General features: G+C 66.6%; 197 protein-coding genes and 2 tRNA genes (1 of these 199 only partly in view). 92 read left to right on the top strand and 107 right to left on the bottom strand.

Going from position 1 to position 230686, the window contains the following annotated elements:
• Positions 1-44 precede the first annotated feature (44 nt).
• From FOC67_RS29060 to FOC67_RS29025, 8 genes are all read right to left on the bottom strand, one after another.
• Positions 45-1205 carry an acyl-CoA dehydrogenase family protein gene (locus tag FOC67_RS29060; RefSeq protein WP_009314367.1) on the bottom strand — a complete coding sequence of 387 codons (1161 nt, stop codon included), beginning with the start codon at positions 1203-1205 and terminating at the stop codon, positions 45-47.
• 20 nt (positions 1206-1225) lie between these two features.
• Positions 1226-2017: an enoyl-CoA hydratase/isomerase family protein gene (locus FOC67_RS29055; RefSeq protein WP_009314369.1), complete on the bottom strand. Its 792-nt coding sequence runs from the start codon at positions 2015-2017 to the stop codon at positions 1226-1228.
• Between the two features lie 258 nt (positions 2018-2275).
• Complete coding sequence (locus tag FOC67_RS29050; RefSeq protein WP_003135634.1) at positions 2276-3688, bottom strand: amino acid permease; 1413 nt, start codon at positions 3686-3688, stop codon at positions 2276-2278.
• Positions 3689-3871: 183 nt separating this feature from the next.
• On the bottom strand, positions 3872-6124 hold the full coding sequence (locus tag FOC67_RS29045; protein WP_009314372.1) for an ATP-binding protein: 2253 nt from the start codon (positions 6122-6124) through the stop codon (positions 3872-3874).
• Positions 6121-6897 carry an ABC transporter substrate-binding protein gene (locus FOC67_RS29040; protein ID WP_009314374.1) on the bottom strand — a complete coding sequence of 259 codons (777 nt, stop codon included), beginning with the start codon at positions 6895-6897 and terminating at the stop codon, positions 6121-6123. Before FOC67_RS29040 ends, FOC67_RS29045 begins: the two co-directional genes overlap by 4 nt.
• Positions 6898-6900: 3 nt before the next feature.
• Complete coding sequence (gene aruR / locus FOC67_RS29035) at positions 6901-7635, bottom strand: two-component system response regulator AruR (RefSeq protein WP_003109882.1); 735 nt, start codon at positions 7633-7635, stop codon at positions 6901-6903.
• Positions 7636-7752: 117 nt separating this feature from the next.
• A complete protein-coding gene (locus FOC67_RS29030; RefSeq protein ID WP_003095720.1) occupies positions 7753-8400 on the bottom strand; it encodes a TetR family transcriptional regulator C-terminal domain-containing protein in 648 nt (215 codons plus the stop codon).
• A 76-nt stretch (positions 8401-8476) separates the two neighbouring features.
• Positions 8477-9568 (bottom strand): ABC transporter substrate-binding protein, encoded by a 1092-nt coding sequence (locus tag FOC67_RS29025; RefSeq protein ID WP_003095722.1) that lies wholly within the window; start codon positions 9566-9568, stop codon positions 8477-8479.
• Here FOC67_RS29025 and FOC67_RS29020 point away from each other — a divergent pair.
• From FOC67_RS29020 to FOC67_RS29010, 3 genes are all read left to right on the top strand, one after another.
• On the top strand, positions 9567-9764 hold the full coding sequence (locus FOC67_RS29020; RefSeq protein WP_153519013.1) for a hypothetical protein: 198 nt from the start codon (positions 9567-9569) through the stop codon (positions 9762-9764). The two genes, FOC67_RS29025 and FOC67_RS29020, sit on opposite strands and share 2 nt — an antisense overlap.
• Positions 9742-11688 (top strand): FAD-dependent oxidoreductase, encoded by a 1947-nt coding sequence (locus FOC67_RS29015; protein WP_009314378.1) that lies wholly within the window; start codon positions 9742-9744, stop codon positions 11686-11688. The genes FOC67_RS29020 and FOC67_RS29015 overlap by 23 nt, the downstream gene beginning before the upstream one ends.
• A gap of 77 nt (positions 11689-11765) precedes the next feature.
• Complete coding sequence (locus FOC67_RS29010; RefSeq protein ID WP_003095727.1) at positions 11766-12365, top strand: helix-turn-helix domain-containing protein; 600 nt, start codon at positions 11766-11768, stop codon at positions 12363-12365.
• 48 nt (positions 12366-12413) lie between these two features.
• Here FOC67_RS29010 and waaA read toward each other — a convergent pair whose 3' ends face one another.
• Both waaA and FOC67_RS29000 read right to left on the bottom strand, forming a co-directional pair.
• Positions 12414-13691: a lipid IV(A) 3-deoxy-D-manno-octulosonic acid transferase gene (gene waaA / locus FOC67_RS29005; RefSeq protein WP_009314382.1), complete on the bottom strand. Its 1278-nt coding sequence runs from the start codon at positions 13689-13691 to the stop codon at positions 12414-12416.
• Positions 13692-13726: 35 nt separating this feature from the next.
• Positions 13727-14611: a LysR family transcriptional regulator gene (locus tag FOC67_RS29000; RefSeq protein ID WP_003109888.1), complete on the bottom strand. Its 885-nt coding sequence runs from the start codon at positions 14609-14611 to the stop codon at positions 13727-13729.
• A gap of 84 nt (positions 14612-14695) precedes the next feature.
• Between FOC67_RS29000 and FOC67_RS28995 the strand changes: the two genes are divergently transcribed.
• The 4 genes from FOC67_RS28995 (at position 14696) to FOC67_RS28980 (ending at position 18162) form a co-directional block, all read left to right on the top strand.
• Positions 14696-15028, top strand: coding sequence for a multidrug efflux SMR transporter (locus FOC67_RS28995; protein ID WP_003095735.1), 333 nt, complete (start codon positions 14696-14698; stop codon positions 15026-15028).
• A 60-nt stretch (positions 15029-15088) separates the two neighbouring features.
• The gene (locus tag FOC67_RS28990; protein ID WP_003109889.1) at positions 15089-16264 is read left to right on the top strand and encodes an FAD-binding oxidoreductase; all 1176 of its coding nucleotides are present in this window, start codon (positions 15089-15091) and stop codon (positions 16262-16264) included.
• Entirely contained in the window at positions 16261-17073 is an 813-nt protein-coding gene (locus FOC67_RS28985; RefSeq protein WP_003095738.1) for an aldo/keto reductase, read from the top strand. The genes FOC67_RS28990 and FOC67_RS28985 overlap by 4 nt, the downstream gene beginning before the upstream one ends.
• 168 nt (positions 17074-17241) lie before the next feature.
• On the top strand, positions 17242-18162 hold the full coding sequence (locus FOC67_RS28980) for a hypothetical protein (RefSeq protein ID WP_003114542.1): 921 nt from the start codon (positions 17242-17244) through the stop codon (positions 18160-18162).
• Positions 18163-18186: 24 nt separating this feature from the next.
• Here the strand turns inward: FOC67_RS28980 and FOC67_RS28975 are convergent, their stop codons facing one another.
• The 4 genes from FOC67_RS28975 to msbA form a co-directional block, all read right to left on the bottom strand.
• A complete protein-coding gene (locus tag FOC67_RS28975) occupies positions 18187-19395 on the bottom strand; it encodes an acyl-CoA dehydrogenase family protein (RefSeq protein ID WP_009314383.1) in 1209 nt (402 codons plus the stop codon).
• Positions 19396-19443: 48 nt separating this feature from the next.
• Complete coding sequence (locus FOC67_RS28970; RefSeq protein WP_003135655.1) at positions 19444-20733, bottom strand: acyl-CoA dehydrogenase family protein; 1290 nt, start codon at positions 20731-20733, stop codon at positions 19444-19446.
• 127 nt (positions 20734-20860) lie between these two features.
• Entirely contained in the window at positions 20861-22285 is a 1425-nt protein-coding gene (gene hldE, locus FOC67_RS28965) for a bifunctional D-glycero-beta-D-manno-heptose-7-phosphate kinase/D-glycero-beta-D-manno-heptose 1-phosphate adenylyltransferase HldE (protein WP_003095747.1), read from the bottom strand.
• A gap of 40 nt (positions 22286-22325) precedes the next feature.
• On the bottom strand, positions 22326-24137 hold the full coding sequence (gene msbA, locus FOC67_RS28960) for a lipid A export permease/ATP-binding protein MsbA (RefSeq protein WP_003095749.1): 1812 nt from the start codon (positions 24135-24137) through the stop codon (positions 22326-22328).
• A 107-nt stretch (positions 24138-24244) separates the two neighbouring features.
• Between msbA and FOC67_RS28955 the strand changes: the two genes are divergently transcribed.
• Positions 24245-24895 (top strand): toluene tolerance protein, encoded by a 651-nt coding sequence (locus FOC67_RS28955; protein ID WP_003095751.1) that lies wholly within the window; start codon positions 24245-24247, stop codon positions 24893-24895.
• A gap of 7 nt (positions 24896-24902) precedes the next feature.
• Positions 24903-26102, top strand: coding sequence for an O-antigen ligase (locus tag FOC67_RS28950; RefSeq protein WP_009314384.1), 1200 nt, complete (start codon positions 24903-24905; stop codon positions 26100-26102).
• A gap of 24 nt (positions 26103-26126) precedes the next feature.
• Here FOC67_RS28950 and wapR read toward each other — a convergent pair whose 3' ends face one another.
• The 15 genes from wapR to glnE all read right to left on the bottom strand — a co-directional run bounded on the left by wapR (position 26127) and on the right by glnE (position 44467).
• Complete coding sequence (gene wapR / locus FOC67_RS28945; protein WP_003095756.1) at positions 26127-27011, bottom strand: alpha-1,3-rhamnosyltransferase; 885 nt, start codon at positions 27009-27011, stop codon at positions 26127-26129.
• Positions 27012-27171: 160 nt separating this feature from the next.
• On the bottom strand, positions 27172-28128 hold the full coding sequence (locus tag FOC67_RS28940) for a glycosyltransferase (RefSeq protein WP_003114548.1): 957 nt from the start codon (positions 28126-28128) through the stop codon (positions 27172-27174).
• Positions 28129-28200: 72 nt separating this feature from the next.
• Positions 28201-29619 carry a PIG-L deacetylase family protein gene (locus tag FOC67_RS28935; RefSeq protein WP_009314385.1) on the bottom strand — a complete coding sequence of 473 codons (1419 nt, stop codon included), beginning with the start codon at positions 29617-29619 and terminating at the stop codon, positions 28201-28203.
• Between the two features lie 3 nt (positions 29620-29622).
• Positions 29623-30519 (bottom strand): antimicrobial resistance protein Mig-14, encoded by an 897-nt coding sequence (locus tag FOC67_RS28930; RefSeq protein WP_003146348.1) that lies wholly within the window; start codon positions 30517-30519, stop codon positions 29623-29625.
• Positions 30513-31649 carry a glycosyltransferase gene (locus tag FOC67_RS28925; protein WP_003109898.1) on the bottom strand — a complete coding sequence of 379 codons (1137 nt, stop codon included), beginning with the start codon at positions 31647-31649 and terminating at the stop codon, positions 30513-30515. The genes FOC67_RS28930 and FOC67_RS28925 overlap by 7 nt, the downstream gene beginning before the upstream one ends.
• Entirely contained in the window at positions 31633-33390 is a 1758-nt protein-coding gene (locus FOC67_RS28920) for a carbamoyltransferase (RefSeq protein WP_003095766.1), read from the bottom strand. Before FOC67_RS28920 ends, FOC67_RS28925 begins: the two co-directional genes overlap by 17 nt.
• A gap of 103 nt (positions 33391-33493) precedes the next feature.
• Entirely contained in the window at positions 33494-34972 is a 1479-nt protein-coding gene (locus FOC67_RS28915; protein ID WP_003123597.1) for a lipopolysaccharide kinase InaA family protein, read from the bottom strand.
• Complete coding sequence (locus FOC67_RS28910; protein WP_003095770.1) at positions 34969-35727, bottom strand: lipopolysaccharide kinase InaA family protein; 759 nt, start codon at positions 35725-35727, stop codon at positions 34969-34971. The genes FOC67_RS28915 and FOC67_RS28910 overlap by 4 nt, the downstream gene beginning before the upstream one ends.
• Positions 35724-36458 carry a lipopolysaccharide kinase InaA family protein gene (locus FOC67_RS28905; RefSeq protein WP_009314386.1) on the bottom strand — a complete coding sequence of 245 codons (735 nt, stop codon included), beginning with the start codon at positions 36456-36458 and terminating at the stop codon, positions 35724-35726. The genes FOC67_RS28910 and FOC67_RS28905 overlap by 4 nt, the downstream gene beginning before the upstream one ends.
• Positions 36458-37264, bottom strand: a complete 807-nt coding sequence (gene rfaP, locus FOC67_RS28900; RefSeq protein ID WP_003095775.1) for a lipopolysaccharide core heptose(I) kinase RfaP — start codon at positions 37262-37264, stop codon at positions 36458-36460. Before rfaP ends, FOC67_RS28905 begins: the two co-directional genes overlap by 1 nt.
• A complete protein-coding gene (locus tag FOC67_RS28895) occupies positions 37261-38382 on the bottom strand; it encodes a glycosyltransferase family 4 protein (RefSeq protein WP_003135667.1) in 1122 nt (373 codons plus the stop codon). Before FOC67_RS28895 ends, rfaP begins: the two co-directional genes overlap by 4 nt.
• Positions 38379-39446, bottom strand: coding sequence for a lipopolysaccharide heptosyltransferase I (gene waaC / locus FOC67_RS28890; protein ID WP_003095779.1), 1068 nt, complete (start codon positions 39444-39446; stop codon positions 38379-38381). The genes FOC67_RS28895 and waaC overlap by 4 nt, the downstream gene beginning before the upstream one ends.
• Complete coding sequence (waaF, locus tag FOC67_RS28885; RefSeq protein ID WP_009314387.1) at positions 39443-40480, bottom strand: lipopolysaccharide heptosyltransferase II; 1038 nt, start codon at positions 40478-40480, stop codon at positions 39443-39445. The genes waaC and waaF overlap by 4 nt, the downstream gene beginning before the upstream one ends.
• Before the next feature lie 59 nt (positions 40481-40539).
• Positions 40540-41463: a branched-chain-amino-acid transaminase gene (gene ilvE, locus FOC67_RS28880; RefSeq protein WP_003095783.1), complete on the bottom strand. Its 924-nt coding sequence runs from the start codon at positions 41461-41463 to the stop codon at positions 40540-40542.
• 55 nt (positions 41464-41518) lie between these two features.
• Complete coding sequence (glnE, locus tag FOC67_RS28875) at positions 41519-44467, bottom strand: bifunctional [glutamate--ammonia ligase]-adenylyl-L-tyrosine phosphorylase/[glutamate--ammonia-ligase] adenylyltransferase (protein ID WP_009314388.1); 2949 nt, start codon at positions 44465-44467, stop codon at positions 41519-41521.
• 281 nt (positions 44468-44748) lie between these two features.
• On the opposite strand from glnE, the gene aceE reads away from it, so the two are divergent.
• The 4 genes from aceE (at position 44749) to msrA (ending at position 53043) form a co-directional block, all read left to right on the top strand.
• Positions 44749-47397, top strand: coding sequence for a pyruvate dehydrogenase (acetyl-transferring), homodimeric type (aceE, locus tag FOC67_RS28870; RefSeq protein WP_003109907.1), 2649 nt, complete (start codon positions 44749-44751; stop codon positions 47395-47397).
• A gap of 144 nt (positions 47398-47541) precedes the next feature.
• Positions 47542-49185: a dihydrolipoyllysine-residue acetyltransferase gene (gene aceF / locus FOC67_RS28865; protein ID WP_003125595.1), complete on the top strand. Its 1644-nt coding sequence runs from the start codon at positions 47542-47544 to the stop codon at positions 49183-49185.
• Positions 49186-49602: 417 nt separating this feature from the next.
• Entirely contained in the window at positions 49603-52302 is a 2700-nt protein-coding gene (dipA, locus tag FOC67_RS28860) for a phosphodiesterase DipA (RefSeq protein ID WP_003110189.1), read from the top strand.
• 93 nt (positions 52303-52395) lie between these two features.
• Positions 52396-53043 carry a peptide-methionine (S)-S-oxide reductase MsrA gene (msrA, locus tag FOC67_RS28855; RefSeq protein ID WP_003095789.1) on the top strand — a complete coding sequence of 216 codons (648 nt, stop codon included), beginning with the start codon at positions 52396-52398 and terminating at the stop codon, positions 53041-53043.
• Positions 53044-53046: 3 nt separating this feature from the next.
• On the opposite strand, the gene FOC67_RS28850 is transcribed toward msrA, so the two are convergent.
• Entirely contained in the window at positions 53047-53883 is an 837-nt protein-coding gene (locus tag FOC67_RS28850; protein ID WP_003095790.1) for a 23S rRNA (adenine(2030)-N(6))-methyltransferase RlmJ, read from the bottom strand.
• Between the two features lie 301 nt (positions 53884-54184).
• Between FOC67_RS28850 and FOC67_RS28845 the strand changes: the two genes are divergently transcribed.
• From FOC67_RS28845 to FOC67_RS28810, 8 genes are all read left to right on the top strand, one after another.
• A complete protein-coding gene (locus tag FOC67_RS28845) occupies positions 54185-55987 on the top strand; it encodes an acyl-CoA dehydrogenase (protein WP_009314391.1) in 1803 nt (600 codons plus the stop codon).
• 292 nt (positions 55988-56279) lie between these two features.
• The gene (locus FOC67_RS28840) at positions 56280-58022 is read left to right on the top strand and encodes a potassium/proton antiporter (protein ID WP_003095795.1); all 1743 of its coding nucleotides are present in this window, start codon (positions 56280-56282) and stop codon (positions 58020-58022) included.
• A 91-nt stretch (positions 58023-58113) separates the two neighbouring features.
• Positions 58114-61470: a mechanosensitive channel MscK gene (gene mscK, locus FOC67_RS28835; RefSeq protein WP_003095799.1), complete on the top strand. Its 3357-nt coding sequence runs from the start codon at positions 58114-58116 to the stop codon at positions 61468-61470.
• 66 nt (positions 61471-61536) lie between these two features.
• Entirely contained in the window at positions 61537-62997 is a 1461-nt protein-coding gene (gene selO, locus FOC67_RS28830) for a protein adenylyltransferase SelO (RefSeq protein WP_003116144.1), read from the top strand.
• 150 nt (positions 62998-63147) lie between these two features.
• Positions 63148-64122: a sulfite exporter TauE/SafE family protein gene (locus FOC67_RS28825; RefSeq protein WP_003095804.1), complete on the top strand. Its 975-nt coding sequence runs from the start codon at positions 63148-63150 to the stop codon at positions 64120-64122.
• Positions 64123-64258: 136 nt separating this feature from the next.
• Positions 64259-65536, top strand: a complete 1278-nt coding sequence (locus FOC67_RS28820; protein WP_003114564.1) for a bifunctional O-acetylhomoserine aminocarboxypropyltransferase/cysteine synthase — start codon at positions 64259-64261, stop codon at positions 65534-65536.
• A gap of 90 nt (positions 65537-65626) precedes the next feature.
• A complete protein-coding gene (locus FOC67_RS28815) occupies positions 65627-66079 on the top strand; it encodes a YiiD C-terminal domain-containing protein (protein WP_003114565.1) in 453 nt (150 codons plus the stop codon).
• Between the two features lie 112 nt (positions 66080-66191).
• Positions 66192-67007, top strand: a complete 816-nt coding sequence (locus FOC67_RS28810) for a universal stress protein (protein ID WP_003095811.1) — start codon at positions 66192-66194, stop codon at positions 67005-67007.
• A gap of 21 nt (positions 67008-67028) precedes the next feature.
• On the opposite strand, the gene FOC67_RS28805 is transcribed toward FOC67_RS28810, so the two are convergent.
• Both FOC67_RS28805 and FOC67_RS28800 read right to left on the bottom strand, forming a co-directional pair.
• Positions 67029-67796 carry a ParA family protein gene (locus tag FOC67_RS28805; protein WP_003103688.1) on the bottom strand — a complete coding sequence of 256 codons (768 nt, stop codon included), beginning with the start codon at positions 67794-67796 and terminating at the stop codon, positions 67029-67031.
• A gap of 90 nt (positions 67797-67886) precedes the next feature.
• Positions 67887-68792, bottom strand: a complete 906-nt coding sequence (locus tag FOC67_RS28800; RefSeq protein ID WP_003095817.1) for a LysR family transcriptional regulator — start codon at positions 68790-68792, stop codon at positions 67887-67889.
• A gap of 175 nt (positions 68793-68967) precedes the next feature.
• Between FOC67_RS28800 and FOC67_RS28795 the strand changes: the two genes are divergently transcribed.
• Positions 68968-70284 carry an MFS transporter gene (locus FOC67_RS28795; RefSeq protein WP_003103690.1) on the top strand — a complete coding sequence of 439 codons (1317 nt, stop codon included), beginning with the start codon at positions 68968-68970 and terminating at the stop codon, positions 70282-70284.
• Between the two features lie 27 nt (positions 70285-70311).
• Here FOC67_RS28795 and FOC67_RS28790 read toward each other — a convergent pair whose 3' ends face one another.
• Complete coding sequence (locus FOC67_RS28790; protein WP_003095820.1) at positions 70312-71241, bottom strand: oxidoreductase; 930 nt, start codon at positions 71239-71241, stop codon at positions 70312-70314.
• A gap of 111 nt (positions 71242-71352) precedes the next feature.
• Between FOC67_RS28790 and FOC67_RS28785 the strand changes: the two genes are divergently transcribed.
• Positions 71353-72426 (top strand): AraC family transcriptional regulator, encoded by a 1074-nt coding sequence (locus tag FOC67_RS28785; protein WP_003095821.1) that lies wholly within the window; start codon positions 71353-71355, stop codon positions 72424-72426.
• A gap of 73 nt (positions 72427-72499) precedes the next feature.
• Positions 72500-73480 carry a hypothetical protein gene (locus FOC67_RS28780; RefSeq protein ID WP_003110184.1) on the top strand — a complete coding sequence of 327 codons (981 nt, stop codon included), beginning with the start codon at positions 72500-72502 and terminating at the stop codon, positions 73478-73480.
• A gap of 120 nt (positions 73481-73600) precedes the next feature.
• Here FOC67_RS28780 and hemE read toward each other — a convergent pair whose 3' ends face one another.
• The 11 genes from hemE to pilM form a co-directional block, all read right to left on the bottom strand.
• The gene (hemE, locus tag FOC67_RS28775; RefSeq protein WP_009314392.1) at positions 73601-74668 is read right to left on the bottom strand and encodes a uroporphyrinogen decarboxylase; all 1068 of its coding nucleotides are present in this window, start codon (positions 74666-74668) and stop codon (positions 73601-73603) included.
• A gap of 176 nt (positions 74669-74844) precedes the next feature.
• Complete coding sequence (locus tag FOC67_RS28770; RefSeq protein WP_003095829.1) at positions 74845-76278, bottom strand: FAD-dependent oxidoreductase; 1434 nt, start codon at positions 76276-76278, stop codon at positions 74845-74847.
• A gap of 28 nt (positions 76279-76306) precedes the next feature.
• Positions 76307-80752, bottom strand: coding sequence for a glutamate synthase large subunit (gltB, locus tag FOC67_RS28765; protein ID WP_003141775.1), 4446 nt, complete (start codon positions 80750-80752; stop codon positions 76307-76309).
• A gap of 224 nt (positions 80753-80976) precedes the next feature.
• Positions 80977-82632 (bottom strand): AAA family ATPase, encoded by a 1656-nt coding sequence (locus tag FOC67_RS28760; RefSeq protein ID WP_003141778.1) that lies wholly within the window; start codon positions 82630-82632, stop codon positions 80977-80979.
• 6 nt (positions 82633-82638) lie between these two features.
• Entirely contained in the window at positions 82639-83745 is a 1107-nt protein-coding gene (gene aroB / locus FOC67_RS28755) for a 3-dehydroquinate synthase (protein ID WP_009314395.1), read from the bottom strand.
• A gap of 49 nt (positions 83746-83794) precedes the next feature.
• Positions 83795-84313 carry a shikimate kinase AroK gene (aroK, locus tag FOC67_RS28750; RefSeq protein ID WP_003095833.1) on the bottom strand — a complete coding sequence of 173 codons (519 nt, stop codon included), beginning with the start codon at positions 84311-84313 and terminating at the stop codon, positions 83795-83797.
• 11 nt (positions 84314-84324) lie between these two features.
• Entirely contained in the window at positions 84325-86469 is a 2145-nt protein-coding gene (pilQ, locus tag FOC67_RS28745; protein WP_003114575.1) for a type 4a pilus secretin PilQ, read from the bottom strand.
• A gap of 53 nt (positions 86470-86522) precedes the next feature.
• Positions 86523-87047: a type 4a pilus biogenesis lipoprotein PilP gene (gene pilP / locus FOC67_RS28740; protein ID WP_003095836.1), complete on the bottom strand. Its 525-nt coding sequence runs from the start codon at positions 87045-87047 to the stop codon at positions 86523-86525.
• Entirely contained in the window at positions 87044-87667 is a 624-nt protein-coding gene (gene pilO, locus FOC67_RS28735) for a type 4a pilus biogenesis protein PilO (RefSeq protein ID WP_003103268.1), read from the bottom strand. Before pilO ends, pilP begins: the two co-directional genes overlap by 4 nt.
• Positions 87664-88260 (bottom strand): type 4a pilus biogenesis protein PilN, encoded by a 597-nt coding sequence (gene pilN, locus FOC67_RS28730; protein WP_003095839.1) that lies wholly within the window; start codon positions 88258-88260, stop codon positions 87664-87666. The genes pilO and pilN overlap by 4 nt, the downstream gene beginning before the upstream one ends.
• Complete coding sequence (gene pilM / locus FOC67_RS28725) at positions 88260-89324, bottom strand: type IV pilus assembly protein PilM (RefSeq protein WP_003110888.1); 1065 nt, start codon at positions 89322-89324, stop codon at positions 88260-88262. Before pilM ends, pilN begins: the two co-directional genes overlap by 1 nt.
• 184 nt (positions 89325-89508) lie before the next feature.
• On the opposite strand from pilM, the gene FOC67_RS28720 reads away from it, so the two are divergent.
• Positions 89509-91980, top strand: a complete 2472-nt coding sequence (locus FOC67_RS28720; protein ID WP_003135771.1) for a penicillin-binding protein 1A — start codon at positions 89509-89511, stop codon at positions 91978-91980.
• Between the two features lie 95 nt (positions 91981-92075).
• Here the strand turns inward: FOC67_RS28720 and FOC67_RS28715 are convergent, their stop codons facing one another.
• From FOC67_RS28715 to rpmE, 4 genes are all read right to left on the bottom strand, one after another.
• On the bottom strand, positions 92076-93344 hold the full coding sequence (locus FOC67_RS28715) for a malic enzyme (RefSeq protein ID WP_003095842.1): 1269 nt from the start codon (positions 93342-93344) through the stop codon (positions 92076-92078).
• A 102-nt stretch (positions 93345-93446) separates the two neighbouring features.
• Positions 93447-94886 carry a M48 family metalloprotease gene (locus FOC67_RS28710; protein ID WP_003095844.1) on the bottom strand — a complete coding sequence of 480 codons (1440 nt, stop codon included), beginning with the start codon at positions 94884-94886 and terminating at the stop codon, positions 93447-93449.
• Positions 94883-95650: a thermonuclease family protein gene (locus FOC67_RS28705; protein ID WP_031627604.1), complete on the bottom strand. Its 768-nt coding sequence runs from the start codon at positions 95648-95650 to the stop codon at positions 94883-94885. Before FOC67_RS28705 ends, FOC67_RS28710 begins: the two co-directional genes overlap by 4 nt.
• Positions 95651-95709: 59 nt before the next feature.
• Complete coding sequence (gene rpmE / locus FOC67_RS28700) at positions 95710-95925, bottom strand: 50S ribosomal protein L31 (protein ID WP_003095846.1); 216 nt, start codon at positions 95923-95925, stop codon at positions 95710-95712.
• Positions 95926-96100: 175 nt separating this feature from the next.
• Between rpmE and FOC67_RS28695 the strand changes: the two genes are divergently transcribed.
• The 10 genes from FOC67_RS28695 to FOC67_RS28650 all read left to right on the top strand — a co-directional run bounded on the left by FOC67_RS28695 (position 96101) and on the right by FOC67_RS28650 (position 109319).
• A complete protein-coding gene (locus FOC67_RS28695; protein WP_003095847.1) occupies positions 96101-98320 on the top strand; it encodes a primosomal protein N' in 2220 nt (739 codons plus the stop codon).
• A gap of 248 nt (positions 98321-98568) precedes the next feature.
• Complete coding sequence (gene argS, locus FOC67_RS28690) at positions 98569-100332, top strand: arginine--tRNA ligase (protein WP_003110892.1); 1764 nt, start codon at positions 98569-98571, stop codon at positions 100330-100332.
• A gap of 34 nt (positions 100333-100366) precedes the next feature.
• A complete protein-coding gene (locus FOC67_RS28685; RefSeq protein WP_003095850.1) occupies positions 100367-101062 on the top strand; it encodes an SPOR domain-containing protein in 696 nt (231 codons plus the stop codon).
• Positions 101063-101180: 118 nt separating this feature from the next.
• A complete protein-coding gene (gene hslV / locus FOC67_RS28680) occupies positions 101181-101714 on the top strand; it encodes an ATP-dependent protease subunit HslV (RefSeq protein ID WP_003095852.1) in 534 nt (177 codons plus the stop codon).
• 28 nt (positions 101715-101742) lie between these two features.
• Positions 101743-103086 carry an ATP-dependent protease ATPase subunit HslU gene (gene hslU / locus FOC67_RS28675; RefSeq protein WP_003095854.1) on the top strand — a complete coding sequence of 448 codons (1344 nt, stop codon included), beginning with the start codon at positions 101743-101745 and terminating at the stop codon, positions 103084-103086.
• Between the two features lie 94 nt (positions 103087-103180).
• The gene (locus FOC67_RS28670) at positions 103181-103552 is read left to right on the top strand and encodes a gamma-butyrobetaine hydroxylase-like domain-containing protein (RefSeq protein WP_003095857.1); all 372 of its coding nucleotides are present in this window, start codon (positions 103181-103183) and stop codon (positions 103550-103552) included.
• A gap of 418 nt (positions 103553-103970) precedes the next feature.
• Positions 103971-105650 carry a class II poly(R)-hydroxyalkanoic acid synthase gene (phaC, locus tag FOC67_RS28665; RefSeq protein WP_003095864.1) on the top strand — a complete coding sequence of 560 codons (1680 nt, stop codon included), beginning with the start codon at positions 103971-103973 and terminating at the stop codon, positions 105648-105650.
• A gap of 152 nt (positions 105651-105802) precedes the next feature.
• On the top strand, positions 105803-106660 hold the full coding sequence (gene phaZ, locus FOC67_RS28660; protein ID WP_003095866.1) for a poly(3-hydroxyalkanoate) depolymerase: 858 nt from the start codon (positions 105803-105805) through the stop codon (positions 106658-106660).
• Positions 106661-106963: 303 nt separating this feature from the next.
• Positions 106964-108646 carry a class II poly(R)-hydroxyalkanoic acid synthase gene (gene phaC / locus FOC67_RS28655; RefSeq protein ID WP_003116130.1) on the top strand — a complete coding sequence of 561 codons (1683 nt, stop codon included), beginning with the start codon at positions 106964-106966 and terminating at the stop codon, positions 108644-108646.
• A gap of 55 nt (positions 108647-108701) precedes the next feature.
• Positions 108702-109319, top strand: a complete 618-nt coding sequence (locus FOC67_RS28650; protein ID WP_003112003.1) for a TetR/AcrR family transcriptional regulator — start codon at positions 108702-108704, stop codon at positions 109317-109319.
• Between the two features lie 43 nt (positions 109320-109362).
• Here FOC67_RS28650 and FOC67_RS28645 read toward each other — a convergent pair whose 3' ends face one another.
• The 3 genes from FOC67_RS28645 to FOC67_RS28635 all read right to left on the bottom strand — a co-directional run bounded on the left by FOC67_RS28645 (position 109363) and on the right by FOC67_RS28635 (position 111126).
• Positions 109363-110280, bottom strand: a complete 918-nt coding sequence (locus tag FOC67_RS28645) for a phasin family protein (protein WP_009314398.1) — start codon at positions 110278-110280, stop codon at positions 109363-109365.
• A gap of 10 nt (positions 110281-110290) precedes the next feature.
• The gene (locus FOC67_RS28640) at positions 110291-110707 is read right to left on the bottom strand and encodes a phasin family protein (protein WP_003103463.1); all 417 of its coding nucleotides are present in this window, start codon (positions 110705-110707) and stop codon (positions 110291-110293) included.
• 143 nt (positions 110708-110850) lie between these two features.
• Positions 110851-111126, bottom strand: a complete 276-nt coding sequence (locus tag FOC67_RS28635) for a polyhydroxyalkanoic acid system family protein (protein WP_009314399.1) — start codon at positions 111124-111126, stop codon at positions 110851-110853.
• Positions 111127-111261: 135 nt separating this feature from the next.
• Here FOC67_RS28635 and ubiE point away from each other — a divergent pair, with 135 nt between their 5' ends.
• From ubiE to FOC67_RS28580, 11 genes are all read left to right on the top strand, one after another.
• Positions 111262-112032 carry a bifunctional demethylmenaquinone methyltransferase/2-methoxy-6-polyprenyl-1,4-benzoquinol methylase UbiE gene (gene ubiE, locus FOC67_RS28630; RefSeq protein ID WP_003103462.1) on the top strand — a complete coding sequence of 257 codons (771 nt, stop codon included), beginning with the start codon at positions 111262-111264 and terminating at the stop codon, positions 112030-112032.
• A 14-nt stretch (positions 112033-112046) separates the two neighbouring features.
• Complete coding sequence (locus tag FOC67_RS28625) at positions 112047-112673, top strand: SCP2 domain-containing protein (RefSeq protein WP_003110866.1); 627 nt, start codon at positions 112047-112049, stop codon at positions 112671-112673.
• Positions 112670-114271, top strand: a complete 1602-nt coding sequence (ubiB, locus tag FOC67_RS28620; protein ID WP_003116128.1) for a ubiquinone biosynthesis regulatory protein kinase UbiB — start codon at positions 112670-112672, stop codon at positions 114269-114271. Before FOC67_RS28625 ends, ubiB begins: the two co-directional genes overlap by 4 nt.
• Positions 114272-114386: 115 nt before the next feature.
• Positions 114387-114791, top strand: a complete 405-nt coding sequence (hisI, locus tag FOC67_RS28615) for a phosphoribosyl-AMP cyclohydrolase (RefSeq protein ID WP_003110867.1) — start codon at positions 114387-114389, stop codon at positions 114789-114791.
• A complete protein-coding gene (locus tag FOC67_RS28610; RefSeq protein ID WP_003110868.1) occupies positions 114784-115119 on the top strand; it encodes a phosphoribosyl-ATP diphosphatase in 336 nt (111 codons plus the stop codon). Before hisI ends, FOC67_RS28610 begins: the two co-directional genes overlap by 8 nt.
• 25 nt (positions 115120-115144) lie before the next feature.
• Positions 115145-115393, top strand: coding sequence for a twin-arginine translocase TatA/TatE family subunit (locus FOC67_RS28605; protein ID WP_003095893.1), 249 nt, complete (start codon positions 115145-115147; stop codon positions 115391-115393).
• A 13-nt stretch (positions 115394-115406) separates the two neighbouring features.
• On the top strand, positions 115407-115820 hold the full coding sequence (gene tatB, locus FOC67_RS28600) for a Sec-independent protein translocase protein TatB (RefSeq protein WP_003095895.1): 414 nt from the start codon (positions 115407-115409) through the stop codon (positions 115818-115820).
• Positions 115817-116620 (top strand): twin-arginine translocase subunit TatC, encoded by an 804-nt coding sequence (gene tatC / locus FOC67_RS28595; protein ID WP_009314400.1) that lies wholly within the window; start codon positions 115817-115819, stop codon positions 116618-116620. Before tatB ends, tatC begins: the two co-directional genes overlap by 4 nt.
• Complete coding sequence (locus tag FOC67_RS28590) at positions 116617-117324, top strand: 16S rRNA (uracil(1498)-N(3))-methyltransferase (RefSeq protein WP_003095898.1); 708 nt, start codon at positions 116617-116619, stop codon at positions 117322-117324. The genes tatC and FOC67_RS28590 overlap by 4 nt, the downstream gene beginning before the upstream one ends.
• A 211-nt stretch (positions 117325-117535) precedes the next feature.
• Positions 117536-119479, top strand: a complete 1944-nt coding sequence (locus FOC67_RS28585; protein ID WP_009314401.1) for a methyl-accepting chemotaxis protein — start codon at positions 117536-117538, stop codon at positions 119477-119479.
• Positions 119480-119588: 109 nt separating this feature from the next.
• The gene (locus FOC67_RS28580) at positions 119589-120050 is read left to right on the top strand and encodes a UPF0158 family protein (protein ID WP_003135810.1); all 462 of its coding nucleotides are present in this window, start codon (positions 119589-119591) and stop codon (positions 120048-120050) included.
• A 7-nt stretch (positions 120051-120057) separates the two neighbouring features.
• Here FOC67_RS28580 and FOC67_RS28575 read toward each other — a convergent pair whose 3' ends face one another.
• The 7 genes from FOC67_RS28575 to pip all read right to left on the bottom strand — a co-directional run bounded on the left by FOC67_RS28575 (position 120058) and on the right by pip (position 128868).
• A complete protein-coding gene (locus tag FOC67_RS28575; RefSeq protein ID WP_003095906.1) occupies positions 120058-120792 on the bottom strand; it encodes an amino acid ABC transporter ATP-binding protein in 735 nt (244 codons plus the stop codon).
• Positions 120785-121747, bottom strand: coding sequence for an amino acid ABC transporter permease (locus FOC67_RS28570; RefSeq protein WP_003103450.1), 963 nt, complete (start codon positions 121745-121747; stop codon positions 120785-120787). The genes FOC67_RS28575 and FOC67_RS28570 overlap by 8 nt, the downstream gene beginning before the upstream one ends.
• Before the next feature lie 65 nt (positions 121748-121812).
• On the bottom strand, positions 121813-122613 hold the full coding sequence (locus FOC67_RS28565; protein ID WP_003095910.1) for a transporter substrate-binding domain-containing protein: 801 nt from the start codon (positions 122611-122613) through the stop codon (positions 121813-121815).
• Between the two features lie 237 nt (positions 122614-122850).
• Positions 122851-125436 (bottom strand): glucans biosynthesis glucosyltransferase MdoH, encoded by a 2586-nt coding sequence (mdoH, locus tag FOC67_RS28560; RefSeq protein WP_009314402.1) that lies wholly within the window; start codon positions 125434-125436, stop codon positions 122851-122853.
• Positions 125429-127006, bottom strand: a complete 1578-nt coding sequence (locus FOC67_RS28555; protein WP_009314403.1) for a glucan biosynthesis protein G — start codon at positions 127004-127006, stop codon at positions 125429-125431. Before FOC67_RS28555 ends, mdoH begins: the two co-directional genes overlap by 8 nt.
• Before the next feature lie 456 nt (positions 127007-127462).
• Positions 127463-127900, bottom strand: a complete 438-nt coding sequence (gene dtd / locus FOC67_RS28550; protein WP_003095916.1) for a D-aminoacyl-tRNA deacylase — start codon at positions 127898-127900, stop codon at positions 127463-127465.
• On the bottom strand, positions 127897-128868 hold the full coding sequence (gene pip / locus FOC67_RS28545; protein WP_003095918.1) for a prolyl aminopeptidase: 972 nt from the start codon (positions 128866-128868) through the stop codon (positions 127897-127899). Before pip ends, dtd begins: the two co-directional genes overlap by 4 nt.
• A 181-nt stretch (positions 128869-129049) precedes the next feature.
• Here pip and FOC67_RS28540 point away from each other — a divergent pair, with 181 nt between their 5' ends.
• Positions 129050-129526 (top strand): NUDIX hydrolase, encoded by a 477-nt coding sequence (locus tag FOC67_RS28540; protein WP_003095920.1) that lies wholly within the window; start codon positions 129050-129052, stop codon positions 129524-129526.
• A 4-nt stretch (positions 129527-129530) separates the two neighbouring features.
• On the opposite strand, the gene FOC67_RS28535 is transcribed toward FOC67_RS28540, so the two are convergent.
• Genes FOC67_RS28535 through FOC67_RS28525 form a run of 3 tightly spaced genes read right to left on the bottom strand, consistent with a single transcriptional unit; the run spans position 129531 to position 132098 of the window.
• Positions 129531-130430, bottom strand: a complete 900-nt coding sequence (locus FOC67_RS28535; protein WP_009314404.1) for a transporter substrate-binding domain-containing protein — start codon at positions 130428-130430, stop codon at positions 129531-129533.
• Between the two features lie 42 nt (positions 130431-130472).
• Positions 130473-130823: a RidA family protein gene (locus tag FOC67_RS28530; protein WP_009314405.1), complete on the bottom strand. Its 351-nt coding sequence runs from the start codon at positions 130821-130823 to the stop codon at positions 130473-130475.
• Positions 130824-130847: 24 nt separating this feature from the next.
• Complete coding sequence (locus FOC67_RS28525; protein ID WP_009314406.1) at positions 130848-132098, bottom strand: D-amino acid dehydrogenase; 1251 nt, start codon at positions 132096-132098, stop codon at positions 130848-130850.
• Positions 132099-132162: 64 nt separating this feature from the next.
• On the opposite strand from FOC67_RS28525, the gene FOC67_RS28520 reads away from it, so the two are divergent.
• Positions 132163-133119, top strand: a complete 957-nt coding sequence (locus FOC67_RS28520; RefSeq protein ID WP_003095930.1) for a LysR family transcriptional regulator — start codon at positions 132163-132165, stop codon at positions 133117-133119.
• Positions 133120-133181: 62 nt separating this feature from the next.
• On the opposite strand, the gene FOC67_RS28515 is transcribed toward FOC67_RS28520, so the two are convergent.
• From FOC67_RS28515 to hutC, 21 genes are all read right to left on the bottom strand, one after another.
• Positions 133182-134051, bottom strand: coding sequence for a tetratricopeptide repeat protein (locus tag FOC67_RS28515; protein ID WP_078452315.1), 870 nt, complete (start codon positions 134049-134051; stop codon positions 133182-133184).
• Between the two features lie 8 nt (positions 134052-134059).
• A complete protein-coding gene (locus FOC67_RS28510) occupies positions 134060-134929 on the bottom strand; it encodes a tetratricopeptide repeat protein (RefSeq protein WP_078452215.1) in 870 nt (289 codons plus the stop codon).
• A gap of 8 nt (positions 134930-134937) precedes the next feature.
• Complete coding sequence (locus FOC67_RS28505) at positions 134938-135807, bottom strand: tetratricopeptide repeat protein (RefSeq protein ID WP_031627605.1); 870 nt, start codon at positions 135805-135807, stop codon at positions 134938-134940.
• Positions 135808-135815: 8 nt separating this feature from the next.
• A complete protein-coding gene (locus tag FOC67_RS28500) occupies positions 135816-136691 on the bottom strand; it encodes a tetratricopeptide repeat protein (protein WP_003141822.1) in 876 nt (291 codons plus the stop codon).
• A 3-nt stretch (positions 136692-136694) separates the two neighbouring features.
• Positions 136695-138932, bottom strand: coding sequence for a type VI secrection system-dependent phospholipase D effector PldB (gene pldB / locus FOC67_RS28495; RefSeq protein WP_009314416.1), 2238 nt, complete (start codon positions 138930-138932; stop codon positions 136695-136697).
• Complete coding sequence (locus FOC67_RS28490) at positions 138929-141301, bottom strand: type VI secretion system tip protein VgrG (RefSeq protein WP_009314418.1); 2373 nt, start codon at positions 141299-141301, stop codon at positions 138929-138931. Before FOC67_RS28490 ends, pldB begins: the two co-directional genes overlap by 4 nt.
• A gap of 269 nt (positions 141302-141570) precedes the next feature.
• Positions 141571-142371: an N-formylglutamate deformylase gene (gene hutG / locus FOC67_RS28485; protein WP_009314420.1), complete on the bottom strand. Its 801-nt coding sequence runs from the start codon at positions 142369-142371 to the stop codon at positions 141571-141573.
• On the bottom strand, positions 142364-143572 hold the full coding sequence (gene hutI, locus FOC67_RS28480) for an imidazolonepropionase (RefSeq protein ID WP_009314422.1): 1209 nt from the start codon (positions 143570-143572) through the stop codon (positions 142364-142366). The genes hutG and hutI overlap by 8 nt, the downstream gene beginning before the upstream one ends.
• Entirely contained in the window at positions 143569-145101 is a 1533-nt protein-coding gene (gene hutH, locus FOC67_RS28475; protein ID WP_003101754.1) for a histidine ammonia-lyase, read from the bottom strand. Before hutH (FOC67_RS28475) ends, hutI begins: the two co-directional genes overlap by 4 nt.
• Positions 145098-145928: a glycine betaine/L-proline ABC transporter ATP-binding protein gene (locus tag FOC67_RS28470; protein ID WP_003135837.1), complete on the bottom strand. Its 831-nt coding sequence runs from the start codon at positions 145926-145928 to the stop codon at positions 145098-145100. Before FOC67_RS28470 ends, hutH (FOC67_RS28475) begins: the two co-directional genes overlap by 4 nt.
• Positions 145925-146776 carry a proline/glycine betaine ABC transporter permease gene (locus FOC67_RS28465; protein ID WP_009314424.1) on the bottom strand — a complete coding sequence of 284 codons (852 nt, stop codon included), beginning with the start codon at positions 146774-146776 and terminating at the stop codon, positions 145925-145927. Before FOC67_RS28465 ends, FOC67_RS28470 begins: the two co-directional genes overlap by 4 nt.
• Before the next feature lie 24 nt (positions 146777-146800).
• On the bottom strand, positions 146801-147769 hold the full coding sequence (locus FOC67_RS28460; protein WP_003095948.1) for an ABC transporter substrate-binding protein: 969 nt from the start codon (positions 147767-147769) through the stop codon (positions 146801-146803).
• A 117-nt stretch (positions 147770-147886) separates the two neighbouring features.
• Entirely contained in the window at positions 147887-149290 is a 1404-nt protein-coding gene (locus FOC67_RS28455) for an amino acid permease (protein ID WP_003095950.1), read from the bottom strand.
• Between the two features lie 62 nt (positions 149291-149352).
• Positions 149353-150882, bottom strand: coding sequence for a histidine ammonia-lyase (gene hutH, locus FOC67_RS28450; protein ID WP_003114461.1), 1530 nt, complete (start codon positions 150880-150882; stop codon positions 149353-149355).
• A gap of 96 nt (positions 150883-150978) precedes the next feature.
• Positions 150979-152421 carry a cytosine permease gene (locus tag FOC67_RS28445; protein WP_009314425.1) on the bottom strand — a complete coding sequence of 481 codons (1443 nt, stop codon included), beginning with the start codon at positions 152419-152421 and terminating at the stop codon, positions 150979-150981.
• A 107-nt stretch (positions 152422-152528) separates the two neighbouring features.
• Positions 152529-154208, bottom strand: a complete 1680-nt coding sequence (hutU, locus tag FOC67_RS28440; RefSeq protein WP_003095958.1) for a urocanate hydratase — start codon at positions 154206-154208, stop codon at positions 152529-152531.
• Positions 154209-154533: 325 nt separating this feature from the next.
• A complete protein-coding gene (locus tag FOC67_RS28435) occupies positions 154534-155331 on the bottom strand; it encodes a phosphate/phosphite/phosphonate ABC transporter substrate-binding protein (protein ID WP_009314428.1) in 798 nt (265 codons plus the stop codon).
• Positions 155332-155349: 18 nt separating this feature from the next.
• A complete protein-coding gene (locus FOC67_RS28430) occupies positions 155350-156288 on the bottom strand; it encodes a fatty acid desaturase (protein WP_009314430.1) in 939 nt (312 codons plus the stop codon).
• A gap of 15 nt (positions 156289-156303) precedes the next feature.
• Positions 156304-157326 carry an ABC transporter substrate-binding protein gene (locus FOC67_RS28425; protein ID WP_003101766.1) on the bottom strand — a complete coding sequence of 341 codons (1023 nt, stop codon included), beginning with the start codon at positions 157324-157326 and terminating at the stop codon, positions 156304-156306.
• 141 nt (positions 157327-157467) lie between these two features.
• Entirely contained in the window at positions 157468-158058 is a 591-nt protein-coding gene (locus tag FOC67_RS28420) for a HutD family protein (protein WP_003095969.1), read from the bottom strand.
• On the bottom strand, positions 158055-158807 hold the full coding sequence (hutC, locus tag FOC67_RS28415) for a histidine utilization repressor (protein WP_003095970.1): 753 nt from the start codon (positions 158805-158807) through the stop codon (positions 158055-158057). Before hutC ends, FOC67_RS28420 begins: the two co-directional genes overlap by 4 nt.
• 100 nt (positions 158808-158907) lie before the next feature.
• Here hutC and FOC67_RS28410 point away from each other — a divergent pair, with 100 nt between their 5' ends.
• Positions 158908-160269, top strand: a complete 1362-nt coding sequence (locus tag FOC67_RS28410) for a formimidoylglutamate deiminase (RefSeq protein WP_009314435.1) — start codon at positions 158908-158910, stop codon at positions 160267-160269.
• Positions 160270-160411: 142 nt separating this feature from the next.
• On the opposite strand, the gene FOC67_RS28405 is transcribed toward FOC67_RS28410, so the two are convergent.
• The 9 genes from FOC67_RS28405 to FOC67_RS28365 form a co-directional block, all read right to left on the bottom strand.
• Positions 160412-160981, bottom strand: a complete 570-nt coding sequence (locus FOC67_RS28405) for a lipocalin family protein (protein ID WP_003110174.1) — start codon at positions 160979-160981, stop codon at positions 160412-160414.
• Positions 160978-161235, bottom strand: a complete 258-nt coding sequence (gene bamE, locus FOC67_RS28400) for an outer membrane protein assembly factor BamE (protein ID WP_003095983.1) — start codon at positions 161233-161235, stop codon at positions 160978-160980. The genes FOC67_RS28405 and bamE overlap by 4 nt, the downstream gene beginning before the upstream one ends.
• A 72-nt stretch (positions 161236-161307) precedes the next feature.
• Positions 161308-161910 carry a DUF924 family protein gene (locus FOC67_RS28395; protein ID WP_003101790.1) on the bottom strand — a complete coding sequence of 201 codons (603 nt, stop codon included), beginning with the start codon at positions 161908-161910 and terminating at the stop codon, positions 161308-161310.
• A gap of 4 nt (positions 161911-161914) precedes the next feature.
• Positions 161915-162925, bottom strand: a complete 1011-nt coding sequence (locus FOC67_RS28390; RefSeq protein ID WP_003110175.1) for a class 1 fructose-bisphosphatase — start codon at positions 162923-162925, stop codon at positions 161915-161917.
• A 139-nt stretch (positions 162926-163064) separates the two neighbouring features.
• Positions 163065-163595 carry a lactoylglutathione lyase gene (gene gloA, locus FOC67_RS28385; protein WP_003101793.1) on the bottom strand — a complete coding sequence of 177 codons (531 nt, stop codon included), beginning with the start codon at positions 163593-163595 and terminating at the stop codon, positions 163065-163067.
• Positions 163596-163748: 153 nt separating this feature from the next.
• Positions 163749-165689 (bottom strand): esterase EstA, encoded by a 1941-nt coding sequence (gene estA / locus FOC67_RS28380; RefSeq protein WP_003115524.1) that lies wholly within the window; start codon positions 165687-165689, stop codon positions 163749-163751.
• A gap of 108 nt (positions 165690-165797) precedes the next feature.
• Positions 165798-167192, bottom strand: coding sequence for a DUF3999 domain-containing protein (locus tag FOC67_RS28375; protein ID WP_009314439.1), 1395 nt, complete (start codon positions 167190-167192; stop codon positions 165798-165800).
• Positions 167189-170794, bottom strand: a complete 3606-nt coding sequence (locus FOC67_RS28370; RefSeq protein WP_009314440.1) for a DUF2339 domain-containing protein — start codon at positions 170792-170794, stop codon at positions 167189-167191. The genes FOC67_RS28375 and FOC67_RS28370 overlap by 4 nt, the downstream gene beginning before the upstream one ends.
• Before the next feature lie 138 nt (positions 170795-170932).
• Complete coding sequence (locus FOC67_RS28365) at positions 170933-171517, bottom strand: cyclopropane-fatty-acyl-phospholipid synthase family protein (protein WP_003110179.1); 585 nt, start codon at positions 171515-171517, stop codon at positions 170933-170935.
• Between the two features lie 83 nt (positions 171518-171600).
• On the opposite strand from FOC67_RS28365, the gene FOC67_RS28360 reads away from it, so the two are divergent.
• Positions 171601-172026 carry a helix-turn-helix domain-containing protein gene (locus FOC67_RS28360; RefSeq protein WP_003114472.1) on the top strand — a complete coding sequence of 142 codons (426 nt, stop codon included), beginning with the start codon at positions 171601-171603 and terminating at the stop codon, positions 172024-172026.
• An 83-nt stretch (positions 172027-172109) separates the two neighbouring features.
• On the opposite strand, the gene typA is transcribed toward FOC67_RS28360, so the two are convergent.
• Together typA and thiI are read right to left on the bottom strand one after the other, a co-directional pair.
• A complete protein-coding gene (typA, locus tag FOC67_RS28355) occupies positions 172110-173927 on the bottom strand; it encodes a translational GTPase TypA (RefSeq protein ID WP_003096009.1) in 1818 nt (605 codons plus the stop codon).
• A 216-nt stretch (positions 173928-174143) separates the two neighbouring features.
• The gene (gene thiI, locus FOC67_RS28350; RefSeq protein ID WP_003096011.1) at positions 174144-175598 is read right to left on the bottom strand and encodes a tRNA uracil 4-sulfurtransferase ThiI; all 1455 of its coding nucleotides are present in this window, start codon (positions 175596-175598) and stop codon (positions 174144-174146) included.
• A gap of 336 nt (positions 175599-175934) precedes the next feature.
• Here thiI and glnA point away from each other — a divergent pair, with 336 nt between their 5' ends.
• Entirely contained in the window at positions 175935-177344 is a 1410-nt protein-coding gene (glnA, locus tag FOC67_RS28345) for a glutamate--ammonia ligase (RefSeq protein ID WP_003096016.1), read from the top strand.
• Positions 177345-177491: 147 nt separating this feature from the next.
• Positions 177492-177896 carry a hypothetical protein gene (locus FOC67_RS28340; protein WP_009314441.1) on the top strand — a complete coding sequence of 135 codons (405 nt, stop codon included), beginning with the start codon at positions 177492-177494 and terminating at the stop codon, positions 177894-177896.
• On the opposite strand, the gene FOC67_RS28335 is transcribed toward FOC67_RS28340, so the two are convergent.
• Positions 177893-180100: a mechanosensitive ion channel family protein gene (locus FOC67_RS28335; protein WP_003111156.1), complete on the bottom strand. Its 2208-nt coding sequence runs from the start codon at positions 180098-180100 to the stop codon at positions 177893-177895. The two genes, FOC67_RS28340 and FOC67_RS28335, sit on opposite strands and share 4 nt — an antisense overlap.
• A gap of 286 nt (positions 180101-180386) precedes the next feature.
• Here FOC67_RS28335 and FOC67_RS28330 point away from each other — a divergent pair, with 286 nt between their 5' ends.
• The 4 genes from FOC67_RS28330 (at position 180387) to ntrC (ending at position 184257) form a co-directional block, all read left to right on the top strand.
• On the top strand, positions 180387-180908 hold the full coding sequence (locus FOC67_RS28330) for a DUF4124 domain-containing protein (RefSeq protein ID WP_003096024.1): 522 nt from the start codon (positions 180387-180389) through the stop codon (positions 180906-180908).
• Complete coding sequence (locus FOC67_RS28325; RefSeq protein WP_003096027.1) at positions 180905-181477, top strand: DUF4124 domain-containing protein; 573 nt, start codon at positions 180905-180907, stop codon at positions 181475-181477. Before FOC67_RS28330 ends, FOC67_RS28325 begins: the two co-directional genes overlap by 4 nt.
• Before the next feature lie 270 nt (positions 181478-181747).
• Complete coding sequence (gene ntrB, locus FOC67_RS28320) at positions 181748-182824, top strand: two-component system sensor histidine kinase NtrB (protein ID WP_003096033.1); 1077 nt, start codon at positions 181748-181750, stop codon at positions 182822-182824.
• Positions 182825-182826: 2 nt separating this feature from the next.
• The gene (gene ntrC / locus FOC67_RS28315) at positions 182827-184257 is read left to right on the top strand and encodes a two-component system response regulator NtrC (RefSeq protein ID WP_003104661.1); all 1431 of its coding nucleotides are present in this window, start codon (positions 182827-182829) and stop codon (positions 184255-184257) included.
• Between the two features lie 802 nt (positions 184258-185059).
• Here ntrC and FOC67_RS28310 read toward each other — a convergent pair.
• On the bottom strand, positions 185060-185527 hold the full coding sequence (locus FOC67_RS28310; protein WP_003096038.1) for a hypothetical protein: 468 nt from the start codon (positions 185525-185527) through the stop codon (positions 185060-185062).
• Here FOC67_RS28310 and trmL point away from each other — a divergent pair.
• Positions 185526-185987 (top strand): tRNA (uridine(34)/cytosine(34)/5-carboxymethylaminomethyluridine(34)-2'-O)-methyltransferase TrmL, encoded by a 462-nt coding sequence (trmL, locus tag FOC67_RS28305; protein WP_003096047.1) that lies wholly within the window; start codon positions 185526-185528, stop codon positions 185985-185987. The genes FOC67_RS28310 and trmL overlap by 2 nt on opposite strands.
• Before the next feature lie 58 nt (positions 185988-186045).
• Here the strand turns inward: trmL and secB are convergent, their stop codons facing one another.
• The 3 genes from secB to FOC67_RS28290 are packed head-to-tail and all read right to left on the bottom strand — an operon-like array spanning position 186046 to position 187249.
• Positions 186046-186537 carry a protein-export chaperone SecB gene (gene secB, locus FOC67_RS28300; RefSeq protein WP_003096050.1) on the bottom strand — a complete coding sequence of 164 codons (492 nt, stop codon included), beginning with the start codon at positions 186535-186537 and terminating at the stop codon, positions 186046-186048.
• A gap of 36 nt (positions 186538-186573) precedes the next feature.
• Positions 186574-186828, bottom strand: a complete 255-nt coding sequence (gene grxC / locus FOC67_RS28295; RefSeq protein ID WP_003096057.1) for a glutaredoxin 3 — start codon at positions 186826-186828, stop codon at positions 186574-186576.
• A 1-nt stretch (position 186829) separates the two neighbouring features.
• Positions 186830-187249 (bottom strand): rhodanese-like domain-containing protein, encoded by a 420-nt coding sequence (locus FOC67_RS28290; protein WP_003096058.1) that lies wholly within the window; start codon positions 187247-187249, stop codon positions 186830-186832.
• A 324-nt stretch (positions 187250-187573) separates the two neighbouring features.
• On the opposite strand from FOC67_RS28290, the gene gpmM reads away from it, so the two are divergent.
• From gpmM to FOC67_RS28260, 6 genes are all read left to right on the top strand, one after another.
• Complete coding sequence (gene gpmM / locus FOC67_RS28285; protein WP_003096060.1) at positions 187574-189121, top strand: 2,3-bisphosphoglycerate-independent phosphoglycerate mutase; 1548 nt, start codon at positions 187574-187576, stop codon at positions 189119-189121.
• A 312-nt stretch (positions 189122-189433) separates the two neighbouring features.
• Complete coding sequence (locus tag FOC67_RS28280) at positions 189434-190252, top strand: CPBP family intramembrane glutamic endopeptidase (protein WP_009314444.1); 819 nt, start codon at positions 189434-189436, stop codon at positions 190250-190252.
• 149 nt (positions 190253-190401) lie between these two features.
• Positions 190402-191688: a murein hydrolase activator EnvC gene (locus FOC67_RS28275; protein WP_174707759.1), complete on the top strand. Its 1287-nt coding sequence runs from the start codon at positions 190402-190404 to the stop codon at positions 191686-191688.
• Positions 191689-191716: 28 nt separating this feature from the next.
• On the top strand, positions 191717-193027 hold the full coding sequence (gene cptA, locus FOC67_RS28270; protein ID WP_003096067.1) for a proteolytic complex protein CptA: 1311 nt from the start codon (positions 191717-191719) through the stop codon (positions 193025-193027).
• Positions 193027-193800, top strand: a complete 774-nt coding sequence (locus FOC67_RS28265; protein WP_003096069.1) for a divergent polysaccharide deacetylase family protein — start codon at positions 193027-193029, stop codon at positions 193798-193800. Before cptA ends, FOC67_RS28265 begins: the two co-directional genes overlap by 1 nt.
• A 68-nt stretch (positions 193801-193868) precedes the next feature.
• Positions 193869-195350 carry a hypothetical protein gene (locus tag FOC67_RS28260; RefSeq protein WP_009314448.1) on the top strand — a complete coding sequence of 494 codons (1482 nt, stop codon included), beginning with the start codon at positions 193869-193871 and terminating at the stop codon, positions 195348-195350.
• 36 nt (positions 195351-195386) lie between these two features.
• Here the strand turns inward: FOC67_RS28260 and FOC67_RS28255 are convergent, their stop codons facing one another.
• From FOC67_RS28255 to hisB, 8 genes are all read right to left on the bottom strand, one after another.
• Complete coding sequence (locus FOC67_RS28255) at positions 195387-196142, bottom strand: ABC transporter substrate-binding protein (RefSeq protein WP_003096075.1); 756 nt, start codon at positions 196140-196142, stop codon at positions 195387-195389.
• A 149-nt stretch (positions 196143-196291) separates the two neighbouring features.
• Complete coding sequence (locus FOC67_RS28250) at positions 196292-197044, bottom strand: ABC transporter substrate-binding protein (RefSeq protein WP_003106330.1); 753 nt, start codon at positions 197042-197044, stop codon at positions 196292-196294.
• 90 nt (positions 197045-197134) lie between these two features.
• Entirely contained in the window at positions 197135-197881 is a 747-nt protein-coding gene (locus tag FOC67_RS28245) for an ABC transporter substrate-binding protein (RefSeq protein WP_003111636.1), read from the bottom strand.
• 171 nt (positions 197882-198052) lie between these two features.
• Complete coding sequence (hisF, locus tag FOC67_RS28240; protein ID WP_003106334.1) at positions 198053-198823, bottom strand: imidazole glycerol phosphate synthase subunit HisF; 771 nt, start codon at positions 198821-198823, stop codon at positions 198053-198055.
• A gap of 10 nt (positions 198824-198833) precedes the next feature.
• A complete protein-coding gene (hisA, locus tag FOC67_RS28235) occupies positions 198834-199571 on the bottom strand; it encodes a 1-(5-phosphoribosyl)-5-[(5-phosphoribosylamino)methylideneamino]imidazole-4-carboxamide isomerase (RefSeq protein WP_003106336.1) in 738 nt (245 codons plus the stop codon).
• 48 nt (positions 199572-199619) lie between these two features.
• Positions 199620-199880 carry a DUF2164 domain-containing protein gene (locus FOC67_RS28230; RefSeq protein ID WP_003096084.1) on the bottom strand — a complete coding sequence of 87 codons (261 nt, stop codon included), beginning with the start codon at positions 199878-199880 and terminating at the stop codon, positions 199620-199622.
• Positions 199881-199883: 3 nt separating this feature from the next.
• Complete coding sequence (gene hisH, locus FOC67_RS28225; protein WP_003096087.1) at positions 199884-200522, bottom strand: imidazole glycerol phosphate synthase subunit HisH; 639 nt, start codon at positions 200520-200522, stop codon at positions 199884-199886.
• Positions 200522-201115, bottom strand: coding sequence for an imidazoleglycerol-phosphate dehydratase HisB (hisB, locus tag FOC67_RS28220; RefSeq protein WP_003096088.1), 594 nt, complete (start codon positions 201113-201115; stop codon positions 200522-200524). The genes hisH and hisB overlap by 1 nt, the downstream gene beginning before the upstream one ends.
• Before the next feature lie 160 nt (positions 201116-201275).
• On the opposite strand from hisB, the gene FOC67_RS28215 reads away from it, so the two are divergent.
• From FOC67_RS28215 to FOC67_RS28180, 8 genes are all read left to right on the top strand, one after another.
• Complete coding sequence (locus tag FOC67_RS28215; protein WP_009314449.1) at positions 201276-201674, top strand: acetyl-CoA sensor PanZ family protein; 399 nt, start codon at positions 201276-201278, stop codon at positions 201672-201674.
• 36 nt (positions 201675-201710) lie between these two features.
• Complete coding sequence (locus tag FOC67_RS28210) at positions 201711-201947, top strand: hypothetical protein (RefSeq protein WP_009314450.1); 237 nt, start codon at positions 201711-201713, stop codon at positions 201945-201947.
• Positions 201944-203050, top strand: coding sequence for an NAD(P)/FAD-dependent oxidoreductase (locus FOC67_RS28205; RefSeq protein WP_009314451.1), 1107 nt, complete (start codon positions 201944-201946; stop codon positions 203048-203050). The genes FOC67_RS28210 and FOC67_RS28205 overlap by 4 nt, the downstream gene beginning before the upstream one ends.
• Before the next feature lie 93 nt (positions 203051-203143).
• Positions 203144-205396 (top strand): AsmA family protein, encoded by a 2253-nt coding sequence (locus FOC67_RS28200; protein WP_009314453.1) that lies wholly within the window; start codon positions 203144-203146, stop codon positions 205394-205396.
• Positions 205393-206460 carry an A/G-specific adenine glycosylase gene (gene mutY / locus FOC67_RS28195; RefSeq protein WP_003110600.1) on the top strand — a complete coding sequence of 356 codons (1068 nt, stop codon included), beginning with the start codon at positions 205393-205395 and terminating at the stop codon, positions 206458-206460. The genes FOC67_RS28200 and mutY overlap by 4 nt, the downstream gene beginning before the upstream one ends.
• Positions 206461-206503: 43 nt before the next feature.
• Positions 206504-206776, top strand: coding sequence for an oxidative damage protection protein (locus tag FOC67_RS28190; RefSeq protein ID WP_003096100.1), 273 nt, complete (start codon positions 206504-206506; stop codon positions 206774-206776).
• A 27-nt stretch (positions 206777-206803) separates the two neighbouring features.
• Positions 206804-207886, top strand: coding sequence for an oxidoreductase (locus tag FOC67_RS28185; RefSeq protein WP_009314454.1), 1083 nt, complete (start codon positions 206804-206806; stop codon positions 207884-207886).
• A 112-nt stretch (positions 207887-207998) separates the two neighbouring features.
• Positions 207999-208074: transfer RNA gene (locus FOC67_RS28180), tRNA-Phe, on the top strand.
• Between the two features lie 56 nt (positions 208075-208130).
• Here FOC67_RS28180 and FOC67_RS28175 read toward each other — a convergent pair.
• A complete protein-coding gene (locus FOC67_RS28175) occupies positions 208131-208868 on the bottom strand; it encodes an SDR family NAD(P)-dependent oxidoreductase (protein WP_003096148.1) in 738 nt (245 codons plus the stop codon).
• Positions 208869-209026: 158 nt separating this feature from the next.
• Between FOC67_RS28175 and FOC67_RS28170 the strand changes: the two genes are divergently transcribed.
• The 21 genes from FOC67_RS28170 to arcD form a co-directional block, all read left to right on the top strand.
• A complete protein-coding gene (locus tag FOC67_RS28170) occupies positions 209027-209716 on the top strand; it encodes a DUF502 domain-containing protein (RefSeq protein ID WP_009314455.1) in 690 nt (229 codons plus the stop codon).
• Positions 209717-209964: 248 nt separating this feature from the next.
• Positions 209965-210738, top strand: a complete 774-nt coding sequence (locus FOC67_RS28165) for an ABC transporter ATP-binding protein (protein WP_003096153.1) — start codon at positions 209965-209967, stop codon at positions 210736-210738.
• A gap of 14 nt (positions 210739-210752) precedes the next feature.
• Positions 210753-211505 carry an ABC transporter substrate-binding protein gene (locus FOC67_RS28160; RefSeq protein ID WP_003096156.1) on the top strand — a complete coding sequence of 251 codons (753 nt, stop codon included), beginning with the start codon at positions 210753-210755 and terminating at the stop codon, positions 211503-211505.
• Between the two features lie 61 nt (positions 211506-211566).
• A complete protein-coding gene (locus tag FOC67_RS28155; protein WP_003110597.1) occupies positions 211567-212262 on the top strand; it encodes an ABC transporter permease in 696 nt (231 codons plus the stop codon).
• Positions 212259-212951: an ABC transporter permease gene (locus FOC67_RS28150; RefSeq protein WP_003096163.1), complete on the top strand. Its 693-nt coding sequence runs from the start codon at positions 212259-212261 to the stop codon at positions 212949-212951. The genes FOC67_RS28155 and FOC67_RS28150 overlap by 4 nt, the downstream gene beginning before the upstream one ends.
• A 68-nt stretch (positions 212952-213019) precedes the next feature.
• Complete coding sequence (locus FOC67_RS28145) at positions 213020-214240, top strand: methyltransferase (RefSeq protein WP_009314456.1); 1221 nt, start codon at positions 213020-213022, stop codon at positions 214238-214240.
• Positions 214241-214638: 398 nt separating this feature from the next.
• Positions 214639-215109 (top strand): MarR family winged helix-turn-helix transcriptional regulator, encoded by a 471-nt coding sequence (locus FOC67_RS28140; protein WP_003110596.1) that lies wholly within the window; start codon positions 214639-214641, stop codon positions 215107-215109.
• Between the two features lie 3 nt (positions 215110-215112).
• On the top strand, positions 215113-216591 hold the full coding sequence (locus FOC67_RS28135; RefSeq protein ID WP_009314457.1) for an efflux transporter outer membrane subunit: 1479 nt from the start codon (positions 215113-215115) through the stop codon (positions 216589-216591).
• A gap of 14 nt (positions 216592-216605) precedes the next feature.
• Complete coding sequence (locus tag FOC67_RS28130; protein WP_003110594.1) at positions 216606-217790, top strand: efflux RND transporter periplasmic adaptor subunit; 1185 nt, start codon at positions 216606-216608, stop codon at positions 217788-217790.
• A 10-nt stretch (positions 217791-217800) separates the two neighbouring features.
• Positions 217801-219330: a DHA2 family efflux MFS transporter permease subunit gene (locus tag FOC67_RS28125; protein WP_003096173.1), complete on the top strand. Its 1530-nt coding sequence runs from the start codon at positions 217801-217803 to the stop codon at positions 219328-219330.
• A gap of 73 nt (positions 219331-219403) precedes the next feature.
• Positions 219404-219479, top strand: a tRNA-Thr gene (locus FOC67_RS28120).
• 235 nt (positions 219480-219714) lie between these two features.
• Entirely contained in the window at positions 219715-220773 is a 1059-nt protein-coding gene (gene rfbB / locus FOC67_RS28115; protein WP_009314458.1) for a dTDP-glucose 4,6-dehydratase, read from the top strand.
• Complete coding sequence (rfbD, locus tag FOC67_RS28110) at positions 220770-221678, top strand: dTDP-4-dehydrorhamnose reductase (RefSeq protein WP_009314459.1); 909 nt, start codon at positions 220770-220772, stop codon at positions 221676-221678. Before rfbB ends, rfbD begins: the two co-directional genes overlap by 4 nt.
• Entirely contained in the window at positions 221675-222556 is an 882-nt protein-coding gene (gene rfbA / locus FOC67_RS28105; protein ID WP_009314460.1) for a glucose-1-phosphate thymidylyltransferase RfbA, read from the top strand. Before rfbD ends, rfbA begins: the two co-directional genes overlap by 4 nt.
• Entirely contained in the window at positions 222556-223101 is a 546-nt protein-coding gene (rfbC, locus tag FOC67_RS28100; RefSeq protein ID WP_009314461.1) for a dTDP-4-dehydrorhamnose 3,5-epimerase, read from the top strand. Before rfbA ends, rfbC begins: the two co-directional genes overlap by 1 nt.
• 59 nt (positions 223102-223160) lie before the next feature.
• Positions 223161-224999 (top strand): two-component system sensor histidine kinase DctB, encoded by a 1839-nt coding sequence (gene dctB / locus FOC67_RS28095; RefSeq protein WP_003123664.1) that lies wholly within the window; start codon positions 223161-223163, stop codon positions 224997-224999.
• Positions 224996-226384 (top strand): two-component system response regulator DctD, encoded by a 1389-nt coding sequence (gene dctD, locus FOC67_RS28090; protein ID WP_003096187.1) that lies wholly within the window; start codon positions 224996-224998, stop codon positions 226382-226384. Before dctB ends, dctD begins: the two co-directional genes overlap by 4 nt.
• A 240-nt stretch (positions 226385-226624) precedes the next feature.
• On the top strand, positions 226625-227620 hold the full coding sequence (gene dctP, locus FOC67_RS28085) for a C4-dicarboxylate TRAP substrate-binding protein DctP (RefSeq protein ID WP_003105525.1): 996 nt from the start codon (positions 226625-226627) through the stop codon (positions 227618-227620).
• An 18-nt stretch (positions 227621-227638) separates the two neighbouring features.
• Entirely contained in the window at positions 227639-228271 is a 633-nt protein-coding gene (gene dctQ / locus FOC67_RS28080; protein WP_003096191.1) for a C4-dicarboxylate TRAP transporter small permease protein DctQ, read from the top strand.
• Entirely contained in the window at positions 228268-229551 is a 1284-nt protein-coding gene (gene dctM, locus FOC67_RS28075; protein ID WP_003096192.1) for a C4-dicarboxylate TRAP transporter large permease protein DctM, read from the top strand. Before dctQ ends, dctM begins: the two co-directional genes overlap by 4 nt.
• Before the next feature lie 797 nt (positions 229552-230348).
• On the top strand, positions 230349-230686 hold the 5' portion of the coding sequence (gene arcD / locus FOC67_RS28070) for an arginine-ornithine antiporter (RefSeq protein ID WP_009314462.1). It continues 1111 nt past the right edge of the window; 338 of the gene's 1449 nt are visible here — the first part of the coding sequence; the start codon lies at positions 230349-230351; its stop codon lies off the right edge, out of view.

The following is a 230686-nucleotide window of genomic DNA, read 5'->3' as shown; positions in this document are numbered from 1 at the left end:
TGGCAGCCTTCCCCTCTCCCCTGGAGGAAGAGGGGAGCCAGGACTCAACGCAGCAACGGCCGCAGCAGTTCGCGGGAAACGATGTGCCGCTGGATTTCCGAAGTGCCCTCCCAGATCCGTTCGATCCGTGCGTTGCGCCAGATGCGCTCGACCGGTCCTTCATCCATCAGGCCCATGCCGCCGAAGATCTGCACCGCTTCGTCGGCGACCTTGCCGAGGGTCTCGCTGGCGAACAGCTTGGCCATGCCGGCCTCGCCGTCGGTCATGGTGCCCTGGTCCATCTTCCAGGCGGTGTGCAGGGTCATCAGCTCGGCGGCACAGATCTGCGTGGCCATGTCGGCGAGCTTGAAGGAAACGCCCTGGTAGCTGCCGATCGGCTGGCCGAACTGCTTGCGATCGGCCGCCCAGCGCAGTGATAGGTCGAGGGCGCGCTGGGCCTGGCCGACGCAGTTGGCGGCGACCATCACCCGTCCGGCGGTGAGCCAGGCGTTGGCCACTTCCCAGCCCTTGCCGACCTCGCCGAGTACCTTGGAGGCCGGCACCCGGCAATCGTCGAAGAAGATCTCGTAGGTGTGGTAGCCACGGTTGCTCACGCATTTCGGCCCGCGGCGCACGGTCATCCCGGGCGTGCCCTTGTCCACCAGGAAGGCGGTCACCGCGTTGCGCTTGCGGCCGTTGTGCTCGTAGCTGTCGGTGACGGCGAAGACGATGGCGAAGTCGGCGTGCCCGGCGTGGCTGATGAAGTGCTTGCTACCGTTGATCACGAAGGCGTCGCCGTCGCGCACCGCGCGGGTCTTGATCGAATTGGCGTCGGAGCCGGCGCCCGGCTCGGTGAGGGCGAAGCAATCGGTCTTTTCGCCCTGCACGCAGGGCAACAGGTAGTCGCCGAGCTGTTCTCCGGTGCAGGCCATGAGGATCTTCGAGGGCCGCGCGACGAATACGTGGAGGGCCCAGGAGACCTTCGACAGCTCGCGTTCGACCAGCGCCTGGGACAGGTAGTCGAGGCCGCCGCCGCCCACTTCCTCGGGCATGTTGAAGGCATAGAAACCGGCGGCGAGGGCCTTGCCGCGAATCTGTGCGGCCAGCTCCGGCGACACCGCGTCGGCGCGGTCGACATCGTCCTCGTGGGGCAGCAGTTCCTTCTCGACGAAGCTGCGCACCGCCTCGACCAGCATGTCCTGTTCCTGGGTCAGCCTGAAATCCATGGGAATCACCTGCTCGGCGCCTAGCGCCCGCTGAATTGAGGGGAACGTTTCTCGGCCACGGCGCGCAGCGCCTCGGCGGCATCCTCGCTGCGCCCGCAGAGCAGCCCGGCGGCCTGCTCGGCCCGCAACTGCTCGGCCAGCGAGCGCCCGGCGCCGTCGCGCAGCAGGCGCTTGGTCTGGGCGAAGGCAAAGGTCGGACCGCTGGCGAGACGCGCAGCGAAGGCGCCGACCGCCTCAACCAGGCGCTCGTCGGCGACCACCTCGCCGACCAGTCCGGCGCCCAGGGCTCGCTCCGCGCTCCAGGCTTCGTCGAGGAACAGCAGGCGCTTGGCCGCCTCGCTGCCGAGCAGCCGTGGCAGATGCCAACTGGCGCCGGCGTCCGGGCAGTAGGCCATGCCGGTGTAGCCGGCCTTGAAGCGCGCCGAGGCGGCGGCGATGCGGAAATCGCAGCACAGCGCCAGGTCCATGCCAGCGCCCACGGCGCTGCCGTTGACGGCGGCGACTGTGGGTTTGTCGAGGGCGTGCAGGCGCCCCATCAGGGCGTGGGCGGCCTCGGTCCAGCCATAGCGTTCCAGCTCGCCACGGGCTTCAGCCGCCGCCCATTCGGCGAGATCGGCCCCGGCGCAGAAGCTGCGTCCGCTGCCGCCGAGCACCACAGCGCGCACTGCCGGGTCGCGCTCGCAGGCATCGAGTCGGACGTGCAGGGCCTCCAGGGTGGGGATATCCAGTGCATTGCGCTGTTGCGGACGATTCAGGACGAGCCAGGCGATCCCGGCTTCGACCCGCGTCTGCAATGGGGAAAGGTCAGTCATGCGGCCCTCGTTCTTATTGTTGGTTGATGGCGATCGCGGCTTTCAGGCAATACTAAACACTCGTTCAACAAGACCACAATCCACCCATTCGGGTGTATGTAACGGCCCTGCGGCAGGCGCAAAGCCACACGCCATGCGATCCGCCGAAAAGCGGCGGAGGCCCGCGCGAGCCGGCTGTTACAACTTCGAACAAACCAACCAGGCGAAAACGAAAACGCCCGCCGGATGCGGCGGGCGTCGGGTCCTGCGAATGGCCGTTCAGCCGGCCCGTCCCAGGGCGGGGTCGCCCAGTCCCTGCGGCTGCCGGCGACGAACCACGTAATAGGCCAGGTAGCAGGCGGCGATGAAGCCGAAGCCCCAGTACAAGGACGGCCGCTGGGTGGGATCGAGGGCGAGGAAGACGAACAGCGAGCAGCACACGGCGATGCAGGCCAGCGGCACCAGCGGGAACAGCGGCGCGGCATATTTCAGCTCGGCGACCGTGCCGCCGCTGGCCATGTGCTCGCGGCGGAAGCGGTATTGGGCGTAGGCGATGACGATCCAGGTGACGGTGCCGGACATCCCGCTCACCGCCATCAGCACCATGAACAGGGTGTCGGCGGCGACCACGCTGGTCAGCAACGAGAGCAGGGCGAAGCACAGGGTGATCAGCAACGCGTAGAGCGGCACGCCACGCGCGCTGAGCTTCGACAGGCCGCGCGGGGCCATGCCGGTCCTGGACATCGCCCAGAGGATCCGCGTCGAGGCGTACAGGCCCGAGTTGCCTACCGAGAGGATGGCGGTGAGGATGACGAAGTTCATCAGGTCCGCCGCGTAGGGAATCCCGACCATGTCGAACACCTGCACGAACGGGCTTTCCACCAGCCCGGCCTGTTGCCAGGGAATGATGGCGGAAAGCACGACGATGGCCAGCACGTAGAAGATCAGTACGCGGAACACCACGTTGCGCACCGCCCGCGGGATGCTCTTCTCCGGTCGCTCGGTCTCGCCGGCGGCGACGCCCATGATCTCGCAACCCTGGAAGGCATAGACCACCGTCATCATCACCGCGAATACCGCCGACAGGCCGTTGGGGAACAGCCGCTCGCCGACCAGGTTGGAGAACATCGGCGCCGGCGCACCGCTCTTCAGTTCGATACCGCCGAAGATCACCAGCCCCCCGACCACGATGAACACCAGGATCGCCGCCACCTTGATCCCGGCGAACCAGTACTCGGCCTCGCCGAAGGCACGGGTCGCCAGGGCATTGAGGGAGAACAGCACGACCACGAAGAAACCCGACCATAGCCACACGGGCACCTCCGGGAACCAGCGGGTCATGAGCATCCCGGCCGCGGTGAATTCCAGGCCTACCGTGGAGGCCCAGCTCATCCAGTAGACCCAGCCGATCATGAAGCCAGTCGCCGGGCCGATGAAACGCGTCGCGTGGGCCTGGAACGAACCGGAGACCGGCATCTGCACCGACAGCTCGCCGAGGCAGACCATCACCAGGTACATCAGCACCCCGGCCACCAGGTAGGCCAGCACCGCGCCGGCCGGGCCGCCCTGGTTGATGGTCACGCCGGAGCCCATGAACAGCCCGGTGCCGATCACCCCGCCGAGGGACAGCATGAAGATGTGGCGGCTCGCCAGGGCCCGGGTGAGTTGCAGCCTTTCCTTGCCGTCAGCCATGGCGCACCTCCGGATGAGGGTACGCGCAGGGGTCTTCGAGATGGCTCATTATTCTTGTCTCCACTCTGTCAGAGGCCGTGTCTTGCGCACGGATGAGCGGATTATTGGCGGCGGATGTAAGACGCCGTTGAACGCGCGGATCGAAGATGTAAAAAGCTGTAAGGAAGTTGTTCGCCGCGCCGCTCAACCGGCCGCTGCGTCGGCTTCGCCGAGGAAGCCGGCGCGGCGCAGGGCTTCGGCGCCGTCGCGGCGCAGGCTACCCAGGCGTGCGCCCCAGGCTCGCGGGTCGACCCCGGCCGCGCCCAGGACCTCGCGCTCCAGCTCGCCCAGGCCGGCGCCGAGCGCCACCAGGCCCATGGAGTGGCAGCTTCCGGACAGGCGATGGGCGATGTTCGCCGCCTCGGCCAGGTCCGCCTGGTCCAGGGCTTCGGCCAGCAGCGGCAACTGCTCGTCCAGGCTTCCCAGCAGGTTGCCCAGCAGTCCGGCGAGCTTGTGCCGCCCCAGCAGGCGGCGGTGGGTCTCGAGCATCTGCCGGTCCAGCGCAGCGTCCGCCGCAAGCGCAGGCACGCTGGTGCCGACCTCGCCCAGCGCGCGACGCAGCTCGTCCATCCGCAGGGGCTTGCCGAGCACGCCCTGCATGCCCGCGGCGAAGTACCGACGCACCATGTCCGGCTGGATGCTGGCGGTGAAGGCGAAGATCGGCGTGGCGCGGTTCAGGCCGTCGAGCTGCCGGCGAATCCCGGCGCAAAGCTCGAGGCCAGCCATCCCCGGCAGGTGCATGTCCAGCAGGATCAGGTCGAAGCGCCGCTGCCGGCACAGCGCCAGGGCCGGCCCCGCGTCCTCGGCCAGCATCACCCGGTGGCCGTCCCGCTCGAGCAGGCCCTGGGCTACCTCGCGGTTGAGCGCCACGTCCTCCACCAGCAGCACCTCCAGCGCAGACACCGATGCCGCCGGCGGCGTCGCGCCGGACAAGCTCGCCAGCGCCAGCTCGATCTCGAACCAGAACGTACTGCCCTGGCCGACCCGGCTTTCCACGCCGATCCGCCCGCCCAGCGCTTCCACCAGCCGCTTGCTGATCGCCAGGCCCAGGCCGGTTCCGCCGTAACGGCGGGTCACGGCGTCGCCGCCCTGGGTGAAGCGTTCGAAGATGCGTTCGCGCATTTCCTCGGGAATGCCGATTCCATCGTCCGCGACGCTCAGCCGCAGGCGCTCGCTTCCTGCGCTGCGCGCCAGCCGCTCGACGCGAACGCGCACCTCGCCGGCCTCGGTGAACTTCACCGCGTTGCCCAGCAGGTTGGTCAACACCTGGCGCAGGAACTGCTCGGCGCCGCGATGGCCGTCATGAACCTGTGGGTCCAGCCACAGGTCCAGCCGTGTGGCGTTCTCCCGCGCCCGTGGTTCGAGCAGGGTGAGGACGTCCTCGAGCAGGCTCCGCAAGGAAAAGTCCACCGCTTCCGGCACATCCGCCGCTTCCTCCAGCCGGGCGAAGTGGAGGACCTCGTTGAGGATCGCCAGCAGTCCCTCCCCCGCTGTCGCCAGTGCCCGCAGGCGCTGGCGGTCACGCTCGCCGAGCGATGCCTCGCGCAGCAGCTCGGCCATGCCCAGGATGCCGTTCAGCGGGGTACGGATCTCATGGCTCATGGTCGCGAGAAAACGGCTCTTGGCGCGGTCGGCGGCTTCCGCCTGGTCCTTCGCCCGGCGCAGGCTGGCGGTGCGCCGCTCGACCTGCCGACGCAACTCGTCGCGGTCGGCGTCGCGCCGGCGGCGATCGGTGCGCAAGGCCTGGCGCATGTCCTCCAGGGCGGTGGCGACGGCGTCGATCTCGTCGCGTTCGCGGTCCGCCTTGTCCAGTCGCAGCGGCTGTTGCAGATCGCCTTCGGCGATATGCCCAGCGAACTCGGACATGCGCCACAGATGTCGAGTGACCAGGCTGTGGAACAGCCAACTGAGGGCCACCGCCAGGCCGCAAAGGAAACTGCCCATCCACAAGAGGCTGGCCAGGCCGCCGGAGGCCAGCCGGCGATAGACCGCCGCCAGGTCGATGGCGATCTCCAGCTCGCCCAGATGCCGACGCTCGCCCCCCGGCGGCTGGTAGCTCAAGGGAAAGCGCTCGACCCGCAGCAGGCCGCGTGGACGCTGGTCGCCCTGCAGCAGGTTGAAGTCGGCGCTTTGCAGACTGACACGGGCGATGTCGGGGAAATCCCCGAGGCCGCGCAACTGCACGTTCAACTGCTCCTGGTTGAGATCCCACAGGCTGCGCTCGAAGCTGGCCAGGTAGCCGCTGCGGATCAGTTCCAGGCGCGCCTCGATCTCACGCATTTCGCGGCGGTATTCGAAGAACAGCTGCACGGCGCCGGCGAGGACAGTGAAACACAGGCTGAACAGCAGCACCCGCCACAGCAGGCGCCGCGCCAACACTCCGCCGCGGCCGCTCACCAGGCGTCCGCGCGGTTGCCGGCGAGGCGCCGATAGTCGCGCACGCTGTCGTGCAGCCAACGCTGGATGCTGCCGTCGTCGCGATAGCCTCGCAGGGCCCGGTCGATCTCGTCCATCTTCGCTGCCAGCGGCGAGTGCCGCGAGACCGCCACCCGCAGGTAGTCCACCGTCAGCGGTTCGGGCAGCGCAAGGATGTTCTCGCCGCCGGCCAGGCGCTCGGCGAACAGCGTGCCGGTGCGGCGTTCGTGGGCAATGTAGTCGATGCGCTGGCGCACCAGCTTGCCGAAGTTCTGTCGGCTGTCGGAAACCCATTCGACGTTGCCGTGGCGGCCGACGAAGCGGTCGAAGTCCGCCCCGTAGCTTTCGCCGAACAACAGCCCGCCGCGATAGCCGGCGAGGTCGCCGAGGGATCGGATGCGCACCGGCCGCTGGCGGTTGTAGAAGATCGCCACCTCCTCGCGCAGCACCGGCTCGGCGGAAAACGCCAGGTCGCGATCGCGCGCGGGCGTGCGGTAGGCCAGTACCAGGTCGACCCGTCCGGCGGCGGCGTCCAGCAGGCAGCGCCGCCAGTTGCCCAGCACCACCACCTCGACCCGGTAGCCCAGCGCGCCGAACAGCCGCTTCACCAGCTCCGGCGCCAGCCCCCGGACCTGCTGGCCATCGCTCCAGGAGATCGGCGGGTATACCGGATAGTCGCAATAGCGGATGGTCTCCGCAGCCTGTGCCAGGCCGCCCAGCAGCCATCCGCAGAGCGCCAGCCAGCGGGCCTGCATGGCTCAGGCGTCGCTGGCCGCGGCGGTGAACAGGTAGCCGGCGCCGTGGATGGTGATGATCAGTTGCGGTTCGGCCGGGTCGTCGCGCAGCTTACGACGCAGGCGGCCGACCAGCACGTCGATGGAGCGATCGCTGGGCAGCCACTCGCGGTTGCGGATCTGGTCCATCAACTGGTCGCGGCTCAGGGTATGCCCGCTGTTGCGCAGGAAGGCGCCGAGCAATTGGAATTCGCCGTGGGTGAGCAGGGTCTCGTTGCCCGCGTGGTCGATCAGGCGGCGCCGGTCGGCGTCCAGCAGCCAGTCGCCGAACTGCCTGAGGGCCTGCCGGGCGGGGGCGGCGCTGGCCTGGGCATGGCGCACCCGGCGGATCAGGTTCTTCGCCCGCGACACCAGTTCGCGCGGGTTCAGCGGCTTGATCACGTAGTCGTCGGCGCCGCACTCCAGGCCGACGATGCGATCGATCTCGTCGTTGCGCCCGGTGATCAGGATGATCCCCACCTCGGAGCGCACCCGCAGCTCGCGGGTCAGGGTCAGGCCGTCCTTGCCGGGCAGGCGGATGTCCAGCAGCACCAGCTCGACCGGCTGGCCGAGATGGGCGCACTCGGCAAGGCAGGCTTCCGCCTGCTCGGCGTTGCCGGCGCAGAGGACGTCATAGCCCTCCTCGCCGAGATAGGCCTGGAGAAGCTCACGAATCACCGGGTCGTCGTCGACCACCAATACGCGCGGAACCATCGCCATCACCTTGCGCCTCCGGCGGGCCGGGGCGTTTCTTGTTCTGGGTTGTCGGACGGTGGGCGGAAGGGGCCGGGGCGCCTTCCGCTGCCAGCAGCAGCCTATCCACTACTGAACGGACGATCAACAAGCTTCCGTCGCACGCCGGAAGCGGCGATGGGCGCCCGCCTCCAGGCCATCCACCCAGGCCTCGCAGATCTGCACGCCCTGCCGCGGCGTGAAGGTCGCGGGATTCAGCCCAGACTCCAGCCACAGCCCGTCGAGCAGGGCGCTGAGGCTGATGGCCGCCAGTTCCGCGTCGAAGTCCGCCCAGCCGCCCTCCTCCGCCAGTTGCCGCAGCACGCCGACCAGCAGCGCCCGGTACTCGCCATAGGAATGGTCGTGGACCCGCCCGATCGCTTCGATGCTGCCCACCGCACCCCAGAACGCCAGCCAGGCGTCGAGCAATTGCGGATCGAGCAGCTCGGCGGAGAAGGATGCCTCGAAGAACGCCGAGAGCCGCGGGCGGGCGCCGCCCGGCGCGGTGTCGATGGCGCCGCGGAGCAGGCGCATGACGCGTCCGGTGACCGCCAGGTAGGCCTCGGCCACCAGCGCGTCCTTGCCATCGTAGTGGTGATTGATCAGGCCCACCGATACCCCGGCCTCGGCGCAGATCTTGCGCACCGAGGCGCCCTGGAAGCCATGCCGCTTCAGGCAGGCCAGGGTCGCCTCGATCAGCAGCGCCTTGCGCTGCTCTGGTTCCAGACGGGAAAAGCGCACTTCCTGGTTCATCCTTTCGCGGCTCCTGCTCGTCGCCCGCGACCACCGGCGGGCAGCCCCGATGATCGCAGGTTACGTGGCGCCCGTCTCACTGGCTGGCCCAGGCGTTGAAGCGCTCCTCCAGCTCCTCGCCATGCTCGACCCAGAATTCGTCGTCCATCGCCAGGCCCTGCTCCAGGTTCGCCGGCGCGGTCGGCACCCAGCTCGCCAGTTGCGCGGGCAGGCGCTGGGCGGCCTGGCGGTTGGTCGGCCCGTAGGGAATGTTCTCGACGTAGCGCACCTGGGCATCCGGGGCATTGGCGAAGGCGATGAAGCGACGCGCCTCGGCGCCGCGCTTCGAACCCTTGACCACCGCCCAGTAGTCCATGCCGTACAGGCTGCCCGGCCATACCAGGGCCAGGTTGCGCCCCGCGCGGTGGGCGTCGGCGATGCGCCCGGTGTAGGTGGACGTCATCACCACGTCGCCGGCGGCCAGCCACTGCGCCGGCTGCGCTCCCGCCTCCCACCACTGGATGTAGGGCTTGAGCTGGCCCAGCTTGGCGAAGGCACGGTCGGCACCGGCGCGGGTCGCCAGCAGCGGATAGACCTGCTCGCGTGGCACGCCGTCGGCGAGCAGGGCGAACTCCAGGTTGTAGATCGCCCGCTTGCGCAGGCCGCGCTTGCCGGGGAAGCGCTGGACGTCCCAGAAGTCGGCCCAGGACGCCGGCGGCTGTTGCAGCCGGTCGGCGTCGTAGCCGATCGCCACGCCCCAGACCAGCGCGGCGGAACCGCATTCCTGGGCGGCATTGGCGATCAACTGCTGCTTGCCGCCGATGGCCTGCCAGTCCAGACGCTCGAACAGGCCGTCGTCGCAACCGCGCGCCAGATCCGGCCCCTCGACCTGGACCAGGTCCCAGTCGGCGTGACCGGTGTCGGCCATCACCTTGATCCGGGCCATCTCGCCGTTGTACTCGCTCTGCACTACGGGAATCCCGGTCTGCTGCGTGAACGGCTGGAAGAACGCCACCTCCTGGGCCTTCTGTCCGGCGCCGCCGTAGCCGACCACCACCAGGCCATCATCGGCCTGGACCGGCGCGAGGCCGCCGAACGCCAGCAGGACGGCGCCGAGCAGGACGCGGCAAGGAAAAACCGGATGCGGACGGGCGCTGGCCGCGCGGCGCAATGGAAAGGAACGGTTCATGTGCGTCTCCTCTTGTTCTTGTTGTGGAGTGGATCGCAGCGAGCCGCCGGGAAGCGGCCACGGGACAGAAACTATCCAGTCGATTTTAAAAAAACAAGTTGATTTTTTACTGATGGTAAATTCATATCCTGTTTCTGAAGCGCGCCGCGAGAACAACAAGAAGGACGCCAACCGTGAATTTCCCGCACCTGTTTAGCCCCCTGGAAATCCGGGGCAAACGCCTGAAAAACCGCATCATGTCGAGCGGCCACGACACGTCGATGCCTACCGACAACCTGGTCAACGAGCCACTCCTCGCCTATCACCGCGCCCGGGCCCGCGGCGGCGCCGGACTGATCGTCATGCAGGTGGCCGGGGTCCACGACAGCGCGCGCTACACCTCGCACGTGCTGATGGCCACCGACGATGCCTGCATCCCCGGCTACCGGCGGGTCGCCGAGGCCTGCCACGCCGAAGGCTGCGTGGTGCTGTCGCAGATCTTCCATCCCGGGCGCGAGATCATGGAGTCCGCCGACGGCCTGCTGGCGGTGGCCTATTCCGCCTCGGCCTCGCCCAACGAACGGTTCCGGGTGATGCCGCGCGAACTCGACCAGCCGCTGATCGACGAGATCGTCGCCGGCTACGCCGCCGCCGCGCGCCGCCTGCACCAGGCAGGGCTGGACGGGGTGGAGGTGGTCGCCAGCCATGGCTACCTGCCGGCGCAATTCCTCAACCCGCGGGTGAACCGCCGCACGGATGGCTACAACGGCGACCTCGATGCCCGCCTGCGTTTCCTCCGCGAAGTGCTGGCGGCGGTGCGCGCGGCCACCTCCGAGGACTTCATCGTCGGCCTGCGCCTGTCCGCCGACGAGCGCGACCCCGAGGGTCTCAGCGAAAGCGAGTCGCTGCAGGCGGCCGAGGCGGTCCAGGGCGAGCTGGACTACCTGCACATCGTCGCCGGTACTTCGGCCTCCCTCGGCGGCGCCATCCATATCGTCCCGCCGATGGCCATCGAGCCGGCTTACCTGGCCCGCGAAGCCGGTACCTTCAAGGCGCGCCTGGCGATCCCGCTGTTCGTCACCGGGCGCATCAACCAGCCCCAGGAGGCCGAGGCCATCCTCGCCCGAGGCCAGGCCGACGTCTGCGGCATGACCCGCGCGCTGATCTGCGACCCGCAGATGCCGAACAAGGCCGAGGCCGGGCGCAGCGACGACGTGCGCGCCTGCATCGCCTGCAACCAGGCCTGCATCGGACATTTCCACCGAGGCTATCCGATCTCCTGCATCCAGCACCCGGAAACCGGCCGCGAGCTGACCTACGCAACGCCCAATCCGGCCTCGCGGCGCAAGCGCGTGCTGGTCGCCGGCGGCGGCCCGGCGGGGATGAAGGCGGCGGCGGTGGCGGCACAGCGCGGCCACGAGGTAGTGCTCTGCGAGGCCGGCGCCCAGCTCGGCGGCCAGGTCAACCTGGCGCAACTGCTGCCGCGCCGCGCGGAATTCGGCGGCGCCTCCACCAACCTGCAACGGGAGATGCAACTGGCCGGCGTCGAGGTACGCCGCAACACGCCGGTCGACCGCGCGCTGGTGGAGCGCGAACGGCCGGACCTGGTGATCGTCGCCACCGGCGCCGAACCCTATTGGCCGCCTTTCGAGCGCGGCGGCGAGCTGCAGGTGGTGGATGCCTGGCAGGTGCTGCGCGGCGAGGTGCGGGTCGGTCGCTCGGTGCTGGTCACCGACTGGCGGGGCGACTGGATCGGCCCCGGTATCGCGGAAAAGCTTGTGCGCGAGGGCCACCAGGTGCGCCTGGCGGTGAACGGCACCCACTGCGGCGAGAGCCTGCCGCTGTACGTGCGCGACCAGTTGGCCGGCGAACTGCACCGCCTGGGTATCCCGGTCACGCCCTACGCCCGCCTGTACGGCTGCGACGATACCACGGTGTACATGCAGCACAGCGCCAGCGGCGAGGCGATGCTGTTCGAGGAGGTCGATACCCTGGTGCTATGCCAGGGCCACCAGCCGGTGGACCGACTGGCCGACAGCCTGCACGGCCTGGCGGAGGTGCTGCGGATCGGCGACTGCCTGGCCCCCCGCACCGCCGAGGAGGCGATCTACGAAGGGCTCAAGGCCGCCTGGAGCATCTGAGCGGCGCGGCTGCGGCTCCCTCGACGGGTCCCGGCCCAGCCCCTAGAATGCCGCAAACGCAGCCAGGACCCCGCCGCATGCCCCGCCCGTCACCGCCGGACGCCACCGACACGCCACGCAGCGAAACGCACTTCCTCGGCACCCGCATCCGCGGCCTGCGCAAACGCCGCGGCCTGACCCTGGCCGAGCTGGCCGCACAGAGCGAACTCACCGCCGGCTACATCAGCCAACTGGAACGCAACCTGGCGTATCCGTCGATTCCGGCGCTGTTCAACATCGCCCGCAGCCTCGGCGTGACCATCCAGTGGTTCTTCGCCAGCGAGGCCGCGGTGGACCCGGCGGACGCCGGCTACGTGGTGCGGCGCAACACGCGCATGAGCGTGCATTACGAAGACGGCATCATCGACGAACTGCTCACCCCGCAGCCCAGCCGCCAGTTGGAGATCCTCCACTCGCGTTTCCCGCCGGGCACCTACAGCCAGCAGAGCTACAGCCATGAGGGCGAGGAAGCCGGCTACATCCTCAGCGGAATCTTCGAACTCTGGGTCGGCGACCGCCATTTCCAGCTCCGCGAGGGCGACAGCTTCAGCTACTCCAGCCAGGAACCGCATCGCTACGGCAACCCAGGCGACAGCGATACCCTGGTGCTCTGGGTGATCACCCCGCCGACGTTCTGAAACGCCCTGTCGCGATGCAGGGCCAGGGGAGCGCCGACGGGGCGGGCGCTACCCGCCGCGCTCGAGCAACCGCGCCAACCCCGCCAGCAGCCGCTCCAGGGCGCCCTGGTTGTTGCGCAGCACCTTCTCTCCGGCAGTGGCCATGGCCGTCGCGACCTCCGGCTGCGCCCACAGGCGCGTGAGGCCGTCGCACAGCACGCCGGCATCCGTCACCTCGAGCAGCGCCCCGGCGTCGCGCAATTGCGCGGCGATGTCGAGGAAGTTGAACAGGTGCGGACCGGCGAACACCGGCTTGCCCAGGGCCGCCGGCTCCAGCAGGTTGTGCCCGCCGTTGGGCACCAGGCTGCCGCCGACGAAAGCGATGTCGGCCAGGGCATAGAGGAACAGCAGCTCGCCCATGGTATCGCCGAGCAGCACCTGGGTCGCGCGTGCCACCGGCTCGCCGCCGGAGCGCCGGACCGTGGCGAAGCCTTCGCGGCGGCATAGCTCGTGGACGCCGGCGAAGCGTTCCGGATGGCGCGGCACCAGGATCAGCAACGCGTCGGGACGCGTTTCCAGCAGGCGCCGGTGGGCTGCCAGGACGATCTCGTCCTCGCCGGCATGGGTGCTGGCGGCGATCCACAGCGGTCGCGCCGTCGCGTCCCATTCCTCGCGCAGGGCGGCAGCGGCCAGCGGCAGCTGCGGGTCGATGCGCAGGTCGAACTTGATCGAGCCGGTCACGCTGACGCACTCAGGACGCGCGCCGAGACGACGGAAGCGCTCGGCCTCGGCCTCGGTCTGCACGGCGATCCAGGACAGCTCGGCGAGCATCGGCCGGGTCAGCCCGGCGAAGCGCGCGTAGCCACGCGCCGAGCGCTCGGACAGGCGCGCATTGGCCAGCGCCACCGGGATCCCGCGCACGGCGCAGGCATGGATATGGTTGGGCCACAGCTCGGTTTCCATGATCACCGCCAGGCGCGGCCGCACCCGGTCGAGGAAGCGCGCCGCCGCCCAGGGCAGGTCGTAGGGCAGATAGCAGTGCCGGACCTGCTCGCCGAACAATGCGCGGATGCGCTCCGAGCCGGTCGGGGTCATGCAGGTGACGGTGACCGGCAGCTGCGGATGGCGCTCCAGCAGCGCCCGCACCATCGGCGCGGCGGCGATGCTCTCGCCCACCGAGACGGCGTGCACCCAGATGCCGCCGGGCGGCACCTCGGGCAAGGACAGGGAAAAACGCTCGCCGATGCGTTTGGCGTAGGCCGGCGCCTGGCGCGCGCGCCACCACAGGCGCAACGCCACCAGCGGCAAGCCGAGGTGGAACAGCAGGGTATAGAGGGTACGGTTCATGGGCGCGCAGCTTAGCAAAACTCCCGCCGACCGGCTCAGCCGATGGCGCGCAGGTGGCGGGTGAAGGTTTCGCCGAGCCAGGCCGCCGCCGGGCCGAGCACCTCGTTGCGCCGCCAGACCAGTTCGACCACCAGCGACGGCGGCGTCCAGTCGCTGGTCAGCTCCACCATCAGCCGATCGTAGGTGGGGTACTGCACCACGTGCCGCGGCAGCCAGGCCCAGCCGAGGTTGCGCATCAGCAACTCGGCCATGGAATAGAAGCTGTCCAGCCGCCACACCTGCGGGCTGATCTGCTCGCCGCCCGGATAGCCGCTCTGCTGGGGCACGATCAAAAGTTGCCGGTGCTGTGCCAGCTCGCGGCGACTGACCCGTTGCAGCCCGGCCAGCGGGTGGCCGGCGCCGCACACCGTGACCATCTCGACGCTGCCGAGGCGCCGCCGCTCCAGCGACTCAGGCATGCGCTCATGGTGGAACAGCAGGCCGAGGTCAGCCTGCTCCTCGAGCAAACGACGGGTCACGTCGCCCTGGCCGCCGCTGGACACCTGCACCTCCAGACTGGGAAAGCGCTGCGCCAGCGCTTCCAGGCTGTCCAGCACCGGCTGGTAAGGCATCGCCTCGTCCTGGGCCAGGCGCAGCCGCGGCTCCTCGCCGCGCGCCAGGCCCAGCGCGCGCCCCTGCAGGCGCTCGCACTGGCGCAGCACCTCGCGCGCCTCCGCCAGCAGCACCCGGCCCTCGTCGGTCAGGCGCGGCTGGCGTCCGCTGCTGCGTTCGAACAGGGTGACGCCGAGGTCCGCCTCCAGCAGCGCGATGCCGTTGCTCACCGCCGATTGCACCCGCTTCAGTTCGCGGGCGGCGGCAGAGAACGACTGGCGCTCGGCGACGCTGACGAACAGGCGGATCTGCTCCAGGTTCCACTGCATAACCTATCTCCAATACAGATAGGTAAAGACTTTATCCCATCCGCCGGCTCCCTAGAATGGCCGCAGTTTCCGGAGGACCCCACCATGACCAACTATCTCTACCTCGCCATCGCCATCGCCGCCGAAGTGGTCGCCACCACCTCGCTGAAAGCCGTCGCCGGATTCAGCAAGCCACTGCCGCTGCTGCTGGTGGTGGGCGGCTACGTGCTCGCCTTCAGCATGCTCGTGCTGGTCATGCGCACCCTGCCGGTCGGCGTGGTCTACGCCATCTGGTCCGGACTGGGCATCGTCCTGGTCAGCCTGGTGGCGATGTTCGTCTACGGCCAGCGCCTGGACCCCGCGGCCCTCCTCGGTATCGGCCTGATCATCGCCGGCGTGCTGGTGATCCAGTTGTTCTCCCGCGCTTCGGGGCACTGAACGACCGTCGCGGGCTCAGGTTGTATACTCCGCCCTTTCCGTTCCCGATAAGGCAGCCCCATGCCCCAAGCCCTTTCCACCGACATCCTCATCGTTGGCGGCGGTATCGCCGGCCTCTGGCTGAACGCCCGCTTGCGCCGGGCCGGCTACGCCACCGTGCTGGTGGAAAGCGCCAGCCTCGGCGGCGGACAGAGCGTGAAGTCGCAGGGGATCATCCACGGCGGCGCCAAGTACGCCCTGCATGGCGCCCTGACCGGCGCCTCCGAAGCCATCGCCGACATGCCGCGGCGCTGGCGCGCCTGTCTCGGCAGCGACGGCGAACTCGACCTGCGGGGCGTACGCCTGCTTTCCGAGGCGCACTACCTGTGGTCGCCGGGCGGCCTGGCCGGCAGCCTTACCAGCTTCTTCGCCAGCAAGGCGGTGCGTAGCCGGGTCGAGCAGGCCAAGGGCGAGGATTTGCCTCCGGCGCTGCGCGACAAGGGGTTCAAGGGCAAGGCCTACCGCCTCACGGAAATCGTCTTCGACGTCCCCGACCTGATTCGCCGCCTGGCGGAACTGGCCGGTGACAGCCTGCTCGCCGGCGAGCGCATCGAACCGCTGCGCGAAGGCCGGGAACTGGCCGGCCTGTGCGTCGACGGCCGGGAGATCCGTGCCCAGCGCGTGGTGCTCAGCGCCGGTGCCGGCAACGAGGCGCTGCTCCGCGAACTGGGCCTGGAACAACCGGCCATGCAGCGGCGGCCGCTGCACATGGTGATGGTCAAGGCGGCGACCCTGAAACCGCTGTACGCCCACTGCCTGGGGGCCGGGCCGAAGCCACGAATCACCGTGACCACCCATCCGACCCGCGACGGCCAGTCGGTCTGGTACCTCGGCGGCGACATCGCCGAAGCCGATGGCGTGGCCCGCGACGAAGCCGCGCAGATCGCCGAAGCACGTCGCGAACTGGCAAAGCTGCTGCCCTGGATCGACCTCGGCCAGGCGCAGTGGGCCACCTTGCGGGTGGATCGCGCCGAGCCGGCACAGTCCAACCTGTTGCGCCCGGACAACGCCTTCCTCGCCGAACAGGGACGCCTGCTGGTCGGCTGGCCGACCAAGCTGGCGCTGGCCCCTGACTTCGCCGACCGGGTCTGCGCCCGCCTGGAAGAAGACGGCATCCGCCCCAGCGAACATGCCGCGCTGCCGCAACTGCCGCGTCCGCCGCTCGCCGAACCGGCCTGGGAGGTAGCCTTCGCATGATCAGGGATACCCTCCACGACCTGCACCGCCCGCTGGGCGACACCGGCCTGGCCGTTTCGCCGCTGGGCCTGGGCACCGTCAAGTTCGGCCGCGACCAGGGAGTGAAGTACCCTTCCGGCTTCACCATCCCCGACGACCGCGAAGCCGCCGACCTGCTGGCCCTGGCCCGCGACCTCGGCATCAACCTGATCGACACCGCCCCGGCCTACGGCCGCAGCGAGGAACGCCTCGGCCCGCTGCTGCGCGGCCAGCGCGAGCATTGGGTGATCGTCAGCAAGGTCGGCGAAGAGTTCGTCGACGGCCAGTCAGTCTTCGACTTCTCCGCCACGCATACCCGGCGCTCCGTCGAACGCAGCCTGAAGCGCCTGGAGACCGAGCGGATCGAGCTGGTGCTGGTGCATTCCGATGGCAACGACCTGGATATCCTCGAGAACAGCGAGGTCTACCCGACTCTCGCCGCGCTCAAGCGCGAGGGCCTGATCGGCGCCTACGGACTCTCCGGCAAGACCGTCGAAGGTGGCCTGCGCGCCCTGCGCGAGGGCGATTGCGCGATGGTCACCTACAACCTGAACGAGCGCGCCGAGCGCCCGGTCATCGAGTACGCCGCGGCCCATGCCAAGGGCATCCTGGTGAAGAAGGCGCTGGCCAGCGGGCATGCCTGCCTGGGCGCCGGACAGGACCCGGTGCGCGCCAGCTTCGAACTGGTCTTCGACCAGCCGGGCGTCGCCGCCGCCATCGTCGGCACCATCAATCCGCTGCACCTGGCCCATAATGTCGCGATGGCCGCGCAAGCCCTGAAAAAGGCCTGAACCATACATCGGCTGCAACATCCGCGGGTTGACACCCGCGGTGCATTCCGCTGCCATGTTCCTCCCGAACGAGCCGTATCCTGCCTGCCGCCCTCGCCTCCGGTGGCCGGTGCATCGAACGTGAGCCTCCGTCCCGCCCCGGCGCGATGACCCGACAAGGAGCCCCGTATGCCCCGTATGCTCGCCCGCAAGGATCCGTCCGCCTTCAAGACCCTGCCGCTGCTGGTGGAGGCCTCCCCGGACGGGCTGGTCTACCAGGCCCTCGGCCTGCCGCTGAACTTCCAGCAGATGCTCGTACGCCGCCGCCGCATGGAGGTAGCCGACCCGCAGCGCTTCGTCGCCGAGCTGGCCAACCTGGGGGTCTCGGTGCGCTTGACCCTGAACTGGCAGGGCCGCGACTACTGGGTGCTGGTCCGTCAGCGCCGGCTGGACCGCGGCGATACCGTGCTCAAGCTGATCTCCGGCTACGTACCGGCCCACGAACTGAACCTGCCGCTGCTCACGGCGATCCAGGAAGTCGCCGAGGAATGCCTGGTGGAGACCGCCGGCGGCTGGCTCGGCGGGCGCTTCGGCGACACCTGGCTGCCGACGCCCTACCAGGGTTCGCTGCGCTACCGGGAGAACAGCCACTTCGTCCTCACCCCGCTGTCCGGCGCCGCCCGTCCGGTGCAAGCCGGCAGCCTGCGCTTGCTGGAGCGCCCACGCGCCTACGTACACCTGCCCACGGCCTCGCTGCAACTGGTCTACGACATGCGCCTGGAGCTGCCGCGCGATGCGCGCGAGCCGAGCCTCTACCATGTCGACGAGCGGCTCGAGAGCGGTCCGCTGGTGGCGCGCCTGGACCGTCGGCGCCCCGATCTCTACCTGCTGCCGCTGGACCAGGGGCGCCCCACCGGCGACCTGTTCACCCTGCGCAAGGGCCAGTTGCGCCCTGCGGCCACCCGCGGCCTGTGGTTGGCCGAGAGCTTTGCCGTACAGGACGGCTGGCTGGTGCATGAGGAACGCATCCGTTTCCGCGACTGGCTGGCACTGTGGCCATCCAGCAACGGCGACCAGGCCGGCGGTGGGCGCGACCGCGCCAGCGCCTGAACCGGGCGGGCTTTGCCGCCCTTTCTACTTCAACTGGCTGGAAGACTTGCCGAGCAGGCGGCGAGCGACGATGAGCAGCTGGATCTGCTGGGTGCCCTCGAAGATGTCGAGGATCTTCGAGTCCCGCGCCCACTTCTCCAACAGCTCATCCTCGGCGTAGCCGAGGGCGCCAGCCAGCTCCACGCACTTCAGGGTGATCTCGTTGGCCACCCGTCCAGCCTTGGCCTTGGCGATGGACGCTTCCTTCGAGTTGGGCAGCTTGTTGTCGGCCATCCATGCCGCCTTCAAGGTCAACAGGCGCGCTGCCTCCCACTCCGCCTCCAGGCGATAGAGAGTGGCCTCGGCGTGGCTGACGGTGAGCAGCGGTTTCCTGTAGTCGAACTTGCAGCCAGCCTTCTTCAGCAATTCGCGGGTCCGGTCCAGCGCCGCCTTGGCCACCCCGACGGCCATGCCGGCCACCAGCGGGCGGGTATTGTCGAAGGTCTCCATGACCCCGGCGAAACCCTTCTGCACGTCGACCTCGGCGTTGCCCAGCAGGTTCGCGGCCGGCACCCGGCAATCATTGAAACTGATCGAAGCGGTATCCGAAGCCTTGATCCCGAGCTTCTTCTCCAGGCGCGTCACGGTCATCCCCGGCGTGCCCTTCTCGACCACGAAGGACTTGATCGCCGCCCGCCCCAGGTTGCGGTTCAGGGTGGCCCAGACCACCACGGCATCGGCCCGCTCGCCGGAAGTGACGAAAATCTTCTCGCCGTTCAGTACATAGTGGTCGCCATCCTGGGTCGCGGTGGTGCGAATCGCCGCCGAGTCCGAGCCGCAGCCCGGCTCGGTGATCGCCATCGCCGCCCAGGTGCCGCCGAAGCGCTGCAACTGCTCCTCGTTGGCCACCGCGGCGATCGCCGCGTTGCCCAGCCCCTGGCGCGGCATGGCCAGGAGCAGGCCGACGTCGCCCCAGCACAGTTCCATCACGCCGAGCAATGCCGACAGGTTGCCGCCGTTCTTGATGCCCTCCTCTACCTGCTTGCCGGCGCGCTTGCTCGCCGAGGTCGCGCCGACAGCCTCGGGCGAGCCGCTGTTCATGCCGTCCAGCAAGGCCGCGAGCAGGTCCAGCTCCTTCGGATAGGCGTGTTCGGCCTTGTCGTACTTGCGCGAGATCGGCCGGAAATAGTTATCCGCGACCTGATGCGCCTGGTTGGCCAGGCTGCGGAATTTCTTCGGGGTTTCCAGGTACATGTCGATTCCTCGTTCACTCGTCGCGGCGGACCGCGCACTCGCTCGGGTTCACAGGTGCAGGCCGCCGGCCATCAGCGCTACCGCGCGCAGGTCGCGGTACCAGCGCTCGGCCGGATGCTCCTTGGTGAAGCCGTGGCCGCCGAGCAGTTGCACGGCGTCGGTGCCGATCTTCATCGCCTTCTCGGCGCACAGCAGACGCGCCAGGTAAGCCTCGCGCTGGAACGGCTGGCCGCGCTCGGCCAGGGCGCAGGCCCGCCAGACCATCAGGCGCATGGCGTCCAGTTCGATGGCGATGTCGGCGACCATGAAGGCGACCCCCTGGCGATGGCTGATCGGCTCGCCGAAGGCCTCGCGCTCGTTGCAGTAGGCGATCACGTAGTCCAGCGCCGCCTGCCCGGTGCCCAGCGCCAGGGCACACCAGGCCAGGGCCGCGTGATCGAGGAAGGCCCGGTAGTCGAAATGCTCGGCGGCCAGGCGGTTGTCCGCCGGCACCTTGACGCTCTTCAGGCGCAACCGGGCGGTGCCGCCGGCCTTCAGTCCCATCGCCGGCTCGGCACGTCGCTCGACGCCCTTGGCGGAGGCTTCCACCAGGAACAACGCAGGCCCCTCGTCGGTCTTCGCCGCGACGATCAGGCGGCTGGCCTCCAGGCCGCGCAGGACCAGGCATTTCTCTCCGGAAAGCAGGTAGTGACTGCCCTTGCGCCGGGCGCGGGTCGCCAGTTTCTGCGGGTCGAACAGCAGACTCGGCTCGTTGACCGCGATGGCGGTGAGCGGCGCCCCCTCTTCGCTGACGAACGCCGGCAGCCACTGCGCCTGCTGCGAGGGGCTGCCCCAGCGGCGGATGCAGTTGGCCGCCGACAACGGCACCAGCAGGGCCGCCGCCAGCGACAGATCGCCCTTGGCCAGGGCCTCGGCGATAAGGGCAGTGGTCACCGTGGTGCGCTCACCGGCCATGCCGCCGTGCACCTCGCCGACCCCATAGTGGGTCAGGCCCAGCTCCAGCGCCTGGTTGAGCAGTTCCGCCGGCAGGCTGGCCTCGGCATCCGCGTCATGAGCCAGCGGACGCAACACCTCCAGGGCGAAGCCTTCGAGCATGTCCACCAGCATCTGCTGGTCGTCGGAGAACGACAGGTCGAACAACCCGTCCGGATCGGCCTTGCGCGGTCCCTTCGCTTGCTTCGCCGAACGCTCGCTGGCCAGGCGGAAGCCGGTACGGCTGCCGCTGTAGAGCAGCTTCTCGAAGGGTTTGCGAAGATTGAAGCGATCCGGCCAGTCGGCCTGGGCGACACGGTTCAGTACAGCCAGGGCACGGCCCTGTACATCGGTGCTCATGGGCATCTTGCTCCACGCAGGATGGGATGCCCGGATCATGCGCCGCCGCATGGGCAGCGCCTATGACCGTCTCGCCGAAGGGAGTTGTCAGACCAGCCAGTCATCCGCCAGGGGCGACCGGCCGGGGAAAGGCTCAGCCTTTCTGGCGGATCTTCTCGACGATGGCGGTGGTGGAGCTGTTCTCCACCAGGCCGAGCACCCGTACCTCGCCGCCGTAAGCCTTGACGATCTGCGCGCCGACCACCTGCTCGACGCCGTAATCGCCGCCCTTGACCAGCACGTCCGGACGCACCTGCTCGAGCAGGCGCTCGGGAGTGTCTTCGGCGAAGCTCACCACCCAGTCCACCGCGCCGAGCCCGGCGAGTACCGCCATGCGCCGGTCCACCGAGTTGATCGGCCGGCCAACGCCCTTCAGGCGAGTGACCGAGGCGTCGTCGTTGACCCCGACGATCAGGCGGTCGCCCTGGGCGCGCGCCTGTTCGAGGTAGGTCACGTGGCCGGCGTGAAGGATGTCGAAGCAGCCATTGGTGAAGACGATCTTCTCGCCGTGGGCGCGGGCGTCTTCGATTGCCAGCAGCAGTTGCTCCAGGCCCAGCACGCCACGCTCGGAACCCTGCTCGCGCTGCACCGCGCGACGCAGTTCGGGCGCGCTGATCGCCGCGGTACCCAGCTTGCCGACCACGATGCCGGCGGCCAGGTTGGCCAGGCCCACCGCAGACGGCAGCTCCTCGCCGGCGGCAAGCGCCGCGGCCAGGGTGGAGATGACCGTATCGCCGGCACCGGTGACGTCGAACACTTCCCGCGCCCGCGCCGGCAGGTGCAGGGCCGGCTGGCCATGGCGGAGCAGGGTCATGCCATGCTCGCCGCGGGTCACCAGCAAGGCGCCGAGGTCGAGTTCGCTCATCAGCGCCTGGCCCTTGGCGACCAGTTCGGCTTCGTCGGCGCAACGGCCGACGATGGTCTCGAATTCGGACAGGTTCGGGGTGATCAGGCTGGCGCCGCGATAGATGGCGAAGTCCTTGCCCTTGGGATCGGCCAGTACCGGAATGTTGCGCGCCCGCGCCGCCTGGATCAGCACCTGGTGGTTCTGTAGCGCGCCCTTGCCGTAGTCGGACAGCACCAGCACCTTGACCTTGGCCAGCAGCGACTCGACGTCCACGGCCAGGGCCGCCGCGTCGGTGCGGAACGGTTCCTCGAAGTCGACCCGCAGCAGTTGCTGGTGACGACTCATGACCCGCAGCTTGACGATGGTCGGCTGGCTATCGATGCGCTGGAAGCGCGCGTCCACTCCAGCGGCCTTGAGGCTGTTGGCCAGGCTGTCGGCGGCCTCGTCGCGGCCGGTGACGCCGACCAGCAAGGCCTGTGCGCCCAGCGCGGCGATGTTCAGCGCGACGTTGGCGGCGCCGCCGGGGCGGTCCTCGTGCTGTTCGACGCGGACCACCGGCACCGGGGCCTCCGGCGAAATGCGCGAAGTCGCGCCATGCCAGTAGCGGTCAAGCATCACATCACCGACCACCAACACCGGGGCCTGGTCGAAACGGGGCATGGACAACTTCATGGGAACTCCAAACAACCTCTCGGGGCAGACGCCCAGTTTATCAGCCGACAGGCGCCGGCGCCTGCTCATCCAGTCCCATCGCGTGCAGCCGCGCATAGTGGCCGTTCTGCGCCAGCAGCTCGGCGTGGCTGCCGCGCTCGACGATCTGCCCCTGGTCCATCACCAGGATCAGGTCGGCCTTCTCGATGGTCGACAGGCGGTGGGCGATCACCAGGGTGGTGCGCCCTTTCATCACTTCGTCCAGCGCCGCCTGGATATGCCGCTCCGACTCGGTGTCCAGCGCCGAGGTCGCCTCGTCGAGGATCAGCAGGGGCGCGTCCTTGAGCAGCGCCCGGGCGATCGCCAGACGCTGGCGCTGGCCGCCGGAAAGCAGCACGCCATTCTCGCCGACCTCGGTGTCGAAGCCTTGCGGCAGGTTGTCGATGAATTCCTTGGCGTTGGCAGCCTTCGCCGCCCGCTCGATTTCCTCGCGCGGCGCGCCAGCCAGGTCGCCGTAGGCGATGTTGTTGGCCACGCTGTCGTTGAACAGCGTGACCTGCTGGGTCACCAGGGCGATGTGGCGGCGCAGGTTACGCAGGCGATAATCCTCGACCTCAACGCCATCAAGCATGATCTTGCCGTCATTGTGCTGATAAAAGCGCGGAACCAGGTTGGCCAGGGTCGACTTGCCGCTACCGGAACGGCCGACCAGGGCGATCATCTGCCCGGGTTCGGCGACGAAACTGATGTCATCCAGCACCTGCTTGTCGGTTCCGGGATAACGGAAGCTCAGGTTGCGCACTTCCAGGCGCCCGCTGACCCGCTCCTTCTCGACGCTCCCCTGGTCTTCCTCCGCCGCTTCGTCGAGCTGCTCGAAGATGCTCTCGGCGCCGGCGACGCCGCGCTGGACCGTGGAACTGACCTCGGAAAGCTGGCGGATCGGTTTGGGCAAAAGGCCCGCCGCGGTGATATAGGCCACCAGGTCGCCGGCCGAGGCGTCCCCGCGCAGCCACAGCACGAGGAACATCAGTATCGCCATGGCGACGTAGATCACCAATTGCAGCATCGGCGTGTAGACCGCGCCGGTCTTGGTCATCCGCAACTGCTTGTCGGTATTGCTCTGGCTGGCGTCGTGGAAGCGCTTCTCTTCATAGGCTTCGCCGCCGAAGCTGCGCACCACCCGGTAGCCCTGGATGGTTTCCGAGGCGACGTGGGTGACGTCGCCCATGGCCACCTGGATCTTCTTGCTCTGCTTGCGGAACTTGCGGCTGGCAGTAGTCACCATCACCGCGATGACCGGCAGGATCGCCAGCATCACCAGGGTCAGCTTCCAGTTCATCCACAGCAGGTAGAGGAACAGGAAGACCACGGTCAGGCCCTCACGGATCACCACCTTGATGGCATCCGTGGCCGCTCCGGTGACCATGGTCACGTTGAAGGTGATGCGCGAGATCAGGTGGCCGGAGCTGTGCGTGTCGAAATAGCGGTTCGGCAGCACCAGCAGCTTGTTGAACAGGGCGACCCGCAGGTCATGCACCAGCCCCAGGGAAACCTTGGCCAGGAAGAAGTTGCCGAGGAACGAGCCCAGCCCCTGCCAGGCAGCGATCAGGATGATCAGCAACGGCACCGCGTAGACCAGGTGCAGGTCGCGCAACCAGGGCCACTGCACATTCGGAAACAATGCCGCGTCAGGATTGGAGAGGCCGTCGACGAAATACTTGAGGATGCCCGCCAGCATCGGCTGGGTCGACGCGAAGATCAGGAAACCGACGATGCTGAGTAGGAACATTCCGATGTAGGGCTTCACGTAGCCCAACAGGCGGAAATAGATCTTGAGACTGGAAGGTCCGGGATTCTGAGGACTATCGCTCATGGTTTCTTACATGCTGAAAAGGTCCCGGAGTGTAGCACAGGACCTCCATCACTCTGCCTGGAAGGCGTGTTGGGGTAAGATGGCGGGCCGTTCGTTCAGGAGCTCGCATGCGAGTCATAGACTACCCCTCCTACTTGCAGTTGCGTGACAACGCAGAAGTGCTGGAAGCCGATGGTCATGGGGACAAGGTACTGCGTCTGCGCGACGGGTCCTTCCTCAAGCTGTTTCGCCGCAAGCGCCTGATTTCCTCCGCAGCCCTGTTCCCCTATGCGGAGCGCTTCGCCCGCAATGCCAGCGAACTGGCGCGGCGCGGCATCGTCTGCCCGAAGGTGCTGGACGTACTGCGGATCCCACATATCCAGCGCGACGCGGTGCACTACGAGCCGCTACCGGGGCAGACCCTCCGCCAACTCGACCGCAACGACCCGGAGTGCGGCGATACAGTCCGGACGCAACTGGGCGAGCTGATCGCCGTGCTGCACGCCAAGGGGGTGTACTTCCGCTCGCTGCACCTGGGCAACGTGGTGCGCACGCCGGAAGGCCGGATGGGCCTGATCGACATCGCCGACCTGCGGGTCCAGCGCTCGGCGCTCAGCGCCGCCCAGCGCATTCGCAATTTCAAGCACCTGCTGCGCTACGAACAGGATCGAACCTGGTTCCTCGACGACAGCGAGCACCTGGTGCTCAAGGCCTATCTCCGCAGCAGCCAGGTCCACTGGACACTCGAGCAGCTCCTCAAGCAACTGCAACTGGATTGAGCAAGGAATGTTCGCAGCTACCCGACTGACCCGTCTTCGCCACGATACCAGCCGCATCCTCAGCCACTGGATCCTGCCGCTGGGCTGGCTGGCCCTGCTCACCGGAATGTTCTGGGTCGGCGACCGCTCCGACTATCACCGGCTTTTCTACATCCTGCTTGCAGCCCCGACGCTGCTTTTCGTGATTATCCAGCCGCAACTGTTACGTCCACTGACCCGCTCGCCGCTGCTCATCGCCATTCTGGCCTTCAGCGCTTACATGATGCTCAGCCTGCTCTGGTCAACGCCGGAAAACTCGGCGGGTTCGCTGTTCAAACGGCCGCTGTACATCGTTCTACTGCTCTTCTGTGTGGGGATACTGGCGCTACAGGCACCCGAACGCCTACGCAACATTACTTGGCTGGCGGCACTGGGAGCAGTTTTCGCCGCAGCGGTCACGGTGGTCCACTACCATCTCCAGACACATCCTGCATGGATGCGCTTGTCCGGATACGGGGCTCTCTACAACCCACTGCTGAGTGCCCATGTATATGGCGCATTCACTGTGGTCTGGCTGGTTTACTGGATGCAATCACGCCATCTTCTTGCGCCACTGCCGCTGCTGTCCCTGGCGATACTATGCTGCCTGTTGCTGTCGACCGGCTCACGCACCCCATTGATCGCACTCACCGCCTGCCTGGGCTGGCTGCTGGTCGCCGGTAATCAGAAAAAGACCCTGATCGTCATCGGGTTGGCAGCGCTGGGCATGATCGTGGCTTATATCTTCAATCCAGAGCTGGTCACCCAGCGCGGCGTCTCCTTCCGCCCGGAAATCTGGAGCGAATCCCTGCGCCAGATCGGCGAGCACCCCTGGCTTGGCCATGGCTACGATCACCCGATGCGGATCAAGTTGGCCAACGGCATGCTGCTGGCCGATCCGCACAACATCGAGCTGGGCGTGCTGTTCGCCGGCGGGATCGTCGGCCTGCTGCTATGGTCTGCGATCTACGCCGTGGCCTTCGTCTTCGCCTGGAAGAACCGTCGCGACCCCATGGTGCTACTGGCGTCTACCTGGCTGGTCTTCGGACTGGCTTCCGGCCTCACGGAAGGCAACGCGTTCATGTCCCGCCCCAAGGAGCACTGGTTCCTGATCTGGATTCCATTGGCCCTGCTGTACGCCCTGTGGGTGCAGAAAAGCGCCCGCGACAAAAACGAAACCGCCTCCTGAGGAGGCGGTCCGGGTTCATCCGAGCTAGGAGAAGAACAGCCGCGCAATGCCGCGGAAGGTCTTCTCGTTCCAGTACTTCAGCGGCAAGCCGGAGAGCAGCTCCCGGGCCAGCACCTTGTCCCGGTTCGAGCACTTGAGGAACATCGAATTGCGGAAGCGCATGATCACCTGCTCGTAATCGGGGTGATCGCTGAACTGGCTGTACGTCTTGAATACGTTGTCCACCATGAAACGGGCGTTCTTGTACGTATTGGTGGGATGCTTGCGGTACTGGGCGAGGACCTCGCCAAGAATGTCGATGACGTAGCCAGCCTTGGTTACCGCCAGTTCGATGTAGACATCTTCCAGGCGTATGTCCGGATCGAAACCGCCGACCTTCTCCAGGGCTTCCCGCCGGAACATCAGGGTGGGCGCCATCGGGCCCGGCTTGCGGTCCAGGAACAGGTCATCGAAGTCGAGACGGCGGAAAGGCAGGTCGCGTTTGCGCTGCTCCTTACCCGGCATGACCCGGCCATTGGAGTCGATGATCTCGATATTGCCCGCGCAAATACCTACCTCGGGCTTGTCCCACATGTGTGCCACCTGTTTCTCCAGGCGTTGCGGCAACATGATGTCGTCCGAACCGAAAGGCACGATGAGATTTCCCCGGGCCCTGGCGATCGCCTCGTTGAGCGTTTTCGACAGTCCCTGGTTCTGCTGGACCCTGAGGTCGAAGCCGTACTTCGCCTGGAGCCCGCGCAAAAGCTCGACGCTGCCATCGCTGGAACCATCGTCCACCACCAGCAGTTCCACGTTGCGGTATGTCTGCGCAGCCACGCTGGCGATGCTCGCTTCTATGTACTTTTCGTGGTTATAGGAAGCGATGATCACGGAAACCAATGGCTGCGAACCATCATCGACGAGCGCCATAGCTACAACCTTATCTGTCCTTCACGTCCCCATTCAAAGCGCCAGACATGCATGAGCGATCCTGCGATCTTCATCGGTCCTACACCTCCCCCCAGCCCGGAAAAACAAGCTGAACAATAGCAAACACGCCTGAAGCCCCAGCTCTTTTCGGCTGCTACTCTCAGGTAAAAATACGTCGCCAGGTCTTCTCCAGCCATCCGGGACGCTCCGGCTCGCGCAACGCGGGCCGCATGGCCTCGACGATACTCTGACCGACAGCGGCGAAGCTGAATCGTTCGATGGCCAGCGCCTGGCCGCTTCGCGCGATCCGCTCGGCGAGGGCCGTGTCGAGGCGCAGGATCGCGAGCTTTTCCTGGATGTCCGCCACCGAGCGATACAGCACGATATTCTCCATGTCCCGGAAACCCAAGGCCTCGTTTTCCCGCTCGCCCTGGTCGTAGGCCAGCAGTACGCAACCGCAGGCCATCGCCTCGAAATTCTTGATCATGTATTCGCCCATGCCGACATCCGCGCTGACGAAGAAACGGATGCGGTTGAGCGTGCGCAGGTACTCCTCGCCGGACTTGGTCTTGGTCACCAGCAGGTTCTCCACTCCGCCCAACTCGTCGAGCAGCGCCTTGCGTCCACTGTAGGCCACGCTGCCGGTACTGCCGACGAAGCCCAGCTCGATATCGCGCGCCAGGCCCAGGTCATGCAACAGGGTCTGGTCGTAGCCCTTGGGCACGAATACCGCGTCGAATCCCTCCTGGCGCAGGCGTTCGCTGACCGTATGGCCCGAACTGATCACCCGTGCCCAGGGCAGGCGCCGGTAATGGGCGCTGAACTTGCCGGTGTACTTGCAGGGAATGTAGTTCTGGTAGGCATCGTGCTCGAGGATCACCAGGTTGGGCACGCTGCGGATGAAGCGGACCTGGCGCATTTCCTTCTTGAAACGGAGGAAGAACAGGATGCGGTCGTAGCGCGAGACATCCACGTGCTTGCGGAAGTAGCCGCGCAGGTCGGCCTGCTCCTCGCTGCTCAGCCAGCGGGTATCGCACTCGCAATGGGCGGCGATGCCGTCGTACAGGCGATCCAGGATCGCGCGCTGCTCTTTCTGGACCAGAAACAGAACTTTCATCAGACCTTCATCCTCGCGGCTGCTCCGAAGCAGCATGGCGGCTCGAACCTTGCCAAACGCTCGACCCAAGCATCACGCCTCCCCATCCAGCGACTCCACCCAGAACAACTCGTGCCGACGCACCGCCTTGCGCATGAACTCGTCCTCGCCGTATGCCGGCCAGCGACGCCCGGCCAGCCAGCCCTGCAGACGGCGGCGCAGACAGCGCTTGAACGGCGGCCTGGGTTGCAGGTCGTGCATCATGCCCAAGGCCATGGCCTTGTCCACCTGGCGCGTGCGCTCCAGCGCCAGCGTCCATGGCAGCAACGGCGAGCACTCTTCGGTCAACGGCGGCAGGCTGACCCCCATGTGCGCATCGCCCATCGGCCAGCGATCGTTGTCGTGCAGGTGATTGGCATAGTGCAACAATGCCTGCGGCTGCCAGTCCAGACCCTGGAGCGCCTCGCGCACGGCCTCCTGGGCGCGGACATGGTCCGGGTGCGGATCGAAATGCGGATGAGGCAGGACGATAACCTCGGGACGTGCCAGCAGGATCAGCTCGCGGAGATCGGCCAGCAGATTGTTCCAGGTCGACAGGCCGTCGGTATCGCTGGCCAGGCGCAGACGGTTGAACTGGCGGAACGGACGGATATCGGCGAGATCGGCCTCACGGGACGGCACCACCTCGCCCGGGTTCGCCTGCATGGCAGGCAATTGCAGGCAGAAATAACCCAGTTGCACGCAGCGCTCGGCCGGCACCCCACCCCACGCCGGCACGGCCTGGCTATCCCAGGCGCGCAGGCGGCCCTTCAGGCGCGCCGCAGCTATTCCGTCGAGGCCCATGCGGCGGTAATGCTCGGTTTCGATCTCGCCGGCGGTCAGGGTCACGATCCAGGCCTCGCGTGCCTGGCTGTAGAGGCCGAAGGCGGCCAGCTCGGCGTCGTCGGCATGCGGAGCGATGACCATCACCCGCCGGTCACGGTAGTCGGGATGGCGCGTACGCCACAGGGTCGGTTCGCCGACCAGCCGGCAATGCCGGCCGCGCAGGCGAATCCGGCCCTCGCCCAGCGGCCCGGCCAGTCCCGTCAGGTTCAGGTAGCGCAAGCCGTTCACCCCACGTTCGAAAGCCTGGGCATCGGCCTCCGCGCCACCTTCCAGCAGCACCGAGGGTTCGAGGAAACGCCCCAGCCAGCCAGCGCGCACGCCGATGCCAAGCACCAGCGTATCGCCTTCGCGCAGCTCGCCGTCGACTCGCAGACGGCCATCCGCCAGGCGTACCGGCAGCGACTCGACCCCTTCCGCGAAACGGTAGCGGTAGTCCTCGCCCGGCGAATAGAACAGGTGATCGGCGAACCAGGCTTCGTGGGCGACCCACAGGGCCACGAGGAGGATCGGCAACAACCAGGGGCTGACCAGCAGACCAACGGCCAGCAATGCCAGCAGCGCAACCAGTAGGCCGATCCGCTTGTTGCGTCGATGACGCTTGAGCAACTGCTGCTTGCGTGCGCTCATGCTTCAGACCTGGAAGACCGGAGAAGGATGGCACCAGCGATCCTTGTATTCGCGGTCGGCGCGACCGAACGAATAGCGCAGGGGTTTGCCCAGCGCTCGCGCATCCTCCCAGGCGGCCTGGGTGTTCAGGTAACTGAGCACGCTGCCAGGGCTGAACTCGCGGGTCTGCGGATCGACGCCGCCGTTGATGTACTCGACGCTGAGCCAGCCCGGCGCTTCGGCGCGATACAGTACCTGGACCGCGATGGGCTGGTCGTTGAGCAGCAGGACCGAGCCGCGCAGCAATTCGCGCAGCCGCTCGAAGACCTCGGCCATGCGCTCCGCGCCGGTGGCCGGGAAACCCCAGCGACGCTGGAACAGTTCGAGATAGATGGCGGCGAACTCGGCCGGGGCGAAGCTGTCTGCCTGGCGCACCTGGCCACCAGCCTCCTCCACCAGGCGCACTTCGCGCCGCTGGTTATAGCGGAACTTCTTGGAGAAATCCTCGGGGGCGCGAGCGAAAGCCAGTTGCTCGGTCTGAGGGCGCAGCGTGACGATGTTCCGCTCATGCAGCGCCGACAGGTAGCGTCCCGCATGGCGGAGGGCGATGCGGGCATCGTCGGCCACCGGCAGGATCAGTTCGGCGTTGCCCAGGTCGTACAGGCCCTTCTTGCCGCGCCGCTTGAGCACGTCCTTGGACAACGCCAGGTGGCGGCCCCAGGTCGGGATCGCCGCAACCAGTTCGCCAGCGCTCTCCCAACCCAGGTAACGCACCGGGATTCCGGCCATTTCGGCAAGTTGCTCGACCACCAGCGGGTGGGTCGCGACGCTGCCGCCGAAACGCTGCCAGGCCTGGGCGTAGGTCGGCGCATCCACTTCGCGCCAACCGCGTTCACGGAAGGCGCGCAACCTGTTCAGCATGCAGACTCCGAAGCGAAGCCGGCAATCGTCGGCAGGCGCCAGAATTCGCGGCGCACCGCGGCGTCGGAGAAGCGTGTCTCCAGGCGCTCGAGCATGAGTCGCGCACAGGCCTCGCGCTGGCGGCGGTCGAGCGCTGCCAGGTGGGTCAGACCCTCGGCCAGGGCCGTCTCGTCGCCCAGCGGGAAGAGGATGCCGACCCCCTCCACCACTTCGCGGGCGCCGCCACAGGCGGTGGCGATCAGCGGTACGCCGGCGACCATGGCCTCCAGCAGGACCATGCCGAACGGCTCGTGGTCGGAACTCAGGGCGAAGGCGTCGAACGCCTTGAAGTAGCGCCGTGCCTCTTCGACCTGGCCGAGGAACAGCACGCGCTCGCCGATGCCCAGTTCGCAGGCCAGGTCCTTGAGCTGCTCTTCCAGGCGGCCGCTGCCGAGGATCGCCAGCAGGCTGTTCTGTGGCAGGCGCGGCAGCGCGGCGGCGAAGCCGCGCAGCAGGGTAGCCTGGTCCTTGTCCGGATGCAGGCGACCAACGTTGCCGACCACCCAGGCCTCGTCGGGCAGGCGCAGTTGCCGGCGCGCACTCAGGCGCTCGACCTGCTCGGCCTGCAGCGCAGCGACGTCGATGCGGTTGTAGAGCGTCTCGATCCGCTCCGCCGGCCACTTCGGCAGGCAACGGCGGATATCGTCGCGCACCGCGTCGGACACCGCCAGCAGGCTCAGGCGCTTGCTCATCAGGCCGGCGAAGACCTTGCGCGACAACCGCTGGTAATCGCCGAAGGCGTGGTGCACGCCAACGATCGGCAGACGAGTGGCCAGGCTGGCGATCCAGATCGGCTTGAAGCGGTGCGCGATGCAGAAGCGGAAGTCGCGCGAACGGGCGATCTCGCGCAAGTCGCGGATCGCCTTCAGCTTGAGGCCACGGATGTCCCTGGAGCCGTACTCGAGGAACAGTACCTCGTCGGAGGCGCAACGCGCCGCCACCTCAGGATCGGAACGCCCGGTGAGGAACACCGTGGTGACCTTGTACGGGGTTCCGGCGAACAGGCTGGCGTACTGACGGGCACAGTCGAGGAAAGGCCCGTCGTAGCCGTGACAGAACTGCAGGACGCGAGGTTCAGCCGACCGAGTCATACCAGTCCACGCCCTCCTTCACGACCAGGATGTCCTCCATGATCAGGTACTGCAGATCGGAGCCGAAGAACATATTCAGGGCGTCGGTCGGCGAGCAGATCATCGGTTCGCCACGACGATTGAGCGAAGTGTTCAGGGCCACGCCGTTGCCGGTGAGGTTCTCCAGTTCCTTCATCAGGTCGTAGTAGCGCGGGTTGTACTCGCGCTTCAGCACCTGGGCGCGGGAGGTGCCGTCCTCGTGCACCACTTCCGGCACTCGCTCCTTCCACTCTTCGTTGACTTCGAAGGTGAAGGTCATGAACGGGGCCGGGTGGTCGATCTTGAACATCTGCGGGCCGACGGTATCCAGCATCGACGGGCAGAAGGGCCGCCAGCGCTCGCGGAACTTGATCTGCGCATTGATCCGGTCGGCCACGCCCGGCACGCTCGGGCAGCCGAGAATGGAGCGGCCACCGAGGGCACGCGGACCGAACTCCATGCGTCCCTGGAACCAGGCCACCGGGTTGCCGTCGGCAAGGATCCTGCCGATACGCCGGCTGCGGTTGTCGATCTTCTGCCACTGCGGCCTGGCCTCGTGACGGGCGCAGGCGGCGATGACGTCCTCGTTGGAATACTCCGGGCCGAGGTAGACGTGCTCCATCTTCTCCACCGGCACGCCGCGCTGGTGCGACACGTAGGCCGCCGCGCCGACCGCGGTGCCGGCGTCGCTGGCCGCCGGCTGGACGAACAGTTCCTTCACTTCGGGGCGCGAGATGATCTTCTGGTTGAGCTTGACGTTCAGCGCGCAGCCGCCGGCGAAAGCGACCTTGCCGGTCTCGCGGATGATATCGCCGAGGTAGTAGTCCATCATCTCCAGCGCGAGCTTCTCGAACAGCGCCTGGATGCTCGCGGCGTAATGGATGTAGGGATCGTCGGCGATGTCGCCTTCGCGCTTGGGCCCCAGCCACTCGATCAGCTTGGGCGAGAAGTAGTAGCCCTTGCCTTTCTCCTTGTAGCGGCGGAAGCCGATGACGTTGGCATAGTCGGTGTTGATCACCAGTTCGCCGTTCTCGAACTTGGCGAGACGGGAGAAATCGTACTTGCTGGCGTCACCGTAGGGCGCCATGCCCATGACCTTGAACTCGCCGTCGAGCATGTCGAAGCCGAGGTACTCGGTGATCGCGCCGTACAGGCCGCCCAGCGAATCCGGATCGTAGAACTCCTTGATCTTGTGGATCCGACCGTTCTCGCCCCAGCCGAAGAAAGTGGTGGCGTACTCGCCCTTGCCGTCGATGCCGAGGATCGCGGTCTTTTCCTTGAACCCCGAGCAATGGTAGGCGCTGGAGGCATGGGCAAGGTGGTGCTCGACCGGCTGGATCTTGATTTTCTTCAGGTCGAAGCCGAGTTGCTGCAGGCACCACTCGATGCGCTTGTAGTAACGCTTGTAGCGGCGGTTGCCGAGCAGGATCGCATCCAGCGCGCGATCCGGCGCGTAGGCGTAGCGCTTGGCATAGTGCCAGCGGGCCTTTTCCATGATGCTGATGGGAGCGAAGGGAATCGCCACCACGTCGACATCGGCCGGCTCGATCCCTGCCTGCTCCAGGCAGAACTTCGCCGATTCGTAGGGCATGCGGTTCTTCGCGTGCTTGTCGCGCACGAAGCGCTCTTCCTCGACGGCCGCGACCAGCTTGCCGTCGATGTACAGGGCGGCGGACGGGTCATGGCTTACGGCGCCAGACAGGCCTAGGACGGTCAATGCCACGGTAGAACCTCTTCAAAGCAGCTCGCGGTTGCGGAGTGGGACCGACAACCGCGGCTTTCGTTTAACTCGTCGACCGCCGCAGGCGGTGGTCGTCGCTTGTCGTTCAAGCCCCGGCGGCGTCGCCGAGGCGGGGAATCCGTTGCTCCAGCAGCCGGTAGAGGCCGCTGTCCTGCGGCCAGTTGCGCAGGAAGCGCGCGCGGTCGCGGGCGTAGGCGCGGGCAAAGGACGCCTGGCTGTGATGCTTGCGCATCGCGTCCAGGTCGATCAGCGCCCATTCGCCGCCTTGTTCATGGGCCTGCCAGAACAGGTTGTGTCCCTTCAGGTCGCCGTGGCTGATGCGTTCGCGGATCAGCGTCGAAAACAGCCGATCCAGTGCCGCCAACTCGGCTTCCGGTGGCGAAACGGCGCCATCGGGCATGTCCAGGCAAGGCTTAAAACGAGCGATTATATCCTGACCGCCGAGATAATCGGTAATCAGGTAGGCGCGCCCGCGCAGCCAGCACCAGCGCCGCTCCAGCATCGCCAGCGGACGGGCGGTGGCGATGCCGAGGAATTCCAGGCGGTTGCCTTCGCGCCAGGAGGCCCAGGCCCGGCTCGGCCGCCAGAAGCGCTTCAGCCAATGGACCCAGCCCTTGATGTTGTAGCGCTTGATGATCAGCGTGCGGCCGTTCGCTTCGACCCGGGCGACGGTGGCCGCGCCGCCGTCCTTGTAGACGTGGCCGGCGGCGATCAGGCGGTCCGCGTCCGCCAGCAGCGGCGCCATCGTCTCGGCCTCGCTGCGGCGGGCGGCGAACAGGCGGAACGGACCGCGCACGACGCTGAACAGGCTACAGTCGCGACCGACCTTCCTCAGCAGGTCGCGTACCCGCCAGCGGCGAACCTTGGCGATTTCCTTCTGCAAGGCTTCCAGCGGCAGCGCATGCTCGCCGTTGGCCAGCAGGTAGTGCACCAGCAACTCCTCCAGGAAAGGATCGAGGAGCGCCGGCAACTGGGCGAAGAACACCCCGAGGTTTTCCAGCACTTTCTGTCGCGACAGCGGCTGGCCGGGAGTTTCCGCACGCACGCCGCCACCGTCGATGAGATACAGGCGGCCGGCGTGGCGCAACAGGTTGTCCAGATGCAGGTCGTCCTGCCAGAGGCCCTTTGCATGCAGCTCGCCAATGGCTGCCAGGGCTTCGCCGAGCACCGCTTGCTGGGCATCGCCCAGCGGCGCCTGGGCCTCCACCGCACGCCAGGCGTCACCGAGGCTCTGCGCCGCGTCGAGGTAGTCGAACAGCAGCCAGCCGCCCTCGCCCTGCTGCAGCCCGTCGGCCAGCAGCGCCGGGGTGGTCAGCCCCTGGGCCGCGAGCAGACGCGCCCCTTCCAGTTCGCGCTGGAAATGCCGTGCGGCCTTGCCGCCCACCAGCAGCTTGGCCAGCACCTTGCGCCCACGCCATTCGCCGGCACCGACGTAGCGCTGCCCGGGCAGCACCCGCAGCAGACTGTCCAGGCGCAGTTCGGCAGCGCCAGCGCCATCCGCCAGGGTCACCCGCAATGGCAGTTGCGGGTGGCGCCCGGCGGCTTGCAGTTCGGCCAGTCTCATCGGCGCGACTCCTTGCGCCGGCGGCGCTGGTCGAGAAGGCGATACCACTGCTCGACCTCGGCCGAGTCGAGGGGTTCGTCGACATAGGCGGAGATGAATTCGTGCACGTCCGCTTCGCTCCAGTCCGGGGCACGGCGCAGCATCGGCTCCAGGTCCTTGACCTGGTCGCGGCGGCCGAACCAGATCGGGCGGGTCTTCTCCAGGTCGATCAGGCAGGCCTCGAAGACACCATCGGCCCCCTCGCGGAGGAATACATGCTTGGGATAGAAGCAACCATGCATCTGTCCGGCCGCGTGCAGCTGGCGCGCCAGCCTGCCAACCGCCCGGAGAATCGCCCGGCGCCGCTCTTCGGCCAGGTCGTGCCAGGACGCCAGCCAGGTGTCCAGGTCCTGCCAACCGTCCAGGGCACGGGTCAGGAGGATCGCCTGGCGCTCTCCGCCGACCGCCTGCTGGGCGAAGAACGCCGCCTGCAGGGCGGGAATGCCCAGCGCCCGGTAGCGCTCGATGTTGCGGAACTCGCGGGCGAAGGTCGGCTCGCCCAGCGGATGGCGCAGGCTGCGGGTCAGGTGGTTGCTCTGGCGCTTCAGGTAGTAGGCGGAGTCGCCCAGGTCGAGGCGGTAGACGCTGCTCCAGCCACCCCTTTCGGTATTCGGTTCGTCCACGGCATCCAGCTGCAAGGCCCACAGGGCGTCGAAGCTGTCCAGACGGTTGCGCTGGAGCAGGTCGTGGTCCTGCGCGGCGATGAAAACGCTCATTCGCGCCCCTCGAAGAAAGCCACCACCTGGCGAATACGCTTCTTGTCGGATTCGTTCAGGTGCCGGCGACGGCGATATTGCAGGTAGAAGCGCAGGCGCTGGGTGCGCGACAGGTGGTACTTGGCCACCTTGTCCAGGCAGGCCAGGTCCTTGGTGATCCGGTAGCGCAGCATGAAGCTCCACCAGAACGCGCCGTTCGGGCAGTCGATGAAATACACCAGCGGCTGGGCGTCCACCAGCAGGTTGCGCCACTTCAGGTCGTTATGGGTGAAATGCTGGTCGTGCATCAGGCGCGTAGCCTTGGCGATCTGCCGGCTGACGCCGTCCACCCAGCGCGGGTCCTTCAGGCGCGGATCCCGGTTGCAGGCGAGTACCGACAAGTCCTCGGTGCCCGGCAGTTCGCGGGTGATCATGGCGCCGCGCTGGAAGGCGCCGGCCTTGCGCTCCAGCCCCCAGGCGACCACTTCGGCGGTGGGAATGCCCCACTTCTCGAAGCGCTTGAGGTTCTGCCACTCGGCCTTGATCCGCGGTCGCGCCAGGTAGCGGCGCAGGCCCTTGCCGGCGCTGCGGTAGCGCTTGACGTAGTAACGCACGCCGTCGCGCTCGATGCGGATGACCTCGGACAACGGGTCGCGGGTCAGGCGCTCGCCCTCCAGGGCGAACACACTATCGAGGCTACCGAAGTCGGCGGCCAGGTGACGGTAATTGGGTTCGAGGGTCCACCCCGCCATCAGAGCAGGTCTCCGTAACGCTGCTTGCGTTCGTAGAGTTTTTCCGCCTTGCGTTCCATCCAGGCCAGCAGGCCGGCCTCGTCGCGCAGTATCTCGCGCAACGGCCGGCGGAAATAGGTGCGCAGGAAGCGTAGCTTGTCGCGACGCGTCAGTCCGATGTCCAGCGCAGAGAAATACAATGCCGCCAGATCCTTGTTACGCCAGCGTTTCGGCGTGGCGTCGCGGGTCTGGGCACGGTGCAGGTCGATCACCGAGAGGCGGAAATCGTCCGCGCTCACCGGCTTGTCGGTGTGCAACAGGAAATGACAGATGTAGCAGTCGCGATGGTTGACTCCGGCACGGTGCATGTCGCCGACCATCCGCGCCACCGCCTCGACCAGCGCGCGCTTGAGCCGCGGCGGTGGAGGACGTTCGCGCCAGTCCTGGGAGAACACCTCGAGGTCCACGGTCGGCGCCAGTTCCTCGGTGACGATGAAGGAATGCTGCCGCGCCGGATCGCTGCCGCGCTCGCCGTAGGCGACCGCGGTCATGGTCGCTACGCCGGCCTCGTGCAGGCGCCGGATGGCCTGCCACTCCTGGCGCGCGCCGAGCACCGGGAGCTTGGCGGTGAGCAGGTTCTTGGCGATCTCGCCCCAGCCGATGCCACGGTGGATCTTGACGAAGTAGCCGCGCCCGTCGACCTCGGTGCGCAGGGTGCGGCGCCCCTCCAGTTCGCGGTAGACCTTGCCTTGCAGCGCCTCCACCGCCTCGAACGGGTCGCGCCCGCTCCACAGGCGCTTGAACGGCTCTTCCAGCACCAGCCTCATGAGGCCTCCCCGAGGATCAGGTCGGCGGCGCGCTGCGGCATGCTGTAGAGGTCGGCGTGATCGGCGTAGGCCAGGCCATTGCGCGACCAGGCGGCGCGCGCCGGAGCGTCCTCCAGCATTTCCGCGAGCAGGCGGTTGAGACTGTCCTGCTCGAACGGACTCGGCAGCACCCGCCCGGCGTCGGCCTCGGCGATGTAGTGGGCATAGCCGCAGACATCGGTCACCAACACCGGCAGGCCGGAGACCAGCGCCTCCAGCAGCACCGTACCGGTGTTCTCGTTGTAGGCCGGGTGGATCAGCAGGTCGGCGCCGAGCAGGAAGCGCGGGATATCGCTGCGCCCCTTGAGGATCTGTACCTGGTCGTTGAGACCGAGGGCGGCGATCTGTAGCAGGAACGGCTTGGGATCGTCCTGGCCGATGGCGATCAGCCGGGTGCGCCTGCGCAACGCCTTGGGCAGCGCGGCCAGCGCCTTCAGGCTGCGATCCAGGCCCTTGGTCTTGAAGCCGGAGCCGATCTGCACCAGCAGCAGGTCGTCCTCCTCCAGGCCGAACTCGCGGCGGAATTCCGCACGCACGTCCGCGGCGTTGGCCGGCGCCCGGCGATCCTGGCTGATCCCCGGCGGCAGCAGATGGAAACGCTCGGCCTGGGTGCCGTAGTGCTTGACGAAGAGCGGCTGCTGCACCTCGGAGATCATCAGGATCTCGGTCTTCGAGGCCGGGTCGAACACTGCCCGTTCGTAGCCGGCGAAGTGGCGGTAGCGGCCCCACTGGCGGTACAGCGGGTTGCGCAAGGTCTGGGCCTTTTCCTCGAAACAGGCGTCGGCGGCGTAGTAGACATCCAGTCCGGGCATCTTGTTGAAGCCGATCACCCGCTGCACCGGGCGCCTGGCCAGGTCGGCGCGGACCCACGCGGTGAACTTCTCGTTGCGCCGGTGGTTGAAGATCGAGCGCACCGGGGCCACCAGCACTTCGAAGCCGTCCGGCACGTCGCCCTCCCAGATCAGGGTATAGACGCGGATGTCGTGCCCGCGCCGCTGGCATTCCAGGGCGATGCGCATGAAGTCGCGCTGCAGGCCGCCGAAGGGGAAGTATTTGTAGAGGATGAACGCCAGGGTCATCGGAGGGTCTCCGGGGCCAGCAGCATGGCCTCCAGCTGGGTGGCCACGCGCTGGGGATTCAGCCGGGTGAAGCACAGCGGCTGCTCACGCTTGAGATCGAACAGTTTGCGGTCCTCTTCGGTCGGCTGGTAGGTACAGGTCTTCTTCAGGCACGGCGCACAGGGGAAGTCGCTGCCCAGGTGAACCTGGGAACGCCCGTAGGCGCCGGTGAAGCCAGGATTGGTCGGGCCGAACAGCGACAGCGTCGGCACGTCCAGCGCCGCCGCCAGGTGACCGAGGCCGGTATCCACCGCCACGCAGGCGCGCGCGCCGGCAAGCACCTTGGCCATGCCGGCCAGGGATAATCTGGGGAGTACCGCGGCATTTTCCAACCCCGCCGCCAGGCGCCCGGCCCGCTCCCGCTCGGCGGCGCTGCCCCAGGGCAGGCGCACCGACCAGCCGCGCTCGCACATGCGCTCGGCCAGTTCGCGCCAGTAGGCTTCCGGCCAATGCTTGGTGACCCAGGTAGTACCGTGCAGGAACACCAGGTACGGCGCGCCAGGGTCGGCGTCGGCCAACTGCTCGCGGTCCAGGCCATAGTCACCGACCGACTCGGGCAACGGGTAGTCCAGCGCCTGGGCGAACAACTGGCGCGTGCGCTCCACCGCATGCTGTCCCCAGGCGACCGGATAGGCACGGCGATAGAAGCGGCTGGCGAGCGGCTCGCGCGCCGAGTCGCGATCGAGACCGGCGACCGGCGTCTTGCCCACGTAGCGGGTCAGCCAGGCACTCTTCAGCAGCCCCTGGGCGTCGATCACCAGGTCATAGTCGACTTCCTTCAGGCGCTGCTTGAAGCGCCGCCATTCGCCGTTGCGCAGGGTCTGCCAGAGGTTCTTGCGCCAGCGCCGGATCGCCACCGGGATCACCCGCGCCACCGCCGGATGCCAGGCGGGAATCTCGGCGAAACCTTCCTCCACCACCCAGTCGAACTGGATGCCGGGAATCGCCCGGGCGGCGTCGGTAAGCGCCGGCAGGGTGTGGATCACGTCGCCGAGGGACGAGGTCTTGACCAGCAGTACCCTCATCCGGCGACCTCGGCAGGGTCGACGACCAGCCGCTCCAGGGCTTGCAATACCAGACCAGGCGGCAGCTCGCGGAGGCAATTGTAGTGGCCGAAGCGACAGGTGCGCTCGAAGCACGGGCTGCACTCGAGACCGAGGCGGACGATCTCCACCCGGTCCGCCAGCGGCGGGGTGAACTGCGGCGAGGTGGAGCCATAGACGCCCACCAGCGGGCGATCCAGCGCGGCCGCCACGTGCATCAGGCCGGAATCGTTGGACACCACCGCGCCAGCGCAGGACATCAGGTCGATGGCCTCGGCCAGCGAAGTCTCCCCGGCAAGATTGAAGGACTCCTCGCGCAACCCCGGAATCAGGCGCTGGCGAATCTCCTCTCCACCGGGATGGTCGTTCTTCGAGCCGAACAGCCAGACCTGCCAGCCGGCACGGATCTTCGCCTCGGCGACCGCGGCGTAGTGTTCCGCCGGCCAGCGCTTGGCCTCGCCGAACTCGGCGCCGGGACAGAGCGCCAGCACCGGGCGGTCCAGGCTCAGGGCGAACTTGTCGAGCGCCGCCTGGCGGCTGCCGTCGTCGATCCGCAGGCGCGGCTGCGGATAGGGCTTCGGCAACTCCACGCCCGGCTCGAAGGCCAGGGCCATGAAGCGTTCGATCATCAGCGGATAGCGCTGCTTGTCGAGCTTTCGGATGTCATTGAGCAGCCCGTAGCGCATCTCGCCGCGCCAGCCGGTGCGCTTCGGTATTCCGGCGAACCAGGGCACCAACGCCGACTTCAGCGAGTTGGGCAGCAGGATCGCCTGCTCGTACTGACCGCGCAGGCCGCGTCCGATCCGGCGCCGGGTGGCGACGTCCATCACCCCGTGGCCGAGCGGGAAGCTCAGGGCCTGGCGCACCTCGGGCATGCGCTCGAGGATCGGTCGGCTCCATTCGGGCGCCAGCACGTCGATCACGCACTCGGGATGCCGCTGGCGCAGACACTGGAACAGGGTCTGCGCCATCACCATGTCCCCCACCCAGGAGGGACCTACGATCAGAATTCTCATTCAGGCTCCGGAAATGATCAGGGAGGCTTTCGCCTCCCTGTCACACCCTTCTTCGGTGCTTACTTGACCAGGGTACGCCACTCGGCGTGGGCCTCGGTCTTGCCGCTGACCAGGTCGAAATAGGCTTTCTGCAGCTTTTCGGTGACCGGGCCACGGCGGCCGGCGCCGATCTTGCGACCGTCCACTTCGCGGATCGGCGTGACTTCCGCGGCAGTGCCGGTGAAGAAGGCCTCGTCGGCGATGTACACCTCGTCGCGGGTGATGCGCTTCTCGACCAGTTTAAAACCGTGTTCGGCGGCCAGGGTCAGGATAGTGTTACGAGTGATGCCGTTCAGGCAGGCGGTGACTTCCGGGGTGTAGATCACGCCATCCTTGATGATGAAGATGTTCTCGCCGGAGCCTTCGGCCACATAGCCTTCCGGATCGAGCATCATGGCCTCGTCGGCGCCGCCGGAGATCGCCTCCTGGAGGGCCAGCATCGAGTTGATGTAGGCACCGTTGGACTTGGCGCGGGTCATCGAGATGTTGACGTGGTGGCGGGTGAAGGAACTGGTGCGCACCTTGATGCCTTGCTGCAGGGCTTCCTCGCCCATGTAGGCGCCCCAGCTCCAGGCGGCGATGATCACATGGACCTTCAGGCCGCTGGCGCGCAGGCCCATGCCTTCGCTTCCGTAGAACACCATCGGGCGGATATAGGCGCTTTCCAGGTTGTTCTCGCGCACGGCGGCGCGGGTCGCCTCGTTGATCTCGTCGCGGCTGTACGGGATCTGCATGTTCATGATGTGCGCGGAGTCGAACAGCCGGTCGGTATGCGCCTGCAGGCGGAAGATCGCCGTGCCCTGCGGGGTGTCGTAGGCGCGCACGCCCTCGAACACGCCCATTCCATAGTGCAGGGTATGGGTCAGCACGTGCGTGGTCGCGTCGCGCCACTGCACCAGTTCACCGTCATACCAGATCACGCCATCACGATCGGCCATCGACATAGTTGCCAGCTCCTTCAGATATTCGTTACGTACTTGCGTTACGTGCCTGAGTGGATCAGCCGAGCCGCAGCTCGCGCCAGATCCTGATCACTTCTCGCCGCTCCGTCTGGAAGTGCTCGCCGCTCACGACCCCGGCCTCCTTCTGTAGTGCCAGGCGGTGTGCGGCTGCGCGATAGGCCTTGTAGGCCTCCTGCAGGAGACGGACGTCCTCGCTGGCGATCAGGCCAGCCCGTTCCAGTCCTTCCAGAATGCGGATGTTATCGGTGAATTCGAGCAGCGCCGGGTGTTCTCCGGACCAAGCTAGAACCGCATATTGCACCATAAATTCGATATCGACGATACCACCGGCATCGTGCTTGAGATCGAAGGCTGCCGTGGCCTCGAAGGCATTCGAGGCGGTACCGGCGGCGGTCGCGCGGGTTCCCAGGTTGTCGCGCATCTTGGCGCGCATTTCGCTGACTTCGGTGCGCAACGCGTCGAGATCGCGCGGCCTCGCCAGCACCTCGGCACGTACCGCCTCGAAGCTCGCCTGCACCCGCCGGCAACCGGCCAGCACCCGGGCGCGGACCAACGCCTGGTGCTCCCAGGTCCAGGCCTCCTGCTCCTGGTAGCGCTGGAAGGCGCCCAGCGAACTCACCAGCAGGCCGGCCGCGCCGCTCGGACGCAGGCGCATGTCGACCTCGTAGAGGGTGCCGGATGGCGTCTGCGCGGTGAGGAAATGGATGATCTTCTGCCCCAGGCGGGTAAAGAACTGCGCGCCATCGATGGATTTGCCGCCATCGGTCTCGCAGTGGGGGTCGCCGTCATGGATGAACACCAGGTCGAGGTCCGAGCCATGACCGAACTCCAGCCCGCCGACCTTGCCGTAGCCGACGATGACGAAGTCCGGATCGCACGGCGTGCCGTCGGCGCGCAACGGCCGGCCGTGACGCTGCACCAACTGCCGCCAGGCCAGTTCGAGGACCTCGACGAGGATCGCCTCGGCCAGCCAGGTCAGGTAGTCGCTGACCTTCATCAACGGCAGCGTGCCGGCGATCTCCGAGGCCGCCACCCGCAGCCCGTGGGCCAGCTTGAAGTGACGAAGGGTCTCCATCTGCTGCTCGAGGTCGTCCTCGGGAATCCGCATCAGCCGTTCGCGCAGCTCGGCGGCCAGCTCGGCGGCCTGTGGAGGACGGAACAGGCGCCCCTCGTTGAGCAGTTCGTCGAGCAGGATCGGGAACCGCGCGATCTGCTCGGCAACCATCGGGCTGGCCGCGCAGAGGGTCAGCAGGCGCTCCAGCGCGCCAGGGTTCTCGGTCAGCAACACCAGGTAGGCGGAACGCCGCGCCACCGCTTCCACCAGCGGCAGGACCCGCTCCAGCACCAGGTCCGGCTGAGGGTTTTCCACGGTCATCGCCAGCAGGCGCGGAACGAAGGCATCCAGGCGTTCCCGGCCGAGACGCTGCATCGCTCGCACCTGGGGGCCGTGGCGCAGATCGCTGAGACGCTTCCAGGCCGCCTCGGCATCGACGAAGCCGGCGTCGGCCAGTTGCCGGCTGGCCGACTCCTCGTCCAGCGCCTCCTCCCACAGCGGGATCCACTCGGCGCCGACGCTGCCGCAGGCCGCCTCGCCGCTTTCGTCCTCGTCCGGGTCGGCGATCACCTGGCGGAAGTGCCAGTCGATGCGCGCCCGCCAGTGGCTCAGGCGCTCGTGGAATGCGGCCCAACTGGCGAAGCCCATGATGAAGGCCACGCGGATGCGGTCGTATTCGTCGCTGGGCAGCATTTGCGTCTGCCGGTCGGCCAGCGCCTGGATGGCATGCTCGGCGTAGCGCAGGAACTCGTAGCCGCCGCGCAGCTCCTCGACCACCGCCGGCGGCAGGTAGCCCTGCCCCTCCAGGGTCGCCAGCACTTTCAGCAGCGGCCGTTGCTGCAAGCTCAGGTCGCGCCCGCCATGGATCAACTGGAAGGCCTGGGCGATGAACTCCACCTCGCGGATACCGCCTTCGCCCAGCTTGATGTTTTCCGACATCCCCTTGCGCCGGACCTCCTGCTGGATCAGCTGCTTCATGGTGCGCAGCGCCTCGATGGCGGAGAAGTCCAGGTAGCGCCGATAGACGAACGGCCGCAGCATGCCGAGCAGTTGCTCGCCTGCCTGCCGGTCGCCGCCGACCACCCGCGCCTTGATCATCGCGTAGCGCTCCCAGTCGCGCCCCTGGTCCTGGTAGTACTGCTCCAGCGCGGCGAAGCTGTAGACCAGCGGTCCGCTGGAGCCGTAGGGACGCAGGCGCATGTCGACGCGGAAGACGAAGCCGTCGACGGTGATCGCATCCAGCGCCTTGATCAGCTTCTGCCCCAGGCGGGTGAAGAACTCCTGGTTGTCCAGCGAACGCTTCGCCCCCTCGGTCTCGCCGCCCTCCGGGTAACCGAAGATCAGGTCGATGTCCGACGACAGGTTGAGCTCCACCGCGCCCAGCTTGCCCATGCCGAGGACCACCATCCGCTGCGGTTCGCCGGAGCGCCGGCCGATCGGCGTGCCGAACTGCTCGCACTGGCGCCGATGGAGCCACTCGCAAGCCAGGTCGATGCAGGCGTCGGCCAGGGCCGACAGGTCGCGACAGGTTTCCGCCAGCGCGGCGCGGCGGGTCAGGTCGCGCCAGATGATGCGCAGTTGCTGGCGTGTGCGGAAACGTCGCAGGCGCCGACCGAGTTCGTCCTCGTCGGCGCAATCCTCCAGCCGCGCCTGCAACTGGCTGCGCAATTCGCCGGGCGCGTGGGGGTTCTCCAGCTCGCCGCGTTCGGCCAGATCCAGCAGCATCGCCGGGTCGCGCACTGCCTGCTCGGCGACGAAATCGCTGGCCGCAGCGACCCGTCGGAAATCCTCCAGGCGCTCCTCGGGCCAGGCCTCCAGGCGGGCCAGGGCGGCGGCATCGAGGGCGGCGACAGCGGAGCGGAGGGCAGTCCCGGCGCGTTCGGCGGCGGGCAGCAGGGTGGCCGGCAGATTCGCCAGCGAAGGCAGGCTCATGGTCTATCCTGTTTGGGCTTCCGACCGAAGACCACAGGCTCGACGCACAACGTCGAAAAGGCTCTACATCGGGCCTTATAGCCTGACAGCAACAATCGAAATGTAGTTTTACTACTAAAAATTGTATCCAGAGGGCTGTTTCTCAGACTGATCTGTAGTAAAACTACAAGTCGCCGGGTACACCCCCGGAGAACATCCAAGAATTAGCTGCGGTCGCCCACGAGGCCGGCCGCTCACCTATGGCATCCGATTCTGGAAGCCTTTCCGCCCTGGAGCAAGCCATGCAAGACCTCGATCCCGTCGAAACCCAGGAATGGCTGGACGCCCTGGAGTCCGTACTCGACCGCGAAGGTGAAGACCGCGCTCATTACCTGATGACCCGCATGGGCGAGCTGGCCAGCCGTAGCGGCACCCAACTGCCCTACGCGATCACCACGCCCTACCGCAACACCATTCCGGTAACCCACGAAGCACGCATGCCCGGCGACCTGTTCATGGAGCGCCGGATCCGCTCCCTGGTGCGCTGGAACGCCCTGGCGATGGTGATGCGGGCGAACAAGCACGACCCGGACCTGGGCGGCCACATCTCCACCTTCGCCTCCTCGGCGACCCTCTACGACATCGGCTTCAACTATTTCTTCCAGGCTCCCACCGAAGAACACGGCGGCGACCTGGTGTTCTTCCAGGGCCACGCGTCCCCCGGCGTCTACGCCCGCGCCTTCCTCGAAGGCCGCATCAGCGAGGAACAACTGGAGAACTTCCGCCAGGAAGTGGACGGCAACGGCCTGTCCTCCTATCCGCACCCCTGGCTGATGCCGGACTTCTGGCAGTTCCCCACCGTATCCATGGGCCTTGGCCCGATCCAGGCGATCTACCAGGCACGCTTCATGAAGTACCTGGAAAGCCGCGGCTTCATCCCCGCCGGCAAGCAGAAGGTCTGGTGCTTCATGGGCGACGGCGAGTGCGACGAGCCGGAATCCCTCGGCGCGATCTCCCTGGCCGGCCGCGAAAAACTCGACAACCTGATCTTCGTCATCAACTGCAACCTGCAGCGCCTCGACGGCCCGGTCCGCGGCAACGCCAAGATCATCCAGGAACTGGAAGGCGTGTTCCGCGGCGCCGAGTGGAACGTCAACAAGGTCATCTGGGGTCGCTTCTGGGACCCGCTGTTCGCCAAGGACACCGCCGGCCTGCTGCAGCAGCGCATGGACGAGGTCATCGACGGCGAATACCAGAACTACAAGGCGAAAGACGGCGCCTACGTCCGCGAGCACTTCTTCGGCGCGCGTCCGGAACTGCTGGAAATGGTCAAGGACCTTTCCGACGAGGAAATCTGGAAGCTCAACCGCGGCGGCCACGACCCCTACAAGGTCTATGCGGCCTACCACCAGGCGGTCAACCACAAGGGCCAGCCGACCGTCATCCTGGCCAAGACCATCAAGGGCTACGGCACCGGCAGCGGCGAAGCGAAGAACATCGCGCACAACGTGAAGAAGGTCGACGTCGACAGCCTGCGCGCGTTCCGCGACAAGTTCGACATCCCGGTCAAGGACGCCGACCTGGAGAAGCTGCCGTTCTACAAGCCTGAAGAAGGCAGCGCCGAGGCCAAGTACCTGGCCGAGCGCCGCGCCGCGCTGGGCGGCTTCATGCCGGTGCGCCGGCAGAAGAGCATGAGCGTGCCGGTTCCGCCGCTGGAAACCCTGAAGGCCATGCTCGACGGCTCCGGCGATCGCGAGATATCCACCACCATGGCCTTCGTGCGGATCATCTCGCAGCTGGTCAAGGACAAGGAACTCGGCCCGCGCATCGTCCCGATCGTCCCGGACGAGGCCCGTACCTTCGGCATGGAAGGCATGTTCCGCCAGCTCGGCATCTACTCCTCGGTCGGCCAGCTCTACGAGCCGGTGGACAAGGACCAGGTGATGTTCTACCGCGAGGACAAGAAGGGCCAGATCCTCGAGGAAGGCATCAACGAGGCCGGCGCCATGTCCAGCTGGATTGCCGCCGGTACTTCCTACAGCACCCACAACCAGCCGATGCTGCCGTTCTACATCTTCTATTCGATGTTCGGCTTCCAGCGCATCGGCGACCTGGCCTGGGCCGCCGGCGACAGCCGCGCGCACGGCTTCCTGATCGGCGGCACCGCCGGTCGCACCACGCTGAACGGCGAAGGCCTGCAGCACGAGGACGGCCACAGCCACCTGCTGGCCTCGACCATCCCGAACTGCCGCACCTACGATCCGACCTACGCCTACGAACTGGCGGTGATCATCCGCGAAGGCTCGCGGCAAATGATCGAAGAGCAGCAGGACATCTTCTACTACATCACCGTGATGAACGAGAACTACGTCCAGCCGGCCATGCCGAAGGGCGCAGAGGAAGGCATCATCAAGGGCATGTACCTCCTCGAGGAGGACAAGAAGGAAGCCGCTCACCACGTGCAACTGCTGGGCTCCGGCACCATCCTGCGCGAAGTCGAGGAAGCGGCCAAGCTGCTGCGCAACGACTTCGGTATCGGCGCCGACGTCTGGAGCGTGCCGAGCTTCAACGAGCTGCGTCGCGACGGCCTTGCCGTCGAGCGCTGGAACCGCCTGCATCCGGGCCAGAAGCCGAAGCAGAGCTACGTCGAGGAGTGCCTGGGCGGCCGTCGCGGCCCGGTGATCGCCTCCACCGACTACATGAAGCTCTACGCCGAGCAGATCCGCCAGTGGGTTCCCTCCAAGGAGTACAAGGTGCTCGGCACCGACGGCTTCGGCCGCAGCGACAGCCGCAAGAAGCTGCGCAACTTCTTCGAAGTGGATCGTCACTGGGTGGTGCTGGCCGCGCTCGAAGCGCTGGCCGATCGCGGCGATATCGAGCCGAAAGTGGTGGCCGAGGCCATCGCCAAGTACGGTATCGATCCGGAGAAGCGCAACCCGCTGGATTGCTAATTCGCTCCATACTCCCCTCGGCAGCGAGGGGTTTCGAGCACGCCGGCGCCGCCAACGGGCGGCGCCGGCTCACAACGAACCAAGGACCAAAAGTCTTTGTTTTGCGCGCCGCACAGCGGTGGTGGCACGTAAAAGGAGAGGAATGTGAGCGAACTCATTCGCGTACCCGACATCGGCAACGGTGAGGGTGAAGTCATCGAGCTGCTGGTCAAGCCCGGCGACAAGGTCGAGGCCGATCAGAGCCTGCTGACCCTGGAATCCGACAAGGCCAGCATGGAAATCCCCAGTCCCAAGGCCGGGGTAGTGAAAAGCATCAAGGCGAAGGTCGGCGACACCTTGAAAGAAGGTGACGAAATCCTCGAGCTGGAAGTGGAAGGCGGCGAACAGCCTGCCGAAGCCAAGGCCGAGGCAGCGCCCGCCCAACCGGAAGCGCCGAAAGCCGAAGCGCCTGCTCCCGCCCCGAGCGAGAGCAAGCCGGCCGCCCCCGCCGCAGCCAGTGTCCAGGACATCAAGGTCCCGGACATCGGCTCGGCCGGCAAGGCCAACGTCATCGAAGTGATGGTCAAGGCTGGCGACACGGTCGAGGCCGACCAGTCGCTGATCACCCTGGAATCCGACAAGGCCAGCATGGAGATCCCTTCGCCGGCCTCCGGCGTGGTGGAAAGCGTCTCGATCAAGGTCGGTGACGAAGTCGGCACCGGCGACCTGATCCTCAAGCTGAAGGTGGAAGGCGCCGCTCCGGCAGCCGAAGAGCAGCCGGCAGCCGCTCCGGCCCAGGCCGCGGCGCCCGCCGCCGAGCAGAAGCCCGCCGCGGCGGCCCCTGCGCCAGCCAAGGCCGATACCCCGGCTCCGGTCGGCGCACCCAGCCGCGACGGCGCCAAGGTCCACGCCGGCCCGGCGGTGCGCATGCTGGCGCGCGAGTTCGGCGTCGAGCTGAGCGAAGTGAAAGCCAGCGGTCCCAAGGGCCGCATCCTCAAGGAAGACGTCCAGGTCTTCGTCAAGGAGCAACTGCAGCGCGCCAAGTCCGGCGGTGCCGGCGCCACCGGCGGAGCCGGCATCCCGCCGATCCCGGAAGTCGACTTCAGCAAGTTCGGCGAAGTGGAAGAAGTGGCGATGACCCGCCTGATGCAGGTCGGCGCCGCCAACCTGCATCGCAGCTGGCTGAACGTGCCGCACGTGACCCAGTTCGACCAGTCGGACATCACCGACATGGAAGCCTTCCGCGTTGCCCAGAAGGCCGCGGCGGAGAAGGCCGGGGTCAAGCTGACCGTACTGCCGATCCTGCTCAAGGCCTGCGCCCACCTGCTCAAGGAACTGCCGGACTTCAACAGTTCGCTGGCCCCCAGCGGCAAGGCGCTGATTCGCAAGAAGTACGTACACATCGGCTTCGCCGTGGACACTCCGGACGGCCTGCTGGTCCCGGTGATCCGCGATGTCGACCGGAAGAGCCTCCTGCAACTGGCCGCCGAGGCCGCCGAGCTGGCCGACAAGGCCCGCAACAAGAAGCTCTCGGCCGATGCCATGCAGGGCGCCTGCTTCACCATCTCCAGTCTCGGCCACATCGGCGGCACCGGCTTCACGCCGATCGTCAACGCGCCGGAAGTGGCGATCCTCGGTGTGTCCAAGGCGACCATGCAGCCGGTATGGGACGGCAAGGCCTTCCAGCCGCGCCTGATGCTGCCGCTGTCGCTGTCCTACGACCATCGCGTGATCAACGGCGCCGCCGCGGCGCGCTTCACCAAGCGCCTGGGCGAGCTGCTGGCGGACATCCGCACCCTGCTCCTGTAATACCTGCGCCGCTCCCCACGGAGCGGCCAGCCCCTCTCGCGAGCATGCCACGCTCGTCTCTCGGCCCCACCGGATGGTGGGGCTTTTTTTGCCTGCCTGACGGCTCGGCGAAACTGCGTCCCGTCGTACCGCCAGCGAATGCCACAGGACCCGCAGGCGCGAGTTCGACGCGCACGATGACAGGCACTCGACGCCAACCCTCCCGGCGAAGCCAACCCTACGAAAAACAGGGCTTTTCCAGCGGCGCCGCAGACCTCCGACCGTCCAGCGGTTTTTTCCCGGATACGCTTAACTTGGGCCCTGCCGGGCCGATACAGAGTTACTTGTCAGACCAATCGGCATAATGCACCCTTTGCCTGCACCCCATCGAAACGGGTCGAGGCCTCCCCCTCGCTCAGTACCTGGAATCAGCCTCGCATGAAAAGTCATCCCGATGCCGCCAGCCGTTCGGCGGCCGAGGTTGTCACGCAGCTACCCGTGCCGTCGCGGCTCGGGCTGCTGCGTTTCGAGCGGCTGAACGAGCCGAGCTGGGCACTGCTGTTCCTCGATCCTGCCTGCGAGCGCCAGCTCGGGCTGCCGGCGACTACCCTCTGCGCACTGCTCGATGCGCCTTACGCCAGCCTGATGGAACCCGAGGCCCGCCACCGCCTGCACGAGCAGATCCAGCAGCAACTGGTGAAGCGCCCGCACTACCAGGTGAGCTACAAGCTGCACACACCCAACGGCGTGCTGACCATGCTGGAGTTCGGCGAAGCCTTCCAGCAGCATGGCCGCCAGTTGCTGCACGGCTACCTGATGGTCGAGGAGCGACAGGAGAGCGCCGAGCGCAGCGAACAGTTGCTCGACCTGGAATCGCAGAACCTGCGCCTGAAGGCGTCCCTGGACCTCTACCAGCGCTCCCAGGACGACCACCTGCAACACCTGCTGCGCTCGCGCACCCAGCAGAACCTGATCGTCCGCCTGGCCCGCCATCGCTACCTGTCCAGCGACCCGCTGCTGGAAGCCGCGCAACTGATCACCCAGGCCGCCTGCGAAGCCTACGGCACCGCGCGCGCCGGCATCTGGCGCCTGCTCGACGACCAGCGCCTGGAAGCGGTGACCGTCTACCGCCGCGACCTCGACCAGTACGAGAAGCCCCAGAGCATCGACGCCAGCCGCTACCCCGCCTACCTCGAGGCGGTACACAGCGGGCGCGCCATCGACGCCCACAACGCCCAACGCGACCCACGCACCCAGGAACTCTACAAGGACTACCTGAAGCCGCTGGGCGTCAACGCCCTGCTCGACGCCACCATCCGCATCGGCGGCGAGGTGGTCGGCGTGCTGTGCCTGGAACACGCCGGCGAGAACCGCATGTGGCAGAGCGACGAGATCGCCTTCGCCGGGGAACTCGCCGACCAGTACGCGCAGGTCCTGATGAACCACGAGCGACGCAATGTCTCCAGCGCCCTGCACCTGTTCCAGCGCGCGGTGGAACAGAGCGCCAGCGCCTTCCTGCTGATCGACCGCGACGGCGTGGTGGAATACGTCAATCCGAGCTTCACCTCGATCACCCAGTACAGCGCCGACGAAGTGCGTAACCGACGCCTGTCCGAGCTTCCGGCGCTGGAGAACCTCAGCGAGCTGCTGTTCGACGCGCGTTCCGCGCTGACCCAGCAGAACAGCTGGCAGGGCGAGTTCCGCAGCCGCCGCAAGAACCACGAGCCTTACTGGGGCCAGTTGTCGCTGTCGAAGGTCTACGACGATCTCGGCGAGCTGACCCACTACATCGGCATCTACGAAGACATCACGCAGAACAAGCTGGCCCAGCAGCACATCGAGAAACTCGCCTACCGCGACAACCTCACCGGCCTGGCCAACCGGCACTATTTCATCGGCGCCCTCGAGGAACGCCTGGAAAGCAGCGGCGACCGCCCGCTCAGCCTGCTGCTGGTGGACATCGACAACTTCAAGCGGATCAATGACAGCCTCGGCCACCAGACCGGCGACAAGCTGCTGGTCAGCCTGGCCCGGCGCTTGCGCAGTTGCCTCGGCGACGGCGCCACCCTGGCGCGCTTCGCCAGCAACGAGTTCGCCGTGCTGCTCGACGACACCGCGGTGGAAAAGGGCGAAAGCATTGCCGCGCAGGTCCTGCACATGCTCGACAAGCCGCTGTTCGTCGACAACCAGTTGATCAACATCACCGGCTCCATCGGCCTGGCCAGCGCCCCGCAGCACGGCTGCGACCCGCAGACCCTGATGAAGTACGCCGGCCTGGCGCTGCACAAGGCCAAGGCCAACGGCAAGCACCAGGTCCAGGTGTTCACCGAGGCGCTGACCGCCGAGGCCAGCTACAAGCTGTTCGTCGAGAGCAACCTGCGCCGCGCCCTGGCGCAGAACGAACTGGCGGTGCACTACCAGCCCAAGCTGTGCCTGCGCAGCGGCCAGTTGCTCGGCCTGGAAGCCCTGCTGCGCTGGCAGCATCCGGAAAAAGGCATGATCCGCCCGGACCGCTTCATCAGCGTGGCCGAGGAAACCGGGCTGATCGTGCCGATCGGCAAGTGGGTGATCCGCGAAGCCTGTCGCCAGGCCCGCGAGCTGGCCGAGGCCGGGCTGGGCGAGCTGCAGATCGCCATCAACCTGTCGCCCAAGCAGTTCACCGACCCGGACCTGGTCGGCTCGATCGCGGCGATCCTCCACGAAGAGAACATCCCGGCCAGCCAGCTGGAACTGGAGCTCACCGAAAGCCTGCTGCTGGACGCCACCGACGATACCCGCCAGCAACTCGAACGCCTGAAGAGCCTCGGCCTGACCCTGGCGATGGACGACTTCGGCACCGGCTACTCGTCGCTGAGCTACCTGAAGAAATTCCCCATCGACGTGATCAAGATCGACCGCAGCTTCATCAAGGACATCCCGGACAGCCAGGACGACATGGAAATCACCTCGGCGGTGATCGCCATGGCCCACAACCTCAAGCTCAAGGTGGTCGCCGAAGGCGTGGAGAGCGCCGAGCAACTGGCCTTCCTCCGGCGCAACCGCTGCGACATCGGCCAGGGCTACCTGTTCGACCGGCCGATCCCCAGCGACCTGCTCAATACCAGCCTGCTGCGCTATCCCTGCCGCACCCTGCACTGATCGCCCAGGCCTCCCCCGCCGGCGCGGAAAGGCTGTACTCTCTGTGCTCATCCGCGAGTCATTCGCCTACCCCCTGAGCAGGAGACGAGAGCCATGGTTCTGCGTTCTGAAATCCTCACCAAGAAAAGCGAGCTGCCCACGCCGGACCAGGCCCTGCCGGGTCGCGAAAGCGCCATGCCGGTGCCCGAAGCGCACTTCGTCAACGGCCGCCCGCTGACCGCGCCGTTCCCCGCCGGCCTGCAACAGGTGCTGTTCGGCATGGGCTGCTTCTGGGGCGCCGAGCGTCGCCTCTGGCAGCAACCGGGCGTCTGGGTGACTGCGGTGGGTTATGCCGGCGGCTACACGCCGAACCCGACCTACGACGAAGTCTGCTCCGGCCTGACCGGCCACAGCGAGGTCGTGCTGGTGGTCTACAACCCGCAGGAGACCAGCTTCGAACAGCTGCTCAAGGTATTCTGGGAAGCCCACGACCCGACCCAGGGCATGCGCCAGGGCGGCGACATCGGCACCCAGTACCGCTCGGTGATCTACACCTTCGACGCGGCCCAGAAGGCCGCGGCCATGGCCAGCCGGGAGAGCTTCCAGGCCGAACTGGCGAAAGCCGGCTACGACCGCATCACCACCGAGATCGCCGACGTCCCGCCCTTCTACTACGCCGAGGCCTACCACCAGCAGTACCTGGCGAAGAACCCCAACGGCTACTGCGGCCTGGGCGGCACCGGGGTGTGCCTGCCGGCCTGACGACTATTCCGCCACCAGCCAGTCGAGACGCCAGCCGCCCTGGCTCTGGGCCATGACCTCGGCCAGCCAGGGCAGCAGGTCGCGCAGTTCGTCCTCCAGCGGCCACGGCGGATTGACGATGGCCAGCCCGGAGCCGTTGAAACGCTCGGCGTCGTCGATCGGATGCACGTGCAGCTCGGCACGCAGCAGCTTCGGCGCGACGCTACGTTCCAGGGCCTGGTAGAAACGCTTGAGCTGGCGCTCGTCCTTGATCGGATACCAGATCACCACCACCGTCTGGCGCATCCGCCCGATCGCCTCGTCGAGCGCAGCGACACAACGCTGCAATTCGTCGGCCTGCTCGAACGGCGGATCGATCAGCAGCACCGCGCGCTTTTCCGGCGCCGGCAGGAACGCCCGCGGCAGCAGCCAACCGTCGCCCTGGTGCACGGCGACCCGCCGTTCGCCAGCCATGTTGGCCTTGAGCAGGCGGCCGTCCTCGGGATGCAGTTCGTTGAGCAGCACGCGGTCCTGGGCGCGGGTCAGGCGCCGTGCCAGTTCCGGCGAGCCCGGGTAGTAGCGCAGGGAGCCGTCCGGATTCAGGTGACGGATCACGTCCAGGTAATCGTCCAGTTGCTCAGGCAGGCCTTCGCGCTCCCACAGGCGGGCGATGCCCTGCTCCCACTCGCCGGTGCGGCTGGCCTCGTCACCCTGCAGGTCGTAGAGGCCGACCCCGGAATGGCTGTCCAGGTAGGCGTACGGCGTGTCCTTGCGCCCCAGCAGGGCGAAGATCCGCGCCAGCACCAGGTGCTTGAAGACATCGGCATGGTTGCCGGCGTGGTAAGCGTGACGATAGTTCATGATGACTGCTCCTTGGACAGCGCCAGGCAGCGCTGCTAGCCGGACCGCCCGGCCCCGGCGGATTCGCGCCGACCCCGCGTCGGCACAGGCCCTCGCCCATGGGCGAGGGGCGCGGATTCTACCAGCCTCCCGAGGCTTCGGCAGCGGTCTCGCCGTCGCAGGTTTGGCCCTTGTATCACGCATATCGATGTTGGTTGGCGACCTTCATTCACCAGCCTAGACTCGCTGGCACCCTGGCACCGCCTGCGACGGTCGATGCCTTCGCCGCGCCGCCCCACGATCCCCTTTCGCCGAGGTCGTCATGTCCGAAACCCTGCTCAGTTCCCGCAACCTGGCGTTCGAGCTGTACGAAGTCCTCGATGCCGAAGCCCTGACCCAGCGCCCGCGCTTCGCCGAACATAGCCGCGAAACCTTCGATGCCGCCCTCGGCACCGCGCGGAGCCTGGCGGAAAAGCTGTTCGCCCCGCATAACCGCAAGGGCGACGAACACGAGCCGCTCTATGAGAATGGCTCAGCCACGCTGATTCCGGAAGTGAAGCCGGCAGTGGATGCCTTCCTCGACGCCGGCTTCCTCAACGCCACCCGCAGCTTCGAGCAAGGCGGCATGCAGTTGCCGACCCTGCTGTCGCAGGCCTGCTTCGCCCACTTCCAGGCGGCCAACGTCGGTAGCTCGGCCTATCCGTTCCTGACCATGGGCGCCGCCAACCTGATCGAGAGCTTCGGCAGCGAGGAGCAGAAGCAGCGCTTCCTGCAACCGATGATCGAGGGCCGCTTCTTCGGCACCATGGCCCTCACCGAACCGCACGCCGGCTCCTCCCTCTCCGACATCCGTACCCGTGCCGAACCGGTCGCCGACGGCAGCTATCGGATCAAGGGCAACAAGATCTTCATCTCCGGCGGCGACCACCCGCTCTCCGAGAACATCGTACACATGGTCCTGGCCAAACTGCCGGATGCCCCGCCGGGGGTGAAAGGCATCTCGCTGTTCATCGTGCCGAAGTTCCTGGTCAACGCCGACGGCAGCCTCGGGCCGCGCAACGACGTGATCCTCGCCGGCCTGTTCCACAAGATGGGTTATCGCGGCACCACCTCCACCGCGCTGAACTTCGGCGACAACGGCGCCTGCGTCGGCTACCTGGTGGGCAAGCCGCACCACGGCCTGGCCTACATGTTCCAGATGATGAACGAGGCGCGCATCGGCGTCGGCATGGGCGCGGTGATGCTTGGCTATGCCGGTTACCTCTATTCGCTGGAGTACGCCCGCGAACGCCCGCAGGGCCGCCTGCCGGACGGCAAGGACCCGAGCGCGCCACAGGTGGCGATCATCCGCCACGCCGACGTGCGGCGCATGCTGCTGACCCAGAAGGCCTATGTCGAAGGCGCCTTCGACCTGGGCCTGTACGCCGCGCGCCTGTTCGACGATAGCCAGACCCTGGAGGACGACGAACAGCGCCGCCAGGCCCACGAACTGCTCGACCTGCTGACCCCGATCGTCAAGTCCTGGCCCTCGGAGTTCTGCCTGAAGGCCAACGAGCTGGCGATCCAGATCCTCGGCGGCCACGGCTACACCCGCGAATACCCGGTGGAACAGTACTACCGCGACAATCGCCTGAACCCGATCCACGAAGGCACCCACGGCATCCAGTCCCTCGACCTGCTGGGACGCAAGGTCGGGCAGAACAACGGCGCCGGCCTGCGCCAGCTGACCCGCCTGATCCAGGACGCCTGCCGGCGCGCCGAAGCCCATCCATCCCTGGCCGCCCTGCGCCAGCCGCTGGAACGGCTGGTGGCGCGGCTGTCCGAAGTGACCCTGGCGCTGCTCGGCGACCTGATGCAGAGCCAGGTCAACCAGGGCCTGGCCAACTCGGCGCTGTACCTGAAGGTGTTCGGCCATGCGGTGATCGGCTGGCGCTGGCTGGAGCAGGCGATCCGCGCCGAGGAAGGGCTGGCTCGCGGCGACTGCGCCGACGCCGACTTCTATCGCGGCAAGTTGCAGGCCGCTCGCTACTTCCTGACCTGGGAAGTGCCTGGCTGCCACCACGAACTGGCGCTGCTGGAGGCCCGCGACGACGTGTGTTCGAGCATGCAGGAAGAATGGTTCTGATCCTGCCTGCCCTTTCCCGCCCCGGTCACGTACGGGGCTTTTTTATGTCCTGGCATGAACGCCGGGTTGCCGTTGCCTGGCGGCCACGCCAGCGAGTTCGCGCGCACTCGCCCGGACAACGCGAAAGCCTCGGAATTCCTTCGAAAAAAACCGCCGACGCCCCTTTACAGTCCGCCAAATCCGCAGGTTAGAATCACTTGGCATGCGGCCTGCATCCTGTCTACGTAATTCCCCTACGTAAAACCGACCCGTAGCGTCGCCTTCCCCCTGTCCCGCCGCGAGGAGGCCGACCTTGGACGCCGTCACCGTCAATAATTTCTTCCTGATCGGGGCGGTGCTGGTCGGCATGAGCATCCTCGTCAGCTCGCTGTCCTCCCGCCTGGGCATCCCGATCCTGGTGATCTTCCTCGCCGTCGGCATGATCGCCGGCAACGATGGGGTCGGCGGCATCGTCTTCGACAACTATCCGGTGGCCTACCTGGTGGGCAACCTGGCGCTCGCCGTGATCCTCCTCGACGGCGGCCTGCGCACCCGCGTCTCCAGCTTCCGCGTGGCGCTCTGGCCGGCATTGTCGCTGGCCACCCTGGGCGTGCTGGTGACCACCGGCCTGACCGGCATCGCGGCGGCCTGGCTGTTCGACCTGCACTGGATGGAAGGCCTGCTGATCGGCGCCATCGTCGGCTCCACCGACGCCGCCGCGGTGTTCTCCCTGCTCGGCGGCAAAGGTCTCAACGAGCGGGTCACCGCGACCCTGGAGATCGAATCGGGCAGCAACGACCCGATGGCGGTATTCCTCACCGTGACCCTGATCGAGATGCTCGCCAGCGGCCAGACCGGCCTCAGCTGGGGCTTCGTCCTGCACCTGGTGCAGCAGTTCGGTCTCGGCGCCCTGCTCGGTCTCGGCGGCGGCTGGTTGCTGCTGCAACTGATCAACCGCATGCACCTGGCCGGCGGCCTCTACCCGCTGCTGGTGATTAGCGGCGGCCTGCTGGTGTTCGCCCTGGCCAACGCCGTCGGCGGCAGCGGCATCCTGGCCATCTACCTGTGCGGCCTGCTCCTCGGCAACCGCCCGATCCGCAGCCGCCACGGCATCCTGCACATGCTCGACGGCATGGCCTGGCTGGCGCAGATCGGCATGTTCCTGGTCCTCGGCCTGCTGGTCACCCCCCACGACCTGTGGCCGATCGCCCTGCCGGCGCTGGCCCTGGCGCTGTGGATGATCCTGGTGGCGCGGCCGCTGTCGGTGCTGATCGGACTGATCCCGTTCCGCGCCTTCCACGACCGCGAGAAGGCCTTCATCGCCTGGGTCGGCCTGCGCGGCGCGGTGCCGATCATCCTCGCGGTGTTCCCGCTGATGGCCGGCCTGCCGAACGCCCAGCTGTTCTTCAACGTGGCCTTCTTCATCGTCCTGGTCTCGCTGCTGGTGCAGGGCACCAGCCTGCCCTGGGCGGCCAGGCTGCTGCGGGTGGTGGTGCCGCCGGACCCGGCACCGATATCCCGCGCCGGCCTGGAGATCCACCCGACCAGCGAGTGGGAGCTGTTCGTCTACCACCTGAACAAGGAAAAGTGGTGCATCGGCGCCGCCCTGCGCGAGCTGAAGATGCCCGGCGGGACCCGGATCGCCGCGCTGTTCCGCGGCACCGAACTGCTCCACCCGTCGGGCAGCACCATCCTCGAGGCCGACGACATCCTCTGCGTGATCGGCCACGAACACGACCTGCCGGCCCTCGGCAAGCTGTTCAGCCAGGCGCCCGACCGCGGCCTCGGCGCGCGCTTCTTCGGCGACTTCGTGCTGGAAGGCGATGCCCAGCTGTCGGCGGTGGCCTCGCTCTACGGCCTGAAGCTCGACGGCATCGACGGCGAGCAAGCGCTGGGCCGCTTCATCGCCCACGAGATCGGCGGCGAAGCGGTGATCGGCGACCAGGTGGAGTGGAACGGCCTGACCTGGACCGTGGCCGCCCTGGAAGGCAACCGTATCCGCAAGGTCGGCGTGAAGTTTCCGGAAGGCCGCCCAGGGCCCGGACTTTTCCTCTGATTTCCTGTCGAATCCCCGTTCCGTGACGCCTTGCGGCGTCCCGGAGCCACCACTAACCTGCATTCACCCTTCTTCGAGTCTCTTCTCGACCATGCCTGCCCTCCGCTCCCTGATCGCTACTCTTTTCCTCGGCCTCTGCCTTGCCAGTCCGCCGCTCCTCGCCCAGTCCGAGCCGCCCTCGGCCGAAGCCGTCCAGCAAAGCCTCGACAAGCTGGCCGAACGCAAGCTCGCCGAAGCCGACCAGAAGGTCGTCAAGGCCAGACTCGAACAGACCCTCAAGTTCCTCGCCGCGCGCGACGAAGCGCTACAGAGCCTGGAAGACCTGAAAAAGCGCCTGAGCGACGCGCCCCGGCAGATCGAGGATAACCAGCGCGAACTGGAGCGCCTGAAGAAGACCCGCGAACGCCCGGTCAGCGAGCGCTACAGCGGCGAGAGCGTAGCCCGCCTGGAGATGCTGCTCAACGACCGCACCACCCAGCAGGCCGAGTGGCAGAAGGCCCTGGGCGAGGCCAACAGCCTGTCGATCACCGCCGAGACCCGCCCGGAACGAGCCCAGGCCGGCATCAGCAGCATGCAGGCACGAATCCTGGAGATCGGCTCGCTGCTCAAGGCCGGCAAGGAAAGCGGCAAGGCGATCAACGCCGACCGTCGCGGCGAGCTGCTCGCCGAGCAGGCCGCGCTGACCGTGCAGAGCCAGCTGTTGCGCCAGGAACTGGCCGGCAACAACCTGCTGCAGGACCTCGGCAAGAGCCAGCACGATCTGCTCACCGAGAAGATCTCGCGCCTGGAAAAAGAAACCCTCGACCTGCAGGCGCTGATCAGCGAGAAGCGCCGCGAGCAGTCGGAAAAGACCGTCGCCGAGCTGTCCAAGGAAGGCGCCCAGGGGGCCGGCACCGACAGCCTGCTGAGCCAGGAGAACGCCAAGAACCTGCGTCTCTCCGACTACCTGCTGCGCGCCACCGACCGCCTCAACGTGCTCACCCGGCGCAACCTCGAGACCAAGCAGCAACTGGACAACCTGACCCAGTCCAACCAGGCCCTCGAGGAACAGATCAACGTCCTGCGCGGCAGCCTGCTGCTGTCGCGCATCCTCTACAAGCAGAAACAGGCGCTGCCGAAGATCAAGACCGACCAGAGCCTGGCCGACGAGATCGCCGACCTGCGCCTCGGCCAGTTCGAACTGAACCAGGAACGCGACAAGCTGGCGACCCCGCAGCAATACCTGGACGACCTGCTCGCCCAGCAGCCCAGCGAGCAGGTCACGCCGGAACTGCGCAAGGATCTCGACACCCTGCTGGCAACCCGTTCCGAGCTGCTCGAACGGCTCAACCACGAACTCAACGCGCTGCTCAACGAAGCGATCACCTTGCAGTTGAACCAGAAGCAGTTGCTTTCCACCAGCGAGAGCCTGCGCACCACCCTCGACGAGCAGATGTTCTGGATTCCCAGCAACCAGCCGCTCGACCTGTCCTGGTTCAAGATGACCCCGACCCTGCTGAAGAACCAGCTCACCGAGATCCCCTGGGGCTCCGGGGTGCGTGAACTGGGCGAAGGCCTGGTCGATCGGCCGCTGCTGTTCTTGCCGCTGTTCCTGCTGATCGCCGCGCTGCTGTGGAAACGCCGCTACCTGTACGACAAGCTGGCGGAGCTGAACGACGACATCGGCCACTTCAAGCGCGACAGCCAGCTGCATACCCCGCTGGCGATCCTGATCACCATCCTCCTCGCCCTGCCCGGCACCCTGACCTTCGCCGTCGCCGGCCTGGCCCTGCTGCTGGACGCCCGCGGCCAGAACGCCACCCTCGGCAGCGCCCTGCTGGAAATGGCTCAGGTCTGGCTGCTGTTCTACACCGCCCATCGCATCCTCACCCCGGGCGGCATCGCCGAGCGGCATTTCCACTGGAGCCGCGAACAGGTCGGCTTCCTCGACAGGCACCTGGTCCGCCTCGGCGTTGTGGTCCTGGCGCTGGTCGGCGTGGTGACGGTGGCCGAGCACCAGCCGGCGAGCCTGGCCGACGACGTGATCGGCATCGCCGTGGTCCTGCTCGGCTACGCGGCCATGGCCTGGCTGCTCAGCCGCCTGCTGTTCAGCAGCCCCGGCGACGAGCGTCCGTCGCTGATCAAGATGATCGTCGGCCTCCTCTTCACCGCGCTGCCGCTGGTGCTCTTCGTCGCGGTCTGCTTCGGCTACTACTACACCTCGCTGAAGCTCACCGACCGTCTCATCGATACCCTCTACCTGCTGCTGCTCTGGTTCGTCATCGAAGCCGCCTTCGTCCGCGGCCTGGGCGTGGCGGCCCGGCGCCTGGCCTACGCCCGGGCCCTGGCGAAACGGCAGAACGCGGCGAAGGAAGGCGTCGACGGCGAGACCAACGTCGAGGAGCCGACCCTCGGCATCGAGCAGATCAACCAGCAATCGCTGCGGCTGATCCGCCTGGCCCTGCTGATCGGCTTCATCGTCTGCCTGTACTGGGTCTGGGCCGACCTGATCAGCGTGATCTCCTACCTCGACAACGTCACCCTGTACCAGTACACCGCCGGCACCGGCGAAGCGGCCACCAGCGTGCCGATCAGCCTGCGCGACTTCCTCGCGGCGCTGGCCATCGCGGTGGTCACCGTGGCCCTGGCGCGCAACCTGCCCGGCCTGCTGGAGGTATTGGTGCTACAGCGCCTGACCCTGGCCCAGGGCAGCGCCTACGCCACCACCACCCTGCTTTCCTATGCCATCAGCGGCATCGGCATCGTCAGCGCCCTGTCCACCCTCGGGGTCAGCTGGGACAAGCTGCAATGGCTGGTGGCGGCGCTCTCGGTAGGCCTCGGCTTCGGCCTGCAGGCGATCTTCTCCAACTTCGTCTCCGGCCTGATCATCCTTTTCGAGCGTCCGGTGCGAATCGGCGACGTGGTGACCATCGGCAACCTGTCCGGCACGGTCAGTCGGATCCGCATCCGCGCCACCACCATCACCGATTTCGACCGCAAGGAGATCATCGTCCCGAACCAGACCTTCATCACCGGGCAGTTGGTGAACTGGTCGCTGAGCGATACCGTGACCCGGGTCACCATCAAGATCGGCCTGGCCTACGAGACCGACCTGCCGCTGGCGCGCAAGCTGATGATGCAGGCGGTCAAGGAAAACCCGCGGGTACTGCGCGACCCGGAGCCGCTGCTGTACTTCCTGACCATCAGCGCCAGTACCTTCGACTACGAGCTGCGCTTCCACGTCCGCGAACTGGGCGACCGCAACCCCTCCACCGACGAGATCCTGACGAAGATCGCCACCAGCTTCCGCGAACACAAGATCGACATGGCTTTCAACCAGGTCGATGTGTTCGTCAAGAACCTCCAGGGCCAGCAGGTCCAGCTGTTCGTCGGCGAGCCACAGCACAGCGGCGTCGGCAATCCGCCCGCGCTCAAGGGCCAGGACGGTCCCGCCGAACCGACCCGCTGAACCTCCGGGCCTGGACGCCCTCCGGCAATTCCCAGCACAATGCTCGGGAATTGCCGGAGGCCTCTCTTGAAATCACTCGACGACCTCGACTTCGACAACCGCTTCGCCCGCCTGGGCGACGCCTTCTCCACCGAAGTCCTGCCCGACCCCATCGCCGAGCCGCGCCTGGTGGTAGCCAGCCCCGCCGCCCTGGCGCTGCTCGACCTGCCAGCGGAAACCAGTGACGAAGCGCTGTTCGCCGAGCTGTTCGGCGGGCACAAGCTGTGGTCGGAGGCCGAGCCGCGGGCGATGGTGTATTCCGGCCACCAGTTCGGCTCCTATAACCCGCGCCTGGGCGACGGCCGCGGCCTGCTGCTCGGCGAGGTGATCAACCAGGCCGGCGAGCACTGGGACCTGCACCTCAAGGGCGCCGGCCAGACCCCCTACTCGCGGATGGGCGACGGGCGCGCCGTGCTGCGCTCGTCGATCCGCGAGTTCCTCGCCTCCGAAGCCCTTCCGGCACTGGGCATTCCCAGCAGCCGGGCGCTCTGCGTGATCGGTTCGAGCACGCCGGTCTGGCGCGAGAAGAAGGAAAGCGCGGCGACGCTGCTGCGCCTGGCGCCCAGCCACGTGCGCTTCGGTCACTTCGAATACTTCTACTACACCCGCCAGCACGACCAGTTGAAACAGTTGGCGGCGTTCGTCCTGGAACACCACTTCGCCGACTGCAACGCAGCCGAGCGGCCGTACGCGGCGATGTTCCGCCAGGTCGTCGAGCGCAACGCCGAACTCATCGCCCGCTGGCAGGCCTATGGCTTCTGCCACGGGGTGATGAACACCGACAACATGTCGATCCTCGGCATTACCTTCGACTACGGGCCCTACGCCTTCCTCGACGATTTCGACGCCAATCACATCTGCAATCACTCCGACGACGCCGGCCGCTACTCCTTCAGCAACCAGGTACCGATCGCCCATTGGAACCTGGCCGCCCTGGCCCAGGCGCTGACGCCACTGGTGGAAGTGGACGAACTGCGCGCCAGCCTCGACCTGTTCCTGCCCCTCTACCAGGCCCACTACCTCGACCTGATGCGCCGGCGCCTGGGCCTGGGCGTCGCCGCGGAGAACGACCAGGCCCTGGTCCAGGAACTGTTGCAGCGCATGCAGGGCAGCGCGGTGGATTACTCGCTGTTCTTCCGCCGACTCGGCGAAGAAACTCCGGAGCGGGCGCTGGCCAGCCTGCGCGACGACTTCGTCGACCGCGAGGCCTTCGACCGCTGGGCCGAGGCCTACCGCCGGCGCGTCGAGGAAGAAGGCGGAGACCAGGAGTCGCGGCGCCGGCGCATGCACGCGGTCAATCCGCTCTATGTGCTACGCAACTACCTGGCACAGCAGGCTATCGAAGCGGCCGAGCAGGGCGACTACACGGAAGTCCGCTTGCTGCACCAGGTGCTGAGTCGCCCGTTCGAGGAACAGCCGGGCATGGAGCGCTTCACTCGGCGCCCACCGGACTGGGGGCGGCACCTGGAAATCAGTTGCTCCTCCTGACGGGATGCCCTGACAGAACGGCGGCCGATAATGCCGCAATGGAATAAATACCTTCGGAAAACTTCTTAGACGCACTAAGAAAAGCCGATTATCTTCGCCGCCACACTTATTCCAGCCTGTTCTACCACCTCCTGTCAGGCGCCTTGCCGCATGAAGATACGCGACCTCGATCTCAGCCAGAGTTCGATCAACACCGAACACCAGGCGCTAGGTCTGCCTCCTGTCGAAGATTTCGTCACCCATCCGGACGACCACCCGGTACTGCGCGCCGCCATGTGGGCGGCGGTGCTGATCCTGGTCGGCCTGCTCGCCTTCCTGGCCTGGCGCCTGTTCTTCGACAACGGCGGCAGCAACGGCTTCGAGATCATCGAGCAGGCCCTGACCAGCCGGGGTTTCTGGAGCGCGGTGGCGGTGGGCTTCTTCGCCCAGGTGATCGACGGTGCGCTGGGCATGGCCTATGGCATCACCGCGACTACCTTCCTGCTCAGCGCTGGTGCCACGCCGGCCGCTGCCAGCGCCAGCGTGCACATCGCCGAAGTGTTCACCACCGGCTTTTCCGGGATTTCCCACGTCAAGCTCGGCAACGTCAACAAGTCACTCTTCCTCCGCCTGCTGCTGCCGGGAATGATCGGCGCGGTGCTCGGCGCCGTGCTGATAACCCGCTTCGACGGCCACCAGCTCAAGCCCTTCATCTCCGCCTACCTGCTGCTGATGGGCCTGTACATCCTGAGCAAGGCCTACCGCCACGTGATCAAGCGCCGGGCACCGCGCCACGTGGCCAAGCTGGCACTCTTCGGCGGCTTCGTCGATGCTGCCGGCGGCGGCGGCTGGGGCCCGGTGGTCACCAGCAGCCTGATCGGCTCGGGTAGCGACCCGCGCACCACCATCGGCTCGGTGAACTTCGCCGAGTTCTTCCTGACCATCGCCAGCGCCACCTCCTTCATCCTCCTCGCCGGCCAGCCGGACACCTGGAAGATGGTCGCCGGGCTGGTCTTCGGCGGCCTGTTCGCCGCACCGTTCGCCGCCCTGCTGTGCAAGAAGCTTTCGCCGCGCACCCTGCTGGTCATCGTCGGCACCCTGATCACCCTGATCAGCGCCTACAACATCTACATCGGCCTGCGCTGAAACCGACGCCGCCGCTCAGGCATAAGCGGCGAACACAACGGTCTAACCAGGCACGCTTTTCCTTGCCCGGGCGCATTGACCCGCCCGGCGCGCTTTCCCATGCTGCGTCCTTCCAATCTGCCCGAAGGAACGCTGCATGAAACTGGAAACCCTGGCCGTCCACGCCGGCTACAGCCCTGACCCGACCACCCGCGCGGTGGCGGTGCCGATCTACCAGACCACCTCCTACGCCTTCGACGACACCCAGCATGGCGCCGACCTGTTCGACCTGAAGGTACCGGGCAACATCTACACACGGATCATGAACCCCACCAACGACGTACTGGAACAGCGCGTCGCGGCGCTGGAAGGCGGGGTCGGGGCGCTGGCGGTGGCCTCGGGGATGGCGGCCATCACCTACGCGATCCAGACCGTCGCCGAGGCCGGCGACAACATCGTCTCGGTCGCCAAGCTCTACGGCGGCACCTACAACCTGCTGGCCCACACCCTGCCACGCATCGGCATCCAGGCGCGCTTCGCCGCCCACGACGACGTCGCCGCCCTGGAAGCGCTGATCGACGAGCGGACCAAGGCCGTGTTCTGCGAAACCATCGGCAACCCGGCGGGCAACATCATCGACCTGCAGGCACTGGCCGACGCCGCTCACCGCCACGGCGTGCCGCTGATCGTCGACAACACGGTAGCCACCCCGGTGCTCTGCCGGCCGTTCGAGCACGGCGCCGACATCGTCGTGCACTCGCTGACCAAGTACATGGGCGGCCACGGCACCAGCATCGGCGGGATCGTGGTCGACTCCGGCAAATTCGACTGGGCGGCGAACAAGTCGCGCTTCCCGCTGCTGAACACGCCCGATCCGTCCTACCACGGCGTCACCTACACCGAGGCCTTCGGACCCGCCGCCTTCATCGGCCGCTGCCGGGTGGTACCGCTGCGCAACATGGGCGCGGCGCTCTCGCCGTTCAACGCCTTCCTCATCCTCCAAGGCCTGGAGACCCTGGCGCTGCGCATGGAGCGCCACTGCGACAACGCCCTCGCCGTGGCCCGCTACCTGCAGCAGCATCCGCAGGTGGCCTGGGTGAAATACGCCGGCCTCGCCGACAACCCCGAGCACGCCCTGGCCCGGCGCTACCTGGGGGGCCGCCCGGCGGCGATCCTGTCTTTCGGCATCCAGGGCGGCAGCGCCGCCGGCGCGCGCTTCATCGACGCCTTGAAGCTGGTGGTGCGGCTGGTCAACATCGGCGACGCCAAGTCCCTGGCCTGCCACCCGGCGAGCACCACCCACCGCCAGTTGAACGCGGAGGAACTGGCCCGCGCCGGAGTCTCCGACGACATGGTGCGGCTGTCGATCGGCATCGAGCACATCGACGACATCCTCGCCGACCTCGACCAGGCCCTGGCCGCCGCCGCACGCTGAGCGGATCGGTCAGTCCGGGCGAGCGTTTCGGTCCTTGCCCGGCCTGGCCGGCCGGCTAGTCTGGCTGGGATCCCCGACATGGAGAGCGCCATGCCACTGCCCACCGAACTCGCCAGGCACCTGACCGAAGAAAAGATCGCCTTCGTCCAGCGCAGCGGACTCAGGGCGGAAGTCCTCGAACCCGGCTACGTGCGCCTGCGCATGCCGGGCGCCGGCAACGAGAACCACATCGGCAGCATGTACGCCGGGGCGCTCTTCACCCTCGCCGAACTTCCCGGTGGCGCGCTGTTCCTGACCAGCTTCGACAGCGCCCGCTTCTATCCCATCGTCAAGGAGATGACCTTGCGCTTCCGCCGCCCGGCCAAGGGCGACATCCGCGTCGAGGCACGCCTGGATGCCGAGCGCATCCGCCAACTGGAAACCGAGGCCGGGGAGCGCGGCAAGGCCGAATACAGCCTCGAACTGCAACTCACCGACGAGCAGGGCGAGGTAGTGGCGGAAAGCGCCGCGCTGTACCAGCTACGCAGCCACGCGCGACCCTGACTGGCAGATTTCGCAGGGCCCGGCGAAGGTTTTTTCTGCCGTGGATCAAGGTCCGTAGCGAGCTGCGGCGCGACAGTGGGGAAGCCAGCGTAGCCATCCCACGGAGTCCGCCATGATCCGCCACCTCCTGGTCGCCCACGACCTCACCCCGGAAGCCGACGTCGCCCTCGCCCGCGCCGCCCAGTTGGCCCGCCAGCACGATGCGCGGGTCAGTCTGCTGCACGTGTACGACCCGGGGCTATCGGCGTCGGCGGTGAAGACCGTCAGCGCCATGCTGCAACTCAAACGCAAGGAGGCCGGCCTCGACGAGGACAGCGCCATCCACCTGTTCAGGGGCCAACCGATCGACGGCATCCTGCAGCAGACCCGGGCGCTCGAACCGGACCTGCTGCTGATGGGCGCACACCACCAGAAGACCTTCGAACGCTTCGGCAACACCACCCTCGACCAGGTGGTGCGGCGCAGCCGGGTGCCGGTGCTGCTCGCCGTGCGCGAGGCGGACGAACCCTACCGCCAGGCGCTCAGCGCCCTGGACTTTTCCCAGTGCGCCTGTACCGCGCTGCGCCAGGCCTACCGCCTGCTGCCGGTGGAAGCCGACCTGCACGCCCTGCACGTGTTCGAGTCCCCCGACGACGGCGTGCTCGGCCTGCCCCGGCAGAATGCCGCGCACCTGGCCACCCAGGCCGGGCTGATCGAACAATTGCTGAGCGACGAGCAGGAGCGCCTGCCGGGCGTCGGGCCGCAGCTGAGCCACGAGGTGGTTCCCGGCGTGCTGCCGTACAGCCTGGACGCCGCGTTGAAGCAGCGCCAGCCGGAGCTGCTCGCCCTCGGCCGGCACAGCCGAAACGCGCTGATGCAGGCGCTGCTCGGCAACCTGGCGCAGCGTTACCTGCGCCAGCCGAGCTGCGACGTCCTGGTTACCTCGTAGAAGCGCTGCCGCAGAGGCTGCTCAGCTTTCGAGCAGCCCGTGCAACTCGACGAACTGCTGGGTCAGCTTGTGCCGCGGTTCGAGGAAGATCAGCGGGGTGCAAGCCTGGTGCGACTCGCGCATCTTCACCGAACTCATCAGGTACACCGGCAGCACCGGCAGTTCCTCCGCCACCAGCTCGTCGAGCAGTTGCTGCGGCAGGCTGGCGCGCGGCTGGAACTGGTTGACCACGATGCCCTCGACCTGCAGGTCTTCGTTGTGGTCGTCGCGCAGTTCCTCGATCTCCTGGAGAAGGCCATACAGCGCCTGGCGGGAGAAGCTGTCGCAATCGAAGGGAATCAGGCAGCGATCGGCAGCGATCAGCGCAGATACCGTGTAGAAATTCAGTGCCGGCGGGGTATCCAGGTAGATCCGGTCGTAGTCTTCGTCCAGTTCGTCCAGCAATTTGCGCAGCTTGTTGATCTTGTGCTTCGACTCCAGCTTCGGCTGCAGGTCGGCCAGTTCGGGGCTGGAGGTGACGATGTGCAGGTTGTCGAACGGCGTCTCGTAGATCTCGACCCTGCCCTTCTTGCTGAAGGGCCCGGAAGACAAGGTCTGCTTGAAGAAGTCGGCGATCCCCACCGGCAGGTCCTCGCCGGTCAGTCCGGTCAGGTAGTGCGTGGAGTTGGCCTGGGCGTCCAGGTCCACCAGCAGGGTGCGATAGCCCTCCGCCGCGCTGACCGCCGCCAGGTTGCAGGCGATGCTGGACTTGCCTACCCCGCCTTTCTGATTGAACACCACGCGCCGCATGGGAAATCTCCGTGAGCCGAGCCTGATCCCGGATGATAGGCAAAGCCGCGGGCAAGCGCGAGCGCCGTCTCGGCCCTGACGTAGAGCGGTTCAGCGCCGGCGCAGGCTGGCCGCCTCGCGGGTCACCAGGTCGATGAAGGACAGCGCCAGCGGCGAGCCCTCGTTCTGCCGGCGGACCAGCCATACCGCAGTCGTCGCCTCGGGATCGCTCAGGGTGCGGTAGACCACGCCGTCGACCCGGGTGCGGCGGAACGACGCCGGCAGGATCGACACCCCCAGTCCGGCCGAGACCAGGCCGATGATGGTCATCGCCTCGCTGGCCTCCTGGGCGATGCGCGGGCTGAAGCCGGCCTGTCGGGTCAGGGCGATGACCTGGTCGTAGAGCCCGGTGCCGTAGCTGCGCGGGAAGAACACGAAGGGCTCCTCGGCCAGGGCGGCGATGGCCAGGCCATCCTCGCTGCCGGCCGCCAGCGGATGGTCGGCCCGCAGCACCGCCACCAGCGGTTCGCGGAACAACTCCACCCAATGCACCGCATCCGGCAGCGCCAGCGGGCGGATCACGCCCACCTGCAGGCTTTCCTCGAGCAGCGCCTTGAGTACCTGGCGGCTGCTCATTTCCTGCAGGTCGAGGTGTACGTCCGGATAGGCCTTGCGGAAGGCATGGATGCTGCTGGGTATGGTCGAGGTGAAGGGTGCCGAGGAAGTGAAACCGATCTTCAGCTCGCCCAGTTCCCCCAGGTGGGCGCGACGCGCCAGCAGCACCGCCTTGTCTACCTGGGCCAGCACCTGGCGGGACTCGTCGAGGAACAGCCGGCCGGCGTCGGTGAGTTCGACGCGGCGGTTGGTGCGCTCGAACAGGCGCGCACCGATTTCCTCCTCCAGCGCCTGGATCTGCTGGCTCAACGGCGGCTGGGAGATCCCCAGGCGCTCGGCGGCGCGGCCGAAGTGCAGCTCCTCGGCGACGGCGATGAAATAGCGCAGGTGCCTGAGTTCCAAGCGGCCCCTCCTATTAGGTGTTTTTACATATCAATCGTGTCGATCAATATATTGGAAATCATATAAACCTATCTATATCCTTTGCCACATAACCTCCAACAACGACCCCTTGTCCCTGAAATCCAGGTGGCGCGGCCTCGTTGTGCCTGCTCGCCACCGTCCCCAGAGGTGCCCCGTGAGCAATCCGCAAGTCCGGCCACAGGCCGAAGAAGAACCCGCGTTAATCGAGGCGGCCCGCGAAGCAGCCAACGAGGTGCTGGAAGCCGCCACCGAAGTCGAACGCTATATCGAAAAAGGCACCCCGCAGTTCATGCGCACCTCGCTGGCGCTGTTCTCCGGCGGTTTCGCCACCTTTGCCCTGCTCTACTGCATCCAGCCGATGATGCCGGTGCTGTCCAAGGCGTTTTCCATCAGCGCCGCGGAAAGCAGCCTGGCATTGTCCGTCGCCACCGCCATGCTCGCCCTTGGTCTGCTGGTCACCGGCCCGATCTCCGACGCGATCGGCCGCAAGCCGGTGATGGTCGTCTCGCTGCTGGCCGCCGCGCTGTTCACCCTCGGCAGCGCGGTGATGCCCACCTGGCATGGCGTGCTGCTGATGCGCGCGCTGGTCGGGCTGTCCTTGAGCGGCCTGGCCGCGGTGGCGATGACCTATCTCAGCGAAGAGATCCATCCGCAGCACATCGGCTTGTCGATGGGCCTGTACATCGGCGGCAACGCCATCGGCGGGATGAGCGGACGCCTGATCAGCGGCGTCCTGGTCGATTTCATCTCCTGGCATGCCGCACTGGCGGTCCTCGGCGGCCTGGCCCTGGTCGCCGCGCTGGTGTTCTGGCGCGTGCTGCCCGAGTCGAAACACTTCCGGCCGGCACCGCTGAAGCCGGCGACCCTGCTCAACGGCTACCGCTTGCACTTCCGCGACGCCGGACTGCCCTGGCTGTTCCTGATCGGCTTCCTGCTGATGGGCAGCTTCGTCACCCTGTTCAACTACATCGGCTACCGCCTGCTGGCCGAGCCCTACCACATGAGCCAGGCGGTGGTCGGCGTGCTCTCGGTGGTTTACCTCTCGGGCATCTACAGCTCGGCCTGGGTCGGTTCGCTGGCCGACAAGCTGGGGCGACGCAAGGTGCTCTGGGCGGTCATCCTGCTGATGCTCGGCGGCCTGCTGCTGACCCTGTTCGAGCCGATCCCGCTGATGCTCGCCGGCCTGCTGCTGTTCACCTTCGGCTTCTTCGGCGCGCACTCGGTGGCGAGCAGCTGGATCGGGCGCCGCGCCCTGCGCGCCAAGGGCCAGGCCTCGTCGCTCTATCTGTTCAGCTACTACGTCGGCTCGAGCCTGGCCGGCACCCTCGGCGGGGTGTTCTGGCATTACTACGGCTGGAACGGCATCGGGCTGTTCATCGGCTCGCTGCTGGTGGTCGCGGTATTGGTCTCGCTGCACCTGGCGCGCCTGCCGGCCCTGCCTGGCAACACCCTGGCGCAGGCCGCCCACTGAGTTCGAGGCGCCGGTCTCCCGGCGCCTTCACTCCGACCAGAAGCGTACTCCGGTCAGTTCTTCCGATAGCGCCCACAGCCGCGCGGCCAGCCCCAGGTCGCGCGCATTCCGCGGAATCCGCGCCGCTGCCGGATAACCGCGGGTTTCCAGCCAGCGATCCGGGCCGACATAGGCGCCGCCATACCAGCGCTGTTCGGTCAGCGCGGAAAGTGCCGGCAACGCCCCCATCTCCGCCGATTGCGCGAACGCTCCGTTGGCCACCTTCATCGCCCAGCGTCCCAGGCGCGAACCGGACATCGCCGGTGCCGCGTACTGCAGGTTGGTCGCCGCGTAGCCCGGATGCGCCGCCAGGCTCTGCAGAAGCACGCCCCGCTGGCCGGCGCGGCGCTGCAACTCCAGGCTGAACAGCAGATTGGCCTGCTTGCTGTGGCAATAGGCGAGATAGCGGTTGTAGCCGCGCTCGGCGTTGAGGTCGTCGAGCGGCAGCCGGCCGAACTGGTTGAAACCGCTGGTCATACCCACCACCCTGGGCCGTGGAGCGGCCAGCAACGAGTCCAGCAGCAGTCCCGTAAGCGCGAAGTGGCCAAGGTGATTGGTGCCCATCTGCATCTCGAAACCGTCGCGGGTACGCCGCAGGGGCAGGAACATCACTCCGGCGTTGTTGAACAAGAGATCGAGGCGTTCGTGGCGCTGGCGGAAACCGGCGGCGCAGGCGCGGATCGAGGCGAGGTCGGCCAGGTCGAGATCGGCCAGCTCCAGGCGTGCCTGGGGATACTCGTCGAGGATCGCCCGCCGCGCCCGCTCCGCCTGTTCGCGATTGCGGCAGGCCATCACCACGGTTGCCCCTTTGCCGGCCAGCGTGCGCGCCGCCTGCCAACCCAGGCCGCTGTTGGCGCCGGTGACCAGCGCCAGGCGCCCGGCCAGTTGCGGAATGTTGCGTCGTGCCCAGGGATGCATCGCTCGTTCTCCGCTTGACTGCGTTGCCGGGCAGTATCGCGGCGCCAGCCAATGCAGCGGCAGACGCGCTCACGCCAGACTACCGATCATTTCGGGCCAGGACACGCCAGCATGAGCCGCCGCACGGACTCCGACGCACCGACCATCACCGCCGCCTACCCGCGCCTGCTGCTCGGCCTGCTGGAGGAACGCGGCCTGGACGGACGCGCGCTGCTACGGGAAATCGGTCTGTCGACGCTGCGACTGGAAGAGCCGGAAGCACGCGTCACATCGCAGCAGTACCAGGCGATCGCCGCCGCGGCGCTCGCGCTGAGCGGCGACCCCGGTCTCGGCGCACAGCTCGCCTTGCGCACGCCTCCCACCGCCCATGGCAGCCTGGGCTACGCGATGATGGCCTCGGCGACGCTCGGCGATGCCTTGTGCCTGGCGCTGCGCTACATGCCGCTGCTGCAGGGCAACGTCGAAATCAGCCTGCTGCGCGAGGACGAGCAGGTGATCCTGCGCCTGCTGCCAGGCCCCGCGCTCCCGCCGGCACTGCACCGGTACTTCAGCGAAGCCCTGCTGATCGGCCTGTATCGCTCCGGCGCCTGGCTGCTCGGCGAACCGGCCCTGGTCGGCAGGCTCGACTTCGACTATCCCGAACCCGCCGTGCCTGTGCCGCTGCCGCAGTGCCGCTACGACCAGGCCCACGTCCAGCTGGTGTTCCCCGCCATCCTGCTCGCCCGCTCGCTACCGATGGCCGATCCGGCTGCATTGCGCCGCGCCCGCGAACACTGCGAACGCGAACTGGCGCTGCTCGATGCCGGCCGCCGGGACATCTGCGCCCGCGTGCGGCTGGAGCTGGAACGGCAGGAACAGCGTTTCCCCAACCTGGAGGAAGTAGCCACGCGCCTGCACCTGTCCAGCCGCAGCCTCAAGCGGCATCTGCATGACGCCGGCACCAGCTTTCGCCAGTTGCTCGGCCAGGCTCGCCAGCGCCAGGCCTTGCGATTGCTGCGGCGTCCCGAGGTGTCGTTGCAGCGTATCGCCCTGTACCTGGGCTACAGCGATCCAACCAACTTCACCCGCGCCTTCAAGCGCTGGACCGGCGAGCCGCCGAGCGACACCCGCGCCCGCCTGCTGGGCGGGCAACCAGTTTCACGAACAAATGCCAAGCGCTCGACAAATCCCTCGCGTTTCCCTTGAGCGCGGCAAGCGCTGTCCTATGCTGCTGCGGCCGGCATCCGGCCGGCCTCGACAGCGATATGAAAGGGACTTTATGAAACCAGCGATCAAGCGCGCCTGCCTGCTCGGCACGGCACTGTTCTCCCTCTGCGCCAGCGCAGCCCAGGCGGCCGGCGTTCTGGTAGGAACCTGGGACCTGCGGGGCAACGGCCAGCTCGCCGCGGTCTACCGCGACGGCGCCAACCTGCAGGTGGTGGAAGGCGGCAGCACCCGCAACTACAGCTTCGGCAACGTGGTCTGGTCGGTCTTCGGCGCCACCGATACCGACGGCCAGCCCGGCGCGGAAATCCTGGTCAAGGCCGGTCCCGACCTGGTGATCGTCTCCCACGCCAGCACCACCCAGCGCAAGTACCCGGTAGGCAACGTCTCCTGGGCGATCATGCGTGCCACCGACGTCGACAACGTCGCCGGCGACGAAGTCATCCTCAGCATCGGCAACGGCGTGCGCACCGTATTCGATCGCACCCGTACGCAACGCGACGCCACCTTCAGCTACAACGGCACCTGGGGCCTGTTCGACGTCGCCGACGTGGACGGCGCGCCGGGCAAGGAACTGGTGCTGAACATGGGCAACGGCGTCAAGGTCATCGACCCGCGCACCAGTGGCGCCAAGGACTTCACCTTCAGCGGCTACCACGCGCTCGCACAGATCGCCGACCTCGACGGCCAGCCCGGCGCGGAGATCATCGGCCGCACCAGCACCGGCATCTACGTGATCAGCAACGCCACTTCCCGCAAGGAATACAGCATCGGCGCCAGCGCCTGGGCACTCTATGGCGGCACCGCGGACACCGACGGCAAGCCGGGCAACGAGCTGATCGTGGTGATGCAGGGCAAGGTGCGGGTCATCCACCACGCCAGCGGCGCCAGCAGCGACTACCGCATCGGCGACGTCAACTACAGCATCGATTCGGTGGCCGACATGGATGGCCAGCCGGGCGCGGAAATCCTCGTGCGCGACGCCAACGGCAAGCTGTTCGTGATCAACGACCGCACCGGCAAGGTAAGCAGTTGAGCCGGGCGGGTTGCGTAGGGCGGGTACGCCACCGGCGCGACCCCGCCAAGCAACGCGCCGGAGGGCCGTCGGCCCGTGCATGAAAAAGGGGAGCCTCGGCTCCCCTTCTTTCGTTCCGGCTCAGCCGTGGTACTGCGCCGACAGCTCGTGCACCGCCTCGAAGAAGGCGCCGGCATGGGCCGGGTCGACTTCCGGGGTGATGCCGTGGCCGAGATTGAACACATGCCCCGTACCCTTGCCGTAGGCCGCCAGGATCCGCGCGACTTCGGCGCGGATCGCCGCCGGATTGGCGTAGAGCACCGAGGGATCCATGTTGCCTTGCAGGGCTACGCGCTCACCGACACGGGCCCGGGCGCTGCCGATGTCGCAGGTCCAGTCCAGGCCCAGCGCCTCGGCGCCGACCTCGGCCATCGACTCCAGCCACAGGCCGCCTCCCTTGGTGAAGAGGATCACCGGCACCCGGCGTCCGTCGTGCTCACGGATCAATCCATCGACGATCTTGCGCATGTAGGCCAGGGAGAACTCCTGGTAGGCCGCCGCCGACAGGCTGCCGCCCCATGAGTCGAAGATCTGCACCGCCTGGGCGCCGGCGCGAATCTGCCCGTTGAGGTAGCTGGTCACCGATTGCGCCAGCTTCTCCAGCAGAGCGTGCATGGCCTTGGGGTTGTCGTAGAGCATCGCCTTGGACTTGCGGAAGTCCTTGCTCGAGCCGCCCTCGACCATGTAGGTGGCGAGGGTCCAGGGGCTGCCGGAGAAGCCGATCAGCGGTACGCGGCCGTTCAGCTCGCGGCGGATGGTGCGCACGGCGTCCATCACATAGCCCAGGTCCTGTTCCGGGTCGGGAACCGGCAGCGCCTCGATGTCGGCCAGCGACGAGACCACCTTGCGGAAGCGCGGGCCTTCTCCGGTCTCGAAGTACAGGCCCTGGCCCATGGCATCGGGAATGGTCAGGATATCGGAGAAGAGGATCGCGGCGTCCAGCTGCGGGTAACGGTCCAGCGGCTGCAGGGTCACTTCGCAGGCCAGCTCGGGGTTCATGCACAGGCTCATGAAATCGCCGGCCTTGGCACGGGTGGCACGGTATTCCGGCAGGTAACGACCGGCCTGGCGCATCATCCAGACGGGGGTGACATCGACGGGCTGCTTGAGCAGGGCGCGGAGGAAGCGGTCGTTCTTCAGGGCAGTCATAACGGCATCCGATCAAAGGCTGCTGGCTTCACGCGGGCGCGTGCGGAAGGGGGTTATCCACAGGCCGGCGGGCGAAAAGGGCCGCTATTGTCGCAAAGCACAAAACAAAAGGCACGGCGGGGGCCGTGCCTTTTGTCTATCGCGGTGATTTGTCGCAGCGCCGGTGGCGCCGCGGGTCAGACGCCAAGGTAGTCGAGGATGCCTTCGGCCGCGGTACGTCCTTCGAAGATCGCCGTCACCACCAGGTCGGAACCACGGACCATGTCGCCGCCGGCGAAGATCTTCGGGTTGCTGGTCTGGTGCTTGAACTGCGCCTGCGCCGGAGCCACCACGCGGCCCTGGCTGTCGGTGGCGATCTCGAAGCGCTCGAACCACGGCGCCGGACTCGGCCGGAAGCCAAAGGCGATCAGCACGGCTTCCGCCGGGATGATCTCCTCGGAACCGGGGATCGGTTCGGGGCTGCGGCGTCCGCGGGCGTCCGGCTCGCCGAGACGGGTCTCGACCACCTTCACGCCTTCCACCCGGTCCTCGCCGACGATGGCGATGGGCTGGCGGTTGAAGAGGAACTTCACGCCCTCCTCCTTGGCGTTCTTCACTTCCTTGCGCGAGCCCGGCATGTTTTCTTCGTCACGGCGATAGGCACAGGTCACCGACTTGGCGCCCTGGCGGATCGAAGTGCGGTTGCAGTCCATCGCGGTGTCGCCGCCGCCCAGGACCACCACGCGCTTGCCCTTCATGTCGACGAAGTCCTCGGCCGACTTCTCGAAGCCGAGGTTGCGGTTCACGTTGGCGATCAGGAAGTCCAGGGCGTCGTGTACGCCCGGCAGGTCCTCGCCGGGGAAACCGCCCTTCATGTAGGTGTAGGTGCCCATCCCCATGAACACGGCATCGTACTCATCGAGCAACTGCTCCATGGTCACGTCCTTGCCGATCTCGGTGTTCAGGCGGAACTCGATGCCCATGCCGGTGAACACCTCGCGGCGACGGCTGAGGACGTGCTTCTCCAGCTTGAACTCGGGAATGCCGAAGGTCAGCAGGCCGCCGATCTCCGGGTTGCGGTCGAACACCACCGGGGTCACGCCGTTGCGCACCAGCACGTCGGCGCAGCCGAGGCCGGCCGGGCCGGCACCGATCACCGCGACGCGCCTGCCGGTCGGCTTGACCTTGGACAGGTCCGGGCGCCAGCCCATGGCGAAGGCCGTATCGGTGATGTATTTCTCCACCGAGCCGATGGTCACCGCGCCAAAGCCGTCGTTGAGGGTACAGGCACCCTCGCAGAGGCGGTCCTGCGGGCAGACCCGGCCGCAGACTTCCGGCAGGGTGTTGGTCTGGTGCGACAGTTCGGCGGCGGCCAGGATGTTGCCTTCGGAAACCAGCTTCAGCCAGTTCGGGATGAAGTTGTGCACCGGGCACTTCCACTCGCAGTAGGGGTTGCCGCAGCCCAGGCAGCGGTGGGCCTGGTCGGCGGCCTGCTGCGGCTTGAACAGGTCGTGGATCTCCACGAACTCGCGCTTGCGCTGGCGCAGCAGCTTCTTCTTCGGGTCCTTGCGCCCGACTTCGATGAACTGGAAGTCGTTGTTCAGGCGGTCGGAATTCAGACGTTCAGACATATCGAAACCTCATCACAACTTCGGGCGCTTATTGCGGGTTGGCACGGGTGCTGGTCAGCAGCGAACCGAGGCTGGCCGCCTTCGGTTTCACCAGCCAGAACCGTCGCAGGTAGTCATCCAGGTTTTCCAGGATGTTCGCGCCCCACTCGCTTGCCGTTTCGTTCACGTACTCGACCAGGACCTTGCGCAGGTGGCTGCGATAGGCCTCCATCGCCTCGCCGCTGATCCGCTGGATTTCCACCAGCTCGTGGTTCACGCGGTCGACGAAAGTGTTGTCCATGTCGAGGACGTAGGCGAAGCCCCCGGTCATGCCGGAGCCGAAGTTGTAGCCGGTCTTGCCCAGCACGCAGACGAAACCGCCGGTCATGTATTCGCAGCAGTGGTCGCCGGTACCTTCCACCACCGCATGGGAACCGGAGTTGCGCACGGCGAAGCGCTCGCCGGCGGTTCCGGCGGCGAACAGCTTGCCGCCGGTGGCGCCGTACAGGCAGGTGTTGCCGACGATGGCCGATTCCTGGGTCTTGAACGGACTGCCCTTGGGCGGGGTGATGACCAGCTTGCCGCCGGTCATGCCCTTGCCTACGTAGTCGTTGGCGTCGCCTTCCAGGTACAGGTGCAGGCCACCGGCGTTCCACACGCCGAAGCTCTGTCCCGCGGTGCCCTTGAAACGGAACACCACCGGTGCCTTGGCCATGCCCTGGTTGCCGTGCAGGCGGGCGATCTCGCCGGATACCCGCGCGCCGATGGATCGGTCGCAGTTGCAGATGTCCAGCTCGTACTCGCCGCCGCTCAGGCCTTCGATGGCGGCCTTCGACAGCTCGACCATCTTCTCGGCCAGCAGGCCCTGGTCGAACGGCGGGTTTTTCTCCACCTCGCAGAACTGCGGCTTGTCGGCCGGGATCAGGTCACTGCCCAGCAACGGAGCGAGATCCAGGTTCTGCTGCTTGGCGGTCTCGCCGGGGAGGATCTCCAGCAGGTCGGTGCGGCCGATCAGTTCGCCCAGGCTGCGCACGCCGAGGCGCGCCAGCCACTCGCGGGTTTCCGTGGCGATGAAGGTGAAGAAGTTGATCACCATCGCGGTGGTGCCGATGAAGTGGTCCTTGCGCAGCTTGTCGTTCTGCGTCGCCACGCCGGTGGCGCAGTTGTTCAGGTGGCAGATGCGCAGGTACTTGCAGCCCAGGGCGATCATCGGTGCGGTGCCGAAGCCGAAGCTCTCGGCGCCGAGGATGGCCGCCTTGATCACGTCCAGGCCGGTCTTCAGGCCGCCATCGGTCTGCACCCGGACCTTGCCGCGCAGGTCGTTGCCGCGCAGGGTCTGGTGGGTTTCCGCCAGGCCCAGTTCCCAGGGCGAGCCGGCGTACTTGATCGAGGTGATCGGCGAGGCGCCGGTACCGCCGTCGTAGCCGGAGATGGTGATCAAGTCCGCATAGGCCTTGGCCACGCCGGCGGCGATGGTGCCGACGCCAGGCTCGGATACCAGCTTCACCGATACCAGCGCCTGCGGGTTGACCTGCTTGAGGTCGAAGATCAGCTGCGCCAGGTCTTCGATGGAGTAGATGTCGTGGTGCGGCGGCGGCGAGATCAGGGTCACGCCGGGCACCGCATAGCGCAGGCGGGCGATCAGGCCGTTGACCTTGCCGCCCGGCAACTGGCCGCCCTCGCCGGGCTTGGCGCCCTGGGCCACCTTGATCTGCAGGACCTCGGCGTTGACCAGGTATTCCGGGGTCACGCCGAAGCGGCCGGTAGCCACCTGCTTGATCTTCGAACTCTTCAGCGTGCCGTAGCGCGCCGGGTCCTCGCCGCCCTCGCCGGAGTTGGAACGACCGCCCAGGGTGTTCATCGCCTCGGCCAGCGCCTCGTGGGCCTCCGGCGACAGCGCGCCGAGGGAAATCCCGGCGGCATCGAAGCGCTTGAAGATGGCTTCCAGCGGCTCCACCTCGTCGAGCGCCAGCGGCTGCGCGGCGGTCTTCACCTGCAACAGGTCGCGGATCATCGACACCGGGCGCTGGTCCACCAGCGCGGTGTATTCCTTGAACTTCTCGTAGTCGCCCTGCTGCACGGCAGCCTGCAGGGTATTCACCACATCCGGGTTGTAGGCGTGGTATTCGCCGCCATAGACGAACTTCAGCAAGCCGCCCTGCTGGATCGGCTTGCGGTTGCTCCAGGCCTCGGCGGCCAGGAGCTTCTGCTCGTTCTCGATATCGACGAAGCGCGCACCCTGGATGCGGCTGGCGACTCCGGTGAAGCACAGGCCGGTAACCTCGTCGGACAGGCCCACCGCCTCGAACAGCTGCGCGCCACGGTAGGACGCGACGGTGGAGATGCCCATCTTCGAGAGAATCTTCATCAGGCCCTTGGAGATCCCCTTGCGGTAGTACTTGAACACCTCGTAGAGGTCGCCCAGCACTTCACCGGTGCGGATCAGGTCGGCCAGCACCTCGTAGGCGAGGAACGGATAGACCGCCGAGGCGCCGAAGCCGATCAGCACCGCGAAATGGTGCGGATCGCGGGCGGTGGCGGTCTCCACCAGGATGTTGGAGTCGCAGCGCAGCCCGGTCTGCACCAGGCGGTGATGCACCGCGCCGACGGCCAGGGCAGCATGCACCGGCAGTTTGCCGGGAGCGATATGGCGGTCGCTGAGGATCAGCAGCACCTTGCCGCCGCGCACGGCTTCCTCGGCCTGGTCGGCGATGTTGCGCACCGCGGCCTCCAGGCCCATCGACTCGTCGTAGTTGAGGTCGATGAAGTGGCGGTCGAAGCCCGGGCGGTCCAGGGTCATGATGGTCCGCCACTTCGCCGGCGAGATCACCGGAGTGGTGAGGATCGCCTGGTTGGCATGGTGCGGGGCTTCCTCGAAGATGTTCTGCTCGACGCCCAGGCAGGTTTCCAGGGACATCACGATGGCTTCGCGCAGCGGGTCGATCGGCGGGTTGGTGACCTGGGCGAATTGCTGGCGGAAGTAATCGTACGGAGAGCGGATGCGCCGGGAGAGGATCGCCATCGGCGTATCGTCGCCCATGGAGCCCACCGCTTCCTGGCCCTGCTCGCCGAGCGGACGCAGCACCTGGTCACGCTCCTCGAAGGTGACCTGGAACATCTTCATGAATTGCTTGAGCTGGTCGGCGTCGTAGCTGGCCACGCCATGGTCGTCGTCCAGGGTCGCCTGGATGCGCAGGGCATTCTGCCGCAGCCATTGCTTGTAGGGATGGCGCGACTTCAGGCGGTTGTCGATGTCGTCGCTGTGCAGGACCTGGCCGGTCTCGGTGTCCACCGCGAGGATCTGCCCCGGACCGACGCGACCCTTGGCGATGACGTCCTCGGGCTTGTAGTCCCAGACGCCGATCTCCGAGGCCAGGGTGATGTAGCCGTTCTTCGTGGTGACCCAGCGCGACGGGCGCAGGCCATTGCGGTCGAGCAGGCAGACGGCATAGCGACCGTCGGTCAGCACGACGCCGGCGGGGCCATCCCAGGGCTCCATGTGCAGCGAGTTGTACTCGTAGAACGCGCGCAGGTCGGCGTCCATGGTCTCGACGTTCTGCCAGGCCGGCGGGATGATCATGCGCAGGCCGCGGAACAGGTCCATGCCGCCGGTGACCATCAGTTCGAGCATGTTGTCCATGCTCGACGAGTCGGAGCCGACGCGGTTCACCAGCGGGCCTAGCTCTTCCAGGTCGGGGATCAGTTCGTTGGTGAACTTGGTCCGCCGCGCCTGGGCCCAGTTGCGGTTGCCGGTGATGGTGTTGATCTCGCCGTTGTGGGCGAGGAAGCGGAACGGCTGCGCCAGCGGCCATTTCGGCAGGGTGTTGGTGGAGAAGCGCTGGTGGAATACGCAGATCGCGGTCTGCAGGCGCTCGTCGCCAAGGTCCGGATAGAAGGCGGCCAGGTCGGCCGGCATCATCAGGCCCTTATAGATGATGGTCTTGTGCGAAAAGCTGCAGATGTAGTGGTCGCTGTCGGCGGCGTTGGCCACCGACGAGCGGCGCCGTGCGCTGAACAGCTTGATGGCGAAGTCCTGGTCGCTCAGGCCGGCGCCGCCGATGAACACCTGTTCGATCTGCGGCAGGCGCTCCAGCGCCAGGCGGCCGAGAACGCTGGTATCGATCGGCACCTTGCGCCAGCCGACCAGCTCCAGTCCGGCGGCGACGATCTCGCGATTCATGTTCTCGCGTGCCGCCTCGGCTTTCACCGGGTCCTGGTTGAAGAACACCATGCCCACCGCGTATTGCTCGGGCAGGTCGACAGAAAAGGCTTCCCTGGCGACGGCACGCAGGAACAGGTCGGGCTTCTGAATCAGCAGCCCGCAGCCGTCCCCGGTCTTGCCATCGGCATTGATCCCACCGCGGTGGGTCATGCAGGTCAGTGCTTCGATTGCGGTTTGCAGAAGTTGATGGCTCGGCTCGCCCTGCATATGGGCGATCAGGCCAAATCCGCAGTTATCCTTGAACGTTTCAGGATGGTACAGACCTGCTTTCATAAGGAACTCTCACCGGCAAAACTTTTTTAGTCATCTACTTCGCCTGTCACCCGCTCATGCGGCGAGTTTTCGACAGGCAAAGGGAGGCCATTGTACATAGGTGCACAAGGCCTCACAAATTTTGCGGCGAGAAAATGAAATTCAATGTCGCCAAAATGAAAGACGAAACCCGCCGGTCATGCTAACGACTAGCGAGTTTCGTCAAGAGGCGACGGCAGGTCGGATCAATGCGCCTGGCCGATCTCCTGCTGGATGCTGGCGAAGGTACGCGGCCACGGCTTGCCGGCCTGCACCTTGGACGGCAGTTTTTTCACTGCGGCCAGGGCGGCGGCACGATTCGGGAAGCTGCCATAGGTGACGACGTAGAACGGCTTGCCTTGCAGGGTTTTCTTGAAGTAGCGGAAATCGCCGCCGCCCTGCTGGCGAATGAACGCCTGGGCATTGGCTTCGGAGCCGGTACCGAGGATCTGCAGGGCGAAGTTACCACCAGACTGGTTGCGATACCACTGGCTTCCCGCACCGCCACCGCTGGCCGGCTTGGCGGCCGGAGCCGGGGCCGGCTTCGCCGCGGCGGTGGTGGCCGGCTTGCTCGCCGCCGGCTTGGCCGGAGCGGGGGCCGGGGCCGGCTTGCTGGCCGGGGCGCTGGCGACCGGCGCGGCCGGTGCCGGGGTCTGCGCCGGAGTCGGGGTCGCCGCAGGCGCGGTCGGTTCGGTCGGCGCCGGCGGCACCGGATGCATCGGCGTGACGCCGTTGTTGGCCAGCGGCGTCACCGGAGGAGCCGAGCTGGAAACGGTAGGCGGCACCGCGGCGGACGGCAGGCCGCCTTCGTCGTCGCCACCTTGCCCGGCGGCCTGGGCCAGCGGCTCGCGAATGACCGGCTGCGACTCGCCGACCAACGGTAGCGGCAACGGCTGGCTGGAGCCGTTGAACTCCACGGCCGGGCCGCTGCCCGGCTGCTGGGCCTGGGCCGGCGTAGCGCCATTCATGGACAATTCGGTAGAGGCGGTCTGCGGCGCCTCCGGCTTGCTCTTGCCTTGCATGAACCAGGCGGCGATCACGCCGATGGCCACGACCGCAAGAATCACCAGATGCTTCTTGGGCAAGTTGAAAGACCCTCCGGTTGCCTTGCGCGCTGCGCCACGATTGGCCAGCATCGCTTCGATCAGGGCATCGCGGGCGACCTGGTTGATCGCTCCCGGCCAGCCTTCCGACTGCTCGTGGATGTCCACCAGCAGGTCGTTGGAAATCAGCTCGATGCCCTGCCCGGCGCCCTCGAGACGCTGGGCCAGGTAGTCGCGGGTTTCCTCTTCGCTGTATGGCTGCAACTCGATGGCATGGAAGCGCTCCTCACCCTCGGAAAACACCTCCAGGCGCGGCAGCAACGACGGCTCACCGAACAGGAATACATGCAGGCGTCCCTCGTTGGTGCCGGAAGCCAGCAGCAACAGCACTTCCAGCGCGCTGTCCTGGAGCTGCTCGGCATCGTCCACCATCAGGTAGACGTCCTGCCCGGTGATCGCCAGCTGCGCCACCTTGGTCAGGATCGCCTCCAGGCTCGCCTGGTTGATGCTCAGGCCCTGCGCCACCTGGCGCAGCAACGAAGTCTCGTCGGCGGCGGTGCGCGCCGAGATCACCACGCTGAGGACCGCATCCTTGTTGGTGCTGGCCACCAGCGCCTGGCGCAGCAGGGTCTTGCCGCTACCCAGGGGCCCGGTGACCAGCAGCAGGAGCTGGCTGTAGCGGGCCAGATGGTGCAACTGGCCGAGCACCGGCTTGCGCTGCGCCGGGAAGAACTTGAAACCCGGAACGCGCGGCGCGAACGGGTCGTGACTGAATTGGTAGTGGCCCAGGAAGGCCTCATCGGCATGCAAGCTGGTCATGGGACCTCATTCATCTCCAAGCTGGTCGGCCAAGGCCCGATAGTCGGTGCGCAGGGTCGCGTCCAAGATCTCACGGGGAAAATCGCCGGTGACCACGGCATTCCCCAGTCCTTGCAGCAAAACCAGACGCAGGCGGCCATCGAGCACTTTCTTGTCGACGGCCATGTGTTCCATAAAATCTTCCGCCGTCATCTCGGCCGGCGGTACCACGGGCAGGCCAGCCCGGCGCAGCAGGCGGATACCGCGATCGCGCTCGGCGGCGCTCAGCCAACCCAACCGATGCGACATCTCGAGTGCCATCACGGTTCCCGCCCCTACCGCTTCGCCGTGCAACCAGACGCCGTAACCTTGCTGGGTCTCGATCGCGTGACCGAAGGTATGGCCGAGATTCAGCGTGGCACGCACGCCCGACTCGCGCTCGTCGGCGCCCACCACGCGGGCCTTCGCCGCGCAAGAGCGCTCGATGGCCTCGGTGACAACGGTCGGCTCCAGTGCCAGCAAGGCATCCATGTGCGCTTCCAGCCAGGTGATGAACGGTTCGTCGCAAATGAAACCGTACTTGATCACCTCCGCCAGCCCGGCGGACAGCTCGCGGGACGGCAGCGTCTTCAGCGACGCGGTGTCGATGACCACCGCCTGGGGCTGGTAGAACGCACCGATCATGTTCTTGCCCAACGGATGGTTGATCCCGGTCTTGCCGCCCACCGAGGAGTCGACCTGGGACAACAGGGTGGTCGGCACCTGGATGAAGTTGACCCCACGCTGGTAGCAGGCCGCGGCGAAACCGGCCATGTCACCGATGACGCCGCCGCCCAGGGCGATCAGGGTAGTCTTGCGGTCATGCCGCTCCTTCAGCAGGGCATCGAAGATCAGTTGCAGGGTTTCCCACTGCTTGTAGGCCTCGCCGTCGGGCAGCACCACAGAGGTGACCTCGTGGCCTTGCAGTGCCTTGAGCAGGGTTTCCAGATAGAGAGGAGCGACCGTTTCGTTGCTGATCACCGCGACCCGGCGACCGACGATATGCGGCGCGAACCAGCGGGCGTCGCCCAGCAGGTTTTCACCGATGTAAATGGGATAGCTACGCTCGCCTAGATCGACGTGAAGTGTGCGCATGAGGCCCCCAGACAGGAAAGGGCAATAGGATAACGCAATTCGCCGCGCCTCAGCGGGGCGGCAACTTGCGCAGGCGTTCGAGAATTTCCTGGACGACCAGGCGCGGCGGCCTTTCGTCGGTCTCCACCACCACATCGGCGATTTCGCGGTAGAGCGGGTCGCGCAGCGCCATCAGGTCGCGGAGGATCTGTCCCGGGTTGGGCTTCTGCAACAAGGGGCGGTTGCGGTCCCGCGCCGTGCGAGCGATCTGGTGCTCGACCGAGGCATGCAGGTACACAACCCGGCCACCGGCGCGCAGCACCTGGCGGTTACCGTCGCGCATCACCGCCCCGCCGCCGGTGGCGATCACCATGCCGTCGGCGGCGCAGAGTTCGGTGAGCATGGCCTGCTCACGCTCGCGGAAACCGACCTCGCCCTCGACATCGAAGATCCATGGGATATTCGCGCCGCACCGCTGTTCGATCTCCTTGTCGGAGTCCTTGAACGCGAGATGCAGCTCCTTGGCGAGCAGGCGCCCGATGGTGCTCTTTCCAGCACCCATCGGGCCGACGAGGATCAGGTTGACCACGTTGTTCGATATCAGCGACCGATTGCGATGGCCTGATTATTCATGATCCGCGGTGTCAGGAAAACCAGAAGTTCGTTTTTCCGGTCGGTGACGGTATCACGCCGGAACAGCCGCCCCAGGTAAGGCAGTTCGCCGAGGAACGGCACCTTCTCCACCGACTTGCTCTGCTCGTTACTGAACACGCCGCCGATGACGATGGTCTCGCCGTCGTTGACCAGGATCTTGGCGTTGACCTCGTTCTTGTTGATAGGAGGTACGCCGTTCAACATATTCTGGTAATCCGGCGCGTCCTTGGTCACCTTCACTTCGACGATGATCCGGTTGTCCGGGGTGATCTGCGGGGTCACCTCGAGGGACAGCGCGGCTTCCTTGAACGAGGTGCTGGTAGCGCCGCTGGAACTGGCCTCCTGGTAGGGGACTTCCGAGCCCTTGAGGATCTTCGCGGTTTCCTTGTCCGAGGTCACGACCTTGGGTTGGGAGACGATCTCGCCGTTGCCGGTCTTTTCCATCGCCGACAGTTGCAGGTCGAGGATGATGTTGTCGGTGATGAAGCCGATGCCGATCCCGGAGGTAGCATCCTTGGCACCGAGGTCGACGAACGGCGACGGCGACTTGCTGGTACCCGTGGTCGGGAAGGTACAGCTACCGGCGATCGGGCCGCAGTTCATGCCGTCCTCGTCCTTGATCCCGATATTGCCGTCCTTGCCGTAGCCGCTCCAGTTGCCCTTGTGATAAGCGCCGCCCCAGCGCACACCGAGACTCTTGTCGTAACCGACGTTGGCCTCGACGATGCGTGCCTCGATCATCACCTGGCGCACCGGAATATCCAGCTGCGAAACGATCCGCCGCAGTTCGTCCAGTCGCTCCTGGGGCTGATAGGCGATGATGCTGTTGGTGCGGTCGTCGACGGTGATCGAGCCGCGCCCGCCTTCCTTGCCTTCCTGGCCACCATCGCTGGTCACCGACTGGAACAGCTTGGCGATGTCCGCGGCCTTGGCGTAGTTCACCTGGATCAGTTCCCGACGCAGTGGCGCCAACTCGGCGATCTGCTTCTGCGCTTCCAGCTCCTGGCGCTCACGGGCGGCGATCTCGTCGGCCGGGGCCACCAGGAGCACGTTGCCGAGCTTGCGCTTGTCCAGGCCCTTGGTCTTCAGCACCAGGTCCAGCGCCTGGTCCCACGGCACGTTCTGCAGGCGCAGGGTGATATTGCCCTGCACGGTATCCGAGGCCACCAGGTTCAGGTCGGTGAAGTCGGCGATCAGCTGCAGTACCGAACGCACGTCGATGTCCTGGAAGTTCAGCGACAGTTTCTCACCGGTATAGGCGAAATTGTCCTTCTTGCGCCGCTCGGCGTCTTCCGTGGTCATCGGCTTGATGCTGACGGTCAGGCGATTGTCGGTCTGGTAGACCAGATAGTCGTAGAGCCCGCTCGGTTCGATGGTGATGCTGGTACGGTCGGATTGCGCGCTGGCGTTGACGAACTGCACCGGCGTGGCGAAGTCCTTGACGTCCAGGCGAACCCGCAGCGCATCCGGCAGCTGGGTCTTGGCGAAGTCCAGGCGGATCTTGCCGCCCTGCTCCTGGATATCCGGGCTCAAGGTCGGGTCGGACAGGTCGATGACCACGTTGCCCTCGCCCTTTTCGCCACGCTGGAAATCGATGTTGCGAATGGCACGACCCGCCGGCACGTACGGCTTGGGCTTGATCGGCTGGGCATAGCTGGCCGGAGCCGGGCTTGCCTTGACCGGAGCGGCGGAAGCGACGCTGGCGCCGGCCGGCGAATTGCCGACCACCACGAAGAGGTTGTTGCCTTCCACCCGGGTGGTGTAGGACGACAGCGCGGTCAGGTTGATGATCAACCGTGTGCGATCCTTCGCCTCGACCACCGTGACGCTGCGCGTATTGCCCACGCTCAGCTCGCGATTCTTGGTGCCGAGCTTGTTCTGCACCCCCGGCAGATCGAGGGCGATTCGCGCCGGCTGCTCGATGGTATAGCCACGCGGCGCGGCGACGGGCTCGTCGAACTGCAGCTTTAGCTCGACCCGGTCGCCAGGCAGTGCCGCCACGTCGAGTTTCTCCAGGTCCGCGGCGAGCAATGCCGGCGCGAACATGGCGGCCAGCAAAGCGATCCCGAGGCGCGAGAGGCCACTGTTCATCGTCCGACTCCGTTGTACAGACTGCTGTTGGTTATGCATGTTTTTCCCCGCCCTCAGGAGCGTTCCTTGAGAGTCAGGCTGCGCGGACGCTCCAGCCAGTTCCCCTCTCCGTCAGGAACGATTTCGATCACGTCTATTTTTCCTTCGCTGATGCCGACGACCTTGCCGTCGTTGCGCCCCAGGTAGTCCCCGACCCTCACCCGGTGCACGCCACCCGCGCCCTTCACCAGGGCGAAGGTGCCCTGGGCGTTGGACAGGGTGCCGACCATCTCGAAGGTCTCGATGTTGAAGCCTTCCAGGAACTGCTTGACCCGCGTCTCGTCGGGCTTGATCACCTTGTTGCCCTTCTGCCGCACGGTCAGGTCGATCTTCACCGGCGGCTGGAACGGGCTGCGTAGCGACGCGGCGCTATAGGTGAAGGCCTCGTACGGCTGGAACTTCGGCAACGGCTCGATGGTGCCCTTGGGTCGGGCGCGAACCTCGTCCATGTAGGACTGCAGATCGGCGAAATCGGAACCGCCGCCGCATCCGGCCAGGCTGGCGAGCAGCAGGCTGCTCAGAATCAGGCGGGCTCTCATTTCTTCAGCCCCTTGTCGTTGTAGCGATAGGTCTTGGCCAGGATGCTCATGCGCAGCTTGGACGTGCTGCCGGGGGCGACCGGCTTGATCTCGAAGTCATGCAGGGTGACGATCCGCGGCAGGCTGGACACGCCGCTGACGAAGGTCGCCAGGTCGTGGTAGCCGCCGACCACGCTGATCTGGATCGGCAGCTCGATGTAGAACTGCTGGGCAACCTCGGGGAGCAGCTTGATTTCCTCGAACTCCAGGCCGCTGCCCAGGCCGGTACGAGTGATGTCCTCGAGCAGCCCGGGTACCTCGGTGTCGCTGGGCAACTGCCGCAGCAAGGCGCCGAAGGACTCTTCCATCTCCTTCATCTGTGCCTTGTAGGCTTCCAGGTTCGCGGCCTGGAAGGCCTTGGTGGAGAACTGCTGCTTGAGCGTCTCCTCTTCCGCGGCCTGCTGTTCGAGCTGAGCCTGCATGTCACTCAGATGGAAGTTGTAGCCCAGCGCCAGGACCGCCGCGGTCAGCAGCACGCAGACGATGACCTTGACCGCCGCCGGCCAGGAACCGATGTTGTTCAGGTCGAGATCGTTGATATCGATCTTGCGCAGACTTTCCAGGGAACTGGCCAGACTCATTTCTTGGCTCCTTGCGCAACCCCATGCTTCGCCTTGGCGTCTTCCTCGCCGGGCTGCGTCTGCTGCACGGTCAGTTGGAACACGTTGGCCTGGTCCACCGCGCCCTGGGTCACCGCCTTGACCTCGTTCAGGGTCGGGGCGGTCAGCCACTCGGACGCGTCCATGTTGCGCATGAGATTGGAAACGCGGTTGTTGGACTCGGCCGCGCCGGCGATGGCGATGTTCTTGCCGGTCATCTTCAGGTCGGTGAAATACACGCCGTCGGGCAAGGTCCGCACGAGCTGGTCGAACACCCGTCCGATGATGGGACGGTTGCCCTGCAGGTCCTGGATGATCTTCATCCGCTCGAGCAATTGCTGGCGCCGCGACTTCAGTTCGCTGATTTCCTTGATCCGGGCGTCGAGTACGACGATTTCCTTGCGCAGGAAGTCGTTGCGGGCGTTCTGGTTCTCGATGGCCGCGGTGAAGTACTGGTCGCCAAGGAATACCAGCGCCGCCGATGCCACCAGGACGCCGCCAAGAATCACCAGGAACTGCTGCTTGCGCTGCTCGCGCAGCTCTTCGCGCCAGGGTAGAAGGTTGATCCGTGCCATCAGTCGAAACTCCTCAACGCCAGGCCGCAGGCGATCATCAACGCCGGAGCGTCGCTGGCCAGGGCGCCGGCATTCACCTTGCCGTTCAGCGCCATGTCGGCGAACGGGTTGGCGACCAGGGTCGGGGTGCCGATCTTCTGCTGGATCAACCGATCGAGATCCTGGATAGACGCCGTACCGCCCGCCAGGACGATGTAGTCGACGTCGTTGAACTGTCCGGCGGCGAAGAAGAACTGCAGCGAGCGGGAAACCTGCTGCACCACGGCGTCCTTGAACGGACGCAGAACTTCGCTGTCGTAGTCATCCGGAAGACCGCCCTGCTTCTTGGCGAGACCGGCTTCCTCCACCGAGAGTCCGTAACGCCGCTGGATCTCCTCGGTGAGCTGGCGACCGCCGAACAGCTGTTCGCGGGTATAGATGGTGCGTCCGTTGTGCAGGACGCTCAGGGTGGTCATGGTCGCGCCGATGTCCACTACCGCCACGGTCAACTGGTCGGTGTCGGCACCCAGCTGGCTGCTCAGCAGCGCATAGGAGCGCTCCAGCGCGTAGGCCTCGACGTCGACCACCTTGGCGGTCAGGCCGGCCAGCGCCAGGGCCGCTTCGCGAACCTCGACGTTCTCTTTCCGACAGGCGGCCAGGAGTACGTCCACGCGCTCGGGATTGCGCGCGGAGAGTCCCTGGACCTCGAAGTCGATGGCGACTTCCTCCAGCGGATAGGGGATGTACTGGTCGGCCTCGATCTTCAGCTGGTTTTCCAGTTCATCCTCGGAAAGCCCGGCCTCCATCTCGATGGTCTTGGTGATCACCGCCGAACCGGCGACGGCGACCACGGCCGACTTCAGGTTGGTTTTCGCCTTGACCAGCACCCGTGACAACGCCTGGCCGACCCCTTCCAGCTCGACGATGTTCTTTTCCACGACTGCATTCGGCGGAAGCGGCTCGACGGCATAGGCCTCCACTTTGTAGCGGCCTCCGGAGCGGCTCAACTCAAGGAGCTTTACCGAGGTCGAGCTGATGTCGATCCCCAGCAAGGTGTTCGCTTTCTTCTTTATGAGCCCTAGCACGACCAATTCCCTATTAGCGTTCAATACTTACGAACGATTCTTCTTTTTTCACATTAGATACCAGAGCCGAAGGCCAGGCAAATGGCTAGGTCACAGAAAAATTGCTTATAATGTGAACAGCTTTTGCCTTTTTCCTGTCCTATTCGCTTAACTCTTTCTTTTTCCTGGAAATCCGAATCTACCCATGCGCCTGCTGAAGTTCCTGTGGTGGACTTGCGTCACCCTGATTTGTGGAGTGCTGCTCAGTTTCAGCGGCGCCTATCTCTATCTGAGTCCCAGCCTGCCCTCGGTGGAAGCTCTGCGTAACGTCCAGCTGCAGATCCCCCTCAAGGTCTACAGCGAGGACGGCAAGCTGATCTCCGAGTTCGGCGAGATGCGCCGGACGCCGATCCGCTTCGCCAACATCCCGCAGGACTTCATCCATGCCCTGCTGTCCGCCGAGGACGACAATTTCGCCAACCATTATGGCGTCGATGTGAAAAGCCTAATGCGCGCCGCCGCGCAATTATTGAAAAGCGGTCACATCCAGACTGGCGGCAGCACCATCACCATGCAGGTAGCGAAGAACTACTTCCTTACCAATGAAAGAAGCTTCTCGCGAAAGATCAATGAAATCCTCCTGGCCCTGCAGATCGAGCGACAGCTGACCAAGGACGAGATCCTCGAGCTCTACGTCAACAAGATCTACCTGGGCAACCGTGCCTATGGCATCGAGGCTGCCGCACAGGTCTATTACGGCAAGCCGATCAAAGACTTGAGCCTGGCCGAGATGGCGATGATCGCCGGCCTGCCGAAAGCGCCCTCGCGCTACAACCCGCTGGTCAACCCGACCCGCAGCACGGAACGGCGCAACTGGATCCTCGAGCGCATGCTCAAGCTCGGCTTCATCGACCAGCAACGCTACCAGGCCGCCGTCGAGGAGCCGATCAACGCCTCCTACCACGTGCAGACCCCCGAACTGAATGCGCCCTACATCGCCGAGATGGCCCGTGCCGAGATGGTCGGCCGCTACGGCAGCGAGGCCTATACCGAGGGCTACAAGGTCATCACCACGGTCCGCAGCGACCTGCAGAACGCCGCCAGCCAATCGGTCCGCGACGGCCTCATCGACTATGACCAGCGCCACGGCTACCGCGGCCCGGAGACCCGCCTACCGGGCCAGACCCGCGACGCCTGGCTCAAGCACCTGGGCCAGCAGCGCAGCATCGGCGGCCTGGAGCCGGCGATCGTCACCCAGGTGGAAAAGAGCGGGATCATGGTGATGACCCGCGACGGCAAGGAAGAAGCCGTGACCTGGGACAGCATGAAATGGGCACGCCCCTTCCTCAGCAACAACAGCATGGGCCCGATGCCGCGCCAGCCCGCCGACGTGGCCCAGGCCGGCGACCAGATCCGCGTGCAGCGCCAGGAAGACGGCACCCTGCGCTTCGTACAGATTCCCGCCGCACAGAGCGCGCTGATCTCCCTCGACCCGAAGGACGGGGCGATCCGCTCGCTGGTCGGCGGCTTCTCCTTCGAGCAGAGCAACTACAACCGCGCGATCCAGGCCAAGCGCCAGCCGGGCTCCAGTTTCAAGCCGTTCATCTACAGCGCGGCCCTGGACAACGGTTTCACCGCCGCCAGCCTGGTCAACGATGCGCCGATCGTGTTCGTCGACGAGTACCTGGACAAGGTCTGGCGACCGAAGAACGACACCAACACCTTCCTCGGCCCGATCCCGCTGCGCGAAGCCCTGTACAAGTCCCGCAACATGGTCTCGATCCGCGTCCTGCAGGGCCTGGGCATCGAGCGGGCGATCAGCTACATCACCAAGTTCGGCTTCCAGCGCGACGAACTGCCGCGCAACTTCTCCCTCGCCCTGGGTACCGCGACAGTCACACCGATGGAAATCGCCGGCGCCTGGAGCGTATTCGCCAACGGCGGCTACAAGGTCAATCCGTACGTCATCGAACGCATCGAGAGCCGCGACGGACAGGTGCTGTACCAGGCCAATCCGCCCCGCGTGCCGGTGGAAGAACAGGTCGCTGCGCCGGATGCGGAAGACGCCGGGAATCCTGGCGACCCCGAGCATCCGGAGAGCGCCGAAGGCGAAGGTTCGATCGAAGCCCAGCAAGTCGCCGCCAAGGCCCAGACCACCTTCGAGCCGACCCCGGCCGAGCGGATCATCGATGCCCGTACCGCCTATATCATGACCAGCATGCTGCAGGACGTGATCAAGCGCGGTACCGGGCGCCGCGCCCTGGCGCTGAAGCGCACCGACCTGGCCGGTAAGACCGGCACCACCAACGATTCCAAGGATGGCTGGTTCTCCGGCTACAACTCCGACTACGTGACCAGCGTCTGGGTCGGCTTCGACCAGCCGGAGACCCTGGGTCGCCGCGAGTACGGCGGTACCGTCGCGCTGCCGATCTGGATCAGGTACATGGGCTTCGCCCTCAAGGACAAGCCGATGCACACCATGGCCGAGCCGCCAGGCATCGTCAGCCTGCGCATCGACCCGGTGACCGGCCGTTCGGCCGCGCCGGGCACTCCCGGCGCCTATTTCGAGATGTTCAAGAACGAGGACACCCCGCCCTCGGTCAACGAACTGCCGCCGGGCAGCTTCCCTGGCAGCCCGCTGCCGGATGACGAAGGCGCGCCGATCGACCTGTTCTGAACCGGCGCCTGCGCTTCGTCGACGACGACGGAGCGCGAGGCGCAGGCAAAAAGAAACCCCGCCAAGGCGGGGTTTCTTTTTATCCGGCGGATCGATCAGCCGTTGAAGACTTCGTCCACCGATTTCAGCGGATAGTTCTTCGGATACGGCAGGGTAGCCACGCCGGTCTCGATGGCAGCCTTGGCCACGGCATCGGAGACCACGGTGATCAGGCGCTTGTCCATCGGCTTCGGAATGATGTACTCGCGGCCGAATTCCAGCTTGTCCACGCCATAGGCGGCGCAGACGTCCTCCGGGACCGGCTGCTTGGCCAGGTCGCGCAGGGCCAGGGCGGCGGCGATCTTCATCTCTTCGTTGATGCGCGTGGCACGTACGTCCAGGGCACCGCGGAAGATGAAGGGGAAACCGAGCACGTTGTTGACCTGGTTCGGATAGTCGGAACGTCCGGTAGCCATGATCACGTCGTTGCGGGTGGCATGGGCCAGTTCCGGCTTGATCTCCGGGTCCGGGTTCGAGCAGGCGAACACGATCGGGTTCGGCGCCATGCGCTTGAGGTCTTCCGGCTCCAGCAGGTTGGCGCCGGACAGGCCGACGAACACGTCGGCGCCCTCCAGGGCGTCGGCCAGGGTACGCTTGTCGGTCTCGGTGGCGAACACCGACTTGTACTGGTTCAGATCGTCGCGACCGGCGTGGATCACGCCCTTGCGGTCGATCATGTAGATGTTCTCGACCTTGGCGCCCATACTCACCAGCAGCTTCATGCAGGAGATGGCGGCAGCGCCGGCGCCGAGGCAGACGATCTTCGCTTCTTCCAGCTTCTTCCCGGCCAGTTCCAGCGCATTGAGCATGCCCGCCGCGGTAACGATGGCGGTGCCGTGCTGGTCATCGTGGAACACCGGGATGTCGCACTGTTCGATCAGCGCGCGCTCGATCTCGAAACACTCGGGAGCCTTGATGTCCTCGAGGTTGATACCGCCGAAGGTGATGGAAATACGCTTGACGGTATCGATGAAAGCCTGCGGGCTCTCGGCGTCGACCTCGATGTCGAACACGTCGATGCCGGCGAAGCGCTTGAACAGCACACCCTTGCCTTCCATCACCGGCTTGGAGGCCAGCGGGCCGAGGTTACCCAGGCCGAGAATCGCGGTGCCGTCGGAAATCACTGCCACCAGGTTGCCCTTGCCGGTGTACTGATAGGCCAGCTCGGCATCGCGGGCGATTTCACGCACCGGCTCGGCGACACCCGGGCTGTAGGCCAGGGACAGGTCCCGGGCGGTAGCGGTGGGTTTGGTCAGCTCGACACTCAGTTTTCCCGGACGGGGTTGTGCGTGATATTCGAGGGCAGCGGTTTTAAGATCGGACATTTGGGCACTTCCGCTTTATTGCTTGTTGGACAGACGGGGCGACCGAGCATACGCAAGAAGACGACGCCCCACAAGATCGTCAGGACCCGGCTGTCAAGACCTCTAGCGTACGACTTTAAGCCAATCGCCCGGACGGGGTTCACCGCTCGGATAAAGGTCATTCAGCAGACGCAGACGAGCCACGGAGTCACTCAATGACCCCTCGCCGCCAGCCGCCAATTGCTCCAGCGTCTGCCCCGCCTTGACCTGCACCAGATGCAGGCGTCGCGGCTGCGCCAGGGCCCGCTCCTTGTCGCGCAGCGGACGGAAGCTGCGGATCACGCTGAGGAAGCGGTCGTCCTGGGTCTCCAGGGAACCGACCTTGACCACGCCGACGAACAGGTAGGCGCGGTCGCCCTGGTAGATCACAGCAACCCGTCGCGCCGGGTTGCCTGGCACCACCGCCGTGTAGCCGTTCAGCCCGGCCTGCTTCAGCGACTCTTCCTGGGCCAGCCGTTGCCCGGCGTTCTTGCGCAGGAACTCCGCGGGCGTCAGGCGGGAATCATGGGGCACCAGCTTCATGCCGATGAACGACTGCTCGTCCGCCGGATAGCCAAGCAGGGCGCTGGGCTGGTTGAGGATCTTCCAGCCCGCCGGATAGCTCAGGGTGAAGTCCAGCTCGGCATGGTAGAAGTTCTGCCCGCGACGCACCCCGGCCGATGCCGAGTCGCCGAACGGCATGCCTTCCAGATGGCGAAGAAAGACCTCGCGCCCCACTTCCTGCTGTCCGTTGGCCAGCTGCCGGGCCGGGCCGACCACTTCCTGCAGGCGCCGGTCGTTGTCCGGATGGGTATCGAACAACCCGTGGTAGCCGCCGGCCTGTACCGCCTGGCCATTACGCGCGGCCTCTTCGCGAGCGAAGTCCTCCTGGTTCTTCAGCACCCGCACCACCTGGATCATCGCCGTCGGATCGTAGCCGGCGCGGGCCAGGTACTGGGCGCCGAGACCATCGGCCTCCAGTTCCATGTCACGCCCGTAGCCGCGGACGAAGGCCGTGCCGAGCACGTTGGCCAGGTCGCCGGCGGCGCCGACCCCGGTGCCGATCGCCACCGCCTGGCCAAGGATGTTCCAGGCGCTGGCCTGACTCTGCTGGCGCACGCTGTGGCGCGCCGTGACATGGCCGACCTCATGACCGAGCACCGCGGCCAGTTCGGCCTCGGAGCCAAGGTAGGCGATCAGTCCGCGATGGATATAGATGTAGCCGCCCGGCAGGGCGAAGGCGTTGATGTCCGGCGAATCGATGACGGTGAAATGATATTGCAGGTTGCTGCGGTGGCTGCTGCGGGCGACCCGCTCGCCTACCCGTTGCACGTAGGCCTGGAGCTTTTCATCGTTGTAGCGGGGGAACTGCTTGAGGATTTCCTGGTTGTAGCGAGCGCCCATGCCGAGTTCCTGCTGCTCGCTCATCATCACGAAATCGCTCTTGCCGGTGGCCGGGTTCACCGCGCAGCCGCCCAGCGCGCCGACTCCCAGCAACAGCAGCAGGAGCCAGGCGGTCTTCATGGCAACCATTCCAGCATCGCCGGATCGGTCACCGACATCTGCCAGCGCGCCTTGCCGGCCGGCACAGCGCCACGGCGGGAACGATCGACCACCCAGCCACGCACTTCCAGCGAACGTCCCGCCATCTGCATCACCCGTTTCGCATCGAACGCCTTGAGCACCTTCGGCTCGATCCGCAGGACCAGCGGACCGTCCATCTCCAGCCAGATACCGCCCCGGTTGCGTTCGACCTCGAGCACCCGCCCGCGGACCACGGCGAAGCCGCTCTGCGCCAGTCGATCGAGCGAAAGCACCGGCGAACGCTTCCATACACCCAGATTAGCCGAACGCGCGGCACGTTCCGCCGCTTGCTGACAGGCCGTCAGCTCGGTGTTCGGCGCGACCGCCACCAGGTAGCCCAGACCCTCGCCGAGCAGGCGCGCCTCGAGGTTGGCGCCGCTGGCATCGAACAGGTGCGCCAGGGTCCGCCCGTAGTGATCGCGGGGCTGGCGGCCCGGCTGCAGGGCGAGACGCCCGTCGCTGGCCGATACCAGCGCCTGCAGCCGCTGCTTCGCGGCTTCGGCGAAGGGCTCGGTGGTGCGGCCGTTGAGCGCCAGTTCAGGTGCATTGATACCGATCAGCCGCACGCTGCGGCCATCGCGCAGGCGCACGGTATCGCCGTCCACCACCCGCGCCACCTCGACGTTCTGCAAGGCACCGGTAGGCCGGCAGGCCTCCGCCGCACCGGCGAAGGCGGAAACCACGGACATGAAAAAGGCGCCCACCAGGGACGCCTTTCTCGGTACAGCGACAAGTAGCATTGCGCGCGTTCGCGGCAAGCGGCTTACTTGGTGGCGCCGAATACGCCGAAACGCTGCTTGAAGCGGTCGATACGGCCGCCGGTGTCCAGCACCTTCTGCTTGCCGGTGTAGAACGGGTGGCATTCGGAGCACACGTCCAGGTGGATCGGCTTGCACAGGGTGGAACGGGTCTTGATGACGTTACCGCAGCTGCAGGTAGCTTCGATAGCTTCGTAAGTCGGATGGATGTCCGCTTTCATGATTCAATCCTCGAGGCGTTGTGTGCCGCCACCCAGCGCGTTTACCAGGCACCGCACGTAATTAAGGGCGTGGATCATACCAGACCGATTCATCTATGCAAGCGACCCCGCCCGCCGGTCGTCTGCTAACATCGCCGGCCCAGTCCTCGTTTCCTTCATCCCCGGAAGCCGCTGAGTGTCAGACCTGATCCTACGCCTAGCCCTGCCTTCGCCACTCCGCCGCCTGTTCGACTACCGCGCGCCCCGCGGCATTCCGCGCAGCGCCCTACAGCCGGGGATTCGCCTGCTGCTGCCGTTCGGGCGCCGGGAGCTGGTTGGCGTTCTGATAGAGGTGACGGACCGTTCCGAAGTACCCGAAGACAAGCTCAAGCCTGCCCTCAGGGTACTCGACGCCAAGCCGCCGATGCCGGCGCATCTGCTCGAACTCTGTCGCTGGACCGCCCAGTACTACCAGCACAGCCTCGGCGACACCCTGTCCTGGGCGCTGCCCAACCTGTTGCGCCAGGGCGAGCCGGCCGAGGCGCGCCAGCAGCGCTTCTGGCATGCCACCGCGCAATCCAGCCTCGACGATCCGCGCCTGGCCCGGGCGCCGCGCCAGCGCCAGGCCCTGGCGATTCTCAAGCAGCATCCGCACGGGGTTTCCCATGAGTTGCTGAACCAACTGGAAATAAACAAGGACAGCCTCGACCTGCTCAAGGAAAAAGGCCTGGTCGAACTGGAGGTGCGGCGCCACAGCACCCCGCCGCGCGAAGGCGGCTGGCTGGCCCAGGCGGAGTTGCCGCTGAACCCCGAGCAGCGCGCCGCCTTCGAGGCGGTTCGCGCCAGCCACGGCGGTTTCCATTGCTTCCTGCTGGCCGGGGTCACCGGCAGCGGCAAGACCGAGGTCTACCTGCAACTGATCCGCGAAACCCTGGCCGCAGGCCGCCAGGCCCTGGTGCTGATTCCCGAGATCAACCTGGGCCCGCAGACCCTGGCGCGTTTCGAACGCCGCTTCAACGCGCGCATCGCCCTGCTGCATTCGGCCCTGACCGACCGCGAGCGCCTCGATGCCTGGCTCGCCGCCCGGGATGGCGAGGCCGACATCGTCATCGGCACCCGCTCGGCACTGTTCACGCCGCTGAAGCGGCCGGGACTGATCATCGTCGACGAGGAACACGACGCCTCTTATAAACAGCAGGACGGCCTGCGCTACCACGCCCGCGACCTGGCACTGGTACGCGCGCGCCTGGAGAACGTGCCGATCCTGCTCGGTTCGGCCACGCCCGCCCTGGAAAGCCTGCACAACGCCCAGGCCGGCCGCTACGGCCTGCTGCGCCTGACCCAGCGCGCCGGTGGCGCGCACCCGCCGAAGTTCATCCGCCTCGACGTGAAGAGCATGCCGCTCGACGCCGGCCTTTCCCGCCCGCTGCAACAGGCCATCGGCGATACCCTGGCGGCCGGCCAGCAGGTCCTGGTGTTCCTCAACCGCCGCGGCTTCGCTCCGACCCTGCTTTGCCACGACTGCGGCTGGATCAGCCAATGCCCGCGCTGCGACGCGCGGATGACCGTGCACCAGGGCAGCGGCGAGTTGCGCTGCCACCACTGCGACCACCGCCAGCGGCCGCCGATGAACTGCCCGCAATGCGGCAAGCTCGACCTGCGTCCGCTAGGCGCCGGCACCGAGCGCGCCGAGGAACGCCTGCGGATTCTCTTCCCGAACCATCCGGTGCTGCGCATCGACCGCGACAGCACCTCGCGCAAGCACGCCATGCGCGACCTCTTCGCCACCATCAACAGCGGTGAGCCATGCATCCTGGTCGGCACCCAGATGCTCGCCAAGGGGCACCACTTCCCACGGGTCACCCTGGTGGCGATCCTCGATGCCGATGGCGGCCTGTTTTCCGCCGACTTCCGCGCCAGCGAACGCATGGCCCAGCAGATCGTCCAGGTCGCCGGCCGCGCAGGACGCGCCGAGGAGCCCGGGCGGGTACTGATCCAGACCCACCTGGCCGATCACCCGCTGCTGGTCCAGCTCACCGAGGACGGCTACTTCGCCTTTGCCGAACAGGCCCTCAGCGAACGCCGCGCCGCCGGCCTGCCGCCCTTCGCCCACCTCGCCCTGCTGCGCGCCGAAGCGCACAAGCCGGGCCAGGCGGAAGCCTTCCTCGACAGCGCCTGCAGTGCCGCCGAGCAATTGCTCGAGCAGATGGGCGGACCGGAGGTGGAACTGCTCGGGCCGGTGCCCGCGCCCATGGAGCGGCGTGCCGGCAAGCACCGCGCGCAACTGCTGCTGCAGTGCATGAGCCGGGCGCCGCTGCATCGCCTGCTGACGCCCTGGCTGCAGAGCCTCGAACAGTTGCCCGGCGGGCGCCAGGTGCGCTGGTCGCTCGATATCGATCCGATCGACCTGTTCTGAGCGCCTTCCTGGAAGACGCCCCGCTTGACTGGGGTCAGCCGGAATCCGCGATGTCCGGCGCAAACTGTCGGCTAATCGCCGCAACGGTTGGCAACGCCTGTCCGCCCACGGATAATGCGCGGTTCTGAGCCTCGACCGGCCACCCCGCGCACATCGCGGGGAGTGAACTTCGGAGCGCCGCATCCGCCGGCCCTTCCCCTGCCCGACCGTCGCGCGCCGCCCCTCTGCCCGCGAGCACGGAGAGAACGATGAAAGACACGATTCGCCAGCTGATCCAGCAAGCCCTCGACCAACTGACCGCGGACGGCACCCTGCCCGCCGGCCTGACCCCGGACATCCAGGTGGAGAACACCAAGGACCGTAGCCACGGCGATTTCGCCAGCAACATCGCCATGATGCTGGCCAAGCCGGCCGGGATGAAGCCGCGCGACCTGGCCGCCAGGCTGGTCGAGGCAATCCCCGCCCACGAGCAACTGGCCAAGGTGGAGATCGCCGGCCCCGGCTTCCTCAACTTCTTCCAGGATCACGTCTGGCTCGCCGCCAGCCTCGACCGCGCCCTCGCCGACGAACGTCTCGGCGTGCGCAAGGCAGGCCCGGCGCAGCGCGTGGTGATCGACCTGTCCTCGCCGAACCTGGCCAAGGAAATGCACGTCGGCCACCTGCGCTCGACCATCATCGGCGACGCCGTCGCGCGCGTCCTCGAGTTCCTCGGCGACACGGTGATCCGGCAGAACCACGTCGGCGACTGGGGCACCCAGTTCGGCATGCTGCTCGCCTACCTGGAAGAGCAACCGGTCGACGCCGAGGCCGAGCTGCACGACCTGGAGGTCTTCTACCGCGCGGCGAAGAAACGCTTCGACGAGTCTCCCGAATTCGCCGACCGCGCCCGCGAACTGGTGGTCAAGCTGCAGGCCGGCGACCCCGACTGCCTGCGCCTGTGGACCCGCTTCAACGAGATTTCCCTGTCGCACTGCCAGAAGGTCTACGACCGTCTCGGCGTGAAGCTGAGCATGGCCGACGTCATGGGCGAGAGCGCCTACAACGACGACCTCGCCCAGGTGGTCGCCGACCTGACCGCCAAGGGCCTGCTCACCGAAGACAACGGCGCGTTGTGCGTCTTCCTCGAAGAGTTCAAGAACGCCGAGGGCAATCCACTCCCGGTGATCGTGCAGAAGGCCGGCGGCGGCTACCTCTACGCCACCACCGACCTCGCCGCCATGCGTTATCGGCACAACGTGCTGCACGCCGACCGCGTGCTGTACTTCGTCGACCAGCGCCAGGCCCTGCACTTCCAGCAGGTCTTCGAAGTGGCGCGGCGCGCCGGTTTCGTTCCGGCCGGCATGGAGCTGGAGCACATGGGCTTCGGTACCATGAACGGCGCCGACGGCCGTCCGTTCAAGACCCGCGACGGCGGTACGGTGAAGCTGATCGACCTGCTGGAAGAGGCCGAGAGCCGCGCCTATGCGCTGGTCAAGGAACGCAACGAGCAGCGCGCCGAGCGTGGCGAGGAGCCGTTCGACGAGGTCCAGCTGCGCGAGATCGGCCGGGTGGTGGGGATCGACTCGGTGAAGTACGCCGACCTGTCCAAGCACCGCACCAGCGACTACAGCTTCAACTTCGAACTGATGCTCAGCTTCGAAGGCAACACCGCACCCTACCTGCTCTACGCCTGCACCCGCGTGGCCAGCGTCTTCCGCAAGCTCGGCCAGGGCCGCGAGCAACTGGGCGGGAAGATCGTCCTCGAGCAGCCCCAGGAGCTGGCCCTGGCCGCACAACTGGCGCAGTTCGGCGACCTGATCAACAACGTCGCGCTCAAGGGCGTGCCGCACCTGCTCTGCGCCTACCTGTACGAGTTGGCCGGGCTGTTCTCCAGTTTCTACGAGCACTGCCCGATCCTCACCGCCGAGGACCCGGCGCAGAAGGACAGCCGCCTGCGTCTCGCCGCGCTGACCGGCCGTACCCTGGAACAGGGCCTGGAGCTGCTCGGTCTGAAGACTCTGGAACGCATGTAATCGAACCCGCCCGAACAGGAGTCCGGGAACCCCCATGGCAAAGAAGAAACCCGCCCCCAAGCGCGGCGCCAGCCGCTACCAGGCGCCCGCCGCGAAGAACGGCGTTCCCGGCTGGGTCTGGCTGGTCGCCGGCCTGGCCATCGGCGGCTTCATCATGTTCCTGATGAAGCTCGAACCCGGGCGCAAGGACGTCCAGCGCGAACGCCCGGACGCCCAGCGCCCAGCCGCCGTGCAGGGCAAGCAGCCGCAGCAGAACGGCCAGGCCCAGCAGCCCGCGCAAACGCAGACGCCGGCCCAGGCCAAGCCGAAGTACGAGTTCTACACCCTGCTGCCGGAGTCCGAGGTCGTGGTGCCGCCGGAAGCGGTACCGGAGAAGGCCCCGCCGCCGCCCACCCCCGCCGAGCTGGCCAAGGCCGACGAAGCGCGGGCCAAGGCCGCACTCGCCGGGCAGGTGCCACCGCCGCTGCCGAAAGCGGTGGTCGCCGCCAGCACGCAGTTCTTCCTGCAGGCCGGCTCGTTCCGCAAGCAGTCCGACGCCGACCGCGTGCGCGCGCAGATCATCCTGCTCGGGCAGTCGGTGAACGTCGAGGCCGGCAACGTCCGCGACGAGACCTGGTACCGGGTGATGGTCGGCCCGTTCAACAGCCGCGACCAGTTGTCCCAGGCGCAGAAGACACTGTCCTCCAACGGCTTCAGCAACCTGCTGTTACAGCAACGCAAGGCCCGCTGAACGCGGGCCACGCCGTGCGTTCCGACGCACGGCGGTGCGTGCGGTTGAAAAGCCGCGGATCGCCCCTATATCTCCCAGCATTCCGGGCATTCGGCCCCGCAGTGTGGAGATTTCCCCCTTGACCACCATCGTATCTGTCCGCCGCAACGGCAAAGTCGTCATGGGCGGCGACGGCCAGGTTTCCCTGGGCAACACCGTGATGAAAGGCAACGCCAAGAAGGTCCGGCGCCTGTATCACGGTCAGGTACTGGCCGGTTTCGCCGGCGCCACCGCCGATGCCTTCACCCTGTTCGAGCGCTTCGAGCAGCAACTGGAGAAACACCAGGGGCACCTGGTCCGCGCCGCCGTCGAACTGGCCAAGGACTGGCGCACCGACCGCTCCCTGAGCCGCCTCGAAGCCATGCTCGCGGTCGCCAACAAGGATGCCTCGCTGATCATCACCGGCAACGGCGACGTGGTCGAACCCGAACACGGCCTGATCGCCATGGGCTCCGGCGGCGGCTTCGCCCAGGCCGCGGCCCTGGCCCTGCTGCAGCACAACGCCGAGCTGAGCGCTCGGGAAGTCGCCGAGACGGCGCTGAACATCGCCGGCTCGATCTGCGTCTTCACCAACCAGAACCTGACCATCGAGGAGCTGGACAGCGCCGTCTGAAGCGCTCGTCCCCCGCTGGAGTAAACGAATGTCCATGACGCCCCGCGAGATCGTCCACGAACTCAACCGCCACATCATCGGCCAGGACGACGCCAAGCGCGCCGTCGCCATCGCCCTGCGCAACCGCTGGCGACGCATGCAACTACCGGCCGAACTGCGCGCCGAGGTCACGCCGAAGAACATCCTCATGATCGGCCCCACCGGCGTCGGCAAGACCGAGATCGCCCGCCGCCTGGCGCGCCTGGCGAACGCGCCGTTCATCAAGGTCGAGGCGACCAAGTTCACCGAGGTCGGCTATGTCGGACGCGACGTCGAGTCGATCATCCGCGATCTCGCCGACGCCGCGGTGAAGATGCTCCGCGAACAGGAGATCCAGAAGGTCAAGTATCGCGCCGAGGACGCCGCCGAAGAGCGCATCCTCGATGCCCTGCTGCCGGCCGCGCGTCCCGCCATGGGCTTCGGCGACGAGCCGGCACGCGAGGACAGCAACACCCGCCAGCTGTTCCGCAAGCGCCTGCGCGAAGGCCAGCTGGACGACAAGGAAATCGACATCGAGGTGGCCGACAACCCGGCCGGCGTGGAGATCATGGCCCCGCCCGGCATGGAGGAGATGACCAACCAGTTGCAGAATCTGTTCTCCGGCATGAGCAAGGGCAAGAAGAAGACCCGCAAGCTGAAGGTCGCCGAGGCCCTGAAGCTGATCCGCGACGAAGAGGCGGTGCGCCTGGTCAACGAGGAAGAGCTCAAGGCACGCGCCCTGGAGGCGGTCGAGCAGCACGGCATCGTCTTCATCGACGAGATCGACAAGATCGCCAAGCGCGCCAACGCCGGCGGCGCCGACGTCTCCCGCGAGGGCGTACAGCGCGACCTGCTGCCACTGATCGAGGGCTGCACGGTGAACACCAAGCTGGGCATGGTCAAGACCGACCACATCCTGTTCATCGCCTCCGGCGCCTTCCACCTGAGCAAGCCGAGCGACCTGGTTCCCGAGCTGCAGGGCCGCCTGCCGATCCGCGTGGAGCTCAAGGCCCTCAGCCCGAACGATTTCGAGCGCATCCTCACCGAGCCGCATGCCTCGCTCACCGAGCAGTACCGCGAGCTGCTGAAGACCGAGGGACTGGCCATCGAGTTCGCCGAGGACGGCATCAAGCGCCTTGCCGAGATCGCCTGGCAGGTCAACGAGAAGACCGAGAACATCGGTGCCCGCCGCCTGCATACGCTGCTCGAGCGGCTGCTGGAGGAGGTCTCGTTCAGCGCAGCCGACCTGGCCAGCGAGCATAGCGACAAGCCGATCCTGATCGATGCCGGCTACGTCAACAGCCACCTCGGCGAGCTGGCCGAGGACGAGGACCTGTCCCGCTACATCCTTTGACCACCGCCGCCGCCACGGCCAGCACCGTGGCGGCGGGCCGCGCGGTCCCGAACCGGGGTATCCTTGTACTCCGCCCTTCCGCGAGTCCGATGCGATGCGTATCCCTTCCGCCATCCAGTTGCACAAAGCCTCGAAGACCCTGACCCTGCGCTACGGCGAGGACAGCTACGACCTGCCCGCCGAGTTCCTCCGCGTGCATTCGCCCTCGGCCGAGGTCCAGGGCCACGGCAACCCGGTATTGCAGTACGGCAAGCTGAACGTCGGCCTGGTCGGCGTCGAGCCCGCCGGCCAGTACGCACTGAAGCTGAGCTTCGACGACGGCCACGACAGCGGCCTGTTCACCTGGGACTACCTGTACGAGCTGGCGACCCGCAAGGACCAGCTGTGGGCCGACTACCTGGCGGAGCTGGCCAGCGCCGGCAAGTCGCGCGACCCCGACGAGTCGGTCGTCAAGCTGATGCTCTGAAGCGCCGGGCCGAGTGCCCCTTCGCAGCACACGGCATCCAGGCGATTTTTCCCCGCTGCCCCGAACGAGGGCACGTCATTTGCAACATTCGCCCCGCAGACTGCCAGACCAGACATCCGGTCGGCGCGGTCGCCACGGCGAATGTCCTACCCTGCACGGCAGCAACGCTCTAGTCCGCAGGTCGGCCGCTCGCCGGGCCAGCCACGCCGGCCACCGATGCTTCTGCCAGCTTGCACGCCAGCGGAAACTCGCGTAACCAAGGCGGTGCAGCCCCTTGTCCGGGTTCCCTTCCCTGACGTGCGTCCGCCCCGCCCTGAAACGTGCGGGTGGGCTGGTAGTCGAGCAGTAGCCGGCCGGACACCTGGTCCCCGGTTTCGTTGCGGTCCCCTGTTTCGCCTCGAACAATGGAGCGTTGCCGATGAGTCAAAAGAACAATAACGAGCTTCCCAAGCAAGCCGCGGAAAACACGCTGAACCTGAATCCGGTGATCGGCATCCGGGGCAAGGACCTGCTCACCTCCGCGCGCATGGTCCTGCTCCAGGCGGTGCGCCAGCCACTGCACAGCGCCAGGCACGTGGCGCATTTCAGCCTGGAGCTGAAGAACGTCCTGCTCGGCCAGTCGGAGCTGCGCCCAGGCGACGACGACCGGCGCTTTTCCGACCCGGCCTGGAGCCAGAATCCGCTGTACAAGCGCTACATGCAGACCTACCTGGCCTGGCGCAAGGAACTGCACAGCTGGATCAGCCACAGCGACCTGTCGCCGCAAGACATCAGTCGTGGCCAGTTCGTCATCAACCTGCTGACCGAGGCGATGTCGCCGACCAACAGCCTGAGCAACCCGGCGGCAGTCAAGCGCTTCTTCGAGACCGGCGGCAAGAGCCTGCTGGACGGCCTCGGCCACCTGGCCAAGGACCTGGTGAACAACGGCGGGATGCCGAGCCAGGTGGACATGGACGCCTTCGAGGTGGGCAAGAACCTGGCCACCACCGAGGGCGCCGTGGTGTTCCGCAACGACGTGCTGGAACTGATCCAGTACCGGCCGATCACCGAGTCGGTGCACGAACGCCCGCTGCTGGTGGTGCCGCCGCAGATCAACAAGTTCTACGTCTTCGACCTGTCGCCGGACAAGAGCCTGGCGCGCTTCTGCCTGCGCAACGGCGTGCAGACCTTCATCGTCAGCTGGCGCAACCCGACCAAGTCGCAGCGCGAATGGGGCCTGACCACCTATATCGAGGCGCTCAAGGAGGCCATCGAGGTAGTCCTGTCGATCACCGGCAGCAAGGACCTCAACCTCCTCGGCGCCTGCTCCGGCGGGATCACCACCGCGACCCTGGTCGGCCACTACGTCGCCAGCGGCGAGAAGAAGGTCAACGCCTTCACCCAACTGGTCAGCGTGCTCGACTTCGAACTGAATACCCAGGTCGCGCTGTTCGCCGACGAGAAGACCCTGGAGGCCGCCAAGCGTCGCTCCTACCAGTCCGGCGTGCTGGAGGGCAAGGACATGGCCAAGGTGTTCGCCTGGATGCGCCCCAACGACCTGATCTGGAACTACTGGGTCAACAACTACCTGCTCGGCAACCAGCCGCCGGCGTTCGACATCCTCTACTGGAACAACGACACCACGCGCCTGCCCGCCGCGCTGCACGGCGAGTTCGTCGAACTGTTCAAGAGCAACCCGCTGAACCGCCCCGGCGCCCTGGAGGTCTCCGGCACGCCCATCGACCTGAAGCAGGTGACTTGCGACTTCTACTGTGTCGCCGGTCTGAACGACCACATCACCCCCTGGGAGTCGTGCTACAAGTCGGCCAGGCTGCTGGGCGGCAAGTGCGAGTTCATCCTCTCCAACAGCGGCCACATCCAGAGCATCCTCAACCCACCGGGCAACCCCAAGGCACGCTTCATGACCAATCCGGAACTGCCCGCCGAGCCCAAGGCCTGGCTGGAACAGGCCGGCAAGCACGCCGATTCGTGGTGGCTGCACTGGCAGCAATGGCTGGCCGAACGCTCCGGCAAGACCCGCAAGGCGCCCGCCAGCCTGGGCAACAAGACCTATCCGGCCGGCGAAGCCGCGCCCGGAACCTACGTGCATGAACGATGAAAAGCGACCAGCCTGAAGAACTGCCGCAGGAGCGATCCGCGGCCTCCGCCGACGAAACCCCGCCAGCGCCTCCGGCGCGGCCCCGCGCCGCGCGGAAGCCGGCCAGGCCCCGTATCGCCGAGCCCGCGGCTGCGCCGCCGAGGACCCCGAGCATGCCCCAGCCCTTCGTCTTCCGGACCATCGACCTCGACGGCCAGACCATCCGCACCGCAGTGCGGCCGGGCAAGGAAGGAAGCACTCCGCTGCTGATCTTCAACGGCATAGGCGCCAACCTGGAACTGGTATTCCCCTTCGTCCAGGCGCTCGACCCGGAACTGGAGGTGATCGCCTTCGACGTTCCCGGCGTCGGCGGTTCCTCGACGCCCAGCGTGCCCTACCGCTTTCCCGGCCTGGCCAAGCTGGCGGCGCGGATGCTCGACTACCTGGACTACGGCCAGGTCAACGCGATCGGCGTGTCCTGGGGCGGCGCGCTGGCCCAGCAGTTCGCTCACGACTATCCGGAACGCTGCAAGAAGCTGATCCTCGCCGCCACTTCGGCTGGCGCGGTGATGGTGCCAGGCAAGCCGAAGGTACTGATGCGCATGGCCAGCCCGCGGCGCTACATCCAGCCCTCCTATGGCGTACACATCGCACCGGACATCTACGGCGGGGCCTTCCGCCGCGACCCCAAGCTGGCCATGGCGCATGCCAGCAAGGTGCGTTCGTCGGGCAAGCTGGGCTACTACTGGCAATTGTTCGCCGGGCTCGGCTGGACCAGCATCCACTGGCTGCATAGGATCCGCCAGCCGACCCTGGTGCTGGCCGGCGACGACGACCCGATCATCCCGCTGATCAACATGCGCGTGCTGGCCTGGCGCATTCCCAACGCCGAACTGCACGTGATCGACGACGGCCACCTGTTCCTGGTGACCCGCGCCGAATCGGTGGCGCCGATCATCATGAAGTTCCTCGCCGAGGAGCGCCGCCGCGCCGTCATGCACCCTCGTCCGTTCCTGCCCAAGACCGGCTGAACTGCTGCGCGGGCAACACCAGGGCAGCAGACACTGCTTCGTCATGGTGCAGGTGCATAGTCAATGTTCCGCAACGGCGCATGGCGCCTGGCTTCGCCGCGACAGCGCAAGCTCTGCGACGCCCCTCCCGGCGTTGTGGTACAGCGCTTGCTGCCCCACTGTCGGGCGGCATCCTCCCTGTTCAGGCAGGTGTGCGGTTCTGCCCCGGGTGAAACGGAATTCACAGGCTATAACTGAGTATTCCGAGCCAGGGGACTATCGCCCATGGCATCCAGACTGTGGTCCTACGACGGAGTGTGGTCCATGCGAGAAAAACAGGAATCGGGTAGCGTGCCGGTGCCCGCCGAGTTCATGAGTGCGCAGAGCGCCATCGTCGGCCTGCGCGGCAAGGACCTGCTGACGACGGTCCGCAGCCTGGCCGTCCACGGCCTGCGCCAGCCGCTGCACAGTGCGCGGCACCTGGTCGCCTTCGGAGGCCAGTTGGGCAAGGTGCTGCTGGGCGACACCCTGCACCAGCCGAACCCTCAGGACGCCCGCTTCCAGGATCCATCCTGGCGCCTCAATCCCTTCTACCGGCGCACCCTGCAGGCCTACCTGGCGTGGCAGAAGCAACTGCTCGCCTGGATCGACGAAAGCAACCTGGACTGCGACGATCGCGCCCGCGCCCGCTTCCTCGTCGCCTTGCTCTCCGACGCCGTGGCACCCAGCAACAGCCTGATCAATCCGCTGGCGGTAAAGGAACTGTTCAATACCGGCGGGATCAGCCTGCTCAATGGCGTTCGCCACCTGCTCGAAGACCTGGTGCACAACGGCGGCATGCCCAGCCAGGTGAACAAGACCGCCTTCGAGATCGGCCGCAACCTCGCCACCACGCAAGGCGCGGTGGTGTTCCGCAACGAGGTGCTGGAACTGATCCAGTACAAGCCGCTGGGCGAGCGCCAGTACGCCAAGCCCCTGCTGATCGTGCCGCCGCAGATCAACAAGTACTACATCTTCGACCTGTCGCCGGAAAAGAGCTTCGTCCAGTACGCCCTGAAGAACAACCTGCAGGTCTTCGTCATCAGTTGGCGCAACCCCGACGCCCAGCACCGCGAATGGGGCCTGAGCACCTATGTCGAGGCCCTAGACCAAGCCATCGAGGTCAGCCGCGAGATCACCGGCAGCCGCAGCGTGAACCTGGCCGGCGCCTGCGCCGGCGGGCTCACCGTGGCCGCCTTGCTCGGCCACCTGCAGGTGCGCCGGCAACTGCGCAAGGTCAGTAGCGTCACCTACCTGGTCAGCCTGCTCGACAGCCAGATGGAAAGCCCGGCGATGCTCTTCGCCGACGAGCAGACCCTGGAGAGCAGCAAGCGCCGCTCCTACCAGCATGGCGTGCTGGACGGGCGCGACATGGCCAAGGTGTTCGCCTGGATGCGCCCCAACGACCTGATCTGGAATTACTGGGTCAACAACTACCTGCTCGGCAGGCAGCCGCCGGCGTTCGACATCCTCTACTGGAACAACGACAACACGCGGCTGCCCGCGGCGTTCCACGGCGAACTGCTCGACCTGTTCAAGCACAACCCGCTGACCCGCCCGGGCGCGCTGGAAGTCAGCGGGACCGCGGTGGACCTGGGCAAGGTGGCGATCGACAGCTTCCACGTCGCCGGCATCACCGACCACATCACGCCCTGGGACGCGGTCTATCGCTCGGCCCTCCTGCTGGGCGGCCAGCGCCGCTTCATCCTGTCCAACAGCGGGCACATCCAGAGCATCCTCAACCCTCCCGGAAACCCCAAGGCCTGCTACTTCGAGAACGACAAGCTGAGCAGCGATCCACGCGCCTGGTACTACGACGCCAAGCGCGAAGAGGGCAGTTGGTGGCCGGTCTGGCTGGGCTGGCTGCAGGAGCGCTCGGGCGAGCTGGGCGACCCTGACTTCAACCTTGGCAGCGCCGCGCATCCGCCCCTCGAAGCAGCCCCGGGCACCTACGTGCATATACGCTGAAAGACCCGGCCCGGGCGCCTGGAGCCGGGCACCTCGATCCCCAGAAGAAGTCCGGATGAAGACACGCGACCGTATCCTCGAATGCTCGCTGTTGCTGTTCAACGAACAGGGCGAACCCAACGTCTCGACACTGGAAATCGCCAACGAACTGGGCATCAGCCCGGGCAATCTCTACTACCACTTCCATGGCAAGGAACCGCTGGTGATGGCGCTGTTCGAGCGGTTCCAGGCCGAGTTGGCGCCGCTGCTCGATCCGCCCGAGGAGGTGCGCCTGGGCGCGGAGGACTACTGGCTGTTCCTGCATCTGATCGTCGAGCGCCTCGCCCACTACCGCTTCCTGTTCCAGGACCTGTCCAACCTGACCGGGCGCCTGCCACGGCTGGCTCGCGGCATCCGTACCTGGCTCGGCGCGCTGAAGCGGACCCTGGCCACCCTGTTGGCCCGCCTAAAGACCGACCGGCAGTTGCGCAGCGATGCGCCGGCACTCGGGCAACTGGTCGAACAGATCACCCTGACCCTGCTGTTCTCCCTGGATTACCAGCGGGTACTGGGCAGCAAGGGCGAGGTGCGCACGGTGGTCTACCAGATCATGATGCTGGTCGCCCCGCATCTGCGCAGCGAGGCCCAACGCTCGGCGGAAAGCCTGGCGCAGCGCTACCTGGGACCGGAATGAAAAACGCCCGGCGAGTGCCGGGCGTGTGCGTTGCCGCCAGGACTCAGCCCTGGCTGCTCGGCGTCGCCGGAGCGTTCGCTGCCGGAGCGCTGGCAGCCGGTGTGGCGGCGGGGGCAGCGGGCGCGCTCGAAGACGCGGCGGGAGCGGCCGGTTTCGCCGCGGCGGGCTTGGCGGCCGGCTTCTTCGCCGCAGGCTTTTTCGCAGCCGGCTTGGCGGCAGGTTTCGCCGCGGGCTTGGCGGCGGTCGCAGCGGCCGGCTTGGCTGCCGGCTTCGCGGCGGGCTTGGCTGCGGCAGGTTTCGCAGCAGGCTTCGCCGCAGCCTTGGCTGCCGGCTTGGCCGCCGGTTTCGCGGCGGCCTTCGCAGCCGGTTTGGCGGCGGGCTTGGCTGCCGGCTTGGCGGCCGCGGTCTTCGCTGCAGGTTTTTTCGCCGCGGGTTTCGCCGCAGGCTTGGCTGCCGGTTTAGCTGCCGGCTTGACCGCTGCGGTTTTCGCCGCGGGCTTGGCAGCCGGTTTCGCCGCAGGCTTGGCCGCTGCCTTCGCCGCCGGCTTGACGCTGACGCCGGTGAGTTTCTCGATCTGCCTGGTCAGCGTATCGACCTTGCCGTGCAGCTCCTTCACCTCGTTGCGGCTCGGCACGCCGAGACGCGAGATGGCGCTGTTCAGGCGCTTGTCGAAAGCTTCCTCGAGCTCGCTCCACTTGCCGAGCGCACGGTCCCGAACCTCGTCGACCTTGCTCTTCGCAGAGCGGGCGGAAGCCTTCGCCGCACCGACCTGCGCGTCCACATCGGACTTCGCTTCTTTTTCAGCCTTCTCGCCGTCTTTCACCAAGGTCTCGAACAGCTTGCTGCCGTCCTTGCTGACCTTCGAGTAGGCCCCCAGACCAGCCAGCCAGATCTGCCGCGAGTATTTCTCGATCTCGCCGATCCAACTGGACTCTTTTTCGCTCTTCTTCTTGCCAGCCATCCTGCTCTCCTTATTGGGTTCTCGCGACACGCTCGAGCACTGCGCTCAGCTCATCCAGCTTAGCAGAGAGTGCTTCGACATCGTTCCGGGAAGGTATGCCTATCCGGTTCAACGTGCTAGCGACACGGCTGTCGAATGCCTGCTCGATCCTGTCGAGCTGGTCTTCGACTTTTCCCTTCACCGAAGAGAGGCCGGTCTTGACACTGTCATTGGCCGAATCGACCTGACTTGTGACCAGCGATTTGCCTTTTTTCTCCAGGGCTTCGCCAGCTTTCACCAATTCCTTGAAGTAGTCGCTGCCTTCGGTGCCCAGGCGGGAATACGCACCCAGGCCGGCAAGCCAGATCTGGCGGGCATAGTGGCGGATCTCGGAGACCAGGGAAGTGGATTCGGAAACGGTCTTTTTCTTCAGGGCAATCTTGGCCATGGGGCACCTCACGCTCGTTGGGTTGAAGAAACCGCAGGCGCCGCCGGAACGCTGGCAGCGTGAGAGCAAGGTATCGGGGAAAATTAGAAACCGCATACTAAGCGGAAGATGGGCGCCGCCAGGACGGCGAACGCCCGGCAGGATCAGGCCAGCGCCTTGTCCAACGCCTTCTCGATCTCGCCCTTGAGCAGGCCGCTCATGGCCGACAGCATCAGGCCGAGCTTGACGTCCACCGCGACCTTGTCCGCCCCCACCGCGATCCTGCCGTCGACGCCGCTGCGCTTGAAGGTCAGCTCGTCGCCCTGCCATTCGCACTGCACGCCGTGCTCCTCCGCCAGACGTTCGGCCAGTTTCTCCGCCTTGGCCCGTGCGGCGTCCAGCCCCAGGCTGTGCGGACGTTCGATGTGGATACGCGACATGGATCGACTCCTGATTGCAGATCGGAAAACTATACGCGGCCAGACAAAACACCGCACCCGCGCCGTCGGACGGCGGCACAGCACTTTCCCCACATCCTGTTAGAATGCCCGGCATTCTTTCCAGGTGAGAACGTCATGAACGATCCCCGCAAAGGCGCCGACGCCGAACCCACCACCCACTTCGGCTACCAGAACGTTCCGGAAAGCCAGAAGGCGAAGAAGGTCGCCGAGGTCTTCCACTCGGTGGCGGCCAAGTACGACCTGATGAACGACCTGATGTCCGGCGGCATCCATCGCCTGTGGAAGCGCTTCACCATCGAGCTGTCCGGCGTGCGCAGCGGGAACCGCGTGCTCGACATCGCCGGCGGCACCGGCGACCTGACCCGGCAGTTCTCACGCCTGGTCGGCCCGACCGGCGAGGTGGTGCTGGCCGACATCAACGCCTCGATGCTCAAGGTCGGCCGCGACAAGCTGCTCGACAAGGGCGTCTCCGGCAACGTCAGCTTCGTCCAGGCGGACGCCGAGAAGCTGCCCTTCCCGGACAACCACTTCGACTGCGTGACCATCGCCTTCGGCTTGCGCAATGTCACCCACAAGGACGAAGCGATCCGCTCCATGCTACGCGTGCTCAAGCCCGGTGGCCGCCTGCTGGTGCTGGAGTTCTCCAAGCCGAGCAGCAACCTGCTGTCCAAGGCCTACGACGCCTATTCGTTCAGCCTGCTGCCGCTGATGGGCAAGCTGGTCACCAACGACTCCGAGAGCTATCGCTACCTGGCCGAGTCGATCCGCATGCACCCCGACCAGGAAACCCTGAAGGCGATGATGGTGGAAGCCGGCTTCGACCGCGTGACCTACCACAACATGACCGGCGGCATCGTCGCCCTGCACCGCGGTATCAAGCCTTAACCGGGGGCGCGCCGATGAGCTCGCTGCTGATCCAGGCCGTGCTGGCCGCCGCCGAAACCGGCATCAATCGCGTCCTGCGCCTCGACGGGACAGCGCTGCCGCGCCTGCGCAGGCTTTCCACCAAGGTCATCGAGGTCGACTGCTTGAGCCCGCCGCTGCGGGTCTTCATCCTGCCCGCCGGCGACGGCCTGCACTTCGCCGCGCAGCATGAGGCGGAGGTCGACTGCACCTTGCGTGCGCCGGCCGGCAACCTCCTGCACCTGGCCCTGGCGCGCGACAAGACCCGCGTCCTGCACAGCCCGGAAGTCAGCATGGACGGCGACAGCGCGGCCCTGCTGGAACTGGCCGGCATCCTGCAAAGCCTGGAGCTGGACTGGGAGTACGAACTGTCGCGCTGGCTCGGCCCGCTCGCCACCCAGGTGCTCGGCAGCGGCCTGCGCGACGCTTCGCGCTGGAGCGCGCAGAGCCTGCACAGCCTGCGCCTGAACCTGGCCGACTACCTTGCCGAGGAAAGCCGCACGCTGGTCGGCCAGCACGAAGCCGAAGCCCGCTTCGCCGAACTGGACCAGCTGAAGCTGGCCCTCGATCGTCTCGACGCGCGCGTCGGACGCCTCAGCCAAAAGACCAAGCCCGACGCATGAAGCTCCTCGCTTTCCGCCGCCTCCTGCGCATCCAGCGCGTCGTCATCCGCTACCGCCTGGACGACCTGATCCTCGAACTGCCGATGCTGCCCTGGTGGCTGCGCCTGCTCGGTGCCACCCTGCCCTGGCGCTGGCTGCCGCGGCGCAAGCTGGAACTGACCCGCGGCGCGCGCCTGCGCCTGGCGCTGCAGGACCTCGGACCGATCTTCATCAAGTTCGGCCAGATTCTCTCCACCCGCCGCGACCTGCTGCCCGACGACATCGCCAACGAACTGGCCTGGCTGCAGGACAAGGTGCCGCCCTTCCCGCCGGAGCTGGCGGTCAAGCGCATCGAGGAACAACTGGGCGCGAAGATCGAACAGGTCTTCGCCCGCTTCGAACGCGAACCGCTGGCCTCTGCCTCGGTGGCCCAGGTCCACGCCGCGCGCCTGAAGAGCGGCGAGGAAGTGGTGGTGAAGGTGATCCGGCCGAACCTGGAACCGGTGATCCGCTCCGACATCGCCTGGCTGTTCATCCTCGCCCGCCTCGCCGAGCGGGTCTCCAGCGAGGCGCGGCGCCTGCACCCGGTGGAAGTGGTCAGCGACTACGAGAAAACCATCGTCGACGAACTCGACCTGCTCCGCGAGGCAGCCAACGCCTCGCAGCTGCGGCGCAACTTCGAAGGCTCGCCGCTGCTCTACGTGCCACAGGTCTACTGGGACTGGTGCCGGCCCAAGGTGCTGGTGATGGAGCGCATCTACGGCATCCCGGTGACCGACCTGGAAACCCTGCGCGACCAACGCACCGACTTCAAGGCACTGGCCGAGCGCGGCGTGGAGATCTTCTTCACCCAGGTGTTCCGCGACAGCTTTTTCCATGCCGACATGCACCCCGGCAACATCTTCGTCAGCACCCGCGCGCCCTGGAGCCCGCAATACATCGCGGTGGACTGCGGCATCGTCGGCAGCCTGACCGACGAGGACCAGGACTACCTGGCGCGCAACCTGATCGCCTTCTTCAAGCGTGACTACCGCAAGGTCGCCCAACTGCATATCGACTCCGGCTGGGTCCCGGCGGAAACCAAGGTCAACGACTTCGAGGCGGCGATCCGTACCGTCTGCGAACCGATCTTCGAGAAGCCGCTGAAGGACATCTCCTTCGGCCAGGTCCTGCTGCGCCTGTTCCAGACCGCGCGCCGTTTCAACATGGAGATCCAGCCGCAACTGGTGTTGCTGCAGAAGACCCTGCTGAACATCGAAGGCCTCGGCCGCCAGCTCTACCCGGAACTCGACCTGTGGGCCACCGCACAGCCGTTCCTGGAGCGCTGGATGCGCGAACGGGTCAGCCCGAAGCAGTTGCTGCGCAATTTCCAGCAACAGGTCGAGCAGGTGCCGCACCTGTCGCAAATGGCCCGCGACACCCTCGAACGCCTGTCACAACCGCACGCCCACAATGCGCCGCCGCCGGAGTGGAAAGGTTCCCGCCACGACTGGCTCGGGCGCCTGGTGGGCGCGGTGCTGCTGGTCGGCGCCGCCGAGGTCGGCCTGGGTCAGCAGCTGGAAGCCTGGCCGGCGTGGGTGATGCTGGCCGGCGGGGTGTTCCTGATCCTGCGCCGCTAGCGCCGCGCACGGCCACTAGGCCCGCGCCGATAGCCAGTCGCGCTCCCGGCTGGCACACTACTCCCATTTCCGCCGGAAACGCACGCAACGTACCGGCAACGAACGTGGAAAGACCATGAAAGACTGGCTGGATGAGATTCACTGGAACGCCGACGGCCTGGTCCCGGCGATCGCCCAGGATCACGAGACCGGGCGCGTGCTGATGATGGCCTGGATGAACCGCGAGGCGCTGGCCCTGACCGCCAGCGAGAACCGTGCAATCTATTGGTCGCGTTCGCGTGGCAAGCTGTGGCGCAAGGGCGAGGAGTCCGGGCATGTGCAGAAGCTGCACGAACTGCGCCTGGACTGCGACGCCGACGTGGTCATCCTGATGGTCGAGCAGGTCGGCGGGATCGCCTGCCATACCGGCCGGGAAAGCTGTTTCTACCGCGTCTTCGAGAACGGCGCCTGGAAGACCGTCGATCCGGTGCTGAAGGACCCGGACGCTATCTACGAACACGCAGGACACCACCATGACTGACACCCTGACCCGCCTGGCGGCGGTGCTCGAGGAGCGCAAGAACGCCGCGCCCGACAGCTCCTACGTGGCCAGCCTGTACCACAAGGGCCTGAACAAGATCCTGGAGAAGGTCGGCGAGGAGTCGGTGGAAGCCATCATCGCCGCCAAGGATGCCGCGGCCAGCGGCGACTGCCAGGACCTGATCTACGAAACCGCCGACCTCTGGTTCCACTCGCTGGTGATGCTCTCGGCCCTCGGCCAGCATCCGCAAGCCGTGCTGGACGAACTGGAGCGCCGCTTCGGCCTTTCCGGCCACGCCGAGAAAGCCGCCCGCCAACCATCGGCCTGAACCTACACATTGCGAGGAATACGACATGGGCATTTTTGACTGGAAACACTGGATCGTCATCCTGATCGTCGTGGTACTGGTGTTCGGCACCAAGCGCCTGAAGAACCTCGGTTCCGACGTCGGCGAAGCGATCAAGGGCTTCCGCAAGGCGGTGAACACCGAGGAAGACGACAAGAAGGACCAGCCCGCCGCCCAGCCGGCCCAACCGCTGAACCAGCCGCACACCATCGACGCCCAGGCGCAGAAGGTCGAAGAGCCGGCGCGCAAGGACTGACGGGTAGCCATCGATGTTCGGAATCAGCTTCAGCGAACTGTTGCTGGTCGGGCTGGTCGCCCTGCTGGTGCTCGGCCCCGAGCGCCTGCCGGGCGCCGCACGTACCGCCGGCCTGTGGATCGGCCGCCTGAAGCGCAGTTTCAATACCATCAAGCAGGAAGTGGAACGGGAAATCGGTGCGGACGAGATCCGCCGGCAACTGCACAACGAGCACATCCTCTCGATGGAGCGCGAAGCGCAGAAGCTGCTGGCCCCGCTGACCGGCCAGAATCCCCCGCAGGAAACCCCGCCGCCGGCGGCCGAGAACCCGGCGCCGAGCGTACCCACGCCGCCGCCGACCAGCACGCCCGCGGACGCCGCGGCACCGCCGGCAGTCGCTACCTCCACTCCCCCTTCGCCACCGTCCGAGACGCCGCGTAATCCATGAGCGCCGATAAACCCGAGCAGCCCGAGCACGACCAGGAAATGCCCCTGGTCTCGCACCTGACCGAACTGCGTGCGCGCCTGCTGCGCAGCGTGGCGGCGATCTTCCTGATCTTCGCCGGCCTGTTCTACTTCTCGCAGAAGATCTACACCCTGGTCTCCGAGCCGTTGCGCCGCTTCCTTCCGGAAGGCACCAGCATGATCGCCACCGACGTCGCCTCGCCGTTCCTCGCGCCGTTCAAGCTGACCATGGTGGTGGCGCTGTTCCTCGCCATGCCGGTGATCCTCGCGCAGGTCTGGGGCTTCATCGCGCCCGGCCTGTACAAGCACGAGAAGCGCGTGGCGCTGCCGCTGCTGGTGTCCAGCATCATCCTGTTCTACGCCGGGATGGCCTTCGCCTACTTCCTGGTGTTCCCGATGATCTTCCACTTCTTCGCCAGCGTGACGCCCGAGGGCGTGGCGATGATGACGGACATCAACAGCTACCTGGACTTCGTCCTGACCCTGTTCTTCGCCTTCGGCGTCGCCTTCGAGATCCCGGTGGCCACGGTGCTGCTGATCTGGATCGGGGTGGTCGACGTCGAGTACCTGAAGAAGATCCGCCCGTACGTGATCATCGGCTGCTTCGTGGTCGGTATGGTCCTGACCCCGCCGGACATCTTCTCCCAGACCATGCTCGCGGTGCCGATGTGGCTGCTGTTCGAGATCGGCCTGCTGTTCGGCCGCCTGGTACGCAAGCGCGGCGAGCATCCGGACGACCAACCGGCCAGCGACGGCGACCAGCCTCCGGCCACCCGCCAGTGAACCTGCTGCTCCTCGACGACGCCGACTTCGTGTCGGCGGATCGTGCGGTCCTGCACGATCGCCGCCTCAAGCACCTGCACGAAGTGCACCGCGCCGAGAACGGCGACACCCTGCGGGTCGGCCGCCTCGGCGGCTGGATGGGCGAAGGCCGCCTGCTGAAGCTCGACGCCAGCGAGGCGACCCTGGAGGTGCGCTTCGACCAGCCGCCGCCGGCCAAGTTGCCGATCACCCTGCTGCTGGCCTTGCCGCGACCGAAGATGCTCCGCCGGGTGTTGCAGACCATCGCCGCGATGGGCGTACCGAAGCTGGTGCTGCTGAACAGCTACCGCGTGGAAAAGAGCTTCTGGCAGACCCCGTTCCTCGACCCGGCGGCGATCCGCGAGAACCTGGTCCTCGGCCTGGAGCAGGCCCGCGATACGGTGCTGCCGGAAATCATCGTCGAGAAGCGCTTCAAACCCTTCGTCGAAGACCGCCTGCCGGCCCTGGCCGCCGGCAGCCTCGGCCTGGTCGGCCATCCCGGTCCCTGGCCGGCCTGTCCGCGCGCGGTGGAGAAGCCGGTGACCCTGGCGATCGGCCCGGAAGGCGGCTGGATTCCCTACGAGGTCGACAAGCTGCGCGAAGCCGGACTGCATCCGGTGCAGCTCGGCGAACGCATCCTGCGCGTGGAAACCGCGGTCAGCGCCCTGCTTGCGCGGTTGTTCTGAAAAAACTCCGGTAAAAGACTGAAGGTTTTCCCCGCCCGGCCGACATCCTCTGTCGCGCAGGGCTCCGCACGACAACCATAAGACCTCGCCCGCCGGCCACGTACCGGCCCTCCGCGCCCGCACGCCGGACGCGACGACGCTGAGCCATTACCTGTTCCGCCACGCCATGGGGCTGTCAACCCAGGGTGTCGCACTGCCTGGAGTAATGACGATGTACGATTGGTGGGTTCTCCAACTGGCCAAGCTGAGCGTCAGCCGCAAGCTGATGGTCGGTTTCGGTGTCCTCCTCGCGCTGCTTCTGCTGGTGGTGATCAGCAGCAACCGCACCCTCACGCACCAGACCGCCCTCAGCGAGCAGCTCGCCGAAGTCGCCAGCCTGATGGAACAGGCCCAGCAAGCCGAACAAGGCCGCCTGGCATTCGAAGCCGGCAGCGACCCGCGCCAGGCCGAGCAGGTCCGCCAGACCCTGGCCGGGATGCTCCAGCGCCTGCAGGCGCTGCGCCACAGCGAGCTTGACCCGGCCGCCCTGGCCCACCAGGCCGAAGCCATCGAAGCCTACCGCAAGGCCTTCGACGACCTCGCCGCAGCCGATCAGCAACGCAGCGCCGCCCGTGGTGTGCTGGTGGGCACTGCACAGCAGGCGCTGGACAGCTTCGCCCGCCTCGAGGAACTGATGGACGCCAGCCTCGCGCAGCAGGCCGGCGACCCGCAGGCGTTGCAACGCAGCCGTGCGGTGGCCGACCTGCACCAACAGTTGCTCATGGTGCGTTACCAGGTGCGCGGCTACGTCTTCGAGCGCAGCGACAAGGCCGAGCAGGCCGCGTTCGCCGCGTTCGACGCCCTCCGCCAGGCCGGCACGACGCTGCGAGGCCAATTGCCCGGCGAGGCCGATGCGGCGCTGGAACAGGCCATGCGCAGCCTCCAGGGCTATCGTGGCGGCATCGAGCAGTTCCGTGCCGGCGTCGTCCGCACGCGCCAGGCGCAGCAAGCGATGCAAAGCAGCACCCAGGATATGGCCCGGGCCGGCCGGACCCTCACCGAAGCCGGTCGCCAATTGCGCGAGAGCACCGCCAGCCGCGACCGCACCAGCCTCTGGCTGATCGCCGCGCTGGCCCTGGCCTTCGGCTGCGTCGCCGGCTGGGCGATCAACCGGCAGATCGTCCGGCCGCTGGACGAAGCCCTCGCGCAGGCCGAGGCCATCGCCGCCGGCGACCTCGGCAAGCGTCCGCAGAATCCCCTGACCCTCCAGCGCCGCGACGAACTGGGCCAGTTGCAGCGAGTCATGCAGCGCATGGGTGACAGCCTGCGCGAGCTGGTCGGGCGGATCGGCGACGGCGTCAGCCAGTTGGCCAGCTCCGCCGAGGAACTCTCGGCGGTCACCGAGCAGACCCGCGCCGGGGTCAACAGCCAGAAAGTGGAGACCGACCAGGTCGCCACCGCCATGCACGAGATGGCCGCCACCGTGCAGGACGTCGCGCGCAACGCCGAGCTGGCCTCCCAGGCCGCTCGCCAGGCCGATGAAGAGGCGCGCCAGGGCGACGCGGTGGTCGACCAGGCGGTGACCCGCATCGAGCGCCTGGCTACCGAAATGGACGTTTCCAGCGAAGCCATGGCGCGCCTGAAGAACGACAGCGAGCAGATCGGCAGCGTCCTCGACGTGATCAAGTCGGTGGCCGAGCAAACCAACCTGCTGGCGCTCAACGCCGCCATCGAAGCGGCACGCGCCGGCGACGCCGGACGCGGCTTCGCGGTGGTCGCCGACGAGGTCCGCGGCCTCGCCAAGCGCACCCAGCAGTCCACCGCCGAGATCGAGGGCCTGATCCAGCGTCTCCAGCAGGGCGCCGGTGAAGCCGCCGAACGCCTGGAGAACAGCCGCTCGCTGACCGCCAGCACGGTGGAACTGGCGCGCCGCGCCGGCGCCGCGCTGGACAGCATCACCCGTACCGTCTCCGACATCCAGAACATGAACCTGCAGATCGCCACTGCCGCGGAGCAACAGAGCACGGTGGCCGAGGAGATCAACCGCAGCGTCCTCAGCGTACGCGACGTCGCCGAGCAGTCGGCCGCCGCCAGCGAGCAGACCGCCGCCTCCAGCGGCGAGCTGGCGCGCCTGGGCACGCAGTTGCAGGCGCAGGTGGGACGCTTCCGCCTGTAACATCCCGAGAGGATCCTCCTTGCATCGGCAGCCCCTCCCGTCCATCGAAAGCGGACAGGAGGGGCACCTTTGCGTAGGATCAGGCTTTCGCCTTTTGGGAGATGACGCCATGCGCCCGATGACCATCGATATCGACGAACTGGCCTTCGCCCTGGATACCCCGGGAATCGACCACTACCTCGACCTGCACAGCGGCAAGGTGCTGCTGATCTCCGCCGAGGCGCCCGATCCCGAACTGGACGCATTGCTGGAAAACGAGCCGGAACGCCTGCTGCTGATCGACCCGCTGAGCACCACCCAGTCGCTGGGACTGATGCAGGATTTCCTCCGCGAGGTGGAAGAGCCGCACGCCTATGCGACGCTCGCCAACGCGCTGCAGAGCCGCAAGCCGTTCAAGGCCTTCAAGCACTCTCTGATGGAGTACCCGGAACTGTTGCAGGACTGGTACCGCTACCAGAACGAGCGCCTGCGCGAATGGGCGCTGGACTGGCTGGAGGACAACGATATCCAGCCGGCCGCGCGGCAGAGTCCGACGTCGCTCCTGCCGCCGCCGGGCAAGCCGTTCGCCTAGCGCGGTACTAGAGGACCTGGCGGAGGAAGGCCTGGGCCCGCGGGTCCTGCGGATTGTCGAAGAACTGCGCCGGCGGCGCGTCCTCCAGCAGCTTGCCGTGGTCGAAGAACAGCACGCGGTCGGCCACTTCGCGGGCAAAGCCCATCTCGTGGGTCACGCAGACCATGGTCATGCCTTCCACGGCCAGGGTCTTCATGACGTCGAGGACTTCGCCGACCATCTCCGGATCGAGCGCCGAGGTCGGTTCGTCGAACAGCATCACCTTGGGGTCCATGCACAACGCGCGAGCGATCGCCACGCGCTGCTGCTGGCCGCCGGACAGGCGCGAGGGATATTCGTCGGCCTTCTGCCCGATACCGACCTTGGCCAGCAGCGCCCGCGCCTTGGCCTCGCGCTCGGCCTTGCCGCGTTTGCGCACCACGCGCTGGGCCAGGCAGAGGTTCTCGAGCACGGTCATGTGCGGGAACAGGTTGAAATGCTGGAACACCATGCCGACTTCGCGGCGGTAGGCATTGATGTCGGTCCTCGGGTCGGCCAGGTCGACGCCGTCGATGCTCACCGAGCCTTCGTCGAACTCCTCCAGGCCGTTCAGGCAGCGCAGGAAGGTCGACTTGCCGGAACCGGACGGACCGATCACCACCAGCACCTCGCCCCTGGCCACGCGGGTACTCACGTCGTCCACCGCGCGCACTACCTGGCCGCGGGTATCGAAGACCTTCAGCAGGTTGCGTACTTCAATCACTTTGTCCGAGCCTCCGCTCCAGTCGGGATGCCATGTGCGAAAGGGGCAGGTTCAACAGCAGGTACAGCGCGGCGACGCAGAACCAGATCTCGAAGGTGGAGAACGAGGTGGTGATCGCCTCGCGGCCGCTCTTGGTCAGTTCGGTGATGGCGATCACCGAGACCAGCGAGGTGTCCTTGACCAGGCTGATGAACTGCCCGGCCAGCGGCGGCAGCACGCGCTTGAAGGCCTGCGGCAGGATCACGTAGCGCATCGACTGGCCGGCGTTCAGGCCCAGGGAGCGGGCGGCCTCGTTCTGTCCGCGGGCGATGGACTGCACGCCGGCCCGGATGATCTCGGCCACGTAGGCGCCGGTGAACAGCGCCAGCGCCGCGACCCCGGCGAACTCGCGGGACAGGTTGAGCACGGTGCCGATGAAGAAGTAGAAGATGAATATCTGCACCAGCAACGGCGTGCCGCGCACCAGCTCGACGTAGATCGTCGACAGGTCGTGCAGGGTCGGGTTCTTCGACAGCCGGCAGAGGCCGGCAACCAGGCCGATCGCCAAGCCGATGGCACCGGACACCAGCGATAGCCAGAGGGTGGTCCACAGGCCCCAGAGCAGTGGGCCGGCGGCCCAGTGGCGGGTCACCCCGACCGCGTCGCCCTCGGCCACGTCGTCGCCTTCGGAGAATTGCAGGCTGTCCTGGGCGACGGTCACGACCTGCTTCTCGCCGCTCTCGCCAAGCAGCGTGACGCGCGCGTCCCTGCCCTGTTCCTCGATAGCCTCGACCCGGCCGATCTCGTTGGCCCGCAACGGCTCCTCGGCCTGGTAGGCGAAGTACTGCGGAACGCGGTTCCAGCGCCATTCATAGGAAATCAGCGAGGTGGAGAACCACAGCGCCCAGGCCAGGACCAGCAGGATCAGCCCGGTCAGCAGGTGCCAGGGCCAGACGGAACGTTTCTTCTTGGTCACGGAAACTCTCTCGAACGATGGAATGCGCAGGTACGACGGCCCCCTTCGCGGGGGCCGTCAGCGGTTCATTCCATTTCCTTCAGCCACTCGGTGTTCTTGAACCACTTGTCGTGGATGCGCTGATAGGTGCCGTCTTCGCGGATCTGATGGAGGAAGTTGTTGATGAAGTTGATGCTGTCGTAGTCGCCTTTCTTCAGGCCGAACGCCAGCGGCTCGTAGGTGAACGGCTGGTCGAGGTAGACCAGCTTGCCGGCGCCGAACTTGCTCACCGCCACCACGTTGTAGGGCGAGTCGTAGATGAAGGCGTCGGCCTTGCCGTTGACCACGTCCATCACCGCTTCCGGCTCGTTGTCGAAGCCGTGGTACTTGGCCTTGCTGATCAGCTTGCGGGCAACGATCTCACCGGTGGTGCCGATCTTCGAGGTGATGCTGTACTGCGGATCGTTCAGGTCCTTGTAGGACTTGATCTTGCCTTCCAGCTCCTTGCGCACCAGCAGGGTCTGGCCGACCACGATGAAGGGCTCGGAGAAGTTCAGGCGCAGGTTGCGCTCCTGGGTCAGGGTCATGCCCGAGCCGATCATGTCGAACTTGTCGGTCAGCAGCGCCGGGATGATGCCGTCGTAGCTGGTGGAGACCAGCTCCAGCTTGACGCCCATGGACTTGGCCATGGCCTTGAGCAGGTCGACTTCGAAGCCGATGATCTGGCCGCGCTTGTTGGTCATCTCGAACGGCATGTAGGTCGGGTCCATGCCGACCCGCAGGGTGCCGCGCTTGACCGCGTCCTCCACCGCGCCGGCCGCCTGGACCGAAGCCACGCCCACCAGGGCGCAGACGCCCAGAACCAATGAAGCAAGATACTTTTTCATTCCCCAATCCCCAGCAGTCTTAGAAACACAGTCGTCGAACGGATGCTCTCGTCGTGTCGCCGTCCCGGGCGGGCAGCAGGCCATGACCGGCTGCGCAAAAGGCGGCCGATAGTACCTCAGCTGGCGAACGATACGAGACTTTCTGGATTGCCGGCGCAGGGTAACAGCAGCGCCGCACGGGGAAAACAGGCAAGAAACAGACCATGCCCCCGGCGGCGTTCCGCCGGGGGCATGGGATCAGGACTGGGCGGCGGGCAGCAGGCCGGCGTCGCCGGGCACTACCTGGGCCAGCGGTACGCTGGCGGCGTGGGGGTCGTCCGCCTCGGCCTTGCGCCAGCGGCCGAGCCAGTCGTCGCGGTCCTCTTCCCAGACCCGCGTATGCAGGCGCGAAAGTGCTACCGGGTCACTCAACAGGGCCAGGCGCGTGGCGCCGTCGAGCTGTTCCGGGCCCGTCTCGATGGCCTTGCCGATACGCTCGCCGCGCACCGTCTCGATGGCTTGCGCACGGTTGTGGCGAGCCGTGCCCATGGCGCAGGCCAGGGCGTTGAGCAACGGATCGACGGCGGCCTTGAGGAAGCCATCCTTGAGCGCATGCCAGCGGTTCTCGTAGGTGTACTCGTCGGTGGCGCGCAGCTCGCGCGGCGTGTCGTACTCCTCCGGGATCAGGAACAGCTTTTCATCGCGGGCGCGCAGGCCCAGCTTCACCCGGCTGGAGATCACCGATACCGGGATAGACAGGATCAGCGAACCGACGATCGGCGACAGCCACCACAGGAAGCGCGGGTTGAGCCAGGCCACCAGCAGGGTCCAGGCGATACCCAGCAGGGTCTGCATGCCGTGCCGGCGGATCGCCTCGCTCCAGGGCGTGGCGTCGTCGTCGCGCTGCGGCGAGTTCCACTGCACCGACCAGCCGAGGAAGGCGGCCAGCACGAAGCGGGTGTGGAAGAGCATGCGCACCGGCGCCAGCAGCACCGAGAAGAACATCTCCAGGAGCATGCTCAGGGTCACCCGGATCACCCCGCCGAAACCCTTGGCGCCCTTGGCCCAGATCAGCATTACGCTGAGCAGCTTGGGCAGGAACAACAGGGTCAGGGTGGTGGAGAACAACGCGATGGCCTTCTCCGGATGCCACTGCGGCCAGATCGGGAACAACTGCCGCGGTTCCAGGAAGTACTGCGGCTCCATCAGTTGGTGCACCGCCAGCAGCGCGGTGGAAAGCACCAGGAAGAAGAACCACAACGGCGCCGACAGGTAGGACATGACCCCGGTGAGGAACACCGCGCGGTGCACCGGGTGCATGCCCTTGACCAGGAACAGGCGGAAGTTCATCAGGTTGCCGTGGCACCAGCGGCGGTCGCGCTTGAGTTCGTCGAGCAGGTTCGGCGGCAGTTCTTCGTAGCTGCCGTCGAGGTCGTAGGCGATCCACACGCCCCAGCCGGCACGGCGCATCAGCGCAGCCTCGACGAAGTCGTGGGACAGGATCGCGCCGGCGAACGAGCCCTTGCCCGGCAACGGCGCCAGGGCGCAGTGGTCGATGAAGGGCTGCATGCGGATGATCGCGTTGTGGCCCCAGTAGTGCGACTCGCCGAGTTGCCAGAAGTGCAGGCCGGCGGTGAACAGCGGGCCGTAGACGCGGGTGGCGAACTGCTGCATGCGCGCATACAGGGTGTCCATGCCGGACGCCTTCGGCGCGGTCTGGATGATCCCCGCCTCAGGATTGGCCTCCATCAGGCGCACCAGCTTGGCCAGGCAGTCGCCGCTCATCACGCTGTCGGCGTCCATCACCACCATGTAGCGGTAGTCGCCGCCCCAGCGCCGGCAGAAGTCGTCGATGTTGCCGCTCTTGCGCTTCACCCGGCGCCGGCGGCGACGGTAGAAGATCTTGCCGAAGCCCTTGGTCTCGCGGCACAGCTCGAGCCAGGCCTGCTGCTCGGCGACGGCGATATCCGGGTCGTTGGTGTCGCTGAGGACGAAGAAGTCGAAGCGTTCCATCTCGCCGGTGGCGGCCATCGACTCGACGGTCGCCCGCAGGCCGGCGAATACCCGCGGCACGTCTTCGTTGCAGATCGGCATGACGATCGCCGTGCGGGCGTCGGCGGCGATCGGCTCGCTGCCGGCGCTGCTGCCGGAGATCCGGTAGCGGTCGCGCCCGGTGAGCAGCTCCCAGAAGCCCATCAGCGCGGTCCAGAAGCCGGCCGAGACCCAGCAGAAGAGGATCGCGAAGAGCGCCAGGATGCCGAACTGGATGACATAGGGCAGCACCTGCTGGACGGTATCCAGCAGGCTCTGCTGGGCCAGTTCCTCCAGGTCGACGAAGGCCCAGCCCTGGTAGGGCAGGATGCCTTTCATGTAGTAGGTGGCGACCGAGGTCTGCGCCAGCATCAACAACAGCAGGATGAACCGGCGCAGCGAGCCGACCCGCTGCCAGCGGGCCCGCGGCAGGGCACGCTTGGGCTTGGGCGGGTTGCTGCGTCCGGTCAGCCGACGCCAGCCGCGCACCAGGATGTTGGTGCGCCAGGGCTCGGGAATCACCTTGGTACGGCGGATCGGCGGGGAAATCTTGAGGAAGGTGCGACCCTGGGCGTCGACGCCGAACATCTCGGCGTCGTCCAGCTCAGGGGTGCCCAGCTGCAGGCGGGCGCGTACCGAGGCCAGGGCGGGATCGCCCCCGGCATCGGCAGCGGCGCCTTCCGCTCCCGCCAGGCGAGCGTGCAGCTCGGAGAAGGAAGCGGACTCGCCAAGCCGCTCCCGCTCCTCTTCCGCCAGGGGAAGATGAGCGAGGTAGTCGGCCAGCGGTGCTTTCGTAGTGGATGGGTTATTCATCGGCAGGCAGCTGATAGCTCCAGGTTTCGCTCAGTGGCTTCTGCGCCTCGTCGACCAGCGCCGCGCGCATTTCCACCGGCTTCTTCGGATCCTTGACCTTGATCCGCAGCGTCAGGCGCCAGCCTTTCAGGACCGGGTTGTAACGCAGGCTGTTCTCCACCACCTCGGCGTTGCTGTCGGTGCTGACCTGGGTGGTCACCGGCGCGTCCGGCGCCAGGTCCTTCAGGGCCGGCCCTTCGAAGTCGACGACCAGGGCGGTGCTGCCGTCCTGCTGGCGGATCAGGTTCTTCTGCTTCACGTCGCCGACCGAGCGCATGGTCTGCTTGACCCAGGAGGATTTCGGGTCGTGCAACTCGTCTTCATTCATGGTCCAGTGCAGGCGGTAGGCGAAGTCCAGCGGCTTTCCGACCTCAGGCTGGGTCTCGGGGTTCCAGAACGCGACGATATTGTCGTTGGTTTCGTCCGGGGTCGGGATTTCCACCAGTTCCACGGTGCCCTTGCCCCAGTCGCCCTTCGGCTCGATCCAGGCGCTCGGACGCAGGTCGTAGCGGTCGTCCAGGTCTTCGTAGCGGGAGAACTCGCGGCCGCGCTGGAGCAGGCCGAAGCCTTTCGGGTTCTCGACGCTGAAGGTGCTCACCGACAGGTGCTTCGGATTGTTCAGCGGACGCCACAGCCACTCGCCGTTGCCGGCATGGATCTGCAGACCGCTGGAGTCATGCAGCTCGGGCCGGAAGTTGTGCTGCTCGGACGGCTGGTTGGAGCCGAACAGGTACATGCTGGTCAGCGGCGCCAGGCCCAGTTTGCTGACCTTGTCGCGGAGGAACACGCGGGCCTGGACATCCATCACCGCATCCTTGCCCGGACGCAGCACGAAGCGGTAGGCGCCGGTGGCCCGCGGCGAGTCGAGCAGGGCGTAGATCACCAGTTGCTTGTCCTGCGCCTTCGGCCGCTCGATCCAGAATTCGCGGAAGCGCGGGAACTCTTCGCCCGAAGGCAGCGCGGTATCGATCGCCAGGCCGCGCGCCGACAGACCGTAGACCTGGCCCTTGCCGACCACGCGGAAGTAGCTCGCGCCAAGGAAGGTGGCGATCTCGTCCTGCTTGTCGGCCTTGTTGATCGGATAGAGCACGCGGAAACCGGCATAGCCGAGATCCTTGGTGGCATTCTCGTCGAACTTCAGGGATCCGAAATCGAATTTGGTGCGATCGTACTTGATCGGCTTGACCGTGGTAGCGGTCACCTCGTTGATCTTCACCGGCGTGTCGAAGTGCATACCCTGGTGATAGAAGCTCAGCTTGAACGGCGTCTTCAGCTTGCCCCAGTAGGCGCGCTCGTTGATGAAACGGATCTGCTGGTAATCGGCGAATTTCATTTCGCTGAATTCCGATGGCAGGTTGCTGGTCGGCGCGGAATACTTGTCGCCGGCCAGGTCCTTGGCCTTGCTCGCCACGTCGTCGATGCTGAACGCCCATACCGGGGCGGCGACGAATGCCAGCGCGGTCGAGCCGGCAAGCAGCAGGGTGCGCACGCGGGCGCGGAAATCGGTGTTTGAAACGGAACGGAAAATCACGAGGCCCCCTCGTCCGTGAACATGAATTACTGAAGACGCCCTGACCGTTCAGGGGTCTCCGACGGCACCGGAGTGCCGGTCGAACATGGTTTCGCCACATTCGCTGCCAAACCCGATAGATAGCCAGATTTGGCGCGATCTGACAAAAAGAATGCCTGTTTCCAGTCATTCGCGTTACGTGCACCGGGCCTGGAAAACCAGGGGGCATGCCGCTCGTCGGCTAGCGACCCCAGAGGTTCCGACCCTGCCCGGGCGGAATGATTCCCGTCCATTGGGTTGCAGGACGCCCCGCCCGGCATCGGGATGCCGGCCGGCCTGTCCTGTACAGCATGAAATCGGCGTGCGGATGATGCACCGAGGTTGTGACAAAAGGCCATGTATCTGTCACAAAAATTCACCGTTCCGGCCCCGCCATCCCTCCTTGAAGCACCTTGGGGACAATCCCCTCGACGCCGATCAACTCTCCAGCAGGAAGGTCACCGGCCCGTCGTTGACCAGGTGCACCTGCATGTCGGCGCCGAAACGCCCGGTCGCCACCTGCGGATAGGCCTCCCGCGCCAGTTTCACCAGGTGCTCGAACACCGTCTCTCCTTGCGCCGGCGGCGCCGCGCTGGAGAAGCTCGGACGCAGACCGCTGCGGGTGTTCGCCGCCAGGGTGAATTGCGAGACCAGCAGCAAGCCGCCCTGCACGTCCAGCAAGGACCGGTTCATCTTGCCCTCGTCGTCGCCGAACACCCTGTAGTTGAGCAGCTTGTGCAGCATCTTCGCCGCGCAACGCTCGCCATCCTCGGGCTCGACCCCGACCAGCACCAGCAGGCCGCGATCGATGGAGCCGACGATTTCGCCGCCAACCTCCACCCGCGCCGCGCCGACGCGCTGCAGCAATGCCTTCATTCGGCCTCCGGCGGCAGGTCGAGCAGTCGCCGGCCGATCTCGTTGGTGGCGCGCACCAGCGCATCGACTATCCCCGGCTCGCTGGCGGTGTGCCCGGCGTCGCGGATGATCTGCAGTTCGCTGTTCGGCCAGGCCTGGTGCAGGGCCCAGGCATTGTCCAGCGGACAGATGGCGTCGTAGCGGCCATGCACGATCACGCCAGGCAGATGGGCGATGCGGTGCATGTCCTCGAGCAACTGGTTGGGCCTGAGGAAGCCCTGGTTGACGAAGAAGTGGTTCTCGATGCGCGAGATCGACAGCGCCCTGCCCGGCTCGGTGAAGCGGTCCACCACCATGGGGTTGGGGCGCAGCGTGGCGGTGCGGCCCTCCCAGGTCGACCAGGCCTTGGCGGCGTGCATCTGGGCGATCTGGTCGCTACCGGTCAGGCGCTTGTGGAAGGCCGCCAGCAGGTCGCCGCGCTCTTCCGGCGGGATCGGCGCGACATAGTCTTCCCAATAGTCGGGGAACAGGCGGCTGGCGCCTTCCTGGTAGAACCAGTGGATGTCCTGCGGACGGCAGAGGAAGATGCCGCGCAGGATCAGCGCATGGACCCGCTCGGGATGGGTCTGCGCGTAGGCCAGCGACAGGGTCGAGCCCCAGGAACCGCCGAACAGCACCCACTTCTCGATACCCAGGTGCTCGCGCAGGCGCTCCATGTCCGCCACCAGCTCCCAGGTGCTGTTCTTCTCCAGGCTGGCGTGGGGCGTGGAACGGCCGCAACCGCGCTGGTCGAAGGTGACGATACGGTAGAGGTTGGGATCGAAGAAGCGACGCGACAGGGCATCGCAACCGGAGCCGGGGCCGCCGTGGACGAAGACGACCGGCAGTCCGTCCGGCGAACCGCTTTCGTCGGCATACAGCACATGCGGTTCGTCGACGGCCAGCTCGTGGCGAGCGTAGGGTTTAATTTCCGGATACAGAACTAGCATGATGCGCTCCCGAGGCGATGTGTTCGGCCCCCGGCGCAAACGTCGACAGCGGGGCCCGTCCTTTGCTCTGCCGCGCATGATACTTCGGCGCCGGGAAAAAAACCGAGCGGCTTTCATGTCCGCCCCGGTAGACAGGAAACCATCAATCCAAGCAACGGCGCCTGGCGCCGGGAGAGCGAGCATGGCCGAGGCCTTGCGACACCGTATCCGCGCCGCCGGCCTGCTGGTGGTGGAGCAACGCATCCTGCTGGTCCGCCACGAGGTCGGCGGCGACATCTACTGGATTCCGCCCGGCGGCGGCTTCGAGTCGGAATGCGACGAATCGACGAAGGATACCGTCCGGCGCGAGTTTTTCGAGGAGACCGGCCTGCGGGTGGACGTCGGCCCGCTGGTCTACGTGCGCGAATTCGCCGAACCCGCCGCCGGGCGCTTCCACATGGAGCTGTTCTACCGCATCGACGCCTGGCGTGGCGAGCCGACCCTGGCTAACCTGAAGGGCCTGGGCGGCGACGAGTTCGATATCCGCGAGGTCGGCTGGATCGCCCGCGACGAACTGCCTGGCCTGCCGTCCTTCTATCCGGCCGAACTGGCCGACGACGTCTGGTCGCGCCTGGACGCGCCGACGCCGTCGATCCGCCACCTTGGCCTGCAGCGCTAGACGCTCACTGCACCGGATCGCTGGTGGGGTTCTCGAGGATCGCCTTCAGCTCCGCGGTCATGGGGAACTCCAGGTTCAACCCCTTGGGCGGGATCGGCTGCTGGAACCAGCGCTGGTAGATGCGCTGTATCTCGCCCGAGCGATACAGCCCGGCCAGGGTCTCGTTGACCAGGGCAAGGAACTGCGGGTCGTCCTTGCGCACCATGCAGCTGTAGATCTCCCGCGATTGCGGCTCGCCGACCACCACCCAGTCGTGCGGCTGGCGCGCCTTGGCGCGTTCGCCGTAGAGCAGCGCATCGTCCATGTAGAAGGCCACCGCGCGACCCGATTGCAGCATCTGGAAGGCTTCGCCGTGGTCCTTGGCGCTGACCACGTTCATCCCCAGCTTGTGTTCGGCGTTGTAGTTCTTCAGGTAGCGCTCGTTGGTGGTGCCGGCGGTGGTCACCACGTTCTTGCCCTTGAGGTCGTCGAAGTGGGCGATGCCGCTGTCCTTGCGGGTCAGCAACTGGCCCTTGACGTAGATGAAGCCGTAGGAGAACGCCACCTGTTTCTGCCGCTCGGCGGTGACCCCGGTGGAGCCGCACTCCAGGTCGACGGTGCCGTTCTGCACCAGCGGGATGCGAGTCTGCGAAGTGACCAGGTTGTACTTCACCTTGAGTTCCGGCTTGCCGAGGGTGCTTTTGAGCCGCTCCACCACCTTGCCGGCCAGTTCCACCGAATAGCCCATGGGCTGGCCGCTGTTATCGCCAAGGTAGGAGAAAGGCACCGAGGCATCGCGATAACCCAGGGTTATCGTGCCGTTGTCGGCAACCTTCTTCAGGGTGCCGCTGAGTTCCTCGGCCTGCGCGGCGCCGATGGCGAGCGACAGGGAGAGTGCGAGGGTGCTGGATACAAGGGTTTTCATCGGAGGTTCTGCCTCTTTTTTCTTATGGCTATGGAAAGTAAGTCAGCCCCTGGCCGCCACCACGGTGATCTCCACCAGCACCGACGGATGCGCCAGCTCCGCCTGGACGGTGGTCCGGCTGGGTGCCTGGCCGGTCGGCAACCACTGGGTCCAGACCTCGTTCAGGGCGGCGAAATCGCGGGCGATGTCCTTCAGGTAGATGGTCGCGCTGAGGATACGCTCCTTGCGCGACCCGGCCTCGGCCAGCAGCGCGTCGATCTTCGCCAGCACCTCGCGGGTCTGGCCATGGATATCCTCGGCCTGGCCCGGCACCTGGCCGGAAAGAAATACCAGGGCGTCGAAGCAGACCGCGGCGGACAGGCGGTCGTTGGTGGCGATACGGGTCGGTTCCATGGGAGTGCTCCAGTCGAGGGGGGATCAGCCAGCCAGCGCGCCGCGCGGCAGCAGGCCAGTGGTATCGATGCTCGGCGGGCGGCGGCCGATCTGCTCGGCCAGCAGGCGCCCGCTGCCGCAGGCCAGGGTGAAGCCGAGCGCGCCGTGGCCGAGGTTGAGCCAGAGGTTGCGGTAGCCGCCGTTGCCCACCAGCGGTACCCCGGTGGGCGTGGCCGGGCGCATGCCGGCCCATTCGACGGCAGCGTCGAAATCGCCGCCCTGCGGGAACGTGTCCCGCGCCTGCTGGCGCAGCAGTGCCAGGCGCGCGGGCTCGAGGCCGGGGTCGAAGCCGACGATGTCGACCATCGCGGCGATCCGCAGCCGCTCGCCGATCCGCGCGTAGACGATCTTGCGGTCGTAATCGGTGATGCTGGTATCCGGCGCGCGGTGCTGCGCGCCGACCGGCAGGGTCAGGCTATAGCCCTTGAGCGGGTATAGCGGCAGGCGCAGGCCCGGCAGCATCAATTCGGCGCTGCGGTAGCCGGCGGCCAGCACCACATGATCGGCCTCGATGAGATCGCCGCCGACCTCGACGCCACGCACCGCCGCGCCGCCCTCGACGATCTTCGTCACCCTGCGGCCATGCAGTTGCCGGCAATGTCCGGAAGCCTGCAGGCGCTCGGCAAGTTGCACGCAGAAGGCATGGCAGTCGGCGACCTCCTCGTCCGGCGTGTGGATGCCGCCGACGAAGGGCGCGGCGGACAGGGCCGGCTCCAACTCGCGGCACTCGGCGGCGGACAGGACGAATTGCACCGAGTGATCGGCCAGGCCCTGGCGGGCCCGCGCAAAGCTGGCCGGTTGGCGAAACGCCACCAGCTTGCCGTTGCGCCGCCAGTCGAAGCCATCGAGGCCATCCTCCTCGCGCCAGGCCTGCAGGGTGCGCTGGCTGAGCAATGCCAGGCGCAGCAGGTGCGCGGCATTGCGGCGGTTCAGCGAGCCGCGGCAGGCCGCGAGGAAGCCCAGCAGCCAGCGCCACTGCGCCGGATCAAGACGCGGCCGCAGGCGCAACGGCGCATCGTTGCGCAGCAGCCAGCCGAGCGCCTGGGCCGGCACGCCGCTGTCGGCCAATGGCGCCACGTAGCGATAGGACAACTGCCCGCCATTGGCGTAGCTGGTTTCCAGCCCGCCCCGCTCGCGCGCTTCCACCAGGGTCACGTCGAATCCTTCGCGAACCAGGGCGTAGGCCGTGGCCAGGCCGACCACGCCGGCGCCGATGATGCAAACCCGCTGAGCCATGACAATCGTTATCCAGGTGTTTTCCAGGGCTTCGACGATAGGCGCGGATGACAGCGGTAGGACAATGAATAAAGATGGCCAGGGTATAAATCCAGGTTATGGGCTCGCGCCGATGAAGCTCCGCCATATCGAAGTGTTCCAGGCGATCCGCCAGGCTGGCTCGGTCAGCGGCGCCGCACAGTTGCTGCACGTGTCCCAACCGGCGGTGAGCAAGGTCCTGCAGCACGCCGAGCAGCAACTGGGCTTCCCGCTGTTCTTGCGAGTGCGCGGCAAGCTGCTGGCGACTCCGGAAGCGCTGGAACTGGAGCGCGAAGTGGCCAAGCTCAGCGATAGCCTGCAGGCCGTGCGGCGCCTGGCGCAGAACCTGCGGCGCCAGCCGGGCCACAGCCTGCGCATCGGCGCCACCCCGGCCCTGGCGCTGTCGCTGCTGCCGCGGGCGATCGGCGAATGGAGCGCGCGCTATCCGCAGAGCGGCTGCGAACTGGCCACCTTGCATTCGCGCGAGCTGGTGCAGGGCCTGCTGATGCGCGAACTGGACCTGGCCCTGAGCCTGAAGCAGCCGGAACACCCCGGCCTGCGCGGCGAAGCCATCGCCAGCGGCGTATTGGTGGCCCTGGCGCCGCGCGAACACTGGCCCGAAGCGGAACGCCGGCAGCCGCTGAGCCTGGCCGGGCTGGCCGGCGAAGCGCTGATCGGGCTGTCCACCGCCGACCCGCTGTTCGCCCGCCTGGAGGATTACCTCAGCGCCGTGGAGCCACCGCCGCAGGTGAAGATCGCCGTGCAGACCTACGCCCTCGCCCGCGCCCTGGTGGAGGCTGGGGCCGGCCTGGCGCTGGTCGATCCCTTCACCGCCCTCGGCGCCGACCCGCACAGCACCGCGATCCGCCCATTGAGCCCGGCCTTCCCGGTCACCCTCTACGCCATCACCCGCGCCGACGAAACCCCGCCGCACACCCTCGCTCCGCTGCTGCGGATGCTCGCCCGCCAGGCCGAGGAGCGTTTGCGGGCCGTGCAGATGTAGCATTTGCCGCCTGGCCTGCCGCTGGAAACCTTGGACGTCGTTCTGGCCCACGCCTCGCGTACTTACCGCTCCGGCTTCCAGTCTGGGTGGTCCGCGTCGTAGCCCTGGGTGGGATGAGGAGGCAGAGGATAGTCCTCTATCAGATTGGGGAAACGTAAGTCGGGGTCAGCTTCAAGCTTTTTGTAGATTGAATAATACGCTTCTCGCAACTTTTCGTCGGGGGCGTACCACATTGCACTTGCAGGGGGAGTCTCACTTCCGAAGACTCGTGATAGGAAAAAAGCCGCACTCTTGCCCCCCTGAGAGACTGACACCTGATAATAAACCAGTGCCTTTGGGAAATTGTGCTCTACTATCTTGTAATACGCCCCCAGCTCATAACTAGCCGGCGCATAACCCTGACTAGCAGCACAGTGAGTATACGCCAACCCCAAATCCTTTTTTTTGGCCACATATATATAAAGCTTACCTAGTTCAGTTAGTGCCGGCGGATTTCCTAGGCTAGCAGCCTTATCAAGGAAAGTAAGTCCGTCAGTTGCAGGGTTTTTAACCCCGGCGCGATTTCCAATCATTGCTCCCATATCATAGAACCCCTGAGGCACATCCAGATCTATCATCTTTTGATAGAGATCCAATGCCTTCTGCGTATCTTTTTCTACTCCTCCGGGCCACCCTGTACGATAAAGATTCGCCAAATTATGCATGGCCTTCCAATGGCCGCGCTCCACTGCCTTACTGTAAAGCTCGACGATACGGCCCCAGGGCCGCAGAGTATCGGGCTTGGCCAAGGCGGCTGCTTCGCGGTACCAAGCATCGGTTTGCGAATCCAACGGCGGCAGATGGTCTTTTTCATTAACGCAGACAAACGATTTGCTGTTGGCCATCACGGGGACGCCTGCAAGACAGAGCACGACCCAAAGTCCAATAGCCATCAGCCGCATCACTGCCCCGATTTCCAGTCGGGCCGATCTGCGTCGTAGCCCTGGGTCGGGTGAGGAGGCAGAGGATGGTCCTTTATCAAGTTGGGAAAACGCAAATCAGGATCAGCGGAAAGTTGGTCGTAAATACCATCATATAGTTTGTGTAGCCTCTCATCGGGGGCGTACCACATTCTGTCAACATCGGGACTAGTCTTATCAAAAACTCCGGACATGAAGAAGGCAGCATCATTATTTCCTTGGCTTGCAGCAAGAAGGTAATAGCCTGCCGCCTTTGGGTAGTTATGTGCCACCAAACGATAGTACATCGCCAGTTCGTAATTGGCAGGAGCATAGCCCTGGCCTGCAGCACAGTTCGTATATTTCAGCCCCAACTCATCCTGACCAGCAACATATATATATAGCCTTCCTAACTCAGTTAATGCTGGTGGATTACCCAAGCTTGCAGCCTTATCGAGAAAAGTAAGTCCATCAGTCGCAGGATTCTTGACGCCAGCGCGACTCCCGATCATTGCCGCCATATCGTAGAAACCTTGAGGAACCTTCAAATCGATCATCTTCTGGTAGAGATCTAGAGCTTTCTGAGTATCCTTCTCCACACCGCCTGGCCAACCGGTACGATAGAGGCTCGCCAAGTTATGCATAGCCTTCCAGTGACCACGCTCAACTGCCTTACTGTATAGATCGACGATACGAGGCCACGGACGCAAGGTATCGGGCTTGGCCAGGGTCGCCGCTTCGCGATACCAAGCATCGGCCTGCGGGTCCAGAGGGGGTAGATGGTCCTTTTCGTTAACGCAGACAAAAGGCTTGCTGTCAGCCATAGCGGGAACTGCTGCGAGACAAAGTACAGCCCATATTCCAATAGCCATTAGCCGAATCACTGACCCGGCTTCCAGTCGGGTCGAGCTGCGTCGTAGCCCTGGACGGGGTGGGGTGGCAAGGGGTTATCTTTTACCAAATTGGGAAAACGAAGATCGGGGTCGGCATCAATTTGCAGATAGAGGGAGTAGTAGAATTTCTCAAGCTTTTCATCCGGCGTATACCACATTGCACTTGAAGGAGGCGTCCTCTTTCCGAAGACGCGCAAGAGAAAAAAGGCGGCACTCCTGCCGCCTTGAGAGACGGAGACTTGATAGTATCTAAGTGCCTTTGGATAATTATGCTCAACCAACTCATAGTAGCTTCCAAGCTCATAGCTCGCCGGAGCATAACCTTGACTGGAAGCACAACTGGCATACGCCAGCCCCAATTCCTTTTCCTTGGCCACATAAATATAGAGTTTACCCAACTCGGTCAGTGCTGGCGGGTTCCCCAAACTAGCGGCTTTATCCAAGAAGGTCAGACCATCGGTAGCAGGGTTCTTAACACCGGCACGATTACCAATCATTGCCCCCATATCATAGAACCCCTGAGGCACATCCAGATCTATCATCTTTTGATAGAGATCCAATGCCTTCTGCGGATCTTTTTCTACTCCTCCGGGCCACCCTGTACGATAAAGATTCGCCAAATTATGCATGGCCTTCCAATGACCGCGCTCCACTGCCTTGCTGTAAAGCTCGACGATACGGCCCCAGGGCCGCAGAGTATCGGGCTTGGCCAAGGCTGCTGCTTCGCGGTACCAAGCATCGGCTTGCGGATCCAACGGCGGCAGATGGTCTTTTTCATTAGCGCAGACAAATGGTTTGCTGTTGGCCATCACGGGGACGCCTGCAAGACAGAGCACGGCCCAAAGTCCAATAGCCATCAGCCGCATCACTGCCCCGGTTTCCAGTCGGGCCGATCTGCATCGTAGCCCTGGGTCGGGTGAGAAGGTAGAGGATGGTCCTTTATCAAGTTGGGAAAACGAAAATCAGGATCAGCGGCAAGTTTATCGTAAATACCATCATATAATTTGCGCAATTTCTCATCGGGTGCGTACCACATTCTATCGACATCAGGACTGGCTTTATCAAAAACACCGGAGATAAATAAAGCCGCACTCTTTCCGCCCTGAGAGACTGACGCCTGATAATAACCCAATGCTTTTGGAAAATTATGCTCTACTATCTTGTAATACGCCCCCAACTCATAACTAGCCGGCGCATAGCCCTGGCTAGCAGCACAGTGAGTATACGCCAACCCCAAATCCTTTTTTTTGGCCACATATATATAGAGCTTACCTAGCTCGGTTAATGCCGGCGGATTTCCTAGGCTAGCAGCCTTATTAAGAAAACTAAGCCCGTCAGTTGCAGGATTCATGACCCCTGCACGATTGCCGATCATTGCTCCCATATCATAGAACCCTTGGGGCACCTCCAGATCGATCATCTTTTGATAGAGATCCAATGCCTTCTGCGTATCTTTTTCTACCCCTCCGGGCCACCCTGTGCGATAAAGATTCGCCAAATTATGCATCGCCTTCCAATGCCCACGCTCAACTGCCTTACTGTATAAGTCCACAATACGTCCCCAAGGACGCAAGGCGTCAGGCTTAGCTAGCGCAACTGCTTCCCGATACCAGGCATCGGCCTGGGGATCGAGAGGTGGCAAATGGTCTTTCTCATTAACGCAGATGAACGGCTTACTGTCGGCCATAGCGGGAACTCCGAAACTCAACAGGAAAATGAATAGACCAATAGAGATTCGCATCGCTCAGTCCACCGTAAGATTTTGACTATAGGGTGTAGTGACATCCCAGAAGCGCAGCAAGTGCGAAGTAAAAGGCTCATCTGCCACCTGGGCCTTCCAGTTATCATCCATCTTCTGATTCCACAATTCGAAGTTTTTTTCGGTCGTTTCGGCCAACCTCCCAACATGCGCCCCCCACAACTCCTCCCGCATCGCCCTCGCCAAATCCGGATTGGGCTGGGCAATCCCCAACTCGCTGTCGCCATGCATGCTGCGGACATTGATATTGGCCGAGCTGAGCAGGGTATAGAGGTCGTCCACCAGCAGCAGCTTGGAGTGCACGTAGATGTGCTTGTAGCGTGCCTTCAACGGTGGTGCCCCGAGGGCGGCCTCGGCTTCGGCGGACAGGCGCGCTGGCGGCGGGCTGCCGGGGGCGGGGTCGCTGGTGGCCAGGGTGGCGACGACCACCTTGAGGCCGGGTACTTCGGCGAGTTGATAGGGCTTGTCGTCCTCGCCGGTGTTCTTCGCCAGTCCGGGAATCTCCTGCGCGCCGAGATCGCCGAGGCGTTGCTCGACTTCCGGCGTCACGCCTTTCTCTTCGAGCGCTTCGATCTTGCGCTCCAGCCGTTCGATGTTGTTTTCCTGGCCGCGCCGGACATAGGGATCGGGATGTAGGTTTTCCCTGACCTGCTTCAACTGCTCCCGCTTTTCCCGCAAGTCATGCGCCAGGTCGCGCTGTACCTGCGGCATCAGTTGCTCCTGGCCCAGGCCTTTCATCATGTCGTAGGTGGTCTTCGAGGCGTCGCTGGAGTCGGGGGTGTTGGTCACGACGAACAGGTACAGGTCGCCGGGCACGCCCCGGGCCTTGCGCACCTGCGCAGTCTTCCGCAGGCGCTCGGCGAAGCCGGCATAACGGAAGTACTGGTTTTCCATGTAGACGTAGTCGGTGGCATTGCCCAGGGCCTTGAGATAGTGCTCCAGGATCGAGCGCTCGTCGTCCTGCGGCTGGGTCCGGCAAATCTGCGCGACGCTGTTGCTGGCGGGCGTGGCGATCTTCGGCAGCGGCAAGGCGTCGCGCTCGGCGGTCAGCGACGGCGTCGAGAACCAGCGCTTGTACCACGGCGTCTCGAGGTCCCAGGCCTCGCTGAAGTTGCGGCTGAGGTCGGCCAGCACCGGGCCCTGGACCTGCATGGAGATATCCTGCCAGGGCCCGAACCCGGGATCGCGACCGGCGGCGCGGTCGTCGAACAGGTGGGCACTGGTGTCCCAGTAGTTGCGGTGCATGTTGTGACCCATGACGAAGCCGATGGCCTGCGGGCTGCCATAGTCGACCAGGACCATCTTCTGGTGATGGCTGGCGAACTGGGTGAGTACCAGCAACTGGCCGATGCCCAGGTCGTCGATGCCATCGGCGCGCAGCAGGTGGATCAGGCTTTGCAGTCGCCCGTTGACGAGGCGCACTTGCTCGCCGTTCATCACCGGCCTGGCCGTCTGCTCGAAGTCGCGGGTACGGAACTCGACGTTCTGCAACCCACCGCCGCGTACCGCCTTGAACCAGTCGCGGGTGAATATCTGCCCCCAGGGATCCTGGCGGGTGCCGCCGGAACCGCGCTTGCCGCCGTAGCCCTGGGCCTCGCTGCTGTCGAGAGTGCGCTGGATCTCGGCGTTCTCCGCCTCCAGCTCGGCGATGCGCGCCCGCGCGTGGGCGGCGCCCCGCGGGTCGAAGCTCGGCAGCCTGCCTTCGCGGTGCAGCCGTTCCGAGCGTTCCAGGGCTTCCTGCTGCCGCGCGATGAGGTTGAGGTTATGCTGGCGCCGCTGCTCCAGCCGCAGCACCTCGTTGTCCACTGCGCTGCCGCTGGCGACGCCCGAGCCCGCCCAGGTGCCGCCGGAACCGCCGACGCCGGCCCCGGGGATGGTGTTTTCCTTGAGCCTGGCGAGCTGGTTGCTCCAGACCAGCACCCGCGCCTGCACCCCTTCGCGGCCCTTCGTCTGCAGCAATTCGCCGATTCGCGGTCCGTCGGGGCGTTTGAAACGCATGGCCGGGTCGAAGCCCCAGGTGATGATGTCGATGCTGTGCCGGGCCGCTTCCATCGCCGCATGCACCGCGTCGAAGGCCGCCTGGCCATTGATCAGCGGCTTGATGTGCACACCCGCGCGCGGCGGGTAGAAAGCCTTGTTGGCGAACCAGTCGAGGGTCAGCCGGACGCTGCCGGCCTGTTGCGCGTACAGCTTGAGGGTCTGCGGTTTGTACAGGTCGCTCATGGCGTGGGGTCATCCTTGTCGGCGGCGCCGGGCCGCGAGGCGTCGCGCCGGTAGGCGTCCGGGGCGGAACGCGGCTTGTGCTGGGGCATTTCCGCCCGGTAGTCGCGGAACCCCTGCTGGGCGAGCCGATCGTCGGCCTGCAGTGCGTCCGGCTGGTCGACCATCTCCACTTCGTAGGCGTGGCCATTGGCCGTCTCGATACGATAGGTGCGTTCGCCCGGAAGCGGTTCGAAGCTGATTGCGCCGCCTTCGTCGGCGATGCCCTCCTCCTTGAGGGCACCGTTGGCGTAGAGCCGATACGGTTGCCTGGCCGCCGATGCCACGCCGGGCAACGGACTGAGTTCGAAACGTAGGAGTTTCTGCGGCGCTTCGCCGATCTTCTGGGCGATGGCTCCCAACAAGGCGCCTCCCGCCGCCGCGGCGTCGGCCGCGAGCGGTTGCAGCGGCGACAGCGCGCGAACGCCGCTACCGATGCCGGGGCTGCCGCCGCTGTTGATCATCACCTGGGCGCCGTCGAGGGTGACACCGCCCGGGTCGAGCCTGGCGAAGCTGCCACCGCCCTTTAGGGTCAGCTCCATGCCTGCCTCGATCACTACCTTGTCGCCGGCCTTGAAATGGATCTCGTCGCCCGCCTCGACGAACTGGCCGGTGCCGATCCTCAGGTGCAACGCGTCGGCGACGCTGAGGTGGTCGGCCGCCTTCAGTTCGACCTTGCGGTCGGCGTGGACCGTGCGCTGTTCCTCGGCCCTGAACTCGCTGTAGCTATCGCCCTCGACCGTGTCGTGGCGCTCATGGCCGACGCGGATCTTCTGGTCGTGCTCGATGTTCTCGTCCCAGTCGCGCTGGGCGTGGACGAAGATCTGTTCCTGGCCCTTGCGGTCCTCGATGCGCAGTTCGTTGAAACCGCCGCCGCCGGGGTAGCTGTCGGTCTTGAAAACGCTGCGGGTCTTGTTCTGCGGCAGCTCGTAGGGCACCCGGTTTTCGCTGTGGTAGAGGCAACCGGTGACCAGCGGCTGATCCGGATCGCCCTCCAGGAAACCCACCAGGACTTCCATGCCCACCCGCGGGATGGCTACGCCGCCATAGCGTTTGCCCGCCCAGTTGGAGGCGACGCGCAACCAGCAACTGGTGTTGTCGTCGGCCTGGCCGAGGCGATCCCAGAAGAACTGCACCTTGACCCGGCCGTATTGGTCGCAGTGGATGGTCTCGCCGGCGGGGCCGGTCACGACCGCTGTCTGACAGCCCAGCACGCGTGGCTTGGGATGCTCCAGCGGGGGGCGGAAATGCGCGCTCCAGGGAGTGGCGACGAAACGGTTGCGATAGCCCTGGCGGAAATCGCCCCGGCCCTGCGCGACGTCGCTGTCGATCGACTCTTCCAGTACCTGCGGCTGCCGCCCTTCGTGGAGAACCTCGGTAAGCAGCCAGAGATCGTTCCATTCGCCGCGGGGATGCGCGGACAGCGTCAGGAAGTGTCCGCTGAGCAGCGCCGGTTCGTCGCTTTCGCCCCTGGCCTGTAGGTAGTCGGCGCGATGCCGTTCCAGCGCGCGCCGGCTCAGGTGCTTGCCGCGCTCGCGGTGGGTGAAGCGGCCGGGATAGTCGTAGTCCTCCAGGTCCGGTTGCTGCGCCCCGGGCTGCGGGCCATGGGCGGCCTGCATCTGCAACGCGGGTTGCTCGAAGTCGTAGTCGCGCCGGGTAACCCGGCTGGCACGGGTGTCGAAGCGCACGCCGAAGCGCTTGACCACCGGCTGGTCGGCGACCAGCCCGGCGTCCTGCACGTAGGCGACGGGGCGTTGCAGCCGCGGAAAGGAGGTCTGGTCGTCGCCGAAGACCAGCACATGGCCCTGGGCAGAAAACTCATGGTGGTAATGGATGCCTTCCTCCTCGCAGAGCCTGCTGAGGAACGCCAGGTCGGTTTCGTCGTACTGCGTGCAGTATTCGCGGGCCGGGTACGGCGTCGGGCCCAGCTGGAAGCGGTAGGCGTCGGCGAGAATGCCGTGGCCCTCCAGCACCCGACCGATGATTTCCGGCACGCTGAGGCGCTGGAAGATGCGTTGGTCGCTGCACAGCCCCAGGTAGGCCAGGCGCGGCTCCAGGGTCGCGCGATAGCCGGTCAGGCGCTTGCCGGAGTCCCCCTGGGCGATGCTGGTGAGCTGTCCGTGGACCCCTTGCCCGCTCGGCGAGAGGATCAGGAAGGCCGGCTGGTGCAGCAGCGCGTCGAGGTCCAGGTCGGATCGCTCGCTGACCAGCTCCAGGTCGAAGCGAAAGGGCTGGCTGATGGCTTCGCGACCGCGGAAGGCGAGTACCTGGAAGTCGTGCCGGAGGTTTTCGATGCGAAGGCTGAAGTGCGTCTGGTTGGCGGGGGCGAACATTCACTGTCCTCTTGGAAACGCAGCCGTGCGTTCCTGGCGTATTCGGTTCCGGGCGCGACGCGCCTGCGCCCGCGCGATGGAAATGCTGGCCGAGAGGATAGAGGAGAACAGTTGTGCAACTCTTTGCGCACTCGGCCTCCCGGCCGCATCAACGCTGACCTCAATAAATTTGTAACAGAAAATTTCCAGAATGCCGACACGGACGCCCCACCCCATCCGCGGCATTCACGTCCGCCAGGACGGGCCAGGCGTCCGCCGCCTCGAGCGCCTCAGGCGTAGCGCTCGTGCCCCCAGGCGAGGAGGCTTTCCAGCAGTTTGCGGATGACCGCGCGGGTCGCTTCGGCGAGGTCCGCGCGGTAAGCGAACGGGGCCTGCTCGTCCATGTAGGTGCACTGCGCCAGCTCCAGCTGGACGGCATGGACGTGCTGCTCCGGCTGGCCGTAGTGGCGGGTGATGTGGCCGCCCTTGAAGCGCCCGTTGAGCACATGGCTGTAGCCTTCGGCGGCAGCGCAGACCGCCTCCAGGCGGGCCGCCAGCGCTGGATCGCAACTGGCGCCGGCGTTGGTGCCGAGATTGAAGTCGGGCAGTCGGCCGTCGAACAGGTGCGGCACGTGGGAACGGATCGAGTGGGCGTCCCAGAGCAGCGCGTAGCCGAACTCGGCCTTCAGCCGCGCCAGTTCCTCGGCGATGGTCCGGTGGTAGGGCGTCCACACTTCGGCCAGGTAGCGCATGCGTTCCTCGGCGGACGGCGCCATGCCTTCGCGGTAGAGCGGCCGGCCGTCGAACAGGGTGTCCGGATACAGGCCGGTAGTGGCGGTGCTGTACAGCGGCTTGTCGTCGGAAGGGCGGTTGAGATCGACTACATAGCGCGAATAGTGGGCAGCCAGGGTGCTGGCGCCCAGTTCCTCGGCGAAATCGTAGAGCCGGGGAATGTGCCAGTCGGTATCGGTCAGCGCCCGCGCCTCCTCCACCAGGCCGGCGTCCACCGCCGGGGTCAGGCGCGTGCCGGGGTGCGGCATGCTGATCAGTAGCGGCACGCGGCCGCGCTTGAAACTCAGGACTTCATCCACGGTATACCTCCTCGGCGTAGCGAATGACGCGTTTCGGCAGATCGCCGCCCAGCCAGTAGGCCAGCTCCGCCGGACGCTCGATATCCCAGGCGACGAAGTCGGCCAGCTTGCCGACCTCCAGGCTGCCGTGGCGGGCTTCCAGCCCCAGCGCCCGGGCGGCGTGCAGGGTAACACCGGCCAGCGCCTCCTCCGGGGTCAGGCGGAACAGGGTACAGGCCATGTTCAGCATCAGGCGCAACGACAGCGCCGGCGAGGTGCCGGGATTGAGATCGCTGGCAATGGCCATGGCCACGCCGTGCCGGCGCAGGGCATCGATCGGCGGCAGCTGGGTCTCGCGCAGCAGGTAGAAGGCGCCCGGCAGCAGCACCGCGACGGTGCCCGCCTCGCCCATGGCGCGGGCGTCGTCCTCGGTCATGTACTCCAGGTGGTCGGCCGACAAAGCCCGGTAGCGCGCCGCCAGGCTGGAACCGTGCAGCGAGGATAGCTGCTCGGCGTGCAGCTTCACCGGCAGGCCCAGCTCGCGGGCGGCGATGAATACCCGCTCGACCTGCGCCGGGGAAAACGCCAGGTGCTCGCAGAAGGCGTCCACCGCGTCCACCAGTCCCTCCCCGGCCAGTGCGGGGAGCATCGTCGAGCAGATATGCTCGATGTAGTCGTCGGCGCGCCCGGCGTATTCCGGCGGTAGCGCATGGGCAGCCAGGCAGGTGCTGCGCACGGTCGCCGGCAGGCGTTCGCCGAGGCGGCGGATGACCCGCAGCATCTTGCGTTCGCTGGCCAGGTCGAGACCGTAGCCGGACTTGATCTCCAGCGCCGTCACGCCGTCGCGCAGCAAGGGCTCCAGGCGCTTGCGCGCACTGACCAGCAATTCTTCCTCGCTGGCCTCGCGGGTGGCGCGTACGGTGCTGGCGATGCCGCCGCCGGCGGCGGCGATCTCGGCGTAGCTGACGCCCTCCAGGCGCTGCTCGAATTCGCCGCTGCGGTTGCCGCCGAACACCGCGTGGGTGTGGCAGTCGATCAACCCCGGGGTCAGCCAGGCGCCATCGAGGTCGATGCGTTCGGCGTAGTCGTCGGGCGGCAGTTCGGCGCGCGGGCCGATCCAGTGGATCAGCGGACCGTCGGTGACCAGGGCGGCGTCCTCGACGATCGAGTACTTGCCGCCCTTGAGGGTGGCGGCATGGCAATGCTGCCAGAGTCGTTTCATTGCAGGTCTCCTATGCTCGCGGCCAGCCGGGCGAGACTCTTCCGCTCGCCGAGGATGGCCGCCGCGCTGGCGATGTCGGGAGCCAGCCAGCGGTCGGTGTCGTACGCGGGCACGCGCTCGCGCAGGATGCCCCAGGCCGCCGCGGTGCCCTGGCCGAAGCGTTGCGGGGCGAGGAATTCGAAGGCCTGGGCGGCCAGCAGGTACTCGATGGCGAGGATCCGCCGGAGGTTCTCCAGGGCCCTGCCAAGCTTGAGCGCGGCACTGGTGCCGAGGCTCAGGTGGTCCTCCTGGAGCGCCGAGGTGACGAAGTTGTCGACCACCGCCGGCTGCGCCAGCTGGCGGTTCTCGCCGGCCAGGGAGGCGGCGACGTACTGGGTGATCATCATCCCCGAGTTGACTCCCGGCTTGCCCACCAGGAACGCCGGCAGGCCGCTGACCAGCGGGTTGACCAGGCGATCCAGGCGCCGCTCGGCGACCCCGCCCAGCTCGGCCACGGCGATCGCCAGCAGGTCGGCGGCCATCGCCACCGATTCGCCGTGGGGATTGGCCTGGGATACCACCCGGTAGGCCTCCGGCGTACCCAGCAGCAGCGGGTTGTCGGTGGCCGAGTTGAGTTCGGTCTCTATCTGCCGCGCCGCGTGGGCCAACTGGTCACGGCAGGCGCCATGGATCTGCGGTATCGAGCGGATGCTCAGGGCATCCTGGGTGCGGATGCCGCGGGCGTTCTCCAGTACCTGGCTGCCAGCCAGCAAGGCCCGCAGATTGGCGGCGACCCGCTGCATCCCGGGATGCGGCTTGAGCGCAACGATCTCGGCGTCGAACGCCGCCAGTTGGCCGCGCAGGGCCTCGAAGCTCATCGCCCCGATCACGTCGGCCCACTGCGCCAGGCGCTGCGCGTCGTCCAGGGCCAGGCAGGCGAGGCCGGTCATGCACGGCGTGCCGTTGACCAGGCAGAGCCCGTCCTTGGCTCCCAGGCGCACCGTCGCCAGGCCTTCCGCCGCCAACGCGGCGGCGGCCGGCACGACGCTGCCGCGGTAGCTGACCTCGCCGATGCCGAGCAGGGCGATGCCGACGTGCGCCATGTGGGTCAGGTAGCCCACCGAGCCCTGGGCCGGCACCTGCGGGGTAATGCCGTGGTTGAGCAGCGCCAGCAGCCCTTCCACCAGCGAACGGTCGAGCCCGGACTTGCCCTGGCTGTAGTTGGCGACGGCGGCACAAATGATCGCCCGGGTCTGTTCGTCGCGCAGCGGCTCGCCGACCCCGCAGGCATGGCTGAGCAAGGTGTTGCGCGACAGCTCGGCGAGCTGCTCGCCTTCCAGCAGGACGTCGCACAGCGCGCCGAGGCCGGTACTGATGCCGTAGGCACGCTCGCCATTGGCGACGATACGGCAGACGATGGCGCGGGCGTTGTCGATCCGTGCCCAGGCCGCCGCCGACAGTTCCAGGCGCGCACCGTGCCGGGCCACCGCGACCAGTTCCTGCCAACGCAGCGGACCGTCGCCGAACACGACGCTCGGTAGGTCGCTCATAGGTTCGCCACCCGCCGCTGGACGAAGCGGTCGACGTAGTCGTCGGCCGGCTGGTGGAGGATTTCCCGTGGTGTGCCGACCTGGATCAGCTGGCCGTCCTTGAGGATCGCGATGCGGTTGCCGATGCGTACCGCCTCGTCGAGGTCGTGGGTGATGAAGACGATGGTCTTGTGCAGGGTTTTCTGCAGTTCCAGCAACTGGTCCTGCATGTCCGCGCGGATCAACGGGTCGAGGGCGCTGAAGGCCTCGTCCATGAGGATGATCTCCGTGTCGGCGGCCAGCGCGCGGGCCAGGCCGACACGCTGGCGCATGCCGCCGGAAAGCTGGTGCGGATAGGACTTCTCGTAGCCCTTCAGGCCCACCGTGGCGATCCAGTGCAGGGCCCGCTCGTGGCACTGCGCCCGGCTTTCGCCGCGAACCTTCAGGCCGTAGGCGACATTGTCGAGCACGCTCTTGTGCGGCAGCAGGCCGAAACTCTGGAACACCATGCTGATCTTGCGCCGGCGGAATTGCCGGAGGGCTTCCATGTCGTAGCGCAGGATGTCCTCGCCATCCACCAGGATCTCGCCGCTGGTGGGGTCGATCAGGCGGTTGAAATGGCGCACCAGGGTCGACTTGCCGGAACCCGACAGGCCCATGATCACGAAGATCTCGCCAGCACCGATGGTCAGCGACAGGTCGTTGACGCCGACCACGCAGCCGGTCTGCGCCAGCACTTCGGCCTTGCTGCGTCCCTGGCGGATCAGCGCCAGCGCGGCATCGGCGCGCGGGCCGAAGATCTTGAACACGTTCTTCACTTCGATCTTGTTCATCTGCGCACCGCTCATTTGCTCGTCTCGTGCCGGGAACGGCCATAGGCCTGGGTGATGCGGTCGATCACCACCGCGAGGATGACGATCGCCAGGCCGGCTTCCAGGCCCTTGCCCACGTTCAGCGTCTGGATGCCCACCAGTACGTCTTCGCCGAGGCCGCGGGCGCCGATCATCGAAGCGATCACCACCATCGACAGGGCCATCATGGTGGTCTGGTTGATCCCCGCCATGATGCTCGGCAGGGCCAGCGGCAACTGCACGCCGAACAGCTGCTGCCAGCGGTTGGCGCCGAAGGCGTTGACCGCCTCCATCACCTCGCTGTCGACCTGGCGGATGCCCAGGTCGGTGAGGCGGATCAGCGGCGGCGCGGCATAAATCACGGTGGCGAAGATCGCCGGCACCTTGCCCAGGCCGAACAGCATCAGCACCGGGATCAGGTACACGAAGCTGGGCATGGTCTGCATGATGTCCAGCAGCGGCATCAGTACCGCGCGCAGGCGGTTGCTGCGCGCGGCGAGGATGCCCAGGGGGATGCCGATCAGCACCGAGATGAAGGTCGCCACCAGCATCAGCGCGAGGGTCTGCATCAGCTTGTCCCAGAGGCCGACGGCGCCGACCAGGAACAGCAGGCCGGTGATCACCAGGGTCGGCAGCAGGCGCCGGGTGGCGTGCCAGGCGATCGCCGCGACGATCGCCAGCAACAGCCACCAGGGCGTGGCGCGGAGTAGCCCTTCGAGGTTGACGATGGCCCACAGCAGGGTGTCGGAGATCTTGCGGAACAGGTCGCCGTAGTTGGCCACCAGGGCGTCGACCCAAGCGTTGACCCAGTCGGCGATGGAAAATGTCAGGCGTTCGGGAAACATGGTCTGCTCTCGTCGGTCGTGGGTTCAGAGTGCCGCTTCGATCTTCTTCGCCGCGTCCTCGTCGACCCAGGCGTGCCAGACCTCGGGGTGCTCCTTGAGGAACTCGCGCGCCAGGCGCGCTGCATCGATCCTGTCCTTGGCCATCCGCGCCAGGTCGCTGTTCAGCAGCTCCGCCGGCAGGTTGACCTTCTCCAGCACCGCCACCAGCTCCGGCGCCTGGTCGTGGAAGGTCCGCGACAGGCCGACCTGGATCCTGATGCGCTTGTCGACGCCGGGCCTTTCCTCCAGGCGCACCAGGTCGGCGCGGCCCATCAGCGGCGTCGGCGACCAGTAGTAGAACAGGATAGGCTCGCCGCGCCGATAGCTCGACAGCACCGCCGCGTCCAGTGCCGGGCCGGTGCCCGGACGGAAATTGGTGAACGTCTCCTCCAGGCCGTAGCTTTTCAGCATCTCGCTGTTCTCCAGCTCGCAGGTCCAGCCGGCCGGGCAATTGTAGAAGCGCCCCTTGCCCGGTTCTTCCGGGTCGCGGAAGACCTCGGCGTACTGCGCCAGGTCGGCGATAGAGCGCAGCTTCGGCGCCTTCGCCTCGAGCTTGCGCTGCGGGTCGCCCTCGATCACGTAGCGCGGCACGTACCAGCCCTCCACCGCGCCGACGATGGGTTCGCCGACGCCGACCACCTTGCCGGCGGCGGCGGCCTTGTTCCAGGCGTCGCTGCGGCCGATCCACTCCTCGGCGAAGACCTGGATGTCATTGGTGCTCAGCGCCTGCTCCATGGTGATCGAGTTGCCCGGCAGGCTGTCGGTGGTACAGCCGTAGCCCTTGGCCAGGACGAACTGCATCAGCTCGGTGAGCAGCGTCCCGCTCTCCCAGTTCAGCCCGGCGAATTTCACCGCCTTGCCGGACTCGCACCAACCTTCCGCCTGGGCGCCCGCCGCGGCGGCGAGCAGGCCGAGGGCACAGAGAACACTCAACATCGACTTCTTGTATCGCATGGTTCGACGCTCCAGATGCACGATTGGGAAAGGCAGTTGGAAAACCTGCGGGCCGCGCCCGGGGGAACGGCCTCGATCGTTGTTATTGGCCGGCGGCTCAGGCCGCCGTCGGTTCCGTCACAGCCCTCCCTGGGCCTGAAGCACGCCATGCGCGGCATCGCCCTTCGGCCTGACCCAGCGCCGGTAGGCGATCACCAGCACGGCGATCCAGATAGCCCCGACCCACAGGGCCGGGCGGGTGTCCGGGAAATAGCCGAGCACCACGAAGATGAACAACATGAAGACGATCGCCGCCGCCGGCGCGAATGGCCACAGCGGTACCGGGAACTTCAGCGCGGCGACCTGGCGCGGCCCCATGCGCCGGCGCATGCCGACCTGGGCCAGGAGGATCATCAGCCAGACCCACACGGTGGCGAAGGTGGCGATGGAAGCGATCAGCAGGAATACGCTCTGCGGGATCAGGTAGTTCAGCGCCACGCCGAGCAGCAGGGCCACCGCCATCAGCAACACGGTCATCCACGGCACGCCGTGCCGCGACACCCGCGAGAAGCCGACCGGCGCCTGGCCCTGGCGGGCCATGCCGTAGAGCATGCGACCGGCGCCGAAGATGTCGCTGTTGATCGCCGAGATCGCCGCGGTGATCACCACGACATTGAGGATCGCCGCGGCCGACTCGATCCCCAGGCCGTCGAAGATCTGCACGAAGGGACTGCCGTTGCTGCCGATCTGCTGCCAGGGGAAGATCGCCATCAGCACGAACAGGGTCAGCACGTAGAACAGCAGGATGCGCAGCGGCACCGCATTGATCGCCTGCGGGATCACCCGCTGCGGGTCCTGTGCCTCGCCGGCGGTGATGCCGATGATCTCGATGCCGCCGAAGGCGAACACCACCACCGACAGCGAGGCGACCAGCCCGGCCCAGCCGTTGGGCAGGAAGCCGCCGTGCTGCCACAGGTTGTGCACGCCGGTGGCGGACGTCGCCGCGCCGCCCAGGCTGAAGCCGAAGAACATGATGCCGAGCCCGGCGAGGATCATCGCGACGATGGCGCCGACCTTGACCAGCGACAGCCAGAACTCCAGCTCGCCGAAGACCTTGACATGGCAGAGGTTCAGCCCGCCGATGAACAGCACGATGGACAGTACCCAGATCCAGCGCGGCACGTCGGGAAACCAGAACCCCATGTAGATGCCGAACGCGGTGACATCGGCGAGGCAGACGATGATCATCTCGAAAGCGTAGGTCCAGCCGGTGACGAACCCGGCCAGGGGGCCGAGATAGCTGCTGGCGTAATGGCCGAACGAGCCGGACACCGGCTCGTGCACCGCCATCTCGCCGAGCGCGCGCATCACCATGTACACCGCCGCGCCGGCGACCAGGTAGGCCAGCAGCACCGCCGGCCCGGCCATCTGGATGGCCGATGCGGAACCGTAGAACAGGCCGGTGCCGATCGCCGACCCCAGTGCCATGAAACGAATATGACGGGCGTTCAGCCCGCGCCGAAGCCCCGTGTCGTGCGTCATCCCTCGGCTCTCCTGTTGTTGTTCTTGCTGGAGCGCCCCGGCCGAGCGGCCGGGGGCGGGTATCAAAGGCTCGGCAACAGCCGGGCCGGCAGCAGCGCGTTCAGGCAACCGCTGGCGAGCAACTGGCTCGCGGCCTCGATGTCAGGGGCGAAGAAGCGATCCTCCTGGTAGTACGGCACCTTGTCGCGCAGCAGGCGGCGAGCCTGCTCCAGCTTCGGCGAACTCTTCAGGCCCTCACGGAAGTCCAGGCCCTGGCAGGCGCCCAGCCATTCCACGGCGAGAATCCCGCGGACGTTCTCGGCCATCGCCCAGAGCCGTTTGCCGGCGTTCGGCGCCATCGACACGTGGTCTTCCTGGTTGGCCGAGGTCGGCAGGCTGTCGACGCTGGCCGGATGGGCCAGGGCCTTGTTGTCGCTGGCCAGCGCGGCGGCGGTGACCTGGGCGATCATGAAGCCGGAGTTGACCCCGCCGTTGGCCACCAGGAACGGCGGCAACTGCGACATGTGCATGTCCATCATCAGCGAGATGCGCCGTTCCGACAGCGAACCGATCTCGGCCAGCGCCAGGGCCAGGTTGTCGGCGGCCATCGCCACCGGTTCGGCGTGGAAGTTGCCGCCGGAGATCACGTCGCCCTCGGCGGCGAATACCAGCGGGTTGTCGGAAACCGCGTTGGCTTCGATCTCCAGCACCTCGGCGGCCTGGCGCATCTGGGTCAGGCAGGCGCCCATCACCTGCGGCTGGCAACGCAGCGAATAGGGGTCCTGGACCTTGTCGCACTTCTCATGGGAACGCGCCACCTCGCTGCTGGCGGTGAGCAGGTCGCGATAGGCCGCGGCCACGTCGATCTGCCCACGCTGGCCGCGCGCGGCGTGGATGCGCGCATCGAACGGCGCCCGCGAACCGAGCATGGCCTCGACGCTGAGCCCGCCGCAGACGGTGGCGGCGGCGAACAGGTCCTCGGCCTCGAACAACCCGCGCAGCGCGTAGGCGGTCGATACCTGGGTGCCATTGAGCAGGGCCAGGCCTTCCTTCGCCGCCAGGGTCAGCGGCTCCAGCCCGGCCACCGCCAGCGCTTCGGCGGCCGGCAGCCACTCACCGCGATGGCGCGCCCGGCTTTCGCCGATCAGCACCAGCGACATGTGCGCCAGCGGCGCCAGGTCGCCGGAGGCGCCCACCGAGCCTTTCAGCGGGATGTGCGGATAGACCTCGGCGTTGATCAGCGCGATCAGCGCGTCGATCACCTTGCGGCGGATGCCGGAGAACCCGCGAGCCAGGCTGTTCACCTTGAGCAGCATGACCAGCCGCACCATGGCGTCGTCCAGCGCCTCGCCGACGCCGGCGGCATGGGACAGGACGATGGAGCGCTGGAGCTTCTCCAGGTCGGCCGGGGAGATCCGCGTCGAGGCCAGCAGGCCGAAGCCGGTGTTGATGCCGTAGGCGGTGCGGCCCTCGGCGATGATGTTCTCGACACAGGCGACGCTGGCGGCGATCGGCGCGTCGGCGCTGGGATCCAGGCTCAGGCGCACGGGGGCCAGGTAGGCTTGGCGCAGGTCGGCCAGGGTCAGCTGGCCGGGTTTCAGATGCAGGCTCATCGAAGGCTCCTTGTTCGGTTCGGCGGGCTCGGCAGCGCCGTCCGCCGGCGGCGTTTCATGGGATTGAAGGCGGCCGCGCCGCCCTGGAAATTCGTCTCAGGCCCCGTGCGCGGGACGTTCGAAGGCGCCGGGATCGGCCGGCAGGATCATTCGCGCCGGGGCCTGGCGCGTGGCCTTGCGCCGCGCCACCAGGTAGTAGAGGACCGCCGGCACCAGCAAGCCGATGATCCAGGAGATATCCACGCCGCCGAGGTGCTCGACCATCGGTCCGGTGTACAGCGTGGTCGCCAGGAACGGCATCTGCACCAGCACGCCGAGGGTATAGACGGCGATTCCCGGCAGGTTCCAGCGACCGTAGCGGCCGTCGGGGTCGGCCAGCGCGGGCACGTCATAGCGCTCGCGGGTGATGAAGTAGTAGTCGACCAGGTTCACCGCGCTCCACGGAGTGAAGAAGGTCAGCAGGAACAGGATGAAGGACTTGAACGCAGCGAGGAACGAGTGCTGGCCGAGCAACGCGATGAGCGTCGAGGCGCCGACGATCGCGAGGACGAAGAACAGGCGTTGCAGGCGGGTGATCTCCAGTTGGCCGCGTACGCTGCTGATGATGGTCGCGATGCACATGAAGCTTCCGTAGGAGTTCAGCGTGGAAATGGTCACCTTGCCGAAGGCGATGCTGAAGTAGAGCAGCGCGGCGACGGTCCCGCTGCTGCCCAGGCCGACGATGTAGGCCACCTCGCGGCCGGCGAACTGACCGTTGGCCAGGGCTGCGGAGAACACCCCGAGGACCATCGAGGCCTGGGCGCCGAGCACCGAGCCGAGGCCGACGGCGAGGAAGGTCTTCCACGACGAGGTGGACGCCGGCAGGTAGCGTGAATAGTCGGCCACGTAGGGGCCGAAGGCGATCTGCCAGGACGCCGCCAGGGACACCGCGAGGAGGAACGAGGCCCAGCTGAAATGGCGGATGGCGAGCAGGTCGCCGATGTCGCTGAGCAGCATCAGGCGGCTGAACAGGTAGACGAAGGCGATGATGCCGAGGACGCTGGCGATCCGCCCGATGATGTGGATGACGCGATAGCCGAGCACCGTCACCAGGACGATGAGGGCGGCGAAGATGAAGATCCCGGCGCTGTCGCTGAGCCCGGTGAGCTGGCCGATGGCCTGGCCGGAAAGCACCGTGCCGGTGGCGGTGAAGCCCAGGTACATCAGGCACACCAGGGCGATCGGGATGCAGGCGCCGTAGACGCCGAACTGCACCCGGCTGGAAATCATCTGCGGCAGCCCCAGGCGCGGCCCCTGCGCGGCGTGCAGGGCCATCACCGCGCCGCCGAGGAGCTGGCCGATGAGCAGGCCGACCAGCGACCAGAACACGTCGCCGCCGAGGACCACGGCGAGGGCGCCGGTGACGATGGCGGTGATTTGTAGGTTAGCCCCCAGCCAGAGGGTGAACTGGCTGTAGAGGCGGCCGTGGCGCTCGTTCGCCGGGATGTAGTCGATCGAGCGCCGTTCGATCAGTGGCTTGCTGTCGCTGCCCTGGGTCATGCTGCTGTACTCCGCTGCGGCTCGCGCGCCGCCATTCTTGTTGTGGCCTGGTCGGGACAGTGGGCGGCCGCCCCCACGCCCCGCCGGCGTGGAGGCGGTTTCCGAGGTCAGCGCTGGGCGGTGATCATCGGCAGGTTCAGGCCCTGCTCCTTCGCGCAATCGATGGCGACCTGGTAGCCGGCGTCGGCGTGCCGCATCACCCCGGTCCCCGGGTCGTTGGTCAGCACGCGGGCGATGCGTTCGGCGGCCTCGTCGCTACCGTCGCAGACGATCACCATCCCGGAGTGCTGGGAGAAGCCCATGCCCACGCCGCCGCCGTGGTGCAGCGAGACCCAGGTGGCGCCGCTGGCGGTATTCAGCAGGGCGTTCAGCAGCGGCCAGTCGGACACCGCGTCGGAGCCGTCCTGCATGGCCTCGGTCTCGCGGTTGGGGCTGGCCACCGAGCCGGAGTCGAGGTGGTCGCGGCCGATGACGATCGGCGCGGACAGCTCGCCGCTGCGCACCATCTCGTTGAAGGCCAGGCCGAGCTTGGCGCGCAGCCCCAGGCCAACCCAGCAGATGCGCGCCGGCAGGCCCTGGAAGCTGATGCGCTCGCGGGCCATGTCCAGCCAACGGTGCAGGTGGGCATCGTCGGGGATCAGTTGCTTGACCTTGGCGTCGGTCTTGTAGATGTCCTGCGGGTCGCCCGACAGCGCGGCCCAGCGGAACGGACCGATGCCGCGACAGAACAGCGGGCGGATGTAGGCCGGGACGAAGCCGGGGAAATCGAAGGCATTGGCCACCCCCTCTTCCTTGGCCATCTGGCGGATGTTGTTGCCATAGTCGAAGGTCGGCACGCCCTGCTGCTGGAACGCCAGCATGGCCCGCACGTGTACCGCCATGGACTGCTTGGCGGCCTTGACCACGGCGGCCGGGTCGGTCTGCGCGCGGTCGCGGTACTCTTCCCAGCTCCAGCCGGCCGGCAGGTAGCCGTTGAGCGGATCGTGGGCGCTGGTCTGGTCGGTGACCATGTCCGGGCGTACGCCGCGGCGAACCAGTTCCGGAAGGATCTCGGCGGCATTGCCCAGCAGGGCGATGGAGATGGCCTTGCCTTCGGCGGTGTAGCGCTGGATCCGCGCCAGGGCGTCGTCCAGGTCCTTGGCCTGCTCGTCGACGTAGCGACTGCGCAGGCGGAAGTCGATGCGGCTCTGCTGGCACTCGATGTTCAGCGAACAGGCGCCGGCCAGGGTCGCCGCCAGCGGCTGGGCGCCGCCCATGCCGCCAAGGCCGGCGGTAAGCACCCAGCGGCCCTTGAGGTTGCCGTCGTAATGCTGGCGGCCAGCCTCGACGAAGGTTTCGTAGGTGCCCTGGACGATGCCCTGGCTGCCGATGTAGATCCACGAACCGGCGGTCATCTGGCCGTACATCGCCAGGCCCTTGGCGTCCAGTTCGTTGAAGTGTTCCCAGGTCGCCCAGTGCGGCACCAGGTTGGAGTTGGCGATCAGCACCCGCGGCGCGTTGGCGTGGGTCTTGAACACGCCGACCGGCTTGCCGGACTGTACCAGCAGGGTCTCGTCGTCGTTCAGTTGCTTGAGGGTCTCGACGATCCTGTCGTAGCACTCCCAGTTGCGCGCGGCGCGGCCGATGCCGCCGTAAACCACCAGCTCCCTGGGGTTCTCCGCGACCTCCGGGTCGAGGTTGTTCATCAGCATGCGCAGCGGCGCTTCGGTCAGCCAGCTCTTGGCGGTCAGCGTAGTGCCGCGCGGGGCGCGGATTTCAATATCGCGGAATTTGCTCGGGGTGGTCACGGCAGGCTCCTGGGCGTGGCGTTCAACGGGCGGCGCCCCGCGAGGGTGCGCCTGAATTCTGGGACGAAGCAGAGGTCGGGCTGGGTCTACCGAACACATCTATGCTTGTACATACAAGTATAAGCAAAGGAAGGGCCAATTCTGCCGCCACGCCCTCCGGCGATATCTCCACATCCCCGTGAATCTCATTCAACCCGTTGATTTTTCTGGAGTTAAGAATTAGCGAAGGTAGCCTCTCCCCCGGGAGAAGGAGCCTGCCGGAACGGCCCTGGGTGCACGTGATCGAAGCGTGCGCGCACCGGTTTGGGGCCTTCGGTAACACCGTTCAGCGCAATTGCGGGTAACCCCAGCCCTGCGCCTGACGCTCGTAGTCGAGGAGAATCCGGTAATGCTCCTCGCCGGCCGGGAGGAAGCTTTTCAGCGCCAGTGTCGCGGCCAGGTGCGGGCACTCGATCAGCGTCAGGTTCAGCGCTTCGAACAGCTCGCGGCGTTGCGCCGCACTCCAGTGCAGCGAGGTGATCAGCGGCAAGGCCGGGCTCGGCGCACTGCGCCCGAGCACGCGCAGGCCGGCCAGGCGCTCCGGTGCGTGGCGTTGCAGGTAGCCGAAGGTCACTGCATCCACCGAGGTCAGCTCGACCTCACCCGCCGCCACCATCGCCAGGCTGCGCAGGTGGCCGCCGCTGATGCGCACTTCGGCGAAGAACGCCGAGTCTCGCCCCAGCGGCGCCAGCGCATGGCGCAGCAGGTTCATGCCGCTGTTGGAGTCGTGGTCGTTGAGCGCCAGGCGGGTATTGCGGAAGTCGCCGAGGCGCTGGCGCGCCTGTCCTTCGGCGGCGACGAACAGACTGCAATGCTCGCCGGGAGCGCAATCGGGCAAGTCGTAGCTGGGCACCGCGAGCACCGCCACCTGGCCGCGCAACTGGGTCATCAGCGGATAGCCGCAGGTCTGCGCGAACAGCAGGTTAGGCTGTCGCCACTGCACCGCCAGATCGGCGGCGGCCGGCGCGTAACGGCGCACGCCCAGGCGCCGGCAGACCTCGCCGATGAAGGTTGCGCCGGCCTGCCTGACGCAGTCCGGCTCGACATACATGTCCAGCGCCGCCACCACCGGGGTATCGATCATGCTCTCGTCCGCCTGCCTTCAATGCTCGGGATGCACCGGCGCATCCACCGGCCGCCAACCGTGGCGCCGCCATAGACGACCATAGCCGGGCAGGTGGAAATCGCCACTGCGTCGCCGGTAGGCACGGCGGCTTGCGTTATACACGCGCGGCAGCAGGTACCAGGGCAGGCCCGGCAGATCGTGGTGGACCAGATGCAGGTTGTTGTTGAGGAACAGCAGCCGCCACGGCCACCCCGCCTCGACCAGCACGCTGCGCTGCGCCGGCTCGCGGGCCGGACGGTGCTCGTAGAAAGAGCGCAGCATGCTCAGACCGAGGGCCGGATAGGCCACCGCCGGCAGGTACAACCAGGGCGGGATGCCCGCCCAGCGCCAAAGCCCGGCCAGCAACCCGCCCAGCAGCACGGCATGCAGGCCCCACAGGCGCCAGGCGGCGCCCTCTCCCTGGCGCAACCGCGAACCCTCCAGGCGCGCCATCGCCGCCAGGGCCAGCAGCGGGCCGAGGGTGGCGCGACCGAGCAGGGTCTTGTCCAGGCAGAGCCAGCGCCGCCGCCAGGAGCCCAGGCGCGGCCATTCGGACAGACTGACGTAACGACTCTCGGGGTCCAGCCCCGGGTAGGTCAGTTGCTCGTCGAGGTGGTGCCGCAAGTGGCTGTCACGGTACAGCGGATAGGGATACCAGACGGCCAGCGGCAGGTAGCCGAGCACGGCGTTGAACCTCGGCCAGCGGGTCGGGTGGCCATGGATCAGCTCATGCTGCAACGACATGTAGAGGGAGGCGAACGGCACCAGCCCCGCCAGCACCGGCCAGCCCCAATGCCGATACTGGCTGGCGAGCAGTGCCCAACCGCCGTACAGGCAGGCGATCAGCAGCCAGGTCGGCCATTCGCTGCGCGCCTGGAAGGTATCCTGGAGCCGCCGCACCAGGGTGCGCTGACGCCCGCTCAGGTAGTGCGCCATGAAGGCTGGCGAGGCTTACTTCAGGGAGGTATCGAGGCGCGCGGCGACTTCGGCCGGCACCCAGTGGCTCCAGATTTCGCGATGCTGGCGAAGGAACTGCGCACGCACCTCGCCGACCTCGCGATGATTCTGCGCCATGTCGGCGAGCAGCTCGTTGAACAGCGGCAAGGGGATCTCGACCTTGCGGAACAGCTCGACCAACGCCGGCGCCTTGTCATGGAAATCGCGGGAAACGCCAATGGTGATCTTCGCCGGCAACGAGCGGGAACCGATGGGGTCGGGGTTCTTCGGATCGGACAGGGTGGCCCAGGCCTTCTCGCTGAACGGCGGCTCTTCCAGTTGCACCAGCTTGAAACGGCCCATCAACGGAGTCGGCGACCAATAGTAGAAAAGCACCGGCTCACCGCGCCGGAAGGCCGCACTGATCGCCGCATCCAGCGCCGGGCCGGTGCCGGTGCGGAAGTTCGTGTAGCTGTCCTGCAACCTGTAGGCCTTGAGCTTCTGGCTGTTGACGATCTCGCAGGTCCAACCGGTCGGGCAGTTGTAGAAACGCCCCTTGGCGGGCTCCTCGGGATCGCGGAACAGCGCCTTGTAGCGCGGCAGGTCGGCGACCGACCTCAACTCCGGCGCCTTCGCCTCGATGCCTCGTTGCGGGTCGCCCTTGACCAGGTACTCCGGCACCCACCAGCCCTCGGTGGCGCCCTTCACCGTCTCGCCGACGGAGAACACCTCGCCCGCCTCCTCCGCCGCGCGCCACACCGGGCTACGCCCGGCCCATTGCTCCCCGGTGACCTGGATATCGTTCTGGCGCAGGGCGTTTTCCATGGTCACGGTATTGCCCGGCAGCGCGTCGGTCTCGCAGCCGTAGCCTTTTTCCAGTACGTAGCGCAACAGGTCGGTGGTGAACATGCCGCTTTCCCAGTTCAGCCCGGCGAACACCACTTTGCCCGGGTACGGGCATTCCGCCGCGACGGCGGTCTGGCTGGCGAGGCTGGCGCCCAGGGCGAGGACGGCGAGGATCTGGCGAAGCGGGGGCATGCGGGTCTCCCGGTTGGAGTCGGACGGCATGCGGAACTATATAGGCATTAAAAATATTGGATTAATAACGTTTGGTTCTTTGGATAGACAAAAGCGCCTACCCTTTCGGTGTAGACGCTTTTTCCTGGCGGCGCCGGCGAATCACAGCGAATCGAGTTCCACCGCACAGACCCACGCCGGCTCGTGCGCCGTCAGGCGCCAATGCTGCAAGCCCTGCAGTCCCTCGGCGCACAGGCAGTCGTGGGCAGCCAGTTGCCCGCGAGGTTGCCCTTGCAAGGAAATCGCTACCCCGCCCTGCTGGGCAAACAGCAGCAGCGTGCTCGCCGTGCCGTGCCAGTCCAGCTCGCCCTCGACCCGCAGCCATTGCAGGCGCGCGCGATGGCGCCGGGGCGCATAGATCAGGTTGAAGTCGCGGATAGCTCCATCGAGCAGGGTGCAGTGCACCTCGCTGTCGCCGGAAAAGGCGAAGGCCTGCCGCGCGCGTAGCGGCGCGGATTCCGCGCCATCCACCCGCAGGCGCATGCCGCCGCCCTCCAGCACGCTGATGATCCGCTGGTAACCGGCGAAGCGGGAGAAGCCGCCGGACTCGCCGACATCGGCGATCGACAGGCGCCAGCCGAAGCCGTCCAGGCCGTCGCCGCCGTCGCGGGCGATCTCCTCGGTGGAGCCGGCGCCGTTCTTCCACGGCATTCTCGGGTAGTCGACGGCGCGCAGGATGCGGAATTCGCTCATGAGCTGAAGCGTCCTTCCAGACGGTGGCGGGAACCCGGGTGCAGCAGCCGCGCGGCGGTCACCGCGACACGCCCGGACCAGGTGCGGCGGCGGATCAGCAGGCACGGCTCGCCGCGTTCGATCTGCAACAGCTTGCACTCGGCCGGTTCGGCGAGGATCGCCTCGACCACATGCTCGCCCTCGGTGAGCGGCGCCACCTGGGTCAGGTAGGCATAGGGCGTTTGCCGGGTGAAATCCTGCTTGAGGTAGTCCGGCGCCACCGCGGCGTTCACGTAGCGGTCCTCGATCTGCACCGGGATATCGTTCTCGTAGTGCACGATCAGCGAGTGGAACACCCGCTGGCCTTCGCGCACGTCCAGTGCCAGGGCGCGCTCGGGGCCGGCGACCTCCTCGCCGAGGGTGATCACCTGGCAACGATGGCGATGCCCGCGGGCCGCGATCTCGTCGGCGATATTGTGCACCTCGAACAGTGCCGACTGGCCCTTGGGCTCGGCGACGAAGGTACCGACCCCCTGCATGCGCACCAGCAGGCCGTCGCTGGTCAGTTCGCGCAGGGCGCGATTGATGGTCATGCGACTGAAGCCGAGCTGGCTGACCAGTTCGCTCTCGGAGGGCACCCGGTGGTGCGGCGGCCAGGCGCCCGACTGGATCTGGCTGACGATCATCTGCTTGACCCGCGCGTAGAGCGGCGCCGGTACCTCGCCGAGTTGCGAGGCCAGCGGGGAACGATCGGAAGAAGAGGACGTCACGGAGAGACTCCTTGTCGAGGCGTCGATGAAGTGAGTTTACGCACCGCTTAATCGTCTGTATATGTATATACAAATAAAACAGACTGCGTGTGAGCTGATTATGTCCGCAATTTTCGCTGAACGTGCGTTGCTGCCGGAAGGCTGGGCGCGAAATGTCCGTTTCGAGATTTCCGCGGACGGAGTCCTCGCCGAGATTCGTCCCGACGCCAACGCCGACGGCGCCGAACGCCTCGGCGGTGCCGTGCTGCCGGGGATGCCCAACCTCCATTCGCACGCGTTCCAGCGCGCCATGGCCGGGCTCGCCGAAGTCGCCGGCAATCCCAACGACAGTTTCTGGACCTGGCGCGAGCTGATGTACCGGATGGTCGCTCGGCTGTCGCCGGAACAGATCGAGGTCATCGCCCACCAGCTCTATATCGAGATGCTCAAGGCCGGCTACACGGCGGTGGCGGAATTCCACTACGTCCATCACGACCTCGACGGCCGCTCCTACGCCGACCCCGCCGAACTTTCCCTGCGCATCTCCCGCGCCGCCAGCGCCGCCGGCATCGGCCTGACCCTGCTTCCCGTGCTTTACAGCCACGCAGGCTTCGGCGGCCAACCGGCCAGCGAGGGCCAGCGGCGCTTCATCAATGGCAGCGAGGCCTACCTGGAACTGCTCCAGCGCCTGCGCGCGCCGCTGGACGCCGCAGGCCACTCCTTAGGCCTGTGCTTCCACTCCCTGCGCGCGGTGACTCCGCAGCAGATCGCCACGGTCCTCGCCGCCGGCCACGGCGACCTGCCGGTCCACATCCATATCGCCGAACAGCAGAAGGAAGTCGATGACTGCCTGGCCTGGAGCGGACGCCGGCCGTTGCAATGGCTGTACGAGAACGTCGCGGTCGACCAGCGCTGGTGCCTGGTCCATGCGACCCACGCCGACCCCGGCGAGGTGGCGGCGATGGCGCGTAGCGGCGCGGTGGCCGGCCTATGCCTGAGCACCGAGGCCAACCTCGGCGACGGCATCTTCCCGGCGACGGACTTCCTCGCCCAGGGCGGGCGCCTGGGCATCGGCTCGGACAGCCACGTCTCGCTCAGCGTGGTCGAGGAACTCCGCTGGCTGGAATACGGCCAGCGCCTGCGCGACCGGAAACGCAACCGGCTGTACCGCGACGACCAGCCGATGATCGGCCGCACGCTCTACGACGCTGCGCTGGCTGGCGGCGCCCAGGCCCTTGGGCAGCCGATCGGTAGCCTCGCCGTGGGCCGCCGCGCCGACCTGCTAGTGCTCGACGGCAACGACCCCTACCTGGCCAGCGCCGAGGGCGACGCCCTGCTCAACCGCTGGCTGTTCGCCGGCGGCGACCGCCAGGTGCGCGACGTGATGGTGGCCGGCAGATGGGTAGTGCGCGACGGCCGGCATGCCGGGGAAGAACGCAGCGCACGGGCGTTCGTCCAGGTGCTGGGGGAACTGCTCGACTGACCCTGCGCAGCGGCGGACAACCGCGTTGCGCTTATCCGCCTTACTCGCTCGAGCCGTCGGGCGCTAAACGCCGACACTTCCCACGCCAGCCGCCAGGCGTGAACGGCGCTGGAAAGAAAAAACGCCCCGGCGGGGCGTTCCTTCACTGGCTCCGCTTCAACTGGCCGTCGGGTACCCGCCAGATCAGCTCGTCCACCGCGTAGCCGCGGCTGCGCGCTTCTTCCAGCAGACGCTCGCGGGTCTGCTGCGAAACCTGCGGGGTACGCGACAGCAGCCACAGGTATTCACGGTTCGGATTGCCCACCAGCGCGGTGCGGTAGTCGTCGTCCACCGCCAGCACCCAATAGTCGCCGCGCGCCACGTTGGGGAAGAGATTGGCGAACCAGTTGTCGAAGCGCACCCACAACTTGTCGGTGCGTCCCGGCTGCTGGGCGACCGCCCGCCCCTCCACCTGCTCCCACTCGCCATCCAGGGTCAGGCAGCGATTGATCACCTGGATGCTCTGGTCTTCCTGCAAGCGGTAATGCGCCTCCGATTGCGCGCAGTTGCGCTGGAAGAACATCGGCAAGCGCGCCAGTTCGTACCAGGTGCCCTGGTAGCGCTGGAGGTCGACCTGCTCGGTGGCCGGCGGATTCTTCGGCGAGCCCGCGCAACCGACCAGCAGCAAGCCCAGCCACAGGGTGCAGAGCACCCGGATCGGCAGACCGATCACTTGAGCCCCTGGCCGGAGAAGAGCAGCGCCTTGTCGGCCGCGTACTGCACGCTGATGAAAGCCTTCTCGTCGCCCCAGGTGCAGCTGGACATGCCCAGCGCGCCGGAGCACTCGGTGGGCTTGCCGAGGATCGCCTCGACCTCGGCCTTGCTCATGCCGGCCTTGAGCTTGGAATAGTTTTCCTGGTTGATCTTGCTGCAGGCAGCCAGGACGACGCAGAAAGCGACCACGGCCAGGGTACGGAACGACGCCATGAGGAACTCCTTGTTCGGGGGAAGCGCTGCCCTACAGCTTGGCACACGCGGGGGAAATCCGGAGCCTTGGAGTCAGAAACGCGAACCGGGTTCCCTGAGGAACGCCGTCTCCTCCTCGCTGGAGGGGCGGCCGAGAATGGCGTTGCGATGGGGAAAGCGACCGAAGCGGGCGACTACCGCATGATGCCGCTCGGCATAGTCGTAGAAATCGTCGAAGGGCTTGCGCACGCTGCCACCGACCTGATCGCGCAGGTCGCGGAAGCAGGCTACCGCCCGCTCCTGGCTGGGCAGGTCCTCGGCGTGCTCCAGGACCAGGTAGGCGAACACCCGGCGCACCGGCGGCAACTGGCGGTCGAAGCCTTTTTCCAGGCCCTCGCGCACCACCCGTTGCGCCCGGGCGTCGCCGGCGTAGGCGCGCGGCGTGTCGCGGTAGATCATCCGGGGCAACTGGTCGAGCAACAGGATCAGCGCCAGCCAGCCATCGGCCTCGGCCGTCCACTCCTGCAAGCCGCCGTCCAGCGCCTGGTTCACCAGGTCGCCGAAACGGCCGCCGGCATCGGCGTCCTGGCAGACGTTCTTGCCGAACCACAGGCCGTTGCGCTGGGCAACCACCTCGGCGGCATCGCTGGAGGTGCCGAACCACCAGTCGAGCAAGGTCTCCCAGGGCGCGCTCATCGGCCTACTCCGCGTGGTAGCCGGTGATGCGCTCGACTTCCTGCTTCGAGCCGAGGAACACCGCGACACGCTGGTGCAGGTTCTCCGGCTTGATGTCGAGGATGCGCTGGGTGCCGTTGGTGGCGGCGCCGCCGGCCTGCTCGATGATGAACGACATCGGGTTGGCTTCGTACATCAGGCGCAGCTTGCCGGGCTTCTCCGGCTCGCGGGCGTCGCGCGGGTACATGAAGACGCCACCACGGGTCAGGATGCGGTGGACGTCGGCGACCATCGAGGCGATCCAGCGCATGTTGTAGTTCTTGCCCAGCGGGCCTTCCTTGCCGGCCAGCAGTTCTTCCACGTAGCGTTTCACCGGCGCTTCCCAGTGGCGCTGGTTGGACATGTTGATGGCGAACTCGGCGGTGCTTTCCGGCACGCTGATGTTGTCGTGGGTGAGGACGAAGCTGCCCAGCTCGCGATCCAGGGTGAAGCCCTTGACGCCATTGCCGAGGGTCAGCATCAGCATGGTCTGCGGGCCGTAGATGGCGTAGCCGGCGGCGACCTGGGTGGTGCCCGGCTGGAGGAAGGCTTCCTCGCGCAGGGTATCGTTCTGGTTCAGGTACTCGCTGGGGCAGCGCAGCACCGAGAAGATGGTGCCGACCGAGACGTTGACGTCGATGTTGCTGGAGCCGTCCAGCGGGTCGAAGACCAACAGGTAGGCGCCTTTCGGATAGCGCCCCGGAATCTGGTAGGGGTGGTCCATCTCCTCGGAGGCCATGCCGGCCAGGTTGCCGGCCCATTCGTTGGCTTCCAGCAGGATCTCGTTGGACATCACGTCCAGCTTCTTCTGCACCTCGCCCTGCACGTTCTCGGTGCCCATGCTGCCGAGTACGCCGCCCAGCGCGCCCTTGGACACCGCATGGCTGATTTCCTTGCAGGCACGCGCCACGACCTCGATGAGGAAGCGCAGGTCGGCCGGGGTGTTGTGGCTGCGGGTCTGCTCGATCAGATAGCGGCTCAGGGTAACGCGGGACATGGATGGCTCCGGAGAGAGGAAAAAACCCGCGCAGTTTAACGCGGAATTGGCGGTCACGCTTGACTCCGCGCAACCGCCGGTTGGAGATCGGCGGCGGTGGCGCGGTTCATTTCCGCGGCGCGCAACCGATCGACGGTCGTCAGCCGCGTCCCATCTCGCCGTTCAGGCTGGCCTGGACGATTTCCACCCAGTAGCCGTCGGGATCGCTGATGAAGGCCACGTTCTTCATGCCTCGGTCCAGCGGCTTGACGAAGTTCACCCCGAGCGTCTCGAAACGCTCGCAGGCCGCCACCAGGTCGGGCACCGAGAAGCAGATGTGGCCGAACCCGCGCGGGTCCTGGTTGCCGTTGTGGTACTGGCTGTCGTCGCTCTCGCTGCCCCAGTTGTGGGTCAGTTCGAGGACCGACTGGCGCCCGAAGGTATATCGCTGGCGCTCGTCAACCGCATCAGGCACTTCTTCGCCACGGGTCATGGCGAGGAAATACAGGGAGAAGCGGCCTTCCTCGAAATCCAGGCGACGCAGCAGGCGCATGCCGAGCACCCGCGAGTAGAAGTCGAGCGAGCGCTTCGGATCCTTGACCCGCAACATGGTGTGGTTGAACACGTATTCCTGGGTGATGGCGTCCGGCTCCATGCAGATGCCGGGCTGTACTTCGGTGTTGAAACTCATCGGGCGATTCCCTCGAACGAAACGGATCGGCAGTGTATGGCGGTCGACCGGGCGGCGAGTAACAGCGGGGTACTACTCTCTTGATGCCGGCGCGCGCCGATCGTTCCGTCGACGGGAAACGCGACCGGCGCCGCCCGGGCGCCGGCCGCCGTTTCAGAAGTCCAGGCTCAGCGCCAGGCTGACGCTCTGCTGGGTATCGTCCTCGCCCTTGCGCCAGTTGTAGCCGCCGCGCAGCGACAGCTCCGGCGCCAGCTTCTGGCTGAAGCCGAGGGAGACGCGGTTGAGGTGGTCCTGCGGGGTGTAGCCTTCGAGGGTGAAGCGATTGCCCGGCAGGCTGTTGAGGGACATGGTCAGGTCCTGGGTGTCGTCCTCGTACTCGCGTTCGTGGGCGTACTCGGCGAACAGCTGGGTATCGCTGCCGAACGCGTACTTGCCTTGCAGGCCGGCGCCCAGGCGCTTCGAGCTGCGCTTCTGGTCGTCGTAGTCGAGCGCGGTGGCGCTGGCGCCCTTCTCGGAATAGCCGTCGACCTCGACCCGCGCGTAGTCGGCGCTGACGAACGGCGACAGGTGCCAGGGACTGTCGGCCTGCTGGGCGATGTCGTAGCCCAGGCGCGCGCTGAACGCCCACAGGTGGCCGTTGGTGTCGCCTTTCTCGCTGCGCTCGCCGCCGCCCAGGGCGAACTTGCGCTTCAGGTCGTCGTAGTCGAGGTAGCCGCCGGTCAACGCCGCGTCGGCCCACCAGCGGTTTTCCTGGTACTGCACGAAGGCGCTGGCCATGTAGCTGTTCATCCGGTAGTCGGAATCCTTGGCGCCGGCTTCCAGCTTCTGCCGGTAGAAACCGGCGGCGACCCCGGCGCGCCAGGCCTCGTCGATGCGGTAGCTGCCACCAAGGGTCAGGTTGTAGCCATTGCCGTCGCCGCTGGCGGCGCTGTCCTGGGAGTCGAAGTCCAGGCGCTGGCCACCGCCGCCGACGAAGCCGCGCCACTGGCCGACGTTCTGCCAGTTCTCCCAGTCCGCCTGCCACTGGCTGCGCAGTTCGTCCTGGTAGGCACGCAGGGTGCCGTGGGCCATTTCCGGCAGCAGGGTCAACTCCCAGGGCGCCGACAGCAGCGAATAGGTGTAGTCGGCGATCAGGCGCTGGCCGGTGATGGTCGGGTGCACGCTGTCGTTGAACAGCAGTTTGCTCGGGTCGGGCGTGCTGCCGTTGATCCCGTAGGTCGGGTTCATGGTGCAGCCGTTGCCGCTGAAACAGGTGCCGATCAGGTTCTGGTCGGCGGCCAGGCCGAAGGAAGCCGGGTTGGCCATGCCTTCCTTGAGCAGCAGCGGGATGTTCAACGGAATGACGTTGGCGCCGGCCTGGCTCAACTGGGCGGTCAGCTCGGCGTTGAACGTGCCGCTGAGTTGGCTGGCGAAAGGCTGCAAGGGACCACCGAAGGTAGCCGGGGTCAGGCCCAGGTCGGGCAACAGCCAGACCACGATGTAGCGCGCGCCGGCCTGCTGCAGGGCCTGCACGCTATCCACCAGGCGACCGGCGGCCTGTTGGGCCTGGACGTCGTTGAGGATGCGCCCCTGGAGGAAGTCGTTGCCGCCGCCGGTGATGTAGTACAACGCGTTCGGATCGGCACCCAGGCCCTGGCGGGCACGGTCCACCAGGTAGCCATCGCGGCTGCGCAGGAGGGTATTGTCGCGCTCGATCAGCGAGCCGTTGGCCGCGGTGATCGAGTCGTAGATCTGATCGGTCCGGTAGCCGCCCACCGCCCAGTTGTTGCCGTCGGCGATGCCCTGCTGGGCGTTGACCGGCGAGGTCGAGGCAGCCAGGTCGCCCGGGGCGATGCCGAGCTGATTGCCGAGCAGCATGGGCGCGGTCGGTCCGAAGATCTCGCCGCTGCCGTTCTGGTAGGTCGGGCCGACCCGGTTGGTGAAACGCGAGGTGCTTCCGGCGGGGCCGGCAGGATCGGGGAACTGCCCGGCATCGCTGAGGCTGTCGCCGAACACCACCAGCGTCGAATAGGGCGAAGGAGCAGCCTGCGGGGCGGTGGACAGCGAAGCCAGCAGGCAGGCCGCTACCAGTGGCTTGAGCGCCATTCTGATCATTCTCTTACTCCGTGATTTGTTTTTATTGTCGGGCCGCCGCGTCGTCGGCATGCGCCCCGGGGCCCGTCGTAAAGCCTCCTCAGCCGAACAGCATAGCGCGGAACCGGCTCATGGCTTGTTCGGCGAGGAACGCAGCAGGCTCATTGCCATTATTACCAGCAGAGCGACCCCCAGCAGAAGTACCGCCCACAGGCCGATCTTCTTCCAGTCGCTACCCGGTGCCGGCGCCGCGGCCGCCATGGCCACCTCCAGCGGTTCGCCCAGGCTGGCGCTACCCAGGGTGGCGCGCTTGCTCTCGGTATAGCCGGGAATCAGTACGCCGAGCGGCAGCGCCGCCGACTGCGCGCCGGGCTTGCCGAACGCCAGCCGGTACGGCGGGCTGCCGCGCACCAGGAACACCAGTTCGCTGGCCGGCAGGCCGACACTCAGGGACGGGACCTCCGGGCCCAGGCCGGTACCTCGTTGGTCCACCTGCAGACGCAGCTCGCGCACCGCCCAGCCCGGCAGTTCCAGCTCGTTCTGCTGTACGTTGCGGCCGTCGATCGGCAGCCGGTAGAGGACCCCGCGTGCCAGGCTGCTCCAGGCGGCCTCCCGGCGCGGCGAAGCGTTCTCCGTACGATCACGGCCGGACAGTTCCACCGGGACGATGGTGTGGGTCAGCGCCTGCTCCAGGGACACCCGCACCCGCTGCAACGGCAACGCCAGCGGCAACTGCCAGCGGTACTCGCCGTCCCCTGCCTGGCGCCCGGCCAGCGGCTCGGACCAGATCATCGGCGCCGGCTCGGTGCTCCGCGTGCTGCCTTGCAGGCGGGCGCCATGGAGGTCTGCCGCGGTTGCCCCGGCCGGCCAGGCCAGACGCAGGTAGCGGGCCTGGCGGCCGGGAAGCTTGACCTCGCTGACGTCGATGCGTTCGCCGTTGAAGGTCAAGCGGGCGATCTGTCCGTCACCCCAGGCCTGCCAATGCTCGAGGTCGTCGCTGGCTTCCACGGAGAAGCGCTGGAAGCCCTCCTCCGGGCTGCTCCAGTCCAGCCGCAGGCGCTCCAGGGGAAACGTCACCGCGCTCGCGTCGATCAGCCAGCCGCGCAAAGTCTCGGCAGCCGGCCCGGCGTTTTCCGGCAGCACCTCGACTATGGTGCCGCTGGTGTTGCGCTGCACCCGCAGGTTCGGTTGCGTCGCGTCGGCGGCGGACGTGCCTCGCAACGGGAACAGCCGCACCTCGGCCTCATGCGGCGTGCTGGCCTGGCGTTCGCTGCCGGCCATCAGGGCGTAGGGCAAGGCCTCGCCTTCGGCATCGAAGACCCGCAGGTCGCGCAGGTCGGCATGGGCAGCCGACAACTGCACGCTCATCGGGATGCTCAGGCGATACCAGGGACCTTCGCCCTGCAGCGACAGCGCCACCTGGCGGCTGAAACCTTCGGCAGACTCCTTCGCCGACAGCGGCAGGGACAGGCAGGCGCCCAGCAGGAGCAGGCCGGCGGTTCTGAACGAAAAGGAGCGCGTCATGGCTGCTCGGCCTCCGATGCGACCTCGGCGCGACGCGGAGGCAAGGGTGAGAAGTAGCCGACGACCAGCAACAGGACGCCGACCCCGATGAAGGAGATGATTCGCTCCAGGCTGCCGCTGTTGCCCAGCTCGACGAAGAACAGCTTGACCACCACGACGCCGACCAGCGCCGCGCCGACCATCCACAGGTCGCGCCGGCCGAGACGGGTACCGGCGATGGTCAGGCCCAGCGCGCAGAGCGTCCAGACCAGCGACAGCCCCGCCTGCACCAGCATCGACGCGGCCAGCGCCTCGGCCTGGAACGGCACGCCGGCCAGGTGGTGCGCGGCGCGGCACACCGCCAGGGTCAGCAGGGCGAACAGCGAGGCGCCGGCCAACGCCTGGCGCCCCAGGCGCGCGCTGGCATTGCCATCGACGAGCGAGGCCAGGCTGGCGTCGCTCCAGCGGTAGAGGGCGAACAGCACGATCAGCAGCCCCAGTTCCAGCGGGTTGGCCAGCGGCAGGTAAGGCAGCGGCTCGGCGGCGCCGTCGCTGAACAGGTTGGCGCTCCAGAACCAGCCGAGCAGCAACAGCGCCACCGGCGCAGCGGCGAGCAGCCGATACTCCCGCGGGAAGTCGCGCAGCGGCCAGGGCAGGCTCCGCCCGCCAGCCACCAGCAGCAGGTAGGCGCTCGGGACCAGCGCCCAGCCCAGCCAACGCCAGGCGTTGTACTGTTCGGCGAGCAGGGCGAACAGGTAGCGCAGCTCCAGCGCCAGCCCCCCTAGCAACAGCCAGCAACCGAGCACATGGGCGACGCTCAGGGCCTTCGCCGGCAGCAACGGGGCAAGGCGTCGCAGCGACAGCAGGTGCGTGGCGAACAGCAGCGGCCAGGCCAGCCAGCCGAATTCGCCGAACGGCTGGTAATCGAAACGCCAGGCACTGGCCAGGGCCAACAGCGCCACCGGGACCAGCGCCAGGCACAGCAGGGCCAGTTCGCGCCAGCGCTCGCGCAGCGCCAGCAGCATCCACGACGCCACTGTCGCCGCGGCCACCAGCAGCAACGCATGCTCGCGCAGGCCATAAGGCACGAAGCGGACGGTTTCGCACAGCGCGGTCAGCGCCCACCAGCCGGCTCCCCAGAGCAGCAGCAGGTGCGACAGCTCGGCCAGGCCGAGGGTACCGATACCCAGCGCCCGCTCGCGCTCGCCGGCGCGGCGCAGCCGCCAGGCGCCGACCAGCGCCGCCAGGGCCAGCACTGCCGGCGTCCAGAACCCGGAATGGGCCAGGGGCCGCAGGCCTTCGCCGCTCAGCGAGCCGAACAGCGACGGCCCGGCGAGGAGGAACGCCAGGCCGCCCACTACCTGCAAGGCGAGGCCGAAGTAGAAGCTCAGGCGCTGGCGCAGCACCAGGCTCAGCCAGATGATCAGCAGCCCGCTACCGGCCCATACCGCGCTGGCGCTGCGCCAAGGCAGGACGAACAGCACTGCCAGGTTGACGAACGCCAGACCGGCCAGCAGCACCAGGCTCAAGCCCATGAGCAGCCGACTGTCGTCCTTCACCAGCGGGTCGCGCGCCGCCAGCAGCATGCCGCCGATCAGCGCCAGGCCGATCAGCGAGGCGGTCATCAAGCCACGCCAGCCCGAGTCGAATACCCCACCCTGGCCATCGCCGCCCTGCAAATGCAGGAGGAACAGCGCACCGCCCAGCAGTTGCACGGCGAAGGCGCAGAACAGGAAGGTACGCGAGCCCAGGCGCAAGCCGGCGAACAAGCTCGCCAGGCCGGCCACGGCCCAGGCGATGGCGGTGCCGTCGACGGCCAGGCAGAGCGGTGCGACCAGGTAGAGGAAGGCCAGGCCGGCGGCCGCCAGCAACGGCCGGCAGGCCGGCTCCCAGTCGGCCAGCGCTTTCGCCGGCGCGCGACGCAGCTGCCAGAAGCTGAACAGCGCCGCCGCACCGAGCATCAGCGCGCCCAGCGGCGAACCCTCCAGCAACGTCGTCTCACCCGGCCGCACGCCATTCAGGTAGGCCAACGCCGCACCGCCCTGCAACAGCAGGGCGAAGAGCCGCGCCAGGCGGCGTTGCTGGTGCAGGCCGAGCCAGTAGATGCCGGCGCCCTCGACGGCCCAGGCGGCCGAGGTCCAGCGCGCGTCCAGGCCGAGCGGAATGGCCAGGGTGCCGAAGACCACCCCCAGCGCCAGGCAGATTTCCACCAGCAGGCTGGTGCGTCCGGCCGAAGCATGGCCGCGCAGCACCCGCGCCAGGACCATGTAGAAGAGCCCCAGGGCCAGGGCGCTGAAGGCCATGCCGAAGTCGATGTGGCCGATCACCGCGCATTGCAGGCCGAACCCCACCAGTGGCGGGCCGAACAGCACGGTGGCGTCGATGTAGTCGGCCTGTCGCGCCGACCAACGCAGCAGTTCGCCGCGCTCGGCAGGCGCCTGCGCGGCCTCCAGCAGCTTGCGGCGGGCGAAGAGCAGGCCGATCCCGACGTACATCAGGAAGAACAGGGCCAGGAACGGCTCGGTGCTGGCGAACAGCTCCGGTGTATAGGAGCGCAGTCCCCAGGCGAAACCGATGCCGAAGGTGCCGACGAAGCCGACCAGGTTGAGCGGCCGCCAGGCGCGGAACCAGGCGATGGCGAAGATGCCGGCGTTGAGCAGGGCGAAGTAGCTGAACAGCGCTACATGGTTGCCGCTGCCGGTGGAGGTCAGGATCGGCGCGGCGAAGCCGCCGAGCGCCGCCACCACCGCCAGGCCCATGGCGTTCTGCAGCACGGCGAGGATCGCCGAGCAGATCGTCACCACCACCAGCAGGGCCAGCGCCGCGCCGGGAGAGATCAGCGGATGCAGGCGCATGGCGGCGAAGATGGTCAGGTACAGCACCGCGATACCGGTGCCTTGCAGGATCAGGCCGTAGGCGGCGCGCCGCTCGCGCAACCACCAGCCGACGCCGAGCAGCGCCATCGCTGCCAGCGCCACCCCGGCGTAGCGGTACTCCACCGGCACCGCCACCCGTTCCGAGGCGTAGCGCAGGAGGAAGGCCAGGCCGATGAACAGCAGCACCACGCCGATGCGCAATACCGTGTTGCCGCCGAACAGCCAGCCCTTGGCCGCGGCGAAGCCACGCTCGACCAGCGAGGGTTCGCGTGGAGGCGCCGGAGGGGCGGGGCGGCGCGGCGCTGGCTGGGCGTCAGACTGGAACGCCGGCTGACGCTCGATGGGCTGGACGGGCTCGGGGGGGCGAGGCGGAGGCGGCGCAGCCTCGACGGGCGGCAGCTCGATGTCCCAGTCCAGCGGCGGGGCAACCTCGGCGGGAGGAGCGGGAGGCGTGTCTGCGAGCGGCTGGTCGATGCCGGCGGCCGGCTCGGGAACGCTTTCGGGAAGGTCCTGCGCCTGGCGCTCCACGCGCAGCAAGCGCTGGTGGATGACCTCGGTGCCGCGCTCGAAGCGTTCGGCGAATTCGCTCATCTGCTTGCGCAGGCGCTCGTTCTGTTGCGCCAGGTTCTGCAGCGAGACGGCCTGTCCCAGGGCCAGGCCGGAAAGGCCGCCGAGGAGGGCGCCGACCAGCGATTCCCCGGCGAAGCCGCCGAGGATCAGGCCCACCAGCATGAAAATCCATTGCATGCGTCGAATCCTTGATCAAGAGGTACCACGATCCACTGATACCTGCCCTGGCCATCCTGCCAGAGCGGAACCCGCGCCGGGAGTATACAGCCCGCATTCCCGAGATTCGACGCATTCCGACGCCCGCCCCGTGGCGAGCTACCTCTTCCTGGCGATGAACTGGACCACGCAGGCCGCGCCGGTGTGGAAACGGCCCTCGACCACCTCGCGCTCGATTTCCCGCGCCAGCAGCACCTCGCACTCCGGCAGCTCCGCCTCCAGCGCCGCGCGGCTCACCAGCATGTCGACGTCCGCCGGGCCGCCGGTGCCGCGGCCGAGCTGTTCCGGCCGATAGGCCTCCAGCAGGAAGAGACCGCCCGGTCGCAGCGAACGCTCCAGCAGGCGGTTGAGTCTGCCGCGCACGCGACTGGGCAGGTGCGCGAAGATCGACACCACCGCGCCGAACGCCGCTGCCGGCGGTTCGTAGTCCGCCAGGTCGACCACCAGGGTGTCGATAGACACGCCTTTCGCCTCGGCCAGCCGGCGCGCCTTGGCCAGGCCAACGGCGGAGCCATCCACGCCAAGCACCTCCAGCCCCAGCGAAGCGAGGAACACCGCGTTGCGCCCCTCGCCCTCGGCGACGCTCAACACCGGCCCGGCCAGCCGCTGCGCATGTTCCTTCAGGAAAGCGTTGGGTTCGGTTCCGTAGACATACTCTTCGGCGGCATAGCGTTCGTCCCACATGAGGTTCACCTCGTCTGTATTTCGTCACGGCCCAGGTGCCGAAACGCTAGTCTTCCACTTCAAGTCGACTTGAGGTCAAGGGCATGCGGCAACTGGACATAGGCGAGGTCGCGCGACGATCCGGGGTACCGGCCTCGACCCTGCGCTACTACGAGGAAAAGGGACTGATCGCCTCCAGCGGCCGGCACGGCCTGCGCCGGCTGTTCGATGCAGGCGTGCTGGAGCGGCTGGCGCTGATCGGGCTGGGCCGCGCCGCCGGGTTGTCGCTGGACGAGATTGCCGGCATGGGCGCAGCCGACGGCGCGTTGCGGATCGACCGCGCGGCGCTGGCGGCCAAGGCCGACGAACTGGACCGGACGATCCGCCGCCTCGCCGCCATGCGCGACGGCCTGCGGCATGCCGCGGCCTGTCCGGCGCGCGAACACATGGACTGCCCGACGTTCCGCCGCCTGCTGCGGGCCGCTGCCGCGGGGGCCATCAAGCCACGCCGGAAAGCGCCCGGCGCATAGCAAAACGGCCGGCAGGCCGGGCACCCCTGCCCTGCCTGCCGGCCGCGAGGCACGCCGTTGCGGCGCGCCGGTACGGCAACGGTTTAGACCTTGCTGCGCTCGTAGCGCTTGCGGTCGTTCTCGTTGAGCATCTTCTTGCGCAGGCGGATCGACTTCGGCGTCACTTCCACCAGCTCGTCGTCGGCGATGAACTCCAGCGCCTGCTCGAGGGTGAAGCGGATCGGCGGAACCAGGGCGATGACTTCGTCCTTGCCGGAAGCGCGCATGTTGTCGAGCTTCTTGCCCTTGGTCGGGTTGATCACCAGGTCGTTGTCACGGCTGTTGATGCCGGCCAACTGGCCTTCGTAGATTTCGTCGCCCGGGCCGAGGAACAGCTTGCCGCGGCTCTGCAGGGTCTCCAGCGAGTAGGTCAGCGCGGTGCCGGTGGCCATGGAGACCAGTACGCCGTTCTGGCGGTTGCTGACTTCGCCGGCCTTGATCGGACCGTAGTGGCTGAAGGTCGAGGTCAGGATGCCGGTGCCCGAGGTCAGGGTCAGGAAGTTGTTGCGGAAGCCGATCAGGCCGCGCGCCGGAATGGTGTACTCCAGGCGCACTCGGCCCTTGCCGTCGGGAATCATGTTGCTCAGGTCGCCCTTGCGCAGGCCCATCTGCTCCATCACCGAGCCCTGGTGCTGCTCCTCGATGTCGATGGTGACGTTCTCGTAGGGCTCCTGCTTCTCGCCGTCCTTCTCGATGATCACCACTTCCGGGCGGCCCACGGCCAGCTCGAAGCCTTCGCGGCGCATGGTCTCGATCAGTACCGACAGGTGCAGTTCGCCACGGCCGGAAACCTTGAACTTCTCCGGGCTGTCGCCCGGCTCGACGCGCAGCGCCACGTTATGCAGCAGTTCCTTCTCCAGGCGCTCCTTGATGTTGCGGCTGGTGACGAACTTGCCTTCGCGGCCGGCGAACGGCGAATCGTTGACCTGGAAGGTCATGCTCACGGTCGGCTGGTCGACGGTCAGCGGCGGCAGCGCCTCGACGTTCTGCGGGTCGCACAGGGTATCGGAGATGAACAGCTCCTCCATGCCGCTGACGCAGACGATGTCGCCGGCTTCCGCCTCGGCCACCTCGACGCGCTGCAGGCCGTGGTGGCCCATGATCTTCAGGATGCGGCCGTTGCGCTTGCTGCCGTCGTCGCTGATGGCCACCACCGGGGTGTTGGACTTGACCTTGCCGCGGGTGATGCGGCCGATACCGATCACGCCGAGGAAGCTGTTGTAGTCCAGCTGCGAGATCTGCATCTGGAACGGACCCTCGGTGTCCACCACCGGGGCCGGGACGTGGTCGATGATCGCCTGGAACAGCGCGTCCATGTTGTCGTCCATCTTCTCGTGGTCGAGGCCGGCGATGCCGTTCAGGGCGCTGGCGTAGACGATCGGGAAGTCGAGTTGCTCGTCGGTGGCGCCGAGGTTGTCGAACAGGTCGAAGATCTGGTCGATGACCCAGTCCGGACGCGCGCCCGGGCGGTCGATCTTGTTCACCACCACGATCGGACGCAGGCCGGCTTTGAAGGCCTTCTGGGTCACGAAGCGGGTCTGCGGCATGGGGCCGTCCTGGGCGTCGACCACCAGCAGCACGGAGTCGACCATCGACATCACGCGCTCCACCTCGCCGCCGAAGTCGGCGTGACCGGGGGTGTCGACGATGTTGATGTTGTAGCCGTTCCACTTGATCGCGGTGTTCTTCGCCAGGATGGTGATGCCACGCTCTTTTTCCTGGTCGTTGGAGTCCATCACCCGCTCGCTTTCCGCTTCTTTGCGGTCGAGGGTGCCGGACAGCTTCAGCAGCTTGTCCACCAGGGTGGTCTTGCCATGGTCGACGTGGGCGATGATGGCGATGTTGCGCAGATTTTCGATCACAAGTCTTGTCTCGTTTAACGCCCGAAGCGCAGCTTCGCGGCGGTGGTGGGGTCGGACAGGGCGGCGCCCGACACGACAGGCTTCTTCAATTAAGGGGCGGGCAGCAGGCGGACGCTGCCCCGGTCCGGCCGGCACGCCGAAGGGCGGGCATCGGCCTAGGCGGCGGACGTGTCGGGAGGACGGTGGCGGATGCTGCCGCCGAACAAGCCCGGCTGCTTAAGCCGGACGATAAACACGCACATTGGTGTGCCCCTCGTTGAGCAGGTGATGGGCATGCAGGCGGCTCATCACCCCTTTGTCGCAATACAGGAGGTACTGGCGGTTGGCGTCCAGTTCCTTGAAGCGGCTGTTGATCGCGTAGAACGGCAGCGCCTGGACTTCGACGCCTTCCAGGGCCAGGGGTTCGTCTTCCTGGGCATCAGGATGGCGGATATCGATGACAATCTGACCGGGCAGCACCTCGCCGACCTCTTCCACCTGCAGGTCCTGGCCGAGTTCGTCGATCACCCGGTCGACGGTGCGCTGGGTGGCGCGCTCCAGGGCGCGCTCGAGCACCGCCATGTCGAATTTCGACTCTTCGTGCTCGACGCGGTAGGGCTTGGCCTGGGTGGTCGGGTTCACCGAGATCACCCCGCAGTATTCCGGCATGTGCCGGGCGAACTCGGCGGTGCCGATCTGCCGGGCGGTGTCGATGATGTCCTGCTTGTGGCTGACGATCAGCGGGCGCAGCACCAGGGTGTCGGTAACGCGGTCGATCACCGAGAGGTTCGGCAGGGTCTGGCTGGACACCTGGGAGATCGCCTCGCCGGTCACCAGCGCGTCCAGCTCCAGGCGCTCGGCCACGCGGCTGGCGGCGCGCAGCATCATGCGCTTGAGGGTCACGCCCATATAGCTGTCGTCGACCTTGGTGAGGATCTCGCCGACCACTTCCTCGAACGGCACGCTGACGAACAGCACGCGCTGCGAGCGGCCGTACTTCTCCCACAGGTAGTGGGCGACTTCCATCACCCCCAGTTCGTGGGCGCGCCCGCCGAGGTTGAAGAACACGAAGTGGCTGATCATCCCGCGGCGCATCATCTGGTAGGCCGCCACGGTCGAGTCGAAGCCGCCGGACATCAGCACCAGCACCTGTTCCAGCGCGCCCAGCGGATAGCCGCCCAGGCCCGGATGCTGGCGATGGATGACGAACAGGCGGTCGAGGCGGATTTCCATCCGCACCTCGACTTCCGGCTGCTTCAGGTCGATCCCGGCAGCCCCGCATTCGCGGCGCAGGCCGCTGCCGACGTAACGCTCCACCTCCATCGAGGTGAACGCGTGCTTGCCGGCGCGCTTGCAGCGCACGGCGAAGGTCTTGCCGGCCAACTGGTCGCCGAAGTGCGCCTTGCACTTGGCGAGGATGTCGTCGAAATCGCCCAGCGGATACTCGTGGACCTCGAGGAAATGACCGATGCCCGGGGTGCAGGTCAGGCGCTCGATCATCTCGCGCCTGGCCTTGGCGTCGACCACGGCGGTCTCTACCTCAAGGTTGTCCCACTCGCCCTCGACCTTCAGCTCCGGGTCCAGGTCGCGCAGCACCGCGCGGATGTTCTTCGCCAACTGCCGGATGAAGCGCTTGCGCACCGGCCGGCTCTTGATGGTGATTTCCTGGAAGGTCTTGACGATGAGTTTCATGCGAGGGACGCGAACGCGCGGGGCGACGGAAAAAAAGGGGCGGAATTATATCTGAAATTGCTCACGTATTGAGCAGAAATATGCACAGTTATTTTTGCTGCACCAAAATGGAATGATGCACCAACATGGAGCACCATAACGGTGCACCCGAAGGCCGCCCAGCTACCCTGAAGAAGACCTGGCCCCGCCAAACATGGGGCCCTGCCCGATTCCGGGCACTGGCACGCAACTTGCTCACTTGTGAGGCAGGTTGCCCTGGCGGAGTATTCCGGCCGGCATCACCCGATACTGGGGCACAGAAAAAGCTCCCAGCTCTAATCCCTCCTGGAGGACAGCATGTCGTACAAGTCGCACCAACTGATCAAAGACCATGACGTGAAGTGGGTAGACCTGCGCTTCACCGATACCAAGGGCAAGCAGCAACACGTCACCATGCCGGCTCGCGACGCGCTGGACGATGAGTTCTTCGAAGCCGGCAAGATGTTCGACGGCTCCTCCATCGCCGGCTGGAAAGGCATCGAAGCCTCCGACATGATCCTGATGCCGGACGACAGCACCGCCGTCCTCGATCCGTTCACCGAAGAGCCGACCCTGATCCTGGTCTGCGACATCATCGAGCCGAGCACCATGCAAGGCTACGAGCGCGACCCGCGCAACATCGCCAAGCGCGCCGAGGAGTACCTGAAGTCCACCGGCATCGGCGACACCGTGTTCGTCGGCCCGGAACCGGAGTTCTTCATCTTCGACGAAGTGAAGTTCAAGTCCGACATCTCCGGCTCGATGTTCAAGATCTTCTCCGAGCAGGCTTCCTGGAACACCGACGCCGACATCGAGTCCGGCAACAAGGGCCATCGCCCGGGCGTGAAGGGCGGCTACTTCCCGGTACCGCCGGTCGACCACGACCATGAAATCCGCACCGCCATGTGCAACGCCCTGGAAGAAATGGGCCTGGTGGTCGAAGTCCACCACCACGAAGTGGCAACCGCCGGCCAGAACGAGATCGGCGTGAAGTTCAACACCCTGGTCGCCAAGGCCGACGAAGTGCAGACCCTGAAGTACTGCGTGCACAACGTCGCCGACGCCTACGGCAAGACCGTGACCTTCATGCCGAAGCCGCTGTACGGCGACAACGGCTCGGGCATGCACGTGCACATGTCGATCTCCAAGGACGGCAAGAACACCTTCGCCGGCGAAGGCTATGCCGGCCTGTCCGAGACCGCCCTGTACTTCATCGGCGGCATCATCAAGCACGGCAAGGCCCTGAACGGCTTCACCAACCCCTCGACCAACTCCTACAAGCGCCTGGTCCCGGGCTTCGAAGCTCCGGTGATGCTGGCCTACTCGGCGCGCAACCGTTCCGCCTCGATCCGTATCCCCTACGTATCCAGCCCGAAGGCCCGCCGTATCGAAGCGCGCTTCCCGGACCCGGCAGCCAACCCCTACCTGGCCTTTGCCGCGCTGCTGATGGCCGGCCTGGACGGCATCCAGAACAAGATCCACCCCGGCGATGCCGCCGACAAGAACCTGTACGACCTGCCGCCGGAAGAGGCGAAGGAAATCCCGCAGGTTTGCGGCAGCCTGAAAGAGGCGCTGGAAGAACTCGACAAGGGCCGCGCGTTCCTGACCAAGGGCGGCGTGTTCACCGACGAGTTCATCGATGCCTACATCGAGCTGAAGAGCGAAGAAGAGATCAAGGTGCGCACCTTCGTGCACCCGCTGGAATACGACCTGTACTACAGCGTCTGATCCAACGTTTCCTATAACAACGAGTCACCCTCTTGAGGCCTCCTTCGGGAGGCCTTTTTTATGGGCCGGCCCATGGAGAAACGCAAAGTTCGCCGCGCCGTTCGGTTAGACTTGCCGCGCTCCCCGCCCCAAGGATAAGGACCGTCCATGCGTCACTCTCTCTGGCTCCTGCTCGCCGTCGTCCTCAGCCTGCCCGCCCAGGCCGCCACCGAATGCCGCGATATCCGCGACCGCGACCTGCGGCGCATGTGCAACGCCCTGGAGCGCGGCGACAGCGGGGATTGCGGCGACATCGACAGCCGCGACCTGCGGCGTTACTGCGGCGCGCTGCTGGCGCCGGGACAGCGCTACGACTGCGACGACATCCGCGACGGCGACACGCGCCGCCAGTGCCGCGCCATCGTCCGCGGCGACCGCAAGCGCTGCGACGACATCGACAGCCGCGACATGCGCCGCCAGTGCCGAGCCGTGGTATCGCGTGCGCCGTGGCAGTGCGACGGCATCGACGACCGCGACATGCGCCGCATCTGCCGGGTCATCCTGTCGCGCTAGATGCCACCGTCCGCCGGCGTGCCCTGCTCGTCCGGTTCCGCGGATTTCGCCTTGGGCGCCCGGCTCAACTGTACGTTGAGACGCGGCATGGACAGTTCGAGGCCGGCCTGGTCGAGGCGCCGACGCAGGCGCAGGTTGAACGCCCGCTGGACCTCCCACTGCTTGATCGGCGCGGTCTTGAAGCGGAAGCGCAGGATCGCCTGGCCGTTGTCGAAACTCTCCACGCCCTGCAATTCCATCGGCGACCACAGGTTACGGTAGACCGCCGGGTCGCTGCGCAGCTCCATCGCGACCTCGCGCACCAGCGCCACCGCGTCGTCGATCGGCATGCTCGCCGGCACCGGCCAGCGGAACATCGCGTAGCCGAACTGGCGCGAGTAGTTCTTGATGCTCTTGATCTCGCTGAACGGGATGGTATGCACCACGCCGTCCAGGTCGCGCAGGCGCACGGTACGGATAGTCAGGCCCTCGACCGTGCCAAGGTGGCCGCCGACGTCGACGTAGTCGTCGATCGACAGCGAGTCCTCGATGATGATGAACAGGCCGGTGATCAGGTCCGCCACCAGCGACTGCGCGCCGAAGCCGATGGCCAGGCCGATCACGCCGGCACCGGCCAGCAACGGGGTGACGTTCATGCCCATGTTGGCCAGGGCGACGATCAGGGCGATCACCGCGATGGTGGCGAACAGCACGTTGCGGATCAGCGGCAGCATGGTCAGCGCGCGGGTGTTCGGCCGGCTCTTGCCGCCCAGGCCGAGGCTGTGCTGGATCGCGGTATCGGTGAGGATCCAGATCAGCCAGGCGACCAGCAGAGTGGTGCCGAAGCTGACCACCTTCATGCTGATCTGCTCGCCCTCGCCTTCCGCATAGCGAATCAGCGACATGCCCCAGACGCGCAAGGCGACCTCGATGAAGAACAGCACCACGAAGATGTGCAGCAGGGTGTAGCCGAAGCTTTGCAACTGTTCGATGTACGGCGCGCTGCGGCGCGGGCCGGCGCCGACCCGACTGGAACGGCGGCGGATCAGCCCGATCACGGTCATCGCCACCACCGCCAGCACCGCGCAGACCAACGCCCGGCGCAACGCCGAACTGCTGTCGCCGGCGGAAACGAAGGTGGCGAACAGGGAAATCCCCACCAGCACCAGCACCGGTACGAACCACAGCGAGCCGACCAGTTGCACCAGGTCGTGCAGGCTACGGCGCTTGAGGCGGCGCTCCAGCGGCTGGTTGCGGATCAGGTGGGCGATCGGCCGGCGGAAACGCATCACGAACAGCGCGGTGAACAGCGCGGCGCTAGCGTTGGCCAGGGTACTCAGGCAGATCGAGGTGTGCTCGCCGAGGCCGGCGATCAGCCGCGGATCGTGGGCGACCTCGCCCAGCGCGGCGAGGCTGCCGATCAGCCACAACGGGCGGAACGCCTGGCGCCGCAGGATATCCAGGGCGCGCTGGCGGTGCGGGCCGCTGAGCAGCGAGAGGGAAATCACGCACAGCGCGGAGAACAGCGTGCCGCAGACCAGCACATAGGCCATGACCATCGCCAGGGTCTTGCTCAGGGAGTCCGGCAGCACCACCGACAGGTACAGGGTGATGAGGAAGGCCACCAGCCAGGGGCCCAGCTTGCGCAGGGAAAACAGCAGCAGGTCGCGGGTCTTCGGATGCTGCGGCAACTCCGCCGACAGGCCGAAGCGCTCGCGCATGCGCCGGCTGAGCCAGAGCAGCGCGCTGGCCAGGCAGGCCCAGAGGAGGATCACCACCGAAAAATCGAAGACCATCGCCGGCAGGTCGCGCCAGCTGGGAAAGCGCTCCTCGAGTTCGGCACGCGCCAGCTGGAACTGGTTGCCCCATAACGCGACCGGGCTGTTCGCGCCCTGGAACTGCTTTTCCAGGCTGGTCAGGGTATCGCCGATCAGCCCCAGCACCCCACCCTCGCTTTCCTTGCCTTTCTTGGTCACGTCGCGCAGCTGTTTCAGCTTTTTCAGCAGGTCGGCGCGCTGCCTGTCGTTCTCCAGGGTCTGGATGACCTGGTTCAGCGATTGTTCCAACTGCGCATCGCTGACCTTCTCGCCACCGGAGGAACTCCCCGCCAACGGGTTCGGCAGCGCCGCGGCGCCCGGCGGCGAGTAGAACAGGGCGGCGCAGAGGCACAGCAGCAGGGCCGCCAGGACGCGGGAGCGAAGGGTGAAGCGGGCGATGATCGGCACGAGAAAGGCAGTCCCCAAGGTGAGAAACCGAAACAGCCGCATCATACAAGCCGGACACCCGCCGTTTCGAACGGGGCCGCCGGCCGGCGGCGCAAGCACAGACACTCTGGCGCAACGAGGGTTCGCCCCGCCAGTGCCGGCTGAGACGAACGCAGCCGCGCGGCGGGCACAGCGACCGCCAACGTGCCCCAGCGCACACCTTCGAATACCCGCATGCCGCACAATGCACGGCTTGCCAGCGCGCCGATGCGGTGCAACGCTTGGCAGGTTCACCCGGAGACCGTCCATGCGCCTGATCACCAGCTGCCTGCTCCTGGCCGCCGCCCTGCCGGCCATGGCGCAGATCTACCAATACACCGACGCCAACGGCAACAAGGTATTCACCAACCAGCCGCCAGACGGGGTGCAGGCGCAGACCGTCGAACTGCAGCCGACCAATACCGTAGGAATCGACACGCCGGAAAAGTCCTCCGCGGGCAATGCCCCGGCCGCCGATAGCGAGGCTGCCGCCTACGAGATCCTTGCCCTCAGCGACCTCCCCACGGAAGAGGCGCTGCGCGCCAACAACGGCACCTTCAACGTCAGCGTCAGCATCCGCCCGGCCCTGCACAGCGGCCACCAGTTGCAACTGGTGCTGGACGGCAAACCCTACGGCACGCCCAGCGGCGGCACCCGCTTCACCCTGCACGAGATCGACCGCGGCGACCACAGCCTCGCGGTACAGGTACTCAACGGCGAACGGGTGCTGCAATCCAGCCCGCCGGTGACCTTCACCGTGCAGCGCGTGCACCTCGGGAAGAAGCGATGATCCCGCGCATTCTCGGCGCCCTCCTGCTGTGCCTGGCCTGCGCCGCGCAAGCGGGGGTCTACACCTACATCGACGCCGAGGGCAACCGCGTCTACACCGACCAGCCCCCCAGCGGGCGCAAGGCCCAACGCGTCGAACTGGCGCCGGGCAACAGCGTGGCGCCGCCGGGCATACGCTATCGTCCGCCCGCCGCGCCGCTGGAGGTGAAGCCGCCGGCCTACCAGCTACTGCGCATCCTCTTCCCCGAACCGGACGCAACCCTGCGCGCCAACAGCGGCGACGTCATCGTCACCGTCACCAGCGAGCCGGCGCTGCTGCCCGGCCATCGCTATCGCCTGCTGCTCGACGGCAAGCCTGCCGGAGCGCCGGGACGCAGCCCGGTGTTCCCGTTGAAGAACCTCGATCGCGGCACCCACCAGGTCGCAGTGGAAATCATCGATGGCGACGGCATGACCGTCGAAAGCACCCCGAGCCAGCCCTTCCACCTGCATCGAGTGAGCATCGCCGGGCAACCCCTGCCGGAGGTCGATACGCCGCTGGTCAGCGCGGTACAGCCGAGCGAGCGCTAGCCGAACTTCCCCTGCCCACTCCGCCGTGGGCGGGATTTTCCGGTTTTTTTCCCGACTCTCCTGGCGAAAACGCCGCCGGCCACGTCAACGCACCAGATTGGTGCGATTACCCGCACCACTTTCTATACTGTCCCCATTTCGGGTCACCGCTCGTCGCCGAAAACCTTCCCGGCGCACCTCTAGCCAGCGCCTCGGCAGAAAAAACGCGCCTTTTCGGCGCCTGGTTTGCTTTTTGCATTTTCCTGCCCAACCTTGGAACAGCTGCCCGCCATGCCGACCGATACCCTGCACCGACTGTTGCTCGACAACCTGACCACCGCGGTGATCCTGCTCAACGGCGAACTGCGCCTGGAGTACATGAACCCGGCAGCGGAGATGCTCCTGGCCGTGAGCGGCCAGCGCAGCCACGGGCAATTCATCAGCGAGCTGTTCACCGAATCGCCGGAAGCCTTGAACTCGCTGCGCCAGGCGGTGGAACAGGCGCATCCGTTCACCAAGCGCGAAGCGACCCTGACCTCTATCACCGGCGTCAGCATCACGGTCGACTATGCGGTGACGCCCATCCTCAACCGCAACGAGACGCTGCTGCTGCTCGAGGTCCATCCGCGCGACCGGCTGATGCGGATCACCCGCGAAGAAGCACAGCTGTCCAAACAGGAGACCACCAAGCTGCTGGTGCGCGGGCTCGCCCACGAGATCAAGAACCCGCTCGGCGGCATCCGCGGCGCAGCGCAACTACTATCCCGCGAGCTGCCGGAAGAGTCGCTGAAGGACTACACCAACGTCATCATCGAAGAAGCCGACCGGTTGCGGAACCTGGTGGACCGCATGCTCGGCTCGAACAAACTGCCGAACCTGGCGCCGACCAACATCCATGAAGTGCTGGAGCGGGTCAGCAGCCTGGTGGAAGCGGAGAGCCAGGGCAGCATCACCCTGGTCCGCGACTACGACCCGAGCATCCCCGACCTGCTGCTCGACCGCGAGCAAATGATCCAGGCCGTGCTCAACATGGTACGCAACGCCATGCAGGCGATCGCCGGGCAGAACGACCTGCGCCTCGGTCGCATCACCCTGCGCAGCCGTACCCTGCGCCAGTTCACCATCGGCCACACGCGTCACCGCCTGGTGTGCAAGGTGGAGATCATCGACAACGGCCCGGGCATTCCGGCCGAGCTCCAGGAAACCATCTTCTACCCCATGGTCAGCGGCCGTCCGGACGGTACCGGACTCGGCCTGGCCATCGCCCAGAACATCATCAGCCAGCACCAGGGGCTGATTGAATGCGAGAGCCACCCCGGCCATACCGTGTTCAGTCTGTTCCTGCCCCTGGAACAAGGAGTGCATTGACCATGAGCCGATCAGAGACCGTCTGGATCGTCGACGACGACCGCTCCATCCGCTGGGTACTGGAAAAAGCCCTGCAGCAGGAAGGCATGACCACGGTGAGCTTCGACAGCGCCGACAGCGTGATCGGCCGCCTCGGCCGGCAGCAGCCGGACGTGATCATCTCCGATATCCGCATGCCCGGCGCCAGCGGCCTCGACCTGCTGGCGCAGATCCGCGAACTGCATCCGCGCCTACCGGTGATCATCATGACCGCGCATTCCGACCTCGACAGCGCGGTGGCCTCCTACCAGGGCGGCGCCTTCGAATACCTGCCCAAGCCGTTCGACGTCGACGAGGCGGTCTCCCTGGTCAAGCGCGCCAACCAGCACGCCCAGGAGCAGCAGGGCCTGGAGCTGCCGGCGAACCAGGCGCGCACGCCGGAGATCATCGGCGAGGCGCCGGCGATGCAGGAGGTATTCCGCGCCATCGGCCGCCTCAGCCATTCCAACATCACCGTGCTGATCAACGGCGAATCGGGTACCGGCAAGGAGCTGGTCGCCCATGCCCTGCATCGCCACAGCCCGCGCGCAGCCTCGCCATTCATCGCGCTGAACATGGCGGCGATCCCCAAGGACCTGATGGAATCCGAGCTGTTCGGCCATGAGAAGGGCGCCTTCACCGGGGCCGCCGCCCAGCGCCGCGGACGCTTCGAGCAAGCCGATGGCGGCACCCTGTTCCTCGACGAGATCGGCGACATGCCGGCCGACACCCAGACCCGCCTGCTGCGCGTCCTGGCCGACGGCGAGTTCTACCGGGTCGGCGGGCACACGCCGGTGAAGGTCGACGTGAGGATCATCGCCGCCACCCACCAGAACCTGGAAAGCCTGGTGCGCGACGGCAAGTTCCGCGAGGACCTGTTCCATCGCCTGAACGTGATCCGCATCCACATCCCACGGCTGGCCGACCGCCGCGAGGACATCCCGGCGCTGGCCCGGCACTTCCTCAGCCGCGCCGCCCAGGAGCTGGCGGTGGAACCCAAGCTGCTGAAGGCGGAAACCGAGGAGTACCTGAAGAACCTCGGCTGGCCGGGCAACGTCCGACAACTGGAGAACACCTGCCGCTGGATCACCGTGATGGCCTCCGGCCGCGAGGTGCACATCGACGACCTGCCGCCGGAGCTGCTGACCCAGCCGCAGGACAGCGCGCCGGCGGCGAACTGGGAACAGGCCCTGCGCCAGTGGGCCGACCAGGCGCTGGGCCGCGGCCAGTCGAACCTGCTGGACAGCGCCGTGCCGGCCTTCGAACGGATCATGATAGAAACCGCCCTCAAGCACACCGCCGGCCGCCGCCGCGATGCCGCCGTGCTGCTCGGCTGGGGCCGCAATACCCTCACCCGCAAGATCAAGGAGCTGGGGATGAACGTCGATGGAGCCGACGACGAAGGCGACGACTGAAGCGCCACTGCTCCCATGAGCGACCCAACGGGGCCTTCGGGCCCCGTTTTTCATGGTCCGTCGCGCGCCCCTGCCAAGCGAGACGCCGCCCCAGCCTCGGCAGGGCGCCCGCCCGATACCGTCGGTCAAACCGTGGCGTAGAGCGAATAACCGCATCGCGGTTATCCGCCGGTTGTGCAGGGCCGCGGCGGATAACGCCTATGGCGTTATTCGCCCTACCGTCCGCAGCACAGCCCCAGCCTCGGCAGAGCGCCCGCCGGCACCGTCGATCAAACCGCGGCGTAGGGCGCATCGCGGTTATCCGCCGGTTCGGCGGGGCAGCGGCCCTTGCCCGGATTTTGGGCAGCGTGCACCAGCAGGCGACAAATCGGCATCAATCGCTGGCGGAAAAGCCCGCTCCGTCATTTTTCCGCAATCGACTTCCCACAAACCCCTGGGATGCCGCCAAGCCCTTGATCCACGGGCTTCCAGAGGCATTCATCACCAGCTCGCCCACAGACTTATCCACAACCCTTCAGGAAAGCGAGCGCGCCGCCAGCGTCTCATGAGAATTGGCACAGCCCCTGCATTGGAGCAGATAACGAAGATTTCGGGGGCCTCGGTACAGGCAGGCTGGGGAATCCCCTCTTTTACACCCGGCGGCAGACGCAGCATCCGCGCGCAACCGCCACACCCGTTTCGGGGACCTCGGTACAGGCAGGCTGAGAACTCCCCTCTTTTATGCCCGGCGGCAGCGCAGCGATCCGCGCCTCCGCCCTCCCGTTTGGGGACCTCGGTACAGGCAGGCTGAGAATTCCCCCTTTTATTCCCGGCCGTCGCGCTCCTGCAGTTCGACGACCAGGCGCCAGCCCTCGCCGTCCTCCGACCACTGCCAGCGCCCCTGCAAGGGGCGGGTCGAGACCAGGCTCAACAGCAGCGCCTTTCCCTCCTCGCGGACGCGCCAGCGCAACGGCTGGCCCAGCCATCGCCCGTCTCCCTGCTGCGCCGCGCCCCGGGCGACGATGCGCAACGTCAGGGCACCCTCCACCCGTGCCGCCGTAACCGCAGCCTGGCGATCGAAGCGCAGGACCAGGCCCTGCTCGCTCTCCCCGACCGCCAGCAGTTGCGGCGCAGACGTCGGCAGCGAAGCGGGACCGAACAACCTGCCGAGCATCAGCCCGAACAACAACCCGGCAAGCACCAGCGCACCCCAGACTTTCCAGCGCTGGCGCCGCAGATCATCGATGGCGGAGGTAGAATGCCGCCCGTTATCTGCTCCGGAGCCCTGCATGTTCCACGTCATCCTGTTTCAACCGGAGATTCCTCCGAATACCGGCAACATTATCAGGCTCTGCGCCAACGCCGGATGCAGTCTGCACCTGATCGAGCCGCTCGGTTTCGAACTGGACGACAAGCGCTTGCGCCGTGCCGGCCTCGACTACCACGAATACGCCAGCGTACGCCGCTACCCGGATCTGCAGAGCTGCCTCGAGGCCCTCGGCCAGCCACGCCTGTTCGCCTTCACCACCAAGGGGTCGCGGGCCTTCCACGAAGTGGCCTACCAGCGCGGCGATGCCTTCCTCTTCGGCCCGGAAAGCCGCGGACTGCCGGAGGACGTGCGCAACGCCCTGCCAACCGATCGGCGCCTGCGCCTGCCGATGCGCGAAGGCTGCCGTAGCCTGAACCTGTCCAACACGGTGGCGGTGACCGTCTACGAAGCCTGGCGCCAGCTCGGCTTCGCCATGGACTGAGCCGGCCGGCAGGCATGAAAAAGCCCGCGCAAGGCGGGCTTTCTCGCAAGCGCTGGGCTTACTGGACCGACGGCGTCGGGATTTCGCCGGAGGCCTGCATGCGGGCGATTTCCTGGGCGTAGAGGGCGTCGAAGTTCACCGGCGACAGCATCAGCGCCGGGAACGAACCGCGTACCACCAGGTTGTCCAGGGCTTCGCGAGCGTACGGGAAGAGGATGTTCGGGCAGAACGCGCCGAGGGTATGGCTCATGCTCGACGGATCGAGGTTCTTGATCAGGAAGATGCCGGCCTGCTGCACTTCGGCGATGAAGGCAGTGGTGTCCTCGCCGTTCTTCACGGTCACCGATACGGTCAGGACCACTTCGTAGAAGTCGCCGTCCAGCTGCTTCTGGCGGGTGTTCAGGTCCAGGCTGATGGACGGGTTCCATTCCTGGCGGAAGATTTCCGGGGACTTCGGCGACTCGAACGACAGGTCGCGCAGGTAGATGCGCTGCAGGGAGAACTGGGGTTGCTGCTCGTCGGCAGCGCCGTTGGTAGCTTGCTCGGTCATTTTCGGGCCTTCCCTTGGGTCAATTCATGAATGGTTTCAGGCAGACAGCAGCGCGTCCAGCTTGCCGGCGCGCTCCAGTGCATGAAGGTCGTCGCAGCCGCCGACATGGGTCTCGCCGATCCAGATCTGCGGCACGGTGGTCGATCCCGCCTTGCGTGCCAGCTCGGCGCGCAGTTCGGGCTTGCCGTCGCAGGCGATCTCCTGGAAGTCCACGCCCTTGCGTTGCAGCAGCTGCTTGGCGCGGATGCAGTACGGACACCAGGCGGTGGTGTAGATCACGACGGGCGGCATGTCACTTCACCAGCGGCAGGTTGTCGCCGCGCCAGCTGCCGATCCCGCCGGACAGCTTGGCGGCGTTGAAGCCGGCCTTCTTCAGGACGCCGCCCCAGGTACCGGAGTGCTGGCCCATGGCGTCGACCAGGATGATGGTCTTGCCCTTGTACTTTTCCAGCTCGGTCATGCGGCTGTTCAGCTTGTCGGCCGGGATGTTCAGCGCGTCGACGATGTGCCCGCTGGCGAACTCCTTGGCCGGACGGATATCCAGGACCACCGCCTGGTCGGCATTGACCAGCGCGGTCAGCTCGCGGGTCGACAGGCTCTTGCCGCCCTTGCGCAGCTCGTGCAGCAACAGCAGGACCAGCAGGACCAGCAGCGCCGCGACCAGCAGGTAGTGGTTGGTGGCGAACTCGATCAGACGGGAAACGAATTGCATGGTGACGGATATCCAGGGCGTAAAAATGCCGGCCAGTATACAGACCGCGCCGGCCAGGGGGGAACCCGCCGGGCGGCGCCCCGCTCGGCTCCAGGAAATGGCGTCGCGGGAAACTTCACGGTTAGAATGCCGGTCCTTTTCTGTGAAGCTGGCCAGTTCCGGCCCGGGCACGGCTCGGGCAGGACAGAGGGAGCGAGGATAGCGGCATTCGGTTGCGGATCGGCGTCATCGGTTTAATCAATCAGCCTCTTCCTACGTTTTGAACGACAATGTTCCCACTAAATTTGGTCAGTTTCTGAACCCCGCGGAAATAGAGCCGGACATATGACTGCCACGCCCAAACCCCTGGTCCTGATCATCCTGGACGGCTTCGGCCACAGCGAAAGCCCTGACTACAACGCCATCTACGCCGCGAAGAAGCCGGTCTGGGATCGCCTCCTGGCGACCCAGCCGCACGGCCTGATCTCCGGCTCCGGCATGGACGTCGGCCTGCCCGACGGCCAGATGGGCAACTCCGAGGTCGGCCACATGAACCTCGGCGCAGGCCGCGTGGTGTACCAGGACTTCACCCGCGTCACCAAGGCCATCCGCGACGGCGAATTCTTCGAAAACCCGGTGATCGCCGGGGCGGTCGACAAGGCCGTCGCCGCCGACAAGGCGGTGCACATCCTCGGCCTGCTCTCTCCGGGCGGCGTACACAGCCATGAAGACCACCTGGTGGCGATGGCGCAGATGGCCGCCAGGCGCGGCGCCGGCAAGATCTACCTGCATGCCTTCCTGGATGGCCGCGATACCCCGCCGAAAAGCGCGCAACCGTCGCTGGAGCGTCTCGACGCCACCTTCGCCGGGCTCGGCAAGGGCCGCATCGCCTCGATCATCGGCCGCTATTTCGCGATGGATCGCGACAACCGCTGGGACCGCGTCCAGGCCGCCTATGAACTGATCGTCGACGGCAAGGCCGAGTTCACCGCCGACTCCTCGGTGGCAGCCCTCGAGGCCGCCTACGCCCGCGGCGAGAGCGACGAATTCGTCAAGGCCACCGCGGTGGTCCCGGCCGGCGCCGAAGCGGTGCGGGTCGAGGATGGCGACGCGGTGATCTTCATGAACTTCCGCGCCGACCGCGCTCGCGAGCTGAGCCGCGCCTTCGTCGAGCCGGCATTCAATGAGTTCCCCCGCGAACGAGCCCCGCAACTGGCAGGTTTCGTCATGCTGACCCAGTACGCGGCGAGCATCCCGGCGCCCTGTGCCTTCCCGCCGGAGCCGCTGACCAACGTCCTCGGCGAATACCTGGCCAAGCATGGCAAGACCCAGCTGCGCATCGCCGAGACCGAGAAGTACGCCCATGTGACCTTCTTCTTCTCCGGCGGCCGCGAGGAACCCTACGAAGGCGAGGAGCGCATCCTGATCCCCTCGCCGAAGGTCGCCACCTACGACCTGCAGCCCGAGATGAGCGCGCCGGAAGTCACCGACCGTATCGTCGAGGCCATCGAGCAACAGCGCTACGACGTGATCGTGGTCAACTACGCCAACGGCGACATGGTCGGCCACACCGGCGTGTTCGAGGCCGCGGTCAAGGCCGTGGAGTGCCTGGACACCTGCATGGGGCGCATCGTCGAGGCGCTGGACAAGGTCGGCGGCGAAGCCCTGATCACCGCCGACCACGGCAATGTCGAGCAGATGGAAGACGAGTCCACCGGCCAGGCGCACACCGCGCACACCTGCGAACCGGTGCCCTTCGTCTACGTCGGCAAGCGCAAGCTGAGCATCCGCGAAGGCGGCGTGCTGGCCGACGTGGCGCCGACCATGCTGACCCTCATGGGGCTGGAGCAGCCGGCGGAAATGACCGGTCGCAGCATCGTCATCCTCGGCTGATCCGCGAACGACGAACTCCCGCGCAGGGCGGATAACCGCGTCGCGGTTATCCGCCGCTTCTGCAGGCCATCGGCGGAGAACGCCTGCGACGTTATCCGCCGTAGCGGGCCGGGCGCCGCGCCCCGTTTCCTCGACGCCACCTTCCCCGCTTTAACGCTGCCGATCGGCCGACAGGCCTGGCCACGCGGCGTCGAGACGTGTGCCGCGGTTTTCATTTTCCGCGTCTTCCCCCTGCCTCCCGCTACGTCGCCGAGGCCCGTGCTAGCCTTGCCCGCGCTGTCTTTTCCATCTGCCCTACAAGGATTTCCGCCGATGTGGTTCCTCCTCGCCACCTCGCTCCTCGCCCTGTCCTTCCAGCGCCTGCTGGCCCTCGTCTTGCTGCTCGCGACCTGCTGCCTCGCCTTCTACGACGGGGTTCTCGCTCCGCCTGCGGTCGCCGCCCTGGCTGCACTGGGCGTCCTCGCCCTGTTGCGCCGGCGCCTGGCGGCACGCCGCGCCTGGGCCCTGGGCCTGGAGCTGCTGCTGGTCGCCGGCGCGGTGGGCCTGTTCCTGCACCTGCTACCCGGCTTCGCCAACCCCAGGATCCTGGACAAGGCGGTGGTCGGCCCGCAGAGCCTGCCGTTCACCATGTACTTCAACTTCGACAAGGCACTGGTGCCGTTCCTGCTACTGGCCTGCCTGCCGAGCCTGTTCCGCGACGAAGCCCGCGCTCCCGGCCGCCCCTGGTACTGGCTGCTGCTCGTGGCGGCGGTGCCGGCGCTGCTTCTGCTGGCTGTCGGCGTCGGCCTGCTGCGGCCGGAACTCCACGCGCCGGCCTGGCTCTGGCAGTTCGTCCTGGCCAACCTGTTCTTCGTTTCCCTTGCCGAGGAAGCGCTGTTCCGCGGCTACCTGCAGCAACGCCTGGGCCAATGGCTGGGCCCCTGGCCCGCCCTGGCGCTGGCCTCGGCGCTGTTCGGCCTGGCGCACTTCGCCGGCGGCCCGCTGCTGATGCTGTTCGCCGGCCTCGCCGGGCTGATCTACGGGTTGGCCTGGCTGTGGAGCGGCCGCCTGTGGGTGGCGACGCTGTTCCACTTCGGGCTGAACCTGACGCATCTGCTGCTGTTCACCTACCCGCTCTACAGACCCGCCTGATGCCCGTGGCCTTCGTCGTCGACGACATCCGCCGCTGCCATCCGGCTGAAATACGTGGAAGCGCCCCACAGCGCGCGGTGCGGGGCGTTTTTTTTAACGGCGGCCACGGGCATACTAGGCCGGTCCAATTCCCAGGTGCCCGCCACCCCATGCTCCGCCTCCTTCCTCTCCTGCTATCCCTCGCCTGTCTCGCTCCGGCCTTCGCCGACGAGCGCGCCGACACCCAACGCCAGCTGGAACAGACGCAGAAGGACATCGGCGAGCTGAAGAAGCTGCTGGACGGCATCCAGCAGGAAAAGAGCGGCGTGCAGAAGCAGCTGAAGTCCACCGAGACCGAGATGGGCGACCTGGAAAAACAGATCAAGGCCCTGCAGGACGAGCTGGACAAGAGCGAAGCCGAGCTGAAACGGCTGGATGGGGAGAAAAAAAAACTCCAGGACGCGCGCATTGAGCAGCAGCGCCTCCTCGCCATCCAGGCCCGCGCGGCCTACCAGAGTGGACGCGAGGAATACCTGAAGCTGCTGCTGAACCAGGAACACCCGGAAAAATTCAGCCGCACCCTCACCTACTACGACTACATCAACAAAGCCCGTCTCGAACAGCTCGCCAGCTTCAACGAAACCCTCCGCCAGCTGGCCAACGTCGAGCAGGACATCTCTGCGCAGAAAGCCGAACAACTGAGCAAGCAAGGCGAGCTGGACAGCCGCCGCGAGGCGCTGGCAGCGACCCGCAAGGAGCGCCAGCAAGCCCTGGCCAAGCTGAACAGCGACTACCGCGAACGCGACCAGAAGCTCAAGTCCCGCCAACAGGACCAGGCCGAGCTGGCCAAGGTACTGCGGACCATCGAGGAAACCCTGGCCCGTCAGGCCCGCGAAGCAGCCGCCGCGGCGGAGCGCGAGCGCCAGCGCGCGCTGGCCGCCGAACGCGAGCGTGCGCGCCAGCAGCGGGCCGCCCCCGGACGAGTCACCAGCCCGCCGCGCGAACCTGCGCCGGGCCCGCTGGTCTCAAGCACTGGCGCGGTCTACGGCGGCGCGTTCGGCTCGGCCCGCGGCAAGCTGCCGTGGCCGGTGAATGGCCGCGTCGTGGCGCGCTTCGGCAGCCAGCGCGGCGACGATCCGCGGGCGAAATGGGACGGCGTACTGATTTCGGCGAGCGCCGGCAGCACCGTCCGCGCGGTGCACGGCGGACGCGTGGTATTCGCCGACTGGTTGCGCGGAGCCGGCCTGTTGGTCATCCTCGACCACGGTGGCGGCTACCTCAGCCTTTATGGCCATAATCAAAGCCTGCTGAAAGACGCCGGCGACACCGTGAAGGCCGGAGACCCGATCGCCACCGTTGGAACCAGCGGCGGCCAGAGTAGCCCGGCCGTGTACTTCGCCATTCGCCATCAGGGCCGCCCGGCGGACCCTACTACCTGGTGCCGCGCGCAGGGATAGGCGCCGAACTCGTGATTAGGAGCTGAACATGCTGCATTGCTTCCGTCCCACCACCCTGGCGCTGGCCCTGCTGCTCGGCGCGGGCGCGGCCCAGGCTGCCGACGCCCCGGCCGACGCCGCGCCACTGGCCAACGGTAGCAGTGCCCCGCTGCCCCTCGACGAGCTGCGTACCTTCGCCGAGGTTCTCGACCGGGTGAAGGCCGCCTATGTCGAGCCAGTGGACGACAAGACCCTGCTGGAGAACGCCATCAAGGGCATGCTCAGCAACCTCGACCCGCACTCCGCCTACCTCGGCCCGGAGGACTTCGCCGAGCTGCAGGAAAGCACCAGCGGCGAGTTCGGCGGCCTGGGCATCGAGGTCGGCAGCGAAGACGGCTTCATCAAGGTGGTCTCGCCGATCGACGACACCCCCGCGGCCCGCGCCGGCATCCAGCCCGGCGACCTGATCGTGCAGATCGACGGCAAGCCGACCAAGGGCCAGTCGATGACCGAAGCGGTCGACAGCATGCGCGGCAAGGCCGGCTCCCCGATCACCCTGACCATCGTCCGCGATGGCGGCAGACCGTTCGACGTCGAACTCAAGCGCGCCATCATCAAGGTCAAGAGTGTCAAGAGCCAGGTCCTCGAACCCGGCTACGCCTACCTGCGCATCACCCAGTTCCAGGTCAACACCGGCGAGGAAGTGGTCAAGGCGCTGAACCAGCTGCGCAAGGACAACAAGGGCCGTCTCAAGGGCCTGGTCCTGGACCTGCGCAACAACCCCGGCGGCGTGCTGCAGTCCGCCGTCGAGGTAGCCGACGCCTTCCTCACCAAGGGCCTGATCGTCTACACCAAGGGCCGCATCGCCAACTCCGAGCTGCGCTTCAGCGCCGACCCGGCCGATCCCAGCGACAAGGTTCCGCTGGTGGTGCTGATCAACGGTGGCAGCGCCTCGGCGGCGGAAATCGTCGCCGGTGCCCTGCAGGACCAGAAGCGCGCGATCCTGATGGGCACCGACAGCTTCGGCAAGGGCTCGGTGCAGACCGTGCTGCCGCTGAACAACGACCGCGCCCTGAAGCTCACCACCGCGCTCTACTACACCCCCAACGGGCGCTCCATCCAGGCCCAGGGCATCGTTCCGGACATCGAAGTCGGACGCGCCAAGGTGACCCAGGAGCGGAGCAGCTTCGAGGGCTTCAAGGAAGCCGACCTGCAGGGCCACCTGGCCAACGGCAACGGCGGCGCCGACCGCCCCACCGGCAAGCGTGCCGCGCCGAGCGAGCGCCCGCAGGATTCCGACTACCAGCTCAGCCAGGCCCTTAGCCTGCTGAAAGGCCTGAGCGTCACCCGCGGCAACTGATGTCGGCGTTCCGCGTTGCCCTGCTGGGCCTGTGCCTGCTGTTCAACCAGGCCCAGGCCCGCCAGGACCCCGTCCCCTACCAGCGCCCGCCGCTGCTGACCGTGGTCATCGATGACCTCGGGCAGAACCTGGCACGCGACCGCCGGGTTCTCGACCTGCCCCCCGGCGTAACCCTGGCGATCATCCCGGAAACCCCGCATGCCGCCGAACTGGCCCGCGAGGCGCACCAGCGCGGGCGCACGGTGATCCTGCACATGCCGATGGACCCGGCCGGCGGTCCCTACGCCTGGCGGCCGGAGCTGACCCAGGAAGAGCGTGCGCGGCGGCTGGACGCGGCGCTGGCCAAGGTGCCGTTCGTGCAAGGCCTGAACAACCACGAGGGCAGCCGCATGACCGCGGTGCGCCCGGCGATGGCCTGGCTCGCCGAGGAACTCCAGCGTCGCGGCCTGTACCTGGTCGACAGCCGCACCAGCGCCGCCACCGTGGCCGCCAGCGAGGCGCAGCGGATCGGCCTGGCGAGCGTCTCGCGCGATGTGTTCCTCGACAACGAAGCCACACCGGAAGCGGTCTCCGCACAACTGCAGGCCGGCGTCGCCCTGGCCCGCAAGCAGGGTTCGGCGTTGCTCATCGGCCACCCGCACAAGGCCACCCTCGACGTGCTGGCGCGGGAGCTGCCGAAGCTGCGCGCCCAGGGCATCGAGCTGGTACCGCCGCAGATGCTCATCGGCGAGCGCGGCAACCGCAACGTCAACCCACGCCAGGCGCCGCACTGAAGCCGGGTTTACCGGCGTCGCGGCAGCGGTTAAGGTGACGTCCTCGTCATTCCTGCACGGACGCACCGATGGCCCGCCCTTCCCCTCCCATGCCCCTGCTCGCCGCCGCCCTGCTGGTCGCAGGCGCGATTCCCCTCGGTTTCATCTGGATCCTCACCAGCGCCAAGTTCGAGATAGGCGGCGCCAGCCCCGGCGAGAGCACCGTCGGCAAGGTCGAGAACATCGACCAGCGCGCCATGGAGCAATTCTGCACCGGCGTGCGGGCGACGCCCGCCGGCACCTGGCTGGTAGGCCGGCGCGAGGTCGGCCGCGACGAGCAGGCTCTGCCCGAGGGCGTCATCGACCTGGACCTGGTGGCGGCCGCCCAGCCCAGGGAAGAAGAGTCCGAACCCCACCTCTTCAACTTCCTCAACGGCATGCTGCTATCCGGCGGCGATCCGGAAACCACCTATGTCTCGCGCCTGGGCGCGGACGGCGTGTTCCACGAAGTGGCGCGGCTCGGCGAGACCGCCTGCCTGGAAGTCACGCCGGACGGTTCCAGCGTCTTCCTGCTCACCGGCCTGCGGCGCCCGGGCAAGGACAACGGTCAGCGCGAGCAGACAGTGGTGCTGCGCAGCGACGACCAGGGCAAGAGCTGGCGGCGGCTCGAGGAAGGCTTCATGGCCGAGGCGAATCGACTGGGCTGGGCTCTCGCACCGCGCTTCCACGGCAAGGATGAAGTCTGGGTCTGGGGTGATTTCGAATACGGCGGTGCCGATGGCGGCCGGGAACCCGGCCAGCCGAGCGGGCTGTTCTATTCGCCCGACCGCGGCGCCAGTGTCGAGTCGATCGCCACCTCCGCGCCGCTGCTGGTCGACCTCGCCTACGCCCGCGAGTTGGCGCCGAACGGCGTCAACTGGGGCGACTACAACGGCAAGCACGGGCAGATCAAGGCACACGTCGCCCAACTGGACGCGGAGCGCGCCGCGATCTGGGTAAGCCAGACCTTCCGCTATGGCCCACCCGAGGGGCGCTACCTGACCAGCTCGATATTGGTCACCACCCAGGCCGAACTGCGCCGCGAGGGCGAACGCTGGCAGATGGGCGCGATCCGGCGCACCGACGGCGTGGCCGTCGAGCGCCTGGAACAGAACATGGACGGTCGGGTGATCGCAGTGCTCGACCACCCGGACGAATCGCGCTCGCTGATCGCCGAGCTCGATCGCGACGCGCTCGAATGGAAGATCACCGGCAAGCTGCCCAGCCCGTTCTGGCCCCTGCCGTCCAGTTCCGGGCTGCGCGAGTTCTACATGGGCAGGAATGTGCTGCTGGCCAACACCATGAGCCACTACGAAGTGCCGCTGTGGCTGTATCCCGACGAGGAGCCGGCGAGCGTCTCTGCCAACGCGGTGTACTACTCGGACGACTGGGGTTCATCCTGGCGCCGCCTGGACATCGCCGGCTACCTCGGCGTGCTCGGCTTCGACGAGGCGCACGACCGGGTGTTCTGGGCCCGCGGCAACTGGTACGACAGCCGCGACCTCGGCGTCCAGGCCTACGACCTGAACTGAGCCCCCTCGCCGCGCCGGCGGAGGGGCGCCCGCCAGTCAGAGGTAGTTGGCGACGGCTTCGTCGACGAAGCCTTCCTGGCGCATCTGCTCCAGGGCCTTTTGCAGGCGCTCCACCACCTCGTCCGGAGTGTCCTTGTTCAACGCCAGGTAGAGCTTGGCCTCGTTGAAACGCAGCACCGTCTGCAGGCCGGACACGCCTTCCTGCTTGGCCAGGTAGCGGCCGACCGGATCGGTAGTGGCCCACAGGTCGATCTGCCCGCCGGTAAGCTTCTTCACGTTTTCCTGGTCGCGCAGGGCGTTGATTACCGGGATGCCCTGGGCCTCCAGGTGCTGGCTGACCGCGTCGTTCTTGTAGGCGCCGAGCTTGTAGCGGGCGGCGTCTTTGAGATTCTTCACGGCGATCTTGCTGCCGGCCGGCGCCAGCAACACCCAACTGGTGTCGGCCAGCGGGCCGACCCATTTGAACTGCGGCACCCGCTCGGGGGTGTAGGTCATGGAGAACAGCCCGTAGCCGGGCTTGTCCAGGGTCAACCGGTACAGGCGGTCCCAGGGGAAGCGCAGGCTCAGGGAATAGCCGATGCCGGCGCGCCTGAACATCTCCCGGACGATGTCGGCACTGATGCCGTCGATGCCATCGTCGCGGGCGAAGTTCTTGTCGTCCACCGCCATGTTGAAGGGCGGGAAGTTCTCGGTCAGCAGCACCACCTTGTAGTCGGCGGGCAATTCGGCACGGGCCGCGGAGGCCCCCAGCAACACCCCCAGGATCAGGGTCTGGATCAGGACTTTCAGCATGGTCACACCGCTCGCTTGGTTATCGTTATTGGCTAGCGGCATCCCTGCGTCAGGACGAAATACCTGGCTCGTCGGCCTTCCATGGCATTGCCGGCGGGGCCGGCAAAGGCGTTTCCCCGCCCGGCCCCCTGTCGGCCGGACGGAGCGAATCAGAGATAGCTGTTGAGGATGTCCTCGACGAAGCCTTCCTTGCGCATGCCGTCCAGGGCTGCCTGGAGCTTCTGCACCACTTCGTCGGGAGTCTCGCGGTTGAGCGCCAGGTACAGCTGGTCGCTGTTGAAGCGCAGCACCGTCTTCAGGCCGGTCACGCCTTCCTGCTTGGCCAGGTAGCGCCCGGCGGGATCGCCGCTGGCCCAGAGGTCGATCTGGCCCTTGACCAGCTTCTGCGCGTTTTCCTGGTCGCGTAGCGCCAGGTCGGCCTCGAAACCGTTCTTGCCGAGGAACTCGGCGATGGCATCGCCCTTGTAGGCGCCGATCCGGTATTTCTTCGCCTCGTCCAGGCTGCCCAGGGTGATCGGGCTGTCGCCCTTGGCCAGCAGCACCCAGTCGTCCGGGCCGATCGGACCGACCCACTTGAACTTGTCCTCGCGCTCGGCCAGGCGGGCGGTGACGAACACCCCGTAGCCGGGCTTCTCCAGCGCCAGCTTGTAGATGCGGTCCCAGGGGAAACGCAGGGTCAGGCTGTACTTGATGCCGGCGCGCTTGAACATCTCGCGGACGATATCCACGGCGATGCCGTCGATGTTGTCTTCCTGGGCGAAGTTCTTGCCGTTGATCGCCATGTTGTACGGCGGGAAGTTCTCCGTGAGCAGGACCATGCTGTAGTCGGGATCGGTTTCGGCGCGCGCGCCGCCGACCAACAGCAGGGTTGCGAGCAGCGCGAAGAGCAGGCTTCTTTGCATTGTTGTCATCCTGTCAGGGGCCTGGAGCGAGGCAGAATAACCAGCGCCGCGCCGCCAGGCCAGCCTTTTGCCAGCATCGCCGGCGAGGCGTCAGTAGCGCTCGCGGATCTGCTTCAACAAGCCTTCGCTGCGCAGCGCGTCGACCGCCGTTTGCAACTTCTGCACCAGCTCGTCCGGGGTGTCCTTGTTCAGCGCCAGGAACAGCTCGGCGGTATGGAAACGCTGGACCACCTTCACCTCCTTGAGGCCCTCGCGCTGGGCGACGTAGCGCCCGCTCGGATCGGCGGTGACCCAGAGATCGATCTGCCCGCTGGCCAGCTTGTCGACGTTCTCGTTGTCGCGCAGCGCCAGTTGCACCTGCAGGCCGCGGTCGACCAGGTGCTGGCTGATGGCGTCGTTCTTGTAGCCGCCGATGCGATAGCGCGCGGCGTCTTCCAGGCTGTTCAGGTGGATGCTGCTGTCGCCGCGGGCCATCAGTACCCAGTCGTTGACCGCCAGCGGGCCGACCCACTTGAACTTGTCCTCGCGCTCCGGCGTACGGGCGGTGGAAAACACGCCATAGCCGGGCTCGCTCAGCGCCTGCTGGTAGACCCGGTCCCAGGGGAAACGCAGGATCAGCTGGCACTCGATCTGCGCGCGCTCGCAGGCGGCGCGCACGGTATCGGTGCTGATGCCGCTGATGCCATCGTTCTTGGCGTAGTTGCCGCCGTTCACCGCCATGTTGAACGGCACCAGGTTCTCGGTCAGCAGGACCAGGGTTTCGGCGCGCGCCAGGGCGCTAGCGCATAGCAGGGCCAGGCTGCCGACGCAGCCGAGAGCCAGACGGAAGATGGACATGGAGGACTCCCTGTCGGTCGCAATGTTTGTCGTTATGGCAGGGCATCGGCGCTCTAGCGGCACCTGATGCGGGGGGCGTGACTGTACCTGAAAGAAAGCCGCGCGAGTGTCGACTCGCGCTCAGGAATGGCTAGCCGATCACCGGCCCTGTGCGCTGCGGCGCAACGTGCCTCAGCGCACCACGATACCGCGGCTGGCCAGGTAGGCCTTGGCTTCCGGCACGGTGTACTCGCCGAAGTGGAAGATGCTCGCCGCGAGCACCGCGTCGGCCTTGCCCTCGAGGATGCCGGCGGCCAGGTGCTCCAGGTTGCCGACGCCGCCGGAAGCGATCACCGGTACGTTCACCGCCTCGCTGATGGCGCGGGTCACGCCCAGGTCGTAACCGCTCTTCACGCCGTCCTGGTCCATGCTGGTCAGGAGAATCTCGCCAGCGCCCAGGTCTTCCATCTTCTTCGCCCAGAGCACGGCATCCAGCCCGGTGGGCTTGCGCCCGCCATGGGTGAAGATTTCCCAGCGCGGCGCCTCGCCTGGGGCGGAAACCTTCTTCGCGTCGATGGCGACCACGATGCACTGCGAGCCGAAGCGGTCGGCGGCCTCGCCGACGAACTCGGGGTTGAACACCGCGGCGGTGTTGATCGAGACCTTGTCCGCGCCGGCATTCAGCAGGTTGCGGATGTCCTGCACGCTGCGTACGCCGCCGCCCACGGTCAGCGGAATGAACACCTGGCTAGCCATGCGCTCGACGGTATGCAGGGTGGTGTCGCGCCCGTCGACGCTGGCGGTGATATCGAGGAAGGTGATCTCGTCGGCACCCTGCTCGTCGTAGCGGCGAGCGATCTCGACCGGGTCGCCGGCGTCGCGGATGTTCTCGAACTTGACGCCCTTGACCACTCGGCCGTTGTCCACGTCGAGGCAGGGGATGATGCGTTTTGCCAGTGCCATGCGGTTCGCCTCAGGCCTTGAAGTTGTCGCACAGCGCCTGGGCTTCGGCCACGTCCAGGGTGCCTTCGTAGATCGCCCGGCCGGTGATGGCGCCGATGATCCCCGGGGTGCGGGCGTCCAGCAGCTTCTGGATGTCGCCGAGATTGTGGATACCGCCGGAGGCGATCACCGGGATCCGCGTGGCATTGGCCAGCGCGGCGGTAGCCTCGACGTTGCAGCCCTGCATCATGCCGTCCTTGGAGATATCCGTGTAGACGATGGCGGACACCCCGTCGGCCTCGAAGCGACGGGCCAGGTCGATCACCTGGACTTCGCTGACCTCGGCCCAGCCGTCGGTGGCGACGAAACCGTCCTTGGCATCCAGGCCGACGATGACCTTGCCCGGGAAGGCGCGGCAGGCCTCGCCGACGAACTCAGGCTGCTTGACCGCCTTGGTGCCGATGATGACGTAGCTGACGCCGGCGCGAACGTAATGCTCGATGGTTTCCAGCGAGCGGATGCCGCCACCGATCTGGATCGGCAGGTCCGGGTAGCGACGGGCGATGGCGGTGACCACCTCGCCGTTGACCGGCTTGCCTTCGAAAGCGCCGTTCAGGTCCACCAGGTGCAAGCGGCGGCAACCGCCATCGACCCATTTGGCGGCCATCGCCACCGGATCGTCGGAGAAGACCGTGGCGTCTTCCATCAGGCCCTGGCGCAGACGCACGCAGGCGCCGTCTTTCAAGTCGATCGCGGGAATGATCAGCATCGGTGAACCCTGTTCAAGTCTGTATTCGGTGGGCAGGCGCGCGGAAACTCAACTCTTTTCCAGCGCCCAGACATCACTCTCGATGCTTTCGAACCGTTCCTTCAGGTACGACTGCACGTCGAGGATGGCCTTGTTGTAGAAGTACGGGGCGAACTCGCGGGCGAAGAAATCGAGCAGTTCCTCGGCTTCGAAGGAGCCCAGCTCCAGTTCGAAGCGGTCCTCCATGAAGCGCTTGATCGCCAGTACCGCGTCCTGGGTCTGCGCGGCGTCCAGCTGGAGGATCGGCGTCTTGCTCTTCGCCCTGGCCATGGCCTACCAGCGCCCGTCCCAGGCCACGAAGTTCTGCAGCAGTTGCAGGCCGTGGGTATGGCTCTTTTCCGGGTGGAACTGCACGGCGAAACGCGAGCCTTCGGCCAGCGCGGCGGCGAAATCGACGCCGTAGTGCCCGTGCCCCACCACCTGGCGCGGATTGCCGGCCTCGATGTAGTAGCTGTGCACGAAGTAGAAGCGCGCCTGGTCGGGAATCTCGTGCCACAGCGGGTGCTCCACCGCCTGGCTCACCTGGTTCCAGCCCATGTGCGGCACCTTCAGGTGCTCGCCGGCTTCGTGCAGGTCCTTGCCGAAGAAGCGCACCTGGCCGGGGAACAGACCGATGCAGTCGACCCCGTCGTTCTCCTCGCTGCGCTCCAGCAATGCCTGCATGCCGACGCAGATGCCGAGGAACGGGCGGTCCTGGCTGACCTCGCGGACCAGGGCGTCGAAGCCCAGGCGGCGGATCTCGGCCATGCAGTCGCGGATCGCGCCAACCCCGGGGAACACCACCCGGTCGGCCTCGCGGATCACCGCCGCGTCGCTGCTCACCAGCACCCGGCCGGCACCGACGTGCTCGAGGGCCTTGGCCACCGAGTGCAGGTTGCCCATGCCGTAGTCGATCACGGCTACCGTCTGCATCACAGGCACCCTTTGGTCGACGGCATCTGCCCGGCCATCCGCTCGTCCAGCTCGATGGCCATGCGCAGCGCGCGGCCGAAGGCCTTGAACACGGTCTCGATCTGGTGGTGGGTGTTGTGCCCGCGCAGGTTGTCGATGTGCAGGGTCACCTGGGCGTGGTTGACGAAGCCCTGGAAGAATTCCATGAACAGGTCGACGTCGAAGCCGCCGACGCTGGCACGGGTAAAGGGAACGTGCATCTGCAGGCCGGGCCGCCCGGAGAAGTCGATGACCACCCGCGACAGCGCCTCATCGAGGGGCACGTAGGCGTGGCCGTAGCGGCGGATGCCCTTCTTGTCGCCGATGGCCTTGGCGAAGGCCTGGCCGAGGGTGATGCCGATGTCCTCGACGGTGTGGTGATCGTCGATATGCAGGTCGCCCTTGCACTCGATGTCCAGGTCGATCAGGCCGTGGCGGGCGATCTGGTCCATCATGTGGTCGAGGAAGGGAACCCCGGTATCGAACCGGGCCTTGCCGGTCCCATCCAGGTCGATGGAGACCTTGATCTGGGTCTCCAGGGTGTCGCGCGCGACGGATGCCTTGCGTTCGGCCATCACCAGCTCCACAGCTAACACTGCACGTAATTATAAGAGGGCCAGCATTATAGGCAGGCCCAGGCTGGCGCTGCCAGCCGCGACCGTCGGCGCGAATCGCCCCACGGGCGGCGGGCCAGGCCTTACACTGCGCTCCTTCCATCCCGCCGCGGAGAGCCGCATGCCCGTGATCGTCGAAACCCTCGCCCAACCCAGCGCCCAGGATCGCCTGGACCTGGCGAAGATCTACGCCGACGCGCCGGACTGGCTGTTCGCCCCGCATGCCGACGGCGCGGCGCTGGTCGCGGCCGGGCTGGCCGCCGGCGAGCTGATCGCCGGGCGCTTCAACGACCGCCTGCTGGGTGCCGCCCTGCTGCGGCGCGGCGGCGACGCCTGGCAGCTGTCGCACCTTTGCGTGCGCGGCATCACCCGCGGCCGCGGGGTCGGCCGACGCCTCCTCGACGAGGCCCGGCGCCTGGCTGCCGAAGCCGGCAAGCCGCTGCGCCTGGTCGCCCCGGACGGGAACCTGGAATCCCTCGCCCTCGCCGCGCGCCACGGGCTGCCGCTGGACAGCCTCTGATATGCTCGGCGGCGGTCCCAGCCAAGGAGCTTCGCCATGTCCTTTTCCACCGCCGAACGCACCGCCCTGCTCGCCCTCAAGGGAGTCGGCCCGACCGTGCTGCAACGCCTGGAACAGATGGGCCTGGACAGTTTCGTCCGGCTGCGCGACAGCGATGCCGCGAGCATCCTCGCCCAAGGCGCGGCCCTGACCGGCTCCAGTTGCTGGAAGAACAGCCCGCAGGCGCGGGCAGCGATCGTCGCCGTGCTGCAGCGCGCAGCCAGCGACGCATGAACGACGTCGACGTCCTGGTAGTCGGCGCCGGCGCCCTCGGCCTGGCCTGCGCCGCGCGCCTGGCCGAAGCCGGCCACGGCGTACTGGTGGCGGAGCGCGAACGGCTGGTCGGTAGCCACACCTCCAGTCGCAATTCCGAAGTGATCCACGCCGGCCTCTACTACCCGCCCGGCTCGCTCAAGGCCGATCTCTGCCTGGAAGGCCGCGAACGCCTGTACGCCTGGTGCGCCCACCACGGCGTCGGCCACCGGCGCATCGGCAAGCTGCTGGTGGCGATGGAGGAAAACGAGCGCGAGAAGCTCCAGGCCCTGGCGGCCAACGCCCGCGCCTGCGGGGTCGACGACCTGACGCCGCTGGACGGCGCCACGCTGCGCGCGCTGGAGCCCCAGGTCCGCGGGGTCGCCGCCCTGCTCTCGCCGAGCACGGGAATCATCGACAGCCACGCCTACCTGCAATCGCTGCAGGCCGTCGCCGAGCGCCACGGCGCACAACTGGCGCTGGACACCCGGGTCGACCGCCTGGAGCGCCACGCCGGCGGCTGGCGCGCCGAAGGACAGAGCGTCGGCGAAGCGTTCCGGTTGCGCGCGGGCTGGGTGGTCAATGCCGGCGGCCTGTTCGCCCAGGCGCTGGCGCAACGCACCGAAGGCCTCGATCCGCGCCTGGTGCCGGCGCTGCACCTGTGCCAGGGGCGCTATTTCTCCTACAGCGGCCGCTCGCCGTTCCGCCACCTGGTCTACCCGATGCCCGAGGCGCGCACCGCCGGGCTCGGCATCCACGCCACCCTCGACCTCGGCGGCCAGTTGCGCTTCGGTCCCGACGTGAATTACGTGGACAACCTCGACTACCGCGTCGACGAATCCCTCGGCCCCGCCTTCGCCCAGGCCATCTCGCGCTACTTCCCCGGCATCGACCCTCGGCGCCTGGCCGCCGGCTACGCCGGCATCCGGCCCAAGCTCGGCGGGCCGGGGGAACCCGCCGCCGACTTCATCATCCAAACCCCTGCCGAACACGGCCTGCCCGGCCTGGTCAACCTGTTCGGCATCGAGTCGCCCGGCCTCACCGCCAGCCTGGCGCTCGCCGAACGGGTCGCCCGAGCACTCTGAGACGAGGTTTCGCCGCGCGCAGGGTCGGCCTGGCAAAACGGCGTTGTTATACTCGCCCGCACATTCACCGCTGCCAGCACAAAGGATTCGTCCATGAAAGCATTCGGCAAGGTCCTGGGGCTGTTCTTCCTGGGACTCTTACTGCTCGTCGTGGCCCTGGGCTTCGCCCTGACCCACCTGTTCGATCCCAATGACTACAAGGACGAAATTCGCCAGATCGCCCGCGACAAGGCCAACCTGGAGCTGGACCTGAAGGGCGACATCGGCTGGAGCCTGTTCCCCTGGCTGGGCCTGGAGCTGCACGACACCAGCATCGCCAGTACCGCCACGCCGACCAAGCCGTTCGCCGACCTGCAGATGCTCGGCCTGTCGGTGCGGGTCCTGCCGCTGCTGCGCAAGGACGTGCAGATGAGCGCGATCCGCGTCGAAGGCCTGAGCCTGGACCTGGTCCGCGACAAGCAGGGCAAGGGCAACTGGGAAAACATCGGCAAGCCGGCCCAGCCCCAGGCCCCGTCCGCTCCTTCCGCCACCCCGCCGGCAGCGGACGGCAAGGGCGCCCAGGCGCAGGCACCCGAGCAGGCGCCGCAGAACGACAGCCCGCGCACCCCGATCAAGCTCGACATCGACAGCCTCAATGTCAACAACGCCCGCGTCACCTACACCGACGAAGCCAGCGGCAAGCAGTACAACGTCGAGGGCATCGAGCTGAGCACCGGCGCCATTCGCGAAGGCAGCAGCATTCCGCTGAAACTCAACGCCTACCTCGGCACCAACCAGCCGGTGGTGCGGGTCAAGACCGAGCTGACCGGCAACCTGCGCTTCGACACCGCGCTCAGACGCTACCAACTGGAAGACGCCAGGCTCTCCGGCGAGGCCTCGGGCGAGCCGCTGCAAGGCAAGACCGCCACCTTCTCCGCCCAGGGCCAGTTGCTGCTCGACCAGTCGGCGCAGATCGCCGAGTGGAACGGCCTGAAGCTGAGCGTCAACCAGTTGCGCGCCCTCGGCGAACTGAAGGCCCGCGAGCTGGGCAAGGACGCCAAGTTCAGCGGCGGCCTGTCGATCGCGCCGATGAACCTGCGCGAGTTCCTCGCCGGCATCGGTGTGACCCTGCCGGCCATGGCCGACGCCAACACCCTCGGCAAGTTCGAGCTGAACACCCGCCTGGCCGGCAGCCGCAACAGCCTGAATCTCGAAGACCTCAAGCTGGGTCTGGACGACACCGCCTTCAGCGGCCGCTTCGGCATCGCCGATTTCGCCAGGCAATCGCTGCGCGCCCAGCTCAAGGGCGACAAGCTCGACCTCGACCGCTACCTGCCGGCCAAGGCCAAGCAGGCCCAGGATGCCGCCAGCGCCACGCGCAAGGCGGAAGTCGACGCCACCGTGGCCAGTGCCGCCCAGGGCAACACGCCGCTACCGGAAAAACCGACCAGGCAGGCCTGGAGCGACGCGCCGTTGCTGCCCATGGCGACCCTGCGCAAGCTCGACCTGGACGTGGCGCTGAACTTCGGTCGGCTGACCGTCGAGAAGCTGCCGATCGACGACGCCAGCCTGAAGCTGCGTGGCCAGGGCGGCGTGATCAGCCTCGACGACATGCGCGGCGGGCTGTACAACGGCCGCTTCAACGCCAAGGCCAACCTCGACGTACGCCAGGACAGCGCCGTGTTGACCGCCACCAAGCACATCGCCAACGTGCCGGTGGAGCGCTTGCTCGAAGCCCAGGGCAAGAAACCGCCGGTGAAGGGGCTGCTCGACCTCGACGCCGACATCCGCACCAGCGGCAACAGCGAGAAGTCCTGGATCGACCATCTCAACGGCAGCGCACGCTTCAGCCTGATCAACGGCGTGCTGCTCGACGCCAACCTGGAACAACAGCTCTGCCAGGGCATCGCTACCCTCAACCGCAAGGCCCTTGCCGGTACCCACGGCGGCAAGGACACGCCTTTCCGCGAGCTCAAGGGCAGCCTGAACTTCACCAACGGCGTGGCCAGCAACCCTGACCTGAAGGTCGCCATTCCCGGCCTGGCGGTCAGCGGCCACGGCGATATCGACCTGCGCGTGCTGGGCATGGACTATCGCATCGGCGTGGAGATCCAGGGCGACAAGAGCGACATGCCGGACCCGGCCTGCCAGGTCAACCAGCGCTACGCCGGCATCGAATGGCCGCTGCTCTGCCGCGGCCCGCTGGAACTCGGCGCCAAGGCCTGCCGCCTGGACAAGGAAGGCCTGGGCAAGGTCGCCGCGAAACTGGCCGGCAATCGCCTCAACGAAAAACTCGAAGAGAAGCTCGGCGACAAGGTCAGTCCGGAGCTGAAAGACGCACTCAAAGGGCTGTTCAACCGCAAATGACACCTGAAGGCTTCAACGGCGCGGTCCTCGACTGGTACGACCGTCACGGTCGTAAGGACCTGCCCTGGCAGCAGGGCATCACCCCCTACCGGGTGTGGGTCTCGGAAATCATGCTGCAACAGACCCAGGTCAGCACCGTGCTCGGTTACTTCGACCGTTTCATGGCAGCGTTGCCCGACGTCGAGGCACTGGCCGCGGCGGCCGAGGACGAAGTCCTGCACCTGTGGACCGGGCTCGGCTACTACAGCCGTGCGCGCAACCTGCACAAGACCGCGCAGATCGTGGTCGAGCGGCATGCCGGGGAGTTCCCCCGCGACGTCGAGCAACTCGCCGAACTGCCCGGCATCGGCCGCTCCACCGCTGGAGCCATCGCCAGCCTGTCGATGGGCCTGCGCGCCCCGATCCTCGACGGCAACGTCAAGCGCGTACTGGCGCGCTACCTGGCGCAGGACGGCTATCCCGGCGAACCGAAGGTGGCCAGGGCGCTGTGGGAGGCCGCCGAACGCTTCACCCCGCACGCACGGGTCAACCACTACACCCAGGCGATGATGGACCTCGGCGCTACCCTCTGCACGCGCAGCAAGCCCAGTTGCCTGCTTTGCCCGCTGGTCTCCGGCTGCCGCGCGCACCTGCTCGGCCGCGAAGCCGATTATCCGCAGCCCAAGCCGCGCAAGGCGTTGCCGCAGAAGCGCACGCTGATGCCGATCCTGGCCAACCGCGACGGCGCCATACTGCTCTACCGGCGGCCTTCCAGCGGACTCTGGGGCGGGCTCTGGAGCCTCCCTGAACTGGACGACCTCGACGGCCTCGAACCGCTCGCCGCGCGCCATTCCCTGGCCCTCGGCGAGCGCCGCGAACTGAGCGGCCTGACCCATACCTTCAGTCATTTCCAGCTCGCCATCGAGCCCTGGCTGGTGGCGGTGGAAGGCGCTCCGCGCGCCGTGGCCGAGGGCGACTGGCTCTGGTATAACCTCGCCACCCCGCCGCGCCTGGGCCTCGCCGCTCCGGTGAAGAAGCTGCTCAAGCGCGCAGAACAGGAACTCGGACGCGGCACGGCCGCGTGAATGCCGGGCCCGCGGGCCCGGCGGCAACTGCAGGAGAACGACCATGAGCCGCACCGTGATGTGCCGCAAGTACCACGAAGAACTGCCCGGCCTCGACCGCCCGCCGTATCCGGGCGCGAAGGGCGAGGACATCTACAACAACGTGTCGCGCAAGGCCTGGGACGAGTGGCAGAAGCACCAGACCATGCTGATCAACGAGCGTCGCCTGAACATGATGAACGCCGAGGACCGCAAGTTCCTCCAGCAGGAGATGGACAAGTTCCTCTCCGGCGAGGACTACGCCAAGGCCGACGGCTACGTGCCGCCATCCGCCTGAGCCCCACCCCGCCCGACGGAGGCCGCCATGACCCCATCCCTCTCTGGCCTGCCTCCGATCCGCACCGCGCTGATCGGCTACGGCTTCGCCGGCAAGACCTTCCACGCCCCGCTGATCCGCGCGGTACCGGCGTTGTGCCTGGAGCGCGTGGTCTCCCGCGACCCTGTGCGGGTGCACGCCGACCTGCCCGAAGCCCGGGTCAGCGCCGATCCGGATGAGGCCATCGAGGCCGCCGACATCGACCTGGTGGTCATCGCCTCGCCCAATGCCACCCACGCCAGCCTCGCCGAACGGGCCTTGCGCGCCGGCAAGCACGTGGTGGTGGACAAGCCGTTCACCGTCACCCTGGCCGAAGCCCGGCGCCTCGCCGACCTCGCCCGCGAACGGCCTGGCCAGGTCCTCTCGGTGTTCCAGAACCGGCGCTTCGACAGCGACTTCCTCGCCGTGGAGGCCGCCCTGCAGGCCGGCAGCATCGGCCCGGTGCGCTACTTCGAGTCGGCCATCGAGCGCTTCCGTCCGCAGGTCCGCGACCGCTGGCGCGAACACGACCTGCCCGGCTCCGGGCTGTGGTTCGACCTCGGCCCGCACCTGCTCGACCAGGCACTGTGCCTGTTCGGCGTACCGCAGCGTATGCACGGGCACCTGCGCCGGCTGCGCGAGGGTGCGCAGACCGACGACTGGTTCGAGGTCCTGCTCGACTATCCGCACTGCCAGGTGGCGCTGCGCGCCAGCATGCTCGCTGCCAATCCGGCGCCACGCTTCAATGTGCACGGCGACCACGGCAGCCTGCTAAAGGCCGGCGCCGACATCCAGGAAGCGCAACTGCTCCAGGGACTGCACCCCGGTTCCGCCGGCTGGGGCCGCGATCCCGACCTGTTGCAGCATATCGACGGCCAGGGCCTGCGCCAGTCGCTGGTCACCCCGGCTGGCGACCAGAGCCGCTACTACCAGGCGCTGGCCGCCGCCATCCGCGGCCAGTCGCGCAACCCGGTGTCGGCGCAACAGGCCTGCGCGCTGATGGCCCTGCTGGAGTTGGCACGACGCTCCGCCGAGGAAGGCCGGAGCCTGCCGGTGGAGCTGCGCGACGAGGAACGCCAAGCCTGGAACTGAGGCCCGGCAGTCCGGCGGAAACCGCGAGGGGATCGTAAGGCGTTAAAAAACAAAAAAATTTCTTCGCCGGTGTTGACACTGCCGCGCTAAACCCGTTTAATTGCGCCCCGTTGCCCAGGTAGCTCAGTTGGTAGAGCAGGGGATTGAAAATCCCCGTGTCGGCGGTTCGATTCCGTCCCTGGGCACCATGAACACGACGAAAAGGCTCACCTCCGGGTGGGCCTTTTTGCTTTCCGCCGTTCGCCTAGACGTGCTGCCCGCCGTTGACGTGGATTTCCGCGCCATTCACGTAGGATGCGCCGCTGGTGCAGAGGAAGTAGATCAGCGAAGCGATCTCCTCCGGCCGGCCGAGGCGGTGCAGCGGGATGCTGCGCTCGACGATCTCCTCGGTGCCCGGCGACAGGATCGAGGTGTCGATCTCCCCCGGCGCGATGGCGTTCACCCGCACCCCATGCGGGCCGAAGTCGTGGGCCATCTCGCGGGTCAGCGCGGACAACGCCGCCTTGGAAGTTGCGTAGGCCACCCCGGCGAACGGATGCACCTTCGAGCCGGCGATGGAGGTCACGTTTATCACCGTTCCCTGCGCCGCCTTCAGCTCGGCGAACAGGCCGCGCGCCAGCAGCGCGGTGGAGAACAGGTTGACGTTGAACACCCGCAGCCAGGTGGCGTAGTCGGTTTCCAGCACACCGAGGCGCTCGCCGCCTTCGCCCTTGGGCGAGATGCCGGCATTGTCCACCAGCGCGTGGAGCCGGCCGTCGCCGAGCTTCTCGCGGATCAGTTCCAGGCTGGCCTCGACGCCGGGAATGTCCTCCAGGTCCAGGTGGATGTGGTTTTCCTCGCCGTCCGCCCAGGGACATTCGCTGGCCCAGCTCTGCCGCGACGCGGTGAACACCCGCCAACCCGCGGCATTGAAGTACTTCACCGTGGCATGCCCGATACCGCGGCTCGCCCCGGTCAGCAACAGGGTCTTTCTCTCCGCCATACGCCCTCCGTGAAGGCCTGCTGGAATGAACGCGACTCGCACAGCCTACAAGGAATGACGAATCGCCGCGGCGGATCTTTCGCCCATCCCGGCGAACGGCCGAGCGTGAGCCAGGCAGTGCCGATAGACTAGGCGGACCTTGTCCGGACCCCCGATCGATGCTGAAGAAAAGCTTCAACTCCCTGCTCGCCACCTGGCTCGCCGGCCTGCTGGTGATGCTGCCGCTGGTACTCACCCTGGCCTTGCTGGCCTGGGTGGTCAGCTTGCTGAACCGCTTCGTCGGTCCATCCAGCCTGATCGGTCGCGGCTTCGCCGCCATCGGCCAGCCGCTCGCCGGCGACTCGCCACTGGCCTACCTGCTCGGTACCGCGCTACTGCTGGTAGCCATCTACCTGCTTGGCCTCGGCGTACAGCTAGGCCTGAAGCGGCCGCTGGCCAACCTGTTCGACCTGACCCTGCGGCGCACCCCGCTGATCGGCAACCTGTACAACCTGGCCGACCGTTTCGTCGGCCTGCTGGACAAGAAGCAGGACGCCGACATCGCCGCGATGAGTCCGGTGTGGTGTTTCTTCGGCGGCGACGGCGCCGCCGTGCTGGCGCTGATGCCCAACCCCGAAGCGGTGGAACTGGACGGCCGCGCGCACTACGCGATCCTGGTGCCGACCGCGCCGATCCCGGTGGGCGGCGGCCTGCTCTACGTTCCGGTGGAATGGGTGAAACCGGCACAGATCGGCATGGACACCTTCACCAGCATCTATGTGTCGATGGGCATCACCCCACCGCCGCCGCTGGCCGCCGCCAAGGTGCTGGCGGAGCCGTGCGCGGAGCAGCCGCCGGCGGCTCCATAGGCGGTCCTGCGTGCCCGGGAACGGGGCGCGCACCGACCTCCAGGCTCTGCTTCAGGTCAGGGTTCGCCAGGAGTTTTCTTCGAAAGCCGACAGTTTTGTTCCTACGCGACAGCGCACTGCAGCGATGCGACAAGATGCCGCCAACCCCGCTCCAGAGGCACGCAGCCTGCTTGGCTCCGGTTGAAGCGCTGTGCTAGCTTGCCTTCGCCAGGAAGGCCCTTCCAATCCGAATAACAAGAGGAAAATCCATGGCCGAGGCCACCCCCGCACTGGAAATCCGTAACCTGCACAAGCGCTACGGCGACCTCGAAGTGCTCAAGGGCATCTCCCTCACCGCCCGCGACGGCGACGTGATCTCCATCCTCGGATCGTCCGGCTCGGGCAAATCCACCTTCCTGCGCTGCATCAACCTGCTGGAGAACCCGCACCAGGGCCAGATCCTGGTCTCCGGCGAAGAGCTGCGCCTGAAGAAGAGCAAGAACGGCGACCTGGTCGCCGCCGACAGCCAGCAGATCAACCGGCTGCGCAGCGAACTCGGTTTCGTCTTCCAGAATTTCAACCTGTGGCCGCACATGAGCATCCTCGACAACGTGATCGAGGCGCCACGTCGCGTACTGGGCAAGAGCAAGGCCGAAGCGATCGAGATCGCCGAGGGCCTACTGGCCAAGGTCGGCATCGCCGACAAGCGCCACAGCTATCCCGCGCAACTTTCCGGCGGCCAGCAGCAACGCGCGGCCATCGCCCGGACCCTGGCCATGCAACCCAAGGTGATCCTGTTCGACGAGCCCACCTCGGCGCTCGACCCGGAAATGGTACAGGAAGTGCTTAACGTGATCCGTGCGCTCGCCGAAGAGGGCCGGACCATGCTGCTGGTCACCCACGAAATGAGCTTCGCCCGCCAGGTTTCCAGCGAGGTGGTATTCCTCCACCAGGGCCTGGTAGAAGAGCAGGGAACGCCGCAACAGGTTTTCGAAAACCCCCAGTCGGCGCGCTGCAAACAGTTCATGTCCAGCCACCGCTAACGGAGCAACACCGCATGAAGAACTATAAGAAGATCCTGCTGGCCGCCGCTGCAACCCTGGCCTTCGCCCTCGACGCCAGCGCCGCCGACAAGCTGCGCATCGGCACCGAAGGCGCCTACCCGCCCTTCAACGGCATCGATGCCAGCGGCCAGGCGGTCGGCTTCGACCTCGACATCGGCAAGGCGCTGTGCGCCAAGATGAAGACCGAGTGCGAGGTGGTGACCTCCGACTGGGACGGCATCATCCCGGCGTTGAACGCCAAGAAGTTCGACTTCATCGTCGCGTCCATGTCGATCACCGACGAGCGCAAGCAGGCAGTCGACTTCACCGATCCCTACTACACCAACAAGCTGCAGTTCGTCGCGCCGAAGAGCGTCGACTTCAAGACCGACAAGGACTCCCTGAAGGGCAAGGTGATCGGCGCCCAGCGCGCCACCATCGCCGGCACCTGGCTGGAAGACAACATGGCCGACGTGGTCACCATCAAGCTCTACGACACCCAGGAGAACGCCTACCTCGACCTCTCCTCGGGGCGCCTGGACGGCGTGCTGGCCGACAAGTTCGTGCAGTACGACTGGCTGAAGAGCGACGCCGGCAAGGAGTTCGAGTTCAAGGGCGAACCGGTGTTCGACAACGACAAGATCGGTATCGCCGTGCGCAAGGGCGACCCGCTGCGCGAGAAGCTCAACGCCGCGCTGAAGGAAATCGTCGCCGACGGTACCTACAAGAAGATCAACGACAAGTACTTCCCCTTCAGCATCTATTGATGCCAAGCCAGGCCACCGCCGGGCGCGTCCCGGCGGTGGCCGCCTTCAGGCCTGACTTCTCATGATTCTCGACCTGCATGGGTTCGGCGACCAACTGCTCGCCGGTACCTGGATGACCCTCAAGCTGTCGCTGGCGGCGGTCTGCGTGGGGCTGTTGCTCGGCCTCCTCGGCGCCATCGCGAAGACTTCGAAGTACGCGGCCCTGCGCTTCCTCGGCGGCACCTACACCACCATCGTCCGTGGCGTGCCGGAAACGCTCTGGGTACTGATGATCTATTTCGGCACGGTGAGCGGCCTGAACGCCCTCGGCGACCTTTTCGGCAAGCCGGACCTGGCACTCTCGCCGTTCGCCGCCGGCACCCTGGCCCTCGGCCTGTGCTTCGGCGCCTACGCCACCGAGGTGTTCCGCGGCGCGCTGTTGTCCATTCCGCGCGGCCATCGCGAGGCCGGCCAGGCGCTCGGCCTGTCGCCCGGACGGATCTTCTGGCGCATCGTCCTGCCGCAGATCTGGCGGGTCGCCCTGCCCGGCCTCGGCAACCTGTACCTGATCCTGCTGAAGGACACCGCGCTGGTGTCGCTGATCACCCTCGACGAGATCATGCGCAAGGCGCAGGTCGCCTCCAACGCGACCAAGGAACCCTTCACCTTCTACATGACCGCGGCCGCCATCTACCTGAGCCTCACGGTCGTCATCATGGTCGCCCTGCACTTCCTCGAACGTCGCGCCGGCCGTGGTTTCGTGAGGAACGAGCTATGAGCGAGTGGGAGCTGATCCTCAAGTGGATGCCGAAGATGCTCCAGGGCGCGGCGCTGACCCTGGAGCTGCTGGCGATCGCGGTGGTCGCCGGGCTCGCCCTGGCCCTGCCGCTGGGCATCGCCCGCGCCTCGCGGCACTGGTACGTGCGCGCGGTGCCGTACGCCTACATCTTCTTCTTCCGCGGCACGCCGCTGCTGCTGCAACTGTTCATCGTCTACTACGGCCTGGCGCAGTTCGAGGAAGTGCGCAAGAGCGCCTTCTGGCCCTACCTGCGCGATCCGTACTGGTGCGCGCTGCTGACCATGACCCTGCACACCGCCGCCTATATCGCCGAGATCCTCCGCGGCGCGATCCACTCGGTGCCGGTCGGCGAGGTGGAGGCCGCCCGCGCCCTCGGCATGTCGCGGCGCCAGGCGCTCTGGCACATCATCCTGCCGCGCGCGGTGCGCATCGGCCTGCCGGCCTACAGCAACGAAGTGATCCTGATGCTCAAGGCCAGCGCGGTGGTCTACACCGTGACCCTGTTCGACATCATGGGCATGGCCCGGACCATCATCGCCCGCACCTACGAATCGATGCTGTTCTTCTGCCTGGCCGGCGCGCTGTACCTGGTGATCACCATCGTGCTGACGCGGATCTTCCGCCTGATCGAACGCTGGTTGCGGGTCGACGCCACCCAGGGCCGCTGAGCGGGCGCTTTCCGATGCCTGCGGGGCGGCTATAATCGCCGCCCCGTTTTCCCGCTGCCGCTCGCATCGTGTCCGAAACCTTCCCGTTCCTCACTGGCGACGCCCTGTCGCAGCGCTTCCTCGCGCTGGACGCGTTCCTCCTCGAACACCAGCGGCTCTGGCGACCCCGCCCGTTCAGCGAACCGACCCTGGCATGGGAAGCCGAACACGCCGAGCTGGCGTCCTGGCTGCGCGGGCGCAGCCTCGAACAGGCCGACGCGGAGCACAACCAGCCCACCCGCCTGGCCGCGCCCGCGCCTTATCCGCAGCTCGCCGCCCAGGCCGCAGCGCTGGGCGCGGTCGGCGAACTGCCATTGGCGGAACGCCCGCAGGCACCGAACCGCTTCAATGTCGACGTACCGGGACGCAAGTGGCAGCAGATCGGCCTGTTCGCCGGGCGCCTGCAGTTCGCCAGGCCGGTCGTCCACTGGCTCGACTGGTGCTCCGGCAAGGGCCATCTGGGCCGCCTGCTGGCCCATGCGGGGCAACCGCTGACCTGCCTCGAACACGATCCCGCGCTGGTCGCCGACGGACAGCGCCTGAGCGACCGCCTGGGGCTCTCCGCCCACCACCTCCGCCAGGATGTGCTGGCCGTGGACTGCGCCGAGCGCCTGCTTCCCGGGCATACGCCAGTGGCCCTGCACGCTTGCGGCGAACTGCACCTGCGCCTGCTGCGCCTGGCCAGCCAGGCCGGCTGTCGCCAACTGGCGGTGGCGCCATGCTGCTACAACCGCATTCCGGGGCCTTTCTACCAGCCACTCTCGCAAGCAGCAGGCCGATCGCTGCTCGCGCTATCGCTTGACGACCTGCGCCTGCCCCTGAGCGAGACAGTCACCGCCAGCCAACGGGTCCGTCGCCAGCGCGACCAGTCGATGGCCCGGCGCCTGGGTTTCGACCTGCTGCAGCGCGAGCTACGCGGAATCGACCAGTACCTCAGCGTGCCTTCCCTTCCGGTGGCCTGGCTGGAACGTCCATACGCCGACTACTGTCGCGAACTCGCCGCCCTCAAGGGACTTCCCGAACCGGCCGCGCGCGACTGGCAGGCGCTGGAAGCGGCCGGCTGGAAGCGCCTGGCGATGGTTCGCAACCTGGAACTGGTGCGCGCCCTGTTCCGCCGCCCGCTGGAACTCTGGCTGCTGCTGGACCGCTGCCTGTATCTGGTCGAACAGGGCTATAGCGTCCGCCTAGGCGAGTTCTGTCCGACCTCCCTGTCTCCGCGAAACCTGCTGATCCTTGCGGAGCTCAGCTGATACGGGTGTTCCGGATGGTTGCCCACACAACCTGTGGATAAGTCTGGTGACAAGTTCTGGGAAACATCTGCCGAGGGGCCCGTATCCAGGGGCGGGCAATGCTGTTCAAAAAATGAACAGAAAAAATAAAATCCATATAAAACAATATCTTGATAACAACCGAAATAACCGCAGCGACTCTTAGAGCGTTTCCTTCCTATCCCTTGCCCGCTTGTGCATAAGCCTGGCTTTCCGGTTAATCCGAAAGTGGACTTCGGCACCGGCAATAGTTGCAAAACGGCATCGTATGACGTTCGAAGGAACGGATTGTTCTTTTATTGCAACGGTTGACCTCTTGTTAATCGCTGCCTAGGCAGTATTATTTTGAAACACTTTCCCTGCCTAGACAGCGATCCCCCATGGGCCACTACAGCGCTTCCGACTTTCCCTTCAAGGGCTCCATTGGCCAGCTCATCGGCGTCAGTGCCGCGACCAAGGACCGCATCCTCGAGAAGCACCTAGCCGCGCTGGACATAACCGCCGCCCAGTTCAAGGTGCTGATCTTCGTCGGTCTCAACCGTGCCAACAGTCCGGTCGAACTGTGTCGCGAGCTGTCGGTGGACAGCGGCTCGATGACTCGCATGCTGGCGCGCCTGGAGAAAAAAGGGCTGCTGCTGCGTGGTCGCTGTCCCGAAGACCGCCGTTGCCTGCGCCTGGATCTCAGCGAAGCGGGACGGAAGGTCCAGGAGCAGCTTCCTCTGATCGCCTCGGCGGCGATGAACGAGCTGGTCGCCTGCCTGAGCACGGAAGAATTGCAGACGCTGACCCATCTGCTGACCAAGGTTCTGCTACACGCCGGCTGCCCGCGGGCCAGCCTGCAGGAGTCCTGATCCATGCCCTTCCCTCCTCTCCATCTCTGGCCGCAGCGATTGGTGCTGGCCTCGGCGATACTGCTGGCCGCCGGCTGCGTCACTTCCGAAGGCCTGGAACCGAACGCCCGACTGCAACCGGCAGGCGCCCTCCAGGCGGGCAGGAGCCTGGACGGCGTAGCCCTTTCGCCAGCGGCCTGGCCGCGCCAGGACTGGTGGACCGGGCTCGGCGACCGGCAGCTCGACCAACTGATCGGCGAAGCCCTGCAAGGCACTCCCGACCTGCAGATCGCCGAGGCGCGTGCGCGCCAGGCGGCGGCAACGGCCCAGGCGCAAGATGCCGCGCGCCAGCCGACGCTGGACGCCAAGGCCAGCTACTCCGGCATCCGCGCGCCGACCAGCGTGGCCCCGGCACCGCTCGGCGGCCGCTATTCGGCGATCAAGTACCTGTCGCTCGGCTTCAACTACGACTTCGACCTCTGGGGCGGCGAGCGCGCCGCCTGGGAAGCCGCCCTCGGCCAGGCCAATGCCGCGCGGATCGACAGCCAGGCCGCGCGCATCGGCCTCTCGGCAAGCATCGCCCGCGCCTACAGCGACCTCGCCCACGCCTTTACCGTGCGCGATCTCGCCGAGGAAGAACTGAAGCGCTCGCAGCGCATGACCGAGCTGAGCCAGAAGCGCATGAGCGCCGGGCTCGACAGCAAGGTCCAGCTGCAACAGACGCAGACCCAGCTGGCTACCGCCCGCCAGCAGCTCAGCGCCGCCGAGCAGGACATCGCCAGCGCCCGCATCGCCCTCGCCGTGCTGCTGGGCAAGGGGCCCGATCGCGGTCTCGAACTGCAGCGCCCGCAACCGCTGAACCCGGCCAGCCTGAGCCTGCCCTCGGTGCTCCCGGCGGAACTGCTCGGCCGCCGCGCCGACATCGTTGCCGCGCGCTGGCGGGTCGAGGCGGCGCGCCGCAACATCGACTCGGCGAAGACCGAGTTCTATCCCAACCTCAATCTCGGCGCGATGGCCGGCCTCGCCGCCCTGCACACCAGCGACGTGTTGCAGGCGCCGAGCCGCTTCTTCCAGGTGGCGCCGGCGATCTCCCTGCCGATCTTCGACGGTGGCCGCCGCCGCGCCAACCTGGCCGAACGCGACGCCGACTACGACCTGGCCGTCGGCCAGTACAACAAGACGCTGGTCCAGGCCCTCGGCGAGGTCAGCGACGACCTCGGCAAGTTGCGCTCCCTGGAGCAGCAGGTGATCGACCAGCGCCAGGCCCGCAATATCGCCAGGTCCAACTTCGACCTGGCCATGCGTCGCTACGGCGAAGGCGTCGGCAGCTACCTCGACGCCCTCAGCGTGCAACAGCAACTGCTGGTCGCCGAACGCCAGCTGGCCAGCCTGGAGAGCCAGCAGATCGATCTTTCCGTCCAGCTGGTCCAGGCCCTGGGCGGCGGTTTCCAACCCGATTCCCGCTCCGCTGCGCTCGCTACCGCGAAAGCGCCGGCAGAATGAACGAGGCACCCACCATGACTACCGCCAACAGCGAAACCCCCGCCGGCAACCCGAAGCGCAAGCGCTGGTTGCTGATCCTGCTCGCCGTGATCGTCCTCGCCACCCTGGCCAGCGTGGCCTGGGAGTTCTTCTACGGCCGCTGGCACGAGGACACCGACGACGCCTACATCAACGGCAACGTGGTACAGATCACCCCGCAGATCGTCGGCACCGTGGTCAGCATCGGCGCCGACGACGGCGACCTGGTGCGCAAGGGCCAGGAACTGGTCAGGTTCGATCCCAGCGACGCCGACATCGCCCTCCAGCGCGCCGAGGCCAACCTGGCCCACACCGTGCGCCAGGTACGCGGGCTGTTCAGCAACGTCGACGGCTATCGCGCCGAGGTCGCCACCCGCAAGGTCGCGCTGGCCAAGGCCGAGGCCGACTACAAGCGGCGCAAGAACCTCGCCGACGACGGCGCCATTTCCCAGGAGGAACTGGCCCACGCCCGCGACGCGCTGGACAGCGCGAAAGCCTCGCTGACCAGCTCGGAACAGCAGTTGAACACCAATCGAGCGCTGGTCGACGACACCCAGATCACCTCCCATCCGGACGTCAAGGCCGCCGCCGCGCAACTGCGCCAGGCCTACCTGGACGACGCCCGTTCGACCATCGTCGCGCCGGTCACCGGCTACGTCGCCAAGCGCAGCGTACAGGTCGGCCAGCGCGTGCAACCGGGCAATGCGCTGATGGCCGTGGTCCCGCTGGACCAGATCTGGATCGACGCCAACTTCAAGGAAACCCAGCTCAAGCACATGCGTATCGGCCAGCCGGTGGAGATCCGCTCCGACCTCTACGGCAGCGACGTGCGCTACAGCGGCACCGTCGACAGCCTCGGCGTGGGCACCGGCAGCGCGTTCTCCCTGCTGCCGGCGCAGAACGCCACCGGCAACTGGATCAAGATCGTCCAGCGGGTGCCGGTGCGCATCCATATCGATCCGCAAGAATTGCAGAAGCATCCGCTGCGCATCGGCCTGTCGATGGACGTCAAGGTCGACCTGCACGACCAGAGCGGCCCGGCCCTGGCCCAGCAACCACCGCGCGAAGCGCTGTTCTCCACCGATGTCTACCAGCAGCAACTGGCCTCGGCCGACAAGCTGATCGAACGCCTGATCGAAGCCAACCTCGCCGAAGACCACGGCAAGACCGCCCAGCGTTGAGCCTGCCAGCATGAGCGAAAGCAGCAGCTTCTCCCCGCCCAGCCTGGTGATGGCGACCATCGGCCTGTCCCTGGCGACTTTCATGCAGGTGCTCGACACCACCATCGCCAACGTCGCCCTGCCGACCATCTCCGGCAACCTCGGGGTAAGTTCGGAACAGGGCACCTGGGTGATCACCTCGTTCGCCGTGAGCAACGCCATCGCCCTGCCGCTGACCGGCTGGCTGGCCCGGCGGGTCGGCGAGGTGCGCCTGTTCATCGCCGCCGCGCTGCTGTTCGTACTCGCCTCGTTCCTCTGCGGCATCGCCCAGTCGATGCCTTCTCTGGTTGGCTTCCGCGCCTTGCAGGGCTTCGTCGCCGGGCCGCTGTATCCGATCACCCAGACCCTGCTGATCTCCATCTACCCACCGGCGAAGCGCGGCATGGCCCTGGCCCTGCTGGCGATGGTCACGGTGGTGGCGCCGATCGCCGGGCCGATCCTCGGCGGCTGGATCACCGACGACTACAGCTGGCCGTGGATCTTCTTCATCAACGTGCCGGTCGGCCTGTTCGCCGCCTTCGTCGTCTACCAGCAACTGAAGGCACGCCCGGTGGTGATCAAGAAGGCGCCGATGGACTACGTCGGCCTGATCGCCCTGGTGATCGGCGTCGGCGCCCTGCAGATCGTCCTCGACAAGGGCAACGACCTGGACTGGTTCGAGTCGAACTTCATCGTCGGCGGCGCGCTGATCGCGGCGATCGCCCTGGCCTTCTTCATCATCTGGGAATTCACCGACCGCCATCCGATCGTCAACCTGCGCCTGTTCGCCCACCGCAACTTCGCCGCCGGCACCCTGGCGCTGGTGCTGGGCTATGCCGCGTTCTTCGGCATCAACCTGCTGCTCCCGCAATGGCTACAGACCCAGATGGGCTACACCGCCACCTGGGCCGGGCTGGCCGCCGCGCCAATCGGCATCCTCCCGGTGTTCCTCTCGCCGCTGGTCGGCCGCTACGCCAACCATTTCGACCTGCGCATGCTCGCCGGCCTGTCGTTCCTGGCGATGGCCATCACCTGCTTCATGCGCGCCAACTTCACCACCGAGGTCGACTACCAGCATATCGCCATCGTGCAGTTGATCATGGGGCTCGGCGTGGCATTCTTCTTCATGCCGATCCTGAGCATCCTGCTCTCCGACCTGCCCCCCGACCAGATCGCCGACGGCTCCGGCCTGGCCACCTTCCTGCGCACCCTCGGCGGCAGCTTCGCCGCCTCGCTGACCACCTGGATCTGGAACCGCCGCGCCACCCAGCACCACGCCTACCTCAGCGAAAACATCAGCCTCTACGACCCGGCCACCCACGAAACCCTCGCCCAGCTCGGCGGCAACACCCAGGCGAACGCGGCGCTGCTCGACCGGATGGTGCAGAGCCAGGCCTACATGATGTCCACCATCGACTACTTCACCATGCTCGGCTGGCTGTTCCTCGCCCTGCTGGTGATCATCTGGCTGGCCCGCCCGCCGTTCGGCGCCAAGCCCGGCGCGGCCGCCTCCGGGCACTGAGGACGAACGGCATTCGGGCAGGAAAATCAGTGGTTTACTCCTGGCGGCGGCTGGCTATAATGTCGCCCTCTTCGCCGGTATAGCTCAGCTGGTAGAGCAACTGACTTGTAATCAGTAGGTCCCGGGTTCGACTCCTGGTGCCGGCACCACGAATCCCCGAAAAGCCCCGCCTCGCGCGGGGCTTTTTTGTTTTATCCTCCTACCTGCCGCCCGATGATGGCACTTCGCATAGAATGCCGGGTCAGATGCACCTACCAGATCTGGGGTTGGCAGGATCGCCATTTTTCCCGTACTAATCGTCGTCTTCACGATCGATTGGTACACCTTGGCGGGACGTGTCGAAGCAGCCCTACGGACAACCACTGCTTGAACAAGGTATGACTCATGACGATTCTCGTGACCGGCAGCGCCGGCTTCATCGGCGCCAATTTCGTGCTCGACTGGCTGGCCCTGCATGACGAGCCGGTGGTCAGCCTCGACAAGCTCACCTACGCCGGCAACCGGCAGAACCTCGCCAGCCTCGACGGCGACGTCCGGCACACCTTCGTCGCCGGCGATATCGGCGATAGCCAGCTGGTAGCCCGCCTGCTCGCCGAGCACCAGCCGCGGGCGATCCTCAACTTCGCCGCGGAATCCCATGTGGACCGCTCGATCCACGGCCCCGAGGACTTCATCCAGACCAACATCGTCGGCACCTTCCGCCTGCTGGAAGAAGTGCGCGCCTACTGGGGCGCGCTGGAGCCGGAAGCGAAGGCGGCATTCCGCTTCCTCCACGTCTCCACCGACGAAGTCTATGGCTCGCTGGCACCGAGCGATCCGGCCTTCACCGAGAACAACCGCTACGAGCCGAACAGTCCCTACTCGGCGTCCAAGGCGGCCTCCGACCACCTGGTGCGGGCCTATCACCACACCTACGGGCTGCCGGTGCTGACCACCAACTGCTCGAACAACTACGGCCCCTACCACTTCCCGGAAAAGCTCATCCCACTGGTGATCCACAACGCCCTGGCCGGCAAGCCGCTGCCGATCTACGGCGACGGCCAGCAGATCCGCGACTGGCTCTACGTCAAGGACCATTGCAGCGCCATCCGCCGGGTCCTCGAAGCCGGGCAACTGGGCGAGACCTACAATGTCGGCGGCTGGAACGAAAAGGCCAACCTCGACGTGGTCGAGACCCTCTGCGCCATCCTCGACCAAGAGCAGCCGCGCGCCGACGGCCGCAGCTATCGCGAGCAGATCACCTTCGTCAAGGATCGTCCGGGCCATGATCGCCGCTACGCCATCGATGCCACGCGCCTGGAGCGCGAGCTGGGCTGGAAGCCGGCGGAAACCTTCGAGACCGGCATCCGCAAGACCGTGCGCTGGTACCTGGACAACCAGGACTGGGTGGCCAACGTAACCAGCGGTGCCTACCGCGAGTGGGTGGGTAAGCAGTACGCATGAACCGGATCCTTCTCCTCGGCGCCAACGGCCAGGTCGGCTGGGAGCTGCAGCGCGCCCTGGCGCCGCTGGGCGAACTGCTGGTCTGTGACCGCCGGCGCGCCGATCTCGCCGACCCCGAAGGCCTGGCGCGACTGGTTCGCGCCGAGCGGCCGCAGTTCATCGTAAACGCCGGTGCCTACACCGCGGTGGACAAGGCCGAGAGCGATGCCGACAACGCCCGCCTGATCAATGCCCGCGCCGTCGCGGTACTGGCCGAGGAGGCCGCGACCTGCGGCGCCTGGCTGGTGCATTACTCCACCGACTACGTGTTCGACGGCGCGGGCAGCGTGCCTTTCGCCGAGGACGCGCCGACCGGCCCGCTGAGCGTCTACGGGCAGACCAAGCTGGAAGGCGAGCAGGCCATCCGCGCCAGCGGCTGCCGCCACCTGATCTTCCGCACCAGCTGGGTCTACGCCGCGCGCGGCGGAAACTTCGCCAAGACCATGCTGCGCCTGGCCGGGCAACGCGACGAACTCAAGGTCGTGGCCGACCAATTCGGCGCGCCGACCAGCGCCGAGCTGATCGCCGACGTCACCGCCCAGGCCCTGCAGCGCCTGCGCTGGGACGCCGAGCTGGCAGCACGGGCCAGCGGCACCTACCACCTGGTCGCCAGCGGCGAGACGTCCTGGCACCTCTATGCGCGCTTCGTCATCGAACAGGCGCTGGAGCGGGGCTGGGAGTTGCAGGCGACGCCGCAGCGGGTCCTGCCGATCACCACCGAGGATTACCCGGTGCCGGCGAAGCGTCCGGCCAATTCGCGCCTCGACAACCGCAAGCTGCAACAGGTCTTCGGCCTGGTACTGCCAGACTGGCGCTACCATGCCGGACGCATGATCCAGGAACTGAGCGAGCAGGGACCACTATGAAACGCAAGGGCATCATCCTCGCCGGGGGCTCGGGCACCCGCCTGCACCCGGCAACGCTGGCCATCTCCAAGCAGTTGCTGCCGGTGTACGACAAGCCGATGATCTACTACCCGCTCAGTACCCTGATGCTGGCGGGCATCCGCGAGATACTGATCATCTCGACCCCACAGGACACCCCACGCTTCCAGCAGTTGCTGGGCGACGGTTCGAACTGGGGCCTGGACCTGCAATATGCCGTGCAACCGTCGCCGGACGGCCTGGCCCAGGCCTTCCTGATCGGCGAGTCGTTCATCGGCAACGACCTCAGCGCGCTGGTCCTGGGCGACAACCTCTATTACGGCCACGACTTCCACGAGTTGCTCGGCAGCGCTTCGCAGCGCCAGACCGGCGCCAGCGTCTTCGCCTACCACGTGCTGGACCCGGAGCGCTACGGCGTGGTCGAGTTCGACCAGGGCGGCAAGGCCATCAGCCTGGAAGAGAAGCCACTGAAGCCGAAGTCGAACTACGCGGTCACCGGCCTGTATTTCTACGACCAGCAGGTGGTGGACATCGCCAGGGACCTGAAGCCTTCGCCGCGCGGCGAGCTGGAGATCACCGACGTCAACCGCGCCTATCTGGAGCGCGGCCAGCTCAGCGTGGAGATCATGGGCCGCGGCTACGCCTGGCTGGATACCGGCACCCACGATTCGCTGCTCGAGGCCGGCCAGTTCATCGCCACCTTGGAGAACCGCCAGGGACTCAAGGTGGCCTGCCCGGAAGAGATCGCCTACCGGCAGAAGTGGATCGACGCCGCGCAACTGGAAAAACTCGCCGCGCCGCTGGCCAAGAACGGCTACGGCCAATACCTCAAGCGCCTGCTGACTGGAACCGTGTACTGATGAAAGCGACCCGCCTGGCAATCCCCGACGTCATCCTCTTCGAACCCCGGGTGTTCGGCGACGATCGCGGATTCTTCTTCGAAAGCTACAACCAGCGCGCCTTCGAGGAAGCCTGCGGTCATCCGGTCAGCTTCGTCCAGGACAACCATTCGCGTTCCGCCCGTGGCGTCCTCCGCGGCCTGCACTACCAGATCCGGCAAGCCCAGGGAAAACTGGTGCGCGCCACCCTCGGCGAGGTATTCGACGTGGCCGTCGACCTGCGTCGCGGCTCGCCGACCTTCGGCCACTGGGTAGGCGAACGCCTGAGCGCGGAGAACAAGCGCCAGATGTGGATTCCGGCCGGCTTCGCGCACGGCTTCGTGGTGCTCAGCGAATACGCCGAGTTCCTCTACAAGACCACCGACTTCTGGGCGCCGGAACACGAACGCTGCATCGTCTGGAACGATCCCGAGCTGAAGATCGACTGGCCGCTGCAGGATGCCCCCCTGCTTTCGGAGAAGGACCGCCAGGGCAAGTCATTCGCCGACGCCGACTGCTTCCCCTGAACGGCAGGGAGCGACCGGACTCGGCGCAAGGCGTGATAATTTAGGGCATCCCGTCCGGGATGCCCCGGATACTCGCAGCCACGGCAGGTTCGTTCGTCTTGAAAGCCTATTTCCATCGCTGGCGCTCGCTGGTCATCCTCGCCCTGCTTCTCGCGCCGCTGCTCTGGCCCCTGCAATATTTCGCCGAGCGCTACTACAGCGAGCAGTTGGCCGAGCAGAACCGCCAGACGCTCGACCTCTACGTCGCCAACCTGCTCGGCACGCTGCGCCGCTACGAAGAACTGCCGCAGATCCTCGGCGGCCTGCCGGTGCTGCGCCAGGCCCTGCAACAACCTGGCGACCCGCTGCTGCAGAAGATCGCCAACGAGGCGCTGGCCGACATCCGCCGACGCACCGGCGCCGACGTGATCTACCTGCTGCAACCGGACGGCACCACCCAGGTCGCCTCCAACTGGGCCCAGGCGGACAGTTTCGTCCACCGCAACTTCGCCTTCCGCCCCTATTATCGCGAGGCCATGCAGGGCCGCCTGGCGCGCTTCTTCGGCCTGGGCACCACCTCGATCAAGCGCGGCTACTACTTCGCCAGTGCGGTGAAGGAAGGCTCGCGGATCATCGGCGTGCTGGTGGTGAAGGTCGATCTCGAACACATCGAACGGCTCTGGGGCAATTCCCCGGAGCAACTGCTGGTGATAGACAACTACGGCGTGGTGATCCTCTCCTCACGCGAGGATTGGCGCTTCCATGCCAGTCGGCCGCTGAGCGCGGCGGAGCGCGACGAGATCCACGCCAACATCCCCTACCCGGTGCAGGACCCGAAGCCCCTGCGCCTGCAACAGAGCGCCTGGCTCAGCCAGAGCCGGACGCTGCCGGAAACCGGCTGGACGGTGAGCATCTACGCCCCCCGCACCCTCATCGAACGGCCGGTGCGCAGCGTCCTGCTGATCGGCGGCGCGACCCTGCTCGCCCTGCTCCTGCTACTTACCCTGCTGACCCTCAGCCGCCGTCACTACCTGGACCGCATCGCTCTCGAGGCCGAGGCCAAGCGCCAGTTGGAAGAGCGCGTACTGGAACGCACCCGCGAGCTGGAGAACGCCAACGCGCAGTTGCAGCAGGAAGTCCACGAACGCGAGCAGGCCCAGCGCGAGCTGATGCGCGCCCAGGACGAAGTGGTCCAGGCCGGCAAGCTCACGGCCCTCGGCACCATGTCGGCGAGCATCAGCCACGAACTCAACCAGCCGCTGGCGGCGATCCGCAGCTACGCCGACAACGCCCGGGTGCTGCTCGACCACCAGCGCACCGAGGACGCCCGCGGCAATCTCGAGCAGATCAGCGACCTCACCACCCGCATGGCCTCGATCATCGCCCACCTCAAGGCCTATGCCCGCGGTGCGCGCCGGGCGCCGGAGAACGTGCAGTTGCAGCCGGCGATCGAGGACGCCCTGTCGATGGTGGCCAGCCGGCGGCGGGCGATGAACGTCGAACTGCTGCGCGACGTGCCGGACGCCCCGCTGTGGGTCCAGGCCGGCGAGACCCGCTTGCGGCAGATCCTCGGCAACCTGCTCACCAATGCCCTCGACGCGCTCGCCGAGAAAGCTCCGCCGCGGCGCCTGTGGGTGATCGCCAGCCAGGACCAGCACGGCGTGACCCTGACCCTGCGCGACAACGGCCCGGGGTTTTCCGAGGACGCCCTGGCCCACGCCCACGAACCCTTCTTCACCACCAAGACCACCGCCAAAGGGCTCGGCCTCGGCCTGGCCATCTGCGATAACCTATTGCGCGCCCTCGGCGGCCGCCTGGAAATGGGCAACCATCTCGAAGGCGGCGCCGTGGTGCGCCTGCACTTGCTGCCGGGAGTTCCCGGCGTCGCCGCCATGCCCCAGGAGGAAACCCGCGCATGAGTCCCTTCGCGCCATTCGATGCCCAGACCCAGGTCCTGCTGATCGACGACGATCCGCACCTGCGCCAGGCCCTGCGCCAGACGCTCGACCTCGCCGGGCTCAAGGTCGCGACCCTGGACGACGCGCGCCAGCTGGATACCGCGCAGTGCAAGGACTGGCCCGGGGTGGTGGTCAGCGACATCCGCATGCCCGGCATCGATGGCATGGAACTGCTCCGCCAATTGCACGAACAGGACGCCGACCTGCCGGTGATCCTGATCACCGGCCACGGCGACGTGCCGCTGGCGGTCCAGGCCATGCGCGGCGGCGCCTACGACTTCCTGGAAAAGCCCTTTCCCAGCGACGCCCTGCTCGACAGCGTGCGCCGCGCCCTGGAGGTGCGCCGGCTGGTCCTGGAGAACCGCACCCTGCGCCTGGCCCTGGCCGAACGCCACGAACTGCATGGGCGCCTGATCGGACGCTCGGCCGGCATGCAGCGCCTGCGCGAGCAGGTCGGCTCGCTAGCGGCGATCCAGGCCGACGTGCTGGTCCTTGGCGAAACCGGCGCCGGCAAGGAGGTGGTCGCGCGAGCCCTGCATGACCTGTCGAGCCGGCGCGACGGCCCGTTCGTCGCGATCAACGCCGGCGCCCTCGCCGAATCGGTGGTGGAAAGCGAACTGTTCGGCCACGAGGCCGGCGCCTTCACCGGCGCGCAGAAGCGCCGCATCGGCAAGTTCGAGTACGCCAATGGCGGCACCCTGTTCCTCGACGAGATCGAGAGCATGAGCCTGGACGTGCAGGTCAAGCTGTTGCGCCTGCTGCAGGAACGGGTAGTCGAGCGGCTCGGCTCCAACCAGTTGATCCCGCTGGATATCCGCATCATCGCGGCAACCAAGGAAGACCTGCGCCAGGCCGCCGACCAGGGCCGCTTCCGCGCCGACCTCTATTACCGCCTCAACGTCGCCAGCTTGCGCATCCCACCGCTGCGCGAGCGCGGCGAGGACATCCCGCTGCTGTTCCGCCATTTCGCCGAAGCCGGCGCCATGCGCCATGGCCTGACGCCACGCGAACTGGACGCCGGCCAGTCGGCGCGGCTGCTGGCCTACGACTGGCCGGGCAACGTGCGCGAATTGCAGAACGCCGCCGAGCGCTTCGCCCTGGGCCTCGGCCTGAGCCTGGACGACGGAGTCCTGCCCGACGCCGCCGACGAGCCGCACAACCTCAGCGCCAAGGTCGAGGCCTTCGAACGCTCGCTGATCGCCGCCGAGCTGGAACGCCCGCACAATTCGCTGCGCAGCGTCGCCGAGGCCCTCGGTATCCCGCGCAAGACCCTGCACGACAAGCTGCGCAAGCACGGCCTGCCGTTCAACACGCCTGGCGAGAATCCGCCAGATGATGGCGAATGAATGGCGGAATACCGCCAGCCGTTCGCCATTCGCGCCCGCAGCATCTCCCCTGCACGCCCTTGCCCGACTGGCACAGGGCTTGCTCACGGCTTCCCGAGCGTTCCAACAAGCAGAAGACCAGGCGCTTTTCCGATTCACGCAGCATCTGCCGCTGCGCTGCCTAGACTTCCCTTGTTCGGCCACGCCGAGAGGACATCTGTCCTCTTCATAAAAGACAGACAAGAACAAAGAGGAAGTCTCATGCTCAAGCACACCGCGAAGGCGCTCGTCTGCGCACTTTCCCTGACCGTCGCCGGAATCGTCCAGGCGGCCGACCCGATCGTCATCAAGTTCTCCCACGTCGTCGCCGAGCACACGCCCAAGGGCCAGGGCGCGCTGCTGTTCAAGAAACTGGTGGAGGAACGCCTGCCGGGCAAGGTCAAGGTGGAGGTCTACCCGAATTCGTCGCTGTTCGGCGACGGCAAGGAAATGGAGGCCCTGCTGCTGGGCGACGTGCAGATCATCGCGCCGTCGCTGGCCAAGTTCGAGCAGTACACCAAGAAACTGCAGATCTTCGACCTGCCGTTCCTGTTCGACAACATCCAGGCGGTCGACCGCTTCCAGCAGAGCCCGCAGGGCAAGGAGCTGCTGACCTCGATGCAGGACAAGGGCATCACCGGCCTCGGCTACTGGCACAACGGGATGAAGCAGTTGTCCGCCAACAAGCCCCTGCGCGAGCCGAAGGACGCCCGCGGCCTGAAGTTCCGCGTGCAGGCCTCCAAGGTGCTCGAGGAACAGTTCAAGGCGGTGCGCGCCAACCCGCGCAAGATGAGCTTCGCCGAGGTCTACCAGGGCCTGCAGACCGGCGTGGTCAACGGTACCGAGAACCCCTGGTCGAACATCTACTCGCAGAAGATGCACGAAGTGCAGAAGTACATCACCGAATCCGACCACGGCGTGCTGGACTACATGGTGATCACCAACACCAAGTTCTGGAACGGCCTGCCGGAAGACGTGCGCGGCGTTCTGGCCAAGACCATGGACGAGGTGACCGTGGAGGTGAACAAGCAGGCCGAGGCGCTCAACCAGGGCGACAAGCAGCGCATCGTCGAGGCCAAGACCAGCGAGATCATCGAACTCACTCCCGAACAGCGGGCCGAATGGCGCAAGGCCATGCAGCCGGTGTGGAAGAAGTTCGAAGGTGAGATCGGCGCCGACCTGATCAAGGCCGCCGAAGCCGCCAACCAGGCTCAATAAGAAGAAGAGGGAAAGCCCATGCACGCGCTCGCGCGCGTCTGGGCGCGCCTGGAGGAAGGCCTGATCGCCTTCCTCCTCGCCGCCATGACGCTGGTTACCTTCGTTTATGTGGTCCTCAACAACCTCTACACGCTGTTCTACGATCTCGCCGACCTCTGGGAGGGCGGCAACGAGACGCTGCTCGCCATCGGCGACGCCATCCTCAGCCTGGCCCAGGAGATGACCTGGAGCAACGCCCTGACCAAGGCCCTGTTCGCCTGGCTGATCTTCCTCGGCATCGCCTACGGCGTACGCACCGCCGGGCACCTCGGCGTGGACGTGCTGGTGAAGCTGGCTTCGCGGCCGGTACAGCGGGTCCTCGGCGTGATCGCCTGCCTGGCCTGCCTCGGCTACGCCGGCCTGCTCTGCGTGGCCAGCTACGACTGGGTGAAGACCCTGTTCATCGCCGGCATCGGCGCCGAGGACCTCGACCACTTCGGCATCCGCCAATGGCACATCGGCCTGATCGTGCCGGTCGGTTTCGCCCTGGTGTTCATCCGTTTCGCCGAGATCCTCGTGCGCATCCTGCGCAACCGTCAGACCGGCCTGGGCCTGGCCGACGAGGCCGCCGACGCGCTGAAGCTGACCGAGCACGAGGAGCCGAAAGCATGACCATCCTGTTCCTCTTCCTGCTGCTGTTCCTGCTGATGTTCATCGGCGTGCCGATCGCCGTCTCCCTGGGGCTATCCGGTGCGCTGACGATCCTCCTGTTCAGCCCGGACTCGGTACGCTCGCTGGCGATCAAGCTGTTCGAGACCTCCGAGCACTACACCCTGCTGGCGATCCCGTTCTTCCTGCTCTCCGGCGCGTTCATGACCACCGGCGGGGTGGCGCGGCGCCTGATCGACTTCGCCAACGCCTGCGTCGGGCATATTCGCGGCGGCCTGGCGATCGCCGCGGTGCTCGCCTGCATGCTCTTCGCCGCGCTGTCCGGTTCCTCGCCGGCGACGGTGGCGGCGGTCGGCTCGATCGCCATCGCCGGCATGGTCCGTTCGGGCTACCCACAGGCGTTCGGCGCCGGGATCGTCTGCAACGCCGGCACCCTGGGCATCCTCATCCCACCGTCGATCGTCATGGTGGTCTATGCCGCGGCGACCGAAACCTCGGTCGGCAAGCTGTTCATGGCCGGCGTGGTCCCCGGACTATTGCTGGGCCTGATCCTGATGGTGGTGATCTACATCGTCGCCCGGGTCAAGAAGCTGCCGGCCATGCCGAGAGTCAGCCTTCGCGAATGGATCGCCAGCGCGCGCAAGGCGCTCTGGGGCCTGCTGCTGATGGTGATCATTCTCGGCGGCATCTATTCGGGCGCCTTCACCCCAACCGAGGCTGCCGCCGTCGCGGCCGTGTACTCGGCGTTCGTGGCGCTGTTCGTGTACAAGGACATGCGCCTGAAAGAGTGCCCGAAGGTGCTGCTGGAGTCTGGCAAGCTGACCATCATGCTGATGTTCATCATCGCCAACGCCATGCTCTTCGCCCATGTGCTGACCACCGAGCAGATTCCGCAGAGTATCGCCGCCTGGGTCACCGACCTCGGGCTGTCGCCGTGGATGTTCCTGCTGGTGGTGAACATCGTGCTGCTGATCGCCGGCAACTTCATGGAGCCCTCGGCGATCATCCTGATCCTGGCACCGATCTTCTTCCCCATCGCCATGGAGCTGGGTATCGATCCGATCCACCTCGGCATCATCATGGTGGTGAACATGGAGATCGGCCTGATCACCCCGCCGGTCGGCCTCAACCTGTTCGTCACCTCGGCGGTCACCGGCATGCCGCTGGGCGCGACCATCCGCGCGGCGCTGCCGTGGCTGATGATCCTGCTGGTGTTCCTGATCATCGTGACCTACATCCCGGCGGTATCCATGGCATTGCCGAACTGGCTGGGGATGAGCTGACGGAACGGTAACGACGGCGGAAAACCCCGCCCTGTGCTCGGGCCTTCGGCAAAAATCCGCTTATGCCGTGGGCCCGTGCCCCGCAGTTGACGGGCCGGGCCACCTGTCGATGGCTGGCACGCCGCTTGCTCAATCGCTCGCAGTGCCCCTGGCACCGGCTTTCGGTTCGCCCGGCGAACCGCGCCCTTCGGCCACGAACCGGATGGCGGCCCCTTCCCCTGTGCCGACGTGCGCCAGCACGCGCGGCGGGTGGGCGGCGATCCCGTCCCCCCAGCGGTCTTCATACCCTGAAGTCCAAATGAAGAAGCCCGGCGAACGCCGGGCTTCTTCATTTCTGTCCTTGTGCTTTTTCGTTCTTTGATGAGAGCGGAAAATTATTTTTACTTATAAATAAAAAAGCACCTACACCGAAATACTGAAACACTTCTCTGGCAAACCGTGGCGGTTTTTCGGCGGACCGCCAACAAGCTGGCGAGCCCCCCTCCAAAAGTCAGAATACCGTCTCGCGAAATTCATTGATCGGCATCAACGATCCGGCTTTATCCGCGGCTTATAGCCCGATTTCGAGCAATTTCAAGCTTTCCCCGTAGCGGATGGCAAGACTTCCCCTATCACATGAAAAAACCGCCCTATTGCGGGCAGGTCTTAGATTCCTCTTCTATCTTTGGCACTCGCGACTTACAGGAATGCGTCATCTAATTACTTTGAGTAGGAAGCTATTGACGTGGATCAGCATTCAACAATAGCCGCTGCCGCCTAATGGCTTCACTCTCAATTCCTATAGGGAGATTCCGAAAATGTCCCAAGAATCCAGCCAAAAACTCCGACTAGGAGCGCTAACGGCTCTGGTTGTCGGCTCGATGATCGGAGGGGGCATCTTCTCCCTTCCGCAAAACATGGCAGCCAGCGCCGACGTCGGCGCCGTCCTGATCGGATGGGCGATCACCGCCGTCGGCATGCTCACCCTCGCTTTCGTCTTCCAGACCCTCGCCAACCGCAAGCCCGAACTCGACGGCGGCGTGTACGCCTACGCCAAGGCCGGCTTCGGCGACTACATGGGTTTCTCCTCGGCCTGGGGCTACTGGATCAGCGCCTGGCTGGGCAACGTCGGCTACTTCGTCCTGTTGTTCAGCAC

The sequence above is a fragment of the Pseudomonas sp. FDAARGOS_761 genome, from assembly GCF_013343155.1.
Taxonomy (GTDB): domain Bacteria; phylum Pseudomonadota; class Gammaproteobacteria; order Pseudomonadales; family Pseudomonadaceae; genus Pseudomonas; species Pseudomonas aeruginosa.
Note: the sequence above shows the minus strand (reverse complement) of the source record. Positions and strands in the feature narration are given on the sequence as shown.

Coding starts and splice junctions, on each gene's coding strand:
- FOC67_RS29060 (WP_009314367.1), bottom strand. CDS start 1,205: ATGGATTTCAGGCTGACCCAGGAACAGGACATGCTGGTCGAGGCGGTG.
- FOC67_RS29055 (WP_009314369.1), bottom strand. CDS start 2,017: ATGACTGACCTTTCCCCATTGCAGACGCGGGTCGAAGCCGGGATCGCC.
- FOC67_RS29050 (WP_003135634.1), bottom strand. CDS start 3,688: ATGGCTGACGGCAAGGAAAGGCTGCAACTCACCCGGGCCCTGGCGAGC.
- FOC67_RS29040 (WP_009314374.1), bottom strand. CDS start 6,897: ATGCAGGCCCGCTGGCTGGCGCTCTGCGGATGGCTGCTGGGCGGCCTG.
- aruR (WP_003109882.1), bottom strand. CDS start 7,635: ATGGCGATGGTTCCGCGCGTATTGGTGGTCGACGACGACCCGGTGATT.
- FOC67_RS29030 (WP_003095720.1), bottom strand. CDS start 8,400: ATGAACCAGGAAGTGCGCTTTTCCCGTCTGGAACCAGAGCAGCGCAAG.
- FOC67_RS29020 (WP_153519013.1), top strand. CDS start 9,567: ATGTGCGTCTCCTCTTGTTCTTGTTGTGGAGTGGATCGCAGCGAGCCG.
- FOC67_RS29025 (WP_003095722.1), bottom strand. CDS start 9,568: ATGAACCGTTCCTTTCCATTGCGCCGCGCGGCCAGCGCCCGTCCGCAT.
- FOC67_RS29010 (WP_003095727.1), top strand. CDS start 11,766: ATGCCCCGCCCGTCACCGCCGGACGCCACCGACACGCCACGCAGCGAA.
- waaA (WP_009314382.1), bottom strand. CDS start 13,691: ATGAACCGTACCCTCTATACCCTGCTGTTCCACCTCGGCTTGCCGCTG.
- FOC67_RS29000 (WP_003109888.1), bottom strand. CDS start 14,611: ATGCAGTGGAACCTGGAGCAGATCCGCCTGTTCGTCAGCGTCGCCGAG.
- FOC67_RS28995 (WP_003095735.1), top strand. CDS start 14,696: ATGACCAACTATCTCTACCTCGCCATCGCCATCGCCGCCGAAGTGGTC.
- FOC67_RS28990 (WP_003109889.1), top strand. CDS start 15,089: ATGCCCCAAGCCCTTTCCACCGACATCCTCATCGTTGGCGGCGGTATC.
- FOC67_RS28985 (WP_003095738.1), top strand. CDS start 16,261: ATGATCAGGGATACCCTCCACGACCTGCACCGCCCGCTGGGCGACACC.
- FOC67_RS28980 (WP_003114542.1), top strand. CDS start 17,242: ATGCCCCGTATGCTCGCCCGCAAGGATCCGTCCGCCTTCAAGACCCTG.
- FOC67_RS28975 (WP_009314383.1), bottom strand. CDS start 19,395: ATGTACCTGGAAACCCCGAAGAAATTCCGCAGCCTGGCCAACCAGGCG.
- FOC67_RS28970 (WP_003135655.1), bottom strand. CDS start 20,733: ATGCCCATGAGCACCGATGTACAGGGCCGTGCCCTGGCTGTACTGAAC.
- hldE (WP_003095747.1), bottom strand. CDS start 22,285: ATGAAGTTGTCCATGCCCCGTTTCGACCAGGCCCCGGTGTTGGTGGTC.
- msbA (WP_003095749.1), bottom strand. CDS start 24,137: ATGAGCGATAGTCCTCAGAATCCCGGACCTTCCAGTCTCAAGATCTAT.
- FOC67_RS28955 (WP_003095751.1), top strand. CDS start 24,245: ATGCGAGTCATAGACTACCCCTCCTACTTGCAGTTGCGTGACAACGCA.
- FOC67_RS28950 (WP_009314384.1), top strand. CDS start 24,903: ATGTTCGCAGCTACCCGACTGACCCGTCTTCGCCACGATACCAGCCGC.
- wapR (WP_003095756.1), bottom strand. CDS start 27,011: ATGGCGCTCGTCGATGATGGTTCGCAGCCATTGGTTTCCGTGATCATC.
- FOC67_RS28940 (WP_003114548.1), bottom strand. CDS start 28,128: ATGAAAGTTCTGTTTCTGGTCCAGAAAGAGCAGCGCGCGATCCTGGAT.
- FOC67_RS28935 (WP_009314385.1), bottom strand. CDS start 29,619: ATGAGCGCACGCAAGCAGCAGTTGCTCAAGCGTCATCGACGCAACAAG.
- FOC67_RS28930 (WP_003146348.1), bottom strand. CDS start 30,519: ATGCTGAACAGGTTGCGCGCCTTCCGTGAACGCGGTTGGCGCGAAGTG.
- FOC67_RS28925 (WP_003109898.1), bottom strand. CDS start 31,649: ATGACTCGGTCGGCTGAACCTCGCGTCCTGCAGTTCTGTCACGGCTAC.
- FOC67_RS28915 (WP_003123597.1), bottom strand. CDS start 34,972: ATGAGACTGGCCGAACTGCAAGCCGCCGGGCGCCACCCGCAACTGCCA.
- FOC67_RS28910 (WP_003095770.1), bottom strand. CDS start 35,727: ATGAGCGTTTTCATCGCCGCGCAGGACCACGACCTGCTCCAGCGCAAC.
- FOC67_RS28905 (WP_009314386.1), bottom strand. CDS start 36,458: ATGGCGGGGTGGACCCTCGAACCCAATTACCGTCACCTGGCCGCCGAC.
- rfaP (WP_003095775.1), bottom strand. CDS start 37,264: ATGAGGCTGGTGCTGGAAGAGCCGTTCAAGCGCCTGTGGAGCGGGCGC.
- FOC67_RS28895 (WP_003135667.1), bottom strand. CDS start 38,382: ATGACCCTGGCGTTCATCCTCTACAAATACTTCCCCTTCGGCGGCCTG.
- waaC (WP_003095779.1), bottom strand. CDS start 39,446: ATGAGGGTACTGCTGGTCAAGACCTCGTCCCTCGGCGACGTGATCCAC.
- waaF (WP_009314387.1), bottom strand. CDS start 40,480: ATGAGAATTCTGATCGTAGGTCCCTCCTGGGTGGGGGACATGGTGATG.
- ilvE (WP_003095783.1), bottom strand. CDS start 41,463: ATGTCGATGGCCGATCGTGATGGCGTGATCTGGTATGACGGTGAACTG.
- glnE (WP_009314388.1), bottom strand. CDS start 44,467: ATGAGCCTGCCTTCGCTGGCGAATCTGCCGGCCACCCTGCTGCCCGCC.
- aceE (WP_003109907.1), top strand. CDS start 44,749: ATGCAAGACCTCGATCCCGTCGAAACCCAGGAATGGCTGGACGCCCTG.
- dipA (WP_003110189.1), top strand. CDS start 49,603: ATGAAAAGTCATCCCGATGCCGCCAGCCGTTCGGCGGCCGAGGTTGTC.
- msrA (WP_003095789.1), top strand. CDS start 52,396: ATGGTTCTGCGTTCTGAAATCCTCACCAAGAAAAGCGAGCTGCCCACG.
- FOC67_RS28850 (WP_003095790.1), bottom strand. CDS start 53,883: ATGAACTATCGTCACGCTTACCACGCCGGCAACCATGCCGATGTCTTC.
- FOC67_RS28845 (WP_009314391.1), top strand. CDS start 54,185: ATGTCCGAAACCCTGCTCAGTTCCCGCAACCTGGCGTTCGAGCTGTAC.
- mscK (WP_003095799.1), top strand. CDS start 58,114: ATGCCTGCCCTCCGCTCCCTGATCGCTACTCTTTTCCTCGGCCTCTGC.
- FOC67_RS28825 (WP_003095804.1), top strand. CDS start 63,148: ATGAAGATACGCGACCTCGATCTCAGCCAGAGTTCGATCAACACCGAA.
- FOC67_RS28820 (WP_003114564.1), top strand. CDS start 64,259: ATGAAACTGGAAACCCTGGCCGTCCACGCCGGCTACAGCCCTGACCCG.
- FOC67_RS28815 (WP_003114565.1), top strand. CDS start 65,627: ATGCCACTGCCCACCGAACTCGCCAGGCACCTGACCGAAGAAAAGATC.
- FOC67_RS28810 (WP_003095811.1), top strand. CDS start 66,192: ATGATCCGCCACCTCCTGGTCGCCCACGACCTCACCCCGGAAGCCGAC.
- FOC67_RS28805 (WP_003103688.1), bottom strand. CDS start 67,796: ATGCGGCGCGTGGTGTTCAATCAGAAAGGCGGGGTAGGCAAGTCCAGC.
- FOC67_RS28790 (WP_003095820.1), bottom strand. CDS start 71,241: ATGCATCCCTGGGCACGACGCAACATTCCGCAACTGGCCGGGCGCCTG.
- FOC67_RS28785 (WP_003095821.1), top strand. CDS start 71,353: ATGAGCCGCCGCACGGACTCCGACGCACCGACCATCACCGCCGCCTAC.
- FOC67_RS28780 (WP_003110184.1), top strand. CDS start 72,500: ATGAAACCAGCGATCAAGCGCGCCTGCCTGCTCGGCACGGCACTGTTC.
- hemE (WP_009314392.1), bottom strand. CDS start 74,668: ATGACTGCCCTGAAGAACGACCGCTTCCTCCGCGCCCTGCTCAAGCAG.
- FOC67_RS28770 (WP_003095829.1), bottom strand. CDS start 76,278: ATGTCTGAACGTCTGAATTCCGACCGCCTGAACAACGACTTCCAGTTC.
- gltB (WP_003141775.1), bottom strand. CDS start 80,752: ATGAAAGCAGGTCTGTACCATCCTGAAACGTTCAAGGATAACTGCGGA.
- FOC67_RS28760 (WP_003141778.1), bottom strand. CDS start 82,632: ATGACCAGCTTGCATGCCGATGAGGCCTTCCTGGGCCACTACCAATTC.
- aroB (WP_009314395.1), bottom strand. CDS start 83,745: ATGCGCACACTTCACGTCGATCTAGGCGAGCGTAGCTATCCCATTTAC.
- pilQ (WP_003114575.1), bottom strand. CDS start 86,469: ATGAACAGTGGCCTCTCGCGCCTCGGGATCGCTTTGCTGGCCGCCATG.
- pilP (WP_003095836.1), bottom strand. CDS start 87,047: ATGAGAGCCCGCCTGATTCTGAGCAGCCTGCTGCTCGCCAGCCTGGCC.
- pilO (WP_003103268.1), bottom strand. CDS start 87,667: ATGAGTCTGGCCAGTTCCCTGGAAAGTCTGCGCAAGATCGATATCAAC.
- pilN (WP_003095839.1), bottom strand. CDS start 88,260: ATGGCACGGATCAACCTTCTACCCTGGCGCGAAGAGCTGCGCGAGCAG.
- FOC67_RS28720 (WP_003135771.1), top strand. CDS start 89,509: ATGCGCCTGCTGAAGTTCCTGTGGTGGACTTGCGTCACCCTGATTTGT.
- FOC67_RS28715 (WP_003095842.1), bottom strand. CDS start 93,344: ATGTCCGATCTTAAAACCGCTGCCCTCGAATATCACGCACAACCCCGT.
- FOC67_RS28710 (WP_003095844.1), bottom strand. CDS start 94,886: ATGAAGACCGCCTGGCTCCTGCTGCTGTTGCTGGGAGTCGGCGCGCTG.
- rpmE (WP_003095846.1), bottom strand. CDS start 95,925: ATGAAAGCGGACATCCATCCGACTTACGAAGCTATCGAAGCTACCTGC.
- argS (WP_003110892.1), top strand. CDS start 98,569: ATGAAAGACACGATTCGCCAGCTGATCCAGCAAGCCCTCGACCAACTG.
- FOC67_RS28685 (WP_003095850.1), top strand. CDS start 100,367: ATGGCAAAGAAGAAACCCGCCCCCAAGCGCGGCGCCAGCCGCTACCAG.
- hslU (WP_003095854.1), top strand. CDS start 101,743: ATGTCCATGACGCCCCGCGAGATCGTCCACGAACTCAACCGCCACATC.
- FOC67_RS28670 (WP_003095857.1), top strand. CDS start 103,181: ATGCGTATCCCTTCCGCCATCCAGTTGCACAAAGCCTCGAAGACCCTG.
- phaC (WP_003095864.1), top strand. CDS start 103,971: ATGAGTCAAAAGAACAATAACGAGCTTCCCAAGCAAGCCGCGGAAAAC.
- phaZ (WP_003095866.1), top strand. CDS start 105,803: ATGCCCCAGCCCTTCGTCTTCCGGACCATCGACCTCGACGGCCAGACC.
- phaC (WP_003116130.1), top strand. CDS start 106,964: ATGCGAGAAAAACAGGAATCGGGTAGCGTGCCGGTGCCCGCCGAGTTC.
- FOC67_RS28650 (WP_003112003.1), top strand. CDS start 108,702: ATGAAGACACGCGACCGTATCCTCGAATGCTCGCTGTTGCTGTTCAAC.
- FOC67_RS28645 (WP_009314398.1), bottom strand. CDS start 110,280: ATGGCTGGCAAGAAGAAGAGCGAAAAAGAGTCCAGTTGGATCGGCGAG.
- FOC67_RS28640 (WP_003103463.1), bottom strand. CDS start 110,707: ATGGCCAAGATTGCCCTGAAGAAAAAGACCGTTTCCGAATCCACTTCC.
- FOC67_RS28635 (WP_009314399.1), bottom strand. CDS start 111,126: ATGTCGCGTATCCACATCGAACGTCCGCACAGCCTGGGGCTGGACGCC.
- ubiE (WP_003103462.1), top strand. CDS start 111,262: ATGAACGATCCCCGCAAAGGCGCCGACGCCGAACCCACCACCCACTTC.
- FOC67_RS28625 (WP_003110866.1), top strand. CDS start 112,047: ATGAGCTCGCTGCTGATCCAGGCCGTGCTGGCCGCCGCCGAAACCGGC.
- ubiB (WP_003116128.1), top strand. CDS start 112,670: ATGAAGCTCCTCGCTTTCCGCCGCCTCCTGCGCATCCAGCGCGTCGTC.
- hisI (WP_003110867.1), top strand. CDS start 114,387: ATGAAAGACTGGCTGGATGAGATTCACTGGAACGCCGACGGCCTGGTC.
- FOC67_RS28610 (WP_003110868.1), top strand. CDS start 114,784: ATGACTGACACCCTGACCCGCCTGGCGGCGGTGCTCGAGGAGCGCAAG.
- FOC67_RS28605 (WP_003095893.1), top strand. CDS start 115,145: ATGGGCATTTTTGACTGGAAACACTGGATCGTCATCCTGATCGTCGTG.
- tatB (WP_003095895.1), top strand. CDS start 115,407: ATGTTCGGAATCAGCTTCAGCGAACTGTTGCTGGTCGGGCTGGTCGCC.
- tatC (WP_009314400.1), top strand. CDS start 115,817: ATGAGCGCCGATAAACCCGAGCAGCCCGAGCACGACCAGGAAATGCCC.
- FOC67_RS28585 (WP_009314401.1), top strand. CDS start 117,536: ATGTACGATTGGTGGGTTCTCCAACTGGCCAAGCTGAGCGTCAGCCGC.
- FOC67_RS28580 (WP_003135810.1), top strand. CDS start 119,589: ATGCGCCCGATGACCATCGATATCGACGAACTGGCCTTCGCCCTGGAT.
- FOC67_RS28565 (WP_003095910.1), bottom strand. CDS start 122,613: ATGAAAAAGTATCTTGCTTCATTGGTTCTGGGCGTCTGCGCCCTGGTG.
- mdoH (WP_009314402.1), bottom strand. CDS start 125,436: ATGAATAACCCATCCACTACGAAAGCACCGCTGGCCGACTACCTCGCT.
- dtd (WP_003095916.1), bottom strand. CDS start 127,900: ATGAAGGCATTGCTGCAGCGCGTCGGCGCGGCGCGGGTGGAGGTTGGC.
- pip (WP_003095918.1), bottom strand. CDS start 128,868: ATGCTAGTTCTGTATCCGGAAATTAAACCCTACGCTCGCCACGAGCTG.
- FOC67_RS28540 (WP_003095920.1), top strand. CDS start 129,050: ATGGCCGAGGCCTTGCGACACCGTATCCGCGCCGCCGGCCTGCTGGTG.
- FOC67_RS28535 (WP_009314404.1), bottom strand. CDS start 130,430: ATGAAAACCCTTGTATCCAGCACCCTCGCACTCTCCCTGTCGCTCGCC.
- FOC67_RS28530 (WP_009314405.1), bottom strand. CDS start 130,823: ATGGAACCGACCCGTATCGCCACCAACGACCGCCTGTCCGCCGCGGTC.
- FOC67_RS28525 (WP_009314406.1), bottom strand. CDS start 132,098: ATGGCTCAGCGGGTTTGCATCATCGGCGCCGGCGTGGTCGGCCTGGCC.
- FOC67_RS28520 (WP_003095930.1), top strand. CDS start 132,163: ATGAATAAAGATGGCCAGGGTATAAATCCAGGTTATGGGCTCGCGCCG.
- FOC67_RS28515 (WP_078452315.1), bottom strand. CDS start 134,051: ATGGCTATTGGACTTTGGGTCGTGCTCTGTCTTGCAGGCGTCCCCGTG.
- FOC67_RS28510 (WP_078452215.1), bottom strand. CDS start 134,929: ATGGCTATTGGAATATGGGCTGTACTTTGTCTCGCAGCAGTTCCCGCT.
- FOC67_RS28505 (WP_031627605.1), bottom strand. CDS start 135,807: ATGGCTATTGGACTTTGGGCCGTGCTCTGTCTTGCAGGCGTCCCCGTG.
- FOC67_RS28500 (WP_003141822.1), bottom strand. CDS start 136,691: ATGCGAATCTCTATTGGTCTATTCATTTTCCTGTTGAGTTTCGGAGTT.
- pldB (WP_009314416.1), bottom strand. CDS start 138,932: ATGAGCGACCTGTACAAACCGCAGACCCTCAAGCTGTACGCGCAACAG.
- FOC67_RS28490 (WP_009314418.1), bottom strand. CDS start 141,301: ATGTTCGCCCCCGCCAACCAGACGCACTTCAGCCTTCGCATCGAAAAC.
- hutI (WP_009314422.1), bottom strand. CDS start 143,572: ATGAAACGACTCTGGCAGCATTGCCATGCCGCCACCCTCAAGGGCGGC.
- hutH (WP_003101754.1), bottom strand. CDS start 145,101: ATGAGCGACCTACCGAGCGTCGTGTTCGGCGACGGTCCGCTGCGTTGG.
- FOC67_RS28470 (WP_003135837.1), bottom strand. CDS start 145,928: ATGAGCGGTGCGCAGATGAACAAGATCGAAGTGAAGAACGTGTTCAAG.
- FOC67_RS28465 (WP_009314424.1), bottom strand. CDS start 146,776: ATGTTTCCCGAACGCCTGACATTTTCCATCGCCGACTGGGTCAACGCT.
- FOC67_RS28460 (WP_003095948.1), bottom strand. CDS start 147,769: ATGCGATACAAGAAGTCGATGTTGAGTGTTCTCTGTGCCCTCGGCCTG.
- FOC67_RS28455 (WP_003095950.1), bottom strand. CDS start 149,290: ATGACGCACGACACGGGGCTTCGGCGCGGGCTGAACGCCCGTCATATT.
- hutH (WP_003114461.1), bottom strand. CDS start 150,882: ATGAGCCTGCATCTGAAACCCGGCCAGCTGACCCTGGCCGACCTGCGC.
- FOC67_RS28445 (WP_009314425.1), bottom strand. CDS start 152,421: ATGACCCAGGGCAGCGACAGCAAGCCACTGATCGAACGGCGCTCGATC.
- FOC67_RS28435 (WP_009314428.1), bottom strand. CDS start 155,331: ATGATCGATACCCCGGTGGTGGCGGCGCTGGACATGTATGTCGAGCCG.
- FOC67_RS28430 (WP_009314430.1), bottom strand. CDS start 156,288: ATGGCGCACTACCTGAGCGGGCGTCAGCGCACCCTGGTGCGGCGGCTC.
- FOC67_RS28425 (WP_003101766.1), bottom strand. CDS start 157,326: ATGCCCCCGCTTCGCCAGATCCTCGCCGTCCTCGCCCTGGGCGCCAGC.
- FOC67_RS28420 (WP_003095969.1), bottom strand. CDS start 158,058: ATGAGCGAATTCCGCATCCTGCGCGCCGTCGACTACCCGAGAATGCCG.
- FOC67_RS28410 (WP_009314435.1), top strand. CDS start 158,908: ATGTCCGCAATTTTCGCTGAACGTGCGTTGCTGCCGGAAGGCTGGGCG.
- bamE (WP_003095983.1), bottom strand. CDS start 161,235: ATGGCGTCGTTCCGTACCCTGGCCGTGGTCGCTTTCTGCGTCGTCCTG.
- FOC67_RS28395 (WP_003101790.1), bottom strand. CDS start 161,910: ATGAGCGCGCCCTGGGAGACCTTGCTCGACTGGTGGTTCGGCACCTCC.
- FOC67_RS28390 (WP_003110175.1), bottom strand. CDS start 162,925: ATGTCCCGCGTTACCCTGAGCCGCTATCTGATCGAGCAGACCCGCAGC.
- gloA (WP_003101793.1), bottom strand. CDS start 163,595: ATGAGTTTCAACACCGAAGTACAGCCCGGCATCTGCATGGAGCCGGAC.
- estA (WP_003115524.1), bottom strand. CDS start 165,689: ATGATCAGAATGGCGCTCAAGCCACTGGTAGCGGCCTGCCTGCTGGCT.
- FOC67_RS28375 (WP_009314439.1), bottom strand. CDS start 167,192: ATGACGCGCTCCTTTTCGTTCAGAACCGCCGGCCTGCTCCTGCTGGGC.
- FOC67_RS28370 (WP_009314440.1), bottom strand. CDS start 170,794: ATGCAATGGATTTTCATGCTGGTGGGCCTGATCCTCGGCGGCTTCGCC.
- FOC67_RS28365 (WP_003110179.1), bottom strand. CDS start 171,517: ATGTGGGACGAACGCTATGCCGCCGAAGAGTATGTCTACGGAACCGAA.
- FOC67_RS28360 (WP_003114472.1), top strand. CDS start 171,601: ATGCGGCAACTGGACATAGGCGAGGTCGCGCGACGATCCGGGGTACCG.
- thiI (WP_003096011.1), bottom strand. CDS start 175,598: ATGAAACTCATCGTCAAGACCTTCCAGGAAATCACCATCAAGAGCCGG.
- glnA (WP_003096016.1), top strand. CDS start 175,935: ATGTCGTACAAGTCGCACCAACTGATCAAAGACCATGACGTGAAGTGG.
- FOC67_RS28340 (WP_009314441.1), top strand. CDS start 177,492: ATGCGTCACTCTCTCTGGCTCCTGCTCGCCGTCGTCCTCAGCCTGCCC.
- FOC67_RS28330 (WP_003096024.1), top strand. CDS start 180,387: ATGCGCCTGATCACCAGCTGCCTGCTCCTGGCCGCCGCCCTGCCGGCC.
- FOC67_RS28325 (WP_003096027.1), top strand. CDS start 180,905: ATGATCCCGCGCATTCTCGGCGCCCTCCTGCTGTGCCTGGCCTGCGCC.
- ntrB (WP_003096033.1), top strand. CDS start 181,748: ATGCCGACCGATACCCTGCACCGACTGTTGCTCGACAACCTGACCACC.
- ntrC (WP_003104661.1), top strand. CDS start 182,827: ATGAGCCGATCAGAGACCGTCTGGATCGTCGACGACGACCGCTCCATC.
- trmL (WP_003096047.1), top strand. CDS start 185,526: ATGTTCCACGTCATCCTGTTTCAACCGGAGATTCCTCCGAATACCGGC.
- FOC67_RS28310 (WP_003096038.1), bottom strand. CDS start 185,527: ATGCAGGGCTCCGGAGCAGATAACGGGCGGCATTCTACCTCCGCCATC.
- secB (WP_003096050.1), bottom strand. CDS start 186,537: ATGACCGAGCAAGCTACCAACGGCGCTGCCGACGAGCAGCAACCCCAG.
- grxC (WP_003096057.1), bottom strand. CDS start 186,828: ATGCCGCCCGTCGTGATCTACACCACCGCCTGGTGTCCGTACTGCATC.
- FOC67_RS28290 (WP_003096058.1), bottom strand. CDS start 187,249: ATGCAATTCGTTTCCCGTCTGATCGAGTTCGCCACCAACCACTACCTG.
- gpmM (WP_003096060.1), top strand. CDS start 187,574: ATGACTGCCACGCCCAAACCCCTGGTCCTGATCATCCTGGACGGCTTC.
- FOC67_RS28280 (WP_009314444.1), top strand. CDS start 189,434: ATGTGGTTCCTCCTCGCCACCTCGCTCCTCGCCCTGTCCTTCCAGCGC.
- FOC67_RS28275 (WP_174707759.1), top strand. CDS start 190,402: ATGCTCCGCCTCCTTCCTCTCCTGCTATCCCTCGCCTGTCTCGCTCCG.
- cptA (WP_003096067.1), top strand. CDS start 191,717: ATGCTGCATTGCTTCCGTCCCACCACCCTGGCGCTGGCCCTGCTGCTC.
- FOC67_RS28265 (WP_003096069.1), top strand. CDS start 193,027: ATGTCGGCGTTCCGCGTTGCCCTGCTGGGCCTGTGCCTGCTGTTCAAC.
- FOC67_RS28260 (WP_009314448.1), top strand. CDS start 193,869: ATGGCCCGCCCTTCCCCTCCCATGCCCCTGCTCGCCGCCGCCCTGCTG.
- FOC67_RS28255 (WP_003096075.1), bottom strand. CDS start 196,142: ATGCTGAAAGTCCTGATCCAGACCCTGATCCTGGGGGTGTTGCTGGGG.
- FOC67_RS28250 (WP_003106330.1), bottom strand. CDS start 197,044: ATGCAAAGAAGCCTGCTCTTCGCGCTGCTCGCAACCCTGCTGTTGGTC.
- FOC67_RS28245 (WP_003111636.1), bottom strand. CDS start 197,881: ATGTCCATCTTCCGTCTGGCTCTCGGCTGCGTCGGCAGCCTGGCCCTG.
- hisF (WP_003106334.1), bottom strand. CDS start 198,823: ATGGCACTGGCAAAACGCATCATCCCCTGCCTCGACGTGGACAACGGC.
- hisA (WP_003106336.1), bottom strand. CDS start 199,571: ATGCTGATCATTCCCGCGATCGACTTGAAAGACGGCGCCTGCGTGCGT.
- FOC67_RS28230 (WP_003096084.1), bottom strand. CDS start 199,880: ATGGCCAGGGCGAAGAGCAAGACGCCGATCCTCCAGCTGGACGCCGCG.
- hisH (WP_003096087.1), bottom strand. CDS start 200,522: ATGCAGACGGTAGCCGTGATCGACTACGGCATGGGCAACCTGCACTCG.
- hisB (WP_003096088.1), bottom strand. CDS start 201,115: ATGGCCGAACGCAAGGCATCCGTCGCGCGCGACACCCTGGAGACCCAG.
- FOC67_RS28215 (WP_009314449.1), top strand. CDS start 201,276: ATGCCCGTGATCGTCGAAACCCTCGCCCAACCCAGCGCCCAGGATCGC.
- FOC67_RS28210 (WP_009314450.1), top strand. CDS start 201,711: ATGTCCTTTTCCACCGCCGAACGCACCGCCCTGCTCGCCCTCAAGGGA.
- FOC67_RS28205 (WP_009314451.1), top strand. CDS start 201,944: ATGAACGACGTCGACGTCCTGGTAGTCGGCGCCGGCGCCCTCGGCCTG.
- FOC67_RS28200 (WP_009314453.1), top strand. CDS start 203,144: ATGAAAGCATTCGGCAAGGTCCTGGGGCTGTTCTTCCTGGGACTCTTA.
- mutY (WP_003110600.1), top strand. CDS start 205,393: ATGACACCTGAAGGCTTCAACGGCGCGGTCCTCGACTGGTACGACCGT.
- FOC67_RS28190 (WP_003096100.1), top strand. CDS start 206,504: ATGAGCCGCACCGTGATGTGCCGCAAGTACCACGAAGAACTGCCCGGC.
- FOC67_RS28185 (WP_009314454.1), top strand. CDS start 206,804: ATGACCCCATCCCTCTCTGGCCTGCCTCCGATCCGCACCGCGCTGATC.
- FOC67_RS28175 (WP_003096148.1), bottom strand. CDS start 208,868: ATGGCGGAGAGAAAGACCCTGTTGCTGACCGGGGCGAGCCGCGGTATC.
- FOC67_RS28170 (WP_009314455.1), top strand. CDS start 209,027: ATGCTGAAGAAAAGCTTCAACTCCCTGCTCGCCACCTGGCTCGCCGGC.
- FOC67_RS28165 (WP_003096153.1), top strand. CDS start 209,965: ATGGCCGAGGCCACCCCCGCACTGGAAATCCGTAACCTGCACAAGCGC.
- FOC67_RS28160 (WP_003096156.1), top strand. CDS start 210,753: ATGAAGAACTATAAGAAGATCCTGCTGGCCGCCGCTGCAACCCTGGCC.
- FOC67_RS28155 (WP_003110597.1), top strand. CDS start 211,567: ATGATTCTCGACCTGCATGGGTTCGGCGACCAACTGCTCGCCGGTACC.
- FOC67_RS28150 (WP_003096163.1), top strand. CDS start 212,259: ATGAGCGAGTGGGAGCTGATCCTCAAGTGGATGCCGAAGATGCTCCAG.
- FOC67_RS28140 (WP_003110596.1), top strand. CDS start 214,639: ATGGGCCACTACAGCGCTTCCGACTTTCCCTTCAAGGGCTCCATTGGC.
- FOC67_RS28135 (WP_009314457.1), top strand. CDS start 215,113: ATGCCCTTCCCTCCTCTCCATCTCTGGCCGCAGCGATTGGTGCTGGCC.
- FOC67_RS28130 (WP_003110594.1), top strand. CDS start 216,606: ATGACTACCGCCAACAGCGAAACCCCCGCCGGCAACCCGAAGCGCAAG.
- FOC67_RS28125 (WP_003096173.1), top strand. CDS start 217,801: ATGAGCGAAAGCAGCAGCTTCTCCCCGCCCAGCCTGGTGATGGCGACC.
- rfbB (WP_009314458.1), top strand. CDS start 219,715: ATGACGATTCTCGTGACCGGCAGCGCCGGCTTCATCGGCGCCAATTTC.
- rfbD (WP_009314459.1), top strand. CDS start 220,770: ATGAACCGGATCCTTCTCCTCGGCGCCAACGGCCAGGTCGGCTGGGAG.
- rfbA (WP_009314460.1), top strand. CDS start 221,675: ATGAAACGCAAGGGCATCATCCTCGCCGGGGGCTCGGGCACCCGCCTG.
- rfbC (WP_009314461.1), top strand. CDS start 222,556: ATGAAAGCGACCCGCCTGGCAATCCCCGACGTCATCCTCTTCGAACCC.
- dctB (WP_003123664.1), top strand. CDS start 223,161: ATGCCCCGGATACTCGCAGCCACGGCAGGTTCGTTCGTCTTGAAAGCC.
- dctD (WP_003096187.1), top strand. CDS start 224,996: ATGAGTCCCTTCGCGCCATTCGATGCCCAGACCCAGGTCCTGCTGATC.
- dctP (WP_003105525.1), top strand. CDS start 226,625: ATGCTCAAGCACACCGCGAAGGCGCTCGTCTGCGCACTTTCCCTGACC.
- dctQ (WP_003096191.1), top strand. CDS start 227,639: ATGCACGCGCTCGCGCGCGTCTGGGCGCGCCTGGAGGAAGGCCTGATC.
- dctM (WP_003096192.1), top strand. CDS start 228,268: ATGACCATCCTGTTCCTCTTCCTGCTGCTGTTCCTGCTGATGTTCATC.